Below are 230,686 nucleotides of genomic sequence, written 5' to 3' on the forward strand. Positions count from 1 at the left end.
GTTTGTACTTCGGGTTCTGCTTTGTTAAATTATTATCCGGCAATTGCTGAAGCGTTTTACAGTAACATTCCGTTGGTTGTAATTTCTGCAGACAGACCAAAACATTTAATAGATATTGGCGACGGACAAACCATTCGTCAAGAAAATGTTTTTGATAATCATATTTTGTTCGCTGCCAATTTAATTGAAAACGAGAAGTACAAAACACGTAATTCTCAATTAATAGGAGAAGCTTTGCAAGTAGCAGTTTCACAAAAAGGTCCTGTGCATATTAATGTTCCGTTTGATGAGCCTTTGTATGAAACGGTTGAAGAAATGCAAAGTTTTAATTTTCCACATATTTCTTTAAGTTCTTTAGATAATTCTCATATTGATTATGGTAATTTATCAAAAATATGGAATGCATCAGAAAAGAAAATGATTCTTGTTGGTGTTAATTATCCTGATGCAGATTTACATAAATTAATGGATTTGTATGCTGAGGATGAATCTGTGTTAATCTTAACAGAAACAACTTCTAATTTACATCAAGAAAAGTCTGTTAATTCTATAGATCAATTAATTTTTTCTTTGGATTATCATCAGTTTGAAGATTTAAAACCAGAAGTATTAATAACTTTTGGAGGGATGATTGTTTCTAAGAAAATTAAACAATTTTTAAGAAAATTTTCACCAAAACACCATTGGAATATTGATGAAAAGAAAGCAGTAAATACGTTTTTCTGTTTATCTGAATTTATACAAATAAAGCCAGTTGATTTCTTTTCGAAATTTAATAGAACAATAATAAAAAAAGAAAGTAAGTATCAACAAAAATGGTTGCAATTCCGTGATGAAAAACGCATAAAACACCAAGAATATTTATCAAAAGCAACACATTCAGATTTTAAAGTTTTTGAACAGGTTGTAGAGAGTATTCCTGCCAATAGTCAGTTGCAAATTAGCAACAGTTCTATAATTAGATACGCACAATTATTTTCTATAGATAATTCGAATACCGTTTTTTGTAATAGGGGAACAAGCGGAATTGACGGAAGTACTTCAACGGCAATTGGTGCTGCTTTTGCAAATGAAAATCAGACGGTTTTTATTACAGGAGATATTAGTTTTTTCTATGATAGTAATGCATTGTGGAATGCTAACATACCTAAAAACTTTAGAATTATTTTAATTAATAATTCTGGAGGTGGAATTTTTAAAATTATTCCAGGACCAGGAGCTACCAATGCTTCAAAATATTTTGAAACTCCGCATACGTTAACTGCAGCGCATTTATGTAAAATGTATCATTTCGATTATTTACAAGCAGATACTACAGAAAGAGTACAAGAACATTTACAAGGTTTTTATGAAACATCAGAAAAACCAAAAATATTAGAAATCTTTACGCCAAGTGAAGAAAATAATTTAATTTTAAAAGAATATTTTAAATACATACAATAATGAGTTTACAAGAAGATTTATACGACCAAGAAGAGAACTTACAAGATGACGAAAATAACTCGGAAGAGGTAGAGATGTACTTGAAAGAGGGAGAGAAAGTCAGCTTAGTAATTGAAACAGAAACAAATTTAGGATACACAGTTTTAATTAATGAAGAATTTGATGGTTTACTTTTTAGAAGTGAAGTTTTTCAGGAATTGGAAGAAAACATGGAGGTTGTTGGTTATGTGAAACAAATTCGTGAAGATGGAAAAATAGATGTTTCTTTGAGACCACAAGGTTTTAGAAATGTTATTGATTCTGATGTAGAAAAAGTATTGACAAAGCTAAAAGAAAGTAGAGAAGGTTTTTTATTGTTAACAGATAAAAGTTCTCCAGATTCTATCCGTTTTCATATGAAAATGAGTAAAAAAGCCTTTAAAAAAGCAGTAGGAAATTTATATAGACAAAAACTAATTCTTATCAAAGAAGATAGAATAGAGTTGTGTAACATGAGTATTCAGTCGTCAGTTAGCAGTAGGCAGTAAAAATGTTTTTAATTAATAGTATTTGTTATTTTTTAACGAATATAGATTTTTTTAATTTTGCATACTGCATACTGCATACTGCATACTGCATACTTTTTACCTCCCGCCTAATCTTAGAATATTTTCATAAAACCTATCCGCATTTGGGTCTGCAGGATCCATTTTTCCGTAACCAATCTTATACTGTACAATTGCTTTATTAATTTGTTTACTGCTTTCGTAAAATTTACCAATATAGTAATCACCTAGTGGAGATGAAGGGTATAGTTTTAAAATCATTTTACCAAAAGGAAGTAACTGATCTCCATTTTCCTTTTCCATAATTAATTTCTCGATAGCAAAAATATCACTTTCTCTTATTCCTAAATTACTTCCAAAAAGAAAATCAATTTCTAAGTATTTGTTTTCTAAATAAGCAATAGCATCTGATGGCGATAGATTTTTTATGTTTTTGTCAAATTCCTCTTTAGAAATGGCAGAGTACACTTGAAAAACTTGATTTAGTGCTCTAGGAATCGCTTCACCAATAGCAGATATGCTACTTGGAGTATTAATGGTGTCGTTTATAATGTTAAGGTTTTTTATCTCTAAAGATTTTAAGCCTCCTTGTAATTCTCCTATTTTAGTCTGTTTATCAACAGAAAACGATGTAGAATTGTTAATGTATAGGTAAAAAGTATTGTCTTCCTTTTCGTATCTCGGTAAATTATAACTTTGCAATTGCTGTCCTATAAAATCAGAAAAAAGAGGGTTTATACAGATGTAAGAATTGATAAGTGGAATTTTTTCTCCTAAAAAAAAGGATACTAAGTTTGCAGAAGTACCTTGACCAACAATAGAAATAAAAGGAGAAGTATTGTAATTGCTTTCTATTTCAAAAATAACTTCATCTTTTATAAATTGATAAAATTTCTTGTTATCTACAGTAAATTCGCCTGTAGTTACATTAAAATAGGTGTCTTTTTTTCTGGTTTTAGCCATTTCAATTCCTACCACAATTTGTTTTGGAGCTTTGTCTTTAGCTGCAAATAACACAGAATTCCCTACATACATATCAAACAAAAGCTCACTATCTAAAACAACTGCTAAAGGATAATTTTTGTCCTCTTCAGGATCATAACCTTCTGGTAAATATATTTTTATGTCCCTTTTATCATCTGCGTAATCAGAGATAATTGTTTTATTTATTATTTTTTGTGCATACCCGCTAAGGCAAATCAACATAAATATTAGGGTGAACGATTTCTTTATCATAAATTTGAATCTTTATTTTTGTAACCAATTTTTTTGTTCTTCTAAAAGAACGTCCAAAATACAAAATTATGATACAACCCGAGTGGAAAACTGTTAAAGAATACGAAGACATTACCTATAAAAAGTGTAATGGAGTTGCTAGAATTGCATTTAATAGACCTAATGTTAGAAATGCTTTTAGACCAAAAACAACTAAAGAACTATACGATGCTTTTTACGATGCAGGCGAAGATGTAAATATTGGCGTTGTGCTACTTTCTGCGGAAGGACCAAGTACCAAAGACGGTGTGTATTCTTTTTGTTCTGGAGGAGATCAAAAAGCACGAGGACACCAAGGTTATGTTGGTGACGATGGTTATCACAGATTAAATATATTAGAAGTACAGCGTTTAATCCGATTTATGCCAAAAGCAGTTATTGCTGTGGTACCAGGTTGGGCAGTTGGTGGCGGACACAGTTTACATGTAGTTTGCGATTTAACTTTAGCTTCTAAAGAAAACGCTATTTTTAAACAAACAGATGCAGATGTAACTTCTTTTGATGGTGGTTATGGTTCTGCATATTTGGCAAAAATGGTTGGGCAAAAAAGAGCTAGAGAAATCTTTTTCTTAGGAAGAAATTACTCTGCGCAAGAGGCTTATGAAATGGGGATGGTAAATGCCGTTATTCCTCATGACGAATTAGAAGACACCGCTTATGAGTGGGCACAAGAAATTTTAGAAAAAAGTCCGACTTCTATAAAAATGCTAAAGTTTGCTATGAACTTAACAGACGACGGAATGGTTGGTCAACAAGTTTTTGCAGGAGAAGCAACAAGACTTGCTTATATGACTGATGAAGCAAAAGAAGGAAGAGATGCTTTTCTTGAAAAGAGAAAACCAAACTTCCCTAAAAAATGGATACCATAGATGATTAGGTAATTTCAGTTTAAAGCCGTAGTATTTAGTTTAGTAATATGTTTGAGCTTGCTCTAAAAGAAATAAATAATTAAAACTCCAAATTACCCAGTTTGCAGTTCCTTCCTGTCGGGAAGGTTAGGATGGGCAGTTTTTTATGAAACCACAAGTAGTCTCTTTTTTAATAAAATGTCCAGATCAAAAAGGATTGGTAGCTAAAATTACCACTTTTTTTTATGAAAATGGATTCAATATTTTAAGTTCTCAACAGTATGTAAATTCTGTTGAGAATACATATTTTATGAGAGTTCGTTTAAATGCTGATGGAACAAATATTTCTAAAGAAGCATTAGAAAATAACTTTCAACAACTAGCAACACCTTTGCGTATAGATTGGTCTGTTAATTATGGCGATAAAAAACAAAATGTAGCCATTATGGTTTCGCATACTAGTCATAATTTATATGATTTGTTAGAACGCTCTAAAGAAGGACGTTTAGACTGTAATGTAAAAATGATTATCAGTAATCATAATAAATTAAGATATGTTGCAGATATGTTTAATATTCCTTTTTATCATTTGCCAGTTACAAAGGAGACCAAAAGAGATCAAGAAGATCAAGTTGTGCAATTGCTAGATGCTAATGAAGTAGATTTAGTTATTATGGCGAGGTATATGCAGATTTTATCTTCAGATTTTATCAAACATTATCCAGAGAAAATCATCAATATTCATCATTCTTTTTTACCAGCTTTTCAAGGAGCAAATCCGTATAAAAAAGCCTATGAAAGAGGGGTGAAGTTAATTGGAGCAACAGCACATTATGCAACGGTAGATTTAGATGAAGGCCCAATTATTGAGCAAGATGTAAAGCCGGTAACGCACGAAAGTACACCAACAACCTTAAAGAGGATTGGTGCAGATATAGAGAAATTGGTGTTGGCAAGAGCGGTTAAAAACCACTTGAATCATCAAATAATAGTTTCAGGAAATAGAGCTATTGTTTTTCCGGAAGCAGGAGAGTAAAAAAGTATGCAGTAATTCAGTTGCAGTTGGCAGTTTAGAGTTATAACATACTTTAATTATAATTTTAAACCATTTAATTTTCAATACATAAAAATGAAAATAATTTGTATTGGGCGCAATTACGCAAAACACATAGAAGAATTAGCAAATGAAAGACCAGAGAATCCTGTTGTTTTTCTAAAGCCAGATTCTGCTATTTTACCAAGAAAAAATCCATTTTTTATTCCGCCTTTTTCTGATGACGTTCATTATGAAGTAGAGGTGTTGGTAAAAATAAATAAAGTAGGTAAACATATTGATGCAAAATTTGCTCATAAATATTATGATGAAGTCGGATTAGGAATCGATTTTACCGCAAGAGATGTACAAGCAAAATGCAAGGAAAAAGGTTTGCCTTGGGAAAAAGCAAAAGCATTTGACGGAAGTGCCGTTATTGGTGAGTTTTATCCGAAAGAAGAATTTGATTTAGAGAACTTAAAATTTCAATTGTATAAAAATAATGAAATTGTTCAGGATGGTAACACCAATGCTATGTTGTGGAAAACCGATGAACTAATTGCTTATGTTTCTCAATATTTCACCTTAAAAAAAGGAGATATTATTTTTACAGGTACACCAGCAGGTGTTGGAAAAGTTGTAGAAAACGATAACTTAAAAGGTGTTATTGAAGGGAAAGAAGCTTTTAATATTAGAGTAAAGTAGGTTGATAAACTTTACGATACAAATAATAGCATCAATATTTGTTGGGATTTGTTTTATGTATTTGGCTAAAAGGTTTGAAAAAAATAATATCTTTTATTTTTGTATAGGTTTTTTTGTCTCTCTTGCAATCCGAATTATTTATTTACTTATTTATGGCTTTTTTACAGATTTTAAACTTCAGCAAGATTTTGAATCTAATAGAAATTTATCGGTCTTATTGAGTGTTATTCTTTCATATTTCCTTTTCGTTTTTTTACGAAAAAGATTAAAGAATAAAAATTTAGATTATCAAAATATAAATGAAATAGGCGCATAATGAATGCAGAAATTATTACAATAGGAGATGAAATCCTAATTGGTCAGATTGTTGATACCAATTCACAATTTATTGGTCAGGAATTAAATAAAATAGGAGTTTCAGTTTATCAAATTACTTCCATTCAAGATGATAGGCAACATATTCTTAACGCTTTAAAGGAAGCGCAAGAAAGAGTAGATATTGTTATTTTAACAGGTGGTTTAGGACCTACAAAAGATGATATCACTAAAAAAACAATTGCAGAATATTTTAATGATCATCAATTAATAGAATATCCAGAAGTAATTGAGCAAATAAAAGAGATGTTTATAAAAGTAAACCATCCTTTTAATGAAGTGCAAAGGTATCAGGCGCAATTGCCTTCAAAAGCAACCTTATTAAAGAATGTTTTTGGTACGGCACCCGGAATGTGGTTTTACGAAAACGAGACTGTCTTTGTGTCACTTCCAGGAGTTCCGTATGAAATGAAAGGTTTAATTACCAATGAGGTATTGCCTAAAATTCAACAGCAGTTTAAATTACCTTTCATTCTTCATAAGACAATTATGACCTATGGACAAGGTGAAAGCATGATTGCAGAAAGAATTGAAGATTTCGAAAACAATTTACCACCTTATATTAAGTTGGCCTATTTACCTTCATTTGGTAAAGTGAGGTTGCGTTTATCCGCCAAAGGCGCTCATAAAGAAATTTTAGAAAAAGAACTGAATGATAAAGTTGCAGAAATTTATCAATTAATACCTGAAATTATTACTGGTTTAGATGACGATAGTTCTTTAGAAAAAAGAGTAGGGGCATTATTAAAAAGAAATAATGAAACAATTTCTACAGCAGAAAGCTTAACTGGAGGTCAAATTGCAGCAAATTTAGTGTCTGTTGCAGGTTCATCGGACTATTATAAAGGTAGTTTAATAACGTATTCTGCAGAAACAAAAATTAATTTATTAGGTGTTTCCGCAGAAACGATTGATAAATATAGCGTTGTTAGTAAGGAGGTAGCTTTAGAAATGGCAAGAGGAGTGAAGGCTAAATTGCAGACAAATTATGCAATTGCAGTTACTGGTAATGCAGGACCAAGTACAGATAATACAGACAAAAGTGTAGGTATTGTGTATATTGCTTTTATATCGGATACTATAGAGTTGGTGCAAGAATTTGACTTTGGCCAGCCAAGAGAAAAAGTAATTAATAGAACGGTAAGTAAGGCTTTAGAAATAGCAAATAAAGAAATTCTTAAAAAATAATTAAAATTATTTTGTTCAGAATTAGATTTAAGTGTATATTTGCACCTCGTTTAGAGATAACACTATAAATACTGTCGAAAAGATGTCTAGAGTTTGTGAATTAACAGGTAAAAAAGCAATGGTTGGGAACAATGTATCTCATGCTTTAAATAGAACTAAGAGAAAGTTTGACGCTAATCTAATGACCAAGCGTTTTTATATCCCAGAAGAAGATAAATGGATAACATTAAAAGTTTCTGCTTCTGCATTAAAAAATATTAACAAGAAAGGAATTTCTTCAGTTATAAAAGACGCGAGAGCTAACGGATTTTTAACTAAATAAGCGCTCAAGCGATTTAAAATTTTATACAAATGGCAAAAAAAGGTAACAGAGTTCAGGTAATTTTAGAATGCACAGAGCATAAAGCTTCTGGTAAAGCAGGTACTTCTAGATACATTACAACAAAGAACAAAAAGAACACTCCTGATAGAATGGAAATTAAAAAATTCAATCCTATCTTAAAGAAAATGACTGTTCACAAAGAAATTAAATAATTAAACTGTCTAGAACTCAGAATAGAGCACATAGATTAAAAAACTTAGACAATGGCAAAGAAAACAGTAGCATCGTTACAAACATCTTCAAAAAGATTAAGTAAAGCTATCAAAATGGTAAAATCTCCTAAATCTGGAGCTTATACTTTCGTAGAAACTATTTTAGATCCTTCTAAAGTAGATGCTTTTTTAGCAAAAAAGTAGTAATTACTACATAAAAATATATAAAACTACTTTCTAATTTAGAAGGTAGTTTTTTTTGTGTCTTATAATTACGTATTTTTGGGCGTTTCCTAAAAAGGTCGCGCTTTACATTATATCTTTTCTTAGACTGTTATGGTTAAGAAAATTTTGTGGTTTTAATGAAAATCTTTAAATTTAAAATAAATAATTATATTTATAAGAAAAGGATGTCATTTCAATCGCTAACGCAAGCTTTTTTAGTGACAATTTGACCAAACCCAACAAGTGGCACGTTTTTTAACGTATTGCTATTATAGTATAAAAGATAAAAATGAGTTTTTTTAAAAAAATATTTTCAAAAGAAAAAAAAGAAACCTTAGACAAGGGATTAGAAAAGTCTAAGGAAAGTTTCTTTGGCAAACTAACCAAAGCTGTTGCAGGTAAATCTAAGGTAGATGATGCTGTTTTAGACAATCTAGAAGAAATATTAGTAGCTTCTGATGTTGGTGTAGGTACAACGCTTAAAGTTATTGAAAGAATAGAAGATAGAGTTGCCAAAGACAAATATGTTGGTACAGATGAATTAAATAGAATTCTACGTGAGGAAATTGCAGGCTTACTTTCTGAAACCAATATTGGTAACGAAACTGAATTTGTAATTCCGGAAATCCCTAAAGACAAGGACGGTAATAAAATGCCTTATGTTTTAATGGTAGTTGGTGTAAATGGAGTTGGTAAAACAACTACTATTGGTAAATTAGCCGCACAATTTAAAAAGCAAGGATTAAAAGTTGTTTTAGGTGCAGCAGATACTTTTAGGGCAGCAGCAATAGATCAATTACAAGTGTGGGCAGACAGAACAGGTGTACCAATTGTACGTCAAGAAATGGGATCTGATCCAGCTTCTGTAGCTTTTGATACTTTAAAATCTGCAGTAAATCAAGATGCAGATGTTGTTATTATAGATACCGCTGGTCGTTTACATAATAAGATAAACCTAATGAATGAGTTGACCAAGATAAAACGTGTTATGCAAAAAGTGGTAGCAGATTCTCCACATGATGTATTGTTAGTTTTAGATGGTTCTACTGGTCAGAATGCTTTTGAACAAGCAAAGCAATTTACTTTAGCAACAGAAGTTACTTCTTTAGCAGTTACTAAATTAGATGGTACGGCAAAAGGTGGAGTTGTTATTGGTATTTCAGATCAATTTAAAATTCCTGTAAAATATATTGGAGTAGGAGAAGGAATTGATGATTTACAAGTGTTTAATAAACATGAATTTGTAGATTCATTTTTTAAATAAACCAATCTTATTTTATAAATATCTGAAATAAATTCAGATAGACAAAAAAAGAAGCCTCACAAATTGTGAGGCTTTTTCTATGATTATACTTTTTGTAAATTATTATTCTGTTAAAAGACCTTCTACAGAAAGATAACGTTCTCCAGTATCATAATTCATGGTTAATATAACTTCTTCACCTTTTAAGGTTGCTAACTGTTTTCTAACAGCCGCTAAAGAGGCTCCTGTAGAAATACCTACTAAGATTCCTTCTGTTTTTGCAATGTTTTTAACTTCTGCAAATGCTTCTTCATTCGTTATTTTAACAGCACCATCAATTATGTCTTTATTGAATGTTTCAGGAAAGAAGCCTGGTCCAATTCCTTGTAATTTATGAGGTCCTGGTTCGCCTCCAGAAATAATAGAAGATCCTGTAGGTTCCACTGCCAATACTTTTATACTGGGATATTTTTCTTTTAAAACCTCTGCCATACCTGTAATATGTCCGCCAGTTCCAACACCAGTAATTAAATAATCTAAACCTTCAGGAAAGTCGTTTACTACTTCTTGAGCAGTAGTTTTATGATGGATTTCTGGGTTTGCAGGATTTGTAAATTGCGATGGCATCCACGCATTTTTATTTTCAGCGACCATTTTGTGCGCCTTTGCGATAGTACCTCCTAAACCAAGTTCTTTAGGGGTAAGTACTAAATTAGCTCCGTAAGCTTTCATTAAAGCACGTCTTTCTACGGACATAGATTCTGGCATCACTAAAGTAAGCTTCAAGTTTTTTACAGCAGCTACCATTGCTAAACCAACACCAGTATTACCAGAGGTTGGTTCTATAATTTCTGTATCTTTATTTATTAGGTTCTTGCTTTCAGCATCTTCAATCATTGCCAATGCAATTCTATCCTTAATACTTCCACCTGGGTTTGCTTTTTCTAGTTTCATCCAAACATTTGCATTTGGAAATAATTTTGCCAATCGTACAACCGGTGTGTTACCGATACCTTCTAATATATTATTGATTTTCATGAAAATTTTATATTTAGTTTGTATTGTTATTTCTTAGAGTACTAAGTTAGAAAATTCAGTTAAAATAGCCTTAGTATTAATCCTAATTTAATTCTAATTTAATCCTAAATTAGAAATAGGAGTTTTAACATTTCTTAAAAAGTATGGTGTTTTATAGAATTCCTTAAAAGGACTAAAGTAAGTTGCTTGTAAAGTTATATCATAAAAAAAAGCCCCACAAATGTGAGGCTTTTTATATGAGAATAAGTAATCAGTTACTTATTGATTTACTTTACTTTTAAATTTATCAAACTCATTAGATTCTTTTTTAGGCCAGCTATTGTTAGAAGTATCTACATCTGCTGTTTCAAAATCTGGATCTACAGTTATGCTTGTAATTTCTTTGGTAGAAGAAAAAACTCTTTTAGCACTAGTGTCATTTTTCATCCAAATCTGTGCAGGAAATGTTTGTTTATCAGTGGTACCATCTGCATAGGTTAATCCTACAATAATTGGCATTACTAAACCTCCTGGTTTTTCAAATTCTACTGCATATAAATAAGAAGGAACTTCTTTGCCATTTGTGTGAGCATCCATTGCTTTTGCATTGGCATCTTCTTTTTTATCTGTGATGTAAACTAATTCTCCTAAACCATCAAAATATTGCTTGTATTGTTCTTTTAACTTTGTAACTCTTTCATTAGGTTTGTCTGTTAAATATAAAGGTTTTACTTCTTTAATACCGATGTCTGTTACATCTGTAGTATAGAACCAACCTCTCCAAAACCAATCTAAATCCATCGCAGAAGCATCTTCCATTGTTCTAAAAAAATCAGAAGGTGTTGGGTGTTTAAACATCCATCTTTGCGAGTAGGTTCTAAATGCGTGGTCAAATAATTCTGGTCCCATAATAGTTGTACGCAAAATGTATAAAGCCGCTGCAGGTTTTGTGTATGCGTTTGGTCCAAATTGTTTTACGTAATCTCCTTGAGACATAATAGGGGAGATATTACTTTGGTCTCCGCCCATGTATCTTGTTATTTCTTTAGCTGGATTTTTTGAAAACAAATCATAATCATAAGAAAACTCTGCTAATATTTCTACAAAAGAGTTTAAACCTTCATCCATCCAAGTCCATTGTCTTTCATCAGAATTTACAATCATCGGGAAAAAGTTATGACCTACTTCGTGAACAATTACTCCAATCATTCCTTTTTTCGTTCTATCAGAATAGGTTCCATCAGGATTAGGACGACCAAAGTTGAAACAAATCATTGGGTATTCCATTCCTTGTCTTTCTGAGTGTACAGAAATTGCTTTAGAATATGGGTAGTCAAACGTTAATTTAGAATATTCTATTAAAGTGTGTGCAACTGCTCTTGTAGAGTGCTCTTCCCATAAAGGATTTCCTTCTTTAGGATATAAAGAAACCGCCATTACGGTTTTCCCATTTATGTTGGTAGCCATGGCATCCCAAATATATTTTCTAGAGGATGCGAAAGCGAAATCTCTAACTTTTTCAGCTTTAAATGTCCAAGTTTTTGTTTTGGTAGCACGCCCTTTTTCTGCTTCTTCAGCTTCGGCTTGTGTAACAATCATTACTGGGTTATCAAAAGTTTTTCTTGCTTTTTCCCAACGATTACGTTGTGTCTTCGTTAAGACATTTTTTTCGTTCTGTAAATCACCAGTTGCATCTACAATATGATCAGCAGGTACCGTTATGTTTACTTCATAGTCTCCAAACTCTAAAGCAAATTCACTACGACCCCAGAATTGCATATTTTGCCATCCTTCTACATTGTTATATACCGCTAATCTTGGAAAGAATTGTGCAATAGTATAGTTGTTGTTTCCGTCAGGGAAAGTTTCTAAACCAGAACGTCCACCATCTTTATTAATATCGTTGATTTTATAATTCCATTTAATTCTAAATTTAAAAGTATCTCCAGACGCTAATGGTTTAGGTAAATTAATACGCATCATGGTTCTGTTGATAAAGTGTGATAAAGGTTTACCATTACTTTCTACTTCTTCAATATTAAAACCAAAACCTTTCCCTTCATTCATAAAGTCTTTTTGGAAATTTTCAGGAGTTATAAAAGGAGTTGCTCCAGTAGATTGAGCTAAAGGTGTTTTAGAATCATCTGCTCTCATGTTTTGATCTAACTGTACCCATAAATACTCTAATTGATCCTTAGAGTTATTGTGATACGTAATTGTTTCATCTCCATAAATTTTATTAGTGCTTTCTTCTAAACGAATGTCCATTACATAATCAACTTTTTGTTGCGTGTATTGACTTCCTGGTGCACCAGAAGCAGCATGTTGATCATTAGGAGTTGCCAAAACATCTTTTAGTTGTCTAAACTTGTTTTGGTCTGTGTGCCCTTGTAGGGTTTTACTTTCTTCTTTTTTTTCTTGTGCAAAAGTACCTGCAGCAACAAAAAATAAAGAAAATACGAATAAAGTGAATTTTTTCATTTGAGTTATTTGAATTAAAAGTGAGCTAAACTATGAATATTGTTGGATATTTGTTAAAAAAAGTTAAAACTTTAACAAATTTTTATAAAAAAAAGCGATATGTTGTCATATCGCTTTTAATTATTTATCTTTTTGTTATCCTTTTATTTTACTTTTAAATTTATCAAACTTATTGTTTGTTTCTTTTGGCCAGCTATTGTTACTTGTATCTACATCGGCAGTTTCTAGCTCTGGGTCTATTACAATACTTTCTATTTGTTTCGATGAAGAAAAAACTTTTGTTATTTCAGCATCATCATATCTCCAAATTTGTGCAGGATATGTTTTCTTTTCTTTAGTACCATCTTTATAATTGAACTCTACTATAATTGGCATCACTAAACCACCAGGTTTATTATAGGTAATTTCATAATGATATTTACCATGTGTATTAGAAAAACCTAAACCTTCTGTAGTATCTTCGGTAAACTCTACACTATCATTATCTGTTTTTGTGTAAAATTTCTTCACACCTTTAATACCTATATCTGTTACATCAGTTGTATAAAACCAACCTCTCCAAAACCAATCTAAATCTACACCAGAAGCATCTTCCATTGTTCTAAAGAAATCAGCAGGAGTTGGGTGTTTAAACATCCATCTTTGAGAATACGTTCTAAATGCATGATCAAATAATTCATGTCCCATTATAGTTTCTCTTAAAATCCATAGCGCAGTTGCTGGTTTACCGTAGGCATTATTTCCAAATTCATAAACATTATCTCCTTTAGACATAATTGGAGAAATTTTAGATTGATCTCCGCTCATATAACGTACAATGTTTTTAGGCAAACCTCTACTTAGTGGATAATCTTCTTCATAAGCCATCATAGCTAACATTTGTACATAAGAGTTTAAACCTTCATCCATCCATGTCCATTGTCTTTCATCAGAATTTACAATCATCGGAAAGAAATTATGTCCAACTTCGTGAATTGTCACACCAATAGTTCTGTATTTTTGTCTATCAGAATAACCACCATCTGGTAAATCTGGTCTTCCAGGATTAAAACAAATTTGTGGATATTCCATACCCATTTGTCCGTCTACAGAAATTGCCTTGTGATATGGGTAATCAAAAGTATATTTAGAATATGTTTTTAAAGTTTGTACAACTGCTCTTGTAGAGTGATCTCCATATAAAGGATTTGCTTCTTTAGAGTATAAAGAATAAGCCATTACAGTTCTACCATTAATATCTACTGCCATTGCATCCCAAATAAATTTTCTAGAGGTTGCAAATGCATAATCTCTTACATTTTCAGCATAAAATTTCCAAGTTTTTGTTTTCTTAGATTTTGTTTTTTCAATTTTTGTAGCTTCTTTTTGAGTACGGATTATAATAGGGGCATCAAAAGAAGTTTTTGCTTTTTCTAATCTTTTTAATTCAGTCTTGGTTAAAACTTCACTTTCATTCTTTAAAACTCCAGTTGCACCTAACATGTGATCGTCTGGTGTAGTAATATTTACGGTGTAATCTCCAAACTCTAAGGCAAATTCAGATCTACCCCAAAATTGGTCATTTTGCCAACCTTCTACATTATCATAAACACATAATCTTGGAAAGAATTGAGCAATTACATAATTTTTGTTTTCGTTTTCTTCAAAATATTCATAACCAGATCTACCTCCTTGAGTTCTATGGTTATTAATGTTATACCACCATTCTATTTTAAACTTGTAAGTTTCTCCTGATGCTAATGGTTCAGCTAAATTAATACGCATCATTGTTTGATTGATCGTATAAGATAATTTTGCACCATCATTTGTTGTTACACTAGTAATTTTAAAACCACCATCAAAAGCTTCTTCAGGATAAGCTCTATCAAAACGAGCTTTGCTAAGTTTAGTAGGTACTTTACTAGATTGAATATCTGGAGTTTTAGAATCTGCAGCTCTCATATTTTGGTCTAATTGTACCCATAAATATGTTAATTCGTCTGCAGAGTTGTTGTGGTATGTAATGGTTTCTGCACCTGTAATTCTGCTTTTTTCATCATCTAAAACAATGTCCATTACGTAATCTACCTTCTGTTGTGTGTAGTTTTTACCTGGCGCTCCAGAAGCAGTTCTTTGCTCATTAGGGGTTGCTAACACATCTTTAAGCTGTCTAAACTTGTTTTGGTTTGTGTGACCTTGTTTTGTGGTTGTTTCTTGGCCAAAAACAGCTGATCCAACAAAAAATACACTTAATAGTAAGAATGTAATTTTTTTCATTTGTACTTGAATTGATTAGCGGTACAAATTAAGAATAAGTTAGAGAAAAAGTTAAAATGAGTTAAAATTTTAACAAACCTTTATCATTCTTTGCGGTTAATAGAATACTTTTGTGCTTTTTGCCAACTTTACTCTTTATTAAATTTTCTTGTTGTGGAAAGTGTTTGGTTAAGATTTTATTGGTAACTTCTATGTTGTTAAGCTCTTTAACGTCTTCAATTTCTAAATAAAAATAGACCAAATCTCCATCATATTCTTTACCGATATAGTTAAAATTTCTAGGAACATCATTTACCTTTAAATGGAGTTTACTGTTTAAGTATTTAATAAAATAAACGTCGTTATCTTTTAGTTCTTCTTTAGTGGTAAGTTGTAAATCAATATTGTAGTCTTTATTTAGGGCGAGTTCAATATCATCCATAAAAACATTGATTGTTATCTGAACAGCTTGCAATTCACTTCTATACTCAATTTGAGTGAGGCTCAAATAATACTTATGAGCGGAGAAGGATAGTAGGGGAATTATTAATAAAATTAAAATAGATTTTTTAGTATTCATGCTGGTTTTAAAATAATTATTCTGCCAATTTACTCTTTTTTTATGATTTTTAAATAAGGCATACTTTCTTTCTGAAAAATTTTGATGAGTTCTAAAATATTACCTTCTTTGTGAAGACGTTCTATATCTAAAGGATTACAATAGTCTAGAAAATGAAAGTAATTGTCTTTCGGGATTTTTAATTCTTCAAAGAAAAATGGTTCACCAAGTTCAGATAGTATTTTATATGGAACTTCTTTTTTACGTTTTAATTCTTTGTTTAATAAACTCTCTTTATCTTTAAAAGGTATTACTACTTTAGCTCCAACACCACCAAACATTTGTGTAGGATCTGTTTCAACTTTTTGTGGTCTTACTCTTTTGTCTATATAATCATCTTCTTCAGCTCGTTTTAAATTCACGTTAGAAAAACCCATAACCTTTCTTAATAAGGAATCTCTTTTATCTGTAGGTACTTCCTTTAAATCAATTCCTAATCGTCCTGTTAAATTGTGTTTTTTTAGTTCGAATTCATCTAAAACATAAGTACTGGGTTTTAGTTTTATAATGATGAATTTATTGTTGATATTTTGTTTCGTCACATAAAACTTTCTTGTAACGTACTGTATCGATGAAATACGTAATGAGTCTCCTTGCGAAACATATATTCTAAAAGTACCGTCATCCGAAGAAAAAGTACCTTGGTTTGTTTTTAGGTTGATAATATTTGCATTTTTAATGATACCTAAAGAATCTATTACTTTTCCATTAATCAGTACTTGTTGCGCTAAAGAATTAGAAGCTAAAATGAATACATAAAGTTGAAGTAGTTTTATAATCATAGAAAAATAATTTATTCTTTTTTTATGATTTGTAAATAAGGCACACTTTCTTTCTTAAAAATTTTGATGAGTTCTAAAATCTTACCTTCTTTATGAAGGCGTTCTATGCCTAAAGGATTACAGTATTCTAGAAAATGAAAGTAATTGTCTTTCGGGATTTTTAATTCTTCAAAGAAAAATGATTCACCCAGTTCTATTAGTATTTTATCTGGAACTGCTTTTTTACGATTCAACTCTTTACGTAATAGTAGGTCTTTAAATTTAAAAGGAATTGATGCGCTGCCGCCACCACCACCAAATGAATTTGCAACTGTGTTAACAATTGAAGGTTTCATTCTTATATTTGCATCAATTCTTGTGTCTACGAGTTTAAAATTAACTTTAGAAAAATCTAAGTTTTTTTGTAATAAAGAATCTTTTCTATCTGTTGGTACCTCTTTTATATCGACACCTAACCTTCCTATTAAATGATGCTTTTTTAATTCAAATTCATCTAAAACAAACGTATTTGTACCCAATCTAATGGTAATAAATTTATTGTTGATAATCTCTTTGCTTATTCTTAGTTTTCTGGTAATATGCTGCACAGACGAAACTTGTAAAGAATCTCCTTCTTTAGCATAGATTCTAAACACTCCATCATCCGAAGAAAAAGTCCCTTTATTAGTTTTTAGGTTGATGATGTTCACATTCTTGACAGTACCCAAAGAGTCTACAACTTTACCTGAAATTAAGGTTTGCCTTTCTTGGGATAAAGAGGTGCATGTTACAAAAAATAATAAAAATTGAAGTAGATTTTTTTCCATGCACAGCTGTTTTATTCTTCTTTTATGATTTCTAAATACGGAACACTTTCTTTCTGAAATATTTCTATAAGTTTTAAAACTTTATTTTCGTTATATATTTTATCGAGATCTAAATAATTACAATAATCTAAAAAATGATAATATTTTTCCTTAGGGATTTTTAATTTTTCAAAGAAAAAATCTTCACCAAGTTCTAGTAATATTTTATTTCCCAATGCTTTTTTACGATCTAACTTTGCGTCTAGTAATTGTGTTTTTTCGAATTTTTTAGAAGAAAAAAGACTTCCAATTAGTCCAGCAGCATTAAGTCCTGAGTAAGAATTAGCAACGGTATTTACCACTTTAGATTTTGCTCTATCATTAGCATCAATTCTATGATCTTTTAACGAGAAGTCTACATTAGAAAAATCCATATTACTTTTTAATAAAGCGTATTTTTCTTCAGTAGGTATGCTTTTAACATCTACCGCCAATCTACCAATTAAGTCATGTCTTTTTAATTCGAATGCATCCAAAACATAGGTATTGGGTTTTAGTATAATAATAAGCGCTTTATTTTCTATAATCTGCTGAGTAATCTTTATCTTTTGGGTGATGTGTTGTATGGATGAAATTCTTAAAGTATCTCCTTTTTTAGCATAGATTTGAAAACGCCCAGCATCCGAAGAAAATGTACCTTGATTGGTATTTAGGTTGATAATATTTGCATTTTTTACAATGCCAAGAGAATCTAAAATTCTACTAGAAATTAACGTCCCATTATTTTGGGACAAAGAGGGGAGTGTTATAACAAATAAGAAAATAGTAAGTAGTTTTTTTTCCATTCAATAGGGTTATTGGTTCGTTAAGTAGAGCTCTTCGTCAACTATTCGTTTAGGAAATAGTTTGCTTTCTCTCATTAATAACTTAAGCACATCTAATTTGTTTTCTCTCTTAAAAATTCGAATGATATTTTTATCTATACAATCATTTAAAAACTGATTGATATATATTTTTTCAATTTTTAAATCTGTGATAAAAAAGTCATCAGTAAAATAGTCTCTTACTTTTTTAAGTTCCGTATCTTCTAAAGCCATTTCCTTTAGTTGTTTTTCTCTTTTTGCATTTCCGTTTAATATATTTATTAAATTGTCTAAATTAACAGAAGCTCCAGATTGAAATTTTACGATAGATTTATCTTCCTTTGCTTTTACATTAGCATAGGGTAAATTTAAGGATTTTGCGTCTACGACGATACCATTATTTTGCAGTATTTCTGGATCTTGGTAAAAAATACTACGTTGTTTCTCTAATACCATTTCTTTTAAAACAACCGTTTCTTCTTCTAATGGAATGCTTATTCTTTTGGTTGAAAGCATTTTGTTTGTAATAATAATATGCTTGTCTATATATTTTAAATGAGAGTAATATAAAGTATCTCCTACTTTAACAGGTATTTCAAAAAAACCATTGGTATTGGTAATCGTACCAATACTTGTATTTTGGTTAATGACATGAACATCTGGAATAGCCAAACTATCTAAAACAGTTTTACCAGTTAGGTTAGTTCTTTTTTCTTGAGCTTCTAAGGATAGAAAACTTATAAAAAAGGCAAGAAAAGTAATCGCTTTTGACATTAATACAAAGTAAAGAAGTAGGTGTCTTAAAACTCTATTAAGAGAATTGTAAACTTGTGTTAAAATGAATAGTTAAATTCTTATTTTTGGACTATGAAAAAAATGATTATTGCAAGTACATCAACAGTACACGGAAGTAGCTATTTAGAATATTTATTACCCACTTTAAAAACACATTTTAAGGAAGTAAAACAATTACTATTTATTCCGTATGCAAGACCAAGCGGAATTAGTTATGACGAGTATACTACAATAGCAAAAAATGCTTTTTCAAATATTAATATTGATGTAAAAGGAATCCATGAATTTGACAATGCTAAAGAAGCAATTCAAAATTCTGAAGCTGTTTTTACTGGAGGAGGAAATACTTTTGAGTTGGTCAATCAATTGTACAAAAACGATGTATTATCAACTTTAAAGCAAGTGTTAGATAACGGTACGCCGTACTTAGGTACAAGTGCCGGTAGTAATATTTGTGGTATAAATATGAAGAATACCAATGATATGCCAATTGTGTATCCTCCTAGTTTTACAACTTTAGGATGTATTCCTTTTAATATAAATGCGCATTATTTAGATCCTATTGAAGGTTCTACTCACATGGGAGAAACAAGAGAAACACGTATCAAAGAGTTTCATGTTTTTAATGAAACTGCAGTTTTAGGTCTGCGAGAAGGAAGTTGGTTAGAAGTTATTAATGATGATATTTTTTTAAGAGGTAAATTGACTGCCCGTTTGTTTGAACAAAATAAGCAGCCAATAGAATTAAAAAGTGGGGGATTAATTAAATTTTAATTATTTTATACCATGGCTCCGTTTGCACCAATAACTTGACCAGAAACCCATTTAGAATCATCGCTTGCTAAAAATAATGCGACTCTAGCAATATCTATAGGTTTTGCTAATCTGTTAAAAGCGTTCATAGAACTTAATTGTTCTATAAATTCTGTTGATTTTCCTTTTAAAAATAATTCGGTTTCAGTTGGTCCAGGAGCTAATGCATTTACAGAAATTCCTCTACCGATTTCTTTAGAAAACACACGTGATATTTGTTCTACTGCTGCTTTTGTTGCAGAATAAATGGCGTATGTTGGTAACATTAATTTTACGGTACTAGAAGAGATGTTAATGATATTACCATTATCAGCAAGTTTACTTTCTGCTTCTTGTAAAGTATTATACAAGCCTTTTACATTTACGTTAAAATGAGTGTCGAAATCTTGTTCGGTAATGTCTTTTAATTTTTTAGATTTCATAACACCTGCATTGTTAACTAGAACATCTATTTTGCCATAAACCTCAATGGTTTTATCAAATAGATGTGTTACTTCTTTTCTGACACTAACATCTGCTTTTATAGCTATTGCTTCCCCGCCGTTGGCGATTATTGTTTTTACGGTCTCATTCGCTTCAGCTTCACTACTAGAGTAATTTACAATTACTTTAGCTTTATTTTCTGCGAATAATATTGCCATCTCTTTTCCGATTCCTTTAGAAGAACCTGTTATAATAACTACTTTATTTTTTAGTTTCATTTTTTTAATTTTTTTTTAATTATTATTAAAAGATACTATGTGGTATGTTTTTTATGAAAATAAATTAGACTTTAATTTGATTGATATAGGCAGATAAACCTAACGTGTATTGGTCAAGAATTTTATCATTGTCATATAGCTTTCGTATGCCTCTAATGCCTTCAAAAGCACTAATTAAATAAATAGCTGTAGCTTCACTGGAAATGGATTGCAAAATACTATTTTCATTTTTCCCTCTTTCAATTAAATGTATCAATGCAGATTTCCATTCTTCAATAATATTTTTTAAAGCAATTTGATAGATTTTTTCAGAGTCTCCAACTTCATTTATAAAGTTATTCATTGGGCAGCCAGATTGCTTTTCATCTAAAGGGAAAGATTTAATTCTCTCTAAAAAAGTCTGTTTTAAGAGATCAATGGCATTGCCAGAGTTGTAAAGTGGAGAGATCATTCCATCATAAACTCTTTTTTGAATTTTAAGCTTAATAACAGCAAGACCTAATTCTTTTTTGTTTTTGTAATGGTGATAGAAAGCACCTTTGGTAAGTTGAGTTTTTACCATTATTTTATCGACACTGGTTGTTTTAAAACCGTCTTTGTAAAATAATTTAAAGGATTCATCGAGAATTAATTGTTTGGTAAATTCCGACTTTTGTTTTTGTAACATAAATCAAAGTTAATAAAAAATACTAAGTAGTATGTTTTATTAACTTTAATTAACATTTGACTTATTTTAATGAAAATCAAATATCCTCTAGGTTGCGCCTAGAGGATATTTGATTTCAAAAAAAATATTTAAAAAATGTTGATTTTTAAATAGGGTAAAGGTATTAGTACCCTACATAATCTACAATCTCTAAACCATAACCAATCATACCAACACGTTTAGTTTGTTGTGTATTTGTAATTAATTTTAATTGACGAATGTTTAAATCATGTAAAATTTGAGCACCAATTCCGAAATCTTTGTTGTCCATTTTAATTTCTGGAGCTTTGATATTTCCGTTTTTTTGATTCTCTTTTAAAGTAGACAATCTACTCAATAAGTTTTGAGATTGATTTTGTTGGTTTACAAATATAATAGCCCCTTTTCCTTCATCATTAATCACCTGAAACATTTGGTCTAGTTTCTTATCCGCATTATTGGTTAAGGTTCCTAAAATATCATTATTTACTAAAGTAGAATTTACTCTAGTTAAAATAGCTTCGTCTTTAGACCAAGAACCTTTTGTTAAGGCAATATGAACTTGGTTATTGGTAGTTTGTTGATATGCTCTTAATCTAAAATCTCCAAATCTAGTTTGTAAATTAAAATCTTCTTTTATTTCAATTAAAGAATCATGCTCCATTCTATAAGCCACTAAATCTTCTATAGAAACAATTTTAATATCAAACTTTTTAGCAACTTCTAACAATTGAGGTAAACGAGCCATGGTACCATCCTCGTTCATGATTTCTACAATAACACCCGCTGGCTGTAAACCTGCTAAACGAGCAAAATCTATAGCAGCTTCTGTATGTCCTGTTCTTCTTAAAACACCACCTTCTTTAGCAATTAATGGAAAAATATGACCAGGTCTTGCTAAATCAAAAGATTTAGTATCTTTATCTACTAATGCTTTTATAGTTAAAGCTCTATCCCCAGCAGAAATACCAGTTGTAACTCCTTTACCACGTAAGTCTACAGAAACCGTAAAAGCCGTTTCCATTGGGTCTGTATTGTTATTCACCATAACGTGTAAGTCTAGTTCTTTACAACGTTTTTCTGTTAAAGGTGCACATATTAATCCTCTACCATGTGTTGCCATGAAATTAATCATTTCAGGCGTCACTTTTTCTGCTGCAGCTAAAAAATCTCCTTCATTTTCTCTGTTTTCATCATCTACAACAATAATAATTTTACCGTTTCTTATGTCTTCAATTGCTGCTGAAATTGAATTTAACTCTGTACTTTTTTTAGTGTTTTGAACAGTCATAATATCTTATGCTTCTTTTTTTGTAAATATTTTTTTAAAAAAATTGATAATCGGTTGCGTAATGGCATCCATATTAAAAATCCCTTTGTCTCGTGTAGCTCTTCGTGTTAAGATAATACCAATTGGAACCATAATAAAAGCAGATGACCAAGAACCTAAAAAGGAGGTGACCTTACTTTCTTCTGCTAAATTTTTACCAAAAGTATTACTAAAGAAATAGGTTACGTAAATAGCAATAGCTAATATCATAGGCAAACCAAAACCACCTTTTCTAATAATTGAACCTAAGGGTGCACCAATAAAAAAGAGAATTAAACAAGATAACGAAAATGAAATTCTATTATAATACTCCGTATCGAAAAAATTTAGATTTTTTCTTTTGTATTTAATGGAGGTTTGACCATTTTTAATAGAGCTTAAAGCGCGTTCTGTTTTTGTAGTGGCTGAGTTTAGAATATTAATTTTAGATTGTAAGTCAAAATTTTCTAAGACATCAATATCAATGTTCTCTGTTTTTAATGAATCTGGGTATTGGTATAAGTCTTTTGCAACTGTTGTTGCATATAAGTTCTTAGATTTTAGCAATAAAGCTTCATCATAACTTGCTTTTAAGTCGGGTATGGTGTCACTTAATTGATTTAAACTAAGCATCATAAAGTTTTTAGTGTGATCTGTTTTGCTTAAATCATCATCTCCAGTAACAGAAGACATATCAATGTTAAATTCGTATTCTTTAAAGGTAGCGTTTGATGCCGCCATTTTTTTTCTTTGTAAATTCGTTTTGGCCGTTTTTACGTGTTCTTGATAGTAATAACCATCATATAGAATAAAAGTCATATAACGACTTCCTTCTTCAGATATAATTTTACCTCTTTCTGCGGTAATTACCTTTTGGTTCCCTTTTCCTGCAGTTAAATCGTAGATTAATACTTTTTTTAATAAACTTACTTCTTTTCCGTTTTTACCTTCTTCATCAAATTTTTCATCAAATTTAATTTGAAAACCAGGTAAATCACTATTAAAACTTCCAGCGACTAATGCAAGTGCTGGTTGTTTCTTTTTAATATTTAAATATAAATTCTTCTGCTTTAATACGGCATAAGGATAAATATTGTTTAAAAATAAAAAGTTTATACCACTAAGAATTAGTGTTAAGTATACTAATGGTCTAACCAAACGTTGTAAGGAAATACCTGCAGATTTTGCTGCTGCAAATTCGTAGTTTTCACCTAAAGTACCCAATGCCATTATAGAAGATAAAAGGACTCCAATAGGCAATGCTTGTGGTGTGATAATTAAGGTAGAGTAGTATAAGAATTTTAATATAAAAGGCAAGCTAATTCCTTTACCAGCAATGTTTTCGAAGGTTTGCCATAAAACTTGCATCACCAAAACAAAAAGCACGATTAGAAACGTAGCTATAAAAGGAACTAAAAAGGTTTTTAAGATGTATCTATCTAAAATTTTCATCTAGGCAAAAGTAGTTTCTTATCTTCAAATAAGCTACTAAATTTCTGTTAATTGGAAAATAATTAATCTATTGAGAAGTTTAGCTTTTTGTATTTTGCTTCATCAAATGAAAAATGCGAACTAGGCAGGTTTTGGTTGCTTTTAAATTCATTAATTGTAAAGGTTGTTTTAGAACCGTTAGAACCTGTCTGAATCAATTTATAAATGTGCTTTGTTTTTGCATCAATTGCCAATTCTACTTTTACAATATCAGAAGCACTATCTATTGGGCTTAAGGTAACTAGTTGAATTTTTCTGCCGTTTAAGTTTTTTAAATTTCCCATTTCAAAATTATAACCTTCTTTGTAAAAAGTTAATAATTTAGAAGGGTAAATAAAACCATCATCACCACTCATATCACCATCTGTAACCGTAATTTCTTTTTCATCATTATTAATTACATACAGTTTTTTTCCGTCGAAAATAAATTGGTTTCCTAAGTAATTAAGGCTGTATTTTTCTCCGGATAGTGCAATTTTTCCTCTAATTGGTGGCTCATCGCCTTCCATGATACCTGCGTCTTCGTTGCTTAAGGTTTGACTAAAGCTAATAGACATGTTTTTATAAGCTCCCATTGTTGTAGAAACTTCATCTAAAAGAGATTTTGCTTTTTCTGCATTTTGAGAAAAAGTGATGGTTGTTAAAAATAAACTTAAAAATAATATGGTTACTTTTTTCATAATTATAATTCTTATCATCTCGATCGTAGTCGAGAGACTATTGGTTCTTTTCGTTTTCTAATAATTGCTCTAAGGCTATAAAATCTGGAACTAAGACTTGTCTTGCTTTACTTCCTTCAAAACCACCTACAATACCAGCAGCTTCTAACTGATCTATTAATCTACCAGCTCTATTATAGCCTAATTTTAATTTCCTTTGTAATAGAGAGGCAGATCCTTGTTGGGCCGTAACAATAATTTCTGCGGCATCTTTAAAGAGTTTGTCTCTATCGGAAATATCTATATCAAGACTCGTGCCACTTTCATCATCTACGTACTCTGGTAATTGATACGCTTCTGCGTAGGCTTTTTGAGAACCAATAAAATCTGTAATTTTTTCAACTTCTGGTGTGTCTACAAAGGCACATTGTATTCTACTAAGATTGTTTCCTGCTGTATATAGTAAATCTCCACGACCAATTAATTGATCTGCTCCACCAGCATCTAAAATTGTTCTAGAATCTATTTTAGAGGTTACTCTAAATGCAATTCTTGCAGGGAAATTGGCCTTAATAATACCTGTAATTACGTTTACAGAAGGTCTTTGTGTTGCAACAATTAAATGAATACCAATTGCTCTAGCAAGCTGTGCTAAACGTGCAATAGGAGTTTCTACTTCTTTACCAGCCGTCATAATTAAATCGGCAAACTCATCAATAACCAAAACAATGTATGGTAAAAATTGATGTCCGTCATTAGGGTTTAATTTACGTTGTTTAAATTTAGCATTGTATTCTTTAATATTACGAACCATTGCAGCTTTCAACAAATCGTAACGATTATCCATCTCTATACAAAGCGAATTTAAGGTATGTACCACTTTAGTCGTATCTGTAATAATAGCTTCTTCTACATCTGGTAATTTTGCTAAATAATGACGTTCTATTTTATTAAACAAAGTAAGTTCGACTTTCTTTGGATCTACTAAAATAAACTTTACTTCTGCAGGATGTTTTTTGTATAAAAGTGATGTTAAAACTGCATTTAATCCAACAGACTTTCCTTGACCCGTTGCACCTGCCATTAATAAGTGAGGCATTTTAGCTAAATCTACCACAAAAGTTTCATTAGAAATGGTTTTACCTAAAGCAATAGGTAATTCCATAGTAGATTCTTGAAATTTCTTTGATGAAATTACAGAATGCATAGAAACAATGGTCGATTTTTTATTAGGTACTTCTATACCAATGGTTCCTTTACCAGGGATAGGAGCAATAATTCTAATTCCTAAGGCAGATAAAGACAGTGCAATATCATCTTCTAAATTTTTAATTTTAGAAATTCTAATTCCTGCCTCAGGTACAATTTCATATAAGGTAATAGTTGGTCCTACAGTAGCTTTAATTTCTGCAATACCTATTTTGTAGTTTTTTAAAGTATCTACAATTCTATCTTTATTAGCCTCTAATTCTTCTGGATCTATAGAAATAGATTCATTGTATTGTTTTAACAGGTTGAAGGTTGGGAATTTGAAATTTCCTAATTCTAGGGTAGGGTCAAACTCACCAAAATCTTTTACCAATTGATTGGATAAATTTTCTGTAGAATGCTCTTCATCTCTTCCAATAGCAACATCAATCTCTACATCTATTTCTACCTCTTTTTCTTCTTCTTTCGCTATTTCAGTTTTTAATACAGGTCCTGTACTTTTTTCCGTGTTTAAAGAAATTTCTTCTTTTTTAGACGATACATCAGAATATTTAGAAATTGTTGGTTGTTTTTTTTCTAAAGATAATTCTACAACAGATTTTTCTTTCTGATCATTTTTTAAAGGTACCGTTTCTGTTTTTTCTACAGTTTTTACAGATGTAACGGTTTCTTGTGTTGTTTCATTAAAAACGGCTTCTTCTGCTTTTCTGGCTTCTCTTTCTTCTCGTTTTATTTTTAAGGTTTCTATGTATTTATCAAAAGTAACTTTATAACGTAAAACTAAATAAGCAATAAAAAAGAAGGTTAAAAGAATGACCAAACCAGTTTTACCTATAAATGCTTGTAAAAACTCATTAATTTCATAACCGATAACACCAGATAACAAAGCGTACTTGTCATATGCAAAACCTAACGTTATAGAAATCCATATCATCACCAAAAGAGACCAGTTCCAAGAAATTATTAATGAAGAGAATTTCTTTTTAAAAAGGATATACCAACCTGTTAAAAGTATCTGAAATGCGACTATAAAAGCTGCTATTCCAACCCCAGAATAGATGAAGAAGTTACTTAAATTAGCGCCAATTTTTCCAAGTAAATTTTTACTTCTAACTGTTTTATCTGCAAATTCTTTAAGTATGCTTTGATCTTCTTGCCAATTAAAGAAAAAAGAAATAAAAGCAATACAAAGAAAAATTGAAAATAAAATTAAGAAAGATCCTAAAATTGTCTTTGCTTGTCTTGTTTTAAAATATGCAAAAATACTCGGTTTTTGTTCCGAAGAATTTAAGGGTTTTTTTGAACTTGTTCTTCTCTTAGCCATTAATAATTTTTGGTCGTTTTTAGCAGTAAATAAAAAAAATCAACTAAAATAAGATCGTTATTTTAGGGATGTATATAAAACCTGCAATAATTAATGAAGTAAAAGCTGCAAAGCTTGGTGCGCCTGCAGCTATATCTTTAATAAAACCTATTTTCTCGTGATAATCTGGGTGTACAAAATCTGCCACTTTTTCTATAGCAGTGTTTAAAGCTTCTGCCACTAAAACGAGGCCGATAACGATAAACTGAAACATCCATTCTATATTAGAAATATTAAAATAAAAACCTAAAATAGTAGCAAGTACAGCAACAAAAAGTTGTGCTTTTATGCTGTCTTCTGTAGTCATTAAAAGCCACATACCTCTTAAGGCAAACTTAAAACTACGAAGTCTTCCTCTTATAAAGCTATCATTAGGATTCTTCATAAATTAAATTGCGTTTAAAGCAGCTGTATAATTAGGTTCGTCAACAATTTCAGAAACTTGCTCTGTATACGCAACGTCTCCTTTTTCATCGATAATAACAATAGATCTAGAGTGTAAATGTGCTAAAGGACCATCTGCAATTTCTAATTCGTAAGATTTTCCGAAGTTACCATCAGCAAAATCAGATAACATTACTACATTATCAATACCTTCTGCACCACAAAAACGAGCTTGAGCAAATGGTAAATCTTTAGAAACACATAAAACAACTGTATTTTCTAAATCTGCCGCTTTTTTATTAAATTCTCTAACAGAAGCAGCACAAGTACCTGTATCTACACTAGGGAAAATATTTAAAATTACCTTTTTACCAGCAAAATCTGATAAACTTTTTTGAGATAAATCTACTGCAGTTAGTTTAAAATCAGCTGCTTTAGTTCCTGTTTTAGGTAAGTTACCTATTGTGTTTATTGCATTTCCTTTTAATGTGATATTTGCCATTTCAGTATGTTTTTAGTATGTTTTTTAGAACTTCAAAAGTAATGATAATTAAATTATTTATGGAAATATTCTTGTGATTCATTTTATTTTTAAATTTATTTTAAAACCGTAACTAAAAAAATCTCGTAGATATGTTGAACACAAATTATTATTAATTTTAAATATCAAATTATGAAAACCTTAAATTTTTTTAAAGTAACAGTTTTAATGCTTAGTTTAGTAATTAGTCAAAATTTTAGTGCACAAGAAAAAACAAAAATGGTGGGTGGAGCAGAAATGTATCCTTCTAAAAATATTGTAGAAAATGCCGTAAATTCTAAAGACCATACTACATTAGTGGCAGCTGTAAAAGCAGCAGAGCTAGTAGATGTATTAACTAGTGAAGGACCTTTTACTGTTTTTGCACCTACAAATAAAGCGTTTGATATGTTGCCAGAAGGTACCGTAAGTACTTTGTTAAAGGCAGAAAATAAAGCGAAATTACAAACAATTTTAAAATACCATGTTGTTGCAGGTAATTGGAGTGCTAAAGAAATTGTAGCCTTAATTAAAAAAGGAAACGGTAAAGCTGCTATTAAAACAGTAAGTGGAGGAACCATTACTGCTTGGATGAAAGGAAAAAACGTTTATATTTCTGATGAAAACGGAGGGAAAGCTAAAGTTACTATTGCAGATGTAAACCAATCTAACGGAGTAATACATGTAATTGATGCTGTTTTATTGCCAAAACCAGCAATGTAAAAACGGTATTTATTAGTATTAAAAATCCGCTTTGAAAAAAGTGGATTTTTTGTGTTTTTATTTTACAGATAGCAACGATTTATTCTAATTACAAGTTGTATTTTTGCACTCCGTAAAAAGAACAATAAGCGTGAATATTTCTCAATATACATCAGAATTTAAATACAATTGGAAGCTTGCAGCACCAGTAATGTTAGGTATGCTTGGGCATACATTTGTAAGTTTTATAGATAATATAATGGTTGGTCAAATGGGAACTGCAGAATTAGCTGCGGTTTCTTTGGGGAATAGTTTTATGTTTATCGCCATGTCTATAGGTATTGGTTTTTCTACAGCTATTACACCTTTAATTGCAGAAGCAGATTCATCTGATAATCTTAAACAAGCAAAAGCTACGTATAAAAGTGGTTTGTTTTTATGTACCACCTTAGGTATAATCTTATTTGCTGGAGTCTATTTCTCTAAGCCTTTAATGTATTTAATGAAACAACCCAAAGAAGTGGTAGAGTTGGCAATTCCGTATTTAGATTTGGTTGCTTTTTCACTAATTCCTTTAGTTATCTTTCAGGCAATTAAACAGTTTAGTGACGGTCTTTCTATGACGAAATATCCAATGTATGCGGCATTAATAGCAAATGTTATAAACATTGTTTTAAACTATTTATTAATTTTTGGGAAATTTGGTTTTCCAGAAATGGGGATTATTGGTGCAGCGTATGGTACGTTAGTTTCTAGAGTTGTAATGGTGCTTTACTTATGGTTATTACTGCGTTATAAAGAAAGGTCTGCAGAAATAGTAAGAAATATAAAATTCTTTGTTTTAGATGTTTTAACGATAAAAAAAATTGTGAATATTGGTTCTTTAAGCGCTATGCAAATGCTTTTTGAAGTTGCTATTTTTACAGCAGCAGTTTGGTTAAGTGGTTTGTTAGGGAAAAACCCACAAGCAGCAAACCAAATAGCCTTAAACTTATCTTCTATGACATTTATGGTTGCAACGGGTTTAAGTGTTGCTGCTATGGTTAGAGTAGGAAACCAAAAGGGATTACGAGATTATAAAGAATTGCGTAGAATTGCTTTTTCTATCTTTTTATTAGGAGTATTGTTAGCGGTGTTTTTTGCATTACTTTTCTTTATTTTTCATAAAAGTTTACCTATGATTTATGTAGATTTAAGTGATACTACAAATTATATAGACAATATGGAAGTTGTTTCTATTGCTTCAAATTTATTAATAGCAGCAGCTTTTTTTCAAATATCAGACAGTATACAAGTTGTTTTTTTAGGAGCTTTGCGTGGTATGCAAGATGTTAAGGTACCTACAATTCTTACTTTTATTTCTTATTGGGTTATCGGTTTTCCGGTTTCTTATTATTTCGGAAGCGAAGAAATGTATGGTAGTTTTGGTATTTGGTTAGGTTTGCTTGCAGGTTTAACAACAGCTTCTATTTTACTATTTATAAGATTTAATTCATTAACTTTAAAGTTGATAAAAGAGAAAAAATAATAGTGTCCCCTCGAGCGCAGTCGAGAGGTTCTTAAAATAAATAAATTAGTTCTCGACTGCGCTCGAACAGACAGCATCTATAATCAATAAAATATTATGACTTTACCTAAATTTTTATTAGCAGATAACAGTAAATTTCCTGAAGATATTTTTGTGTTACACACAGAGTTTCCTCGTTTTTTAATCAACTTAAAAGATGATGAAGTAGAGTGGTTTGAAGATTTAACAGGAGAAAGTGAAGAAGATATTGCTACAGAGTTAGCAGATTTAATGGATAAAGCAGGTGCTTTTTATGATGATGAAATGAAGGAATTTGACTAAGACTCGCTAACTTGTTTTTAGGTTTTAACCCTGAATAACAGTAGCTGTTTTTATAAATAAAATAGGATTATTAAACGCTTAAAGAATAGAATCTATTTCTAATTTTTAAGCGTTTTTTTGTGTCTAAAAGTTTTTTCATTTAGTTCTCAATATTCGTTTAGAACTTTCCTTTTTTTTTAAAATCAGCAAGTATAACAGCCATAATTTGATTTGTTTTTTTCTAAGGAAGATCAAATAAAAGTTAAAGAGATAGAAGTGGTGAAAAAAGATGATTTTTAGACTATCAATAGAATGAAAAATAACATATTTTAACAACTTGTCTGCTCTAAAAAGAGCCTAAGTTTTAGTATTTTTATCCTATATTTAAAACAAGATAAAATGAAAAAAATACTGATTACATTTATTGTATTTATGGTCTCAATTCCTTCAGCATTGGCAGATGAGGGAATGTGGTTTTTAATGCATATTGAGCGATTAAATCATCGTGATATGCAAAAAATGGGATTACAATTAACAGCAGAAGAAATTTATAGTGTTAACAATCAAAGTTTAAAAGATGGTATCGTACAATTTAACGGAGGTTGTACAGCAAGTATTGTTTCAGAAAGCGGGTTGGTGTTAACAAATCACCATTGTGGTTACAATGCAATTGCAGAATTATCTACAGCAGAACAAAATCACTTAAAAAATGGTTTTTGGGCAGGTTCTAAAGAAGAAGAATTGAAACCAGAAAGCTTATATGTACGTTTTTTTGTAAGAATGGATGATGTTTCTAAACGTATTTTATCTCTTGTAAATGATAAAATGAGTGAAAAAGAACGTGAAGCAATCATTAATAGAGAAATTGCTAAAATTGAAAAAGAAAATAACGAAGGTGGAAAATATACCGTTTCAGTACGTTCTTTCTATGAAGGAAATGAGTTTTACTACTTTGTGTATGAAGATTATAATGATGTTCGTTTAGTAGGTACACCTCCAGAAAATGTTGGTAAATATGGTGGAGATACAGATAACTGGGAATGGCCAAGACATACGGGAGATTTTTCTTTATTTAGAGTCTATGCAGATGAAAACGGAGAACCAGCAGAATATTCTAAGGCAAATGTGCCTTTAAAAGCAAAATATCATTTACCTGTTAATATTGATGGTGTAAAAGAAAACGATTTTGCTATGATTTTAGGATATCCTGGTAGAACAAACCGTTGGATGCCTGCACAAGGAGTAGAGCAAAATGTAAAATTTGCATATCCTGCTTGGGTAGAAGGTTCTAAATTAAGTATGGATGTTATGAAAAAATACATGAATGCAGACGAGTCTGTAAATCTAATGTATGCATCTGCTTATGCTGGTATTGCCAACTATTGGAAAAACAGAGGTGGAATGATTACCGCTTTAACAGAACATAAAACGGTTGAAAAGAAGCGTAAAGTAGAAGCGAAGTTTGCAAGATGGGCAAAGAAAAAAGACAATAAAGAAGCCTACGGAAAAGTTGTTGAAAACATCAATAATTATTATAGCTTAACCAACGAAAAAGCAAAACAAACCAACTACTTATTAGGGATGTTGCGTTCTAGTAAATTTGCTATTTTACCATATAGAATTGGTGGTGCTTTAAAGCAATATACAGCTGCAAATGAAGCAGAGCGTGCAAATATGTTACCAAGATTACAAGCGCTTATAGAGAGTTCTTATAAAGATTTTTACTTGCCTTTAGAGGAAGAGGTTTTTGCAAAACAATTAGGTTTGTTAGCATCAAAATCTAATTACTCATTGCCAGAATTGGTAGCAGAAGTAGGTGGGAAAAACGACAATGATTTTTCTGCGTATATCAAAGCTATTTTTAAGTTGAGTATGTTTACTTCTAAAGAAGGAGTAGCGGCTTATTTACAATACCCAAATGAAGCGATCTTAAATAGTGATCCTTTATTGCAATTGTCTAATCAGTTATTAGATAAATATAGAGAGAATCCAGAAAACTTGGTACAAGCAGAAAATGATTTTAAAGCATCATTTAGATTGTTGGTAAGAGGATTGCGTGAATCTGGTTTGAGTGATATTAAATATCCTGATGCAAATTCTACATTAAGATTGTCTTACGGTAAAGTAAGAGCTTTGCCTGCGGATAAGAGAAACGATGCGAATGAGAATAATTATACTACTTTTCAGGGGATGATTAAAAAATACAAACCAAACGATCCTGAGTTTGATTTAGACCAAAGCATGTTAGATATTTATGAAAAGAAAGATTACGGACGTTACGCAAATGAGCGTGGTCAGTTACCTGTAAACTTTTTAACGGATAACGATATTACTGGTGGTAACTCAGGTTCTCCTGTTGTAAACGGAAAAGGTGAATTAATAGGTTTGGCTTTTGATGGAAACATTGAAGCAATGGCTGGTGATGTTATTTTCGACTCAAACTTACAAAGAACTATTAATGTTGATATTAGATATGTACTTTGGTTGATAGATAAATACTCGAATGCAAAACATATTGTAGATGAGTTGACTATTATTAGTAAAAAATAGTAAAGTCTATTTGTAGATTTTATCTATAAAAAAGCTCTCTGGTTTCAGAGAGCTTTTTTTGTTTTAAGGAATTAAAGATTATGAGTGAGGTTTGCTTACGTTGTTGTGTTATGGAAAGTTGCGTTTAAAGTGAATGGCTATTTTCCGCAGGAAAATAGGACTTTACAAAAATGCAAATAATTTTGGTTAAGCAATAATTTTGCAATTTTTTTTACACGGTGTTGGCATTTCGTTATTTTTATTCTTTCACAAATTTGTTTCCAAATTCACGAATTCGATAATTATAAATTCCTTTACTCAACTCAGAAATATCTAATTGAATATTTTCTCCATTTCCAATTATCTTTTTTTCAAGAACTTTTCTACCATTTATGTCGAAAACTTGAATTTTCTCATTTTCGTTATTTTTCAAAGGGTTTTTAACGTTTATTTTGTTCGATGAAGGGTTAGGAAAACTTATCATTTTTTGTTTTTTCAATAAATTTTGTTGATTTACTGATAAAGTTCCAGATAAACCATAAACACTAAACGTTATTGGGCTTTCACCTGAACCAGCTAAATCCTTATACATTATTAGTTTGTATTCATTTTGTGGAGTTTTAACAAGATTAAATGTGATAAAATTCTCAAAGTTAAAAATGTTATCTCCATCTTCGTTATAAACAGTAAGGTTTTCTTGATAAGGTGAATATCTTACAGAGGAAACAATAAACTCAATTTTTGAGTCCGAATTGAATAATTTATCAGAAGGTAAATATATTTCCCTCATTTCATAACCATTTTCAAGTGTAATATTTACGGTTTTTTCCAGAATGTGAGATGAATTAAATATTTTAATTTCATTATTAGACCAATTAGTAGTGTAATACTTTATTTCTCCATTACTATTAAAAGATGAAAATATTTCATCACTATCTGTATATCCACTCGTTGTATAAGTGTTTTCTAAGGTTTGGCTAAAACCGATTGAACTAATTGCAATAAATAAGTAAAGTAATTTCTTTTTCATAATTTTAATTTCTGTTAATAATACTAATTTTTAAATGTCTGAATTTTAGTTGGTTCATGTATTATACTGATATAGGTTGACCTTTTTTTAGGTTAATTTATACCGTTCAAAAGATTTTTTTAGCCGTTTAGAAGGCAAAAAATATTTTGAACTAGTTTTGTTTTCAAATTGTTAGTTCAGTCAAATTTACATTATTTCTTCGATATGATTTGTATTTGATGTTTGGATTTAAATGTACTTCAGCTGGTTTTCTTAATTCTAAGCTAAAATGGGTTCTTAAATTGTTGTAAATATATACTGCTTGTTTTGTTACTTCTTGAGCAATGGCAGTGTTTTTAATGCAATTTCTAAGTCCATATTCATATTTTAAAGTTCTATTAATTCGCTCTGCAATTGCGTTTTCATAAGGATCATATTGTTCTGTCATGCTCATCATTATGCCATTTTCTTCTGCAAATGCTGTGTATTTGGGGTTACAGTATTGAAAACCTCTGTCAGAATGATGTATTAATTTTTTATCAGGGTATTTTCTATTTTTAATAGCCATTTCTAGCGCTTCTGAACAAAGTGATGTCTTCATGTTGTTATCTAATTTATAGCCCATAATTTGCTTAGAATATGCATCTGTAACGATTGCTAGGTAATTGTGTCCATTGTCTGTTTTAATGTATGTTATATCGCTTACCCATAGTTGTTCTGGTCGAGTAGGAACTTGGTCTTTAATTAGGTTTTTATATTTTCTAAATTGATGATTAGAGTTTGTTGTTGTTACATAGTTTTTAAGCCTAGGAACAAGTAAATTGTGAAGCCTTAACACATCGTACAACTTGTCTCTACCTATTTTAATACCTTGTTTTATAAAGTCTTGTTTAAGTTCATCATATAACTTAATTCCGCCAGTTCTCATACCAACTAATTTTCGATATTCCTGTATCATTTCGATGACTTTTTCATCGTTTAGTCGTTTGTTTTCTTGGGTTTTGAGTCTTTTGTAGAAAGCTTGTTTACTAATCCCAAAACACTCATAGAACCATTTTCTTTTAAACGGTTTTTCTTTTTTAGTTCTATCTCTTTCGCTAATGTTTTGGGCAACGACTTTTTTGACAAATCGACTCCAGTAATGATTTCCATGTCAGCAATAATATCTTGTTGAAATTCCTTTACAAACTCCAATTCTTCAATACGTTCCTTTAGTTTTTTAATCTCATCTAATTTACTCATACCTGTATTTTGTTGGACTAAAGTACTATATTTTTTGATCCAATACCCAATTGTAGTTCTAGGAACATCATATTTTTTGGAAGCAAAGTTTGTGGAAATCTGTCCATTCTGAATTTGGTCAACGACGAATAATTTGAGTTCTAAAGTTGCTTTTTCGTACGTTTTTTTTCGCCAAGGTTGTTTTTGTGTTTTCATAAGTGACTATAATTAAGTGTTTAATTTTTAGTCAACCTATTTCAGGAAAGTACATCACTTTAATTAATGTCAACGTTGTTGTGTATTAAAAGTTGCGATTTTGTGAACGAGGAATTTCCAACGGAAATTCAGAAGTTTGCAAATAAGCAACAAGTTTTAGTTTAGCTAAAAATAGCAATTTTTTATACACGGTGTTGGGCTTAGTTTTTTATTTAATGATTAATTTATTCAAATTACTAGAATCTATTACAGTGCTAATTTCTTTCAAACCTGGCAAAGGAATGTTTATTGGTTCATTTTTCGTAGGTGAAATTAATATTCGATATTCATTTTGATATTCAAACTTTTCATCTTTGTGATGTAATGAGATTTCTCCGTTATGAATTTTAGGAGAATAATATGTTACTTTTTTCCTAGAAAAATTATAATTCATTTTTTCAATTTCTCTATCAAGAATTTCAAAGAATTTTTTCCAATCTAATATTAACAGAGCTTTGTTTCCCATTTCGAGTAGTTTTTTTTCAAAAAATCTACTTTTTTTACCAGTTTCAAGAACTAACCAATTAAGTGAACAACAATTAATTTCAGGGTTATCTAAGTTTTTCATTAATTGACCTTCAAAATTTTTGAAAACTTTATGTAATTCTATTTCCTTGTTATTTGTTGTTAGTGTTAAGTTATTTATTTGCGTATTACTTACATTTAATTCTTTCGGGTCTAATCTTCCTGTTTGGTCTTCTGAATTACTTCTAAATTCTTTTAAACTTTTAAAATATAAATATTCGTTCTCATACATATCGTTAATGTATTTTGATTCACCTATTTTTATTAAAATTAGATTTTTCATAAATTAAGCCCAACTTCTATATATGATAACTTTAATTACGTATATCCATTATTTAAAAAGGGATATACATAGTAATATATTTGATTTTTTCAGAAATTCTTTCATAGGAAATGGGAAGAATTTGGTAGTATAAATGTACAGTAAATAGCAAGTGTATGTTATTTAAATGTTTAAACAATTTTTTCAACTTATTAACAAAAGTTTATAGGGTATCAATTTATAAAAAATGAGTTTCAGAAAAACTTTAAAATTCATACGGTATTAGAGAAGCTTATTTTAGATTTAAAATTCTTTTTACATAGAGAAAGCTCTCTAAAATCAGAGAGCTTTTTGTAACGTGTTTGTATATGGTTTGTTGCGTGGTTTAAGCAACTAATTTAGTAAATAATTAACGACCAAGAAAGTCCGCGAGGACTTTCGTAAGTAGGCGAGAAGTTAGCAATAAATTATATAGAGTGTTGGCATAAGTTATTTATATTTTCCGATTTTGATAGTACCAGCAATATAGATTGTTGCAGATTGCCATTCTTGTTTTTCGTAAATTTTATTAATTCCAATTCCTAAAGTTGCAGGAATTTTATAATCTTTTTCCAAAGGATTTGTAAGGAAATTTAATAGCATTCCATATCCATATGTGGGAGAAGCATTATTTTGTGTAGACCAACTTAAATATGGAACTGGATTTATATATTTTACATAAAAAGGATAACTTACAGCTAATCTAAATTTATTTATATTATTATCTATTGTACCGTATTTTCCTTTAAATTCTTTAAGAGCGACTAATTCATCTGTTATTGTTGTTTCTCCAATATCTTGATAGTCTAGTAACTCTTTCTCATTCCAACCTCTTGATAAAGTAGCATTTAAAGAAATAATGCTTTTAGAATTTTTAAATAAATAGTTATAATTTAAATTCATACCGATTGTATTTGGATATCGATTTTCTTCAGTATTCAAATTTGTATCGTATAAATCAACATTATCTATTTTAAGAAATATGTTTCCTCCAAATGTATACGCTCCTCTAGGTGTTTTTTTTAAGTCCTTAAGGTCTTCCATTGTTTTCTGCCAACCTAGTTCTAGTCCTAGTCCAAGATTTAAATCATTTAACTTATTAATATTAAAGTTTTTTCCTGAGTTTAAAAGAGAAGCTTTAAACAGAAAGCCACTTAATTTTGAAATTGTTTTATCACCGCTTACATCTTCTACAAATTGATGTTTGTATCTGCGAAATGATTGAGAATAAGATAAAGGTTCTTTACTAGTAAATTCAAGTCTATTAGTTTTTAAATCATAAAATGTAAAGACAGGATCTCCATTACTATCTACTCCTATATTTTGACTAGAAACATAATTTATAGTTGATAAGGTGAAGATTATAAGTAATTTTTTTTTCATATCAGGTTAGTTTTAGTTGGTCTCAAGTTATAAACTTTGTTTTTATAAGTCAATACCTAATAGTAGGTATATTTATTGGTTGAGGTGTTTTCTTAAATAGTTGTCAATTTCTTTATATACTATTATTAATTACGCACCCCCAAATGCAAAAAGCTCCCTGAAATCAGAGAGCTTTTTGTAATTATATAACTTGTAAAGAATGTTATTCTTATTTTACAGCCATTAATTCTACATCAAAAATAAGTGTTGCATCTGGTGGAATAACTCCTCCTGCACCAGCAGAACCATATGCTAAATTAGAAGGAATTACAAAACGAGCTTTGTCTCCTACTTGTAATAATTGAATTCCTTCATCCCAACCAGAAATAACCTGACCTACACCAACATTAAAATCGATTGGTTCTTTTCTCTTGTAAGAAGAATCGAATACAGTACCATCTAATAATTGACCTTTGTAGTGTACAGATACTCCAGCTCCTTTAGTAGCTTTTTTTCCTGTTCCTTTTTGTAAAATCTGGTAACGTAAACCACTTGCAGTTTCATCATAACCAGCAGCAACCGTATCTAACAATGCTTTTTGTTTAGCTTTTTCTTCTGCTTCACGCTTTTCTCTAGATCCTTCAAAAGTTCTAAAAGCTTCTACCGCATTAAAAGCTTCTGCTTCTGCACCAACTTTAATAATTTCTACAGTTGTTATTTCATCTCCTTGAGCAATTGCATCAACAACATCTTGCCCTTCTATTACAGAACCAAAAACAGTATGCTTACCGTCTAACCATGGAGTAGGTACGTGGGTTATGTAAAACTGACTTCCGTTTGTTGCAGGACCAGAGTTAGCCATTGCTAATTTTCCTGGAGCATCATGTTTTAAATCTGGGTGAAATTCATCATCAAATTTATAACCTGGGTTACCAGTTCCTGTTCCTTGTGGACAACCACCTTGTACCATAAATTCTGGAATTACTCTGTGGAATTTTAATCCATCATAATAAGGAGTTCCTTGCTCTTTTACAGCATTTTCTAAATTTCCTTCTGTTAAAGCAACAAAATTACCAACAGTTCCAGGAGCTTTTTCGTGTTCTAATTGTACTAAAATCTCACCTTTTGGAGTGGTGAATTTTGCATAAATTCCGTTATTCATAATCTTTTAATTTACTTTTTTGTTTTCTCGAGCGCAGTCGAGATGTTTTATTCATTTAATAGTTCTCGACTGCGCTCGAACTGACATTACTAATAACCTTGAAATGCATCAAGATTTTATTGTTATTGATAAGATTCTGAAACAAGTTCAGGATACATTATTTTTTAGCATTTAAAATTGATAAACCATAGGTAAAACCAATATTTAAATTTGTTGAGTTTACGTTGCCATTAGGAGACCACATTTGTCCGCCCGAAGCTGTAAACGAAAAGTTATCGTTTAAATGATAATTAATACCTGCGGTTGGTCTTACTAAAACACCTTCGCCAGAATCTACACCACCGCCACCTGCAACACCTGCTGCAGCTTCTGCAAATAATGAAAAATTGTTATTTAAAAATTTATTTGATTTTATTCCTAATCCAAAAATTCCATGAGCATAACCACCTGCACCACCTAAATAAGCAAAAGAAGCTTCTCCGGCTATATAAAAACGATGGTTTAGATCGTAATTAACTTTTAGTGCTATTAACTCTAAATCATGTTCTTTGTAAGATCTATCAAGAATGGCAACATCAAAATAAGTTTGATTTTGCACACCAATTTGTATTCCTTGGGTTTTTATATATTTAATTTTTTCTGCTGTGTAAGGATCTTTTATTCCGCCACTTAAACCATAATATTTTAAACTAAAACCGGCTGTATATGCTTCAAAAGTACCACTAACAGATTTATGATAACCACCATGAAGACCTAAACCAAAATTTTTGGTAACTTTTACATCTGCACCAACACTTGGGTACATGGTTAAACCGCCTTCAGGAAAAATTCTACCTCCTGCAGCACCAATTCCTGCTTTGGCAAAAAAGTTTACATATTCTGTTTCTACAAAGTTTTTACCAATACCGAAAAAAACATCCATAAAACCAGCTCTTAAACCACCATACATGGCATCTACATGTGCGTAAACAAAGGTGTTTTTATTTAAATAACGTTGGTACTCAAAACCTAAAAGGCTTAATGTTTGGGTAATTGGAGTTGTATTATTAAAGTTTCCAAGACCATCGTTTCTTGAAGATCCTATTGGAAAAAGGTAATCAAAAGTAATTTGTTGTACACTTTTTACAGCAGGTTTAGTCCAAACTTTATCTTTAGTTTCATCGTTAACTGTAAAATGTTTTTGAGCATGTTTGTAAGATGTAGTTCTTAACGAGGTTGGTATTTCTACAAAAAAGGAAATATTATCTCCTTTTTGAATTCCGGTAAAAAAGTTTACATAACCATATTGCAAACCAAATGCATATCCGTTATTTTTATATTGTAAACCGATATTTGGGTAGATAATTCCACCGCCATCAACTAAGCTTCTAAAACCACCACCACCTCCTATATGTACGTTGGCATCGAAATATAAGTTTTTATAAAGTTGAGTGTTTACACCTAAATTTACTCCTAAAGTAAATAAACCACCTTGATCTCCATATACTGCTCCGTGAAAACCAGCACCTGTATATAACCAATCATTTAAAGGAAAATTATAATTTAATCCAAATAACCCCATTCTTGGTTGAAGTGTGTAGGTACTACCATCTCCATAATCGTATGTTTTATTTGGTTGGTCTATTAAAATATAATTTAAACGAATAGAATTGTGTAATTCTTTAGGTTTAAAATCTGATAAATTATAAGTCTGTGAAACTCCATTAAAACTGAGAGTTGCTAGCAGTAAAAAAAGAAATTTCTTCATCATAATTATTTTTTAAATTCACTTGTAAAATGCAACTTTACGGTTGGATATTTACTTTGTGTCATTTGTATGGTAAATTCAGAATCGGCTAAAAACACCAACTGACCTTGTTTGTCCTTTGCTAAATAACGTTGCTTAACACGTTTAAATTCTTTAAATTCATCGTTCTTTATATCTTCTGGTTCTACCCAACATGCTTTGTGAACACTTAAATTTTCGTAAGAACATTTTGCTCCATATTCGTGTTCTAGTCTGTATTGAATAACCTCGTATTGTAACGCACCAACAGTTCCAATTACTTTTCTACCATTCATGTCTAAAGTAAATAGCTGTGCTACACCTTCATCCATTAATTGATCTAAACCTTTATATAATTGTTTAGATTTCATTGGGTCTGCGTTATTTACGTAACGGAAATGTTCTGGAGAAAAACTAGGAATTCCTTTAAAATTCAACTCTTCTCCTTCAGTTAAGGTATCTCCAATCTTAAAGTTACCAGTGTCATGAATTCCTACAATATCTCCAGGAAAAGATTCTTCTACAATTTCTTTTTTCTCTGCAAAGAATGCATTCGGACTAGAAAATTTTACTTTTTTGCCATTTCTAACATGTAAATAAGGCGCATTTCTTTTAAAAGTTCCCGATACAATTTTAATAAAAGCAAGTCTATCTCTATGTTTTGGATCCATGTTTGCATGGATTTTAAACACAAAACCAGTCATTTTTTTCTCTTTAGAATCTACTAAACGCTCTTCAGCTTTTTTAGGCTGTGGAGCAGGAGCAATGTTAATAAATGCATCTAATAATTCTTTTACACCAAAATTATTTAAAGCAGAACCAAAAAATACAGGTTGTAAATTTCCTTCTAAATAATCATTTCGATTAAATTCTGGATACACTTCACTAATCAATTCTATTTCTTCACGTAAAGTATCGGCTGCTTTTTTACCAACGATAGTATCTAGTTCTGGGTTTGATAAATCATCAAACTCAACACCTTCAGAAATAGAAGTTTTATTATCACCAGAAAAAAGATTTAATTTCTTTTCCCAAATATTATAGATTCCTTTAAAATCATATCCCATTCCTATAGGAAAACTCATTGGGGTAACAGTTAAACCTAATTTTTGCTCAACTTCGTCTAATAAATCGAAGGCATCTTTTCCTTCTCTATCCAACTTGTTGATAAAAACCAACATCGGAATTTTTCTCATTCTACAAACTTCCACCAATTTCTCGGTTTGTGGTTCTACACCTTTTGCAACATCAATTACCACAATAACACTATCTACAGCAGTTAAAGTTCTAAAAGTATCCTCAGCAAAATCTTTGTGACCAGGAGTATCTAAAATGTTTATTTTTTTATCTTGATAAATGAAAGCTAAAACAGAAGTAGCAACAGAAATACCACGCTGACGTTCAATCTCCATAAAATCGGAAGTTGCTCCCTTTTTTATCTTATTATTTTTTACAGCACCTGCTTCTTGAATTGCACCACCAAATAGTAACAATTTTTCTGTTAAAGTTGTTTTACCAGCATCCGGATGCGATATAATACCAAAAGTTCTTCTACGAGCTATCTCTTCTAAAAATGTCATCTACAAAATTTGAGGTGCAAATATAGGGTTTATTCTATAATTTTTTTAGTGATTTTAATTGCAGATCGATAGCTAAGGATTCAACTCCCTTAGGTTTGTTTCTAAATGAAAAATATTTGTTTTAGAACCATGTCTAGTATCCTTGACAAAAGGCTGTTGATTGGTGATAAAAAGAAAAAAAAGATACTTGTTTTACAGTTTTTTTTTGCTTTTTCTTTTAACAGACAAAACACTCAAAAATAGTTATTTGAGTAAGTTTTGTTTCTTGTGTCTTTTAGTGTAGCGGTCTTATGTCTTTTTAATAGACATTAATAGTGTGATTTCTTAACAAATTTCTGTGAAATAACTCTTTATTCTATAATTTCGATGTGCATTTTTACATCATCAACAGGCCATTCATCTACGCCAACTTCAACTTTAGACATTTTTGTCATGGTATCAAAACCAGAAATAACTTCGCCAAAAACAGTATGTTCATTATCTAAATGATGAGCACCTCTCTTACTCTGAACGATATAAAACTCAAAAGGACTTGATAATTTATTAGGATTATTGTCCCATTGTCTGGCAGCAGCCAATGCACCATATTTATGTTTTCTGTTATTTCTAAATTCCGGTTCTAACAGATAGTTCCCGTATTTTCTTCGTTCTCTTTGGGTGTACATTTCATCAGAATTACCACCTTGTAACACAAAGTTTTTAGCAATTCTATAAAAAACAGTGGTGTTAAAATATTTTATTTTGGTTAAGAAGATAAAATTTGCTCTATGAATAGGCACATCCTCAAATAAACGCAATTTTATTTTGCCAAAATCGGTTGTAATTTCTACAATGGTTTCTGGGTTTTGTTTGCCGAATTCGGTTAAAAAAGCCTCTGTGTTTTCACTATTTAGACTATCCCAAGCTTTTACAACCTTCTCTTCTAGTTTATTTTTATTGGTTTGTTTTTCTACAGGTTTCTTTTCATCTTTACATTGATAAAATGCAATTATGGCAACTATAAAAAGGGCTTTTAGGAAAATTTTCATAAAACAAATTAGATGTTAAGAATTACAAATATATGTTATCAATATAAAAGAATAGAAAACTCTTATGGGTTTTGTAATTATTTTATGATTTAATACTCGTTGATTTTCTTATTTTTGCGAATATGGAAGAACAAGTAGTTTTAGTAGATGAAAAAGACAATCCGATTGGATTGATGGCAAAAATGGAAGCACATGAAAAAGCATTATTGCATAGAGCTTTCTCAGTTTTTGTTTTTAATGATAAAGGAGAGTTAATGCTGCAACAAAGAGCTGCACATAAATATCATTCGCCTTTATTATGGACAAATACCTGTTGTTCTCATCAAAGAGATGGAGAAACAAACTTAGCTGCAGGTAAAAGAAGATTAATGGAAGAAATGGGGTTTGTTACGGAAATAAAAGAAGTTTTTTCGTTTATGTACAAAGCACCTTTTGATAATGGTTTAACAGAGCATGAGTTTGATCATGTGATGGTTGGTTATTATAACGATGCTCCAAAAATAAATAAAGAAGAAGTAGAAGCTTATAAGTGGATGACTTTACTTGATGTTAAAAAAGACATGGAGAACAATCCAAATGAATATACAGAGTGGTTTAAAATTATTTTTGATAAATCTTTTGAAAAATTAAAAAATGCCTAAAGTAAAAGTTTATAGAAGAGCACATTTTAATGCGGCACACAGACTGTTTAATTCAGAGTGGTCGGATGAGAAAAATGCAGAAGTATTTGGTAAATGCAGCAACCCAAATTACCATGGTCATAATTATGAAATGATTGTGGCATTGTTTGGTGAAGTAGATCCTATTACTGGTTTTGTATATGATTTAGGGGTGCTAAGAGAATTGATTAAAGTAGAAATAGAAGAGCCTTTTGATCATAAAAATTTAAATATTGAAGTTCCAGAATTTAAAAACTTAAATCCAACGGCAGAAAACATCTCAATAATTATTTATAACAAATTAAGAGCTCACATACCAGCAAACTTAGAAATAGAAGTAACTTTATACGAAACACGAAGAAACTTTGTGCGTTATTCTGGAGAGTAATCACTTTACAAGTACCTTTTAAATATAATTTATGAAAATAATTGCCATGATTCCTGCACGATATAGTGCATCTCGTTTCCCAGGAAAGTTAATGAAAGATTTAGGAGGGAAACCTGTTATTTTAAGAACGTATGAAGCCGCATTGCATACCAATTTATTTGATGATGTTTTTATTGTAACAGATTCTGATATTATTTTTGAAACCATAGAAAAAGCAGGCGGAAAAGCAATTATGAGTACCAAAGAACACGAATGTGGTTCTGATAGAATTGCCGAAGCAGTAGAAAATATTGAAGCAGATATTGTAATTAATGTTCAGGGAGATGAACCTTTTATTGATGAGGTTTCATTATCTAAATTAATTGATGTCTTTAAAAAAGACGATAAAAAAGAGATAGATTTAGCTTCTTTAAAAGTACAAATTACCAATAAAGAAGATATAGAAAACCCTAATAATGTTAAGGTAATTACCGATGTAGATAATTTGGCAATTTATTTTTCTAGAAGTGTAATTCCGTTTCATAGAGATAAAGACATTGCTGTTAAGTATTATAAACATAAAGGCGTGTATGCTTTTAGAAAGCAAGCATTAATAGATTTTTACAATACGCCAATGACACCATTGGAAGCTGCAGAAAAAATAGAAGCCATTAGATACCAGGAAATTGGTAAAAAGATTAAAATGGTAGAAACGGATGTAGAAGCTGTAGGCATAGACACTCCGGAAGATTTAGAAAAAGCTATTCAATTTTTAAAATTATAAATCATGAAAATAAGTAACAACATAAAGGTAATTGCTTTTGATGCGGATGATACTTTGTGGGTAAACGAAACTTATTTTAGAGATGCAGAACATCAATTTGCAAAATTATTAGCAAAGTACGAGACCGAAAATAAAATAGACCAAGAGCTTTTTAAGAAAGAAATTAAAAACTTAGTATATTATGGTTATGGTGTAAAAGGTTTTATTTTATCGATGGTAGAATGTGCTTTAGAGCTTTCTAATTATAACGTGAATCAAAAAACAATAGCCGCAATTTTAGAAATCGGTAAAGAGATGTTAGATAAACCTATAGAGTTGCTAGATGGAGTAGAAGAGGTGTTGCAATCGCTTCAAGGAAAATATAAGTTAATTGTTGCTACCAAAGGAGATTTGTTAGATCAAGAAAGAAAGCTAGAGAAATCTAATTTGCTAAAATATTTTCATCACATAGAAGTGATGAGTGATAAGAAGGCGAAAGATTATAAGAAATTAATAAAGCACTTAGATATCAAGCCATCAGAATTTTTAATGATTGGCAATTCGTTAAAATCAGATGTTTTACCATTAGTTGCTTTAGGAGCATCTGCAATTCATGTTCCGTTTCATACCACTTGGGTTCATGAAGAAGTGAGTGATCAAGAAAAATCTGATTCAGAGTACAAAACAGTTACTAACATTAAAGATATCGTTCCCTTTTTATGAAGTATTTAAATATTGAAAACTGGAATAGGAAACAACATTACGAACATTTTAGAAATTTAGAAGATCCTTTTTTTGGAGTAACGGTTAATGTTGATGTTACTACGTTATACAAAAGGTCAAAATTGGAAAAAAAATCGTTCTTTGCCATGTATTTGCATGCTTGTTTGGTAGCGTTAAACAGCATAGAGAATTTTAAATACAGAATACAAGAAGATAAAGTTTTTATTTGCGATACGATTCATGCTTCGGCAACCATTGCAAGAGAAGACCATACTTTTGGGTTTTCTTTTATTCATTATGCAGAAGATTTAGAAATATTCAATAAGAACTTTTTAGAGGAGAAAGAACGAATTTTAAATTCTACAGATTTATTTCCTCCAATAGTATCAGATAGTTGTATTTATTGTTCGGCTTTGCCTTGGTTTACATTTACGAGTCAAAAAGAACCTGTTTCTGGAGTTAAAAATGAAAGTATACCAAAGTTATCTTTTGGTAAAACTTATCAAGAAAACGATAGAATAATGATGCCTGTAGCTATTGCTGCAAACCATGCATTAGTAGACGGATATCATATTGGTTTATTTTTTGAAGAATATCAGAAACAATTAGATAAAAACACCTAACTTTGCAAAATTAAATTTTAAAGAAGTTATGGCAAGTATAAAAAACTTAAAAAAAGATATCAATTACGTTTTAGGTGATGTTATCGAATATGCATTAGATGTTTCAATCTTAAAAAATGCACCAGAAAAGGGAGAAGCGATTATTGATGAAGCTATCGAAACTTTTGACACTTTAGTTGCTAAAGTTAACAACAGTAAGGTAGAAAACAAAAAAGCGCACTTTAAAGCAATCAACCTAGAATTAGAAGAAAAAGCGAAAGGATTAGTTGAAAAGATTAATACATTATAATCTTAACAATTTTTTAAGCATAATTTAAGACCATCATTTATAAAATGATGGTTTTTTTCGTTACTTTTGGTAAAGCTACTATAACGATTTAGTAGTTGTGTTTATTGTCTAATTTAATTAATAGAAATGGCTAGAGCAATGTTTGAGTACACTAAAACCGTACTAAAAAAGGTAAGTTTTAATTCAGATTTGTTTTGTAAAGAACTAGAAAAGGCCTTAAGTCGATTGTTACCTTATGAAGTAGATGAGCTAACGATTTGGTTAAGACAGTTTACTTCTAATAAACCAGAATTATATTCTTGCATGGCATTAATTAAGTAACAAAAAAAAAGGAAGCATTTAGCTTCCTTTTTTTTGTTTAATTTTTAGATTCTGATCTCCTATGTTTGTATTTACTCATTAGTTTTCTGCCAAACTCCATTTCTGCTAACTGTAGTTTAACAATCTTTTTATAAGAAATTACTTTTTTTACGTTATTTATAAAATCATTTTGAGATTCATAAATTTTTTGATCTGTGTCTAGTTTTAAAGCTATTAATTTTTCTGCCTCTTTTTCAGAAACCGAGTTAATATCTCCTTCTATCATAGCTCTTTTAATTTCTGACCTTAGTATGTTTCTTAAACTATACTGTTCTTTACTATAGGTGTTGTAAATAGGCCAAAACTTTTCAGCTTCGCTAGGAGATAAATTTAATTGTTCTGTTAAATAAGATATTTTTAGAGCTTTAATTTTCTCTTTACTTCCTTGCTTATCTTGAGCAGACAAGGTAAGAGTACAAAAAAGGGTAATGCAAATAAGGGTTATAATTTTTTTCATATTCTTAATTTTAGTTTATTTCATTTAAAAATGAAGTGTTGTCTATAGAATTTATATAATCTTCAATGTTTTCATCTTCTAAAGATGAAAAATAAAAGTCACTCTCTTCTAAAAGGTCATTTTCTAATACAATAGCAATGTCATTAGTATGTATAGTAGCAGAATTTAACCAAAACTCCATGTCATCATCAGATAATGAATCTATGGTTAGTTCTTCTGTCTTGTTAAACTCAAAAGAATTTAAACCGATAAATAAAATGATTGATGCTGCAGCAGCAATAGGAATTATTTTTAAAATTCTTTCTTTAAAAGAAATAACTTTAGCTTCTTTTTTCGGCTCTGAAACTTTAGATAGAATATTATCTTCTAAATCTTTAAAGTAGTTATCTGGTGTTGTAAAACCATTTTCTTTAGTCAGATTCTCTTCTGCTAATTTTGTATCAATAGCATCTTCAATTGTATCAAAATAGTTTTTAGGAAGCGAAAAACTATTTTTCTTTCCTAATATTGAGTTTAAATACTCTTCGCTATTTTTAATCTTGTTTTCCATGATACTCTTTAGACCTTTTATTTATAGAAAGGTTTAATTGGTTTCTTTTTTTATATAAAGTTCAATTTTCTTAACTGCGTGAAAATAAGAAGCTTTTAAAGCTCCAACAGAGGTTTCTAAAATTTCAGACATTTGATCATATTTTATTTCATCAAAATATTTCATGTTAAAAACAAGTTGTTGCTTTTGTGGTAATGTTGCAACTGCTTTTTGTAAAATAATTTGAATTTCATCACCTGTATAAAAATCATCACTCGCTAGAGTAGATGCTAATTCTTGTTGGTAATCAGTAATGTCTAAACTTCGTTTTTTAGCTCTTTTGTTTATAAAAGTGATAGATTCATTGGTTGCAATTCTGTACATCCAAGAAAATAACTTACTCTCTTGGTTAAACTTATCTATATTTTTAAAAACCTTAATAAACGTATTTTGTAAAACATCATCTGCATCATCATGAGAAATCACAATTTTACGGATATGCCAATACAAGCGTTCTTTATAGAGAGTTATAAGCTCTCTAAATGCTTTGTCTTTAGTCTGAACATTTTTTAATTGTTCTATTAAAATAGTTTCGTCTGTCAACTATAATAGTTTATAAAGTTTAGACTTAAATAGTAATAAAAGGTTTAATGCTTATTTTCTCACTCTTGTTCTAGAGTAACCAAAAAGTCTTTTTTGCTTTATAGTATCAGAAATTCCTTCAGGTAACATTTCTTCCCAACCTTTTTCTCCGTTTAAAATCATTTTTAAGATAGTACGAGAAAAAATATCTAAGATATCTTTGTCAAAATCATCAATATTAACCAGTTTTCCGTTGTTTTTAAAGAACTTGTATAGTTCTTTCATTCTTGGGTGAACCTTAAGTTTTTCTATTGTAATGTACTCGTCAGATTTCGTATCATGATAAGGATAGGTATATACTTTTAAGTCTCTGTAAAATAATTTACCAAAAGCTTCTAAGATTCCTCCACTTAAATTACGGTAATATTTCTCATCAAAAAGTTCTATAAGATTTTGACCTCCCATGGTTAAGCCCATTCTTTCTTTGGTAAATTCACTAAAATATTCTACCAATTTAAAGTACTGTTGAAAGCTTGTAATCATTACATTTTGTCCTAGAGAGCAAAGTAATTCTGCCCTGTCTAAGAAATCTCTTTCATTAATTTTACCTTCAGAAGTTAGGTTACTTAGGGTAATCTCGAAAATTACTTGAGTTTTACTTTCTTCTACTTTATTTTCTGATAAAAATATTTTTTTAGACTTTTCATACATGTCCATATTTACCTTAGTAACAGGTCTAAAACTTCCACGTAAAGCTAAAATGTTTTTCTTATATAAAACTTGTGCTGGTAATAAGTTATTTCCGTCGGGGCCGAACATAACGGCATTTGTCATACCATTTTTCAGCAATTGTAAACTCATTAAACGGTTGTCTACATACATAAAACGAGGTCCAGCAAAATTAATCATATCAATTTCTAACTGGTCATTGCTTAAGTTGTCGTAAAAAGATTTTACTAAATCTTTAGGATTATCATTCAGATAAAAAGCACCATAAATTAGATTTACACCTAAAATACCTAAGGTTTCTTGCTGTAAACGAGCATCCGTTTCTTTAAAACGTAAGTGTAAAACAATTTCATTGTAGCCCTCTAAAGGATCTAGTTGAAAACGAATTCCTACCCAACCGTGTCCTTTAAATTGTTTTGCAAAATCTATAGTAGTTACTGTGTTGGCGTAACTAAAGAATAATTTATCTGGATGTTTTTGTCTGCTTAATCGATCTTCCATTAAATCGATTTCGTGACCTAACATTTTTTTTAAACGCGGCTGTGTTACATAACGATTGTCTTCTTCCACGCCATAAATAGCATCAGAAAAATCTTTATCATAAGCACTCATTGCTTTTGCTATTGTTCCTGAAGCAGCTCCAGATCTAAAAAAGTTACGAGCAGTTTCTTGTCCTGCGCCAATCTCAGCAAAAGTTCCGTAAATATCTCTATTTAAATTAATTCTTAGCGCTTTGCTTTTAATTGTAGGAACACTACTAATCTCTTGATCTCCTTTTAAAGATATTGCCATATAATGCTATTTTTTAAGGTTGAAACAAATGTACTAAAATAGAAGGCTATCAGTCAATTTTTATGTTATTTTTGTTGGAATGAACTTTACTAAGAAACAACTGAATATTACTTTTTTAGGAACAGGTACTTCACAGGGAATTCCGATGATTGCTAGTAACGACCCTGTTTGTTTGTCTAAAAACTTAAAAGACAAGCGTTTGCGGTCTTCTGTTTTAATCTCTTGGGACCATGTTTCTTATACTATAGATTGCGGTTTAGACTTTAGACAGCAAATGTTAAGAGAGAATGTACAATCTTTAAATGGTGTCTTTTTTACGCATGAACATGCAGATCATATTGGTGGTTTAGATGATTTAAGAGCTTTTTGTTATCAAATCGGGGAAATGCCAATTTATTTATTGGAAAGAACCTTACTAAGTTTAGAAAAAAGATTTGATTATATTTTTAGTGTAGAAAACAGGTATCCTGGTGCGCCGAGTGTATTGCCAAAGTTGGTAGATAAAACAAGTTTTAATGTAGAAGGAGTAGAGGTAACGCCTATAGAAGTTTTGCATGGAAAATTACCTATTGTTGCATATAGGTTTGGAGATTTTGCCTATTTAACTGATGTGAAAACGATTTCTGATGAAGAGAAATTGAAATTGAAAGATTTAGATGTTTTGGTAATAAACGCATTAAGAATAGAAGAGCATCCTACTCACTTTAACTTACAAGAAGCCTTAGATTTTATTGCAGAAATAAAACCTAAAAAAGCCTACTTAACGCATATTAGTCATAAACTAGGTTTTCATGATGCGGTATCTGAAATGTTACCAAAAAACGTATTTTTAGCCTATGATGGTTTAAAAATAACAGTTTAAGATTATAAAGACTCTTTTTTGATGTATATTTGTTAGGAGTGCCTAATTTTTACCACTCATTAAGAACAATAACTATTACTTATAGTAACCAACTTTTAGTATAAATGGAAAAAAATTCAGAAAATAAACAACCTGTAGTTGAAAGTCATAAAATTGATGATAGAATTGCAGCGGTAAGAGACTTGATTTTTGGAGAAAACATGCAGCAATACAGTACCGAATTTGCTGATGTTTACGACCAGATAAAAACATTAAAGGATCAAACTAATAAAAACCTATCTGAGTCTGTTACAAACCTAGAAAATAAATTAGCGGATCTAGAAAGTTTAATGGAACACAAGTTTCAAGACTTGAATGATGATCTAGATAAAAGATTAGCTGATTTAGATGATGAAAAAGCAGACAGAAAAAAATTAGGTAAAGCTTTAGAGAAAATTGCATTGATGTTGCAAGAATAGATGAAAAAAATGCCTGCAGATAACAATAAAGACAATCGTTTTGAGTTGCTCAGAGACCTTTTATTAGCTGATGATAGAGAGAAATTTGATTCTCTTAGTGAAGAAATTATCCTTAGAGAAAAATTGTCTAAAAGAGTTGCTCCTCTTGTAGATGAAAAAATTACGGACTTACGTAATAATTTTTCAAGAGATTTTGGAGGCACCATTACAGAAACGATAAAAGTTCAAATAAGAGACTCTCAAGATGAAGTTGTAGAAGCCTTATACCCAATTATGGGTAAAATGGTTAAGAAATTTATTGTTGCAGAAATTACTAAATTATCAGACAGTATTAATGAAACTGTTAAAGAAAAATTCTCTATTCAACAAATTCTAAAAAGATTTTTTAAAGGAAAAAGAAATGATGCTGGTATTGTTTTAGAAGGGGTTTTTGAATTTGTTATAGAAGAAGTTTTTATCATAGAAAAAGAATCTGGTTTACTTTCTGGAAATTATTCTAGAGGAAATATTGCAGATAAAGATATGATTTCGGGCATGTTAACAGCTATTAAGTCTTTTGCTGAAGATGCCTTTTCTAAAGAAGGTCAGGATTTAGAAAATATAAAGTTTGAAACTTTTCAGCTTTCTATAAAAAACTTTAAAACTATTTATATTGCCATTGCAACTTCTGGTGTTATTACAGAAGAGCATGCAGAAGAATTGTCTGACAATATAAATAACTTATCAGAAATTATTTTAAGAGATCGTTCTTATTTATCGGATGAAGAGCGTTTGAATAATTTAATTTTAAACGAATTAATTAAAGAGTAAATAATTATTCAGAATTTATGATTGCAAAAAAAGTACTACTCGTTGGTAATTTTGGTGTTGGTAAAACATCATTAATTAGACGGTTTGTTTTAAATGAGTTTTCTGAAGATTACGTTAGTACAATTGGAGTTAGAGTGAGTAAAAAAATAGTGGAATATAAAAATGAAACTATTAAATTGATGATTTGGGATGTTGCAGGTACAAGTGGCAATGATAAAATACCCAAAGCTTATTTTTTAGGGTCTAATGCGGCAATGTTTGTGTTTGATGTAAGCAGAGAGGAAACCTATTTAACTATAGACGAGAATCTAAATATGGTTAAAGAATTATCTGGTTTGCAAAACATAACAGTGGTTGGTAACAAAAAAGATTTACTTTCTGCAGAAGAATTAGAAAATGTAGTACAGAAAGTTTCTGTACATATAGATTTAATTACCAGTGCCAAAGAAGATGAAAATGTTGAAGATGCTTTTATGAAATTAACTACATTAGCTTTAAAATAATACTATTGATACCTGCAAAAATAGATGATGTTTTTATACAATTAACTACCGATTTTTCGGGGGGTATTACAAACATTGATGCAGGGAGTTTTGCTAAAACTGCATTTACAATTCAAGATTCTATTTACGATTCTTGCCCTTTCTTAGAGGGAACTTTAGAAGCTTTACCGTTAAATAATCCCTTTTTATTAGAAGGAATGGTTATTGTATCTGAAGGTAGAGAATATAATATAGATTTAGAACTTTTTAAAGAGGATGCTCAAATCACTATTTTAATACATAATAGAAGCAATGTATATAAATATGTAAGTGAGTTAAATCAAAATAGAAATGATATTTTCTTTATCAAAAGGGAACTTGCAGAGAAAAATATCGAATTAGAAAAGCTACGAAAACTTGCAGATAAAGCGAACGAAGAGAAATCTCGTTTTTTAGCAATGATGAGTCATGAAATTAGGAATCCATTGAACTCAATTCTTGGATATTCTGAAATGATTTCATCAGAAAATTTGAATAAGAAAGTTACCGAGTACATTAAAAACTTATCATACTCAGGGAAAAACTTAAAGGTTATAGTAGATGATATTTTAGATTTATCACGTATAGAAGCTGGTAAATTAGTTTTGGTAAATGAAGAAATTTCTATTGTAGAAACTATTCAGAATTGCAAAAATGATTTTCAGCATATTCATACCAATAAAAATGTAGAATTAGTTTTTTTAGCATCAGAAAAACTGCCGGAAATTGTTTTAGGAGATGCTGTAAGAATTCAACAGATATTATCAAATTTAATTAGCAACGCTATTAAGTTTACCAATAAAGGGAAAGTTGTTATAAGTTTAAAAGTGTCTTTTGAAACAGAAAGTAAGGTTGCCATAATCTTTGAAGTTACAGATTCTGGTAGAGGGATGAGCGAGTCTCAACGTTTAAAAATATTTGAAGAATACCAACAAAACGAATTAAATGACCATAGAGTTTATGGTGGTGCTGGTTTAGGATTGGCTATTGTAAAACGTTTGGTAGAAGCTATGAATGGTAATATTTCTGTAAAAAGTGAATTAAATAAAGGAGCTTCCTTTTTTGTTGAAATTCCTTTTGAAAAAAAGTCAAAATTAAAGAAGCAGGTAATAATTCCAGAAAAGGGTAATAATAAAAATATCGATTTAGAAGGAAAAAATATTTTAGTGGCTGATGATGATCTTATGAATCAAACAATAGTTGCGCATATTTTGAAAAAGGAAAAAGTGAATGTAACCATTGTAAATGATGGCTTAGAGGCACTTTCTAAAATTGAAAATGAAGTTTTTGATGTTGTTTTATTAGATATCAACATGCCAAATATGACTGGTGAAGAATTGATGAAAAAGAAAGCGACTACTACAAACGTCAATTCTAGAACCCCTTTTTTAGCATTAACAGCCAATACTTCTACGGAGGATATTGAAAGGTATTCTATCTTAGGTTTTTCTGGAGTTATATCTAAACCTTATACTATTGTTGATTTTATAGCGAAAATTAGAAATGTTTTTATTCATCAATAATTGATGAAACAAAAGAAACTTTAGTGTAAGCTCTATTTAGTAACTTAATCACGCTCTAAAAAATCTTGAAAAGCTTCTTGAGAAATAGATTTTCCTAAAGAGTCTAATTTTGCAGCTTCCGTACCTTCTTCTAAAATTGCTTTCTTACTGACATGATCAAATAGATAAAGTCCATTTTTAGTAAGTGTGCCAAATCCTTTGTTAAAGATATAATGTGCGTATTGTTTATCGGAAGTATTAAAAATGTTTTTACTAAATTTAAAATCAGAATTATCACCATTTAGTAAGTCTAGAAGTGTGTAAGATAAATCTACCTGACTAGCAATATTGTCTATTTCAATTCCCTTTTTGTTTAGAGCACCACCTAACCACAACATAGGTATTTGAAATTTTATGGGCGCATTAAAGGTGCCTTTATGTTCCGGAGAACGGTGCCCATGATCTGCAATAATAACGATTAAGGTGTTTTTGTACCAAGGCTGTTGTTTTGCAAAATTAATAAATGTACCAATGGTTTTATCTGTATAGGCATGCGCGCTTCTAAACTTATTTTCTTCAGTATCTTTTCCGAATTTATAGGTGTCAGGGAATTCGTATGGCTCGTGGCTTGTAAGTGTTAACGCTATTTTAAAGAAAGGTTCGTTTTGTTTTTTAGACAAATCGTCTGCTAAACGTTTCATAAACACGTGATCGTGCGCTCCCCATTTAGAATTCCAATCTTTTACATCAAAATCATTACCATCTACAAAATCGGTAATTCCTGAATTTCTTAAATAGGTATTCATGTTACCAAAGTTTAAATCGCCACCATAATAAAACGAAGTATGATAGCCTAAATCGATCATTTTTTTAGGTAACATTGGTAGGTTTCTACTTTTATTTGGCATTTTCATAATGCTCTGCGATGGTTGGGGATAGTACCCACTTAAAATAGCAGGAATCCCTTTGTCTGTTCTATCTCCGTTCGCGTAGTAATTGGTGAATAAAATACCTTCTTTAGAGAGCTTGTTTAGATTTTCTGTTACATTTGGCTCACCTCCTAAAGACCCTACAACTTTTGCTGTTAAACTTTCCCAGATAATAAAGATTACGTTGGGTTTTGTGGTGTTTAAAATGCTATCAGTATCAGCTGTTAAAAGTTGAGATCTTCTTTTCTTGATGGTGTTTTTTGCTATTTCACTATCAAAAAATTTGTAAGGGTTTTTACCATCTGGTTTATGTGTAAGTGCGTTAAAAAAGTTCCAAGCATAATTTATGGATGCGTGGTTTGCAAACATATTACTAGAGAAATAAACATTACTTTGGTTAACAGGTATGGTTTGTAAACCGCCTCTTACTGGTATAATTAATGCCGCTGTTATTAAGAAAAATAGTACAGCTTGTAACCAAAAGCCTTCTTCTACCTTTGCTATTTTCTTTGAAATAATGTTGTTGAACCATTTTATAAAGATGAAAGAAGTTGCAATCCAAAATAGGGTTCCGGTTATCTTTTGAAAAGTAGAAACAGAAGCAATCATAATTTCTGGAGTATTTAAATACTTTAGTAAAGCAGTATCTAAGCGCGTTCCCCAAGATTGATATAAGCTGGCATCTATAATTAGTAATAAACTTAAAATAATAATCATAATACCCGAATACCATTTTATAATTGTTCCAATTATTTTTGAATTGATAAAAACAGAAAAAATGATGATTAAAAACGGAATAAAACATAAATATGCGGCAAAAGAACTGTCTAATCGTACACCGTAAAGAAATGTTTTTAGTGTCGTTAAAAAGTCTAACTCTTTTGTTTTATCAAGATAAAAAAGAAGGAAAAATAATCGTGCAAACGCAAAATATCCTATCCATAATAGAAAATAATAAATATTGAATAGAAATCTGTTTTTTAATGTTTTCAAGGAGTGGAAATTCAGTTTGTTAATTATGTTTATTTTATCTAAAAAGTTTCTAAGAATTCTCAGTAACTTTTAAACGCGCTTTTGCAGTTACAGAAACATCAGAATAATCGTTGTTTAAGTATTTTAAATAACCAGTAATAGCAATCATTGCAGCATTATCTGTTGTATATTCAAATTTAGGTACGTAGGTTGTCCATCCAAAATGTTTTTCTGCTAACTGTAAGCGATGTCTAATTTCTGAATTTGCAGAAACTCCGCCAGCAATAGCAATATGTTTAATGCCTGTTTGTTTTACCGCATTTTTTAATTTATCCATTAAAATCTCTACAATTGTATATTGTATAGAAGCACAAATGTCATCTAAATTTTCTTCAATAAAATTCGGATTTATTCTTACTTGTTTCTGAATAAAATATAAAATCCCCGTTTTTAATCCGCTAAAACTAAAATCTAAATCACCTACTTTAGGTTTTGTAAATGGAAAAGCTTTCGGATTTCCTAGTTTTGCATGCTTGTCTATTAAAGGACCACCAGGATAAGGAAGACCTAAAATTTTAGCAGATTTATCAAAAGCTTCACCAACAGCATCGTCAATGGTTTCGCCTAAAACTTCCATTTCAAAATGATTGGTAACTTTTACAATTTGTGTATGTCCGCCACTAATAGTTAAACATATAAAAGGAAAAGGAGGCATTTTACTATTCTCATCCTCAATAAAATGAGATAAAATATGAGCCTGCATATGGTTTACATCTATTAAAGGTATTTGTAAACCTAAGGCTAAAGATTTTGCAAAAGAAGTACCTACAAGTAAAGACCCCATTAAACCAGGACCCCTTGTAAATGCAATTGCAGATAAATTTTCTTTAGTTATATTTGCTTGCTCTATAGCTTGTTGCACTACTGGAACAATGTTTTGTTGATGCGCTCTAGACGCTAATTCTGGAACAACACCACCATATTTAGAATGTATTTCTTGGTTAGCAACAACATTACTCAGCACTTTTGCGTTACAAATTACTGAGGCACTTGTGTCATCACAAGAAGATTCTATCCCTAATATATAAACCTGTTTTTTCATTAAAAATGATAATTTAAAGCAAAATTAAGGATTATTTTATGTTGTCTTCCTTTTTTAAGAATAGAAATTTAATTCTTTGTTAAATTTGCACGTTCTTTGTAGTAATTGGCAACGTTTTTGATTACTATATATCATCTTTGTTACACTCATTTTAAATAGAAAAAATTATCAAAAAAGTTGGAAAAATAATACTGAAATGGCTTGGGTACTTTGTACTCTTTTTGCTGTTCATTTTTATTTTGATTTCTTTACCTGTTGTACAAACAAAGTTAGGTAGTTATGCCACCCAAAGACTTAATGAAGATTTTAATACGAATATCTCTATAGAAAAAATAGACTTATCCCTTTTAGGGAATATTCAATTAAAAGGAGTAGATATTAAAGACCATCATCAAGATACTTTAATCTATGTTAAAAAATTATCGAGTTCCATTCTAAATGCAAAGAATTTTTTAGATAATAAAGTGAATCTTGGTAGTATTTCTTTAGACGGTGCTTATGTTTATATGAAAACCTATAAAGGAGAGAAAGATGATTCTATGGCTGTTTTTATAGATAATTTTAATGATGGTACACCAAAAGATTCTCTCTCCAAGCCTTTTATTTTAAAGTCTGATAATGTTTATGTAAGCGATTTAAATTATAAATTGATTAACGAAAATAGTAACAATCCTATTTTGTTTTCCGCAAGTAATGGTGGTGGAAACTTACAAGACTTATTAGTTTATGGACCTGATTTTTCATCGAACATCAGAGGGCTTTTTTTTGTAGATAATAGAGGTTTAGAGGTTACAAGTTTAACAACCGATTTTTCGTATTCTAGAACGGAAATGCATTTTGTAAATACATCATTACAAACTAGAGAATCAAATATTAAAGGCACCATAGCTTTTAACTACAAAAGAGAAGATTTAATAGACTTTAATAATAAGGTAGATATTATAGCAGATTTTAATAAAAGCACCATTTCTATACCAGATTTAAAGAAATATTATAAAGAGTTGTATGGAAATGATATCGTCACTTTTACTGGAGACTTTAAAGGAAGGTTAAATAATTTCTCGTTAAATAATCTTAGATTAAGTTCTAATGGAGGGATTAAAGTAATTGGGGATTTAGGTTTTGTAAATGCGGTAGATTCTGAAAAAGGTTTTATTTTTAATGGTAATTTAAGAGATGTAGCAGCTACTTATTATGACTTAAAAAGTATTTTACCTAACGTTTTGGGAAAAACACTGCCATCGGAATTTGCTAAATTTGGAAGATTTACTTTAAAAGGGCAAGTACATGTTACTTCTAAAGAAATTAAAGCCAATTTAGATTTACAATCTGAAATAGGGAATGTTGTGTCCGACTTGCAAATTTCTAATATAGACGATATTGATTATGCCGCCTACAGCGGAAAAATAGCGTTAAATACGTTTGATATTGGTGAGTTATTTAATGATCCTTTATTTGGTAATGTTTCCCTAAAGGGAGATGTAAAAGGTAGTGGTTTTAAATTAGATAATATTAATACTTCTTTTATAGGTACTGTTGCAGCGCTCAATTTTAAAAAGTATACCTATAAAAATATTGAAGCAAATGGTCAGTATCAAAATAATAAATTTGATGGAGATTTAAAGATAGATGACGTTAACTTTAAAATGAAGTTTAACGGATTGGCAGATTTGTCTACAGACATCAATAAGTTCGATTTTAAATCGAATATAGAATACCTTAATTTAAAAGAAACAAACCTTTTTACAAGAGATAGTATTGCTGTTTTAAAGGGTGATATAGAATTAGATGTAGAAGGAAACACCTTTGATGATATTACTGGAAAAGCAACTTTTACGAATATTTTATACACAAACCAAAAAGAAGAATTTAATTTTAAAGAATTTAATGTATTATCTTCTTTAAAAGATAGTATTAAAACAATAGAAGTAGTTTCTAAAGATATTGCAGAAGGATATCTTACGGGTAAATTTTCTTTTTCTGAACTGTTACCCGTTGCACAAAATGCGTTGGGTAGTGTTTATACAAACTATACACCTTTTTCTGTAGCACCAAATCAGTTTCTAGATTTTAATTTCACGATCTATAATCAAATTGTTACGGTGTTTTTTCCTGAGATTTCTATTGATAATAATACAAAGATAAAAGGTAAAATTAAAGCAGATAAAAACCAATTAAGGTTAACGTTTTCTTCGCCCAAAATAGAAGCTTATGGCAATGAGCTAAAAGATATTTTGTTAAGAACAGATAATCAAAATCCTCTTTATAATTCCCATTTAACAGCATCCGAAGTAAATACAAAATATTATAATGTTTCTAAATTAAACTTATTAAGTTTAAATCAGAATGATACCTTGTACTTTAAATCAGAATTTAAAGGAGGTAATAAAAAGAACGAAAATTTTAATCTCGATTTTTTCTATACATTTAATCCGGAAGGGAAATCTGTTGTTGGTCTCGAAAAATCATCCTTAATATTTAAAGAAAATACATGGGAGATTAACCCAGACGTATTAAATAAAAATAAAGTTACTTTCAATATCAAAGAAAATGATTTTAACTTTAGTCAGTTTAAATTTACTTCTGGCGAGCAAAAAATAGAGTTTTCTGGTAGTGTAAAAGGAGATTCTGAGAAAGTACTTTTAGCAGATTTTACAAAAGTGAAATTAGAGAGTTTTTTACCTAAGATTGATAGCCTTGCGTTAAAGGGAGTTTTGTCTGGTCATGTAGACTTTGTTCAAAGTAAAGGTGTTTACAATCCGGAAGCATTGCTTTCTATTGCAGATTTTCAAGTCAATAATTTTAAGCAAGGAGATTTATCCTTAAATGTAAAAGGAAATAATTCTTATAAAAAGTATCAAGTAGATTTATCTATAAATAATGAAAAGGTAAAAAGTATTGCAGCAACTGGTTCTTTAGATTTTTCAGAAAAACGGCCTTTAATAGATCTTGATGTTTACTTAGAAGAGTTTGGTTTAGATGCTTTTAGTCCGCTTGGTCAAGACGTTTTATCCTCTATAAGAGGTACTGCAAATGGAGATTTTTCTTTAAGAGGTTTCTTAGGGAACCCCGAAATGGAAGGAACTTTAACGCTTAAAAATGCAGGTTTAAAGTTTCCGTATCTTAATGTAGATTATGATTTTGAAGGAGAATCTATAATCAGTTTACAAGAACAGTCGTTTATTTTTGAAGAAGTAAAATTGGTAGATACCAAGCATAAAAGCCGTGGGAGGCTTATTGGTGATATAACCCATTTGAATTTTAAAAAGTGGTTTTTAAATATAGAAATAGAAAGTAATAATTTATTAGTTTTAGATACTAAAAATACAGATGAATCACTTTATTACGGATCTGCTTTTATAGATGGTACAGCTAATATTACGGGGTTAACAGATCAATTAACAATAGATATTAACGCTAAAACCATGCCTGGTACTGCATTTGTTGTTCCTTTAAAAGATATAGAAACCGTAGATAGTTATAATTTAATCCATTTTAAAACTAAGGAAACTGGAATTCAAGAAAAACAAAAAGAGGTTGCCTTAGAAGCTATTAAAGGATTGTCTTTAAACATGGATTTAGATGTAACAAGAGACGCAACGGCTCAGGTAGTTATAGATGAGGTGAATGGGAGTCAGTTAACTGGTAGCGGTAAAGGAAATTTAAGGATAGAGATAAATACACGTGGTAAATTTAACATGTTTGGCGATTATATGATAGATAGTGGTGTTTACGATTTTAAATATGGAGGTATTGTAAGTAAACCATTCTTAATACAAAAAGGAGGTACCGTTTCTTGGAGCGGAAATCCGTATGAAGCCAATTTAGATGTAACAGCAATCTATAAAGCAAAAGCCAACCCAGGAGTTTTATTGCAAAATTTTAATTCTAATAGAAAGATAGAGGTAGATCTAGTAACCAAAATTACAGGAGGTTTATTTAGTTCTAAACAAGATTTAGACATTCAATTAACAAATGTAGACCCATCGATTGCGAGTGAGTTGGAGTTTATTTTAAATGATAATAATGTAAACGAAAAAACAACACAATTTATATCATTACTTGCTTTTGGTAGTTTTGCCAACCCAGATAGAGCAGATTTTAATGCAGGTGAAACTTTTTCTAATACAGCTTCTAGTGCAGTGTCTGCAGCTTTTTCTAGTTTATTAAATAACCCTGATGGTAAATTTCAATTAGGAGTAGATTATCAACAAGGAAATAGTGGTACAGATATAGGTAGTTTATATACAGATAATCAAGTTGATGTTTCTGTAAGTACACAGTTGGGTGATAAAGTTGTTATTAACGGAAAAGTGGGAGTACCTGTTGGTACACAAACGCAATCTAGTGTAGTTGGTGAAGTAAAAGTTGAAATACTATTAAATAAAGAAGGTAATTTTAGAGGTGTTATTTTTAATAGACAAAACGAAATACAATATTCTACAGAAGAAGAAGGCTATACGCAAGGTGTAGGACTTTCTTATCAGGTTAATTTTAATACACTTTCTGGCTTGTTAAGAAAAATTAAAGGAAAGAAAAGGGTTGTTAGAGAAAATGAAACTTTCATAAAAAGAGATTCTACTCTAAGATTAAAGGATAAGTTAATAAATTTTGAAGGAAACTAATAAACTTACTATTTATTAAAATAAAAGTGATTTTTATCATTTAATTTTTTCGAGTTCATGGTTATTTTTGCGTCTGAAAAAATAATAACAAAACATTAATGTACACCATTAAAATAATTAAAAAAAAATAGCTACTTTTCACTTATAATAACGAAAATTAGCCTAAAACGATTTCGTAATTTTATTATTTTAAATGGTTATAAAGCAGTAAATTTACATCAGGATATGAAGAAAATTAAAAAAATAGCAGTTATGACTTCTGGAGGAGATGCTCCAGGAATGAACGCCGCAATTAGAGCCGTAGTTAGGTCTTGTGCCTATTATAGTTTAGGTTGTGTAGGTATATATAGAGGATATGAAGGTTTAATTGAAGATGATCTTGTTGATTTAAATGCAAGGAGCGTTCATAATATTATTAACAAAGGAGGTACAATCTTAAAATCTGCTAGATCTAAAGGATTTAGAACCAAAGAAGGTAGACAGAAAGCTTACGAAAACTTAATTGAACGTGAGGTAGATGCACTAGTTGTAATTGGTGGAGATGGATCTTTTACAGGAGCAGTATTGTTTAACGAGGAATTTGGTTTCCCTGTAGTAGGTATTCCAGGTACTATTGATAATGATATTTTTGGAACTTCACATACGTTAGGGTATGACACAGCTTTAAATACCGCCGTAGAAGCAATAGATAAAATTAGAGATACAGCATCTTCACACAACAGACTTTTCTTTGTTGAGGTGATGGGGCGTGACGCAGGTTTTATCGCTTTAAATGCAGGAGTAGGAGCAGGAGCAGAAGAGATCTTAATTCCTGAAGAAGATTTAGGGTTAGATAGAATGCTAGAATCTTTAGAAAGAAGTAGAAGAGCAGGAAAATCATCTAGTATTGTAGTAGTTGCAGAAGGTGATAAATCTGGTAAAAATGTATACGAACTAGCTAGTTATGTAGAGCAAAACTTACCAGAATATGATGTTCGTGTTAGTATTCTTGGTCATATGCAAAGAGGAGGTTCTCCTTCTTGTTTCGATAGAGTTTTAGCAAGTAGACTAGGTGTAAAAGCGGTAGAGTTATTATTAGATGGTAAAACAAATCTAATGGTAGGTTTAAAAGATAATTTAGTAATTAGTACAGATATTAAAGTAGCAATTGCTGGTGGACATTCTATAAACCACGAGTTACTTAGAATTTCTGATATCATAACAACATAAAAATAATTAATTAAAAACTAGTAAAATGATTAAAATAGGAATTAACGGATTTGGTAGAATTGGAAGATTAGCATTCAGATCTACAGTAAATAGAAAAGACGTACAAGTAGTAGGAATTAATGATTTATTAGACGTAGATTATTTAGCTTACATGTTAAAATACGATTCAGTTCACGGAGCATTTGATGGAACTGTTGATGTAAAAGACGGTAAGTTAGTTGTAAACGGAAACGAAATTAGAATTACAGCAGAAAGAAACCCAGCAGATTTAAAATGGGATGAAATTGGAGCTGAATATGTAATCGAATCTACAGGATTTTTCTTAACAGAAGAAACTGCAGGGAAGCACTTAGAAGCAGGAGCTAAAAAAGTAGTATTATCTGCACCTTCTAAAGATGATACACCAATGTTTGTAATGGGTGTTAACAATACAGAATTAAAAGCAGATCAAAAGATTTTTTCTAATGCATCTTGTACTACAAACTGTTTGTCTCCTATTGCAAAAGTATTAAACGATAACTGGGGTATCTCAGAAGGTTTAATGACAACTGTACATGCTGCAACTGCAACTCAAAAAACTGTTGATGGTCCTTCTATGAAAGACTGGAGAGGTGGACGTTCTGCAATTGGTAACGTAATTCCTTCTTCAACTGGAGCTGCAAAAGCTGTTGGAAAAGTAATTCCTGCATTAAACGGAAAATTAACTGGTATGGCTTTTAGAGTTCCTACTATGGATGTTTCTGTTGTAGATTTAACTGTGAAGTTAGAGAAACCAGCAACCTATGCAGAAATTTGTGCTGCAATGAAAGCTGCTTCAGAAAGTGATGCAATGAAAGGTGTTTTAGGATACACAGAAGATATGGTAGTTTCTCAAGACTTTGTTGGAGATACTCGTACTTCTATCTTTGATGCTAAAGCTGGTATCGCATTAAACGATAACTTTGTAAAAGTTGTTTCTTGGTATGATAACGAAATGGGTTATTCAACTAAGATTGTTGATTTAATCGAATATGCTGCTTCTTTATAATATAAAGTAGCTTATACATAATAAAAAGCCTGATAGAATTAATTTTCTATCAGGCTTTTTTTTTATCTTTAGATTAAATAAATTTAATACTATTTTATGGAAATAGCAATTATTGCACATGATGGCAAAAAAGCAGAAATGGTTCAGTTTTTAAATGAACACAAAGAGGTTTTGCTTACAAAAAATATAAAGTTAGTTTCTACAGGAACTACAGGTTCTAAAGCAGAAAAAGCGGGTTTTGTAGTTACAAAATTCTTATCTGGTCCTATTGGAGGAGATGCGCAAATTGCAGCAAGAGTTGCAGAAGGCAAATGCAATATGGTCTTATTTTTTAGAGATCCTCATGCAAAACACCCTCACGAACCAGATATTATAATGCTGTTAAGAATTTGTGACGTACACAACGTTCCGTTAGCAACAAACCCTGCTTCTGCAGATTTGTTAATGAAGGCAATTGCTATTTAATAGCAATTGCACTTATTTCTACATTTACAAACTTCGGTAAGTTAGCTACTTCTACAGTTTCTCTTGCTGGAGCTGTTTCTTCGTTAAAATAGTTTCCGTAAATAGCATTTATTTCTCCGAAATTATTCATGTCAGAAATAAAAATAGAAGTTTTAATGACGTTTTCGAAAGTCATATCTGCGGCAGCTAATACTTCTTTTAGGTTTTCCATAACCTGAGTTGTTTCTTCTTTTATGGAAGATAAAACCAATTCTCCATTTTCTGGATTGATGGCAATTTGGCCAGAAGTATATAATGTATTTCCGCTTAATACAGCTTGATTATAAGGTCCTATTGGAGCTGGTGCTTTTGTAGTTGTTATTATTTTTTTCATTAGATTTTATGTTTCTAAATTAGAGAATTCTAAAGTAACAAAGTTAATAAGTTTTTACGATTGTTCGTACGAGGGAATCTAAGTATTTTAGTTTTGAATACTGAATACTGAATACTGAATACTGAATACTGAATACTGAATACTGAATACTGAATACTTTTTTTTAAAACAACGTTCTATCTGCAGGTTTGCTTTTATCCCATTTAAGATCTGATAAGACAGAAGATTTTACACCTATAAAAAAGGTGTAAGATGAATTTGTACCAAAAGGAACCCAATTGAAATTAAATTGCCAACTATCTAAGTCTCTCGTGAAATTAAATCTAGAAAACGTAAAAGCACCTCCTTTAACATCGTAACCAGAAGAATAACCCATTTTCCATTTTGGAGAGAGTTCTAAATTACCACTAAACATAATACTGTGCACACCAATGCTACCACCGTCTATACCATTATTTGTATAATTGGTAGAGTAGGCTAAATTGATAGACCAAGGGATGTCTGCTTTATACAGCTGGGTTTCTTTCTTTTTATCTGTTTCTTCTGTATTACTTGCGTTGTTTCTATTATCTCTACCGGTAGGATTAATATCTGCACCAATAACATCTACATTGTTGTCTCCTCCGTTAGCACTTTGTTTAGATTTGTCCTTTTTATCTTTACCAAAATCAGTGCTAGATATAGAGTAATTTGCGGTTAAATTAGCATTTGTTAGCCTTAAAATATTTGCATTAAACTCGTTAATTCTTACACCGTCGCTATTTACTTTATAAGGATCCATAGAACCACTTAAATTAACAGATAACTTATCTTTAAATAAACGTGTACCTGCAGAAAAACTAACCGGAGACCATCGCAAACTATCGGCAGCAATATTATAAGAACTACTAAAGTTTAAATTATTTAAAAGCGTTATTTTCTCATCTTCTTCATCACTATCTGGATCTTTGGGAGCCACTTTTGCTTCTAAAACGTTGTTTAAAGAAATACCGATTGAGTTACTTAATCCAGACGAAGGTGCTCCATATATACCTTGGTCATACACAGTGTAGTCTAATAAGTCGGTAGCATCTGCACTTTGTTGTACTTGTTTTATGTATTTATCTTTAAAATCTGGTCTGTAAGAATAGGAAACAGAAGGTCTAAAAGTATGACGAATGGTTTTTAATCTTCCTTTCTTAAAATTAAAAGTACCATAAATATTTGTAGATAAACTAACTCCTGCATTGTACTCTCTATAGCTTTTAAAACCTCTAAGAGTATCAGTTACCACAACATTATCGGTAACATCATAATCTTTTTGAATATAATCAAACTGCCAAGTTTCTTCATAATTAGCACTTGGGGACAATGTAAAGTATTTAAAGGCTTTTATGTTTGTGCTGGTTCCTGTTTTATGTTGCATTCCAGATCTTGCTGTTTCAAACATTTTAGGTGTAAAAAATTCATCATCTGTAGTGTTAATTAAATACTGACCTTGCATGGTGTAATTAAACCCCATTTTTTGAATAGGAGTTTTTTGGATACCATTTTTTCCTGCAAATGGGTATATTCTACTCATATTTACAGTCAATGACGGTAAAGTCATTGTAATAGCTTCAGTATTTGTGTTTTGTTGATGACTAGCGGTAAGGTTCATATTAAACGGCGTACCCACAAAAGTTTTACTATAATTTATAGAAGAGTTAAATGTATTAGTTAATGTCTCTGCTATATTATATTGATTTTGAGATTCTCTAAAAAATTTACTACTACCAAGGTTTACAGAAGCAGAAAACCTAGAGTTAGGACTCGCCTTAGCATCCTGACTATGAGACCACCTAATGTTAAAATTGTTAGATTTACTATAATCATCAAAACCTCTAATTCCGCTTATATTGTTTTCGAAGTTTAAACTAAAAGAACCATTAAAGCGATATCTTTGTCTATAGTTAGATGATATTCTAGCTCCCCAACTTCCGTTAGAGTATACATCACTTAAAACAGTTAAATCCATATAATCACTTATGGCAAAATAATAACCACCATTCTGAAAACCAATACCTCTATCACTACTACCAGTATCAAAAGAAGGAATTAAAAAACCAGATACACTTGTTTCAGTTATAGGAAAATAAGCAAAAGGTAAAAATATAGGTGTAGGTATGTCTGCTAAAACTAAATTACTAGTACCTACAATAATCTTTTTTCCAGGCACTAATTTTGCTTTGTCAGTTGCTATGTAATAATCCGGATTTTTCTTTTCTGAGGTTGTAAAACGAATGTTTCTTACATATATAGTAGAATCATTTATACGTTTGGTTTTTTCTCCATACGTAAACATTTCTCCTTGTTTTGTTTTTAATCCGTAGATTAAAGCTCTTTCAGTTTTAAAATTATAGATAATAGAATCTTGTTCAGATTCTTGACTTCCTTGTTTAAATATTGGACGTTGCACATAGCCTGTACTATCTATAATTCCTTTTGCAAAAAGGGTGTTTTTCTTATAATCAACAACAATTAAACCAGCTTTTAAATCGATGTCTGTATAGGTGATGTTTGCTTCGTTATAAAGAGTAACCGTTTGGTCTTTTGCGTTTTGTATGGTGTAGTCTGTAGCAACATGCACAATAATGTCTTCTATAGTCTCTTTAGGTTTTATCGAATCTAAAGAAATAGAATCTGTGTTTTTTAATGCCAAAGAATCTCTCTTACTTTTAAATAGAGAATCTTTCTCAACATTAGTAATTGCTGTTTTATCTTCAGATTTTAGTTCTTGTGAAAAGCCTATTTCTATAAAAAATATGCTGCAAAATAAAAGAATGTATGATAGGTTTGTTTGCAAGGCTTTAAATGCTATTTTTGTATAAAGGTTAAAAGTATGGCTCAATATTTGAAACACCAAATTTACGAAGCCAAAATTAGTTAAATTTTATTGATGCAAATTAAAGAAAATCACAAAATTAATATCAAAGTTAAAAATCTTTTATTTTTTCTCTTTGTGTTCTCATTTTTAATGAACTCATCATTAGTATTTGGGCAAAAAGAATATGTAGTTGTTATTGATGCAGGCCATGGTGGTAAAGACCCTGGTAACATGGGTAATGGTTATAAAGAAAAGAATATAGCGTTAAAAGTGGCGTTAATTGTCGGTAAAAAATTATCTAAAGCGAATGATATAAAAGTTGTTTATACTAGAGATGATGATGTTTTTATTGATTTATGGAAAAGAGGAGAAATTGCAAATCATGCAAAAGCAGACTTATTTCTGTCTATTCATTGCGACTCTCACACCTCTAATGCTTACGGAGCAGGTACTTTTGTTTTAGGGTTAAGAGGTAATAAAAAGAACCTAGAAATCGCCAAAAGAGAAAATGCTGCTATTTTTTATGAAGATAATTATGAAGAGAAGTATAAAGGTTTTGATTCTAACTCAGCAGAATCTGTAATCGGATTATCACTTTTACAGGAAGAAAACTTAGATAGAAGTTTAGCGATTGCTAGTTTAATTCAACATAGTTTTACATCTAAATTAAAAAGACACGATAGAAAGGTAAAGCAAGATAACTTTCAGGTTTTAAGAGAAACAATTATGCCAAGTGTTCTGGTAGAGTTAGGTTTTTTAACTAATAAAACAGAAGGGAGATACTTAAATTCTAAAAAAGGTCAAGAACAAATGGGAACTGCCATTACAGCGGCTGTTTTAAATTATATAGGTAATTTAAAACTAAATACTGTAAACAATAATATCTCAGAAAGCAAAGTAATAGGTAATATTGAATACAAAGTGCAAGTTGCCTCAGGAAAAAATAAAATAGAAACAAAAGCATATAATTTTAAGGGTTTAAGAGATATAGAAAGAGTTCCTGTGGGGAGCTTTTATAAATATTATTATGGAAATACTTCTAACTATAGTAGTGTAAAACAATCTTTAAGGGCAGCAAAATCTAAAGGATATACATCTGCTTTTATTGTCGCTTTTAAGAATGGGGAAAAGATCTCTGTACAAGAAGCGCTTAAAATACAATAGATTTGATGGTTTCAACCAAAAATTATTAGTAGTTTTGTTATTAAACTTTTATGGATGTCTAAAGAATTAAAAACAGGAATTGTAGCTATTGTTATTATATTCATATTTATATGGGGATATAATTTTTTAAAAGGTCAAAACTTGTTTGATGGAAGTACCCGTTATTTTAAAGTAGAATACACCAATATTGGTGGTTTAACGGAGTCTAGCTCAGTAACTATTAATGGGTTAAAAGTAGGTAAAGTTATAGATATTGCTTTTAATAAGTCAAATGATAAAAAAGGGCAATTAGTAGTTAATTTCGCTATTGAAAAAGATTTTGATTTCTCTAAAAAGAGTATTGTAAAAATATATTCTCCAAGCCCTTTAGGTGGTTCTAACTTAGCAATAATACCTAATTATGAAGGCGAAGTGGCTGTTTCTGGAGATTATCTTGAAGGAGAGATTGAATCTAGTTTATTTACTTCTATTGGTGAGCGTTTAGATCCAATACAAGCAAAGTTAGAGACAGTAATGGTAAGAGCAGATTCATTGTTTAAAAATGTAAACAATATTTTAGATACCAACACACAAAATAGTCTAAAAAATTCGGTTTCTAGCTTAGAGGCAACTTTAAATGAAGTAAATAAAATGATGTCATCTGTAAACGGGATGATAGATGCTACTTCTTCAGATTTAAAAGCAAGTGTAAAAAATACAAAAACAATTACAGAAAATTTTGCAAAAGTTTCAGATACGTTAGCAAATGCAGATATTGGTAGGATTGTAAAAAAAGCAGAACATACGCTTACTTCTGTTAATACAATATTAGAAGGTATCAACTCTGGTAAAGGTACTATAGGTAAATTAATTACTGATGAAGCGATGTACACAAATTTAGAAAACGCTTCTAAAGAACTAGAAGAGTTGCTTAGAGAAATGAAGTTGAACCCTAAGCGATTTGTACACTTTTCATTATTTGGTAAAAAAGCAAAGCCTTATACACCTAATGAAGACGACGAATTAGAAAAAGAAGAAAACAACTAATTTTACATAAACCCTTTACGAATATGCAATACTTACCAAACATAATCTTTGCTTTAGCATTAGCTTTAGGACTTAGTTTTTTTGTGATGAATATTCGCAAATTATTTAGAAACATAAAATTAGGGAAAGAGGTTAATCGTACGGATAAAAAACCTGAACGTTTAAAAAATATGTTGATGATTGCTCTTGGGCAATCTAAAATGGTAAAAAGACCTTTTTCAGGAGCTCTTCACATTATTGTGTATGTTGGTTTTATAATTATAAATATAGAAGTTTTAGAAATTATTATTGATGGGTTATTTGGAACTCACAGAGTTTTTCAAGGGCTTTTAGGCGATGGTATATACGGATTTTTAATTGGTGTTTTCGAAGTATTAGCAGTACTCGTTTTTGTTGCTGTTATTGTTTTTTGGTTGCGTAGAAATATATCTAATATTAAACGTTTCTTAAGTAAGGAAATGAAAGGTTGGCCTAAAAATGATGGAAATTATATCCTTTATTTTGAAATGGTGTTAATGACATTGTTTTTAGTAATGAACGCAACAGACGTTAGTTTTCAACAAGCAGGAATAGGGAATACAATCAGTCAATTTATTGCACCTTTATTTGATGGTTTTTCTCCAGAAGGTTTACATACAATAGAAAGAACTGCATGGTGGATTCATATTTTAGGTATTTTAGTTTTCTTAAACTACTTATACTACTCAAAGCATTTACACATCTTATTAGCGTTTCCAAATACCTATTTTGCAAATCTAAATCCAAAAGGGCAGTTTACCAATTTAGACTCTGTTACTACGGAAGTAAAATTAATGATGGATCCGGATGCAGATCCTTATGCAGCTCCAGCTGAAGGAGCGGAAGAAGCAATTCCAGAAAAATTTGGAGCCTCTGACGTTGCAGATTTGAATTGGGTGCAGTTATTAAATGCTTATACCTGTACAGAATGCGGTAGATGTACATCATCTTGTCCTGCAAATCTTACAGGGAAAGAATTGTCTCCAAGAAAAATCATGATGGATACTCGTGATCGTTTAGAAGAGGTTGGTAGAAATATTGATGTTAATAAAGGCGTTTTTGTTGATGATGGTAAGCAATTATTAAACGATTATATTTCTCCAGAAGAACTTTGGGCATGTACAAGCTGTAATGCTTGTGTAGAAGAATGTCCTGTAAATATAGACCCACTTTCTATTATTATGGATATGAGAAGATATTTAGTAATGGAAGAAAGTGCAGCACCACAAGAGTTAAATATGATGATGACAAACATCGAAAATAATGGAGCTCCATGGCAATACAATCAACAAGACAGATTAAACTGGGCTAACGAAGAGTAAAAAGTAGTTTACAGTTTACGGTTACAGCTAGTAGTAAAAAGCTGTAGTTTTCAAAATTAGTATTCAGTAAACAGTTACAGTTTTCAGTCAATGTCACTTCGAGTGAAATTATTTTTTAAAGAATTTTGTATCGAGAAGTTTTTAACAATTACACGAATAAACGTTTAAACAATTAAACAACAAGATATGAACGTACCAACAATGGCAGATATGATGGCTCAAGGTAAGCAACCAGAAGTGTTGTTTTGGGTTGGCGCAGCAGGAAGTTATGATGATAGAGCAAAAAAAATATCGAGAGCATTTGTAAAAATATTACATCAAGCTAAGGTAGATTTTGCTGTTTTAGGAACGGAAGAATCCTCTACTGGAGATGCCGCAAAAAGAGCAGGAAATGAGTTTTTGTTTCAAATGCAGGCAATGATGAATATTGCAGTGTTAAATGGTTACGAAGTAAAAAAGATTGTTACTTGCGATCCGCATTCGTTTAATACTTTAAAAAATGAATATCCTTCTTTAGGAGGGAAATATGAAGTTTTCCATCACACACAATTTATACAAGACTTAATTGCAGCAGGTCGTTTAAAAATCGATGATACTACTTTAAAAGGTAAAAGAGTAACGTTTCACGATCCTTGTTATTTAGGTAGAGCCAACGAAGTGTATGAGTCTCCTAGAGAATTAATAAAAAGATTAGGTGTTAATTTAACCGAAATGAAACGCAATAAATCTACCGCTTTATGTTGCGGAGCGGGAGGAGCGCAAATGTTTAAAGATGCAGAAAAAGGGGATAAAGAGATAAATGTTTTAAGAACAGAAGATGCTTTAGAAACCAAACCCAATATTATTGCTACGGGTTGCCCTTATTGTAATACCATGATGACAGACGGAATTAAATTTAAAGAAAAAGAAGCAGAGGTTGTTGTTAAAGATATTGCAGAGTTAATTGCAGAGGCTAATAATTTGTAGATAAAAACATTAAAATAATTTAAATGTTTGAAAACGAATTTGTTTCTAATTTACCAAATATTACTGAGATAGCTTTTAAACGGATTCATAAAAATTATTTAAAAGTCATTTTATTTAATGTATTATTGCTTTTTACAGCTGCCTTATTAGGGCTTTACTTTGCAAGTTATTATAATTTTCTTCAAGGAATTAGTCGTTATGTTTACCTTATTTATATCGCTTTTATAATCGTTTTTATTTTTACAGTACTTTTACTTTACTTCGGATTTAAAAAAAGAAAATATGCGGTTAGACAAAAAGATATTTCTTATAAAAGTGGCTTGTTTTTCAAAAAAATAACTACATTACCATTTTCTAGAGTTCAGCATATAGAAGTAGATGAAAGTCCTTTTTCTAGGTTTTTTAAATTGGCTTCCTTAAGTGTTTTTACGGCAGGGGATAGTAGTGATGATTTAGAAATAAAAGGTATTACCAGAAAAGAAGCTATACAAATAAAAGAATTTATCAGTCAAAAAATCAATGAATAATACGTTTGATTTTAGCCAATTTTCTAAACAGTCTAAAAAAGGAATTCTTGTAATTTATCTTAAGTTACTATATAAAGTCTTAAAAGCTTTTTGGGTTTTGCTATTCCTATTTATTCAGAAGTTCTCTGAATTTAATGAGAGTACATTTTTCTATATCAACTTAGGACTCGGGTTTTTGTTCCTATTTTTTCTGATTAGAGCTTTTTTGATTTATGAAAACTTTCAGTTTAAGGTTCAAAATAATCATTTTATCTTAAAACAAGGAATTTTAAAAAAGACAAATACTTCCATTTCTTTTGATCGAATTCAGAATATTAATTTTAAGCAAAATATTATTCAGCAACTTATTAATGTTCATGAAGTTAATATAGAAACTGCTGGGTCTAATAAAACAGAAATTTCTATAAAAGCATTGTCTTTTCAAAAAGCAAAAGCACTTAAAAGTCAACTTTCATCTTATAATTCTAATATACTTAAAGAGGAAAGTGTTGCTGAAAAACCTTTTTTAAAAATAAGTTTATTAGAATTGTTAAAGGTTAGTTTAACAGAAAATCACCTACAAAGTTTGCTTATTTTTCTGGCATTATTATTAGGTCTTTATCAGCAATTAGAGCAATTATTTAGCGGTATTGGAAAAGATTACTTGCTAAATGAATACATAGAAAAGAGTAGTAATTCGTTTCATCAAGGCGTATTTGTATTTATTGTGCTCTTTATTTTACTGGTTTTTATAGCCATTTTAAGTTCTTTTATGAGAGTGTTTTTATTTCATTTTAATTTAACTGTTTTTATAAAAGACCAGAATTTTGAAATTTATCAGGGATTGCTTACCAAGAAATCTATTATTTTAAAGAAGGATAAAATTCAAAGTATTACTATTTCTACAAATCCAATAAAAAAGATTCTAGGTATTTTCTTTATTACATTTAAACAAGCTGTTAGTGGCAAGGTAAGTGGAAAAAGAAAGGATAAGTTAATACGAATTGTTGGTTGTAAGAAAGCTCAGGTTAGTAAGATTAAAGAAATACTTTTTAGTTTTTCTGAAGTAGACGATTTAGAAAAAAAACAGGTGCATGTTTATTTAAAAAAGAGAATGTATTTTTTGTCTTTTATACTTTTGTTGATATTAAACGGAGTTTTTTATCTTATTTTTTTAGATGGATTGGTTTTCTTCGGGAATGTTTTATTGGTTCCTTTGTTTATCCTTTTTGTCCATCTAATATTCAATAAAAGATTTTATAAAATAAGCGATGATGTTTTACTAGTTGGTTCTGGAGTTTTTGACACTCATTTAACATATTTACCGTTTTTTAAGGTTCAAAATATTAAAATGATGCAAACTTTTTTTCAAGAAAGAAATAAGGTTGTAGATTTGGTTTTTCAAACCGCTTCTGGAGAAATTAAACTTCCTTGTATAGAAAAAAGCGAGGCGATAAAAATTTACAATTATACTTTATTTAAAGTGGAAAGTAGTACAGATTTATGGATGTAAAAAGTTACGTAAAAGCAGCACGATTAAGAACCTTACCTTTATCGGTTTCAGGGATTATTGTTGGAAGTTTTTTAGGGAGTGATCAGTTAAATAATCAGATTTCAATTTTAGAATCGCCTATTTTTTGGTTAGCAATTTTAACCACTATTGGTTTTCAAGTATTGTCTAATTTTGCAAACGATTATGGAGACGGAATTAAAGGCTCCGATAAAAATAGAACAGGAGAAGCACGTATGGTTTCATCAGGAGCAATTACTCCGAAACAAATGAAATCTGCCATGATAATTACAACAATTATTACGTTGATAATTGCGTTATTGCTAATTTATGTTTCTTTCGGAAAAGAAAATTTTGGGTATTCAATATTATTTTTAGGCTTAGGAATTGCTTCTATTGCAGCAGCTATAAAATATACAGTTGGTAATTCAGCCTATGGTTATAGTGGTTTTGGAGATATTTTTGTTTTTCTATTCTTTGGTTTGTTAAGTGTAGTAGGTAGTTATTTCTTGTACACAAAACAGGTGGATTATACTATTTTTCTACCCGCAATATCTGTTGGCTTGTTAAGTACAGCAGTTTTAAACCTTAATAATTTACGAGATAGGGAAGAGGATCAAAAAAATAATAAAAATACGCTAGTGGTAAAGTTAGGAATATTAAAGGCAAAAAAATACCATTATGCATTGATTTTTGGTGCTTTAATTACTGCTTGTATATATACTTTTTTAGATTTTAAATTTATTTATCAACTTATTTTCTTGATGGCTTTTGTGCCATTAATTAAAAACGTAAAAACTGTTGTAAACAACACGATACCTTCGGAATTAGATAGTGAATTAAAGAAAGTAGCATTGAGTACTTTTTTGTTTGCAATCCTTTTTGGAATTGGACAAATATTGTAAATTAGAATTCAATTATAATTGTAAGATATGAAGATTAAATATTTAGGGCATTCTTGTTTTTCTATAGAAATTAATAAAGTAACTATTTTAGTAGATCCGTTTATTTCGGGTAATGCATTGGCTTCTCATATAGATATTTCTACTCTTAAAGCAGATTTTATTTTATTAACCCACGCGCATCAAGACCATGTTTTAGATGTAGAAGTAATTGCAGAAAGAACAAAGGCAGTCATTGTTTCTAACTATGAAATAGCCATGTACTATGGTGCAAAAGATTTGGAAGTAACTGCATTAAATCATGGAGGAACTTTTAAAACGGAGCACTTTTCTGCCAAATATGTAAATGCAATTCATACTTCATCTTTTGCAGATGGCACGTATGGCGGTGAGCCAGGTGGTTTTGTTATTTCATCTAAAGATAAAAACTTATATGTTGCAGGAGATACTGCTGTTACCATGGATATGAAACTAATTCCTTTAACAACAAAACTTGATGCGGCTATTTTTCCTATTGGAGATACGTTTACAATGGGAGTTGAAGACGCAATTATTGCAAGTGATTTAGTGGAGTGTACTAAAATAATAGGCTGTCATTTTGATACTTTTCCTCCAATTGAAATAGATGTAAATGATGCCAAAATTAAATTCTCATCAAAAAATAAAGAATTAGTTATATTAGAAATAGGAGGAAATATAAAATTATAAAATGAAAACAATAAAAGTAATATTAATAATCATATCTACCTTTATAGTGATTTTTTTACTAACAGGTTTAATTGTAAAAGAAACAACGTATACGGCAGAAGTTTCTATAGATAAGTCTGTAGAGGAGGTTTTTACAGCTTTTAATAATTCGGAGGATGTAAATAACTGGATTCCAGAAGTACAGTCTTTTGAGGTTGTTAATGAAAATCCAGGAAAAATAGGAAGCATCTATAAAATAGTGGTTTTAAACCAAGGGCAAGAAATTACAATGACCGAAAAGGTGTTGGCGTATGTACCTAATGAAAAAGTAACCTTGTTTTTTAATGCACAGGGTATGCTTAAAAAAGACGATTATATTTTTACAGAAAAAGACGGAGTTACCACCGTTACTTTAAATGCAAGTTGCCAAAGTGACACCTTTCTAATGGCTTGTGTTTTTCCCTATTTTAAAGGAACATTCATGGAGCAAGATCAATCTTATTTAGATAATTTTAAAGCTTTTGTAGAAGATAAAACAGAAGATTAATTCTTCTTTTTTTGTTGAAAAGACCGTTAAAAATATTTTATTAGCTGTGGTAAAGCACTAAAAAGACGGTATTCATATAAATATTTTATAAAAAATAAATTCTTTTGATACACGCTACTCATAAAAAATATACCCTCAATTTTAAAAATCCAAGTGGAACTTCACGAGGAATTTTAAGAACCAAAGAAACGTGGTTTATTATTTTAGAGCAAAATGGTAAAACAGGTATTGGTGAAACTGGTTTGTTTAGAGGTTTAAGTATAGATGATGTTGTTAATTATGAAGAAAAACTAATTTGGGCTTGTACAAATATTAACAAAGGTTTGGTGTTTTTGCTTAAAGAGCTTTGTGAATTTCCATCCATACAATTTGGACTAGAGCAGGCTTTTTTATCGCTTAAAAGCGAAGATAAGTTTACATTGTTTCCATCAGAATTTACAAATGGAAATGAAGCTATTGCCATAAATGGACTTATCTGGATGGGAGAAAAAGCGTTTATGAAAAAGCAAATCAAAGAAAAATTAGAATCTGGTTTTTCTTGCATCAAAATGAAAATTGGTGCTATTGATTTTGAAGCAGAAATAGCATTGTTAAAATCCATCCGAAAAGAATTTTCATCTGAAGAAATAGAATTAAGGGTAGATGCAAATGGTGCTTTTAATCCTAAAAATGCGTTAGAAAAATTAAAGCGTTTATCAGAATTAGAAATTCATTCTATAGAACAACCCATCAAACAAGGGCAAGTTCAAGAAATGGCTGTTTTATGTGCCAAGACACCTTTGCCAATTGCATTGGATGAAGAGTTGATAGGTATATTTTCATCCGAAGACAAAAAACAAATGTTACAAACAATTCAACCTCAGTTTATCATTTTAAAACCGAGTTTAATTGGTGGTTTTTCGGGGAGTTTAGAATGGATTAAATGTGCAGAAGCAATAAATGCTGATTGGTGGATAACTTCTGCATTAGAAAGTAATATTGGCTTGAATGCTATTGCGCAATTTACACATACATTAAAAAATAATTTACCACAAGGCTTAGGAACAGGTGGTTTGTTTACAAATAATTTTACGAGTCCGTTAGAAGTTAAAAATGGAGCTTTGCATTATAATCAAACTCAAAATTGGGATTTTAATTTATAAATATGAATTTTATACAACAAGCATATAAAGGAAAAAATGAATGGTTTCATTGGGTATTAACCATCTTGGTGGTTTTTGTTGGTTGGCAAATTATAGGTGTATTGCCTTTAACAGTTTTAGCTTATATGCATTCTGCAGATATAGCAGAGTTTACTGCGGCAGCTCAAAATAATTTTATGACGTTAGAGATCGATAAAAATCTTTTCCTTTTTTTTATGATTCTAATGTTCTTTTTTGGCTTGGTCAGTCTTTTAATAGCAATTAAGTACATTCATAAAAGAACTTTAACATCTTTGGTTACCAGTAGAAAGTCGATAGATTGGAAACGTTTTTGGTTTGGCTTTATTACTTGGGGAATCGTTTCTGCCGTTGTAATTATGAGTGGTATTTTTCTATCTCCAGAAAGTTATGAGTGGAATTTTAAACCGATACCTTTCTTTACTTTAATAGCAGTTTCTTTTTTGTTTTTACCTTTTCAAACTAGTTTTGAAGAGTTATTGTTTAGAGGATACTTTATGCAAGGTTTGGGGATTTTAGCTAAAAATAGATGGGTGCCTTTATTTATCACTTCAGTTTGTTTTGGGTTATTACATGGCGCAAATCCAGAGGTAGAGAAACTAGGTTACATTTCTATGGTTTTTTATATTGGAACAGGATTCTTTTACGGAATTACCACCTTAATGGACGAAGGAACTGAATTGGCAATTGGCCTACATGCTATAAATAATATTGTCGCCGCATTTTTTGTAACTACAAATTGGACTGTTTTTCAAACGGATGCATTGTATGTAGATACCTCAGAACCTTCTGTAGGGTGGGAAATGTTTTTCCCTGTGTTGGTTTTATATCCAATTCTATTATTTATTTTTTCTAAAAAATATGGATGGAAAAATTGGAAAGAAAAACTAACAGGTAAGATTACTGAACCTGTTAATTTAAAAGAAAATTATAGAATTTTAGAAGATTGAAAATAGATAAGTTTCATAGCAACTTTCAATTAAATGAGGTTTCATTTGCTTCTGTAGATGAAATTCTATCGTATACATCTCGTTTTTCTGATGAAATATATCCATTTTTAGAAAGTTGGTTTTCAGCCGATGCTTTTATTACAGTGAAAACTTCTGGTTCTACAGGTGTTCCAAAAAACATAAAATTGCATAAAAAGCAGATGATCAATTCTGCTTTGGCTACTGGTAGTTTTTTTGATTTAAAAGAAAATACAACAGCATTGTTATGTATACCTACAGAATACATTGCGGGTAAAATGATGTTGATTCGTGCTTTAATCTTAGGCTGGCATTTAGATATGGTAGCACCATCTTCTTATCCACTACGTGGGATAAAAAAACAGTATGATTTTTCTGCAATGGTTCCGTTACAGTTGGAGAATTCTATCAAGTCTTTAAATTTAATTAAAAAATTAATTGTTGGTGGAGGCGTAGTTTCTAGTCAATTACAAGATAAAATTCAGGCTTCTAATTGTAGTGTTTTTGCAACTTACGGGATGACGGAAACCATTACTCATATTGCCGTTAAAAGGTTGAATAGTTTTTCATCATTACAAAACAATAATAGTAATGAATCTTTTCAAAAGGACTTTTATAAAACACTACCAAATGTAGAAATCTATAAAGATGTTAGAAACTGTCTGGTAATTAAAGCGCCAAAGGTTTCCAATGAAGTGATTTTTACAAATGATATCATTCATTTAGTTTCTGATGATCAATTTGAATGGTTAGGTCGTTTAGATAATGTAATAAACTCAGGAGGAGTAAAATTGCATCCAGAAAAAATAGAAGAAAAGTTATCGAAAATAATAAGCAAACGTTTTTTTGTTGCAGGTATATCAGATGATAAGCTAGGGCAGAAGCTTGTTTTAATGATAGAACAACCATTTGCATCATTAGATGAAGAAGTAGCCTTAAAATTAAAAATAAAGCAATTAAAAACACTTACTAAATTCGAGATTCCAAAAGAAATTTATTTTGTTGCTAGTTTTATAGATACCGAAACAAATAAAATTCAACGTACCAAGACCTTAGGTTTATTAAAATAAGAAGCTAGGTTTATACATTTATTTTTAATATTTCATTCTTTCTAATATTATATCCGAAAGAGAAACTTTCTCTCTGAAATAATAAAAGGATAATTCGATACATTTAAGATTCATATAATAGTGCTCAAAATTTCTTAGCTATTTAATAATATTATATTATTCTTATCATTATTTTGAATTTACCATAATTAATAACTAAATGTTACAGTTATCTTGAAAAATATTTATATTTTTTATATATTTGTATTTATTCTGACGATAATACATAATAATTAAATTGGGGGATTGAATTTATTATATTCTAAGAATAACCTAAGGTCGTAATTTTCTAATTACGGCTTTTTCTTTTTTTATTCCTAATGTTTTTACCGGATTTACTTTTTTAATTGAGAGATACTATCTTCTTTTAACGCCTAATTAAGGGGAATTTTCTATGGAGTTTTTTTTATGGTATTATTTTTGATATTTTTGATGAAATTACCATTCATGAAAAAAGTTATTTTAGGATTTACTATTTGTTTTTTTTCCATTACATATATTGTAGCACAAGAACACGCAACAGAAAAGCAAGAAGTTAATATAGAAGATTCAGTTTATATAAACTGGGAACCTTCTTTTAACGATGCTTTAAAGAAGTCTAAAAAAGAAAATAAACCAGTACTTATTTATTTTACAGGATCAGATTGGTGTGGTCCCTGTATTATTTTAGATAAGAAACTTTTTCATACAGAAAAATTTAAGGCTATAGCAGATAAAGATTTAGTATTGTATGAGGCAGATAGTCCTAGAAATGTAGATTTAATTTCTCCGGAGACTTTAGAAGTAAATAATGAATTAAAGAGAAAATTTAAAATAAGATCTTTTCCTACGTTAGTGTTTGTAAATCATAAAGGTAAAATGATTGGCTATAAAAAAGGATTAATTCTTACCGATTATTATTATCCTTTTATTCAATCTGTTATCGAAAATTATTAAAAAATATACTTATAACTTAACAACACTTTCCGTTATAGGTTCATTATATATAGTTTTATTACATAAAAAAACCGAAGCAATATGCTTCGGTTTTTGTTGTTCTAAATTATATTAGAAAAATAAAATTATTTTTCATTCACTACTCTAAATGTAGTTCTTCTATTAGCTCTGTGTTGCGCTTCTGTACAAGAAACACCATCAGCACATCTGTTAGTTAATTTAGCTTCACCGTAACCATTACCAGTTAATTTACTTGGGTTAATACCTTTAGAAATTAAATAGTTAGTTACTGCTTGAGCTCTTCTTTCAGACAAGTCTTGGTTAGATGATTTAGTACCTCTAGAGTCTGTATGAGATTCTAAAGCTACAGATACACCAGTTTTTAAAACAGGTAATAATCTTGTATCTATAATTCCTTTAGCTGTAGAAGTTAAAGTAGCGCTTCCTAAATTCCAGTTAATTGGTAAAATTGTATTGTTTACTAATTCACATTCTACCTCTTTCCAAGTTGTTAAGCCTCCTTTATTAACTAAAATTTCTTTAGTAACTGTTTTGTATTTAGCATCAACAGTAACTTCTTCTTGCCATGCATCTTTTACTAAAACTGTTTTATTGATGCTTCCGTATTCTGCAGGAATTTCAATAGATTTAGTAGTTGGTGGCGTTACCATTACTTTAGTAGTATATGTTTTATCATATCCAGGAACTTTGTTAGATACAGTAGTTGCGTCTTTATCTAATTTAGTTAAAGGTACTGTTACATACTGAGCAGCAACAGGTACAAAACACCAGTATCTACAGTCGTTAGGGTCGCTAGATTCACAATCAGGTGCTTTTTCACTCATTTCCCAATTAGCAGAAGCAGCTTTTGTTTCTATTGTTTGAGAATCTGAATTAAAAGTAGCATTAACTACACTTAACTTATTTGCATCTACTTTGGCAGTATAGCTAACTGTTTTGTTTTCCCATACAGCAGGTACAACAACTAAACGTTGTCCAGCTTCTTTAATTAGAACTCTTTCTGTTATTGTGTTGTATTCTGCAGGATGTGTAACAATTTTTTTGTAAGCCGGAGCTACTTCTATCGTTACATCTTCGTTTTTCCAAACTTCTGGAGTTTTACATCGAACATAACACTTTCCTGGTTCTGGATTCTGTGGTAAGTCTTGAGCAAACGCTGCTGCTCCAAACATTAATAATGTAGCACTTAGTAAAATTTTTTTCATAATAAACTTGTATTTTGTGTTAATAGTTCAATTTTATGACACAAACTTTTTTAGTAAGTCACATCACGTTACTCAAAAATACAAATTATGTTAAAGAAATCATAAAAAAATTACAACTTATTGTAAAATAAGCTTTTAATTATTCCGTCAGAAAGTCCAATTTTAGGAACATAAATTTTTCTAGCGCCACTCCATTTCATAGCAGACAAGTAAATTTTGGTTGCTGGTATAATAACATCTGCTCTATCTGGGTTTAAACTTAACTCAGAAATGCGTTCATCATAAGTCATTTGTTTTAAGAATTGATATTGAGCATTTAGATAAATATAAGAAATAGGTTTTCCTTCTGCTCGTCCAGACATTTTAAATAACTTATTAATGTTACCGCCAGAACCAATTAAAGATACTTTCTTTAAATCTTTAGTATTTTTCTTTATCCATTTTTCTACGTTGGCAAACATTTCTTTGTTCACAGCTTTTTTGTTACTTAACAAACGTACTGTTCCCATTTTAAAAGATTTTGAAGTAAGAATTTTACCTTCAGAAAATATGGTAAACTCTGTACTACCACCACCAACATCAACATAAAGGTAAGAATTATCACCTTGTATTAATTGATTTAGATCTGTAGATGAAATTATAGCGGCTTCTTCTTTACCACCAATAATATCAATTTTTACACCAGTTTCTTTAAAAATTTTTTCAACAACTTCCTTACCGTTTTCTGCTTCTCTCATTGCAGAGGTTGCACAAGCTTTATACCTTTCTACACCATTTACATCCATTAATAATTTAAATGCTTCCATAGCATTAATCATTCTGGTAATGTTTTTCTCGCAGATAATTCCGCCAACAAAAGCATCTGCTCCTAAACGAATAGGAACACGTACTAAAGAAGATTTTTTAAACTGAGGCTCTTTGTCGTCAGATACTATAACGTTGGATATTAGTAATCTAATTGCATTTGATCCAATGTCTATAGCTCCATATTTTTTAATTTCTAACAAACTATTTTATTTATGGTTCTTAGGGAATTCTATCATAAACGTTTTCCCTTTTTTTATGTTTTTCCAATGTTTATCTTCGAACTGAATACCTACAACTCCGCAAGTTGATACATGCGAAATAGGTTTGTTACCAAACTTATTTACAAAGGTATTGATACCGTGATCATGACTAAAAATGATGGCAGAATTAAAGCCGTCATCTAAAGCATTTACTGTTTTTACCAAATAACCATCACTAAAGCTATATAACTGTCTTTTTACTTGAAGGTTAGATAAAGGAAACTCGAAGTTTTCACAAAAAATAATTGATGTATGTAATGCTCTATTGGCACTACTTGATACAAAAACATCTGGTCTGTCTATTTCTGTTGATAAGAATTTAGACATTAAATGTGCGTCTTTTATGCCGCGTTTTTTTAGAGGTCTGTCAATATCTTCTATTCCTGAGTATTCCCAAGAAGATTTTGCATGTCTAACAATGTATAAAGTTTTCATTCAATTCTAATTGTTGAGTTGTAAATATAAAAATTTATGGTGCTAATCTTTCTTTTTTCCAAGAAAAATCTTCTTCTAAGGTATATCTTATTCTGTCATGCATTCTATTTGGTCTCCCTTGCCAAAATTCTATAGAAATTGGTTTTACCAAATACCCTCCCCAATGCTTAGGTCTTAGTATTTCTTTTCCTTCAAATTTGTTTTCAAAAGTTTTTAGGTTACCATCTAATTCTTCTCTAGAAGTAACTATATCACTTTGGTTAGATGCCCAAGCACCTAATTTGCTACCGTCTGGTCTAGATTCAAAATAACCGTCAGATAAGTTTTCGGCTAATATTTCTGCGTTTCCTTTTATAATAATTTGTTGTTCTAGGGCAGGCCAGAAGAAAGACAAACAGATATTGCTATTGGCTGCAATTGCTTTTCCTTTTTCTGAATTGTAATTGGTGTAAAAAATAAAACCTTCCCAAGTGAACTTTTTTAATAAAACAACTCTGCTTTTAGGAAAACCATCTAAACCAATGGAAGATACAGTCATGGCATTACTTTCATCTACCATGTTTGATGAATCGGCTTTTAGAAACCAAGTCTGGAAAAATTCCATGGGATTTTCTGGACAAGTACTTTCTAAAAGTTCTTGTTTTTCGTAGGATTTTCTGTAATTACTTAAATCTTTAGACATTATATATAAATTCTATAGAGTAAAAATACAGAATATTTTAAGAGTATTAACACTCTAAATCCCCCTTTTTAAAGATTTTTATTGATATGTTTTGCAAGATAAACTCCAGAACTTGCACAACCTTGAATTAAATATCCTCCTGTTGGAGCATCCCAATTTAACATTTCTCCAATACAAAATTGATTTGGAATTTTATGTAGCTGAAAATGAGTGTCTACTGCATTTAATTCAATTCCGCCAACCGTAGAGATGGCAGCATTTAACTTTCCTAAGCCTGTAATTTCTATAGGAAATTTTTTAATATATTTTGATAAAATTGTTGCATCTAGATATGCTTCTTTAGAAAGATGAATTTTAAGTAACTCTATTTGAGAAGTGCTTAATTTTAATCCTTTTTTTAAAATTTGTGTGGTGTTTTTAAAAGAGGGATTTATAATTTTATTGTTAACTTCTTCTAGTGAAAAAGTAGGTTTAAAATCGATGTAAACCATTGCTTTTTCTTCGGATTTTAGTTGTGTTCTAATCTGCGGACTCAATGCGTAAATAGCATTTCCTTCTATTCCAAATCTGGTAATTACAGCTTCTCCTTTTTGTGTTTTGTCAGCACAAGAAATAGCAATGTTTTTTAAAGGGTTTCCTTCGTTTTCTTTGATGAAATCTAGATTCCAATCAATTTTAAAAGCACAATTAGAAGCTTCAAACGGAGTCGTGTTTACACCTTTTTCTTGAAACGTTTCTAACCAACTTCCGTCAGAACCAGTAATTTTCCAACTTGCACCGCCTAAAGAAAAAATGGTATAATCAGAATGAATAATTGCATCATTAACTATTAAATTATTTTCTGCATCCCAACCAGAAAAAGTATGTTCGTATTTAAAAACAATTCCTTTTCCTATTAAATGATTTAAAATAGTATTTAAAACAGTAATTGGTTTTATACCTTCTTCTGGATAAATTCTTTTGCTACTACCAATATAAGTAGGAATTCCAATGGATTGTAACCAATTTCTAAAATCATCATTGGTGAAACTTAGTAAACCATTTTTTAAAACATCATTAGGAGTATAGCGTTCTATAAAACTAGCTATAGTCTCTGAATGAGTTAAATTAAAACCACCTTTTCCTGCAACCAAAAGTTTTCTACCCGCTGTTTTATTCTTTTCATAAATAGTAATATCAAATTTTTTGGTATCTAAAAAAGCGGCTAAAAGTAGGGCAGAAGGTCCGGAGCCAATAATTGAAATTGATTTTTTCATGATATTAATTTAAACAAACAGGAGTTATTGTTTTTTAAGATTTTTTACTTGTTTTAAGTACTAAAAGGCGAAAGTAAATCGGCAACTTACTACTTTATAAAATAGGTTAAAACCTGTAGTTAATTTTATAGGATATTACCAAGGTGTTTTAATTTTGTTTATCTCTACTGTTTGTTGTATTCCATCAGATTCTATAACAATTTTTAAAATGTCGTTGGTAATTAACTTTTTCCATTCTTTTTTCCACAAGTCACAGAATTTACCTGTTATTTTTAACTCAATTAAATCTATATTGTTGATTTTTAGCACTTTTGAATTCGGCTTTATTTTTCCAACCAGTTTGCTTTTATCATATATGTTAGCTACTGTAACTGTATTATTTTCATAATCTGTAAAAAAACCAACTTCGTAAATATTTGGCAGAATAGAATCTAATTTTTCTGTCTTATCTAAAATTAAATAATCATTTTTCCAGTCTATTGTAATGATGTAGTTTTCATAAAAGTCATTACCTAAAAGGGAAGAGTTTCCTGGTTTAATTAAGAGGTAAGAAGGTCGCTTAAATAGTTGTTCGTTTATTTGAAAACTATCTAGCTTTTTAAAGTGTGTCTCTCCTTGCTTTGCTCCTGTAAAATTAAAACCTTTTATTCCAACCTTTGTAATCGACGGATTGTTTTTTAATAAAGTTGTATCTCCTGTTTGAATAAAGCCATTAAACCCAGTGTCAAAAGTAAAATAATTTGATTTTTGACCTATTCTTAGGTTAAAATGAATATTACCAACCTCTTCAGAATTCATTTTTACTTTTTTAGAATTACTTGATATTTCAAATCTTTCACTGTTATCTGTAATTCTAATAGTTTGTTTTTGATAATCTATTTGCCAATTGGCTTTTCTCATCAAATTATTTCCAATGATACCGTCTATTTTTTTACATCTAATATATTTTCCAAATTTAGATACGTCCCAAATTAAACTAACAGTCTCCCTGAATTCAATACCTGCTATTTTTATTGAGTTTATTTGAACTCTCTCTACTTTTTTTACTGAATCACTACCATTTGAAACAGTTCCTTTTTTTAGCTGTTTTACATTTAATTCACTTGATATTGTTGGGGCAATTAGGTTTAATTCAGCTCCTGTATCAAGAAGGAAATTATACTCTTTTTCTTGAATTGTTACTGGTATAAATATAAATCCGTTTTCGTAGGTGAAAGGAATTTCTTTTAAGTATTCTTTCTTGGTTACAAACCCCTGTTTTTTATAATTGTATGTTACGCAACTACTTAATAAGATAATTATAAAAAAGGCTATTATTCTGTTGTTCATAAGGTTTGTTATTCTGGTGTTTTTAATAATTTATATACTTAAAGTAGTGTTGTTTTTGATAAATAATAGTAACATTAAACTTTCTAGCAGCTAAAAGTAACGTAAAAGGGTCGGTGTTAATAATGCAAACTAATTTTTTGATGATATAAGGAGGAATTTTCCAAGTGAGCTAAAACCGAAATAAAATTTACAAGGTGTTGCAATTGGTTATTATAGTTCTAGTAACGAATCACTCGATTTTATACTAACATTTGTTGTTTTAAGAATTTTTTTGATATCATTTTTTATCCAGTCTTGTGATTTTGGGTGAAATACTATCTCAAAATTATACTTTTCAAATTCATTAAGTATCAAATTATAACCAAATGGTTCATTTATTTGATGATATATCCTCGTTTTAATAATTATATCAGAAGTTAGCGAATTTATCTAAAAACAAAGTTAGAAACAAACTAAATTACTTCTTAGCTAAATACAGTCCAATAAAAGTTAAAAGGCCATTTAAAACCAACACAAAAAAGCCAAAGTCAAAACCTAATTTTTGTTTAGAATAATAACTAATTACATATGTAAGAATCGGAGCAATTATGCAAATGGCAGGTATTAATTTATCTTTTACCTTTATTTTGGTAAACATTCCAAAAGCATACAAACCTAATAAAGGTCCGTACGTATAGCCTGCAAATGTGAATATTTTGGCAATAACACTTGCATCTGCAATAAAATATTTAAAGATTAAAATGGTTGCAATCAAGACAAAAGAGAAAATAATATGAATCTTCTTTCTTATTTTTTCTTGTTCGTTTTTATCCTTCTTTTTATCAATTTCTAAAATATCAATACTAAAAGAAGTAGTTAAAGATGTTAGCGCAGAATCTGCACTAGAATAAGCTGCTGCAATTAAACCCAATAAAAAGAATAGAGCAGTAGCCAAACCTAAGTTTCCTTGTGTTGCAATAATAGGAAAAAGCTCGTCTTTGTGTGCTTCAATTCCTGCTTGTTGTGCGTAATCTGTTAATAAAACACCTAAAGCTAAAAAGAAAAAGTTGACAATTACCAACACAATGGTAAACCAAAACATATTTTTCTGAGCATCTTTTAAATTTCTACAGGTTAAGTTTTTTTGCATCATATCTTGGTCTAAACCGGTCATTACAACGGCAATAAATGCACCAGATAAAAATTGTTTCCAGAAATAATTTCCAGCCTTTATATCATCAAAAAAGAAGGTTTTAGACATTTTACTATCGGCAACATAGGTAAATAGATTGTCAATTTTCATTTCGTTTGAAATGGTGTAAATACATACGCCTACTGCAATTAGCATAAATAAGGTTTGTAAAGTGTCCGTCCAAACAATGGTTTTGATACCTCCTTTAAAAGTATATAACCAAATTAAGAGAATTGTGATAGAAACGGTTACCCAAAACGGAACTCCGTAAGCGTCAAATAAAATTGCTTGTAACACATTTGCTACTAAAAAGAGTCTGAATGCAGCGCCAACTACTCTAGAAAGTAAAAAGAAACTAGCACCAGTTTTGTAAGAATAATTACCAAAACGATCTTGTAAATAGGTGTAAATAGATGTTAAATTTAGTTTGTAATACAACGGAAGTAAAACCAAACCAATAATAGCATATCCAACAACATAACCCAAAACCATTTGAAAATAGCTCATAGAATCTGTTTCTACCCAACCAGGAACCGAAATAAAGGTAACTCCAGAAAGTGAAGCACCAATCATACCAAAGGCAACTAAATACCAAGGTGAAGAGTTGTCTGCTTTAAAAAAGGTTTTGTTGTCTGCAGATTTTCCGGTGAGGTAAGAAATACCGATTAATACGGTAAAATAAGCGACTATTAATAGTAGTATGTAAAGTGGTTGCATGTAGTAATTACGAATGTTGAATTATGATGCACAATATAGGATTTTTAGTGAATAGAGAATAGATATTAGGGGAAAGAAAATAGATAAGTATTTCAATTATAAAAGAATGTTTTTCTTGAATCTTTTCTTTTTATTGAGTTAAATTTGCAGTTATGGATTTTTCATCAAAACTTTTAGAAAACGCCGTAAATGAGGTGTCTCGTTTACCCGGAATTGGTAAGAGAACTGCATTGCGTTTGGTATTACATTTATTAAAACAACCTTCGGACAATACAAAGTTTCTATCGGAAGCTTTATTGCATTTAAGAAATGATGTAAAGAATTGTGAAAAGTGTCATAATATTTCTGATACAGCTTTGTGTGATATTTGCAATAATGTAAAAAGAAAGCCGGAGATTGTCTGTGTGGTAGAAGATATTAGAGATGTTATGGCGATAGAAAGTACGTCTCAATTTAATGGATTGTACCATGTTTTGGGAGGAAAGATTTCTCCGATTGAAGGAATTGGTCCTCAGAATTTAAAAATAGAAAGTTTAGTTAAGAAAGTAGAAAGCGGAGAAGTAAAAGAGTTAATTTTTGCTTTAAGTTCTACGATGGAAGGTGATACGACTAACTTTTATATTTTTAAACAAATAGAAAAATTTGAAATTACAACATCTACAATTGCGCGAGGAATTTCTGTGGGTGATGAATTAGAATATGCAGATGAAGTTACTCTAGGTAGGTCTATTGTAAATAGAATTCCGTTTGAACAAAGTATAAGAGGGTAATTTAATCGATTCTGTAAAAAAATATTTGGTTAGGATTTTCCGTGTTAGGATTTTCAAATTCAAAAATAATTTCGTGATGTTTTCCGTCAATAATTGGATTGAGACTAAAGTAGTTTTCAACATCAGAGTTGTCGTATTTAAAAGATCCCCAAATTTTATTATAACGGCTATGGGTTATTGTAAATTTACCGGTTAAGGTTTCTGAGTATACACAATTATTATTAGCATCTCTTTTGTATTTTCTATGAATAAAGCTGTCATCAGAATTAATGATTAAATCAATAGAGTCGTCAACAGAACTACCTGTACAATATGTTTGTATTGAAGGGGTAAATTGTCTAACTCTAAAATTACCGCTAAAATCTCCCAATCCATAAAATTCTGGTTGCTCATCATTAGAAGTGCAAGAAAATAAGATGATAAGGATAGAGAATGCTAAAATTTTATTTTTCATATTTTTTAATCTAAGAGATTAATTTATAAAATAGTTTATGTTGAAATGAGTTTTATTTACTTATTCTTTTTTATCATCACTTTCCAAAACCTCTCTCTCAGCTTTTTCCCAAGATCTTTTTTCTCTTATTTTTTTGTAGAGTCTAATCCCTAACATCAATATTACTCCAAAAAGGATAATACCTACAACGCCCCAAATCCAATTTATGGCAGATTTTAGTGTTACTAAAAAGACTACTGCAAATAAAATAATTGTTGGTGCTTCGTTTATAATTCTTAATTTGAATGCTGTGTATTTTATAACATCATTCTGTAGCTGTTTGTATATTTTATGACATAAGCCGTGATAAACATATAATGCTAAAACAAAAGTAAGTTTTATGTGCATCCAAGGCATTTCTAAATAAACAGGATTTTTATACAACATCCAGAAAGCAAAAAAACTTGCTAAAATAGCAGAAGGCCAGGTAATTATATACCACAATCTTTTGCTCATTAATTTGTATTGAGTTTGTAAAATTTCTTTAGCAGGTTCTGGTTTTTTTTCTGCTTCTACGTGATACATAAATAGACGAACAATGTAAAATAACCCTGCAAACCAAGTAACAACAAAAATAATGTGTAGTGCTTTTACGTATAGGAAATCCATAATCTTTTAATTTTTATTTATTCTTATCGATGTCATCTCGAAAGAAGTATTAAGAGGATCTAAAATTTATTTATCTTTAGATTTCTCAATCGATTAAGAAAGTTATTTTCGAAATGAAATATGAAAACTTAAATGTGCTTTATGTTTCACTATTTGTTTGCAAACAAGTTTAGCCCTGATTAACTCCACTTTAAAATTTTTATTGAGTCGTTGAATGCTTTGCATTTGAAATGGCATCCTTTTTTCTGTCAGTTTGAGTGAATTTGCTTTTTTGCAAATTTGTATCGAGAACAGAAGAAAAAAGATATAATGTAAAGCAGGAAATAGCTTCTTATAATTTTACTTGTTCTTCCAATCGTTAATCCATTTCACCATTACATCTACCCAATCGTCATTGTCATTCATACATGGTATGTGTTTGTAATCTGTACCACCAAACTTCATGAATTCGTCTTTACCTTCCATGGCAATTTCTTCTAAAGTTTCTAAACAATCTGCAACAAAAGCTGGTGTAACAACGGCTAATTTCTTTTTACCTTCGCCAGGAAATTTCTCAATTTCGAAATCGGTATAAGGTTTTAACCAAGGGTCTTTTAATAAGCGAGATTGAAAAGAATTGCTATATGTGCCTTCTTTTAAATTTAAGGTTTTCGCAATTTCTTTGGTTGTTTCAAAACATTGATGTCTGTAACATGTGTGGTGTGCAACAGAGTTACGCTCGCAACAAGAACCATCTATTTTACAGTGGTTTTTGGTAACGTCTGATTTCATGATATGACGCTCTGGAATTCCATGGTAAGAAAATAAAATATGATCGTAATCAAACCCTTCTAAATGATTGGCAATGTTATTACTCATTGCTTTTATATAATCAGGCTCGTTATAAAAGGCTGGTAAAACGTCTAATTTTACTTGTGGGTATTTCTCAGCTAAAATTTCTTCAGCTTTTACAACAACTGTCTCGTAGGAAGACATTGCGTAATGAGGATATAATGGCGCTAAAAAGATTTCTGTAACCCCTTTATCAACCAATTCTTTAATCCCTTTTTCCATGGTCATAGAACCATAACGCATTGCCAAGGCAACTGGTAGTTCTACTTTTTTAATCACTTTATCTGTAAATCTTTGAGATATTACCACTAACGGAGAACCTTCTTTCCACCAGATTTTCTTATAAGCGGCACCTGCTTTTTTGGGTCTTGTTTGTAGTATAATTCCGTTAATTAGTAACCAACGTTTCCAATACGGAATGTCAATTACGCGTTCATCCATTAAAAATTCTCCTAAATAATTTTTAACGTCTTGTGTTTCTGTAGAGTCTGGTGATCCTAAATTGTTAAGTAATATTCCCTTCATTTAAAAAAGTTTCAAAGTTTTAAAATTTCAAGTTTTTAGATTGAAAAAATAGACTTTTGTTATTTTATTTTTTATTCTGAACTTGTTTCAGAATTTTATTTTTGCTTACTGCTTATTGCCAACTGATTTGTAACTTCATACAATGTAATCGCTAAACTATGTATTACATTCATACTAGAGTTTCTACCGTACATTGGTATTGCAATTGTTTCGTCCAGTAAATTTATGTTTTCAATTCCATTTCTTTCGCTCCCCAAAAGTAATACGATTTTTTCATAATTTTTAAAATTAAAATCTTGAATATCGATACTTTTATCAGTAATTTCTATACCAATAATGGTGTTTCCTTCTTGCTTTAATTGCTGTATTAGCGCATCAAAATTGTTGTAAACGTCATGTTCAATTTGATTTACCGTATTTCTTGCCGTTTTTTTTACAATTCTATTTTCTGTAGAAGGTGAATTCTCGTGAAAATAAATTTTTTGCACTCCAAAACTTTCTGAAATTCTAAAACACATTCCTATGTTTTCAGGTGTTCTAATGGCATCGCAAACAATTGTTATCGGAAATTGTTTTTGATTGTTTTCTATATCGTAATGTGTTAATTGTTCCAAATTAATTTTGTTTCTAAGTTTTTTAAAAAGATGTACTTTTATTTTTGCTTACTCTTTTAAGCTCATTACATACTTCTTAGGTGTTGTGCCAAATTTCTTTTTAAAGGCTGCTATAAAATGGCTAGAGGTACTATAGCCAACTTTTACACCAACTTCATTTACATTAAATTGATTGCTCTCTAACAATTTCCTAGCGTATTCCATTTTATAATCAAACAGAAAACTATAAACAGTATCTCCGTAAATTTGTTTAAAACCTTCTTTTAATTTTTTTATGTTTAAACCAATTTCATTTGCTAGTTCTTGTAAACTTGGTGGTTCTGCCATTCTTGCAATAATAATTTCTTTGGCTTTTCTAATTTTTAAAACATTCTGTTCATCTACTAAAAACGGACAAAACTCGCCTTCTGGATTTTCTTCTTTCTGAAAATGGATGCTTAACAATTCGTATACTTTACCTCTAACATATAAATCTCTAATAGAGTTATTTGTTTTAGAATTGATAATTTGTTGTAAAATAATAGAAACAGTTGGTTTTATTTCTGTGTCATCGTAATATTTCTTGTTACTGTTTTCATTACTCAAAAAAGGAATGTAACCTGATTCTTTAGAAAATAAGGAGTGAAATTTTTCGATAGAAATTAACAATGAAACCAATGTTGTTTTTGGTTGAATCTCTAAATTGATGGGTAAAACTCCTTGCGGATTGTATAATAAAATTGCTCTATTGTCTAGAACATCAAAAGAGTAGGTGCCATTATTAAATAAAAATTTAGATTTCCCTCTTAAACAAAAGTGAATTTGTATAAAGGCATTATTTATTTTCCTTTCAAAGTTTTCTACTTCTTTACTTTCGTTCTGAAAATGAAGCACATAAAACCCTTTTTCTAAAGTAATTTCTTCAAATGTACTTTCTCCGACATTTTTGAACATATCTTATCTTTTTAGTTTCATTTTTTTTATTTAGAATCATTCTATATAAAAAGAAATAAAAACTCAATTACATAGCAAAAGTAATGCTTTTAGGGTGTTTTATGGATAAAAATTAATTAAAAAACATATAACGATATAAATAGTCCTTTAAGCGACATTTTTTTCTAATTGAAGTTTATACTTTTGTCCAACTTTTAGAATAATATGCAAGAGCACAGGCAAGAGCACTTTTATAATATTGGCGTTAGTTACAAAAAAGCGGATGCTAACACACGTGGAAAATTTTCTTTATCAAAAGAAAATCAAGTTTCGTTGTTAAAACTTTCAAAAGAGAGAGGGTATAAAGGGGTCTTTATTATCTCTACCTGCAACAGAACAGAAATAAGCGGTTTTGCAGAAAGACCATGTCAATTAATAGAATTGTTGTGTGAGTTTTCTGAAGGAACCATCCAGGAGTTCTCTAAAGTTTCTAATGTTTATAAAAACCAAGAAGCAATACATCAGTTATTTAGAATTGGTACCGGTTTAGAGAGTCAGATTTTAGGAGATTACGAAATTGTAGGACAATTAAGACAGTCTTATAAAGTAGCAAAATCTTTAAAAACGACCAATGCGTATTCAGAAAGGTTAATTAACTCTGTATTGCAAGCAAGCAAAAGAGTTAAAAATGAAACAAGGTTAAGCTCTGGAACAACATCTGTTTCTTATGCTGCTATTCAATATCTTATTAAACATTTACCAGATTATAATTCTAAAAATATTTTAGTTTTTGGTTTAGGTAAAATGGGGAAATACACTTGTAAAAACCTAGCAGAATACACGCAAAATAAATCTGTTTGTCTAATTAATAGAACGGAAGAGAAAACAACAGAATTTGTAAAAGAACATGCTACTATTAGAAAATCAGTAATAGAAAACTTATCTGATGAAATAGAAAAAGCAGATGTTTTAATTGTTTCTACAGGAGCAGATAAACCTACCATTACAAAAGAACTTATTGCTAAGAATAAAGATTTATTAATTTTAGATTTATCAATGCCAGAAAATGTGGCAAAAGATGTAACTGACTTTAATGGAGTTACTTTAGTAAATATAGATGAGCTTTCTAAAATTACTGATGAAACTCTAGCGGTTCGTCAACAAGAAGTACCGTATGCAGAAGCTATTATAGAGACTCACAAAGCAGAATTTAATGAATGGCTAAACCATAGAAGATTTACGCCTGCAATTGCAGCTTTAAAGAAATCATTAGAAAATATTACAAACGACGAAATTAATTTTCAGAAGAAAAAAATTGCTGGTTTTGATGAAAGTCAGGCAGAAATCTTAACTTCACGTTTTATACAGAAAATAACCACCCAATTTGTGAAACATTTAAAAGATGAAGAAACATCTGTTACACAAAGCCTACAAGTAATTAATAAGGTTTTTAAATCTTAACCACAATACCATGCAGAAAATAATAAAAATAGGAACTCGCGATAGCCAATTAGCGCTTTGGCAAGCTAATAAAGTGCGCAAAGAATTAAAGGAGTTGGGCTATGAGTCTGAGATAGTACCTATAAAATCTTTTGGCGATATTGTTTTAGATAAACCTTTATATGAATTAGGAATAACAGGTGTCTTTACTAAGAATTTAGATGTTGCTATGTTAAATGGCGATATTGATATTGCTGTACACTCTTTAAAAGATGTGCCTACTGTTTTACCTCAGGGTATTATACAAGCTGCTGTTTTAAAGCGTGCAGATTATATAGATGTATTGGTTTTAAAAGATAACGAAGAGTTTTTTGGACAACCAGATGGTGTTATTGCAACGGGTAGTATCCGTAGAAAAGCAATGTGGTTAGATCGTTACCCAACTCATAAAGTAGAAGGAATACGTGGTAATGTAAACACACGTTTAGAAAAATTAGAGAATAGTGAAACTTGGAACGGAGCAATATTTGCTGCTGCAGGTTTAGAAAGATTAGGCTTAAGAGATGCAGAAGCAATTCCGTTAACATGGATGGTTCCTGCACCAGCGCAAGGAGCAATTATGGTTGCTTGTTTAGAAAAAGATGATTTTGTAAGAGATGCTTGTGAGCAAATAAATCATTACGAAACAAAGGTTTGTGTTGGTATAGAAAGAGAATTTTTAAACCTTTTAGAAGGTGGTTGTACTGCACCAATTGGAGCTTTGGCTTATATTGATGCAAGAACCGAAGAAGTAGTTTTTAAAGGAGTTTTATTAAAAAAAGACGGTACTAAAAAAATTACAGTTACTAAAAATGCAAAAATGGGAAGCCATCGTTATTTGGCTAAAGATTGCGCAGATTATGTAATTAATAAAGGAGGAAAAGAGTTAATGGCAGAAGACGCAGAAGATGCTGTTGAAACATTACAAAATATATTTTCTACAAAGAAACTTTCTGAGCTTCAAAAAGAAATAGTATCTGAAACCATTGGCGTAAAAGATAGTGATTTTATTAAAATCCGTTTTAATCGAATTCCTGCTAAGGTGATGAAAAACGAAATAGAAAACGTTATTATCACAAGTCAGAATGGAGTAGAAGCACTTTTAAATTCTTTCACAAGAGAAGAAATGAATTTTAAGAATATTTACTGTGTAGGTAGAAGAACTAAAAAACTAATTGAAAACAGAATAGGTAAAGTTGCGCACGCTGCAAAAAATGCTAAGAAATTAGCGGAATATTTAGCAGAAGAATTAGACACTAAAAAAGTAACCTATTTTTGTAGTAATCTAAGGTTAGATGTTTTACCAGCTTCTTTAAAAGCTGAAGGAATACAAGTAACGGAAGTAGAGGCTTACAAAACGATGTTAAGTTCAGAAAAAATTGATGATGAAGTTTCTGGAGTTTTGTTTTACAGTCCATCAGGAATTGAAAGTTATTTAGAAGAAAACAACCCAGATAGAGTTGCTTTTTGTATTGGAGAAACTACAGCGGTAGAAGCAAGAAAATATTTTGAAAAAGTAGAAGTAGCAAACATGCCAAGTGTAGACAGCCTTTTAGAATTGGTGAACTTGTATTATTCAAGATAGAGACGTATTTCCTATAAAGGATCTAATTTTACAGGTATTAAAAATAATAAAGAATGTCTCCTCGAGCGCAGTCGAGAGGTTTTTATAAATTAGGTCTCGACTGCGCTCGACCTGACATAAGTAAAAGTTATGTTTAGAACTCGTAGATTAAGAAAAACAGAAGGAATTAGAAGATTAGTTAGAGAAACTAAAGTATCTGTAGACGATTTTATTTATCCACTTTTTATTGAAGAAGGAGAAAATATAGAAACTGAAATTGTTTCTATGCCAGGGATCAAACGTTTTTCTTTAGATAGAATTTCTAAAGAATTAGATGAGGTGGTCGAATTAAATATTCCTGCCGTTTTATTATTCGGAATTCCATCAACAAAAGATGATGAAGGAACAGAAACTTGGAATGATAACGGAATTATGCAACAAGCAATTCGTTTTATCAAGAAAAACTACCCAAGTTTATATGTAATTACAGACGTTTGTTTTTGTGAATATACTTCTCACGGTCATTGCGGAATTATACACGACAATGATGTAGATAATGATGCTACGTTAGTAAATATTGCAAAACAAGTTATTTCGCATGCAAAAGCAGGTGTAGATATGGTTGCGCCATCGGGAATGATGGACGGAACGATTGATATGATTCGTCAGTCTTTAGACAATACAGGTTTTGTAGATTTACCAATTATGGCGTATGCTGTAAAATATTCATCCGCTTTTTATGGTCCTTTTAGAGATGCTGCAGATTCTGCTCCTACTTTTGGAGACCGAAGAACCTATCAAATGGATCCTGCAAATAGAGATGAAGGAATGCGAGAAGCAACTTTTGATGATCAAGAAGGAGCTGATATTTTAATGGTAAAACCAGCATTGTCTTATTTAGATATCATAAGAGATTTAAAAAACAATTTCGACCGTCCGATTGCATGTTATAATGTAAGTGGAGAATATGCAATGGTAAAAGCTGCTGCAGAAAAAGGTTGGATTGATGGAGAAAAAGTAATGATGGAAAGCTTGTTGTCTATGAAGAGAGCAGGAGCAGATATTATTATTACGTATTTTGCAAAAGAAGCAGCTAAGGTATTGTTGAAGAAATAACGTCATTACGAGGAAGAATGACGAAGTAATCTCTTAAATTAATAAGTAGATTACTTCACTACGTTCGCAATGACAGAAAAACAAAAGAAATGAATTTCAAGAAATCAGAAAAATTATATAAAAAAGGATTAAAAAATCTAGTAGGAGCAGTAAACTCTCCTGTAAGAGCCTTTTCATCAGTTGGAGGGAATCCGTTGTTTATCAAAAAAGCAAAAGGGACTAAAATTACCGATGTAGATGGTAATAAATATATAGATTTAGTGCTTTCTTACGGACCAATGATTTTGGGTCATAGACATAAAAAAGTGCAAAAAGCTGTTGAAAAAGCATTACAAAAGGGATATTCTTTTGGTGCATCAACAGAAAATGAAATAAAATTAGCAAAAATTGTTTGCGACGCTTTCCCAGGAATGGACAAAGTTCGTTTTGTAAACTCTGGTACAGAAGCTGTTTTAAGCGGAATCCGTTTGGCAAGAGCATTTACCGGAAAAGATAAAATTATAAAATTTGCAGGTTGTTACCATGGGCATCAAGATGCATTATTAGTAGCGGCAGGTTCTGGTTTGGCAACATTAAGTTTACCCGGTTCTAAAGGTGTTCCTGAAGGAGCTGTAAAAAACACGTTAATTTCTAATTATAACGATTTAGATAGTGTAAAAAAACACTTTGAAAATGATGACAATATTGCAGGTGTAATTATAGAACCAATTGCTGGTAATATGGGGGTTGTAATTCCTGAAAATAATTTCTTAGTAGAATTAAAAGCGTATTTAGAAACAAAAGGAGCGTTATTAATTGTTGATGAAGTAATGACAGGTTTCCGTTCTAAATTTGGTGGAGCGCAAGAATTACTAGGTGTAGAAGCAGATATTACCTGTTTAGGTAAGGTTATTGGTGGAGGTTTCCCCGTTGGAGCTTACGGAGCAAGAGAAGAGATAATGCAAGAAGTTGCGCCTTTAGGCGGAATGTATCAAGCAGGAACGTTAAGTGGAAATCCAATTGCTATGGCAGGTGGAATTGCTACTTTAACGGAACTTAAAAAGCAAAATCCGTATAAAAAATTCGAGGAAACTGGTAGTATTTTAGAGGTGATTTTATTAGAAACTGCTAAGAAATACAATGTTGCTTTAACTGTAAATAGGTTTGGTTCTATGTTAAATCCTTTCTTTGTAAATAGTGAAGTTACTAATTTTGTAGAAGCACAGTTGTCAGATACTAAAAAGTTTGCAGTGTTTTTCTGGGAAATGATTAGAAACGGAGTTTTCTTACCTCCAAGTCAGTTTGAAGCATGGTTTTTATCATCAGCATTATCAGATAAGGATATAAAGAAAATAGCAGAAGCGATTGATAAGGGAATGTTAGCTGTTTCAAAAATGTAAATATATAAATCGTCATTACGAGGAAGAATGACGAAGTAATCTCCGTATGAATTAGTAGATTGCTTCACTACGTTCGCAATGACGTTCAATAATCATAAATAGCTAATAGCCAAAAGCTAATAGCCAAAAGCTAAAAAATGATAAAAAACGATTTATTTTTAAGAGCCTTAAAAGGAGAAACTGTAGACCGTCCACCTGTTTGGATGATGCGTCAGGCAGGAAGATATTTACCTGAATTTCAAGAAATCAAAAAGAAATATGATTTTTTTACACGTTGTCAAACTCCTGAGTTAGCATCAGAAATTACAGTGCAACCAATTCGTAGATACGGAATGGATGCTGCAATTCTATTTTCAGACATTTTGGTAATTCCACAAGCGATGAATATTCATGTGGAAATGAAACCAAACTTCGGACCTTATTTACCGAATCCAATTCGTACTCAAAAAGATTTAGATTCAGTAATTGTTCCAGATATTCAAGATACTCTAGGCTATGTAATGGAGGCTATTAAAGCAACCAAAGAAAAACTGAATGATGAAGTACCATTAATCGGTTTTGCAGGTTCACCATGGACGATTCTTTGCTATTGTGTACAAGGGCAAGGGTCTAAAAACTTTGATAAAGCAAAAGAATTATGCTTTACAAACCCTGTGGTAGCTCATTCTTTATTACAGAAAATTACAGATACAACCATTGCTTATTTAAAAGCAAAAGTAGCTGCAGGTGTAGATGCTGTTCAGGTTTTTGATTCTTGGGGAGGTATGTTATCTCCAGTAGATTATCAAGAATTTTCTTGGCAATATATGCAGCAAATTATCGATGCTTTAAAAGATGAAACACCTGTTATTGCTTTTGGTAAAGGATGTTGGTTTGCTTTAGACGAAATGTCTAAATCTGGCGCTTCGGCTTTAGGTGTAGATTGGACTTGTTCTCCCAGAAATGCACGTTATTTATCTGGCGGAAAAATTACGCTACAAGGTAATTTCGATCCAACAAGATTGTTTTCTCCACCGGCAGTGATCAAAAAAATGGTACATCAAATGATTAATGAATTTGGTAAAGACAGATTAGTTGTAAACCTTGGGCATGGTATTTTACCAAACATTCCGTTAGAAAACGCAAAAGCATTTATCGATGCTGTAAAAGAATATAAAGCAGACTAAAAAATGCCACATTTTATTTTAGATTGTTCAGAAAACATTTTAGAATTACGAGAACCAAGAAAAGTATTAGAAGCCGTTTTTGAAACGGCTTTTTCTACGGGGTTATTTGATAGAGATGATATTAAAGTACGTTTAAATCCTTATAAACACTCTTTAGTACAAAGTGAATCAGCAGATTTTATTCATGTTTTTGGTAATATAATGGAAGGAAGAACTAGTGATCAAAAATCAGATCTTTCTTACGCAATTGTAGCTACCTTAACTACATTGTTTCCTAAAGTACCCGTTATTTCTATGAATATAAGAGACTTTGAAGCTAATACTTACTGTAATAAATCTATGATTTAGATACATAATATGGGCGTTACTTTATGCTGAAAAAAATCAGCATAAAGTCGCGCTTTCCATTATATCTTTTTGCAGAAAAAGCAAAAAGGATGCCATTTCAATCGCTAACGCAAGCCAACGCTAATGATTAAAAATATATTTTCAGGCATAAGTGCCTACGCAGGTTCTTTTGGTTTAATATCTCAATTAAAACTATGGAAATATTTTATAATTCCAATAGTAATTAGTGTGGTAACGGCAACAATTATTGGTTTTACAGCGTACGGATTATCCGATAATATTGGTGCTTTTTTAGCTAAAATATGGGTTTGGGACTGGGGAAAAGAAACATTTACAACCATTACATCCGTAATTGGAGGTCTCTTTGTTTTGGTTATTGGGTTTTTATTGTACAAACATATTGTAATGGCTTTATCAGCACCATTTATGAGTCCTGTATCAGAAAAGATAGAAATTCATATCAATGGAAATTTAAAACACAACCACAGAAGAACAAGCTTTCAAGAACAATTAATTAGAGGAATTAGAATTAGTTTAAGAAACATAGGTAAAGAGTTATTATTAACGATTCCGTTGTTATTATTAAGTTTTATTCCCATAATAGGAATTTTTTTTACCGCTTTATTATTTTTATTACAAGCTTATTATGTCGGTTTCGGAAATATGGATTATACCTTAGAAAGACATTTTAACTATAAAGATAGCATTAACTTTGTTGGAAAAAAGAGAGGTTTTGCTATTGGTAATGGAATTGTTTTTATGATGTGCATGCTAATTCCTGTAATAGGAATCATTATCGTTTTACCACTTTCTGTAACAGCTGCATCTGTAAAAACGGTTGCCTTATTAAATACTGAAAATAATAAGTGAATTTTTTAAAAAAATACGATAAACCTTTTGAGTATGCAGGCATAATAATGAAACTTATTATTGCTTATCAATTTTCTGTTATTTGGTTCCAACCAGAAGCTTCTGATGTTTCTAAAATCTCTTCAATGGCTATTTTAATGGTTTTTGAGTTTATAATGGTACATTCAGGAGTATTTATGGCTGTTATGCCTAAAAGATTATCTTTGTTTCTGTTGGTGCCTTTTTATGGTTTATTTGCCTGGGGATTTTCGTCTGCAATGGAAGGCAATGATATATTAATTATATACTTATTAGTTGTATTAAATAGAATGCGCTTTGCCTTTTCAGAAGTCGATATTCAAATACGAAGTAGAGCGATACTGTTTTCTATCTCGGCAGCAATTTTATACTTAATACTTATCTTTATCACTCTTTTTTCAAATGGTGTTTTTGGAGAATTAGGACTAACACAAGAATTTTTAAATTCGTCGGGGTATTTTGAAACTTTAACAGCAAGTGGAGAGTTTATGGAGAGACCACATACGGCTATTAGTTTTGGTTTTTTTTATTATTGCTTTTTGGCTGTAGTAGAAACGCTATTGCTAACCACTAAAAAAATAAATATGACTAAAATTGCAATTAAATGAAAGATCAATTTTATAAATACATAGAAAACTTACAAGACACAATTACTTGTAAGCTAGAAGAGGTAGACGGTGGTGCTAAATTTCAAGAAGACCTTTGGGAAAGAGAAGAAGGTGGAGGTGGAAGAACTCGTGTGATTGAAAATGGAAAAGTTTTTGAAAAAGGTGGTGTAAACATTTCTGCTGTTCATGGTGAATTACCAGAAGCATTAAGAAAACAATTTAAAGTAAAAGAAGGTAACTTTTTTGCTTGTGGATTGAGTCTCGTTTTACATCCAATAAGTCCTTTTGTGCCAACAGTGCATGCAAATTGGCGCTATTTTGAAATGTATGACGAAGTAGGAAATATCGTTACTCAATGGTTTGGTGGAGGACAAGATTTAACGCCCTATTATTTATTTGATGAAGATGCTACTCATTTTCATACAGTATGTAAATCCGCTTGCGACCAACATGATCCAGCATTTTATCCGAAGTTTAAAAAAGTATGTGATGAGTATTTCTGGAATGCTCACAGAAAAGAAGCAAGAGGAATTGGAGGTTTATTTTTCGATTATCAAAAGGAAACAGAGCAGTTTTCTATAGAAGACAGATTCAATTTTGTTACGGAAGTAGGGGACAGTTTTTTAGAAAGTTATGTGCCAATTGTAGAAAGGCGAAAAGAAATAGCATTTACAAAAGAACATAAAGATTGGCAAGAAGTAAGACGAGGACGTTATGTAGAGTTCAATTTAGTGCATGATAGAGGTACTTTGTTCGGCTTAAAAACAAACGGTAGAATAGAAAGTATTCTAATGAGTTTACCGCCAATTGTACAATGGAAATACAACCATCAACCAGAAGAAAATTCTGAAGAAGAAAGGTTGATTAAGGTTTTAGAAAATCCTAAAGAATGGATTTCTTAAAAGATAAAAAAGGCAAAACGATTCGTTTTGCCTTTTTTTACATCGTTTTTTTTATTGATATTAATTTTAGTTGTATTTTGCTTAAACTTTTGTGATATCTACTATTTTGTAAAAGTAAAAATAGACTGACAAAAAAATGTACTTCAAAATAATACTCCCTTTTTTATTTCTTTTTATTTTAAAAACCAACTCTCAGAATTTAGATTCTATTTTTATTTCAAAAAAAGAAATTGTAAAATCTATAAAAACAGACGAAAAAAAAGCACTGTTTTTATATGAATGTGGTGAATATTTTTATTCTAAAAATAGTAATAAAGCGGAATATTTTTATCGAGAAGCTTTGGCTTTAAATAAGGATAAGAATAATTTGATGGAAGGTAGAGCTTTATTTAAATTAGGATTTGTAGAGAAAAATGAAGGAAATTTAAGTACAAGTCTCAGGTATTTTAATAAAGCAAAAGATATCTTTAAAGATAATAATGATTTAGAACGTTTAGCCTCTGTTTATTTTGATATTGGATATGTATATCGATATAAAAATCAAATGGATAAAGAATTTGAATTCTACCAAAAAGGATTGAAATTAAGTGAAGGAGGAAGTGAAACATTAATAGGAAAAGGTTATCTACATTTAGGGAATTACTACACTAGATTAAAAAAATTAGATTCCTCAATTTATTTTTATAATAAAGCACTATACCTTTTTAAAAAAATAAAGAAAGAAAATAGAGTTTATAATGTTTATAATAACATAGCGAATACGTATTATAAACAGGGAAGATATGCTGAAGTAATAAATATTAGAAGTTTAGTTTTAAAATATGCTAAAAAGGAAAATAAGAAACTACTTATAACTGTAAATTACCATAACATTGCTGCCGCATATAGTGAATTGAACGAATATGATAAAGCTGAAAAATATTTAGATTCTGCTATTGTGGTAGCCGAAGAAGAAAGTTTTAAACTACGGTTAGCAAAATCTTATAATTCAATTTCAAAGGTTAACTATTCATTGAAAAATTACAAATCTGCTTATCTATATCAACAGAAGTATAAAACTTATTCAGACTCTATTTTTAAATCTCAATTAACAAACACACTTGAAGAGACCGAGTTAGTAAATAAACATAAAGTGGAAACCAAAAATTTGCAAATATTAAATCAAGAAGAAGTTTTTGAGAAGAGGTTGTATTTAATTATAATTTTTGTTTTTTTATTATTGGGTATCCCTCTTGTTTTTTTATTTTATAGAAATTCAGTTAATAAAAATAAAATAATACAAGGAAATTTAGAAAAAGAAAAAATTAAAAAAGAGGTTTTACAGGAAAAGTTCAAAAGATCTGAATCAGATATAAGAAGTTTGGTTGCAGATAATTCTATGAGGTTAGAGTTTTTAAAACAACTTTTATTAAAACTTAAAAATCAAAGAGAATCGAGTGATTCAGTTGAAGTGAAAAATTATATTAAAGATTTATCTTTTAAAATTCAGCAACAAATTACAACAGATAGTAAATTAACTTTGGTTAAAAATAAGATTGATATTATTAATGATGGTTTTAATAATATGTTAGTTATCACTTATAAAGAGCTTACTAAAACAGAAAGAGAAGTATGTTCATTATTAAGGTTAAATTTATCGATTAAGGAAATAGCATCAATTAGAAATTCAAGTTCGGATGCAATAAAAGTTACACGCTACAGAATAAGAAAGAAAATGAATGTACCTAAAGGTGAAAAATTAGAGATGTTTATTCAAAAGTTAGAAGTGTAGTTTAATTCGTTGTATTTCAGTTATTTATGTCTTAAGTGGTGTGTTTTTGTTACTTTTTGTTACGCTTTAAAAATACTTTGTTACTTTTTGTTACCTGTTTTTTAGTGTAAAATTTAGACTTATTATTTATATTTGATTACATAATAAGTGATTCCCCAAAATATTTAATTTTCCCCCAAAATATTTTATCACCATTTTAAACTTTTAAAGCAACTTAGAAATAAGTTGCTTTTTTATTTACAAAGCTTTACAAAAATTTTTATCACACAATAAGTTTAAATCATAAGATAATTTCTATTACTTACAGTTTTTAATCTTCTTTGCTTTTTACTAATTATTATATTTTTATAAATGATAAAAATATAGATTATGCATCTCTTAAACGAAACGGACTCTTAGAGAATAAATCAACTCAATATCATTGTAAATAGCTTTTTTTTATATGGATACCATTGCCATGATTTCTATTTAATATTAAATAAGTTAATTAGTATGTTCTTTAGATTGTAACTCTGCATTAAATAATAAAACCATACAAAAGGATATTTCAGTTTATTAAATAACGTGAAGTACCCTTTTGATTTGGCTTATGAGAATCGTTGTATTAATTAGAAGAACCGATATTAATTTTTCTTTACAGTATCTTTCTTTTTATTTCCAAAAAGACCACCTAAAACATCTTTTACTTTATCGGTAACCTTATCTTTTGCCGTTTCTGTACTGGTAGAATCCTTTTTAGTGTCACCACCAATTAAATCTTTCAACTTATCTTTTCCTTGATTTATCAATTGATTTTTTTGTTTTTCAACTAAATCCTTTACCAAATTTGTTGTAGCGTCTTTAATATTAGAAGTAAATTTAGGGCTATTAAAACTACCCGTTAAGGTTCCGTTTACAGGAATACTTTTAATACTTGCAGCATCTTTAGCTGTTAGTTTAGCTATTATATTGGTTACATCTGTACCTAAATATTTTACAGGAACATCAAAAACTAAGTTATAATTCATAGATTGATCAAAACCATGTGTCCCTGAAATTATTAAGCCAATATCTTGATAGTTTAAAGGAATTGGTTTTACAGTAACTTTACCATCTTTAAAAGAAAATGCCCCAGTTGCTTCGTTTAAGTTTAGTTTATTTATGTCTAAAAAACTTACTTTTTCTGTTAGTGTGGTTAACATTTTAGAATTACTAGCTTTTAGTTTAGTGTCTAACAACTGTCCTAATAAATTTCCAGTAATGGTTTTTAGATTAGGTGTCATATCTTTATTTAAATCACCAGAGACAGTAATTGTAGAATTCATTTTTCCTTCTATGGCTTTTGCTATTGGAGCAATAGATTTTAACATTTCTAAAGCACCAAAAGATTCTCCAATATTTAATTTAGATAGGTTTAAATCCATTTTAAATTTAGGTGTAGTTCCTTGGGTAGAAACATTACCGTCAAAACCAATATTACCACCAAAAATATCAGATTTTAAATCTTTTAAATCTACTGTTTCATCATGAATTATCAATTGTCCTGAAACATTGGTTAAGTTTATATTGTCATACATTACTTTTTTAGCATTTGCAGTTAGAGTTACATCTAAAAAAGCAGGTATTTTTAAGGTTGAGTTTGCTGCTGTCTCTGTATTTGTTTTTTCTTCTGTTACAACAGGTGTATTTTCTGCAATAAAATCGCCAACTTTTAAATTGTTAGAATTTAAAACAAAGTTTCCTTTTAAAACTTCATCTTTAAAAATGAAACCATAAAAATTATCTAAATTTCCATTGATAGCTAAATCAGAACTACCTGTTTTAGCTTTAAATTCGTTTAATTTAATGGTATTTGTATTAAAAACGATAGATGTTTTATCAATATAAAAAGTATTAGCAACATCTTTACCATCATATTTAAAGTTGCTAAGTGTTAGGTTCCCAGAGTTTTTAATGTTCTGATAGGTTCCTTTTTCAACAGAGTTCATATCAAAATTAGTAGAAATATTTGCATTTAAAAGACCTTCTAACTCTTGCTCTATAGGGGCAGGATATACTTTACCAATATTAGCTAAATTAATAGTTCCTTTTGCTGTTAAATTAATATACGGATTGGTGGTAATGTTCTTGAAATTTCCGTTTGCAGCAAAAGTGTCATCATCAATTTTAAAGTTGAATTGATCAATATTTATATATGTGTCTTTAACAAAACCTGTTTTGTTTACAATTTTAGTATCTATGTTTATGTTGGTTACAGATTTTGGTAAATCGGCATACTTAAACAAAGCATTTTTTGAAATAATTTCGATATTAAATGTAGGTATTGTTTTTTCGGACAACGTTCCTTTTACCACACCATTTACTTCAAAATTACCTTCCGTTTTAATAGATTCTAAATTACCTGCATATTGTTTAGGTAATAAAGCCAATGCATTTTTAAATGATGAGGTAGGGGTTTTAAAATTAAGGTCATATAATTGGTTTTCATCAACTAATTGAACAAAACCATCAAACTCTAAAGGCAATTGATTTATATAGCCTGTATTTTCTTTAAAGGTGTATTTGCTGTTTTTTAAATCGATACCAAGTACGGCATCCAAAGAAATTTTTACGTTACTTAAATAGTTTGTTTTGTCTAGGTCTAAAGATAAATAACCTGTTGTTTGGGTATCTAAGTTAAAAACATCTTCAGCAAAATTTCCTTCACCAGAATGGTAAATACTATCTAAACTCATTTTGGTGTTGTTACCTCTGTCTATGTAATTAAAATTGATGTCTTCCAACTCATAGTCTTCGATGTTTAATGAAAAAGTACTTTCGCTACTTGTTGTTGGCGTTTCTTCGGGTGCATTTGCGATATCAAAATTTCCATTTCCTTCTTTATCAAATATAATATTGACATCTCCTTCTTTGGTAGCAATACTTTTTATAGAAAGCGTTTCTTTAGAGTTTTTAAAAAGCTCTGTTAGTTTTAAAGATAAGCTTAATTCTTTTGTATTGAATAAAGTATCACCAACAAACGGTGCTTTATTAGCTACAACCACATCGTTTACCGTTAAACTAATTAATGGAAAGTGTTTAAGTAAACTAAGGTCTGCTTCTTTAAAAGTTACCGTTGCGTTTATATTGTTGTTAATGGTATTGGTTACCATCACTACAATTTTATCTTTAAACAAAAAGGGAATTGAAATTACTGCTATTATCAATACAAGAGCAGTTATAGAACCCCATTTAAGAATTTTTGAGACTAAAGATTTTTTCTTCTTTTCGGTATTTGTCATTTTTTTAAGTTGATTAAATATCAACAGCAAAAATACAATTTAGACACTCTTTAATGTGTTTATATAACGTTAAATATAAATGAATTGAAAAAAAATACTGTAACTCTTGGTAAGAATTACAGTATTGGTAGTTTAGTATATATTGGTGTTATTGCCCAAATATTTCATTTATTCTTTGTTCTAATAAGGCTGGGTCTTCTAAAGTTGCTAGACCTATTTGGTAAAAGAACCATACAATTACCAATAAAAAAATTGCGTTTAAGAGTATACCAATAATTCCTGTTATTTTCCCTGCAGTTGCGTTACCAACGCTATTGTAGTTTTCTGGGTTTAAATTGTATTCTTTTATAGCTTTGTTACCTAAAACTAAAGCGATAATACCTAAAGGCAGCCCTATAATTCCATAACAAATACAAGTTACTAAAGATAAAATACCAAGTACTAAAGAAGTGGTTGCATTGGGTAAATTTTGTTTTTCCATTAATTTTTTTTAAAGTGTAAATAAAGGTTTCATTTTAATACAGTAACTAATTACGATAACTAGCACGTTTATCGTTGCAAATGATATAATTATTTTCTGCTTGTTCTTAAATCTAGATTTAAAGGTTATCAATATAAATAGACCAAATAATAGTAATGTGTAAATTGCAGGATACATTTTAAAAGCAGCTACAAAGTCTCCTTTTATAAGCAGCATAAATGCTCTTTGAATTCCGCAACCTGGACAATCTATCCCGAAAAGAGATTTATTTAAACAAGGCAGCAAATAATCATTTGTAATTAAAAACATATTTAATTATTTAAACATGTCCATTCCTGGTATGTTTGGCATTCCGCTTTTAGCGGCAACAGCCATTTCTGCATCATTAATTTTAGTTGCTTTTTCGATAGCTTTATTTAAAGAAAGAATTAAATAGTCTTCTAATTCTTCGGCATCTTCAAGCAAAGAATTATCTATAGAAATAGATTTAATTTCTCTGTTTGCTGTTAATGTTATTTTTAATTTACCATCTGCGGCTACTTCATCTACTAAAACAGTGTTTAATCTTGTTTTTGTTTCTTCTACTTTTTGCTGAGCTTCTTTAAGCTTATTCATCATTCCTGATAAGTCTCCTAACATATTTTTTTATTAAAATTTAAGTTTGTTACAAATTTAGTATTTTTATAAGAATTTAAATCAACCAAAAATGAGAAAAATAGTTATTCCTTTCGTTGTATTAAGTCTTACATTTGCAACCGCTTGTAAAAATGAGACCATGAAAAGTACAGATGCAAAAACTCCAGTAGCAGAAAAACAGCCTACAAAGTTAGAAAAACACGGAGATGTTAGAATAGATAATTATTTTTGGATGCGTTTGTCTGATGAGCAAAAAAATGCCATAGATAAAGACACTCAAACTGAAAAAGTAGTAAACTATTTAGAAGAGGAAAACACCTATTATAATGAGGTAACTGCATATACAAAACCGTTACAAGGAGAATTATTCGAAGAAATGAAAGGTAGAATAAAAGAAGACGATTCTTCTGTACCTTATAAAGACAACGGTTACTTTTATATTACGCGTTATGAAATAGGGAATCAATACCCAATATATAGCCGTAAAAAAGAAAATTTAGAGGCAGACGAAGAAGTTCTTTTTAATGTAAACGAAATGGCTAAAGATTTCGATTATTATCAATTAGGAGGTTTAAATATTTCTTCGGATAATAAATTAGCCGTTTTTGCAACAGATACTGTAAGTAGAAGACAGTATTTTTTAAGAATTAAAAACTTAGAAACGGGTGAAATTTATAAAGATATTATAGAAAACACAACAGGTGGATCTGTTTGGGCAAACGATAATAAAACTATTTTTTACACCAAAAAGAATCCAGAAACGTTAAGAAGTGAAAAGGTTTTTAGACATGTTTTAGGTACACCAACCTCTGAAGATGTAGAAGTTTTTCATGAAAACGACGATACATTTGGTACGTATGTAACCAAATCTAAATCTGATAAATACATTATTATTGGTTCTTACAATACAATCTCTACAGAAGCACAGTATTTAGATGCAGACAATCCAACAGGAGCATTTACAATGCTACAACCTAGAGAAAGAGATTTAGAATATAGTGTTGCGCATTTTGGAGATTATTTTTACTTGTTAACGAATAAAGATAATGCCATTAACTTTAAGTTGATGAAAACTCCAATTACAAATACTACAAAAGAGAATTGGGTAGACGTAATTCCGCATAGAGATGATACTTTATTAGAAGATTTTTCAATATTTAAAGACTATTTAGTTTTAGAAGAGCGTACTAATGGCTTAAATAAAATACGTATTAAGCGTTGGGATGAAACCAAGGATTACTACTTACCTTTTAATGAAGAAACCTATTCTGTGGGCGTGTATGCAAATCCAGATTTCGATACAGATGTTATTCGTTATTCATACAATTCTTTTACAACACCAAGTTCTGTGATTGATTTCAATATGAAGGATCAATCTAAAGAGGTTAAAAAGGAACAAGAAGTTTTAGGAGGTAAATTTAAGAAAGAAAATTACATAAGCAGACGTGTTTGGGTAAGTGCTAGAGATGGTAAAAAGGTAGCTATTTCTTTGGTTTATCATAAAGATACAGAGCTAAATAATAACACACCGGTATTGCAATATGCTTATGGTTCTTACGGATATACCATTCCAGATAGTTTTTCTACCACTCGTTTAAGTTTATTAGATAGAGGTTTTGTTTATGCGTTGGCACATATCCGAGGTAGCGAATATTTAGGAAGAGAATGGTATGAAGATGGTAAAATGTTGAATAAGAAAAATACCTTTAATGATTTTATCGATTGTTCTCAGTATTTAATTGATAACAACTACACATCACCAGAGCATTTATACGCTATGGGTGGTTCTGCAGGAGGTTTATTAATGGGAGCTATTGTAAATATGAATCCAGAACTGTATAACGGAATTATTGCTTCTGTACCTTTTGTAGATGTAATTTCTACGATGTTAGATGATAGTATTCCGCTTACAACGGGAGAATATGACGAATGGGGTAACCCAAATGACAAGGAGTATTACGATTATATAAAATCGTATTCACCTTATGACCAAGTAAAAGCAAAAGACTACCCGAATATTTTAGTTACTACAGGTTTTCATGATTCTCAAGTACAATATTGGGAGCCAGCAAAGTGGGTTGCAAAATTACGAGAGTTAAAAACAGACAACAATTTACTGTTATTAGAAACAAATATGGAAGCAGGACACGGAGGTGCTTCAGGGCGTTTTGATGCTTTAAAAGAAACTGCTAAAATGTATTCTTTCTTTTTAGCATTAGAGGGTAAATTAGATACCAAATAAATTAAGTATTAAAAACAGTTTCAGTATTTAAGGATTAACCGTACTTTTGCTGCAAGAATCAAAGATCAAATAAGTGTCATTGCGAGCGTAACGAAGCTATTTTTAGCAATAAAAGATAAATACGTAGCGCAAAATCGTAATGACATTTACTTTGAGAATAGTGAGAGAATGACGAGAAACAAAGGAATTACCAATTCAATATTAGATTTAGTAGGTGAAACCCCGCTAATTAAACTTCATAAGATTACAAAAAATCTACCTGGCGGCTATTACGCAAAGTTCGAAGCTTTTAATCCAGGTCATTCAGCAAAAGATAGAATTGCTTTACACATTGTACAAAACGCAGAGAAAAAAGGCATCCTTAAAAAGGGAGCTACCATTGTAGAAACTACTTCAGGTAATACTGGTTTTAGTTTGGCAATGATAAGTATTGTTAAAGGGTATAAATGTATATTAGCAGTAAGTGATAAATCTTCTAAAGATAAAATAGATTTACTAAAATCGATGGGAGCAGAGGTACATGTTTGTCCTGCAAATGTAGCACCAGAAGACCCAAGATCTTATTATGAAGTTGCCAAAGCAATACATAAACAAACAAAGAATTCAGTTTATATAAATCAGTACTTTAATGAGCTAAATACAGAGGCACATTATAGAACAACTGGACCAGAAATTTGGGAACAAACGGGAGGTAAGATCACACATTTAGTGGTTGCAAGTGGTACAGGAGGTACTATATCTGGTTCTGGTAAATATTTAAAAGAACAAAATCCGAATATTAAAGTACTAGGAGTAGATGCGATAGGTTCTGTATTAAAGAAATATCATGAAACTAGAGAGCTAGATTTAAATGAAGTAAGTCCGTATAAGATTGAAGGATTGGGTAAAAACTTAATTCCTACGGCTACCGATTTTGATGTGATAGATATCTATGAAAAAGTATCGGATAAAGAAGCTGCTTTAGAGGCTAGAAACATTGTTCGAAAAGAAGGTATTTTTCCAGGATATACAAGTGGAGCTGTTATGCAAGCTACCAAACAATATGCTGCAAAAGATATGTTTAATGAAGATAGTTTTGTAGTGTTAATTTTTGCAGATCATGGATCTCGTTATATGAATAAAATTTATAGCGATGATTGGATGAAAGAAAATAAATTTTTGTAAAAAGAATAGAAACAAACGCAATTTGATTAACTGCAAAAAAAGCAGTTTCTTTGCGTTTCGAATAACAATAATAAAATAGAGCACATGGCGAAAGATTTATTTGAAAGAATAGAAGCAGATAAAGGTCCCTTAGGTAAATGGGCAAAACAAGCAGAAGGCTATTATGTTTTTCCAAAGTTAGAAGGACCAATCTCTAACAGGATGTCTTTTAATGGTAAGAAAGTTGTTACTTGGAGTATCAACGATTATTTAGGTTTGGCTAATCATCCTGAAGTTTTAAAGGTAGATGGTGCTGCAGCTGCAGAACATGGTATGGCTTACCCAATGGGTGCTAGAATGATGTCTGGACATACAGAATTTCATGAACAATTAGAAAAAGAATGTGCAGAATTTGTTGAAAAAGATGCTGCATATTTGGTAAACTTTGGATACCAAGGTATGGTGTCTGCTATTGATGCTTTAGTAACTAAAAACGATATTATTGTATATGACATGGATACACATGCGTGTATTATAGATGGTGTTCGTTTGCATGCTGGTAAACGTTTTGTTTACAAGCACAACGACATGGAAAGTTTTGAGAAAAACATTAAGCGTGCTCAAAGAATGGCAGAGAAAACAGGCGGTGGAATCTTAGTGATTTCTGAAGGTGTTTTTGGAATGCGTGGAGAGCAAGGTCGTTTAAAAGAAATTGTTGCTTTTAAAAAAGAATATAATTTTAGACTTTTAGTAGATGATGCTCATGGTTTTGGTACCTTAGGTAAAGACGGTAAAGGAACAGGAGTAGAGCAAGGAGTACAAGATGAAATAGATGTATATTTTGCAACGTTTGCAAAGTCTATGGCAGGTATTGGAGCTTTCTTTGCAGGTAATAAAGAAGTAATACAGTATTTACAATACAATATGCGTTCTCAGATGTTTGCTAAATCATTGCCAATGGCAATGGTGAAAGGAGCATTAAAACGTTTAGATATGTTGCGTACAATGCCTGAGTTAAAAGAAACTTTGTGGAGAAACACAAATGCTTTACAATCTGGTTTGCGTGATGCTGGTTTCGATTTAGGAACTACACAAACATGTATTACACCAGTATTCTTAAAGGGAGATATACCAGAAGCAATGGCTATGGTAAATGATTTACGTGAAAACCACGGGATTTTCTGTTCTATTGTTGTATATCCTGTAATACCAAAAGGATTAATTATTTTAAGATTAATTCCAACTACAACACATACACAAGAAGATATAGACGAAACAATTACTGCATTTTCCGCAATTAGAGAATTGTTAGAAAACGGTACTTATAAAAAGATTGCAGCTTCTATGGTGTAATTTTTTATCTCTTTAGATATTATAAAAAACCGAGCTATATAGCTCGGTTTTTGTGTTTATAATTTTCACTTTTTAACTTCTATATTTCTTAAAGTTTAAATACACTTCAGAATTAAGGAATATGCCTTGTTGGTACATAAATAAAACGTTAAACTAATTAATTGAATTTAAGCGATCATTTAGAGAAGTATTTAGGAATGAAGAGATTTTTAAATTATGTTTAATTTATAGGCATAAAAAAACCTCATCATTTTAAAATGATGAGGTTTGTATATATAGTTTAGTGCTATTTAGCTTTCTCTACGTTTTCTTCCAAAACCGCCAGAAGACCTTCTCTCTCCAGAAGCACTACCTGAACTTCTGTTAGCTCTGTCTGGTCTATCAGAAGAACGTCTGTCGGATCTTCCTCTACTAGAAGAACCTTCAGAACCTCTACGTCTTCCAAAACCACCATCTTTTTTACCGAAAGGTTTTTTACCTCCTCTTCGTCCACCACCAGAACGTTCTTTCTTAGTAATCTCTATGTTTACAGAGCGTCCGTCAAAATCTGGTTGGTTGCTAGCAAAAGCTTCTAATGTTTGGTCTTCGAAATTTTTATCAAGTTCAAAGAAAGAGAAAGTATCTAAAATATCTATAGAACCAATTTCAATCTTATCTCCAATATTTTGGTCGTTAATTAAACCAATTAATTTACCTGGGTTTAAGTTGTCTTTTCTACCAATATTGATAAAGAAACGGGTCATGTTTTCATTCTCCATTCTAGCTCTAGAGTTGTCTCTAGAAGATAGATCGTTTAAATCTTTAGAGTTTTCATAATACTTTAACATGGTATTAAATTCTAAAGAAACAAATTTTTTGATTAACTCTTCTCTATCTAAAGATTCTAGTTTCTCATAAATATTTGGTAAAAACTCCTCCATTTCAGATTCGTTTACTTCCGTATTTTGAACCTTATCAATTAAATTCATTAATTGATTTTGAACAATTTCTTTTCCAGAAGGAACTTTACCTTCTAAGAATTTCTTCTTAATGATTCTTTCAATCTGGCGTAATTTCCCTTTTTCTTTACCGTTAACTAAAACAATAGAAATACCTTTGTTACCAGCTCTACCAGTTCTACCACTTCTGTGTGTGTAGTTTTCTATCTGGTCTGGTAATTTATGGTTTATTACGTGTGTTAATTCAGTAACATCCAATCCACGAGCAGCAACATCTGTAGCTACTAAAATCTGAATTGTTTTCTTACGGAATTTACCCATTACAGAATCTCTTTGTGCTTGAGATAAATCTCCGTGTAAAGCATCTGCACTATAACCGTCTTTTATTAAATTGTCTGCAACCTCTTGTGTTTCTCTACGAGTTCTACAAAAAATAATTGCATAAATATCAGGGTTTAAATCTGCTATTCTTTTTAATGCTGGGTAACGTGTTCTTTCTGTAACTCCATAAAACTCATGAGTTACATTATCTGAACCTGTATTTTTTTCACCAGAAGTAATTTCTACTGGTTTTGTCATATAGTTTTTTGCAATAGACTCTACCTCTCTAGGGAAAGTTGCAGAAAACAATAAGGTTTGTTTTGTTTCTGGAGTAGCTTCTAAGACTTTATCTAACTCGTCTTTAAAACCCATGTTTAACATTTCATCAGCTTCGTCTAAGACTAACCATTGAACGTTTCCTAATTTTAAAGCTCTTCTGTTAATTAAATCTACAGTTCTACCTGGAGTTCCAACTACTATTTGTGCACCTCTTTTTAAAGATCTAATTTGATCTTCCATACTAGAACCACCATATACGGTAGCTACTTTAACATCTGGTAAATACTTACAAAAGTCTTTAATATTATTACCAATCTGAACTGCAAGTTCTCTTGTTGGTGATAAAATAATTGCTTGTACGTTTTTACTACTTGTATCTAAAAGCTCTAATATTGGCAAACTAAAAGCAGCAGTTTTACCTGTACCTGTTTGTGCAAATGCTTTTAAATCGTCTGTAGATGAAATAATTTGTGGAATTGCTTTTTCCTGAATTACGGTAGGTTTTTCGTAACCTAAATCCGTCAATGCTCTGTTAATCGGTTCTTTTAAACCTAATTCTAAAAATGTTGACATTACTGTGTTTTTTTGGATTCACAGAACGCCCACCTGCAAACCCGATTATAAATTCGACCTGATTATTAATGAGTTAGACTCAGAATAAAAATCGTGCAAATGTACAACTAATTTTTAGATTATCGAAATAAATTACTAATCTCTTAGTTTTTTTAAATCAGAATATAATTTTTTAGAAGAAATAGAAGCAAAACCATTTGTAATAATTCCTTCTTTATTAATGATAATAGATCTTGTCATTTTACTGGTTAAGAACTTATTGGCTTCACTTTCTTCTGTAATAAAAAATTGATTCTTTATATCTAATTGCTCAATTCGATCTAGTGTACTTCCGTCAATTTTTATTTGAATAAATTGTATATCCGGAAATTGTTTGCTTAAATAATTAATTCTAGAAGAGATATACATTGGTGTTGTATTCTCTTGATTCCAGAATAATAGAAACGTATTTTTGTTTTTTGTAATGTCTTTTATAGAATAAATGCCGTTCGTTAAATCTGTAATGGTAAAATCTACCAATTCTTGTCCTTTACGTAATTCTTCACTGTCTAATAGCAATAGTTTTACATGTTCTTTGTCTTTAGTATTTGTACTTAGTTTAAAATAAGTTTCAAAAGCTTCTTTATTTACATTGCAACTAGATTTTTTATAAAAATGACTAATAACTGTTTGTTTTAGAAAAGCATTCTTAGAAGCATCAGATGTAATATTCTTGTCTATTGTTTTTAATAAATCTACTGTAAAGTCAGAAGAATACTCATTAGTCATTGGTTTATGGCCTAAAGAATAGGTGCTGTTATATAAAAAATTTCTAACGTATTTAGAGTAAGGTTGATAGTACATTAAAGAATCATTATTTACACCTGCAGATGCTCTATGCTTATAAAAAGACTTGTTCACTTTATGAAAGTCTTTTTTATGGTTATATCTTAGGTGAGCAATAGGATATCTTTCTATTCTAGAAAATATAGGGTAGGTAAGTGCCACATTTAAAACGCGTTTAAATCCTTTTGTTTCTCCTGGATGATTCTCGGCGTATTCTTTAAATGTTTTATCTTTTAACACGAGTAGAGAATCTGTCTTTTTAATAAAATTATCAGGCGTTAATTGATTTAATTTGTAAAACATTTTATTGTCTCTTTCTTCTTGTAAAAAGCAATCTATTAAAATATTATTTCTTTCTGCACCTTTACCAGCATAAACAATAGACTCATCAAAATCCCAGGTGTTTAAACGCAGCATTAAGCTATCTTGTTGTTCTAAGTAGATAAATTGGTTTTCATTACCATGTGCAAAATAGTACAAACCTTCATTGGCGTTTTCTAATTTCCCTAAAAACCTATTGTCTTTATTTAGGAACAAAGTATCGATTACTTTTTCCATAGAAAATAATACAACATATTTAGATTTTGGGTTTATAATCTTACCACCAAAATAAGTTGCTGTATTTTTAGAATTAGAAGTACAGCCTACAAAGGCGGTAATTGTAATTAATAAAATTATATGAAGTAGATTTTTAATCATTTACTCTAGGGATCTATTCTTTATAACAAAGTTAGGTATTCATCTAGGCTATTGTTGTTAATTCATTGTTAAAATAGTTCTTAAATTGGTCATAAAAACCAAATTATAATTTATTGAAAACCGTTTTAAATCAAGGGGTAAAAGATAAATCAAATTTGTACTTTTGCACAAAATTAAAAATAATAGAGTATGTTATCAGTTTCTAATTTATCTGTTCAATTCGGAAAACGAGTTTTGTTTGATGATGTTAATACTAAATTCCAAACAGGAAACTGTTATGGGATTATTGGTGCAAACGGAGCAGGAAAATCCACTTTCTTAAAAATTATTTCAGGTGTTCAAGAACCAACTTCTGGTCAAGTTCATTTAGAAAAAGGTAAAAGAATGTCTGTGCTAACGCAAGATCATTATGCCTTTGATGAATTCCCAGTTTTGGAGACAGTGGTAATGGGGAACAAAGAGCTGTTTAAAATTAAAAAGCAAATTGATGATTTGTATGCAGATTATACAGATGAAAATGCTGAGAAGATTGGTGAGCTTCAAATAATTTTTGAAGAGATGAATGGTTGGAATGCCGATTCTGATGCTGCAGCAATGTTATCTAACTTAGGTATTTCTGAAGATTTACATTATACATTAATGAAAGATTTAGATGGTAAGCAAAAGGTACGTGTATTAATTGCACAAGCACTTTTTGGGAATCCAGATGTTTTAATAATGGATGAGCCTACCAATGATTTAGATTTTGAAACCATTGCTTGGTTAGAAAACTTTATTGCAAATTTTGACAACTGTGTAATTGTGGTTTCGCATGATAGACACTTTTTAGATGCAGTTTGTACGCATATTTCTGATATCGATTATGGTAAAATAAATAACTATTCTGGGAATTATACGTTTTGGTATGAGTCTAGCCAGTTAGCTACAAGACAAAGAGCACAACAAAATAAAAAGGCAGAAGAAAAGAAAAAGGAATTGGAAGAGTTTATCCGTCGTTTTTCTGCAAACATGGCAAAATCTAAGCAAGCAACTTCTCGTAAAAAAATGATCGAGAAATTAAATGTAGATGAAATTAAGCCTTCAAGTAGACGTTACCCTGCCATTATTTTTGATAGAGATAGAGAAGCTGGAGATCAGATTTTAAATGTAGAGGGTTTATCTAAAAACTTTGAAGGAGATAAATTATTTGATGATGTACATATCAACTTGAATAAAGGTGATAAAATTGCGGTAATTTCAAGAAACTCTAGAGCAGTAACAGCTTTTTATCAAATTATTACTGACAATGAAAAGGCAGATGCTGGTAAATTCGATTGGGGAGTTACAACAACACAGTCTTACTTACCGTTAGATAATTCTTCTTTTTTCCAAGATGGAGAGTTAAATTTGGTAGATTGGTTAAGACAATATGCACAAACAGAAGAAGAACGTGAAGAAGTTTTTTTAAGAGGTTTCTTAGGGAAAATGATTTTTTCTGGAGAAGAAGCTTTAAAGAAAAGTAATGTGCTTTCTGGAGGAGAAAAAGTACGTTGTATGCTTTCTAGAATGATGATGAAGAGAGGAAATGTATTAGTTTTAGATGAGCCAACAAATCACTTAGATTTAGAATCGATACAAGCTTTAAATAATTCATTGATCAATTTTAAAGGAACGATCTTGTTTACAACCCATGATCATGAGTTTGCACAAACGGTTGCCAACAGGGTTATTGAGTTAACGCCAAAAGGTGCAATTGATAGATACTCTACTTTCGATGATTATTTATCAGATCCAAAAATTAAAGAATTAAGAGATAAAATGTATTCTTAATTTCTAAGAGACACGAGTTTTAGAAGTATTCAATACTTTAATAAAAAAAGACCTCACAAATTTTAAAAATTTGTGAGGTCTTTTTTTATTATTTAGATTAAATTTTTTAAGAATATTGAATGCTATAAAGGAGTGTCTTTGATAACATAAATATCTGCGAAATTCGTGTCTTTTTATTTCTTCTGTAACGGACTAATAATCTTGACATCAGAAAAAGAAATTGCTCCTCTAACAACACCATCTATTGTTTTCTTTAGAGCTTCAATTAATTGCATTTTCAATTGAGATTTATGATAAATTAAACTCACTTCTCTTGCTGGAGGAGGTGTTGTAAATTCTCTTAAATGACTTTTATCTTCATCATTTAAGTCTAAAGTGTGTAAATAAGGTAATAAGGTCATTCCTAATCCTTCTTTAGATAGTTTAATTAAAGTGTCAAAACTTCCGCTTTCTAATTGAAATCCTTTTTTATTATCTACTTTTCGAGTGCTACATAAATTAATGATGCTGTCTTTAAAACAATGTCCATCTTCTAAAAGTAAAATATCTTCCATTTCTAACTCTTCTGCTGTGATGGTTTTATTTTTAGATAATCTATGGTTTTGTGGTATCAACCCAACAAAAGGCTCGTAATATAAAGGTCTTTCTTTTATAGCTTCGTTTTCTAGCGGAGTCGCAGCAAGACCTGCATCGATGTGTCCATCAGTTAATTTTCTTATAATTTCTTCCGTAGTTAATTCTTCAATAATCAACTTTACTTTCGGGTATTTTTTAGTGAAGTTTTGTAAAAACATTGGCAATAGTGTAGGCATAATTGTAGGGATAATTCCCAGTTTAAATTCGCCTCCTATATATCCTTTTTGTTGATGAACAATATCTAAAATTCTATTGCTTTCATCTACAATTACTTTTGCCTGTTCTACGATTTTTTTACCAACTTCTGTTAGCTCAATTGGTTTCTTAGATCGATTAAATATTTTAACACCTAATTCGTCCTCCAATTTTTGAATTTGCATACTCAGCGTTGGTTGTGTTACAAAGCTGTGCTCTGCAGCAACCGTAAAATTTTGGTATTCTGCAACAGACAAAACATATTTTAATTGGGTAATAGTCATTATGTATAAAATTTTTTGATAAAGATATTAAAACTATCAATTATAATGATGCATTATCTGGTTAAATTTCTCATAAATTTGATGTATCAAAAAAAAACAATATCATGAACAAGTCAATATTAGGATTAGATAAAAAAGAAACTGCAAATTTAGTAGGAGAATTAAACGGTTTATTAGCAAATTTTCAAATTTATTATCAGAATTTAAGAGGATTGCACTGGAACATAAAAGGTAAAAACTTCTTTGAATTACATGTGAAGTTCGAAGAGTTTTATACAGATTCTCAAGTAAAAATAGATGAGATTGCAGAACGTATTTTAACATTACAAGGCAAGCCATTACATACTTTTACAGATTATATAAACTTGGCAACAGTTCCTGTTGGAAAAAATATTTCTAATGATGTGGAAGGAGTAGAGTTGGTTGTAAACTCACTTTCAGAATTATTAAAAAACGAAAGAACGATACTAGAATCTTCAGACGAGGCAAATGACGAAGGAACAAACTCTATGATGAGTGATTTTATTGCAGAGCAAGAAAAAACTATCTGGATGTTAAATTCTTGGTTAGGTAAATAATTAATAAAAGAAAGAAACTTGTTGTGTAGAACTTGTTTCAGACACTATTTAATTCCTATTAAAACTAATATAAATGTTAGTTCTAATAGGGGTTTTATTTATAGGATAGTTTTTATTTTAGGAAATAAGAAACACCAACTTCAAAGCCTAGAAAAGTATATCCATTATTTGGAGATTGAAAATCAAGGTTAGAAATGTGTCCTATATTACTTCCAATATATAAAGCTGTTTTTTTAGTAGTTTTATAAGAGAATCCTAGAGAAGCATTTTCTAAAAAAGTAAAACCTTTTGCCAAACGCTCTGTTCTGGTGTCTATAGTTGCAACTCCTAAACCTGCTGTAAACTGAAAATCTAAGTTTTTAAGAAACTCTCTCTTTACCACAAATCCCAATTCAAAAGCATATAAGTGTATTGTTTTAGGCGTTGTAAATTCTATTATTTTATCCTCAAAATTTTCTTCTGAAGGTAGTACAAAATAGGAGTTTAATAATTGATGTTTTATAACCTGTATTTGCGGTTGAACAATCAACTCAAAATCAAAAGACCTCCATTTTCCTAAGTTGTAAAAAGCTTGTAACTTTAAGGTGTTTGAGGTGTATTTGTAGTCTTCATCTTCAAATATAAAGTTTTTAGCATCTACATTGTTAAATAAGATTCCAACCTTTTTAAAGTTTAAGATTCCTTTTTTATTTACTTGTGCCTTTAAAGAATAAATAAGTATAAAAAATAAAAAAAATAGAACTTGTTTTTTGTGCATTTAATTAGAAATTATTGTTCTTATATATGGCGATTAAGAAAACATTTTAGCTACTTTCTCTGCCTTTCTGCTTTCTGAATAATCATAAAAACCTTCACCAGATTTCACACCTAATTTACCTGCCATTACCATGTTTTCTAATAGTGGGCAAGGAGCGTATTTGGGGTTTTTAAAACCATCGTATAAAACATTCATAATAGACAAACAAACATCTAAACCAATAAAATCTGCCAATTGCAAAGGTCCCATTGGATGTGCCATACCAAGTTTCATTACGGTATCTATTTCTTCTACGCCAGCAACATTATTGTACAAAGTTTCAATAGATTCATTTATCATTGGCATTAAAATTCTGTTAGCCACAAAACCAGGGTAATCATTTACTTCCACCGGAATTTTACCAATCTTTTTAGAAAGTGCTACTATGGTTTCCATAACGGAATTAGAAGTGTTATAGCCTCTAATAATTTCCACCAATTTCATAATTGGCACCGGATTCATAAAATGCATTCCAATAACCTTATCAGCTCTGTTAGTTGCTGCTGCAATTAGGGTTATAGAAATAGAAGAAGTATTGGTTGCTAAAATGGTGTTTTCACCACAAACTTCATCTAATTCTTTAAAAATCTTCCCTTTTAAAACCGCGTTTTCAGTAGCAGCTTCCACGACTAAGTCTGCATTTTTAACGCCGTCTTTAATAGAGGTAAAAGTGCTAATATTTTTTAATATCTGGGTTTTATCGTCTTCAGAAATTTTTTCTTTGGCCACCATTCTATCTAAATTTTTAGCAATGGTATTCATTCCTTTTTCTAAAGAAACTTCAGAAATGTCTATTAAACTTACTTTATAATTAAACTGTGCAAAGGTGTGAGCAATTCCATTTCCCATGGTTCCAGCTCCAATAATAGCTATGTTTTTCATGTATATTTTATTTTATTTGGGCGTTTTTACAGGCTTTCGCTACTCGCTTTTTTCGTACCTCAAAAGAACTCAAACAAACCGCTCAATCCCTAACGCAATTACTTATAAACTCCATTATTTAGTAAAAAAACTATTCGCTTTTTAAAAGTAAATATCGGTTCCTTGTTATTTTTAAATCAATAATCTAGCCCCAAAATGAAGAGGTATGCTTGTGTAGCAAATCTTTTCATTTCAAGCCATACTTAGATAGGATAAAATAATAGATTATCGCTCTGAAATTAAAAACAATCAATAATCATTTGTGCAACTTTTAATGCTTCTGTTCCTTGTCTTAGACTTACTACAGGAGATGTGTTGCTTTTAATTGAACCAGCAAATGACTCTAATTCATCTAAAATTGCATTGTTGTTTTCTACTTCAGGATTCTCGAAATAAATTTGCTTCTTAACGCCTTCAGCATTTTGTAAAATCATTGCAAATTCATCTGGGTTTGCAGGAACATCTTTCATTCTAACAACTTCAGATTCCTTGCTTAAAAAGTTAACAGAAATATAGGCATCCTTTTGAAAAAAGCGAGATTTACGCATGTTTTTCATAGAAATTCTACTTGCAGTTAAATTAGCGACACAACCGTTTTCGAATTCAATTCTTGCATTTGCAATATCTGGAGTTTCAGAAATAACAGCTACCCCACTTGCGTGCACACTTTTAACGTGAGATTTTACAACAGAAAGAATAATATCAATATCATGAATCATTAAATCTAGCACTACAGGCACATCTGTACCTCTTGGGTTAAATTCTGCCAAACGATGACATTCAATAAACATTGGATTTTCAATTTGGTCTTTTACGGCTGTAAAGGCTGGGTTAAAACGTTCTACATGTCCAACTTGTCCTAAAACATGAAATTGACTTGCCAAGGTTTTTAAAGCTTCCGCTTCTAAAACAGTTTTAGTAATAGGTTTTTCAATAAAAATATGACGTCCTTTTTCAATAGCAGATTTAGCGCAATCAAAATGAGATAAAGTAGGTGTTACAATATCTACAACTTCAACAGCATCTATTAAGGCTTCTACAGAATCAAAAGCGGTGTAGCCAAATTCTTCTGCAACACTTGCTGCGTTTTCCTTAGAAGGGTCGAAAAAACCGACTAAGTTGTATTTGTCTGATTGTTGTAATAATCGTAAATGAATTTTTCCTAAGTGCCCAGCACCTAATACTCCTACTTTAAGCATATATTATATTTTTAGTCTTTTAGAACAAAGTAAAACAACTCTTTTAATATCGTTGTTATTTTAGATTACTTGCTTTGTAGCAACGATGCTCATTATAAGGACGTTAGTTTAGTTTTACTGATTTAAAAATCAGCCAAAAACAAAGATACAATTTTATGCTTATGTATATGGATTAATTACTATTTTTAGACTCCAGAAATTTATAAAAATTGAAAGATACTTCTAAACACCAAGGCCTTAGAAACCAACTTGCTAAAGTACTAAACGCAAAAGGGATTATTGATAAAAATGTATTGAATGCAGTACGTAAAATTCCACGTCATCTATTTATTGATAGTAGTTTTGAGTCTCATGCCTATCAAGACAAAGCTTTTCCTATTGCAGCAGAGCAAACTATTTCTATGCCTTATACAGTGGCTTTTCAATCGCAAACATTGCAAGTAGAGCCTGGTGAAAAAGTGTTAGAAATTGGAACTGGTTCAGGGTATCAAACCGCTGTTTTATTAGAGTTAAAAGCAGAAGTGTATTCTATAGAAAGACAACGTGAGTTGTTTAAGAAAACGTCTCTGTTTTTACCGAAGTTAGGGTATAATCCAAAAAGATTTATTTTTGGAGATGGATATATTGGCTTAAAAGTAGAAGCACCATTCGATAAAATTATAGTGACTGCAGGTGCTCCTTTTGTGCCAAAGCCTTTATTGTCTCAATTAAAAGTAGGAGGTAGATTGTTAATTCCTGTTGGAGATCAAACACAAATAATGACTTTGTTTATTAGAAAATCTGCAACAGAATTCGAAAAACACGAATTAGGAGATTTTGCTTTTGTACCAATGTTAGAAGAGAAAAACTAACTATTTTCTTTTATTTTACCTGTGGATCCATTTTTACTAGGTGTTAACTCATAAATAAAATTAGGTTGTAGGTTTTCTACTTCTCTATGAGAAACAAAAAGTATGGTGGTGTCACTTTCTTTTACAATTTTATTAATCAAAGCAACCACAATAGCTGTTCCTTGATTATCAAGATTGATTAATGGTTCATCTAAAATTAATAATGGTGGATGTTTAATCATAGCTCTTGCTATTAAAACCAATCTTTGAGTTGTAGTAGTAAGATCCTGAAAAGAGGTGTTTCTTTTGCTTTTTAAATTTAATAGTTTAAGCCAATCATCAGCTATTTTAATTTGAAGTGTCGTAGGAGTTTGGTATAAGCCTACGCTGTCAAAAAAACCGGAAATCACCATTTGTGAAATGCTGATTCTTCTTTTGAATAATTCTAAAACTGCAGGACTAAAATAGCCTATTTTTTCTTTTATTTCCCAAACACTTTCACCAGATCCTTTTTTTTTGCCAAACAAATAGACTTCTTGTCTAAAAGCTTTTACATTATTTCCATAAATCATGGATAAAATGGTGGTTTTTCCAGAGCCATTAGGACCAATTAAATGCCAAAATTCATTTTTATTGATGGTCCAATTAATGTTTTTTAAAATAGATCTTTCATCATACTCTACATTTACATTTTGAAGCTTTATAAGCTCTTCTGGTATGTTTTTGTAGAACGTAATCGGTTTAGGAACTTCGCCCATAAACTCGAAGTCAATTTCTTTAAAAGTATATTTTTCTATAGGAATATTCTCAATAATCTCATCATTTTTAATTTCTAAGACGTGTGTTATTATTGGTAAAATTTCTTCTTTTCGATTAAAAACCTGAATTAAAATAATTTCTGAAGATAACGCAATAAGGTCTTCTTTTAAATTAGAAACAGAGGCAATATCTAAACTTTCAAAAGGGCTATCTAAAATTAGAAAGTCTGGTTTTTGTTGTAACAAATAGTTCAGTAAAGCCTTTTTTTGTTCACCACTAGACAAGGTTCTTATGCTTCTATTTTCTTTACTTGTTAAGGTTTGCTTGCTGTGTTTTGCTTCTTCGTCTATAAATTTATCTAAAATAGAATTTGAAAATAAAAGTCCTTTTTTGTTTTTTAAATTAGGGAAACTATGTATCCCTTTTAAAATGTTTTCTACTAAAGAACTTTTAGAAGAAAGACTTTTATTTTCAATTGTAAAATGGATGTTCTCCATGGTAATTTTATGAATTTTTGAAAAAAAAACTGAAATTATTAATTATATAGCTCTTTCCCAGTAAGTAGTTTTACCGAATAATGAAAGACCAATATATCCACGAACTTTCAATTTATTAGGTTTAACTAATTCAACATAACTTTTGTATACTTTACCGTTTCTTGGGTCTAAGATAGTACCTCCAGACCATTCGTTACCATCTTTTTCTAAACCAGATAAAATATTTAAGCCTAAAATAGGCTTGTCTTTATTTTCACCTTCACATAAACTACAAACAGCAGTCTTTCTGTCAGGGTTTTTTATATCTATTATTTTAGCGAAGGCTTTTCCGTTTTTTTCATAGATTTCTACAACAGAGTCAACTTTACCCGTTTCATCATTTTTAGAATTCCATTTTCCAAAAATGGTTTGTGAGCTCATAGAAAAAGAAATAATTAATAGTACGAATGTAAAAAGAGATTTTTTCATGTTTTTATTTTTTTTATAAAGACATCGATAAGCGAGGTCTAATTTATTTTAATGGTTTGTAAGTTATAGTTTTATATTAAACAAATATACATTTAGTCATATTTTGCACTAAAATTATTTTCCCATTTTCCTTGAACACGTAAAATCTGTTCAATAACGTCTCTTACACAGCCTTCTCCACCTTTTTTGTAAGAAATATATTTAGAAACTCCTTGTATTTCTGGAGCAGCATCATTTGGGCAACAAGGCATTCCTACCAATTTCATAACCGGGTAATCGGGAATGTCGTCTCCCATATACAATACATTTTCGGGTTTTAAATTGTATTTTTCTACCAATTCGTTGTATTGTTTAATTTTATCGTGAGCACCTAAATAAATGTCTTTGATTCCTAAATTCGCCAAACGAGTTCTAACTCCTTCGTTTTTTCCTCCAGAAATAATACAAACATTTAAGCCTTTATCTACTGCCGTTTTTAGAGCATAACCATCTTTAATATTCATGTGTCTTACTAATTCTCCATCAGGCATAATTGTAACCATACCGTTGGTAAGTACACCGTCTACATCAAAAATTAAAGTATTTATTTGTGGTAATAATTGTTTGTAACTAATTTCCATATTTATATTTTATAAAACTTCTATACGTTTTTAGAAGTGACATTGTTTGTTGAAAATAAATTTAATCAACCGAATTCTGAATTGACCTCGTTAAAAGTCGATAGATTTCTTGTTGCTTTAGATTCAACAAATCTAAATGATTTTTTATTGTTTTTTTATCTTTTCTAACTGCAGGTCCTGTTTGTGCTTTTTTTGGTGATAAAGATTCTATTTTAGAAGCAGTTTCCTTAATTAAAGGGAACAAAACCTCAAAAGGTACTTTATGCTCTGTGCAAATATCATTCCCAATTTTATAAAGGTGGTTGGTAAAGTTGTTTACAAAAACAGCGGCAACATGCAATGCTTTTCTTTGTTCAGAATCTACTTCATAAGTTTTTTCGCCTATAGATTTTGCAATTTTATCAAGTAATTGTTGGTCTTTTTTATTGGTGGCTTCTAAGCAAAAAGGAACGTTATTAAAATTGACTTCTTTTCCTTTAGAAAAAGTTTGTAGCATGTAAAAAACACCTTTGTTATTTTTATTTTTCAACTCGTCAATTGAGCATCCACCAGAGGTGTGTACTACAAGTTTGTTATTTATTTTTGATGAAACTTCTGCAATTGCATCGTCAGAAACGGCAATTATAGTAATATCTGCTTTCGGAATTTTTTCTAAATCTCTAGAGTTTATTTGTGTAACTGAAATAGTATCAGCTTTTAAAAAAGCATTATATAAATGTGTGGCAACATTTCCTTTTCCTACGAGTAATACAGATATCATAAAACGAAGATATTGTTTTTTTTAGAGGATTAAACAAGCAATTCTAAAATTAAATAGTAGTGTATTAATATTCGAATCTTTTTATTCTTAAAAGTAAATCTGTAGGGTTAAAAGGTTTTGTAAGAAAATCGTCTACTCCTAAAGAAAAAGCTTCTAAAACCACATCTTCTTGCCCAAGAGATGTTAGAATAATTATTTTTATTTGATCGCCATAGTTTTCTTTTATCCACTCTACCAATTCTAACCCAGTTATAAAAGGCATCATAAGATCTGTTATTATTAAATCTGGTGTTTCTAATTTAATTTTTTCTATTGCATCTCTTCCGTCAATAGCTACAGAAATTGTGTGATTACTGTCTTTTAAACTAAATTCTAATGATCTTCTTACAAAACCACTATCATCTGCTATTAATATTTTCATTAAGTGATGTTTTAAATTAAGGGTACTAAAGTATACAATTACTATTATTAAAATGATGAGATAACTTTAAAATAAGGCAAGTAAAAATAAGTAATATGTATTTAATAGTTATTAATCTACCTGCTTTGTTTGTAGAAAGGTAATAGAATTAGTCGTGTTCTTATTTATTGTTATATCTATAGTGATATTTTTAATGAGCTTATAAAAGTTTATTTATATAAATCCTTTTTTAAGGAACTACTTTTTTTACTAATTAGTATTAGTTAAAATAGTAGGCTTATTATTGGTGGTGTTTAACTTAGAGTATTTGTAGATACTAACTATTTTAGATTCCATTAAACTATATCAAAAAGTAATTCATCACAAACAAACGTCCATTCAACTAATCTTTGTTTTTTTTACACATTATCTTTGTTTTTTTTGTAAAAAAGCAATATTTATTAAGTAATTGTTATTTAATGTTGGTAAACGTAGTATTATTCGTATTGTTGTGCTATATTTATTGAATATTTAATTTTAATAAAAACAAGACTTATACCCTTAAAAAGTTTGGAAAAAGAGAAACTAAAAATAAAAGAATTACAAAAAGAACTATGGAAAATTGGTAATACAATATTTTGGAGTTTAAACGCTGTAATTTTATTAACAATTATTTTAGATGTCATTATTTTAAGTAAGAATTGGTTAGATTTTGTTCTGTTAAAATTATTTCTTCTTTTTTCTTTCTATTTTACGTACAATGTTTTTAAAAAAAAACATGCGACACCTAATATTTTAATTCATTTAGTATTATTCAGTTTTAATTTTTTATCATTAATTTCTATTTCTTATTCTGGTATAGGTAATAGAATTGTATATACTTCTTTACTTATCGTTTTATTTGTTGCTTTTAATACCATTGTTTTATGGTCTATTGTAAATAGTTTCATTCAGTATTTATTGGTTATAGTAACCTTTATAATATTGGTGTTAATGAATGTTATAACAGAACCTCTTCAAATATTAAGAGAAGGCGGGTATCTTTTTTTATCATTAGGTTTTATTAGTTTTTTCTTTCCAAAAATCAGAAAAAAAGCATTAATAGAAAGAATAGATATAGGAGTTAGAGCAGATGAAAGAATTAATTATTTAGGCGGAGAATTGTCTGAAGTTAATGCTAATTACGCATTATTACAAAAGAAGGTTTTAAAGAAAGAAAATGAATCTAAATTTCTTTTTCAGCAGATTAGTAGTGATTTAAACGACCTTAGTGAAACTTTAATAGGAGTTGAAGATAGTTGTTCTGAAAAAGAAAAGAAAGATTTAGATGCTTTAATACAGAATCTAAGAAATCAAAGTTCTATTTATTTTAAACCGATTAATATAAATACTGTAGATAAAAATTATGCAACAGATACAATAGATGTAAAACAAGTTTATATAGAGATTTTTAAATCATTTGAAAATAAAATTAAAGAAAAAAATATTACAGGTATAGATAACTATCCAGCAACTAATACATTAATTCTTGGTAATGAAAAAGTCTTTAAAACTATATTATATAATATTTTAAATTTTATGGTTACTTTTTCTAACGAGAATGATAAAATAGAAGTAACTATAGATAACAGAAAAGACGAGACCATATTTAGTGTGTCTAATAAAACTGCAGGAATAGATACAGCCGAAATAGAATCTTATTTTAGAGATTTAGAGTTTGTTAATTACGACTATAAGAAGCATAGCGATAGTTTAAAGATAGGGTTAAGAATTTCTAAACAATTAACAGAAAAAATGAAAGGGTATTTTAGTTACGTTTCTTCAGTAAAAATGGGGTTTGAACTTAAAGTGCAATTTAAAACATATAAACAAAAGTAAGTGATGATGAGAAAATATTATTTTATTGTATTGGCAATCTTGTTAGGTATACATACAAAAGGATTTAGTCAAATAATTGAGCACTTTAATGAGTATGATTATAATGATGAAATTACTATTAATGGAGCAAAAGGGATGCAAGATATTTATATACCTATTAATGAGGATATAGATAATTTAAACAGTTATGTAAACTTAGAATTTGCGAGCTCTAGTGTTATAGATTTTAACAATAGTCATATTTCGGTATTATTAGCAGATACTCCAATAGAAACACGTTTTCTTAAAAATCAGAATCAGTTAATTAGTTTTAAAATACCTGTCAAAAAAAAGTATATAGTTTCTGGTTTTATAAAACTTACTGTTAAAACCAATTTAAAAATAGGTGCAGAAACATGTGAAATATATTCTGAAGGTGGCTTTTGGGTTAAATTAACAGAAAACTCTTTTTTCTCTTATAAAATTCTACCAACAAAGAAAACACTTGTAGAAAAAACAATTAGTTATACTGTACCAGATATTAAGTATGTTGTTTTATCAGAAAAAAATAACATTGAAGATATAAAGTATGCAGCTTACATTAAGTTTTATTTAAAGAGAGTTTACGGTTTAGATATTAAAGTTAAAAATATTAAAGAGTTTGATAATAGCGTTATAAGTAATGCAATTATATTAATGCCTTTTGATCATTTAAGTGAAAAAATAACAAAAGAGTTACCAAACTTTAAAGACAAAGACGCAGGTTTAATTAGTGTATATAGAGATCAAAATAAAGACTCAATTAGTTTAGAAGTTAGTCAAGGACAAAATATTGTGGTTACCGGAAAAACAGCATTAGGTTTTGGTAAAGCTGCACACTATTTGCTGCAAAAGCATTTATTAAACTCTTCTTATGTAGATTATGTTTTTGTAAGAAAACAAGCAAAATTATTAGATATACCAAAAAGGAAAGATTATGAGCCTATCTATTTTAAAGAGTTAGGTGCACAAAACAATGTTTTAAAAGGAATTGGATATATACAATCTAATATTGCTGTGCCAAGGTCTTATTTTGGGTCTAATGTTAAAAAAATGGACGTAAAAATAAATGGAAAATACAGGCCTTTAGCAGATGGAGAGCAAGGATACTTTAACCTTTATTTTAACGATAACTTCTTAAGTTCTTATAAATTAAATGCATCTGGAGAGTTAGATATTCAATTTGATTTTGATGATGTTGTTATGCAACAAGAAAATAACTTTAAGTACGAGTTTTATTTTGTGCCAAAAGGAGGTTTATGTGGAGCAACTGAAGCTAAATTTTATGGGCAAATAGATATTGTAAACTCTTATTTTAAACCTATTGGTTACGAGACTTCTTCTTCATTATCATTTTTTAGATTTCCAGAAAACTTTCAATCTAAACCTTTAACCGTTTATACAGATTTAGAAGCAGATGATAAATTAATTGCTCCAATATCTGAGTTAATTGATATTATTAATCCAGGAGAAGCAGGTTTGTCTGGTTTTATTTATCCGGCAATTAAACATGCAAGTTTAAAAGAGATCGAAAAAGACTTAGCAACTTCTAAAATTATTATTAGTTCTAATAGGGATAAGTTTTCAGGCTTTTTTGGAGCATCTACATTTATAAAATTTAAAGATAATACAGTAGAATATAAATCAGAAGAAATCAATCCTTTCTTTAATGTAGAGTATGAAAAAAGTATGGGGTTCAATCAGCTTTTTTATCATAAAGAAATTCCAATAATGTTGGTTAATGTTCCTGAAGACTATAAAGAAAGTACGTTATTGTCATTAGTTTCTAATATTAGAGAACAAACGATCTCAAATACAGGAAATGTAATTGTTTCTGATAATGAAAATTCTTACTATTTTGATTTAAGATTGGTAAATGAGAATCATGATAAAAATTACATCAACTATTTGTTAGATGATTTCTGGGGAAAATATAGACTATTTATTGTTTCTGTATTGTTAATTTTAGGAATATTGGTCTTGGTGTTTATTTTTCAAAAATCTAAAGAGTCTAAAGCAAAAATTAAAAATGAAAATTAAGTTTCTTATTCTTTTTTTATTATTGAATACATGCATATGCTATTCTCAAAACCCATGGCTACAAGGTAAAGGAGACGTATTGTTGTCTCCTTCTGTAACTCATTATTATACAGATACCAATAGTGATAATAGTAGTAATAAGTCAGACTTTAGTAATAATGGTTTTTATGAAAACTATGTTTATAAACTATATTTTTCTACATCATTAATTAGTAATAAATTAAGTTTAATAGGAAACATACCATACATTAAAAGTACCTATGGAGATGATTCTACTTTAGATAACAATAACGAATTAGGTGATGTGGAATTAGGTGTAAAAATGCATTTAAAAAAGATTGGTGAATATCATTATTTAATGGGATCATTAACAACGATAATACCAATGTATAGTAACGATGTTGGACCATTTGTTGGTTTCGATAAATTTGGAACCGAATTAAAGGTTAATATTTCTGGAAACTCTAAATGGATGGGGATTAATGATAACTTTCATCAATTAGAATTTGGTATTAAAAAGTTTTTTGATGGAGGACCTTATCAATTTAAACTTTATGGATCACAAGCTTATAGACTTACAGATAAGTTTCTTGTAATGGGAGACGTAGAAGTACTACTTTCTAGAGGTGATGATTTTACAGTTTCTCAAGAAAATATTAGAATAACACCAGATTTTGATATCTTAAAAACAACCTTAAATTTTGGGTATGAATTTTCTCCTAATTTTGCTTTATATGCAGGTGGTTTTAGTGATTTATGGAATAGAAATATTTCTGTAGGTAAAGGTTGGCAAATATTTAGTGTCATAAAACTTTAAGCGTTATGAGAAGTTTTAATATAGACCTTCATAGAAAAGAGCTGTTTGTAGAGAGTGAATTGCTTTCTAATAAGCAAGTTTCTGAAATTGAAAGATTTAAAGTTAAATTAAATAAGTCATTTCTTAAAATAGCACTTAACCACGGGTTTATATCACGTTTTCATTATAATAAAGTAATCGTAGGCTTAGAGCTTCCTACTTATAATATAAACTGTGATGAAATAGAGGAATACAAATCTTTTTCTGATACTCACGAACGATTCAATTTATTTTTAAACACATTAATTTTTCCAATAGAGCACAATAATAAAGTTGCTTTTGTGGTGGCAGATCCATCAGATCTTAATAACATTAGATTAGTAGAAGAAGAGTTGCAAGTAGCTGTTTCAGAGGTTTTTGTAACCAATGAGTTAGATTTAAATAAAGCGTTACATTTAAAGTATGGAGGTGAAACTTTACATAAATCTGTGTTTAATTTATATGAAAAAGACCCTGATAGTTGTGCTATAGAAACCTTTACTTTAAAGCAAGTTATAGCATTAGGAGTGTTGTTTTTAATATTTTTAATTTTTTTATATTTTAACTTTGTAGATACATTAATTGGAGCAAATTTAGTATTAAATTTATTTTTGCTATTCTCTATTCTTTTTAAGTTTATGCTTACTATTCATGGCTCTAAAACAGAGCTAGAAAGCAAAGTAAGTAAAGAAGAAATAGAATTAATTACAGCTGAAGAGTTACCTATATATACAATTCATTTACCGGTGTTTAAAGAATCTGAAGTGATTCAGAAATTAGTGTGGAACTTAAATAACCTTGATTATCCGATAGAAAAATTAGATGCAAAATTGTTAATTGAGTCAGATGATGAGATGACATACAATGCAATTAGAGAGATGAAATTCCCTACTAATTTCGAACCTATTATAATTCCTTATGCACAACCTAAAACAAAACCAAAAGCATGTAACTATGGGCTGTATTTTTCTAAAGGAAAATATTTAACTATATACGATGCAGAGGATATACCAGATAGTGATCAATTAAAACAAACGTATAAATTATTTCAGAAACTACCAGAAGATTATATAGCCATACAATGTGCTTTAAACTATTTTAATAAGAGTGAAAACTTTTTAACGAAGATGTTTACGTTAGAGTACTCTTATTGGTTTGATTATATGCTTCCTGGGTTAGATAGTCTTAGAATTCCGATTCCGTTAGGCGGTACAAGTAATCATTTTAAGTTTGATAAATTAATGGAACTTGGTGGATGGGATGGTTTTAATGTAACAGAAGATGCCGATTTAGGGTTACGTTGTTATGCTAAAGATTATAAAATTACGGTGTTAGATTCTACTACTTATGAAGAAGCAAATAATGAGTTTTTTAATTGGATAAGACAACGCTCTAGATGGATTAAAGGATACATGCAAACCTATTTGGTTCACATGAGAAATCCTATAAAGTTATACAAATCTATTGGGACTAGAGGTTTTTTTGGATTTCAGTTTTTTATTGGAGGAACGGTATTTACTTTCTTAAGTTATCCTATTTTATTACTTTTTCTATTGATTTATATTTGTTTTAAAAGTAAGTGGATAGAGTTGTTGTTTCCAGATTGGTTAATTATTATTTCTTTAGTTAACTTTACTTTAGGGAACTTAATTATGATTTATACCAATATGATTGCTATTTTTAAAAGAAGATCATACTCATTAATAATATACGCTTTAGCAAACCCTGTTTATTGGTTAATGCATTCTATCTCTGCATACAAAGGGTTACATCAATTAATAACCAAACCTTTTTATTGGGAAAAAACCAATCATGGTTTAACTAAAAAGAAGAATTAAAAAAAAGGTATGGATAAAATTAAGACAAAGAGTTCAACGCTCTCTTTTTTTATAATATGGTTTGTTTACTTAGCTTTTTACAGTTTTGTAACAATGGTAATTCGTGAAGATGGATATTTAAATTTTGAACCTCTATTTATTACAAGCCATATAAATACATTGTTTGATAGTGGAGAGTTAGTTAAAAATTTCTTTTTATCTTATCCTTTGTTAACGAATGTGTTATCTTATCCTTTTTCTGTATTTAGCGCAGTAGATGCTCCTTTTTTTGCATCGATATTTTATACTTCATTGTTTACAACAATGGTAGTAACTATTGTAGGGAAAGAGAAAAATAAAGTAATTAAAGTACTTTTGTTTTTATATTTCTTATTTAGTCCAATAACATTTTATACAGCAACTTCTGGTACATCGTTGTATGCTTTTTACATCTTATATTTTTTAATTTTTTATTATCTATTTAATTACATTAAAAAATTTACAACGTATCACATAGCAATACTTAGTATTATTTTAAGTTTAGCAATATTTTTAGATTATAGAATTTTATGGATACTTCTTCTTCTAGTTTTTCATGTATTTGTTTTTAGTATATACGGAGTAAAAGGATTGTTATCTTCAAATGTTATTATTAAGTATATTAAAATTACACAACATAAATCATTAAGAAGAAAGTTTAGAGGGCGTTTAGGATCTATGGTGTTTATTATTGGTTTTTTTCCTATAACAAGTTTATTGTTGTATTTATTTATCAATTATTTAATGGGAGATGATTCTTTTTATTTTTATAATTCATTAGAAACTAGATGGAATGGTAATAGTTTTTTAAGCTTAATAGATTCAGATAGTATTACAAGTTTAAAGAATAAAGCAGTAAACGATTTTTCTTTTCTTTCTATAGTTGCTTTTATAGTACCTATTTATCTGTTTGAATTGATAAGTCATTACAAGAGAGGTCTAAAAGTCTTTATTTTATTATTAGTTCCGTTATTGTTATATGTTTTGGTAAGAGGTAGTCAAATTGACTATATGGGCTTATTTTATTATGTTATTATTATAGCAGCTGGTATTGCGTCTATAGCAACTACATCACTTAAAAATTTTAAGTTAAAAAGTATAACTTATTTTAGTTACGCATGCTTGTTTATAATTAGTATCTATGGTGAATATTTATATTTAGAAAAATCATCGTATACTTCAGAGCAAGTTTTCTTTAAAAGTGTAGTAGAAAAAAAACAAAATAATGTGTTACAAGATTATAAAAGCGGAGGTAGGTTTTTGGCACTTAACACACCTAAAAACTCTGTAGTTTTATGTGATAAATCTATTATGTATCCTATAGTAGCTTACAGCGAAAAAAATAACTATTTTATATCTAATGCATCAGTAGATTATGATAAAGCATTTTACAATCCAAAAAAATACTGTGATTACTTAATTATTTCAAATACCAAATCTCCTTTTTATTTTTTAGATAAGGTAGCATCAAATCTTAAGAGTATCGAAAAAAATGGGGCAAGTATTAGTAGTTACAGAAGTAAGGTAGTCTATTTTTGCAGTACTTTTAAAATTGTTAAGATTATAAAATAATTACATACAATCAAAAATTTCAGTAATATTATCAATACCAAAATTTCCGTTGTATTCCCATAAATAACTTTTTATGTTGTTTTCTTTAAAGATGCTGATAACATCTTTAAAGTATTGGCATCTATATGCTGGATCAATAGAATTAATAGCACCAAACTCTGTACACCATAATTCAACGTTATTTTGTTGCGCCCATTTTACAATTGTATTTATTTTATGACTTAAAGACGTCTTATTTGCCATGTCTTTATAATCTTTGTAATTAATTTCCCCAGGAGTTCCTAGTGTTTTTAAATTGATTTCAGGCATTTTAATAGAATCGTATGGATATGGAATAGCTACCGTTTTAGTTTGATTTCCACCCCAATCTGCTCCTTGATGCGTAAAAATAAAAGGTTCGTAAAAGTGAAAGACATAAACAAGGTTTTTATAAGGAAAAGGCTTTTTTCTAGCCAATTCATAAATGCTATTGTAATTGGTAGCGCCTATAAGTATCTTCGTTTTTTTGTCTTCTTCTCTTATTTCAGAAACAATTTCATGCACCATTTCATCCCATTGAGTAGGATATAAATTAGGCTCGTTTACAATTTCGTAATAAACGTTATTAGAATACTTTTTTAATTTATGGCTAATATATTTCCAGTTTTTTTTAATAGTTTTAATGTTCGTATAATTTGTTTCTCGATCTAAAGTATGATCAAAATAACAAACAATTAATGTCATTTCTTTTTTTCTGATGTACTTTACAATTTTAATTAAATCTCTTAAAAATCTACGTTTAGATTTTTTTTCGAATTGATATTCAAAAGAAACAGGTAATCTAATATCCTTAATACCTTGTTTGTGTAGTTTGTCAATATCAGCAATAATATCCTTATAATTTAGTTCTTTATCCTCCCAAAACCTCTCGTAACCTGTTAGATTTATTCCTGGTGCAAAATTATTTTGTTGAGATTGTAATTTATTATTAGTTAATAATAAAAGCATAATACAAAGGGCTTTTAAAAAATTCATAGGATGCACATTAATTTAGTAAAGATATTATGCTTTTATAGATCATTTTTAAAATCTAATTAATTTTATAAAATATTTATATACAAAATATTCTATTCTGTGAAGATATTTGTTTTTTTAGTGGATTGCACAAGGAATTACTAAATTAGCAATCATAAAATAATGATAGAAATGAAAGAATCTAAGAAACTAGGAATAAATACTACTTGTGTTCACGTTGGAGAAGTAAAAGACGAACAGTTTAAAGGAGCTGTTTCTCCTATTTACACATCTACTTCTTATGCTTTTGATGGTGTAGATGTTAAACGTTATCCGCGTTATTTTAACACGCCAAATCAAGAAATGTTGCACAAGAAAATTGCTGCCTTAGAAAAAACAGAGGATGCTTTAATTTTTGGTTCTGGAATGGCAGCTATTTCTGCAGCATTATTTGCTTTTTTACAAAAAGGAGATCATGTAGTTATACAGCAAGTAATTTATGGTGGAACTTATAATTTTATAGTTTCAGAATTTGATAAATTCGGAATAGAATATTCTTTTACAGAATCTGATAAAGTGGAAGATTTTAAGGCTTTAATTAAAGAAAACACAAAAGTCTTGTATATAGAAACGCCTTCTAATCCGTTATTAGGTATTACAGATATGAAAGCAATTGCTGCTTTGGCAAAAGAAAATGGTATACTAACAATGATAGATAATACGTTTGCATCACCTATAAATCAAAATCCTATAGATTTCGGAATTGATATTATGTTGCATTCTGCTACTAAGTATATGGGAGGTCATTCAGATATTTCTGCAGGAGCCATTGCCGCAACTACAGAGCATATTGAAAGAATATGGAAAACGGCCATCAATTTTGGTGGTAATTTAAGTGATCAAACCGTTTGGTTGTTAGAAAGAAGTTTAAAAACACTGAATTTACGTGTAAAAGAACAGACTAAAAACGCCCAAAAAATGGCTGAGTTCTTAGAAAATAACACTGACATTGATAGGGTTTATTATCCAGGATTAAAAAGTCATCCTCAGTACGAATTGGCAAAGAAGCAGATGAAAGGTTTTGGAGCAATGATGTCTTTTGAGTTATCTAAAGGAATTGATGCAATAAAATTTCAGAATCATTTACAATTGATAAAACCATCAATGAGTTTAGCAGGTTTAGAAAGTACCACAGTAAGTCCTGTACAAACAACACACGCTTTATTAAGTGTAGAAGAGCGTTTGGCAAGAGGAATTAAAGATGGTTTAATTCGTTTTTCTGTTGGTATAGAGGAATCAGAAGATTTAATTGAAGATATTTTACAAGCAATAAAAAAAGCAAAGAGTTAAACTCTTTGCTTTTAATGTAAAAAGGAATAATAAATTTTACATGTGATCTAATTGGTGGTGTTCGTCAATTAATGGTCCACCTTCAATAATGTGTTCTGATGCTTCATTTGCAAATTTCTCAAAGTTTAAGTGGAAGAAGTGTGCTAAGTGAATTGCTTTACTAATATATGCACTTTTGTTTATCCAAGTATTCATTGGGTTTAACATTTCTGTTGGTACATTAGGACAATATTTTGGCATAAATAATCCGAAAATTGGGTGTTGTTCAAACTCGATGTTATCTAAACTTCCGTTTAAAATTTCAGAAATCATTGCTCTTGTGTATTTTAATTTAATACGAGAACCAGTTCCGTAAGGACCTCCAGACCAACCTGTGTTAATTAACCAAACATTTACACCAGCTTCAGTCATTTTTTTACTTAGCATTTCTGCGTATTTTGTTGGGTGTAATGGCATAAAAGGCTCACCAAAACAAGCAGAGAAAGATGGTACAGGCTCTGTAATTCCTGCTTCTGTACCTGCAACTTTAGCAGTATATCCAGAGATAAAGTGGTATGCAGCTTGTCCAGGAGTTAATTTAGAAACTGGAGGCAATACACCAAAAGCATCTGCAGTTAAAAAGAAAATATTTTTAGGGTTACTTGCATAAGAAGGTTTTGCAATGTTATCTATGTGATAAATTGGGTAACTTACACGTGTGTTTTGTGTAATTGTACTATCCATATAATCTACATCTCCATCTTTATTGAATACTACGTTTTCTAATAAAGCGCCTGGTTTAATTGCTCTAAAGATATCTGGTTCTTTTTCTTCTGATAAATCAATTACTTTAGCATAACATCCACCTTCAAAGTTAAAGATATTGTTTTCTGCTGTCCATCCATGCTCATCATCACCAATTAATTTTCTTTTTGGATCTGCAGATAAAGTTGTTTTTCCTGTTCCAGATAATCCGAAGAAAATTGCTGTATCTCCATCTTCACCAACATTTGCAGAACAGTGCATTGGTAATACATCTCTTTCTACTGGTAATACTAAGTTTAATGCAGAGAAAATACCTTTTTTAATTTCTCCTGTATAAGCAGAACCTCCAATTAAAGCAATTTTATCTGTAAAGTTAATGATAGAGAAGTTTCCTTGACGAATTCCGTACGCTTTTGGGTCATCACAAACATAACCTGGTGCACATAAAACTAACCATTCTTCATCAAAATTAGCTAACTCTTCTTCAGAAGGTCTTAAGAACATGTTAAATACAAATGAACTAGACCAAGGATATTCTGTTACTGTTCTAATGTCTGTTTTGTAAGTTGGATCTGCACAAACATAACCATCTCTTACATATAATTCTCTGTTAGATAAGTAATCTACAACATTCGCTTTTAATTTATCGAAGTTTTCTTGAGAAACTGGTTTGTTGGTTTTTCCCCACCAAACTTTGTCTGCTGTATAGTCATCTTTTACAATAAATCTATCTTGAGGAGATCTACCAGTAAATTTACCTGTATTAATAGCTAAAGTTCCATTTTTGGTTTCTTTACCCATTCCTTTTTCAATAGTAATTTTTTGAAGTTCAGCAGGAGATAAGTTCCATTTTACAGTTACGTTTTTTAATCCGTAGGTTTCCATGTTTCTGTTGGTTTCCATAATTTTATATTTATTAATTAATGTGTATTACAATTGCCAATTTGTTGGCTTTTATATTATTGTTTTTCTATACTGTAAAATTACTCACATTATAGAGGTTGTTTTATGACATATATCATACTGGCGCCGAACAGCAAATTTTTATGATAATCCTAACAAAAAGATGCCCACTTTATATAAAATTAAATACGAAAACGTAATAGAAATAATTTCTTATTACGTTTCTTTAAAAAATGATTATTTTTGATGATTGAAATTATTGTTTTGTTGTAGATTAATTAATAAAACGATGAATTTGTTGTCTATTTTAAGACAACAGAATGTTTTTTATAGTAAAAACTGATAAAAAATTAATTTATATTAAATAAGTACATTATATATGAAATTAGATATTTTGGCTTTTGGAGCCCATCCAGATGATGTAGAATTGGGTTGTGGAGCTACTATTGCAAAAGAAATTTCTTTAGGAAAAAAAGTAGGAATTGTAGATCTTACAAGGGGTGAATTAGGTACTCGAGGTTCTGCAGATTTAAGAGATATTGAAGCCGCTAATTCAGCAAAGATTTTAGGGGTTTCTGTACGTGAAAATTTAAGGTTTTCTGATGGTTTTTTCACCAATGATAAAAAGCATCAATTAGCCATTATTAAAATGATACGAAAGTACCAACCAGAAATTGTTTTGTGTAATGCTGTTGATGATCGTCATATAGATCATCCAAAAGGAAGTAGTTTAGTTTCTGATGCATGCTTTTTAAGTGGTCTATTAAAAATTGAAACAGAAGTAGGAGGAGAGTTGCAAGAAAAATGGCGACCAAAATTAGTATATCATTATATACAATGGAAAAATATAACTCCAGACTTTGTAATTGATGTTACCGGGTTTATGGATATTAAGAAGAAATCTGTATTAGCCTACACTTCTCAGTTCTATGATCCAACAAGTAATGAGCCTGAAACACCTATTACAAGTAAGAATTTTACAGATAGTGTAGATTATAGAGCAAAAGATTTAGGAAGATTGATTGGAGTGGAATCTGCAGAAGGCTTTACTACAGAGCGTTATGTGGCTGTAGAAAATTTAAGTAAATTAATTTAATATTTTATTTTGTTGAATTAGAAAAAAGATATATATTTGCAGCCGCAATTATATGGTGGTTGTAGCTCAGTTGGTTAGAGTATCGGTTTGTGGTACCGAGTGTCGCGGGTTCGAGTCCCGTCTTCCACCCAGAAAAACAAAGCTTCTTAGAAATAAGAAGCTTTTTTTGTGCCCTTTTTTTTCTGATGATGTTTTTTATAATGATGAACTGTTGGTTCGAAAAAATTAAAAACCAATTTATAATACTTTTATCTATGCTTTTTATCAAGCTTGCTTGTAATATTTAGAAAAGTCTTTACCTATTATGTGTTTTCTCTTCTCTAAAGTAAAATAAAAGTTTATTTTTACGCAAATTTTACAACACAACAAATTTATAATGAAAAAATACACGTACACAGAAAAAAAAGACACTCGTTCAGGTTTTGGAGATGGTTTAACAGAATTAGGTAGAACAAACCCAAACGTAGTTGCCTTATGTGCAGATTTAATTGGTTCTTTAAAAATGGATCAATTTATTGAAGAAAACCCTGAGAGATTTTTCCAGATTGGTATTGCAGAAGCAAATATGATTAGTATTGCTGCAGGATTAACAATTGGAGGTAAAATTCCTTTTACAGGTACATTTGCTAACTTTTCTACAGGTAGAGTGTATGACCAAATTCGTCAATCTGTGGCGTATTCTGGTAAAAACGTAAAAATTTGTGCATCTCATGCAGGAGTTACTTTAGGAGAAGATGGCGCAACACACCAAATATTAGAAGATATTGGGTTGATGAAGATGTTACCAGGAATGACCGTAATTAATACGTGTGATTACAACCAAACAAAAGCAGCAACAATTGCAATTGCAGATTTTGATGGACCTGTATATTTACGTTTTGGTCGTCCGAAAGTACCAGTATTTATGCCAACAGATGAAAAATTTGAAATAGGTAAAGGAATACAATTAACAGAAGGAACAGATGTAACTATTGTTGCAACAGGACACTTAGTTTGGGAATCTTTACAAGCTGCCGAACAATTAGAAGCAGAAGGAATCTCTGTAGAGGTAATTAATATTCATACCATTAAACCTTTAGATGAAGATATTATCTTAAAGTCTGTCGCTAAAACTGGTTGTATTGTTACTGCAGAAGAGCATAATAAATTAGGTGGTTTAGGAGAAAGTGTTGCTAGAACTTTAGCTTTAAACACACCTACACCTCAAGAATTTGTTGCTACAGATGATACTTTTGGAGAATCTGGAACACCAGAACAATTAATGGCTAAATATGGTTTAGATGCTGCTGCAGTTGTAAAAGCTGTTAAAAAAGTAATTTCTAGAAAATAAAAGCGTTAGTATTTTAAAGATCTTTAATAGTAACTTAAAATAATAAATGATGAAGAAAGTAATTTTAATGTTTTGTTTGGCAGTTGGATTTACACAATTGTCAAATGCTCAGATAGATTTTGGTTTAAAAGCAGGTGTAAACTATAATAATGCGGGAGAAGACTCTTTTAAAGAATCCTCAGCAGATATTATAGATGGAGGAGCAGAAGCTAAGACTGGTTATCATGTAGGTTTGTGGTTTAGAGGAGATATTCCTGTTTTAGGTGGTTTATACTTAAGACCAGAAATTGTTTATACACAAGTTAAAACAGAATTTGAATTACTAAGTGATTCAGATGATTATTCATTTAAGAAATTAGATGTACCTGTTTTAGTAGGTAAAAAATTCTTAGGATTTGCAAATGTTTTTATTGGTCCTTCTTTTCAATACATTTTAGATGATGAAATTAGTTATAAAGAATTTACTTCTGATGAACTTGATAAATTCTCTGTAGGGCTTCAAATGGGAGTAGGAGTAGAATTTGGTAATATAGGTGTTGATGTACGTTGGGAAAGAGGTTTGACTAACAATGAGGCTAATTTTGTTACAGATAATTTTACCGTAGATAACAGAACGAATCAAATAATATTTGGACTTTCTTTAAAATTATAAGTACACAAATTATTTAATATTAAAAAAGCTCTTGAAATTTTCAAGAGCTTTTTTGTTTTCTGTTGTTTTCCAGTCTGAGTGTAATAGAACTGTAGAGGTTTATTTTTATTAGGTATTAGAAACCTCTTTCTATTATTTGTTCTACGATTCTATAAAGGGGATATTAGGTTACAAGTTGTGCATTTCTGTTTTATTGTGACTTTAGTAAAATCGGTTTGTGATGTTTTAAGCTAGATGTATCTAAAACTCCTTAAAATGGTTATGTTGATGAAAACTCTATTCATTTAAAAGCTGTAAATCTTTAGAGCTACTAAGGTCTTTAAGATACGCTGTAATCAATTGATAAGATTATATATGAAGAAGTATATCAACCTCTTTTAATGTGCTTATTTAAGTTTTTTTATCAACTCTATTTCTTAAAGTTTCTAATATCGTTGTTTTGGTGAAAAGTGAAAAATTAGGACAAAAAAAAACTCTTGAGAAATCAAGAGTTTTTACAATATTTAAAATCTTATTTATTTAAACGTTAGGGTTTAAATAATCTGGTGTTGTAGGGAAATCTGTATCACTAAAATCATTTGTTAAGTCTCCATCACCATTATTATCTTCTTCACTTGAAGGTGTACCATCATTATCATGATCAGTATCTTTTACAAAATCAAGTAATTCAATATAAAATAGTAAGTTTTGGTCCACTAAACTACTCGAATAATTATTTGTGAATAATGATGTATAAGCCAGTCCAGAAGGAATAAATAAAATTCCTTTTCCTCCTTCTAAATAAGTTATTGGTCCATTAAAAGTATCTCCATTATCCTCTTTTTTTAAATATCCTCCTTTAAAATTTTCAAAACCAAAAGACCAACCTCTAACAGCTAATCTATCGTAGCTAAACCAATCTCCTACACCCTGAGAATTACTGTCAAACGTTGCACTTAACTCTGTAGAAGACGTAATAACTTGGCCTGAATATCTAGCGAAAATTGAATCTGATACTGAAGGGTATCCTTTATCAACAGAAGGATTGTCAGTGTTTGGATCGATAGGGTTTCCTTCTTTTATTTTATATACGTAAAGCGTATAATCAATATCATTTCTTTTAACCTCCATTTTAATAATATTATCATATAGTGGTGTTTTTCCAGAAACTAATGTTTTAACAGAATCTAAAGAAGCATCATAATAATAGTTCTTTAAAAACTTCACTATAGAATCATTATCAGACAAAGCAAGTTCCTCATGATCTATATCTAAAAAAGGATTGTCAATTCCATTACTATCATCTCCACAAGAATATATTACGACACTTAAAACAATAAATGCAAAAATACTTTTAATTTTATTCATTTAATCTATAATTTTTGAGCGTGCAATTTACCAATTTTATACCTTTGTAAAAAGACAAACGTTATATTTTAACTATTTATATGAGAATTGATAAATATTTGTGGTGTATTAGAATTTTTAAAACAAGAAGTTTAGCATCTACAGCATGTAAGAAAGGGCAAGTTAAGATAGATAATAAAAGCTTAAAGCCTTCTAAAGAAGTGTTTGGAGATGAATTGATTTTAGTAAGAAAAAATCAAATAAACTATCAAATAAAAGTTTTAGATTTACCGGAAAGTAGAGTTGGGGCTAAAATAGTAGATCTTTATAGAAAAGATGTAACGCCTAAAGAGGAGTTTGAGAAAACAGACCTCTTAAAATACGCTAAAGACTATTACAGAAAAAAGGGTACAGGTAGGCCAACCAAAAAAGACAGGCGAGATATAGACGATTATCAAGAAGATACAACAGAAGAAATATGACAACATCAGGTAGCATTATATTAAATCAATTGCAAATTTCTCAAAAAATAAGAAGGATTGCTTATCAGATCTATGAAACAAATAGTTCGGAGAAAGAAGTTATTCTTGCTGGTATTGTAGGTAATGGCTTTATTTTTGCTGAAAAATTAATGGAAGTTTTACAAGAAATATCACCTTTAAAAGTAACTCTTTGTAAAGTTAATATTGATAAAAAAAATCCTTTAAAACCTATTACCACTTCTCTAAATATTGAAGATTATAAAAATAAATCTTTGGTTTTAGTTGATGATGTTTTAAGCTCTGGAACTACGCTAATTTACGGAATTAAGCATTTTTTAGACGTTCCTTTAAAGAGATTTAAAACAGCTGTATTGGTAAATAGAAATCACAAAAAATATCCTGTTAAGGCAGATTTTAAAGGAATTTCTCTGTCTACTTCTATAAAAGAACATATACAAGTAGAATTTTCGGCAAATGAAGCAATTGCTTATTTAGCTTAATAAGCTTTCCAATTCTTCCGCAACTTCTGCTTTAGTTTTATTGTCTATTTTTACAATAGCCTTTGCTTGTTCATAAAAAGGGCGTCTTTCAAAAAGGTGTTTTGCTACAAACTCTGGAATTTGATCATCTCCTAAAGAAGCTATTAATGGTCTTTTAGCTTTTTTTCTAATTAATCTCTCTATCATTGTAGCTGTGCTACCTTGTAAATAGATCGATTTTGCATCAGAATTATTAATTTCTTCCATATTATTTGCATAACAAGGCGTTCCGCCACCTAAAGCAAGGATGAAATCTTTGTCTTTTGCTAGAATTTCTTTTAAATATTTGTTTTCTATCAATCTAAAATAGACTTCTCCTTTGGTTTTAAATATTTCAGAAATAGACATTTTTTCTTTTTCAATAATGTAATCATCTAAGTCTAAAAAATTCATTGACAGCTTTTTAGAAAGTCGTTTGCCAATACTAGATTTTCCTGAAGCCATATAACCTAAAAGTACTATTTTCATCTATTTGTGTTTTTATGCAAATATCTATAAAAAAAAATCAATTTAATGCTTATTATTCCAATGTTTGATAGTATATTTGCAACCGGTTTACAAAAAAGACCTGGTAGCTCAGTTGGTAGAGCATCTCCCTTTTAAGGAGAGGGTCCTGGGTTCGAGCCCCAGCCCGGTCACAAAGAAAATGTTAAGCAATATGCTTAACATTTTTGGTTTATACAAATGCGCACGTGGCGAAATTGGTAGACGCGCAGCCTTGAGGGGGCTGTGTTCGCAAGAACGTGGAAGTTCGAATCTTCTCGTGCGCACTTAAGTACTTCCTCCGTATTAGTTGTTTAATTTCTTTTATTTATCTTAAAGTTAACAGCTTTAACTGAAATAGTAATAAACAATCCTTATTCTCTCTTTTAGAAAGAATTTAGCACTTCCAATACTTCAGTTCGTTTTCTTACTGAAACTGGAATATTAGATCCATCAGTAAGCATTAGATAACCACCATCAGATTTAATGAACTCTTTAATAAAGGTAGTATTTACTAAATGACTTTGGTGTACTCTTAAAAAACCGACTTCCTTTAACATATCTGCATAATATTTTAATGTTTTAGAAACGAGTATTTTTGAATTGTCTTTAAAATAAAAGGTAGTGTAATTGTTATCAGACTTACAACGGATTATATCTTCAATATTTACAACAATTATTTTTTCTGAAGTATGTAAAGATATTTTATTAGGCTTATTATTAGGGGCAGTTACCGCTTCTTGCAAAACATGTAGCTGTTCTTTATCTGGCTGAATTTGGCTTTGTGCTTTTTCTATTGAAACTGCCAAATCTTCATCGGAATAAGGTTTTAAAATATAATCGATTGCTGCAAACTTAAATGCTTTAATAGCAAAAGCATCACTTGCAGTAACAAAGATAATTTTCGATTTTAAATCAGGAAAAATTTCAAGAATATCAAAACCTGTTCCGTCTCCTAACATAATATCTAAAAACAAGATCTCTGGTTGTTGTTTGCGCAATAATTTTGCTGCTTCTACAACCGATTTTGCTTTTCCTATAATTTTAATCTCTGGATGATTGTTAGTAATATCAGTTGCTAACATTTCTAGTGCTACTGGCATATCATCTACTAAAATTGCAGTTAGTTCTTTCATGTTATACTTCTTTATCTAATTCAAAAATGGTTATTTCTGGTCTTACATTTAATCTTACTTGGTATAAATTACCTAGTGCTCTATTTATGTATAATGTTCTACCATCATACAAATCAAACTCGCCAGAAGAATACCTTTTGTTTTCTACAGGAAGAATAGGTGGGGGTAAAAATGGAGGTTTTACTTGTCCGCCATGTGTGTGTCCAGATAAAATCCACCCTTTGTAATTGTTCCAAATATTTAAATCACAAACATCTGGGTTGTGGCATAAAACAAGGTTTGCTTTTTCTGCATCATATTTGGTCATAATTTTTGTTGGGTTAAAATTAGAACCCCAATAATCATCAATACCTAATATATTTAAACCACTAAAACTTACTTGTTCATTTCTTAGAATTGTAATGTTTTTTTTATCTAAAATATTAGAAATCTTATTAGCAACATCTTGTTCTAACCAATCTATACCATAATCATGATTGCCTAAAACACCCGCAGTTCCTAATTTTCCGTTTACGGCATATTTAAACACTTCTTCTAATTGATCAAACTGTTCTGGTGTTTCATAAGAAACAAAATCTCCTGTATAAACAACAAAATCGGGGTTATAAAGGCGTGCTTTTTTAAACGAATCTATAATATAGTTGTAATCAAATTTATTACCAACATGAACATCACTAATTTGCATTAATGTTTTTCCTATTAAGTTTTTTGGTAAATTTTTAATGGGCATTTTTACGTGTACAAATTCCAACCAAAAAGGTTCTATTTGCCAAGAATAAAGTCCTCCTAAAATACTTGCTCCAACTCCTGTAAGTAAAGTGTTTTTTATAAATTTTCTTCTTTCCATTTTTTTAATAATCTGTTTTTAGTGGAATCTTAAACCCAACTTTGGTTCCTTTTACTTCTTTTTTGTCTTTTATTTCTTCAATAGAAAATGAGTTGTATTTCGATAAATGCTGAATTCGTTCTTTAGTAACTTCTAAAGCGACAGATTGATGATTCGATTTTACTTTTTCTTTTTTGGACTGATGAAAACCAATCCCGTTATCTTCTATGGTAAAATGTAAGAATCTATTTCTAATTTCAAAAAGAAGTTTAATTTTTGCATCGATTTTATTAGGCTGAAAAGCGTGTTTAATACAATTCTCTACAAAAGGTTGTAATAGCATTGGCGGAATTAAAATTTCTTCTGAATCGATGTTATTTAAAGAGGTTTCAATAACGTACTCAAAAGACATTGAATTCATTTTTTGCTCTAAATCTAAATAGTTTTTTAGGGTATTTATTTCTTCTTGTAAGCTAATTTCTTCTAATCTTGAGTTGTTTAAAACACTTCTTAAAAGTACAGAAAATTGTGAAATGGTCTTATTTAATTCTTTAGAGTTTCCAGAATTGCCAAGTGCTTTTATTCCGTTTAAAACATTAAAAATAAAATGCGGATTCATTTGCAACTGCAATGCTTTTTGTTCTAAAGTAAGTAAATGATTTTCTACTTTTAAAGTATCAATCTTTTGCTGATTTTTTTTATTCAACTTTCTTATATGCAGCTCAACAAAAAGCGCTAAAAGTAGACATAAAATTGCGCCACATAATATTATAAACCATGCTTTTTGATAAATTGGAGTGTCAATAAAAAATGAAAAAGATACTTTTTTACTAAGTAAACTACCTTTTTTAGACTGAACAGTAAATTGATAATTCCCTGACTTTAAATTAGCAAAATCAACCTTATTTTGAAGACTCCAAGGTGTAAAATCATCCTTTAATTGATAACGGTATTCGATATTTTTAGGATTCTTTAAATCGATTGTTTTAAAAGAAAAGGAAATATTGTTTTCATTTGGTTTTAAGGCAAGTTTGGTTGCGTTTAAGGAATCTATAAATTTATAATTAACTGCTATATTTTCAATGAACACTTTAGGTGTAACCGTTTCTGTAGCGGTATTATATCTATATAAACCTTTATTTAAGCTACCAATCCAAATTGAATTTTGCTTGTCTTTAAAAATAGTGTTTATTTGGCTAGAAATAAATGTATTGTATTTGTTTATTTTCCTTTTAAAAATATAGGTGTTGGCATCTAAAATATCTAACCCATTTTTTTTAGAAGCCACCCAAATTTCATCTTTTATTCTTTTTATGGAAGAAATGTCTTCTATTGTTAAGATATTTTTTAAAACAGTGTGATCATCAATAATTTTTAATCCCTTAGTATCTGTTACAGCAATTAATTGATTATTATTTATTAAAAAGGAAGTGGTATTCTCTTCTATAAGTTTATCCATTTTTAAAGGTTTGTATAGTTTATCTATACTCCATAAGCCTTTTGTAGAAGCTATGTAAATAATGTTTTTAAAAGAAATGATATCATGAATTATAGAAAAATCTATTTGGTTTTGTATTTCTATAGGCTGTATTGTGTCTTTTTTTAGTTCGCAAACACCTTGTACAGTGGCTAAAATAATTTTATTGTTAATAGATTTTATTTTTAGAATTTCTTTGCTTTCAAAAAAGGTAGATTTATGATGCTGTAATACGAGAAGTCCGTTTTTTAAACCGATATAAATTTTATTCTTTTCAATAAAAATACAATTTACATTTTCTTGTTTGTAGTTGGTGAAATTTACACCGTCAAATTTAGAGTAACCATTATCTGTTGCTAGCCATAAATAGCCTATTTCGTCTTGCTGAATATCATTTATAGTAGTAGATGGTAATCCATCAGAAATAGACAAATTTTTTAGCTGTAGGTTTTGTGAATGCGTTTGGTTTATCAGAATGAAAAAAAGTAAAAACAATAAATTCAGTCGGTTCTTAGGTATACCCTTTATAGAATGACTTAATGAATGTAAAATTTCAAAAAATATTATCATAATTACAAACTTACTAATTAAAACGCCATTACCTCATTTTTAGTTTTGTGTAATGGCGTCTAATCTACAATTTCTATTTCAATTTACTTTATAGCATACAAACGCTTGTTATTGGTGTCTGGCTCTATGTGTTTTAAATCTCCATACGGTTTAATTAAGGGTTTTAATACCACCAACCCCGTTGTTCTACCTCTAATAATTAAGGTGCTGTTTTTACTATTCCATGTCCATCTGTATTTATCTAACGGAATGTTATAGTTATTAATTTCTACCATTAATTCTTCGTTTTGCTCAATCCAATCGATCACCTCTTTTTCTGAAGTAAATATTGGCATTTCGTTGTCTGTATGGTGGTAACCAAATTCCCATTTAATTGGTATAGAGAACTGAGTGGTATACGCATCACCAACATATCTTTCTTCTTCATTATTTAAAGCATCATACCAGTTAATGTCTTTTTCTTCTGGATATTTATTCGCAATTTCTTTAGATAAATCTATTTTTCCAGGAGAATGAGCTGTAGGATAAAATACGTAATAAGGTTGTGCTAAATAATGATTAGAAAATTTACCACTAAAAATAGTGTAATAAGGAGATGCAATAACTTTTGGCAATGTTGGAGCCGATAAAGCGTCTTTTAGCGTTTTTAATAATGCTGTGTTTTCAACCAATCCAGAAGCATGAAAAACTATTTTTGTATCTTTATTAACTACATTTTTTAGCGTTGGTAAAGTACCTTGAGTTATCGTTTTTCTTAAAGTTTCTGCGGTAATTTTATCACCTTTAACAATAGTTTCTAAATTCATGCCTTTATACGGGTTGCTGTTATTTACAATATGAACATCTCCGTAAGGATTTTCGTTAGCATTTTTATTTAGCCAAACAATTATTTCTTCTAGAGAATATTGTCCGTCTATTATTTTGATGTTTTTCTCTTCAAAATAAGCTCTAGCGTTGGTGTAATAGGTTTCATTTCCGACGTCAAAACCTGTAATAAAAACAATGGGTTCTCTAGAAGTAATTTTTATAGTAGTTTCATTTTTAATAGTAGCAACATTTTCTGCAAGAACTATTGCTTTATTTTCTTTTATTATTTTCTTATTATCACAACTAATAAACGGGCTGCTTAATAAGATTATACCTGCTGCAAATACTGATTTTTTTAATATAGTTTTCATAATTTCTACGTTTTTAAGTGTTAATACACTGTAAAAGTAGAGGAGAAGTTGATGTTGATTTTACCGATTTTAGAATCCGTTGCTTATAGATTAGAATTCGTTAAAAAAACTTTAACTTTTTGATATTTTACTGTAGAAAAATTATTGATTACTTTTAAAAACTTAACCAAATTAATTAGTAATGAAGTTTTTTTTAAAAATTAGTATTTTTTTATTTTCGATTTCTCTCTTTTCTCAAAAAGAGAATGTTTATTTTACTTTAAAACCAACATTAACACCTAATGGAGATGTTGTTGTTTTTAGTTATCAAGATGATTTATGGAGAGTTAACTCTGATGGAGGAACTGCTTTTAGATTAACTGCAATGGATGGAACTGAGACAGATCCTTCTGTTTCTCCTGATGGAAATTGGTTGGCTTTTTCTAGTAATCAGTATGGTAATTATGATGTGTATTTAATGCCTTTAAACGGAGGTGAAATAAAACAACTTACTTTTCATGAAAGTGATGATAGAGTTGCTTCTTGGAATTGGGATAGTAAAACAATTAATTTTGCTTCTAATAGATATAATAGAACAACAAACTATACTATTTCCACTAAAGGAGAAACAGCAAAAAGAACCTTTGATCATTATTTTAATACCATTCATAATGTTGTTCAGCATCCTAAAACTAAAGACATTTACTTTAATGAATCTTGGGAAAGCTCAAGTTATGCAAATAGAAAAAGATATAAAGGAGACTATAACCCAGATATTAAATCGTACAACACAGCTACTAAAAAGTATACAAAACACACTTCTTATAAAGGAAAAGATTTTGGAGCAACTATAGATTCTAAAGGAAATATTTACTTTAAATCTGATGAATATAATGGAGAATATAATTTATATACTTTAAATAATGGTGTTAAAAAACAACTCACAGAGTTTGATACTTCTATTATGTGGCCAAAAGTTAGTGCTAATGGAGAAAAAATAGTTTTTAGAAAAGATTATCAGTTGTATGTATATGATGTAGCTTCAAAAAAATCGAATAAATTAAATATAAATATCAACAATAATATAACCGTTAATAAAAATCAATCATACAATATAAAAGGTAAAATTACTTATTTTGATGTTTCTCCTGATGGAAAAAAGATGGCATTTGTATCTAGAGGAAAATTATTTATTTCTGATATTGAAGGGAAGTTTGTTAAAGAAATACCTACAAGCAAAACAGAAGCAGTTGAAGAAGTAAAATGGTTAAAAAATAACACATCACTTTTATATTCTAGATCTTATAACGGTTATTATAATTGGTTTACGGTTGATGTTAATAATTTAACTGATACAAAACAAATTACAAAAAATAGTAAGAATAATAGGTTTATTACTTTTAATAAAGAAATGTCTAAAGGTGTTTATTTAAGAGGTAGAAACGAAATTTATACGATAGATTTAAAGAGTTTTAAAAGTAGTTTAGTTGTACAAGATGAACTTTGGGGATTCTATAACTCTAAACCATATTTTTCACCCGATGGTAAATACATCGTTTATAATGCTTACAAAGATTTTGAAGCAGAAATTTTAGTATATAATTTAGAAACTAAAAAGAAAATAAACCTAACCAATACAAAGGTTTCAGAATCTGGACCAGTTTGGTCTAATGATGGAAAATTTATTTATTTTTCATCAGAAAGAACAGCTCCTAACTTTCCTAGTGGAGGAAATGGTGAGTCTAAAATATACCAAATGGCTTTAGGTAAATATGAAAAACCTTTTAAAATGGAAAAGGCAAATGAATTATTTTCTAAAAAAGATACAGCAAATAAAAAAGAAAATAAAACAGCTGTTAATGTTCAAATAAACCAAAAAGGTTTAATGACAAGGCTTACTAGAATCAGTCCAAGATTTGGTAATCAAAAAAATATTACAATTATAAATGAAGGACAAAAGACGCATGTGTTATATGTATCTAATCATGATAAAGGTGAGAATAAGTTATGGAAAACAACATTAGAACCATTTGAAGCAAATAAAACCGTTAAAATTGATGATAAAAGAGTTTTTAATTATCAACAAATAACGATAAAAAAGAAACATTATATACTTGTAAACGGATCAATTCAAACTTTAAATTTAAGTTCTAATAAATTAAAAGCAATTTCGATTGATTTTAAATTTAATAAAACTTTATCTAATGAATTTGAACAAATGTATTTTGAAGCTTGGGCAGGAATGGAAGAGAATTTTTATGATGAAAATTTTCACGGACAAAACTGGCAAAAATTAAGAGATAGTTATAAAAAGTATTTACCTTTTATTACAAAAAGGTCAGACTTACGTTTAATTTTTAATGATATGTTAGGAGAATTAAATACATCACATTTTGGATTTAATTCTAAAGGTTCTGAAGAGAAAACATATTACGGTACCAAAACTTCATCTACAGGAATTATTTTTAATAATGAGAATCCCTATAAAGTAGAAAGCATTGTTTTAAATAGTCCAACAGATATTGAAAGTAAAGATATCAGAAAAAATGATGTTTTAATTTCTGTAAATAATGTAAAAATTGATAAGAATAAAAATAGAGAATCCTATTTTATAAATCCTGATTTTAAAGAAGAAATTAAACTGACTTTCTCTAGAGGAAAAAAAGTGTTTACCGTTTTTGTACATGCTACAACTTATGGGCAAATTAAAAATTTAATGTACGATGATTGGCAAAATGAAAATCAGAAATATGTAGATCAAAAATCTAATAATAATATTGCTTATGTACACATGAAAAATATGAGTGGTGGTGAGTTAACTAAGTTTTATGAAGATTTAATGAGTGATGAAGCTTATAAAAAAGGTTTAATTTTAGATTTAAGATTTAATACAGGAGGAAATGTACACGATGCTGTTCTTAACTTTTTACAACAAAAACAATATTTAAGTTGGAAATATAGAGAAGGAAAACTAGCAAGTCAATCTAACTTTAATTACGGCAATAAGCCAATTGTATTATTAATAAACGAGCAATCTCTTTCTGATGCAGAAATGACAGCAGCAGGTTTTAAAGAACTAGGTTTAGGTACAATTATAGGTACAGAAACTTATAGATGGATTATTTTTACAACTAGTAAATCTTTAGTAGATGGTTCTAGTTATAGATTACCATCTTGGGGATGTTATACTTTAGATGGTAAAGATTTAGAGCTAAATGGAGTTTCGCCAGATATTTATGTAGGTAAAAGTTTTACTGATAGATTAGAAAATAAAACACCACAATTAGATAGGGCTATTGATGTTATTTTAAAAGAAATTAAGTAGCTTTCTTTAGTTGTTAAATATTTAAAAAAAAATAATTTTTAATAAAAAACTCAAGATTGAATTCAATCTTGAGTTTTTTTTATTAATTTAAAATTAAAGAATAATCTATGTCTGCCGTAGATATCATTTTGTTTTTATTACCAGAGTAAATCCCTAATAGTATTTTAAGTTCTTCAATTTCATAAGTATCAAAAACCAACACTAAATTCTGATGAAAAGTAGGTACAGGTATTTTTCTTTTTTGTGTTGTGTTTGCGCTATAGTCTAACCAATAATTAACATCTATTTCTGCAACATATTCTCTAAACTTATTCAGTTGTTCTTTATCAAATTGAAAAAAGATATTATTAAAAATGAGGTTATAATTATTACAATCTTTACAAATTGATATTTCTCCGTTTTTAACGCTAGCTATTATTTTAGATTTTTGACACATTGTTTTAATTTTTAGTAACAGTCAGTTTTTATTTGATTGTTTTCTTTAAATTTATGTAATGAAGATTGTAAATGTTTTTTAGTTATTTCTTCTAATGCTTTTGTGACTCCTTTTTCCATGTATATAGACCCGCAAATCATAATTAAACCTCCATTATGTATGGTATTCGCAATTAGTGTTCCGTGATTTATTAATAAATCTTGAACATATATTTTCTCTTTTTCTTCTTGAGAATATGCAGCGTGGAACGAGTTGAGCGTATTATTTTCTAAGGCTGTCTGTATATTGTTTTTATAGATTTTAAAAGATTCTTTTGTTCTTCCTCCCCAAAATAAATGCGTTTTTATATTTGATTTTTTTCTATTAATCATTCCTAAAAAAGGTGCAATTCCAGTTCCGTTGGCAATTAAAATAACTTCTTTTGTTTTTTTTGGAAGATGAAATGCTGCATTTTTTTGAATATTTGCTACCATTTTATCGGCTTTACATAAACTATTAAAATAAGTTGAGCAAAGTCCGAATTCGTGTTTCTTAATACTTAACAGAATAGTATTATCTATTTTGGCAATAGAATACAAACGACTTCTTGTTTCATTTTTTGGAGTAATAGAAAGTAAATCTCCAGATTCGAAAGTTGTTTTTTTATTCGGCTTTAATTGAATTAAAAAAGTATCATCAGTATTAATAGGTGTTTTATTTATTACCGTAAATTCTTGTTCTTTTTTGTTTGTTGTTAAAAGACTTTCTGTGGTTACTATAAGTGTTGTTTTATAGAAAGCATTCCATTCTTGTAACCATTGGTTAAAATCAGAAAAAGATTGGTTATTGATCTTAAAAACAGGTAGAATAGGAGTGAATTTGTCTTGCATTTGTAAATGAGCATGTACCAAAATAGCAAACTTACAATACTGTGTATACTCTTTAGAACCAAAACCGACTACAGAGAAATTTAAGAGATTGTTTTGCGACGTGTTTTCAATTTTAGAAATAAATTTCTTCGCATTTATAGGGGCTTCTCCTTCACCATAAGTTGCTGTAAATATGATAATATTTGTTGCTTTTTTATAGCTTGTATATTGGTTTAATTCTGATAAAAACACCGTTTTTTCAGAAGCGATTAAGGCCTTGTAAAAAGCAGTAGCAAAATTAAAGGTGCTTCCGGTTTCAGAACCAACTAGAATTATATATTCGGCTTCATCTTTAGTAAAATTATTTTTAACCAAGCTAGTTTTCTTCCTTCTTTTTAAAGTCATGGCAAAGCCAGAAAAAATAAAGAATAAAATAGCAAAACAAGCTAATAATAAAACAATAGACCATAAGATAGAGCCTTTTCCGGTATGAAGTAATAAGCTATAATAAGAACCAAAAGTAACGAGTGGTTGTTTTTTTAGGCTAATAACTTGTCCCGTAATTTGATGTACAGCAACTTCTTTATCAGTAAGTTTTACATAGTAATAATCTTCTTCATCTGTAGAAAAAGGGAATTCTATACTTTTTACTTCATCTAATTTTGTAGACTCAAAAAAATCAATAATAGCATTGTTTTGTAGTGTCTTATTTTGTGCAATTTCTACATGTTTACTATTGTCTTTTGGCAATACAGAAAAACGGTCTAAAGAAAGATATACACCTGTTAATGTAATTATTATAATAGGTACTAGCGTATATCGACCAATAATAATATGGTAATATTGATTAAAATCTTCTTTAATTATTTTAGAGAAGAATTTAGAAATACCACCTTGTCTTTTTGTAATTAATACAATTCCGGTAACAGAAATTAACAACAGTAAAAAAGATACAAATCCAATAATAAACCTACCCGTAGATTTTAAAAATAACGAACGATGTAGGTTTGTTGCAAATTCATAAATTGGTTTTTTCTCTATGATATCTCCAATCTTTTCTCCTGTTTTTGGGTTGATGTAAAAAGTAGCGCTTTTACCATTTGTTAAAACAACATTTGCAGCTACAAAACCATTTTCATCAACTTCTATGGTGATTACTTCATCATATTTTTGATGTAATACAGCAATTGTTTCTTGAATAGAAACTGTATTAATATCTACAACATCATAAGGAGAAAGTTTATCAGAAATTGGTTCAAAAGCCAATATAATTCCGGTTACAGAAGCGATAATAATAAATAAAGCAGAAGATATAGCCAGGGTTAAGTGGCTATATCTCCAAATGGAAATCGTCATTATAAAATTTTTTATTGTGGCATGATTCTTATATAACGAATAAATCCTTTTCCTTCAACTTTAGATTTAACGTTTTCTGATGTTAATTCAAACTCTACATCATCTTTGTAATATGCTTGATTTTCCACAGAAGTTTCAAAACGGATTTTATACCCAGCATCAATTTTACTGTCATCAATTTTTAGAACACTAATAGCACGCTCTCCTCCGCTAATTGTTGCTCCTGTAATAGCATCAATATCGCTACGCTTTGTCCCTTGAAACTTCCACCATTCTTCTAGGTTAGAGTACCATTCATCATCGTCTCCCAAAACATTTAGGGTTTCTTCATATTCTCCATCAGAATTTATTAGAGAAATTACAATATAGGCTCCTTCTCCGGTGTAATTGGTTAACTGAATCATACATTTGTATGAACTTGTTTCGCTACTTTTAAAACTGAACAATGCAAATGCGATTGCAATTATAATAGGTGTTATTTTAAATATATTTTTAGTTTTCATTCTTAAGTTTTATTTTAAAAATTTAATATCAGTATTTTTTAATAACTCATTTTCCAAAGCTAAATCATAAGTAGATTCTTCAAATTCGTTTTTTATATTTTTATCTGCACCAATACTTAATAAATAATTGATAATTTTAGTGTCTTTAGATTTCATAGCTGCTAAGTGCAGTGCCGTATAACCTTCGTTATTTTTTGCGTTTACATCAATCCCATAAGAATTTACTTCTTTTAATAATTTGATATTTTTATTGTCTAAAGCAAAGTGAAATAATGTGTTGTTACCACCCTGAATTTGATTTAATTTTAATCCGTTTTTAACAAGTAGGTTCTTTTTTGTAGCAAAATTATCATTTCTTCTTTCGTTGTAACTATTAAGCAAATAGTACGCTAAAGTATTTCCGTCTTTGTCAGTTACATTTATGTTCGCTTTTTGGTTAATTAGATAAGCCACAACATCACTAGAGTTTCTTTCTACAGCTACTGAAAGAGCAGAGTTTCCTTGCTTGTTTGTGTGATTAATATCCTTTGTTTTTTCAGTTAAAAAAGTAACAATCTCCAAAGAATTTCTACCAGTTGCGTTTAATAAAGGTGTGTTTCCTTCTTTATCAGCATGATTGATATCAACATTTTTACTTAAAAAATAATTAAAAGTAGCAATGTCTTTATTACCAGAAGCTAAAAAATGAAATGCATTTCGTCCGTCTTTATTCGTAACATTTGCGTCAAGACCTAAGCTATTTAAGTATTTAAAAAATGCTAAAGAATTGTAACCGCCACGGCCACCTCTTGTTGCTAATAAAAGTGCATTTTCACCGTTTTTATTCAAGTTTTTGTATGGTAAACCTTTCTTTATTAATAAGTTTAGCATTTCTTTATTTCCTTTTTTAGCAGCATAATTAAATGCACCGTTTCCATCATTATCAGTGCTGTTTAAAGCCAATCCTTTTGATGTAAAATAGTCTAATAAATCTAAGTTATTTAATGACGGAAGTAATAAAAGTAAAGCGTTTGCACCGTGTCCGTTGGTGTCGGTTGCAATGTCTAATCCATTTTCAATAAATAAATCATAGATTTTAGTATTGGTATTTCCTGCATTTGCTGCAAACGTTAATGGAGAAGATTGATGAGAATCTTTTAGACTTAAATCCGCTCCGTTTTTAATTAAGTAAGCAGTAAGTTCTAAATTATCTGCATAGGCAGCCCAAAAAACATATGTTCGCTTATCGTGTGTAATTTTGTTAACATCATTACCTTCTTTAGAAAGTAAATATTTAATGGATGCATTTGGTGCTTTTTGTAAAATAGCATATACTACACCATCAAAACCACCTTTATTGGCTTCGCTTGGGTTGTTACCTTGTGCTATTTTTTGATCAATAATCTCGATGCTTGGGTTTGTATCCCAAAAATCTCTATCTAAAAATATATTTGATGATTGCTGTTGTTTTCTTTGTGCTACAACTACTGTGCTTATAAATAATATAGCAACAAGTGCTATTAGTTTAGTTCTTTTCATTTTTTTATTTTTTTACAAATGATTCTATTATGGTATTAATTTCTTTTTCTTTTGTTGTTTCATCAGAAAATAAATGTTTGTAAAGTTCTTTAAACTCAACTTTAGTTTCTAAAGATAAATTGGTGTTTCTACCATAAACTTCGTTCCATTTATTTCTAACTAACTGCCATTTGTTATTGTTTGCTTTCCACCAGTCAGAAGCCGCTTTACATTTGCTATCATCAACTTTTACGTACGTATTGTATCCTTTTTCTTTAGCTAAAACAACATCTTCTTTTCCCGCTTCACGGATAATTTTACTGTTATCTTGGTCATGAAGCCAACCGTAGCTTGTAATTTCATGTCTGTTTCCTCTTAAAGTGATGTTATAATCGCTTCTTTTGGTGTATTCTCTTCTTGGTAAAGGAGCGGTAGTTTCGTTTTCCCAATAGCTTTTTCCGTCTACATGAACCCAAGTTCCAGAACCTTCGTAACGCGGACTGTCATCTACTTGATATACTTTTTGCGTCCATTGTTTTTTTACGTCGCTTTTACTTTTTTGCTCAAAAGTCCAGTTATTATCACCATTATACATGTAGAAATCGTTGTTTTCATACAACCAATCTTGTCGCCAGTGTTTAATAATCATTGGGTCTTTTGGGTTACCAACTTGTAATAAATGTTGAATTGATATTTTGTTATTACTATCTTCTACCAAACCAGCCCATTCTAAACCTTTATCTACTTTAGTTTTAGAAGGTTTGTAAGTGGAGTCTTTACTATAATTAAAAGTTTCAGCAAAATTGAAGGTTACTTCAAAACAACCACACATTTCTTTTATCGCATTTTGATCTTTCTTTTTCTTGCTTTGTGCATTTACAGAAATGGAAAGGAAAAGTAGTAGTGTACTCAATAATAGTTTATTCATTTTTTAAATTTTTTGGTTATAAATATTTTTACAAAAATATACAATTTATTTAGACTGATTAAAAATAAGGTATATATTTGTCGAAAATTATTAAGAATGTTTCTAAATAAAGAAATTACAGTTGTATTACTAATGTTTTCTATTGCTACTTTTAGTCAAGAAGTAAAAAAGGATTCAACAGAAATAACTGTTTTAGATGAAGTTGTGGTTACTGGGCAGTACAATCCTCAATCTGTAAAAAAATCGGTACATAATGTTACTGTTATAAAAAGAGCACAAATAGAAAGTCAGGCAGCCAATAATTTAGCCGATTTATTAAACTTTAATTTAAACTTAACAATTGTACCTAGTTCTCAAACAGGTAAGTCTACGATTTCTTTCTTCGGATTAGATGCTCAATATTTTAATATTTTGGTTGATAATATTCCTTTAGTAAGTGATAATGGACTTGGAAACAATATCGATTTAACGCAAGTAAATTTAGATGATATAGAGCGAATAGAAATTGTAGAAGGTGCAATGGGCGTAGAGTATGGCGCAAATGCGGTATCTGGAGTGATCAATATTATTACTAAAAAATCGATAAAAGATAAGTGGAATATTAATGCTTCTTTACAAGAAGAAACGGTAAGTGATGAATATGCTTGGTTTGATGAAGGAAGGCATATACAAGCATTTAATATATCTAATAATATAGATAAGAATTGGTTTGCTAGGTTTGGTGTAAACCGCAATCAGTTTGCAGGCTTTTTTAATGATAGACAAGGAAAAAACTATTATCAAAATGATGGTTTAAGAGGATATGATTGGTTACCAAAAGAACAATTTAATTCAACTGCTTTTGTACAATATCAAAAAGAAAATTTTAAGCTGTTTTACAAATTTGAATACTTTAATGAGCTAATAAATTATTATGATGAAGCGGTTAGAGCAAATATAGATACACAGGCGCAAACGAGTAATCCGTCTGCAACGGATAGAGTTTTTAGAACGCATCGGTTTGTAAACAACTTAAATCTTGTAGGGAGTTTAAACACAGGCGCTAATTACAATGTTTCACTTTCTTACCAGCAACAAAAACGTTATTTAAACGAGTTTAACTACTACATTTTAAGTAGAGAAAAAAGTAATGAAACGGATGATGTATATCAATCTAGTAAAGTTTTCTTTTCTAAAGGAAGTATTAACAACCTTGTTAAGAGTGATTTATTTAATTTTCAATTAGGATACGAAACAAGGTTTATCAATGGTTTTGATACACAAGCTTCTGGCGATGTTACACAACAAGATAAGACGCAATCTCAACAAAATTATGCTTTTTATGGTTCTGCCGAATTTAATATTTCTGATGCACTTTTACTAAGACCCGGAATACGATATGAATATAATTCGTTATTCAAATCTAAAATATTAGCATCTATTAGCGCACGTTATTTAATGAATAATGGTTTTGAGTTACGTGGTAACATTGGTACATCTTACAGAACGCCAAATTTTGAAGAGTTGTACTATTACTTTGTAGATTCTAACCATGATGTGCGAGGAAATGAAAACCTAAATCCAGAAAATGGCTTTTCGGCGTTTATCAACCTAAAAAAACACAGTTACTTTAATGAGTTGTCTTTATTAAATACTTTAAAAGTTAGTTATTTAGATGTTGCCGATAAAATAGATTTGGCTATTGTAAATCCTACTCCTTTACAATATCAATACATTAATATTGATGCTTATAAATTATGGGGAATCTCTTCTGAAAATAGTATTAAAAAAGAAAATTGGACTTTTAATTTAGGAGCTACTTTACAAGGTATTTCTAGAATTGCGACCAATGAAATACATGCCGAAAACGACTTTTTATATTCTTTTCAATTAAATACAAGTGCCAATTATAACATCAAAAAATGGAAAACAGCACTTACTGTATTATTTAAACACAATGGTAATCAGCAAAATTATATTTCATCTGGTGTAGATGATAAAGGGAGTGCTGTATTTTCTAAATCTACCACAAGCGCTTATAATTGGGTAGATGCTTCTATCAAAAAATCATTCTTTAATGATAAAATTCAAGCCACTTTAGGCGGTAGAAACTTATTTGATGTTACTAATGTAAATGTTAGTAATGCAAGCACAGACGGAGTAGCACATGCTTCTAACAACAATTCTTTGTTATTGGGCTACGGACGTTCTTATTACTTAAAACTATTATATAACCTTAATTTTTAAACACTAATAAGCAAATATTAAAATCATGACAAACAAATTTTTAACTTTTATTTTATGTGCAGCTGTATTTTCTTTTACAAGTTGTGACTCTGAAGATGCACCAATAGCACCAATAGTTGTAGTTATAGACGGAGCAGCAGTTTCACCAGAAGTTGGTGGTCCAAATGAACCAAATCAAGTATATGTAGACTTAAGTACAAATACAACTACTGTTGTAAAAAGAGATTCTTGGGATTTAGGTTTCTATTCAGGATCAGAATTTAGAGTTAGCTTAAATGGATCAATTTCTATGGCAACCGCTGAACTATCTACAACAAATATTGATGCTGTTAAATCTTCCGATCAAGAAGTAATCGATTTACAACCATTGGTAAGAACAAATACGTATACAGATGAAAGTGTTCCTTTTGTTGATGCTCCAAATGGAGATATTCTTGAAACTGCGATTTCTGAAATTTCTGATACGGATTCTGAGAACAAAGTATATTTAGTAAATCTTGGGTATGAAGTAGATACAACTTCACCTGCAACAGGTAGCTATTCGGCAAATGGAGAAGCTAGAGGTTGGAAAAAAATTAGAATCTTGAAAGATGCTAACAATTATATCTTACAGTATGCTGATTTAGATGCTACTACACACAAAGAAATTACTATCTCTAAAAAAGAAGCATATCATTTTACTTTTTTTAGTTTTAATACTGAAAATGAAGTTAGTGTAGAACCTTTAAAAAACGAATGGGATTTAAATTTTACAATTTTCACAAACTTAATCCCTACTGCAGGACCTTATGTATATCCAGATTATGTAACAAATAATATAAAATCAGATGCCAAAGTTTATATGCTAGATACAGAAGAAGATGGGTTTACTTATGATGATTTTTCTATTACCGATGTAGACGCTACAAAATTTACTACAGACCAAAGAAGTATTGGTAGTAGTTGGAGAAATGGGGGAGGACCTAGTAGTTTACCTTCATTGAAAGAGAACGTCTTTTATGTAATAACTGATACTGATGGTAATTTATATAAATTAAAATTTTTAGCATTAACTAATGAAGCAGGAGAGCGTGGATATCCTGAATTTGTATATAGTTTATTACAATAAAATAGTCCCTCAGCAATCTTTAGATTGTTATTTTAGTTGGAAAGGCCGTTTAAACGAAAGTTTAAATGGCTTTTTTATTTCTTAATTACTTGGTTGTAATTTACCAATTCTGTTAAACCTTCTTTATCTGGTTCTTCGGCAAAAGAACGCAGATAAGTATCTAAATATTCGATGGCCCTATCTTCTGGATAAAACAAAACTTTGTTTTGGTCGGTAGACCATTCTATAACGTTTATATACGTTTTACCTTCAAAAGTTCTATAGAAACTTTGTGCATTTTCTGGCAGTTTTTCTTGCAATTCTTCATCTAGATAAATAATGTAATATTTTAAATCTGCTGTAAAAAAATGAAATGATAATAGATTGTCATAAAAACCAGTTAGGTTGTTTGCTAACGGCAGCATAATCGTAAAAACCAAAATGGCCAATTTTTGCGTATTGAAAAACTGTATAAAAAACTCAAAGGCGTTCGATGTTTTTAACGTCCAGAATAGAATTACCACACTTACCATGTTCTGAATATTCCAAGGCACTACATTGTAACCATATCCTAGATAAAAGAGTAAAACGGTAATTGTACCGTGCATTAAAAGAATAAACACGACTCCAAATTTTCTTGTTTTATTAAATAGCAATAAAACGCCCATTAAAGCCTCTAACCAAGGTACTGCGTAGGTAAAAGCTACTAAAAACCATTGTGGTAAAAAACTAAAATGTTTGTTGATAGCCCCCAACCACTGTATGTAAAAAGCTTCATTTAATTTCTGAATTCCACTCCAGAAATAGGTAGCAAAAAAGATCAAAATGATGGCATATAATATTTTTCTTGGATTTGCTTTTCTGTTGAAAATTTCAATCGCAAAAATGGTTAAAAAACTCTGATAAAAGTAGGGTTGTAGTCGGTTTTGATCTACGAGTGCTAAAAAGAGATATAAACCAAGAATAGTCCAACCTTGACATCTTTTATTCTGAAAAATGTAGACAATTTGTATCGCAAAAAAGAATCCGGCTAAAATATAATCGAATGGATAAGTAGGAATCGGTAACCAATCGAATAACGGGATTAAGGGGAAGTTTTTTGTGGTGACCCATAATTTTGGAGCGTACACCATCATTATTAAAACAGCAAGAATAGCAAGGATTCTTACCCAGTTTATTTTCTGTTTGTCTGTTAGATTTGTGATCATCTTAATTATTTATTGAACCAGACCTCTCAGGTTTTAAAAAACCTGTGAGGTCTTTATAATCTATTTATTTTATTTTTATAAAGCTTGTCATTTCTAAATAAGTTTTTCATCCTTTCGACTCCGCTCAAGATAAACTAATTAGAAATCTCATCATTATAACTCCATTTTTTTTAGATTAATCTTTATTTTCTACTCGGAATGATAAATAAACGCTCCTTTTCACCTTGTTTGCAAACAAGTATAGCCCTGATTGAAATGACATCCTTTTTATAGCCTTTATTAATAGGTGTCTTTGCGAGGAACGAAGCAATCTCTTCAATTAAGGGATTGCCACAGTTTACAAAAAAGTAAACTTCGCAATGACGGCTATAAAAAGATATAGTGTAAAGCAGGAAACAGCTTCTAATAAACCAGTTTCTCAGCCAAATATTTAGCTGTATAAGACTCCTTATTTTTAGCTAAATCTTCTGGAGTTCCTTCAAAAATAAGGTTTCCACCATTTTTACCTCCTTCTAAACCTAAATCAATTATGTAATCTGCACATTTAATCAATTCGATATTATGTTCTATGACGATTATGGAATGCCCTTTTTCGATTAAGGCATTAAACGACGCCAATAACTTTTTAATATCATGAAAATGTAAACCTGTTGTAGGTTCATCAAAAATGAATAATGCTTTGTCTTTGGTGTTTCCTTTAACCAAAAATGACGCTAATTTTATACGTTGCGCTTCTCCACCAGAAAGAGTAGAAGAAGACTGCCCTAATTGTACATAACCTAAACCTACATCTTGCAATGGTTTTAATTTACTCGCTATTTTAGGAACTAAATTTTCCGAGAAAAAAGCAACAGCATCATCTATGGTTAAGTTTAAAATATCGTCAATCGATTTTCCATCGAACTTTACTTCTAAAACTTCTTTTTTAAAGCGTTTTCCATTACAAACATCGCATTCTAAATGCACATCTGCCATAAATTGCATTTCGATAGTAACTTCTCCTTCACCTTTACAAACCTCGCAACGACCGCCTTCTACATTAAAAGAAAAGTGTTTTGGTTTGTAGTTTCTAATACCCGATAATTTCTGATTTGCAAATAGTGAACGAATGTCATCATAAGCCTTTATATACGTTACCGGATTAGAACGAGAAGAACGTCCAATAGGATTCTGATCGATAAATTCTACATGTTTTAGAGTGTCAAAGTCTCCTTTTACTTCTGTATGCTGACCGATTTTTTCTCCATGACCAATTAGTTTTTTTTGCATGGTTGGATACAAAATATTTTTAACCAACGTACTTTTTCCGGAACCAGAAACGCCTGTAATTACCGATAAACAGTTTAATGGAAATGTAACATCTACATTTTTTAAATTGTTTTCTCTAGCTCCAATAATTTGTATTTTATTTCTAGAGGTTCTACGTTTTGTAGGAACTTCAATTTTTAATTCTTCGTTTAGATATTTAGCGGTTAAAGATTCTGATTTTAAGATTTCGTCAAAATTTCCTTCGGCAACTACATGTCCGCCATAAGTACCTGCTTCCGGACCAATATCTATAATATAATCGGCTTCTCTCATAATATCTTCGTCGTGTTCTACGACCACAACGGTGTTTCCTAAATCTCGTAAATCTTTTAAAACACCAATTAATCTTTCGGTGTCTTTTGGATGCAAACCAATACTTGGTTCGTCTAAAATATACATAGAACCAACCAAAGAACTCCCTAATGAAGTAGCTAAATTGATACGCTGACTTTCACCTCCAGAAAGTGTATTAGAGGTTCTGTTAATGGTTAAATAAGACAAGCCCACATCGGTTAAAAATAACAAACGATTGTTAATTTCCATTAACAAACGTTTTCCTATTTTTTCTTCGTATTTGTCCAGTTTGATGTTCTTAAAAAAGACTGCCAATTCATCTAAAGGAAGTGTAACTAAATCTGAAATTGTTTTCTCATTTATTTTGACAAAATTAGTTTCATGTCTTAAACGTTTTCCATTACACGATGTACATTTTGTTTTTCCGCGGTAGCGAGAAAGCATGACTCTATTCTGAATTTTATAACTCTTTTCTTCTAAAACGGTAAAGAAATGATGAATTCCGTTGAATGATTTATTTCCGTTCCAAACCAATTCTTTTTGTTCTTCTGTAAGTTGAAACCAAGGTTTGTGAATAGGAATATCAAATTGATAGGCAACATCTATTAAATCTTCTTTATAATGTATATAAGAAGGTGTTTTAAATGGAAAAATACAATCTTCCATAATTGATAAACCAGTATTTGGGATGACCAAATCTTCATCAATACCAATTACATTTCCATAGCCCTCACAAGTTGGGCAAGCACCATAGGGATTGTTAAAACTAAATAAATGCGTGTTAGGTTCTAAGAAAGACATGCCGTCTAAATCGAACTTATTACTAAACTCAGCAACTTTATTGTCTGCTAAATTTTCTATAAAACAAATGCCTTTTCCTTCAAAAAAAGCAGTCTGAATAGCATCTGCTAATCGGTTGTAAAAATCTTCATCGTCTTTTGTTACAATTCTATCTACTACTAAATATAAAGGTTCATTTTTAAATTCCGCTTGCGGAAAATCTGATATTCTATATACTTTGTCGTTCCATTTTAAACGCGCATATCCTTGTTGTTCTAAAACTTGTAAAATCGTTTTTAAATCTCGGTTTTCATCAATTGTAATAGGTGCTAATAATAACAGTTTTGTTTTATCATCAAACTCTTTTACAAAATTAACAACATCAGAAACAGTGTCTTTTTTAACTTCTTTTCCTGAAATAGGAGAGAAGGTTCTACCAATTCTGGCATATAATAATTTTATATAATCGTAAATTTCTGTTGAGGTCCCCACAGTAGAACGCGGATTTGTAGAATTTACTTTTTGCTCAATAGCAATTGCAGGTGCAATACCTTTTATATAATCTACTTTTGGTTTGTGTAATTTTCCTAAAAACTGACGCGCATAAGAAGATAAACTCTCTACATAACGTCTTTGACCTTCTGCATATAGCGTATCAAAAGCTAAAGAAGATTTTCCAGAACCAGAAAGACCTGTAATTACCACCAATTTATTTCTTGGTATAACTACATCTATATTCTTTAGGTTGTGGAGTCTAGCTCCTTTAATAATAATATTTTCTTTCGGATTTACTTTAGAAATGTCAGTCTTCATTCATGAAAAATATAAGCTATAAAAATACCGTTTTTTTAAACCATTTTGAAAGAAATGTGAATGAATTTTGTTAAAATATTTGTCGATTTAAAAAATAATATTGATATTTGGCTTTCATAAGCACCACTAAATTAGACGCATATACATAAAAAACTACTTTTAAATTATTAATTTAATAATAAAAAAAGAAGAGCAACTTGTTCTTCAACAGTAGTTATGATGCAGAAAAACTCAAATACAGATAGTACTTTAGTAAGCGATTACATTAAAGGTAATGAAGCTGCTTTAGCAGTTTTAATAAAAAGACATCAGCAAAGATTGTTTAGCTTTATATATAGTAAAGTACACGATAGAGATATTACAGAAGACATTTTTCAAGACACGTTTATAAAAGTTATTAGAACTTTAAAAAAAGGAAACTATAACGAAGAGGGTAAGTTTTTACCTTGGGTTATGAGAATTGCTCATAATTTGGTGATAGATCATTTTAGAAAAACCAATAGAATGCCTTCCTTTAAGAATACAAACGAGTTTGATATCTTTTCTGTTTTAGGTGATGGAAACCTAAATGCTGAAAAACAAATTATAAAAGATCAGATTCATACGGATGTTAGAGAACTTATAAATGAATTGCCAGAAGAGCAAAAAGAGGTTTTGGTAATGCGTATGTATAAAGATATGAGTTTTAAAGAAATTAGCGAAAATACAGGTGTTAGTATCAATACTGCATTGGGTAGAATGCGTTATGCACTTATAAATATGCGTAAGTTAATAGAGAAACATAAAATTATTTTAGTAGATTAACAATAAATGAAAAAAGTTGTCGTTAGTAGTTTATAACCAATTTATTAAACAAACTATATGATGCAACTTTACTCAAAAAAGCCTTCTGATTTACAGATGCAACCTAAACAAGAAACAGTTCAATTTTTGATTAATTTTTCCAAATCGCTAACTTTTGTAAAAACGAAATCAAAAGACTTCATTGAATTGAATTTGAATTAAGAGAGGAAAAAGCTTCAACTAACGTTGGGGCTTTTTTTTGTATGCATCTTTTTTTATGTTATATGAGTTAATATAGTCTTTGACTTTTACGGAACTTGCAGTCATGGAAAATATATTAGTAGCAGGTGCCAATGGTACCACAGGAAAAAAAATAGTAAACTTATTACAAAAATCACAATATTTTAATCCAATTGCTATGGTTCGTAAAGAGAGTCAGAAAAAGCAATTTGAAGATGAAAATGTAACCACTGTTTTAGCAGATTTAGAAAAGGACGTTTCATTTACAACAGAAAATATTGATAAAATTATTTTCGCTGCCGGTTCTGGTGGCAAAAAAGTAGTAGCAGTAGATCAAGAAGGTGCTAAAAAATTAATAGACGCTGGTAAGCATACAAAAGTTAGAAAGTTTGTAATGTTAAGTTCTATGGGGGCAGATAATCCAGAAAGTTCAGACAAACTTAAAGATTATTTAAAGGCAAAACAAAATGCAGATGTTTATTTAAGAGAAAGTAAATTACCTTATTCTATTGTGAGACCTGGAGCATTAAATAATGAAAAAGGGAAAGGTAAAATAGAGTTGAGTAGTAAATTAAACAAACATGGAGAAATTAGTAGAGATGATGTTGCACAAACTTTAGTACATGCTTTATATGACACTGCAGCTCTTAATAATACTTTTGAAATAATAGCAGGAGAAACGTTAATAGGTGAAGCAATACCTAGTTCATAAAACTTCTTTTTAGTATAAATAATACACCTTGATTAAGGTGTATTATTTTTTTTATGATATTCGTCTAAAACAGATTTTCTACCAACTGTACTTGTAATAATATCTTTATCTAAATCCCAACCACGAGCAGGAGAATATTCTCTTCCGTACCAAATGATTTGTAAATGTAAATCGTTCCAAATTTCTTTTGGAAACAATCGTTTTGCATCCTTTTCTGTTTGTGCAACACTTTTACCGTTGCTTAAGTTCCAGCGATACATTAATCTTAAGATATGAGTATCAACCGGAAAAGCAGGTATACCAAAAGCTTGACTCAATACAACTCCAGCCGTTTTATGACCAACCGCAGGTAATTCTTCTAAACCTTCGAAAGTTTGCGGAACTTCTCCATCATATTTTTCAATTAAAATTTTAGACAATCCGTAAATTCCTTTGCTTTTCATTGGTGATAAACCACAAGGACGAATAATTTCCTTAATTTCTTCTACGGTCATTTTTACCATATCAAAAGGATTATCCGCTTTAGCGAACAATAAAGGTGTTATTTTATTTACTCTAACATCTGTGCATTGCGCAGACAATAAAACAGCAATTAATAACGTATAAGGATCTTTATGGTCTAAAGGAACTGGTATTTCAGGATATTTTTCTTGAAGTGTGTCAATTACAAATTGTACTTTTTCTTTTTTTGTCATTATTTGGAGTTACAAAATTTACAAGTCTGCAAGTTACAAAGTTCTAGTTGAAACCTTATTTGTTTTTATGAATTAACTTTTAGATTGAAAAAAATACACTTCGACAAGCTCAGTGTGATATGAGAAACTTTAATTGATTTATGGATGATTAAAATGGGACTTTAAAAACATATTCACTATTTATTAAGCTACCTACTTTAGACTTCAAGAATACTTTGTTACTTTGTATCTTTGTAATTAAAAATAAAAAAAATGACATCACTAAAAATAGGAGATAACGCTCCGCAGTTTGAAGCAAAAGACAACGCAGGAAATATCATTAAACTTTCTGACTATACAGGTAAAAAATTAGTTTTATTCTTTTACCCAAAAGCAAGCACTCCAGGTTGTACTAACGAAGCTTGTGATTTACGCGACAACTATCAATCTTTTTTAGCAAAAGGATATGATGTTTTAGGAGTAAGTGCTGATTCTGAAAAAAGACAACAAAATTTTATCAATAAAAATGAATTGCCTTTTCCGCTTTTAGCAGATGAAGACAAAGCTGTAATTGAAGCTTTTAATGTTTGGGGACCAAAGAAATTTATGGGGAAAGAATATGATGGAATTCACAGAACTACTTTTGTAATTGATGAAAAAGGAGTGATTGAAGATATTATCTTAAAAGTAAAAACAAAGGCACATGCTGCTCAGATTTTAGATTAAGCAATGATTAACGATTTCTGAATTCCGAATTTTATGAGTTCAGGAGTACTTTTTGTATTCGTAATTTCAAATAGCTCTCTTTTATGAGATTTTAAAGAACTTTCTGTAATATGTAATATTGCAGAAAGTTCTTTTTCATTTTTATCAGAATGCACAAATAATGCCTGTAATATTTCTAACTTTCGTTTTGTAAACGTGTAATTATCAATATTTATTTTTGAGGAGGTTTTACCTTTTTTTATAGATTGATGAACGAAACAATTTAGAATTACCTTTTTAAAATTTTGTAAGTCTTCATCTTTTCCTACAAAAACATCTACGCCTTTATTTATCGCTTTTTCTTTGATGAAATTATTATTCATGGTAGTTAATGCAATGATTTTAAAGTGATTATTTCCTTTTTTTATTTCATCAATAAAATCTAAAGAACATGTTCCATTAAAATTTACATCTAAGATTAAAACATCTAAGTTTTGATAATTTGTAAATGCAATTAGTTCTTTTAGTGTGATAAAAGTATTGGTCACATTTAATTCCGAATGAACATTTAAGCTGTCTTTTAAAGCATCACAAAAAAAACGATTATCGTCTGCAATAACTATTCTTATTGGGGTTTTAGTCATTTGTAATGGGGATATTGATTTCGAAATTAGAACCTTTTTTATTGGTGTTTATTTGTAAAGTTCCGTTAATTTGTTTTACTCTGTTTTTTACACTTTCTAAACCCAAACCTTTCTTGGTTATTATTTTTTCATCAAAACCAATTCCATTATCATTTACTTTTAGTGTAATTAGTTGGTTTTTATGTTGGTTTAGCGTTATTTTAATCTCTGAAGCTTTAGAGTATTTTATAGCATTTGTAGTAAGCTCAGATATTATTCGATATAAGTGTACACATTTATCTTGCGATAATTCGATGTTTTTAAGGTTGAAATTATAACTGATTTTGTGTTTTGTTAAATGGTCTATTTTAGTACAGAATTCTATTAAACTATCAATAAAATTATCTGCATTTACTTTTGGTGCGTATAAGCTGTTTAATAAATATCTATAATCTTTATAAAAAGCATCTAAAATTTCTTCTACTTTTTCTGGCGTTTTTTCATCTTTCTGTAATAAACGTAGTTTTAAAGCTTCTAAATACCCTCCAAAAGTATCATGAACATTATTTACTAAGTTGTTTCTTTCTGTGTGTTGAAAGGCTAATGTTTTATTTTGAAAATTATATTTTAATTCATTACTCACTTTTTTGAGTTTAAAATATTTAAATTGAGTTTCTATGACCGAACCAAAAATAAATCGAGTAAATAGTAATATTTCTATAACCAACGTGATATAATAAATTGTAGATCCGCTAAACTTTATATACAAACTATTGTGGACACTTGGGTTTATAATTTGACCACTTATTATTGCTAAAATTGGCAGTATAAAAGCGATAACTAAATAAATTGGTAGTTGTTTTGTAATGGTTAAATAGAGGTGATTTAGTACCCAAATAAAAGCAATTACTTTTAAGATTGTCCAAACATATAGGTATAAAACAATTAATCCGCCAAATAAAAATTTATAGATATAGAATAGTAAAAGTGTTAAGGCAATGTAGGCTCCTATCTTAAAAAGTAGTTTAGGAATTACTTGAGATTTATTTAATTTATAAAACTTCAGATAAAAAAAACCAATACAAGCTACTCCTATTGTTTGGCTAATACTTCTAATATTGTTGATAGTAAACTCACTTCCTGACCAGAAATATTGTACTCCAATTCCTTTACCTGCTAGAAATTCTATTAAAACAGTAAAAATATATAATGGATAAAATAAAACAGTGTACTCTTTTTTTAAAATGGCAAAAAAGACCAGTATAAATGCCATCGAAATTAGAAACGCGATAAACATTCCGAAATAAAAATATTCTGTTTCTACACGCTTTAAAAATTGATTTTCTGTTTCTAAAAAGAAAGACATTCTTGTTCTAGTATCCTTATTTTTAACCTCCAGAAAAACATCGGTTTTTATATTATTATCTACTGGTATTTTCCAAACAGGGTATCTATAAAAAATATTTTTATGCGGAAATTCTTTGTTATTAGAGACTTTGTAAAGTGTGTCGATTTGATTTCCCTTTTTTAAATAAATTTTTCCATAAGGCAAATATGGGTTTGCAATTGTAAAGTACTTGTATGCTTTTTTTGTTGAAGTTGCGGGTAATAATGAAAAGTGATTCCACAAAGTATTTCCTCCTAAATGTTTATAAATTTTAGGATGCTCTTCCTTTTCAAAATTACCTAATTCATAGTTTTTTATAATTTCTGTAATGGAAACAGCATCTTTAGAAGGTTGTTTAAAAAAGGATATTGAATGATATATTGAAGAAGATTCCTCTTGTGAAAAAGAATTTAAAGTGAGCAATAGTAGGAGGAAGATTAGTTTTATTTTCACAAATAGAATTTAAATACCCTACTAAAGTATGGTTTTTTTTTATGACTTCCTCTTAATTTTGTAGATGAAAAAGAAAAAAATATGGAAGTTAAAAAATTATATGATTATAATGAATTAAAAATTATTGGTAATAAATATCAAATTAAAGATAAAGAAATACCAATAAACCTTATAGAAGATTTTCTTAGTTTTTATAATTTAAATTTACACGATTTGTCTACGCTTAGTAAGTTTTCTGAAAATTTACAAGAAGAAAAGCGTTTTAAAAAATTGAATAAATCTAAATTTAATTCATTAACAAACAAAGAACTTCAAATTTTTAAATTGGTTGTTCAAGGAAATACAACAAATAAAATTGCAACACAGCTTTTTATAGAGCCTACTACAGTTAGTACGCATAGAAAAAGTATAAAACAAAAATTAGAGTTAGAGTCAATATTTGATTTGTATAAATACGCAAATGCATTTAATATTTTTTGATAAGATATAAAAAGGAGAAGTAAAATTGTTTGAATGAAAAAAGTGGGCAAATTAAAACGTGTTCACTTTTTATCTTAAAAAAGAGTGTAGTAATTATTAAATTTAAATAAAATGAAAAAAGTAACAATATTATTTATAGTTAGCTTAATGTTTATAACTCAAAACATCAATTCACAGGCAATTACAAACGTAAAAACCCTGTTAGAAGAAAATGAATATGGTAATGCTAGGTTAATAATAACTCCAAACACTTATGATATGGCAGCAAAAAAACCAACCAAAACCTCTGGAGTTTATGGGCTTTTAGTTTGTTATAGGTATAAAGGCGTTCAAAAAGCGTTGCATCAAGATTTAACTTACGATTTTGCTAAAAAAGGTAAAAAGGAGTTGTTTTTAGGTATGTCTGCAAAGAAATCTAACATTTCTATTGGTCAGGTTTTATTTTATAGAAGAGATTTAGTAAATCCTAACAATTTTCCTAAAAAGTCTGATTGTTTTAAATAGTAGTCTAAAACCAAAACTTCATTCCAACTTTTCTAATTGATGAAAAAGAGGTGATTGAAGATATTATTACTAAAGTAAAAATGAAAGCACATGCTACTTAGCTATTAGAATAAAATTATTAAAACAGCGTATAGAATTAAAAGAATTACTTTTTGTCAGCGCTTGTTTTTGTTAAAAATACTCATATATAGGTATTGTAGATTGTTTTCATTTTTATTTATTTTAAATACTAATTTAACTTATATAAAAAATGAAAACAAAAATACTTCTTTTCGCAACATTATTTTTTTTGAGTCTTAATTTATTTTCTCAAACAATTGCGATTCCAGATACAAACTTTGAACAAGCTTTAATCGATTTAGGTTTTGATTCGAATGGATTAAATGGAAATATTTTAATATCAGAAGCACAAGTTATAGATAGTTTAAATATTCAAGATCCGGAAAATAATACTTTGTTACCTAACGTTTCAGCTAAAATTAAAAGTTTACAAGGAATTGAAGCAATGGCTAATTTGGTTTCCTTGGAAGCAGGAATAAATGAATTAACTTCAATAGATTTAAGTCAAAACACAGCGTTAACCAATTTGTTTTTAAATGACAATCAATTAACAACTATTGATGTGTCTAACAACACAGTTTTAGAACGTTTTGGAATTATGAGAAATCAAATTACAACTATAGAGGTTTCTATGTTGGTGAATTTGGTAGATTTATTTGTGCATGAGAATCTAATAACAAATTTAGATGTTACAAATAATAAAGAATTAGAATGGTTATATACTAGTAATAATCAACTGTCAACAATTAATTTATCAAAAAATACAAAATTAAGAAGAATAGACATTTATGGTAATCTACTTACGTCTATAGATGTTTCTATGTTAGTAGATTTAGAAGATTTAAGAGTAGGTTATAATCAAATAACCTATTTAGATGTTTCTAAGAATAGTAAATTATTTGCTTTTAGTTCTAATGATAATAATTTAGAAGCATTGAATGTGAAAAATGGCAATAACTCTTATTTCACCTATTTTTCTGCAAATAATAATGCTAATTTAACTTGTATACAAGTAGATGACGTAAGTTTTTCTACTACAAATTGGGAGTTAATTGACACAGTAGCTAATTTTAATACAGATTGTAATATTCCTGCCCCTGTTAGTATACCAGATTATAATATGAAAACAGCTTTAGTGGCAGACAATACTATAAATAGTAATGGAGATACTGAGATTCAAGTTTCTGAAGCAGAAGCAGTAACAGGTACTATAACTTTAGAGGCTTTAGGTATAGATAATTTAACTGGTATAGCAGCATTTAAGAATATTACGGGTTTAAATGTTAGCGAAAACAACTTAACAACGGTAGATTTATCTAATAATACTAAGCTTTCTTATTTAAGTATTTATACCAATCAATTAACAGCTTTAGATATTACTTCTCTAACAAGTTTAGAATCTCTATATGCAGGTAGTAATCAGATAACAGAAATAGATGTAACAAATAATTTACTATTAAAAAAATTATGGTTAAACATAAATAACCTAAGTGCTTTAGATATTTCTAATAACACAGATTTAGAAGAATTAGAACTAGATTGGAATTATAATTTATCTGCTATAGATTTCTCAAATAATTTAAAATTATATAGAATTCATTTATGGAAAACGGCAATTTCTACCATTGATGTTACGCAGCTAGTAGATTTACAAAGATTGTATGTTTCTGAAACTAATTTAAAAACAATAGATATTTCTAATAACATAAAACTATATGATTTTAGATCTACAGATAATCCAGAAATACCTACTTATGATTTTTCTAATAATACAGCATTAAATAGAATAGATTTATCAAACTCAGATGTAAGCGATGTGGATGTTTCTAAGAATATAAATTTAACACAACTATTATTAGGACAAAACAATTTAAGAACTGTAGATATTTCTAAAAACACATTATTACAGGAAGTTTATTTAAATAATAATAAACTAGAAAATATTGATATTTCTAAAAATACAAGTGTCACAAAATTATTTTTAAACGACAACTTACTAGAAAGAGCTTATTTAAAAAACGGAAATAATACAGCAATTGTTGAGTTTGATATTACTAACAATGCTAATTTATCTTGTATTGCCGTTGATGATGTTACGTTTTCTGCAATTAATTGGACAAGTATAGACGAATCTGTAAACTTTAATACAAATTGTGGTGCAGAGTGGGAGGTATATACAGAAGATGAAAACCTTGAAACAGCTTTATTAACAGTAGTTGGTTTAGACGCTAATAGTGATGGAGTAATTACTTATGAAGAAGCTCAAGAATTTACAGGTGATTTAGATTTAAGTGGTCAAAATATAATTTCTGTAATAGGATTAGAGGCTTTTTCAAACGCAGCAAGTATTGATGTTTCAGAAAATAGTATTACAGATATTAGTAGTTTTTTAAATGGAGAATCTGTTATACTTTCATCAAAAAGTACTGCAGAAAAAAGAGTGGTTAATAGAACAGGTACCGGAATAAAAGTTTTAAATGTTGCTAATAATTTAATAGAAAAAGCAGATATTTCTAACATAACAAGTATTATAGATTTTGATATATCTAATAATAAATTAACGTATTTAAATTTAAATAACGAATCAAATAGTAGTTTAACAACCTTTAGTGCTATCGGTAATCCTAATTTAAGCTGTATTCAGGTTGATGATGTTGCTATTGCAACGGCTAATACAAACTGGCAGAAAGATACAACAGCAAATTACAGTACAGATTGTGCAGCAGCAGCTTTATCTACTGATAGTTTTTTGAAAGAAAATATTGCTATTTATCCTAATCCGATACTATCAAAGATTCAAATTTCATTATTAAATAGTATACAGTTACAAAGTGTAGAAATATATAATTTTATGGGAAAAAAAATGTTACTGAGTAAAAAAGAGTTGATAAATGTTGAAAAATTTTCAACAGGTGTTTATTTTTTGAAAATATCAACGGACAAAGGGGTATTAATTAAAAAAGTTATAAAAGATTAAAGTAAAGTAGTCTTTAAATAAAAAACGAGTTCAATTTAATTGAACTCGTTTTCTTTTATTTAAAATTTCATGCCAACTTTAAAGTTTAAAACTCTTCCTGTCATATAATTCGGAATCCCGAATTGTGTTTTAGAATATACATCCCTTACCCAAGTATTGGTAATTGAGTTTTGAATATCAAACATATTAAAAAGCTCTAAACCTGCTGATAATTCTTTAAATTTAGACATCCAACCTGTTGTGTATTGTTTATTTGCATCCACAAAAATATAAGAAACTCCTAAATCTGCACGTTTATAATCTCTTAAACGGCTCTGATAATCATACACATTTGCATAAGATGGAGAGCCACCAGGAACACCTGTGTTGTAGACCAAGTTTAAATAGGCTTTTAAGTTTGGTAAATTAGGAACATAATCTTGAAAAAGAATTCCGAATTTAATGCGTTGGTCAGAAGGTCTAGCAATATAACCTTGGTTGTCTATGTTTTCTTCTGTTTTTAAATACCCTAAACTTACCCAGCTTTCGCTACCTGGAACAAACTCGCCATTTAAACGAACATCCAAACCGGTTGCATACGCTTTTGTAACATTGTCTGCTCTATAACGAATTCTAACATTGTCTATAGAATAAGCGTTTACATCAGATAAGTCTTTGTAATACATTTCTGTAGTTAGTTTAAATGGTCTGTCCCACATATCAAAACTATAATCCATTCCTGTAACTAAGTGAATCGATTTTTGAGCTTTTACATCTACATTAATATCACCATTAAAATCTCTTAATTCTCTATATGAAGGGGGTTGAGAATACCATCCACCAGAAATTCGAAACAGCATATCTTTGTCCCAATTTGGTTTGATAGCAAATTGACCTCTAGGACTAATAATTGTCTGGTTTTTAGATTCGATATCGTTTCCTGTAACTGACCAACTTTGAGCTCTAAGTCCTAAATTATAAAAAACTTCATGTTCATTCCAAAATGAACGTTGATTAAATTGTACAAAGGCAGAAACTCTATTAATGGCAACGTTATTATCTTTTCTGATGTTTTGATAAGGAGTGATTTCACCTTCAAAAGCTTCATAAGGTTGATTGTTAGAGGTATGGTTTGGAGGTCTTATAGAAAAGCCTAAAGAATCGATCATTTCCCATTCTCTAATACGATCTCTAATGTCTTCTTTTTGATATTTTGCTCCAAAACTCCATTGTATATCATCTTTCTTGATAGTTCCTTTTATTTGAATATTGGTAATTACTGCATCTAAATCGTTACGAGCATGGTTTAACTGTGAGCCAATTCCTTGAGAGAAATCTACTTCTCCAAAATTTTCTGAACCAATATTAGCGTCAACTTCGCCTAAATTATAGGCTGCAGCAATATCAAAATGCTCTTCTTCTTGTGTGTTGTATCTAGACGCTGTAGTTGTTAATGTAAAGTTGTCATTCACTTTATAATCCGCAGAAAAAGCACCAAACATCGTTAAATATTTATCTTGCTCTTGTCCTGAGTAAAAAACGATTAATTCTAAAGGGGCTGCAACCGTACCAAAACGTGTTCTTCTAGAAATTGGTTGATAATTATAATCGTTCAAAGAAAAATTTCCTAGAAAATTTAATGTAAATTTTTCTGAAAACTCATAAGATAAATAGGTTTGTACGTCTGTAAATTGTGGTCTAAAATTAGTTTCAATTTGTTTACTATTTACAAATAAGCTATTGTCTCTATATCTAACACCTGTAATTGTACTTAGTTTTTTATTTAGAAAATTACCTTCAAAAGTAACGCTTGCACCTAGTAAACTTGCATTTATTGTCGTAGCCGTTTCTGTAGGTTTCTTGTAGGTAATATCTAAAACAGAAGATAATTTATCTCCATATTTTGCTTGAAATCCACCAGCAGAAAAATTAATATTCTGCACCATATTAGAGTTGATAAAACTTAAGCCTTCTTGCTGACCAGATCTAATTAAAAAAGGTCTGTAAATTTCAATTCCGTTTACATATACCAAGTTTTCATCAAAATTACCACCTCTTACATTGTATTGTGTGCTTAATTCGTTGTTATTGCTAACACCGGGTAAAGTCATTAATACGTTTTCTACACCCGCATTGGGTCCAATTACATTTTTAACAACAGCAACATCAATCTTCTTTATACCTTGGGCATTTCTTACATTGTCTTTAATTATAATTTCTTTTAATTCTTCTGTTTTTGAAGAAAGAACAACAGAGTAACGGACACCGTTTCTGCTGTTTCCAATATATTTTTTAGTAAAAGTTCTATAGGATAAATGGCTAAAAACTAAGGTAATTTCTTCTTTAAATGGAATTCGAATAGAGTAGTTTCCATTTTTATCTGTGGTAGTACCAACGTTGTTATACTTTATAGAAACTTGTTCAATAGGTTGTTTGTTTTTATCATTAACAGTTCCTTTAAGGATTGTTGTTTTTTGAGCAAAAGCAAAAACAGGGAGAAAGTATAAAAAGAGTAAGATTTTTTTCACGTAGGTTTTAGTTTACTTGTTTTTTAAAGAACGTTGTAGAAAGTGTATTCGTATTCCCAACATTGTCTGAGACTACAATTTTAAAGATATGTTTGCTACCAACCAATTTTTTATCACTAAAGTTATAGGTTAATATTCTTTTTTTATGATTGTATTCCATTAAAATCCATTCTCCATCTAAAGTAGCTCTATAGTTTTTAATTCCAGAACCAATATCAGAAATCTTTACTTTAATAGTTTCTCTTTTAGAAATCCAATCGTTATTTTTAAAATACAAGACGCTAGCTTTAGGCTTATGAGTATCTGAAACTAAAGCATATTTACCCAACGTTTTTGTAGTTGTATAAAACGTACTGTCCTTTTTTCGAGTGCTTAGGTAATATGGATATTTCGAGTTTTCTACATTCGCTATATAAAGTTGTTTTTTTTCGGCTTCAGAATATTTAGAAACATTAAAAGTTAATGTAAAACTTTTATCTAACGGAATATTAGGAGTATGAATTTTAGCAACGCCTTTATCAACCTTAAAATCTAAATATACATCTTCATAAAAAGTATTCTTAGGAAAAGCAACTGTAACATTTTCTTCTTTAAACTTTTGAAATTTTTTAGCAACTATTTTATAGGCAGTGGTGTCTTTTGGTTGTGTAAAAATGGTGTTGTTTTTTACTCCAGTAATGGGAATTTTTAAGGTACTTGTGTTTCCTTTATAGTCTTTTGCAATAATTTCTATATTGTAATTCAATCCATCTTCAATATTTAATATGCCATTATCTATTAATCCCTTATATGTAGATAGTTTATTGGCTTTTTCTTTATAGGTTTTCTGATATTTTTTCTTATATTTTTTATAGTGCGGATAATCTATATGTAAGTTGATGAATTTACTTTCTGCAAATGAAAATGTTTCTACATCATGATGATAAAAACGTTTTCCATTAACAAGCATTTCTAAACTAAATATTCCATTTTTATTGTATGCTTTGTCTAATTGGTCAAAAACATTTACACTAAAACCAATATGTCCAGAAGCAGCAATTTTACCCACTTTATATTTTCCTTTTTCTATACTCTTTAGAGATATAACCGTACTTCTATTTTTATTGTTAATTCTAGCATTCTGGTCTAATGGATACACTTTTAATGCTAAAAAAGTAGGTGGATTTGTATCAATAGGTTTCAACCCAAAAAACAAAGGATTAATAATGTGTTCTGTACTTGTATCTCTTATTTCGAAGTGTAAATGAGGTCCACCAGAACTACCAGTATCGCCAGAAAAAGCAATGATTTCTCCTTTTTTTATAGGAAATTGATCTGGTTTTAAAAATAAATTACCGGTTTCATAATTTTCCTTTTTGTATTGTATCGCTTTTACATACTCTTGTATTTTATCAGCATATTTACTGATGTGGGCATACACGGTTGTAAATCCGTTTGGATGCGTAATATAAATCGCTTTTCCAAAACCATATTGAGCAACTTTTATTCTAGAAATATAACCTTCTGCAGCTGCATATATTTTTAAGCCTTCTCTTCCTTGGGTTTTTATATCTACTCCAGAATGAAAGTGATTACTTCTTAATTCGCCAAAAGTACCTGATAAAATAGTAGGGATGCCTAAGGGGTTTCTAAAATAGTCTTTTGGGTATTTTTCTTGTGAAAAACTAAAAAAAGCAGATAAGAATGTGAATAACAATAGGGTTTGTCTCAAAATGAAAATGTTTTCTGCAAAAATAGGGAAAATCATTTTTTAGTTAAAGAGTTAATCTTTAGTTTTTTAATAAAATAAGCAACAAAATGTTGTAAAGTTTAAAACAGAATGTTAACTTTGTAGTTATAGTTTTATTCTTAAAATATAGATGGGTAATACAATTGAGGCAATTCATTTACTGGAAGATAAGTTAGAAAGCTTATTGTCAAATTATGAATTTTTGAAGAATGAAAATGAAATTCTGCTTCAGAATACAAGTAAATTACAACATCAATTAAAAGAAAGAGAGCAATTATTAGCAGCGCAGAAAAAAGAGTATGAATTGCTTAAGGTTGCCAAAACTATAGACGGCAGTGGTACAAATACAAGAGATACAAAACTCAAAATAAATACTTTAATTCGAGAAATCGACAAGTGTATCATACAGTTACACAAATAAAGTTCATTAAATTGTGGGAAAACTTAAAATTAATATTGTTATAGCAGGTAGAACTTACCCTTTAAGTGTGAACAACACTAAAGAGGAAGAAGGCATGAGAAAAGCCGCAACTGCTATTAATAAATTAATTTCTATGTATGAAGAAAATTACGCAGTAAGCGATAAACAAGATGTTTTAGCTATGTGTGCGTTACAGTTTGCATCAAAAGCAGAAATAACTTCATTAGAAAAGGATTCTACAGATAGAGAAGTAGTAGATAAAATAAAAGAGTTGACTAATTTGGTTGATTCTCATTTAAAATAAGTTCTTTAAAATATACATTAACAACACACTGCCTACGTTAGTACATTGTTTATTAAACTCAACACGATTCAATTATGAAGGATGAGTCTTAACTACTATAGCAAGCCATCTAGAATGGATCCTTGAACAGTTAGTTAGTCCTATAAGTAACCATATTTGGAGTTTAAAAAACCTCACTAATGTAGGCTTTTTTTTATATATTAAATTTAAATTATGGATGGAATGATACTTCCCATTATTGTGGGAGTTTTGATAGGAATTGCAGGTGGATTTTTGATCGCTAAAGCGATGGAAAAAGCAAAAGGAAAAAAAATACTTAGTGGCACTAGAAAAGAGGCCGCAACAATTTTAAAAGAAGCTAAGGTAGATGCCGATTCTGTAAAAAAAGAAAAGATATTACAGGCAAAGGAAAAATTTATTGAATTAAAGGCTGAGCATGAAAAAGTAATTCTTACTAGAGAGAAAAAGATTTCTGATGTAGAGAAACGTATTAGAGATAGAGAGTCTCAAGTTGCCTCTGAAGTAGATAAAAATAAAAGGTTAAATAAATCTTTAGAACACAAAGAAGGAGAGTTTAATAAAAAATTAGACTTTTTAGAAAATAAAGAATCAGAATTAGAAAAAATGCACAAGCGTCATGTAGACATGCTAGAGCAAATTTCTGGTTTATCGGCAGAAGAAGCCAAAAAAGAATTGATTACTTCTTTAAAAGACGAAGCAAAAACAGAGGCAATGGCTTTTGTACAAACTTCTATTGAAGAAGCGAAGTTAACAGCAGAACAAGAAGCTAGAAAAGTAGTTTTAGGAACCATACAAAGAGTAGGTGTAGAGCAAGCAGTAGAAAACTGTGTGTCTGTATTTAACTTAGAGTCAGACGATGTTAAAGGTAGAATTATTGGTAGAGAAGGACGTAACATTAGAGCTTTAGAGGCTGCAACTGGTGTAGAAATCATCGTAGATGATACTCCGGAAGCAATTATCCTTTCTTGTTTTGACCCTGTTCGTAGAGAGATTGCAAGATTGTCTATGCATAAGTTAGTAACCGATGGTAGAATTCACCCAGCAAGAATTGAAGAGGTTGTTAAAAAGACAGAGAATCAAATTACCCAAGAAATTATTGAAGTTGGTAAAAGAACTGTAATAGAGTTAGGTATCCATGGATTGCATCCAGAATTGATAAAAACGGTGGGTAGAATGAAATATCGTTCTTCTTATGGTCAGAATTTATTACAACACTCGCGTGAAGTAGCAAATCTTTGTGGTATTATGGCTTCGGAAATGGGCTTAAATGCAAAAGTAGCAAAACGTGCTGGTTTATTACACGATATTGGTAAAGTGCCAGATACAGAAAGCGAACTTCCACACGCATTGTTAGGTATGGAATGGGCTGAGAAATATGGTGAAAAACCGGATGTTTGTAATGCAATTGGAGCGCACCACGATGAAATTGAAATGAAAACTTTAATAGCACCAATTGTACAAGTTTGTGATGCTATTTCAGGAGCAAGACCAGGAGCAAGACGTCAGGTTTTAGATTCTTACATTCAACGTTTAAAAGATTTAGAAAATATTGCATTTGGTTTTCCAGGTGTTCAAAAAGCGTATGCTATTCAGGCAGGACGTGAATTACGTGTAATGGTAGAGAGTGGTAAGGTAAATGATACCAAAGCTGCTGAGTTATCTTTTAGTATTTCTCAGAAAATACAAAACGATATGACATATCCAGGTCAAGTAAAAGTAACTGTTATTAGAGAAACAAGAGCGGTTAATGTGGCGAAGTAGATAAAGCCCATTCTTATCCTTCCCAAAGAAGGTAGACTTTTGTATTATCAAAATATTTTTAAAAATCCCTACCATGTTTATGGTAGGGATTTTTGCTTATATACATTTCTTAATATTTGTGTTTCTAGTCCTTTACCTTCTTTGTTGTAGCATTAGCGAAAGCTTTTTTATAGAGTAAATATTTGTAGTATTTACTAAGATAAAAACCCAATAAAAATAAGTGAATATTTTCTTAAACTAGGGTTTTAAGTGCTTTATAACAAGGGGGGTGTAGGATCCGATAAATTAAAAATTAATTAGCCTTTAGTGTGTTTTTAAGGTTTTTTTATCTCCATGTTTCTTAAATTAATGTTAATATAAAATCAGAAAACCATCTCTAGTTAACAAAATGGTAAGCTAATTAGTAGTTTTACTTGCAGTATGCTAACGTTCATTTTAGGTTGATTTAACTTAATATTTTTTGCTTTGTAGTTCAATAACAAAACTAAACTAACTACAAAATGAAACACAAAATTTTAAGTAAATTTTTAATTTTAATGTCACTTTTTCTTGGGACTGCAGCTTTTTCTCAGCAAGTCTTAACAGGGAAAATAATAGATGAAACAGGCGCTTTGTTATCAGAAGCAAGTGTTCATATAGTTAAAGATAATAAATGGACTACATCTGATTTTGATGGAAATTTTAAAATAGAATTTACAGATCAAAACAGTATTTTAAGAGTAGAATTTCTTGGGTATCAAAGTCAAGATATTGTTATTGGAAATAGAAAAAATATTACCATTACAATGTTACCAGAGGTTAATGCTTTAAGTGAGGTAATTGTTACGGCTTTAGGTATTAAAAGAGAACAAAAGAAAGTTGGTTATGCTACTCAAAGAGTAGATGCTTCTATTATTAAAGAAGTTGTTGCGCCAAATGCTGCAGGTTTAATTACTGGTAAAGTTGCTGGTTTAACAGTTAGTAATCCAACAGGTTTATTTCAGGCACCTTCTTTTACATTAAGAGGGAAATCTCCATTAATTGTGGTGGATGGGATTCCTGTTAGCACAGATTTTTATGACATTTCTCCAGACGATATTGTAGATGTTACGGTTTTAAAAGGAACTTCTGCATCTGCTTTATACGGCTATAGAGGAGGAAATGGGGCGATACAAATTACAACATCTAAAGGTCAAAAATCTGACGGATTAGAAATAACAGTTTCTCATAATACCATGGTGAGTGCTGGTTTTACTGTGTTTCCAGAAACACAAACAGAATATGGAAATGGTTCTAACGGTCAATATGAGTTTTGGGACGGACAGGATGGTGGTATTTCTGATGGAGATATGATTTGGGGACCAAAATTTGAGCCTGGAGTAAAAATAGCACAATGGAATAGTCCTATTAAAGACAATATTTCTGGTGATGTTACTCCTTGGTGGGGAGATGTAAGTGGAACAAAATATGATGATAAATCTCGTTATTCTAGAGTGCCAATTGATTGGGAATATCATAATAATTTAAAAGACTTTTTAAGGACAGGAGTTATCAATACGACTTCTTTTTCTGTAGCAAATTCCTCTAAAAATGGGTCTTATAGATTATCTGGTAACTACAAATCGCATACCGGTAGAGTGCCAAATACCGATTTAAAAACAGGAGGATTAACTTTTAATTCAACAACAAAGTTATCAGATAAATTAACCTTAGATAGTAAGTTGGCGTATAACAAAGTTTTCTCTCCTAATTACCCAAGACATGGTTACGGACCAAAAAATCACATGTACACTATCTTAATTTGGATGGGAGATGATGTAAATGGTCAAGAATTAAATGAACACAGATACATTCCAGGTCAAGAAGGATATAGACAAGCAAACTTTAATTACGCTTGGTATAACAATGTGTATTTTGCTGCTAATGAATTAAATCAACGATACGACTCTAATGTTTTAAACGGACAATTAAAATTAAATTATCAAATTTCAGACGATTTTAGTATTCAGGCAATGGGTTCTGCAGTTATGAAAGACCGTTTTGAAAACAGAGAAAGTCCGAAATCTTATTTAAACTATGGTGACCCTAGAGATGGAGATTACAAAACTTGGAATACCAATTCTGTGGATGTAGATTATAATGTATTAGCTACCTATAATAAAGAAATTACAGATAAATTTTCTTTAAGTCTAAATGCAGGAGCTTCATCAGAATATCATAAATACCAACAAGAATACAATGCTACAGATGGAATTATTGTGCCAGAATTATATAGTTTAAATAATACAAAAGGAAACGTTATAGCAAGTACAGATTTTTCTGAAAGGTCTGTAAACAGTTTATACGGAATGTTAGAATTAGATTTTGATAACAAGTTATTTTTAACATTTACAGGTAGAACGGATAAGCACTCTACATTACCAACAGATAATAATTCTTTATTTTATCCTTCTGTTTCTTTAAGTACTATTGTTTCAGAATGGATTGAATTACCAGAATCTATCAACTATTTAAAAGCTTTTGGTTCTTGGGCGCAAGTAAAAAGATCTTTAAGTGCATATCAAATAAATTCTTATTATGACAACGCGGGTACTTTTGATGGGAGTCCAGAATTATCATATTCAGGGAGTTTAGTAAATCCTGATATAGAAGGATCTTTAACAACCAATGTAGAATTAGGTTTAAGTGCAGGTTTTTTAAATAATAGAATAGGGTTAGATTTTGCGTATTATAATGCTATTGATGAAAATTCAATTATTGATTTACCAATTTCTTTAGGATCTGGTTTTTCATCAAGAAAAGAAAATGCACACCAATTTACAACCAATGGTTTTGAAGTTTCTGTAAGAGCAACTCCAATTAAAAATACAGATTTTAGATGGGATGTTTTAGCAAACTGGTCTAAAAAGATACAGCGTTTAACAAGGTTAGATGAAGGAGCAGAACAATACAATAGCTTGCGTTTAAATGATAGAACTGATGCATATTATGCAATCGTTTGGGAAAAATCTGCAGAAGGAGAATTAATTTTAGATTCTAATACAGGGATGCCAACTAAAAATCCATATGAACAAAATATAGGAAATAAAAACCCTGACTTTAGATTTGGTTTAGAAAACACTTTTAAATACAAAGGCTTTTCATTAAAAGTTGGTGTTGATGGTGTTTGGGGAGGTTTAATGAGATCTTTAACTGTAGAAAAAATGTGGTGGGGTGGTAAACATCCAAACTCTACAGAATATAGAGATGCAGAATATGCAAACGGAATTGGAACAGTATATGTACCAAATGGTGTAAATGTAACTGGTGGTTCTGTGCAAAGAGATTTAAACGGAAATGTAACATCAGATACAAGAACGTATGCAACACATACTTCTCCAGTAAGCTGGCAATCTTGGTCTCAAAACTATCCTTATAGAGCGCAAGTTACAGAAGAAGAAAGCGAAACTTTTGCCAATGTATTCGACAGATCTTACCTTAAATTAAGAACCGTTGCTTTAAGTTACGATTTAATAAATGTGTTAAAAGTAAAAGGAATTAAACAAATTAATGCAAGTATAAACGGTTACAACTTATTCATCTTAAAAAAGGCAGATATCATTGATCCAGATTACGGAAATGATGATAATTTACAAGATCCTTCTACAAGATATTTAGGTTTAGGTTTAACTTTTAAATTTTAATAAAAATGAAAGATTTTAAGATAATATTATTTTTAATGATGACTGTTGTAGTCTCTTCTTGTGAAGATTTAGACATCAACGACAATCCAAATAAAGTAAGTGTAACACATCCAGATTTATTACTAACTAACATTGTAACATCTGCTTTTCAGGTAAAAGGAACAGGGGCAATGTATGCTTCAAGAATGATTGTACAGACAGACGGAGAAAGTACATCTCAGTTTTACAAATGGGATAGAGCTGGTTTTGATGCATACAATAGCTTAAGACAAGTAAGTAAAATGATGGAAGAAGCAGATAGAATTGATGATGATTCTTACAAAGGAATTGGATATTTTTTTAGAGCCTATTATTTTTATGATTTAGCCTTAACTTTTGGTGATGTTCCTTATGCAGACGCTTTAAAAGGAGAAACGGAAGATTTATATCAACCAAAATACAGTACACAAGAAGAGGTTTTTACAGGGGTTTTAGGTGAGTTAGATATGGCAAACACTTTGTTAGATGGAACAAGTATTATTACGAGAGATCCTATTTTTAATGGAGATGTTAGCAAATGGAAAAAGTTAGTAAACTCTTTTCGTTTAAAAGTTTTGTTGACACTTTCTAAAAAGGAAGGAAGTTCTTCTTTAAATATTAAAAATGAATTTGCTTCTATTTACAACTCAGAATCTATAATAGCAACTCCAGAAGAAAGTGCACGTTTAGAATTTGTAGATGTGGTAGATTCTAGATATACAGAATTCAATTCTAGTGGGTATGGTTCTGGTTTATACATGGCATCTACTTTTATAGATATGTTGGTAGAAAGAGATGATAAACGATTATTTGCTATTGCAGGTCAGACTAAAAATGCAAAAGAAGCGGGTTTGTCTATAGATGATTTTACTGCGTACGCAGGAGGAAATCCTATTGCGGCTTATAATGATGTGAATTTAGTGGCAGCAGCCGGAGATATATCTAAAGTAAATGATAGGTATACAGCAGACCCAACAACAGAGGCACATAATCTTTTAAGTTTTTCAGAGGTTCAATTTATTTTGGCAGAAGCAGCAGTAAAAGGATGGATTTCTTCAACAAGTGCTCAAATTTATTATGAAAACGGAATTAAAGCAAACTTCCAATTCTATAATACGTATGCAAAAGGTTATGAAGCGTATTATACGCAAGCTGAAGCTGTAAATTATATTGCAGGAACAAAAGTGAACTTTTTAAATGCAACTACAGACGAAGAAAAATTAGAATTAATTCTTACTCAAAAATATTTGACTTCTTTTTTACAAGGTGGATGGAACATGTATTTTGATCATTTAAGAACAGGTTATCCAGAATTTCCATATTTAGGTTCAGACACACCTCCAACAAGATGGATTTATCCTTTAGATGAATACAATAATAATGCTACCAATGTTACTGAAGCAATTGATAGACAATTTAGTGGTTCTAATGACGGAATTAGAGAATTGACTTGGTGGTTACAATAGAAAAATAAAAAGTAATTTATAAGGAGTTGTCTAAAAAGGAAGTTTTTTTGTCAATCTGAATTTATTTCAGATTCTTATGAACATCGAATTTCAGTGAGTTGAGATACTGAAACAAGTTCAGTATGACATGAATTAATCTTTTTTAGACAACCTCTTATTTTTAATTTAAATAAAAATGAAAAAAAAGATATTCATTACATTTTCTATACTATTTTGTGCTCCGTTTTTGTGGGCGCAAAAAATAGAGATAAAACCTTATTTACAAGATGCAGAACCTACTTCTATTAAAATTATGTGGCAAACTGATTTTGGAGAAGAATCTATTGTTTATTGGGGAACAAAAAAGAATAAGTTAAAAAATAAAGTTTCAGGAACTTCTTTTGATATTAATTTTACAGATAAAAGAGTGCACGAAGTTGCCATAACCGGCTTAACAAGGTTTACAACTTATTTTTACAAAGTACAAACCGGTAAAGCCGTTTCTGAAGTGTATCAATTTAAAACACCTCCTTTTGCAGGCGGTTCTAAAAAGATAAACTTAGTGGCTATGAGCGATATGCAAAATGATTGGCAGCATCCAACAAAATTTCAAGAAATTGTAGAAGAAGGAGTTTTACCTTATTTTAAAAAGAATTTTGAAGGCGATATTTCAGACAATCTTGCAATGGTGGTAATTCCAGGAGACTTGGTAGTTACTGGCAGTACTTTTAATCAATGGGAAGAACATTTTTTTAAACAATCAGAAAAATTATTTTCTCAAGTGCCTGTGTATCCAGTTCCTGGGAATCATGAACAGAATTCAGATTATTTCTTTAAGTATTTTAGCCTTCCTAAAAACGGAAGTCCAGAATATGCAGAACATTGGTGGTTTAAAGATTATGCTAATACCAGAATTATTGGTTTAGATTCTAACGATGGTTATCGAGATATAAAGCAACAATTAACTTGGTTAAAAGAACTTTTGGCTAAAACAGCCCAAAATGATTCGATAGATTTTGTTTTTGCACAATTACATCATCCACATAAATCTGAACTATGGATTCCTGGTGAAGAAGATTTCTCAGGAAAAGTGGTAGAATTATTAGAAAACTTTACAAAAGAATCCAACAAACCAAGTTTGCACTTTTTCGGACACACACATGGCTATTCTAGAGGACAATCTAAAGAACATAAACACTTATGGGTAAATGTTGCTTCCGCCGGAGGTGCAATTGATAATTGGGGTGAATTTGAAGGTAGAGATTACGACGAATTTACAGTAACACAAGACGAATATGGTTTTGTTTTAGTGACCATAGATCCAGATAAAGAGAACCCTTCTTTTACCTTAAAAAGAATAAGTAGAGGTAATAATATTGAATTTAGAAATAACGAATTAAGAGATAGTATTACGGTTTTTAAAAAAACGATTCAGCCAAAAACACCTGTTTTAGTTAGTTTTAGCAAAGAAGAGCAACCTATTTATAAAGTAGTTTTAAAAGCAAATTCTTTTACAAGTGATAAAAAAGATGCTTTTCATGCAGGAGCAAATTGGCAAGTATCTACCACAGAGGATTTTGCAAAACCAACTTATGATTCATGGAAACAACATGAAAATTGGTATTACAGAGAAAACCGACAAAAGAATGATGATTTAACGGATGAGGTTTTAGATAGAAAATTACAAAATGATACTACCTATTATGTCCGTGTACGTTACAGAGATCAATTTTTAAATTGGAGTAATTGGTCTGCGATAAAAACATTTAAAACAATTAAATAATGAAAATATTAAAATTATTAAGTGTCTTTTTTTTGTTGATGTTAGCCGCGTGTTCTTCAGAAAAAAAGAATGAAATAACCTTTGTAGAAGATGACTCTAATAAGGTTTTTGTAATTACTTTAGATGGTTTGCGTTGGCAAGAATTGTTTGCTGGTGCTGATTCTTTATTGGTAGGAAATAAAGAATATGTTGGGAATCCCGAAAGTTTGAAAAAAGAATTTTGGAGGGAATCTGCAACTAAAAGAAGAGAAGTGTTGCTTCCTTTTATTTGGAGTAAAGTTGCTAAAACAGGGCAAATTCACGGAAACCGTTGGGAAGGAAGTAAAATGAATTTAACCAATGGAATGCATTTTTCGTATCCGGGTTATAATGAGATTTTAACAGGAAAGGCAGATGATGTAAGAATTAATAGCAACAATAAAATTCCGAATCCGAATACTACGTTTTTAGAAATAGCAGAAAAATCGGAAGCCTATAAAGGTAAGGTTGTTGCTTTTGGAAGTTGGGATGTTTTTCCGTCTATCATCAATGAAGAAAGAAGCGGTTTATATGTAAATGCAGGTTTTAGAGAAGCAAAAGGTACTGATTTATCAGGTAAAGAAGTTTTCTTAAATGAATTACAAGCAGAAACTCCGAGTCCTTGGGGAGGTGTTCGTTTAGATGTTTTTACACATCATTATGCTTTAGAAACAATCAAGAAAAAACATCCGAAGTTGGTGTTTATTTCTTATGGAGAAACCGATGATTTTGCACATGACGGAGAATATGATGCGTATTTAAAATCGGCACAAAGAACAGATGCATTCCTTAAAAAACTTTGGGACTTTACAGAACAAGATCCTTTTTATAAAGGAAAAACGACTTTTATAATTACGACAGATCATGGTAGAGGTACAGAACCTTTAGAAACCTGGAAGCATCACGGAAACTCTATAAAAGATACAGACCAAGTTTGGGTAATTGCTTTTGGAAATAAAATTGAAGCAAAAGGAGAAAATGTATCGGAAGAACAATTGTATACAAATCAAGTAGCTGCTTCTGTAGGAAAGCTTTTAGATTTAGAAATAACAACAGATTCAATTGGGAAACCTTTTTCTTTTATAAAGTAAGAAGTTGTTTTTAACAAGTTAAAAAGGCTGTCTTTAAATTGTTTTTTTTTTGTCAACCTGAATTTATTTTAGGTTCTTAGAATTAGATGCTGAAACGAGTTCAGTATGACAAGATTTAAACTTTTTTAGACAGTCTTTTATTATTTTCTAGGATGATAGGTTTCTACCACTTCTTTTAAATAACTTTTATCTAAATGCACATAAACTTCGGTTGTGGTAATACTTTCATGACCTAACATTTGTTGAATAGCTCTTAAGTCTGCTCCGTTTTTTAACAAATGTGTAGCAAAAGAATGACGCAACGTATGCGGACTAATCTTCTTTTTTAAATCAATTTCTAGAGATAGATTTTTTAGAATGATAAAAATCATTTGTCTGGTTAATCCTCTGCCGCGTCTGTTTAAGAAAACCGTGTCTTCAAAACCTTTTTGCGGTGTGATATGAGTTCTAATGTCTTTTATATAACTAGAAATATATTTTTGAGCAGCATAATGAATCGGTACAAAACGCTGTTTATTTCCTTTACCGATCACTCTTACAAAACCTTCTTCAAAAAATAAATCAGAAATTTGTAGCGTAATAAGTTCACTCACACGCAAACCGCAACTGTACAAAGTTTCTAAAATAGTTCTGTTTCTTTCGCCTTGCGGATGACTTAAATCGATAGCAGAAATAAGTGCATTTATTTCATCTTCGGATAAGGTATCTGGTAATTTTCTTCCAATTTTTGGAGCTTCAATTAAATCTGTCGGATTAGTTTCTCTATAATCTTCAAAAATTAAATAATCGAAAAAACTACGCAAACCAGAAATAATACGTGCTTGACTTCTAGGATTTACTTTTTTAGCAACTTCATAAATAAATTGCTGAATGGACTCTTCATCAATAGTAGTAGGAGTGTGGTTGATTTCATTTTCTTCTAAAAACAACATCAGTTTTTCTAAATCTCTCGTGTAGCTATCAATTGTGTTTTTAGAAAGCCCTCTTTCTATTTTTAAAAAGAGTTGAAAATCTCTAATTGCGTTTTGCCATTTCATGGGATAAAGATATTAAAAGTTAACAGAAAAATTCTCTCAATTTCATTTGAGTCAACTTTTAAATCTTTTCCGTTCATGTAAAAAGTAGTACTGATTTACTTTTGTAGAGAACTTAAAAATTTAAAAATTATGAAGAAATTATTGATAGTTGCTTTTGTAACAATAATGGGTGTAGGTGCTGCAAATGCGCAAGAAGGTATTTTAAATGGAGGGCTAAATGTAGGAGTGCCTACAGGTGATGCCAATGATTTTTATGGTTTAACTTTAGGAGCAGAGTTAAATTATATGTATCCTGTTGCGGATGGTTTTACTTTAGGTCCATCTATACAATATTCTCACTTTTTTGGTAAAGATGTTGAGGTGTTAGGAGGGAGTTCTATTGAGGTTTCAGACGCTTCTTTTTTGCCAATATCTGGTGCTGCAAGATTTAATGTTTCAGAAAAATTTGTAGTTGGAGCAAACCTTGGTTATGCGATAGGTTTAAGTGAAGATTTAGATGGTGGTTTTTATTATAGACCTGTAGTTGGTTATAAAATTGATGATACAACACAATTGAATGTCTCTTATTCTGGAATTTCAAATGATGGTTTAGAAATGAATAATGTTAGTTTGGGCGTAATGTTCGGAATCTAAAATAGAAATATTGATTATATTTACAAACGGAAGCTGAAAAGCTTCCGTTTTTTTGTTGAAAAAATGTATTTTTGATTTATGAAGCTACTTATACTAAACGGACCTAATTTAAACTTATTAGGAAAAAGAGAACCAGAAATTTATGGTTCAGAAACTTTCGAAGATTACTTTAGAACACTTCAATTAAAGTTTAATGATGTAGAGTTGTCTTATTTTCAGTCGAATAGTGAAGGTGCTATCATCGATAAATTACACGAAGTTGGTTTTAGTTTTGATGGCATTGTTATGAATGCAGGTGCTTATACACATACTTCTATTGCTATTGCAGATGCTATTAGTGGTATTACAACTCCAGTTGTAGAAGTGCATATTTCTAATGTACACAATAGAGAAGCTTTTAGACATAAATCTTATTTATCTCCGGTTTGTAAAGGAGTTATTTTAGGTTTTGGTCTAAAGAGTTATGAGTTGGGAATTGATAGTTTTTTGTAGGTGGAAAAAGAAAAAGAAATATCGGTTGTAATTCCTTTATACAGATGTGCAAACACTATAGAAGAGCTATCTATAAGATTAATAAAAGTTTTTTCAAAATTAAATATTTCTTATGAAATTATTTTAATAAATGATGGAAGTCCAGAAAATGATTGGGAAGTAGCTTTAAAATTATCCGAAGGAAATAATAATATAAAATCTATCAATTTAAGTAGAAATTTTGGTCAACACCCAGCAATCTTTTGTGGATTGGAATTTTCAAGAGGAGAATGGGTTGTGGTTATGGATGGAGATTTACAAGATGTACCAGAGGAAATTGAAATATTATACAACAAAGCCTTAGAGGGATTTCCTATTGTTTTAGGAGCAAGAGAAGAAAGAAAAGATACGTTTACAAAGAAGTTAGGTTCGTTAATATTTTATAAAATTTTAAACTTTTTTACAGGATCTAATTTATCACATCAAGTAGGTAATTTTGGGGTGTATCATAAAGATGTTATTCTTTCTGTTTTATCATTAGGAGATGCTATAAAGTTTTTACCTACCATGATTAACTGGGTTGGGTATCAGAAAATAACTGTACCTGTAAAACATGCAAAAAGGCTAGCGGGTACATCTAGTTACAGTTTTGGTAAACTATTAAGTTTGGCGTTTGATAATATTGTATCATTTTCTAATAAACCTTTAAAGATTTTTGTGAAATTTGGTTTTTTACTAGTATTTATTTCTGTATTAATGATTGTCTACAACTTATATTTAAGTTTATCTAATCATATTGTTGTTAAAGGATATTCAACTATTATTATTTCAATATGGTTTTTATCGGGTTGTTTAATTTCTATTATGGGGGTTATCGGCGTGTATTTAGGTAAAGTATTTGACAAAGTAAAGGCAAGACCCTCTTATATTGTATATCAAAAAAAGAATATATGATAGCAGAATATTTAGAATGGGATTCGATTTTTTTTGGAGTTGATGTTTATAGAGGTAAATGCAAAAGTGCTGTAAAAGCTAACGAAATACAACTTAATAAAGGATTGACTTATTTATTTTGTAAAGAAGAGGTAAAGTTACAAGAGAAATCTTTATTCGATGTTAAGATCACATTTGCTAAAAGGCTGACAAAAAAAAGGCTAAAAATAGATTCTCAAATAATTTCTTATCCTTTAGATAACAAGGTATCTAAAGAATTACTCAATTTAACTTATCAAAGTGGACAGTATTCAAGATTTAAAATAGACCCTAAAATACCTAATGATAAATTTTTAGATTTTTATAAATTATGGATTTCAAACTCTGTAAATAGAAGTTTTAGTAATGAGGTATTTACCTATAAAATTGACGGAATTGATGTAGGTCTGATTACCTTAAAAAAGGATAAAGAAACCTGTAAAATTGGTTTGTTGTCTGTTGATGAAGTTCAGAGAGGTAAAAAAATAGGGAGTAAGTTAATGTTGGCAGCAGAAAAGTGGGCACTAGACAATGAATGTAAAGAAATATTGGTGGAAACTCAAGAACAAAATAAAATTGCTGTCGCATTTTATAAGAGAATGAAATATAATATTGTGCAAAAAGAATATATCTATCATTTATGGAGGTAAATACTGTAATTCCATTTAACAAGCCTTACCTAACAGGTAACGAAACAAAATATATAGAACAAGCGGTAGCTTCTGGTAAAATTTCTGGTAATGGAATTTTTACGCAAAAATGTCAACATTTTTTTGAAGAAAGATATGGAATAAAAAAAACACTGCTTACAACTTCTTGTACAGATGCACTAGAGATGTGTGCTATTTTATTAGGGATAAAAGAAGGTGATGAAGTTATTATGCCTTCTTATACGTTTGTGTCTACAGCGAATGCTTTTGTGTTAAGAGGCGCTAAAATTGTGTTTGCAGATTCTAGAGCAGATCAACCTAATATTGATGAAAATAAGCTAGAAGACTTAATTACATCAAAAACAAAAGCAATTGTTGTAGTACATTATGCAGGTGTAGCTTGCGAAATGGATACAGTTATGGCATTGGCTAAAAAATATGGAATTTATGTGGTTGAAGATGCCGCCCAAGCGATAGAATCTTTTTACAAAGGAAAAGCATTAGGAAGTATTGGTCATTTGTCGGCATTTTCTTTTCACGAAACAAAAAATGTAATTAGTGGAGAAGGTGGTTTGTTGGGTATTAATGATGAACAATTTATAGAAAGAGCAGAAATTATCTGGGAAAAAGGAACCAATCGTTCCGCTTTTTTTAGAGGAGAAATAGATAAATATGGTTGGGTAGATGTAGGGTCTTCTTTTTTACCTTCAGAAATTATTGCAGCATTCTTATGGGCTCAATTAGAAAATTTAGAAGATATTCAGCAAAGAAGAAAAGAAATTTGGAATACATATTATAAGTTTTTTAAAGAAGAGGAAAAGGTGTCATTACCAATGGTGCCCAATTATGCAACAAATAATGCACACATGTTTTATGTGCTTTTAGCATCTTTGAAAAAGAGAAATGAGTTTATTTCTGGGTATAAAGAAAGAGCAATAAATCCTGTTTTTCACTATGTAAGCTTGCACTCTAGTCCGTATTTTAAAGATAAGCATGATGGCAGAGAATTACCTAATTGCGATAGATATGCAGATACTTTGGTAAGAATGCCTTTGTTTTATGAGTTGGAACAATCTTGTGTTATTTATGAATAAGAAAAATATTTTAAATTTATTTGTAGGTTTTAGTATTCTAACCACTAGTGTTTATGCAGCTATAAGATTGTTGTCAATATTTATTCAGACAGGACTTATAAGAGATGAAGTTTTTTTTATTAAAGGATTTGATGTTTTTATAGATTCTGGGTTTTCAGAGGCAAATGTTTTAGGAAATTCAACTTTCTTTAATTGTATTTCCTTTTTATTTTATCAAGTAGGTGTAGAAAGGGTAATGGCAATGAGAATGACTAGCTTGTTTTTTGGTCTGGCTAGTATTTTATTACTTTGGTTGTTTGTTAAAAGAAATTATAGTTATTTACCCAAACTCTATAGAAGATCCATTATAATTACTTCTGTTAATGCCATGGTATTATTATCTTTTATATTTAAAGGCATTAACGATAGCGTATTAACTTTTTTTACGTTATTATTTTTTATAATTTTTTTCCACATAAAAAAAAATAGAGAAAGTAAAAGTCTTTATATTTATTTGGGGCTTATTCTCGCGTTAATGTTGTCAACAAGAATGATGAGTGTTTTAATCTTTCCAACATTTTTTCTTATTTTAGGTGTCTATTTTTATAAAGAAAAAATAAATTATAAACTCATTATTCATAAAAGCACATTCATAGTAGTTAGTTTTATAATTGGTTTATTGTTATTAAATTACCCCTCTATAAAAGAAAAAGGGAAACTTTCTTTTATGGAAAAAAAGATAGAATATAAAAATGTTTCTTGGCCTCAAGTACAATACTTAACAGCAATTTGGTTAGAGGAAGGTAAATTAAAATATGGTAAACATTGTAAACCAGAAGATGTTGTTGCTTATATTGATGAAAATGGGAGTAATTCATTACCTAATTCAGTTTTTGAAACAATAACATTTAATATTCCTAGAAGTATAAAAACATCAACTAGAGAAGCTGTTTATTTGATAAAACCTTATACAAGAATACTTGGACTCGTTTTTGTTTTTGGTTTATTTTTCTTTTTTAAAGGTGTTTTTAAAAAAGAGATTACTTTTAAAAAAATTATTAATAATGAAATAGCTGCTTTTTTTATAAATTACAACATAATTATTGTTTTAATTATTTGTTCTTATGTAGAACCTAGATGGTTTTTACCTGTAATTGTATTAATACCAATTTTGTTTTTTTCTTATTTTTATAAGTATGTAAAAAGTAAAAACAAAAATAAGCTTGAATTTTTATTTTTTGTAGCACATTTTTTGTTATTGGGATTGATGAATATGAAGTTTATAATTAATAATTATAAATATCTTATATAATTTATAATTAACCAAATATTTTTTTAAGACATCACTTAAGAGTTTAAAATTACTTTTACTCTTCTTGTGTTTTTAATAAGAATAATCGTTTATTGATTGTTTTATAGAGGTTTATGTTTAATGGTTTATATGCTATAAACAGTTTATAATGCATTTGTAGAGGTGTCAGTTTTACTAGTGTTATTTCTTATTAATATTTATAAAACTCTATAAGTTGTTTTTTTTATGGTTTGAAAAGGTTCTTTTTTTAAAGTATAAAAAGACAGAATTATAGTTGATATTAAATGTTAAAATCATAAATTAAATTATATTTGTTCATTAAATGAAATTTAATAAATGGAGAAAGAAAAGTGGCTTTTTGAAATAACGCCAAAAACAAGTCTTTTAGACTTAAACTTAAAAGAAGTTTGGCAATATAGAGATTTGTTAATGCTTTTTGTAAAACGAGATGTTGTTACATTATATAAGCAAACAATTTTAGGTCCTTTATGGTATTTAATACAACCTTTATTTACTTCTATTATATTTACATTAGTTTTTAATAATATAGCAGGAATTTCAACAGGTTCAGTTCCTCCTTTTTTATTCAATTTAGCTGGTATTACTATTTGGAACTATTTTAAAGAATGTTTAATAGCAACATCAGATACTTTTAAAAAGAATGAAGCTATTTTTGGAAAAGTGTATTTTCCAAGGGTTATAATGCCGATGTCTATAGTTGTTTCTAACTTATTGAAATTTGGGATTCAAATATTTATTTTTATATGTTTTTATATTTACTATTATTTTAATGGCTTTCAGGTTTTACCTAATGCATACATTTTATTTTTCCCTTTATTAATCATTGCAATGGGGATGATGGGCTTGGGATTAGGAATGATAATTAGTTCTATGGTTACCAAATATAGAGATTTAACTTTTTTAGTTTCTTTTGGTGTTCAACTATTGATGTATATATCTGCGGTAATGTATCCTTTAGATTTAATGAGAGAAAAATTAATTAATACTGAAGAAGGAACAGATTATTCTTGGATTGTAGATTTTAATCCGATTGCTCACTTAATAGAGTTTGGTCGATTTATACTTTTAAATGATGGTAATTACTCTACTTTCGGAATTATTTATACATCTATATTTACCATTATAGTTTTCTTTTTAGGATTATTAATTTTTAATAAAACTGAAAAAACGTTTATAGATACAATTTAGATATGGAAAAAGAAGTAATCTTAAAGGTAGAAAATTTATCTAAGCAATATCGTTTAGGAACAGTTGGTACAGGTACAATTAGTCATGATTTTAACCGGTTTTTAGCAAAAATAAGAGGTAAAGAAGACCCATATTTAAAAGTAGGAGAATCTAATAATAGGGCTACAAAAGGTGAATCTGAATATGTTTGGGCTTTAAAAGATATTAATTTTGAAGTTAAAAAAGGAGAAGTTCTAGGTATTATTGGTAAAAACGGTGCAGGGAAATCTACTCTTTTAAAGATTTTATCAAAAGTAACGGGCCCAACTACAGGTTCTATCAAATCTAAAGGAAGAATTGCTTCTTTATTAGAAGTTGGTACCGGTTTTCATCCAGAAATGACAGGGAGAGAAAATGTTTTTTTAAATGGTGCAATCTTAGGGATGACTAAAAAAGAAATCTCTGAAAAATTAGATGAAATTGTAGAGTTTTCTGGTTGTGAACGTTATATAGATACACCTGTAAAACGTTATTCTAGCGGAATGAAGGTTCGTTTGGCTTTTGCTGTAGCAGCTCATTTAGAACCAGATATTTTAATTGTAGATGAGGTTTTGGCTGTTGGAGATGCAGAGTTTCAAAAGAAAGCCATTGGTAAGATGCAAGATATTTCTAATAGTGATGGAAGAACAGTATTGTTTGTTAGTCATGATTTAGTTGCAATAAAAAGCCTTTGTTTTAGAGGTGTTTTATTAGAAGATGGTAAGGTTTCTTGTATAGGTGAAATAGAAGAAGTCCTCAACCAATATGAAAGTTTAAATTTGAAAAAAGTATTAAAAAATGATACCGCTTTTTTTGATTTTAAAAAACAATTTGGAATACAATCTATAAAAACCTTTAGCAATAATAAACAAACAAGAATTATAAAAGCTGGTTCTGAATTTAAAATAGAATTTACTTATAATGTAAAAGAAGATTATTTTGCTCCAGAATTAGGTATAGGAATTTGTAATAACAAGAGAGAGTCTATTATGAGGTTTAATAATCTACATGTAGGTTTTCCTCTTAAAATAACTAAAGGAACTAATATTGTAAATTTAATTATATCTAACTTTCCAATTTACAGAGAGGGGGAATATTACATAACAATTTACTTTGGAAGTTTATCTAATTTTGAAGCACTGGAAGATGCATTTTCTATAAAAGTTAAAGAAGATAATGTGTTTAATTCAAGTAGAATCTTGGAAAATAAACATAATTTAATTATCCATAAAGCAATAAGTTATTCACAACCTTAAAAAGTAAAACTCTAATTTAGTGCTATGTTTAATTATAGATTTAAATTTAATTAATGATTCCAAAAATAATACATTATTGTTGGTTTGGCGGAGCACCAAAACCAGATTTGGTAAAAGACTGTATTTCTTCTTGGAAAAAGTATTTACCAGATTACCAGTTTATGGAATGGAATGAAAAAAACACTAAATTTGAACATCGCTTTGTTAAAAGTGCTTATAAATTAAAAAAATGGGCATTTGTTTCTGATTATGTTAGGTTACAAAAAACATATGAATATGGAGGTATTTATTTAGATACAGATGTGTTGGTCGTAAAAAACTTTGATGAACTTTTAAAAAATAAAATGTTTGTTGGAATTGAAGATAAATTAACTATTAATGCAGCTATTTTTGGAGCAACTAAAAACCATCTATTTATTTCTAAAATTTTAGAAAAGTATAGTAATTTAAAAATTGGAGGATTTGTGAACTTATTTTCCATTGCCATTCCTAAAATAATCACTGAGACGTTTAAAAAAACATATAATTATAATGATCTTTTTTTATCTAAAATAGAAAAAGAAGATATTATCGTTTATCCTACCGATTATTTCTATCCATTACCGTCCAATAAGTCTTCAGAAAAAAATAATTATAAAAATTATTTAACGGCAAATAGTTATGCCGTGCATCTTTGGGATGCATCATGGGTAGATTTTAATGAGTTTGAATATATTAGGGCAAGAAAGTATAATAAAGGTTTTGTTGAGTTAGTGAAAAATGTAAATCACGAACAAAAAATAAATTATAAATATTTAAGAAAGATATTATCAGCTATAAAGGAATCCATTTTAAAACCTAAAAGCTTAAACTGTTAAATGATTTTAGGGATAATAATAAAGAGAGAATTGAGGAACATTCAGGAAAGAGTTTTAAAAAAAAACGCTCTAAATTTAAAATAAATAATTTATAAAATAAATATGAAGCTTGTAAATGTTGCTGGTGGTTTAGGTAATCAAATGTTTGATTATGCTCTTTGTCTGGCTTTTAGAAAACAAGGCAATAAAACTTTTGTATTTGTATCAGAGGATTATAATTCACATTCTTACGGTCATCAGGGATATGAATTGGAGAAGTTGTTTTCTATAAATAAATCTGAACATAAATCGTATGGGTATAAATGGTATATACAATTATTAATAAAAGTCTTAAAGAAATTTTCATCAAGACGTAGACTTAAAATATACAAAATACTTCAATTAGAGGTTATTACAGAACCTAAAAGTTTTTGTTTTTATAAAAAAGTATTTAATCAAAATAAATCATTAAATCAATTATATTTAGGTACATGGCAGAGTGAGAAATATTTCCTAAATGCAAAAAAAGAAGTTAGAGACTGCTTTAAGTTTAATAAAAACTTATTGTCTAAAGACACAAAATTACTTGCTATAGAAATGCAAGAGTGTAATAGTGTATTTGTCCATATTAGAAGAGGGGATTATCTAAGCGAAAAATACGTTACAGCGTTAGGTAATATTTGTAATTTGAGTTATTATGAGAAATCTATACAATATTTGTCGAAGAGTATTAACAATCCAAGGTTTTATTTTTTTTCAGATGATCAAGAATGGGTTAAAGAAAACTTAAATATTGAATCAGCTACTTACGTTCAGTTTAACTATGGAGATAATTCGTGGCAAGATATGTATTTAATGACTCAAGCTAAACACGGTATTATAGCTAATAGTACTTTTAGTTGGTGGGGAGCTTGGTTGATAGAAAATTCAAAAAAAATTATAATAGGACCAAAAAAATGGTGTAATGGTTCAGAGGATGATGATATAATTCCAAATGAATGGATTAAAATGTAATTTTTTTTGAACTAATAACTTTATTCAGCGTGCATATTTAAAAAATAATTATTTCTAAATTTTTAATAAACTTTACCAAGCTTAATTTATGCTTTTTAACTCCATCGAATTTTTAATCTTTTTGATTATTGTTTTTGTTTTGTATTGGTTTGTTTTTAAAAAAACGAAGCAACAAAATATCTTAATTTTATTAGCCAGTTATATTTTTTACGGTTGGTGGGATTGGCGATTTTTGTCCTTAATCTTTTTAAGTACTCTTGTCGATTTTTCGATAGGTAAATACTTAGAAATTACTGATGAAAAAAGAAAAAGAAAATGGGCATTAGGATTAAGTCTCTTTTTTAATTTAGGTATGTTAGGTTTCTTTAAATACTACAATTTTTTTATAGAAAACTTTGTTATTGGGTTTCAACAGTTAGGTATTCAAATGAATGTTTCTAGCTTACAGATTATTTTACCAGTTGGGATATCTTTTTATACATTTCAAACATTAAGTTATACGATAGATGTATATCAAAAAAAGTTAACGCCATCAAATAACTTTGTTTCTTTTGCTAGCTTTGTTTCTTTTTTTCCTCAATTAGTTGCAGGCCCAATTGAAAGAGCAACTAATTTACTACCTCAATTTCATAAAGAAAGAAAGTTTGATTATAATTATGCCGTTTCAGGTATGAAGTTAATTTTATGGGGGTTGGTTAAAAAAGTGGTTATTGCTGATAATTGTGCTGTTTATGTAAATCAGATTTTTGATAATTATCAAGAACAATCTGGACTAACATTAATTATTGGAGCAGTATTTTTTGCCTTTCAAATTTATGGGGATTTTAGTGGGTATTCAGATATAGCTATTGGTACAGCTAGATTATTTGGGTTCGATTTAATGCGGAATTTTAAATATCCATATTTTTCTAGAGATATTGCCGAGTTTTGGCGTAATTGGCATATTTCTTTAACCACTTGGTTTAGAGATTATGTGTATATTCCTTTAGGAGGTTCTAAAGGTTCTAAAACATTTCAGTTAAGAAACGTTTTTATAATCTTTTTGGTTAGTGGTTTTTGGCATGGTGCTAATTGGACATTTATTGCTTGGGGAATTATAAATGCGTTGTTATTTGTTCCTTTGTTATTAACTAATAGAAATAGAAAAAATATTGATGTCAATCATAAAAACACTTCCATAAAAGACATTTTAAGCATTATAGCAACCTTTTCAGTTACTTGTTTAGCATGGGTGTTTTTTAGAGCAGAAACAATAACAGAAGCGATACAGTATATTGGTAGCATATTTGATATTTCTAATTTTTTACCGTCAGTTATTCGTCAAAAAAGAATGTTTCCGGTATTGTTTATCTTTATTTTAATTGAATGGCTTTCTAGAAGAGATGAAATTGTAGTTGTTTTTAAAAACAAGTTTAGGTATGTGTTTTATATCTTGTTTATTTTTATGATTTTGTATTACTCATCAGATTCAAATAAAACTTCTTTTATTTATTTTCAATTTTAATATATGAGAAATTTTTTATTGAAATTAATAGCACTTTTATTGTTTTTAGGAATTATTTTTATAATTCTAGAATATCTTGTTTTTCAAAAAAATAGTAATCCATTTTCTTATAAATACAATTTATTTCAAGAAGAAAATGTTGAAGTTGTTGTTGCCGGAAATTCACATTTATTATTTGGTGTTAAAGCAGATAGTCTTTCTTTTAAGACCATCAATATAGCTAATAAAGGAAGGGAACTAGAAACTGATGTGGATATTTTGATGAAATATTTAGATCATATTGAATCATTAAAAGCTGTTATTATTCCGGTATCTTTTTATTCATTATTCACAGAGTTAAATAATTTCTCTAAGGATCATATTAAACAGAAAAGGTTGTATTACAGATTTTATAAATTAGAAAACTATAATCAAGGAATTTATAAAAATAGTTTATTGATAAACGAACCTTATAAAGAATTAATTGATAACAGTTTCTTAAACCCATTTACTAAAAAAAGCTACTTTTCTAAATTAGGTTGGAGAGCAAATAATGTGAGCTTTGAGGCTGACTCTCAGATAAAAAGCAAAATTAATAATTTAGAGCAATCAATTCATCATAAAAAAGTGATTTCTAAAAATATAAATCGTTTACAAGACTTAATTGATTTTTGTTCAGATAAAGAAATTCAATTATTTGTTGTATTACCTCCTTATTCCGAGTATTTTTACTCACTTACAAAAAGCAAGTATACAGGTATAATAAAAGGGATTTTAAAAGATAATTTTAAAGATTTAACTATTATAGAGTCAAATATGTTTATGCCAACAGACTTAGACTTTTATGAGAATTCAGATCATTTAAATGCTAAGGGAGCTACATTGTATACTAAGAAAATAGATAGTATTTTGAGAAAAAACATAAAATAAATTATTTTCAATGATAAAAGATTATGTAGTTTTAATGAGACCCAAGCATTGGATAAAAAATGTTTTGATATTTTTTCCAGCTTTTTTTTCAGGAAAAGTTCAAAGTTTAGAAAATATTTATATTTTAATATTTTTGTTTTTTTATTTTTCCTTAGCGGCAAGTGTTGTATATATCATTAATGATTTAAAAGATAAAGAAAGTGATCAATTACATCCAGAAAAAAAAGAAAGACCCTTGGCCAGTGGCGCTGTTTCTATAAAAGGCGCTTTTTTATTATTAGTTTTACTTTTAATGCTGTTAATTACGGGTTCTTTTTACTTAAAACCAATTACTGTTTTTGTTACCAGTTTATATTTAATTCTAAATTTGATGTATTCATTACATTTAAAAACAATTGCTGTTTTAGAATTATTTATTGTTGCTTTAGGGTTTGTAATACGTGTTATAGTAGGAGCAGAAGAAATAGATGTTATTCCTTCTAAGTGGATTGTGAGCCTCATTTTTTTCGGAGCACTATATATTATATTATCTAAACGAAGAGGTGAGATTTTAAATACTAAAGCTATAAAAACTAGAAAAGTTTTAAAGGAATATTCAGAAGAATATTTAACTTTTTCAATGGTTGTTATTTTGGCAGTCACCATTGTTTGTTATATGATGTATACCATCGATGTTTCGGTTGTTCAAAGGTTTTCTAATGAGCATCTATATATAACAACCATATTTGTAGCTTTAGGTATGTTAAGACATTTACAACAAACTTTAATTAAAAATAATACAGAATCACCTGTTAAATTCCTTTTTGAAGATAAATTTATTTTTATAATTATACTATGTTGGTTAACTACTTATTATTTTTTAATATATAAAATTTAATTTTAAAATGAAATCTAAATTTAAGACCTCATTATTAATAGAACGAAGTACAAGATTAAATTTTATTTTTATAAGTGGTGTTTTTACTATTTTAGGATTGTTTTTTATTTTTGGAGGGAAAGCTACAAATAATGTTTTTTATATTATTGGAATCTTTAGTTTAATAATTTCTAATTTTATTTTACAGATAAAAAAGGATTTTTTGATAATCAATGCAATAAATATAGTTTTTATATTATTTACAGTTTTTATTTCTTATCAATATATCGATCTTACTTTTGATGGACAAGCTTATCATCAAGAAATAATGATACAAATTTCTAATGGATGGAATCCAGTTTATGAATCGATTAAGATGTCAAACTCTCAGAGTTTATGGGTTAATCATTACCCTAGATCGTATGAGGTATTAGCTTCTTTTTTTTATAATATTACAAATTCTATTACTACAGCAAAATCAGTTAATATTCTTTTTTGTATACTTTCATTTTTTTATTCCTTTTTGTTTTTTAAAGAAAAATATAAAAAGAAAAAAGCTTTTATTATTGCTTTTATTATAGCTTGTAACCCAGTTGTATTAATTCAACTAACTACAAATTTAAATGATGGTTTTTTATATGCTACAACAATTATTTCTTTTTTTACTTACGTTTTAAGTAAAAAAAGAAAAACCTATTTAATAGATTTTTTATTAAGTTTAGTTTTATTAATAAATGTCAAATTTACAGGACTTATATTTGGAGTAGTACTTTGTTTATTGTTTTTATTACAGTTAATCTTTTTTGAAAAAGAAAATAAAATAATAATTTTAAAAAAGTTATTATTCTTAAGTTTATTAATAAGTCCTTTTTTGCTAACTCCTTATGGTAAGAACTTTATAGAAAAAGGACATTTTTTTTATCCTTTAATGGGAAAAGAAAAAGTAGATATAGCAACTTATTATATTCCAGATGTTTTAAAAGAAAAAAATAGATTTAACAAGTTAATTTATACAAATTTTGTTTCAATAGGAAATAGAAGTGATTCTCAACTAAAAATACCTTTTTCATTTACTTTTAATGAGTTACAAAAAATGAGAAATGGAGGGCCAAGACTTGGTAGTTTTGGTGTTTGGTGGGGAGGAATCTTAATTAGCTCTGTTTTGTATTATTTATTAGGAATTTTAAGAGTAAGAAAGCAATTTCAATTTTCTGAGTATGAATTTTTAATAGCTGTTATTTTTGGTTTAATGCTTCTAAATCAAGCGGGTTGGTGGCTTCGTTATACACCTTATTTTTGGCTAGTTCCATTGTTTTTATTTCTTTCTATCGATAGATATAAAAAGCAGACAAAAGGATTAGGTTTGTTATTTGTTTTGGTAGCAATTAATGCTTGTTTAACACTCGTAGTTTCTTTAGGCTTACGTTATAAAGATTCTATTACACTAAAGCATAAATTAATGGAATTATCTACATCAGGAAAAGAATATAAAGTTGATTTTGGGGCATACTTAGGCAATAAAGTTTTGTTTAATGAGTATAATATTATTTTTGAAGTAGTAGATGTTAAAACTCTAAAAAATCCAGAAAAATTTAATAATGAATTATGGATTGAAAAAAAATAAAATGAGAAGAACACTTTATCTATTCGATTTTGACGGCACAATAACGACTAAAGATTCTTTTGTTCATTTTGTGAAAAACAGTTTCTCTAATAAGGATATATTTTTGAAGTTATTTAGAAATTTTTTTAAAATATTTTTTTTGAGTTTAACTTGTAAAAAAAAATCTGAAGTGAAAGAGCTTTTGCTTTCAATTTTTTTAAAAAATAAAACTAAAGAAGAAATTGAGAAGATAGGAGTTGAATATTCAAGAAAAAATTTAGATAGTATAATTAGGCCGAAATTTTTAGAATTCTTAAGCGCTATTAATTCGGATAAAAGTGATGTTTTTATAGTATCGGCTTCACTAGATGTATGGTTGTCAGATTTTTCGAATCGTATGGGGGTTAATCTTTTGTGTACACAACTTGAGTATGAAAACAATGTGTTTACTGGTTTTTTTAAAGGGGAAAATTGTAAAGGTATTGAGAAGGTAAATCGTATAAGTAAAGTTGTTACTTTAACAAATTACGATGAAGTTTTTTCTTTTGGAGATAGTAAAGGAGATAAGGAAATGTTTGAATTATCTACTAAATACTATTACAAGCCTTTTAGAAAATAATTTTTATGAAAAAATTTATAATAAAAATGTCATCTTTAATAATAATATTATTATTAATATTTATTGTTTTTGAATATTTTATTTTTCCAATGAACAATAATCAGATGACAATAAAATATAAATTATTAAATAATATAGAAGATGTAGAAGTGATTATTTTAGGGAATTCACACACTTTTTTTGGAATTAACCCAGATGAATCTTCTTTTAAAATGATTAATATAGCAAATAAAGGAAGAAAGATAGAGACTGATTACTATCTTTTAAAAGAGAATTTAAGTAAGTTACAAAATGTTAAATACGTAATTATACCTATTTCTCATTACACATTGCTATCCGGAAGTCTGTCTTCTCAAGAAAAGAGATTATACTATAGATATTTTAATTTGAAAAAATATAATCAAAATTTTTATGATAATTTATTGTTATTAAATAATCCTTTTAAAGAATTGGTAGACAATTTGTTCTTAGGGTCTAAGAAAAATAATAATCTTTCTATTTCTAAAAAGGGGTGGAGGGCAAATAAAAATAGTTATAACAATAATCTAGTTGAGACTAAAGAGAGAATAAAAGCGATGGAAGGTAGATATTTAGATAGTGTTAATCATATTGATTTTAATTTATCATTTGTAAAAAAAATAGACGAATTAACTAAAGACCATAATTTTAAAGTGATTTTTGTAGTTCCTCCTTACCACCCAGATTATTATAAGTTTTCAAATACAAGTTACCATAAGTTTATTGAAAAAAAGGTTGATTCAATTATTAAATATAATAGCTATATTTTAAAGGCAAAAAAAATTAATATAAAACAAAATAAATATTTTGAAAATTCAGATCATTTAAACGTAAAAGGAGCAAAGTTATTTACCAAAAAATTAGATAGTATTTTAAAACTTAGTTTATGAAAATCCTTTTCGTTTGTCTTCAATATATCCATGCAGCTAGGTGGATCAATCAATTAAAAGATACAGAACATGAAATTTATGTTTTCGATTGCTTAGATAGACCTATTCATAAAGATTTATTGTGGACGAATAATATTACGGGTTGGAGTAAAAGAAAAGTACCTTATTTAAAAGGTGAATATTTTCTTGAAAAAAAAATGCCAAGTGTTTTTAATAAAATAGAACCGTATTTAAAAGTAACAGCTTCAGAAAAACTAGAGGCATTGATTAAAGAACTCAAACCAGATTTGGTACATTCTTTAGAGATGCAATCACAAACATATCCTTTGTTAAAAGTTAGAAAAAAAATCCATTTTAAATGGGCTTATTTTTCTTGGGGAAGTGACTTGTATTTATATCAAAATGAAAAAAAACATCAACAAAAGATAAAGCAAGTTCTTTTTAATTTGAATTATTTATTTGTTGATAATCATAGAGATATTGATATCGCTAAAAAGTTAGGGTTTATAAATGAAGTTGCAGGTGTTTTTCCTGGAGGAGGAGGTTATCAATTAGAAAAAATAAAAGAAAGTGTTACTCAAATAAAAAAAGAAAATTTAATCATAATTAAAGGATATCATCATTGGGCAGGTAGAGCTTTAGTGGTTTTAAAAGCATTAGATTTTATAAAGAAAGATTTAGTAAATTATAAGATTTTAGTATATTCTGCTCATGATAATGTTCTCGATAAGATTACAGAAATGAACAGTAACGGATGGAATATAGAATATATTAGTCGGAAAAAAGAAGTAAGTCAGACTGAATTATTAACGTTATTTGCAAAAGCTAAAATAGCAATTGGAAATAATATTTCAGACGGCATACCAAACACACTTTTAGAAGCTATTATTTTAGGTGCTTTTCCAATACAATCTAATCCTGGAGGTGTTTCTGAAGATTATATAAAAGATGGTGAAAATGGATTTTTAATTCAAAACCCAGAAGATGCTATTGAAATTTCTAAGTTAATATCTAAGGTATTAAATAATGAAGAATTATTAGATAGTGCATTTTTATTAAATCAAGAAATTGCTACTAAATTAGAGTATAATGTAATTAGAAAAAAGGTTTTAGATGCCTATTCTAAAATTGAGAATAAACTTTAACAGTATAACATGAGCTTAAAAACAGTTTTATTTGTTGTAAATAATAGTAAAATAGATTTAAACTCCAGTGGTGGAGCTTCTGTGTACTATAGTCATGTAGATTTACTACATGCTTTAGGTTATAGAATTATATTATTAGCGACACAATGGAATGATGTAAGTGTTTTTAATGATGAAGATTATAATGATGTTAGAGATAAAATAGATACAATTGTATCTTACTCTGTTGTAAAAAAGAAACCAAATAAAGGATTAAAACGATTAGGAGAAGCTGTTTTTAATCCTACAAAATTCGAATATTATTTTATCAATAATGAAAATAAATTTTTTTTTGAGGACATTATTTTAAAACATAAAATCGATTTTGTTTGGGCGGAATGGAGATGGAATGCAATTATGATTGCTGCTTTTAATTTAAAAACACCAAGTATTTATAGTCATCATGATTGGGAATATAAATTAGCAAAACTAAGAAGTCCTAATCAGAATTTAAAGAAACGTTTTCATACGTATCAAAAGAAACGAGTTGAAATCAACTTAATTAAAAGTGTATCTGGTGTAGTTTCTGGTTCTTATACAGAAACAAATGAAGTTTTAGAACATCAAAAAAATGCACTTTATTTACCAACAACTTATATAAATATAGAATCAGATATAAAACCAAGTAAATTTCCTAGAATAGTACATTTAGGAGGTATGGGAACAACAGCAAACAGAATCGGTTTAGAAAGGTTTATTACTGTTTGTTGGGATATTATAAAGGCAGAAATCCCTAATGTGGAATTGGTGGTTATTGGAAAATTAAAAGGAGCCTCTAAAAATCTATTGGACATTATTAATTCAGACAGTCAAATTGTTTCATTGGGTTTTGTTAAAGAATTAGATGCTGTTCTTTTGCCTGGAGATTTTCATATTATTCCTTGGGAATTTAATACAGGAACAAGAACAAGGGTTCCGGTAGTTTTTAACTACAAGCAAGTTTTAGTTTCAACAAAAGCAGCGGTAGAATGTTACCCAGAAGTTACAGTAGAAAATGCTGTTTTATGTGATGATTTATTAGATATGAGCACAAAGATTGTTGCCTTATATAAAAGTAGTGATAAGGGTAGTGAAATAGCTATTGAAGGTAAAAAGTTATTTAAAAATCACTTTACAGCACTATCACAAAAAGAAAATTTAAAAACGTTTTTAGACAAACTATAATGAAAGAGACATTTATAATTGCAGAAATTGCACAAGCACATGATGGAAGTTTAGGTTTAGCACATTCTTATATAGATGCTGTAGCTAAAACAGGTTGTAATGCTATAAAATTTCAGACCCATATTGCAGAAGCAGAAAGTAGTTTAGAAGAGCCTTTTCGTGTAAATTTTTCTTTTGAAGATAAAACGCGTTATGATTATTGGAAAAGAATGGAATTTACTTTAGAACAGTGGAAAGAAATAAAAGCCCATTGTGATAAAGTTAGTTTAGAATTTATCAGTTCTCCGTTTAGTAATACTGCGGTAGATTTGTTAGAAGAAGTGGGCGTAAAGCGTTATAAGATAGGTTCTGGAGAGGTTAATAACTTTGTTTTATTAGAGAAAATTATTCAGACAGGTAAGCCTATCATAATTTCTTCTGGAATGAGTTCTTTTGAAGAGTTAGACAAAACCGTTGCATTCTTAAAAAATAGAAATGCTAATTATTCTATTTTACAATGTACAACTGCTTACCCAACAAAACCATCGCAATTTGGTTTTAATGTACTTAAAGAATTAAAAGAAAGATACAATGTTGTTGTTGGTTTTTCTGATCATTCCTCTTCAATTGAAGCAAGTATTGCAGCGGTTGCTTTAGGTGCAGATATTTTAGAATTTCATGTTGTTTTTAATAATGAAATGTTTGGGCCAGATGCCAAAGCTTCTTTAAACTTTAAGGAAACTAAAAAGTTAGTAAAAGCAGTAAGAAATATCAAAAAGGCTTTAAATAATCCTATCGATAAAAACGATAATTCTAATTTTAAAGAATTAAAACAGATTTTCGAAAAATCTTTGGCAATTAATAAAGATTTAACTGAAGGACACGTTATAAAATTTTCAGATCTTGAAGCAAAAAAACCAAAGGGATTTGGTATTTTAGCCAGCGATTATCAACGTATAATTGGTAAAGAGTTAAACAAAGATCTAAATAAATGGGACTTTTTAACTTTTAACGATTTAAAAGAATAATATGTTAAAGAGAAAAATTTGTGTTGTTGTAACTGCAAGACCATCTTACAGTAGAATTAAAACAGCACTTACAGCTATAAAAAATCATCCTAAATTAGAATTACAATTAGTTATTGCAGGTTCTGCTTTGTTAGGTAGATATGGTAATGCCGTAGATTTTATTGAAAAAGATGGTTTTCATATTGATGAAAAAGTGTTTATGGTTTTAGAGGGAGAAAACCCTACGGCCATGGCTAAAACTACTGGTTTAGGTGTCATGGAATTGGCAACGGTTTTCTATAATTTAAAACCAGATGCTGTAATTACTATTGCAGATCGGTTTGAAACGATTGCAACTTCTATTGCGGCTGCTTATCAAAATATACCTTTAGTACACATACAAGGAGGAGAGGTAACAGGTAATATCGATGAAAAGGTGAGACATGCAAATACCAAGTTAGCAGATATTCATTTGGTAGCATCAGAAGATGCAAAAAAGCGTGTCATAAAGTTAGGCGAAAGTCCAGATTATGTAATAAATACCGGTTGTCCATCTATAGATTTAGCAAAAGAAATTAAAGAAAAACCTTTATTAGATTTTAATCCAATAGAGAAATACGGAGGAGTAGGTACTTCTTTAGAATGGAAAGAAAAAGGATATATTGTTGTAATGCAACATCCGGTTACAACGGAATATAAGGCAGCAAAATCTGATGTTTTAAAAACATTACATGCCGTTGCAGAATTAGATATTCCTACTTTTTGGTTTTGGCCAAATGTAGATGCTGGTTCAGACGGAACATCAAGCGGAATTAGACAATTTAGAGAAATAAATAAACCTCAAAACATTCATTTCTTTAAAAACATGGAACCTCATGATTTTTTAAGATTGTTAGTAAATTCTAAATGTTTAATAGGGAATTCTAGTGTTGGTATTAGAGAATGTTCTTATTTAGGAGTTCCTGTTGTTAACTTAGGAAGTCGTCAAAATAGAAGAGAAAGAGGAGATAATGTATTGGATGTTGCTTATGAAAAAGACACTATAAAAGACGCTATATTAGTCCAAATTAATAATAAAAATATTACTTCTTCGGCAATTTATGGCGATGGTAATTCAGGAGAAAAAATAGCAGACGTTTTAGCAGAGATCCCTTTATTATTTCATAAAACAATTACGTATTAATGAGAATTCTTGGTTTAATACCTGCAAGAGGCGGATCTAAAGGAGTTCCTGGTAAAAATATAAAATTACTAGGAAAAAAACCTTTACTGCAATATACATCAGAAATCGCTTTGGCTTCTAAATATTTATCTAAAGTAGTTTTAAGTTCTGATGATGATGCTATTATAGCTATTGCAAAAGAATTAGGTGTTGAAGTACCTTTTAAAAGACCCTCAAACTTAGCTGAAGATGCATCACCTACTTTACCAGTAATAAAGCATGCACTGCAGTTTTATAAAGATAAAGGAGAACATTTTGATGCTGTATGTTTATTACAAGTAACAAGCCCTTTTAGAACATTAGAGTTCTTAGATGAAGCGATTAACAAATTTGTAAAAAAAGGAACAGATTCATTAGTATCAGTGCAAGAAGTACCACATGAATACAACCCTCATTGGACATTTAAAATGAATGATGAAGGGAATTTAAAAATTACTACAGGAGAAAAAAACATTATTTCTAGAAGACAAGAATTACCAATAACATATCATAGAGATGGAAGTGTTTATTTAACAAAAACGAACGTTATTGAAGAGCATAATTCTTTATTCGGCGATAGTATGGCTTTTATGGTTACTCCTAAAGAAGATTATGTAAATATAGATACTTTAAAAGATTGGGAAAAAGCAGAAAGTATATTAAAAAATAAATAGTTAAAGTATGAATGTAGTCATAAAAAAAGCAATTAATACGCATGTAACTATTTCTAAAAATAAGTTTAAATACACCTTTTTTAAACCCAAAAAAGATTTAAAAGGGAGTAAGCATTTAAGTTGTAAAACAGGTGGTTTTGTTTTTTTATTAATTTCTTCGGATAATAAAAAAAAGCAATTTAAAAAGTTTATCTCAAATGTTATTTCTAGTAAAGGAAAAGTATTAAAATCGAATCTTTCAAATTTAGATGGAATTTTTCAGGTTTTTGTACATGACAAAAAAAACAAGAAGACTGAAGTGTTTTCTGATGCTTTAGGTATTGGTGCTTTTTACTATTTAAAAAAGGATGCTTCTTTTGTGTTTTTTGAAAATTACTATAAGATAGAAAAACTAGAACAAGAGTTAACGATAGCTCCTTTAGGTTTGTTTTCTCAACTTACTTTTGGCTATAGAGTAGACCCTTTTCCAGAATTATATAAAGAATTAAAAAAAGTAAAAGCAGCTATTAAATATACTATAAAAGGTAATGAAATAGTTGAGGATAAATTTACTTTTTTAGAAAGTAAACCTAACTTAAATAAAGCAATTAAAGCTTTTGCAAAAGAGTCTAATAAATTTAAAAACGTTACTGTTGGTATAACAGCAGGTAGAGATTGTTTAACAATTTTAAGTACTTTAAAAGATAAAAATAATATAGAGCTTTGTAATTTTGGAAGTGAAGATGCTGCAGATGTGAAGCAAGGAAAAATTATAAGTAAAAAACTAAATCTTCCATTTAAAAATTTTGATAATGTAAGTGAAGTTAATTTTTTAAATTTTGCGAATAGCATCTCAAATATTTCAGGAGGTTTATCTACTTTATCATATGTAGATATGGTTAGTTTTGCATCTAACATTCCAGATAACAGCAATTACCTTATGGGAGAAGCTGGTGCTTGTGTACGTCTTTTGTTAGATCATAACTTATCTAATAAAGAACAGTTTGATGAATATTTAACTCCAGATATTTTTGTAAACAAAGTTATAAATGATAAGCATAAAAAGTTGTTTTCTACACAAAGAAGCGAGCTTTTAGGTTTATTAGAAGATACGTATTGTAAGGATGAAAATAGTGCTATTTCTATTAACTTTTACAGGCAAGCAAGAATGCCTGGTAATTTTGGAAATAGACATAAAATACTTAATGTTTATGCAGATAAAACATCACCTTTTTTGGCTTATAACTTTATGAAACATAGTTATGGACTGGAGAAAAGTAATTTTATAGATGATAATTTACATCATCAAATAATTTTAAAGTCTAACAATTCCTTAGAAAAATATTTTAAATTTCCATTAGAAAAAACAGATACTACGGTACAAGATTGGAATCATAGGTTTACAACCTATATTGGTGCTATTTATATTAAAATCATTGAAGAAAACTTTGATGTTTTAAAAGAATTTTTAGACAAAGAAGCTACTATAGAATTGTGTAAAGAACAGATTAAAGACCCAGGAAGGGGAATTTATTTTTTACATAGATTAATCTCTCTATTATTATTTTTAAGCAATTTTAAAAATAAAGCGAGCAATGTCAATTAAAAAGAAAAAAGTAGTAATTGTTTTTGTAAATAAGTCTAATTATGAGAATTATGAAAACTCGGGTGTTTTAAAATCATTACATGACAAATACGATTTAAAGATTTGGTATGATGGAGAAACTCGTTTTCCTTCAATTCAATTACCTTCTTTAGATTTTAATGGTAAAATTGAATATTTAAAGTATTTAAAAGAAAAAGCGAGTTTAAAGTATTCCGATAAAACGAAGAAACAACGTACACATACTTATTATAGGCGATTTAAAAGAGTACAAGGTTTTAAAAATATATTAAAATTTAAAAGCATTCTTTTATTTTCTAATTTTTTTAAATCAGATAAAGGAATTTCATTTTTAGAAAATAAACTGAATAGTTATGTGGAAAAAACACGTTTTTTTAAAGAAGCTACTAAAATTTTAAAAGAAGAAAATCCAGATATTTTATTAATAACGCATCAATCTACGAGCATAACTTTAGGTATTTCATTAGCAGCAAACAAGATAGAATTACCGGTATTAAGTTCTATTCATTCTTGGGATAATATTGTTAAAGGTAACAAACTAGTAAATGCAGATTATTATGCAGTTTGGAGTGATTACATGAAAAATGAATTGTTAGATTATTATCCTAATGTAAAAGTAGATACTATTTTTACAACTGGTACACCTCAATTTCATGATTATAATTCTAATCAGAAGTTAATACACAAAGAAGATTTTTTCAATGAATTTAAAATTCCAAAAGCTAAATTTTATATTTGTTTTTCGGCAAACTTTAAAGCTATTGGGCAAGATGAACCTCAATATTTAGAAGATTTAATTGTAGAAGTAAAAAAATACAATTCTATAAATGAAGAGAATATTCATATAATATTTAGACCTCACCCAACTGAAGGTTCTAATCGATTTGATGCTTTATTAAAAGAAAAGCCTAAAGATGTTACTAGAGTGATACATCAAAAAGAGTCTAAATTTAATGCTTCTCAAGTTTTATTTTCTACATTATATTATACAGATGCTATGGTTAATGTTGGCTCTACCATGGGGTTAGATGCAACTTTATTAGGTAAACTTGCTTTTTATTTAGATTATACGGTTAAAAATAGTTCTCCTTTATTTTCTATTGATGAAATTTATAAATTGGTTCATTTTAAAAGTTTAAAAGAATATAATAACGCAATTTATCATCTTAAAAGTAAGAATGACTTTACGGAAATTTTTAAAAGAATATCCGCAGAAAATAAAACAGCAATCGTAAAACAACAAAAATGGGCAGAAACTATTGTGAAGCATCCAATAGAAGGTTTTGCTACTAATTATATGAATGTATTAAATGAAATAATTTAAAATATGCATATTGCTTTTATTACTCCAGAATACCCACACCCCAACTTTAAAGGAAGTATTGGCGGAATTGGGACGTTTACAAAAAACTTAGCAGATGAATTGGTTAAAAAAGGAGAAAGAGTCACCGTTTTTGTTCATAGCCAAAATAAAGCTGAGGTTTATAACGAAAATGGAATTGAAATTCATTTTGTTATTAAAAAAAGGGTAAAAGGAATTACTTGGTATACAAATAGAAGGGTTTTTAATAAGTATGTAAATAAAATTATTTTAAAAAATAAGATAGAGGTAATTGAAGCTCCCGAATGGACAGGTTTTACTGCGTTTATGAATTTTAAGTGCCCATTGCTAATACGTTTGCATGGATCTGATACTTATTTTTGTGATTTAGAAAATAGACCTGTTAAAAAGAAGAATAAGTTTTTTGAAAAAGCAGCACTTAATGGAGCTGATAGAATTATTGGGGTAAGCAGTTTTGTTGGTTTAAAAACAAAAGAATTGTTTGGTGTTAAGAAAGAAATAGATACAATTTACAATGCTATTTCTTCTTGTGGGTTTAATCCCAATCATCAACAGATAAAAGCAAGGTCACTCTTGTATTTTGGTACTCTTATTCGTAAAAAAGGAGTGTTGGAAATAGCCAAAATGTTTAATGAATTAGTAGCAGTAGATGAGGAGGTTACTCTTGTTTTGTTAGGGAAAGATAATAAAGATATATTTACAAGAGCCTCTACTTTAAGTATGATAGAAGATTTTCTTTCAGAAAAAGCAAAACAAAAAGTAAGCTATGTAGAAGCTGTTCCTTATAACCAAGTAATAAATTATATACAACAAGCAGAAGTGGTTTTGTTACCTAGTTTTGCAGAGGCTTTTCCTATGACTTGGTTAGAAGCCATGTCTATGGAAAAAAAGCTAATAACCTCTAATATAGGTTGGGCTAAAGAATTAATGATTGATGGAGTTACTGGTTTTATGATTGATCCTACAAATACAGAAGATTTTAAAAATAAGACTTTAACTTTACTAAATAATCCTGAAGAAGCGGATAAAATGGCTAGAAATGCGAGACAAAGAATTGTAGATGTATTTGATATGAATAAGATAATAATAGAGAATATTAAACTGTATAATCATATTAAACTTTAATAGATGAAATTTAGTTTAATTATTTGCACCTACATGCGTCCAGAAGCAATTATAAAGTTGCTAAAATCTGTAGAAAAACAAGAGTTGTATCCTAATGAGATTTTAATTATTGATGGTTCTACAGATGATAAAACAACCATTGTTTTAAAGGAAAATAAGTTTAAAAACCTTAACTATTTTAAAGTTGATGATGCAAATAGGGGATTAACAAAACAACGTAATTTTGGTATTGATAGAGTATCAGAAAATATAGAAGTTGTTTGTTTTTTAGATGATGATATTATTTTAGAAGAACCGTATTTTAAAAATTTAATGGATACATATAAAGTATATCCAGCAGCTGGTGGAGTTGGAGGTTATATTTTAAATGAAGTTAAATGGAGGGGTTTAAACAAAGGTGATAAGCCAAGTTTTAAAGAGTATGAAATTGATGGTTATGTTAGAAATTTAGGAAGTAGAAATGTTTTACGAAAACGATTAGGATTATTATCTGATAAAGCACCTTGTTTAATGCCAGAATTTTCAAACGGATTTTCTGTAGGAAGTTTACCTCCAAACAATAAAATCTATAATGCAGAATATTTTATGGGAGGCGTTTCTTCCTTTAAAAAGGAAGTGGTAGATACCATAAAATTCTCAGAATATTTTCAAGGCTATGGTTTGTATGAAGATTTAGAATATTGTTTAAGGGTTTCTAAAACCTATAATTTATATGTAAATACATCAGCTACTTTGCATCATTATCATGAAGACGGAGGAAGGCCCAATAAGTATTCTTACGGAAAAATGGTAATTAGAAATGGGTGGTATGTTTGGCGAACAAAATTTCCTAAGCCATCTTTAAAAGCAAGATTAAAATGGAATGCTACTGTATTGCTATTAATGACAATTCGTTTTTCTAATTGCTTAAAAGGAAATAAGAAAAAAGAAGCATTTACAGAAGCTTTGGGTAGAAAAATGGGGTGGATTAGTTTAATTTTTAACAAACCATTAAAAGTATGAAGTTTGCGATTATAACACATACTTTACATAAAAGGAAGAATGAAAAACTCTTTGCTTACGAACCTTATGTTCGTGAAATGAATCTTTGGCTAGAAAATGTTTCTGAAACTAGAATAGTAGCCCCTATATCCGAAGAAAAAATGAAAGCTATTGAAGTAGCTTATAAAGGAAGTAATATTCATTTAAAGGAAATTCCTAGTTTTAATGTATTGTCTTTAAAAACTAAATTAGTTTCTATATTTAAAATTCCGTTCATTTTAATTCAAATTATAAAGGCTTGTTTTTGGGCAGATCACATTCATTTACGTTGCCCTGGTAATGTAGGTTTATTAGGTTGTTTTGTGCAAATTTTATTCCCTTCTAAACCCAAAACGGTAAAATATGCAGGTAATTGGGATCCTAAAAGTAAACAACCAGTAAGTTATCGAATTCAAAAATGGATAATTTCAAATACTTTTTTAACTAAAAATTGTAAAGTTTTGGTGTATGGAGAATGGGAGAATCAATCAAAGAATATTGTTCCATTTTTTACAGCATCTTATGTGAATGATGAAATTATAGAAGTACCTAAAAAAGATTTTTCTTCTAAAATTAATTTTATCTTTGTTGGTGCTTTTACAGAGGGAAAACAACCGTTGTTAAGCGTTAAAGTTATAGAAAAACTTTTAGCAAATAATATAAAAGCACAGTTAAATATGTATGGTCATGGGGGAGAGTTTTTAAAAGTTCAAGAATATGTTGAACAAAATAATCTCGAAGACAATATTATTTTACATGGCAATCAATCTAAAGAAGTCGTTAAAAAAGGGTTTCAAAAAGCGCATTTTTTAATTTTCATTTCTAAATCTGAAGGTTGGCCAAAAGTAGTTGCAGAAGCCATGTTTTGGAGTTGCTTACCTATTTCATCTAAAGTTTCTTGTATTGATAGTATGTTAGGTTCTGGAACTAGAGGAACCATAGTAGAAAGTAATGTAAAAGAAAATGAAATTGTGACTGTTATTGAAAACTATATCAAAAACAAAGATGGCTATCAAAAACAAGTTTTAGAAGCTAAAAAATGGTCGCAACAATATACTTTAGAAAAATTTTCATCAGAAATAAAAAAAATACTTTTAAATGCATAAAATAGGAGTTATACAGCTTATAGATTCTTTAGATGCAGGTGGAGCAGAAGTGTTAGCTGTTAATATTGTAAACGCTCTTGGTGATGAAGGTATAAATTCACATTTATGTACAACAAGAAAAGAAGGAGTTTTAAAAAATAATTTCAAAGAAAATATAGGGTTTTTATTTTTAGAAAGAAAAAAAAGTATCGATTTTTCTGCAATTATTAGATTTAAGAAGTATTTAAAGAAAAATAATATTGGTATTATTCATGCTCATACTACATCTTATTTTTTTGCCTTTTGTGTAAAGATTATCTATCCTAAAGTAAAAATAATTTGGCATAACCACACCGGTAATTATGTGAATTTAAAAGGATTTAAATTTTTTATAATTAAGTTTATGAGTCTTTTTTTTGACGGAATTATTAGCGTTAATGAAGAACTTAATATTTGGGCAAAAAACGAACTAAAACATAAAAAATCAATAAAATTAGATAATTTTCCTCAATTTATAAATAAAAATAAAACAACACAGTTACTTGGGAAAGAAAATAAAAGAATTGTAATTTTGGCTTCTTTGAGAGAAGTTAAAGATCATCTAAACCTTTTAGAATCATTTAATAAAATACATAGTAAATACACCGACTGGACCATACATATTATAGGTAAGGATTTTAATGACAATTATTCAAAAAAAATAAAACAATTTATTTTAGAAAAAAGTTTAGAGAATTCTGTTTTTTTATATGGTTTGTGTTTAGATATAGAAAACATACTTAACCAAGCTACAATTGGGGCTTTGTCCTCTAAGTCAGAAGGTTTACCAGTTTCTTTATTAGAATATGGATTGGCGAAACTACCTGTAGTGGTAACTAATGTAGGCGAATGTAATAAGGTGATAGAAAACGGAAAATCTGGTATCGTTGTAGACAAAGAAAATAGTTTAGAATTGGCAGAAGCCTTAGAAGAATATATTCTTTCAGGAGATAAAAGAAATATTTATGGAGAATTACATCATAAAAATGTGCAAATAAAATACTCACAAAAACATTTTATTACACAATTAATAAAAATATACACTTTATAATTTGATTCAATATATATTAAATAATAAATTAAAACTTATAGCTATTCATATTCTTATAGGGTATTTAGGTACATTTCCTTTATTCCCGAAAATTTATGGATTGGTATGTCTTATTATTCCTTTAATAGTTATTTTTAGTTCGAATAATAGAAATGAAGAAGCTTTTTTATTTGCTTCTTATATGGCAGGAGGAGAAATCTTTTTAAGAATGATTAAAGGGCTTTTTCTTTATGAAACAGGTAAATACGGAGTAATGCTGTTTTTAGTATTGGGAATCTTTTTAGGACCTTTTAAACAAAGGTTTTCTGTCCATTATCTTTTTTATATTTTACTTTTATTATTGGGTATTGTTTTTACACAAGTACCAGAAGGAGAGTCTTTACGAACAAATATTGTGTTTAATTTAAGTGGTCCTATTGTTCTAGGAGTTTGTGCTTTATATTTTTATTATAGGCCTATAAGTAAACAACAATTAATGGATGGCTTGTTTTTTATGTTACTGCCCTTGTTTTCGATGATTACATATATGTATTTTAGAACTCCAGATTTAAAAGAAATTCTTTTTGGAGGGGCTGCGTTAGCTGAAACCTCAGGGGGATTTGGTCCTAATCAAGTGGCTACAGCTGTTGGACTTGGTATACTTATTATAGCTATTTTTTTACTATTGAAAGAGAAGCTAACAGGGTATATTTATTTAGATTCTTTTTTTTTAATTTACTTTATATACAGAGGTTTATTGACTTTTTCTAGAGGTGGACTTTTTACGGCAGCTATAGCTTTAATTTTGTTTGCGTTTTTTTTTATTTTATATAAAAAAATGAGTGTGCAGGTAGTGTTTAAATATGCGTTAATTCTTGGATTCTTTCTTGTCGCTATTTGGGTTTATACCTCTAATATAACTGGTGGAATGTTAGATAATAGATTTACAGGTAAAAATGCAGCTGGAATACAAAAAAAAGATATTACTACTGGTAGAATAGATATATTAGCTTATCAGTTTATAAATTTCTTTGAGAATCCTTTGGGTATTGGTGTAGGAAATGGTAAGTATGAAAGAATGAAATCTCATGAAAGACTTACGGCAGCCTCTCATAATGAGGTGGGGAGGTTAGTGGAAGAACATGGTCTAATTGGGTTTATTTTGTTACTATTATTATTAATTGTACCACTCATTAACTTTTTTAAAGCAAATAACTTTCAAAAAGCATTTATAATAGCATTTTATATAATGTGGTTTTTAACGATTAACCATTCGGCAATGAGAGTTGCTTTACCTGGTTTTATATATGCTTTAAGTTTGATAAGAATTACAGACATTGAAAATGATTTGATAGATGATAAATAAAAGAATTTTATATATAGGCAATAATCTTTCTAAGAAATCTAAATACAAAACTTCAATAGCGATACTTTCTGAGTTATTAGAAAAAGAACATTTTCAATTAACAGTAGTCTCTAATAAGACTAATAAATTAATTAGATTATTAGATATGATCTATAAGACTATACTGTTAAGAAATAAGGTGGATTTTGTTTTGATCGATACATTTAGTACGCTAAATTTTTATTATGCTTATATCATCTCATTAATATGTAAACTATTTTCTTTAAAATACATTCCTATTTTAAGAGGAGGAGATTTACCTAAAAGACTTATCAAAAATCCAGTATTATCAAAAACTATTTTTAAAAATGCTTATAAAAATGTAGCGCCTTCTAATTATTTAAAAGTTGCATTTAAAAAAGAGAACTTTAAAACAGAATTTATTCCTAATACAATTCCTTTAGAAGACTATAAATACTTAGAAAGAACAAACATTCAGCCTAAATTATTATGGGTAAGATCTTTTAAACATTTATACAACCCAACCTTAGCGATTAAAATACTTTTAGAATTAAAAAAGAAATACCCTGATGCAGTTCTGTGTATGGTTGGTCCATTTTTAGATGATTCATATCAAGAAACTGTAAACTTAGTTCAAAAATATAATTTAGAGGACTCTGTTGAGTTTACAGGCGTTTTAACAAAAGAAGATTGGCATAAAAAAGCTACAGAATATGATGTCTTTATAAATACTACTAATTTTGATAATACTCCGATAAGTGTGATTGAAGCAATGGCGTTAGGTTTAACTATTGTGAGTACCAATGTAGGAGGAATGCCGTATTTAATAGAAAATAAGGTAGATGGTTTACTGGTTGATAAAGAGAATGTTGATGCAATGACAAATGCTATTATTGATGTTATTGAAGGTAAATACCTAACATTATCCAAAAAGGCTAGAGAAAAAGCAGAAACATTCGATTGGGATATTATAAAGTATAAATGGTTTAAAATTTTAAAATGATTTATAATAAATTAATTGAAAATCTATTTTTACCTCTAGGAGATTTTATGAATAAATCTTCATATTTAAAGCAATTAAAATATTGGAGAAAGGTAGACGGTTTATCTGAAATTGAATTAGAAAATCTTCAAAAAAAGAATCTAAAAAATATTTTAGAACATACGGTAAATACAGTTTCTAAATACAATTCCATTCAATTAAAAGGGAAAGATCCTTATCGCTGGTTAGAAGGTTTTCCTATTTTGACAAAGGATGATATTAGAGGTAATTCAGATAGCTTACTTTCTAATAAAGTAAATAAAGCTAATTTAATATCTTACTCGAGTAGTGGTTCTTCAGGTATTCAAAGCACTGTTTTTATGGATAAAAAAGAGCAGTCAATTATTAGAGCTATTTTATCTCATTGGTGGGAGTGGAGTGGTTATAAAGTAGGAGATTCTATTGTACAAACGGGGATGTCTCCCAATAGAGGTTTTTTAAAATCTATAAAAGATAGTTTGTTTAAAACAAAGTATATAACCGCTTTTTCATTAACCGAAAAACAGTTAGAAACCCTTTTTAAAGAGTTGAATAATACTAATAATTATTACTTAGCAGGTTACGCATCTTCTTTGAATATTATTGCTGAATATGCTTTAGAACACAATTACAATATACATTTTAAGGCAGCCATTAGTTTTGGAGATAAAATGTTTAATCACTATAAAAAAAATGTAGAAAAAGCTTTTACAACTAAAGTTTATGATACTTATGGCTGTAATGAAGGCTTTTTAATTGCGAGTCAAAAAGATTTGGAATATAAGTATATTATGTCTCCACATGTATATTTAGAAATTTTAGATGATGATAATAATCCTTTACCAGATGGAGAGTTAGGACATGTAGTTGTTACAAGATTAGATGGTTTTTCGATGCCATTAATACGATATAAAATTGGAGATTTAGCGATTAAATTACCTAAAGAAAAATACCCGGAAAATCGAGATTTTAATTATCCTCTATTAGAAAAAATTATTGGTAGAGATACTGATATTGTACTTTTGTCTGAGAATAAAAAACTGACCGTACATTCCTTTACTGGTATTTTTGAGTATGTTCTTGAAATAAAACAATTTAAAGTAATTCAAGAACAACTAAGTGAAATAACTATTGAATATATTAAAGATAAGGGCTTTAATAAAGATGTTTTAGTACGTGTAACAAAGGAGTTGCAAAAGTATATTTTAGATGAAGAGTTTAAAATACGTTATAAAGAAGTAAGCTTTATAGCTGCTTCAAAATCTGGAAAACCACAAATAGTTGAATCAAAGCTTTTAAAAAAATAAAAATTCATTTACAAAACACCTATTTATAACTGTGAGTAAAAATATTGTCATTATTTCTAATTATTATCCTCCAGAAATGGGGGCAGCTGCCAATCGAATTAAAAATTTAGCAGAAGGCTTAAAAAGTAAAGGGAATAAGGTTACTGTTATGTGCCCATTACCTAATTATCCGAAAGGTAAAATTTTTGAAAAATATAGTGGAAAGTTTTTTGTAGAAGAACTAGTAGAAGAGATTATTGTAAAAAGATATTGGATATTTCCTTCTAAATCAAAAAAAGCAACTGTACGCTTATTTAGTATGTTATCATTTGCTTGGTCTTTTTGGTTTTCTATTTTTAGTTTAGTAAGAAAAAAACCAGATGTTTTTATTATTCAGTCTCCACCATTATTAGTTGCGCTATCTGGCTTACTTTTGAGTAAGGTTTTAGGATGTAAAAATATTTTAAATGTTTCTGATATTTGGCCTTTGTCGGCTTTAGAGTTAGAGGTGATTAAAAAAGGGAGCTTTTATAGCTTTTTAGAAAAAATAGAAAAAATAAATTATAAATTAGCTGATAAGATTATTGGACAATCCGAAGAAATATTAACGCATATAAAGGGAGTTGTTGATACAGATTTTTTAATTTATAGAAATGTACCTAATTACAGAAAGTATTCGGTTAAGGAAAAAAGCAAGGGCAATTTAAAAATTGTCTATGCAGGCTTATTAGGTTATGCACAAGGTATTTTAAATATTTGTAATGAAATAAATTTTAAAGAAATTGGTGTAGAATTACATATTTATGGTGCAGGAATGGAAGAAAATGAAATTAAGCAGTTTGCAGAAAAATCTGATAACAATATTTTTTTTCATGGAGTAAAATCGGCCAAAGAAATTAAAGATGAAATAAGAAAATTCGATATTGGTTTTGTTCCTTTAAAAAATAAAATTTATGGAGCTGTACCTTCCAAAATATTTGAATTAATGCAATTAGGTATTCCTATTTTATATGTAGGTTCTGGTGAAGCAGAAGAAATTATTGATGCTAAAAAATCTGGTTTATTTTCTGAGCCTAACGATCTTAAAAGCTTATGTAAAAACATTTCTATTTTTAAACAAATGGATAATAGTGATTACATTATGTGTTCTAAAAATAACATTAATGCTCACGTAAATGAATTTAACTTAGAGTTACAAATGGAGAAACTTCAACATTTTATAAACTTAAATTAAAAAATGCTTTTTAACTCTATAGATTTTGCTGTTTTTTTTCCAATAGTTTTTATTCTTTATTGGTTTGTTTTTTCAAAAACAAATACACGACAGAATTGGGTTGTTTTAATTGCTAGTTATGTCTTTTATGGTTTTTGGGATTGGCGTTTTCTTATTTTAATACTATTTAGTTCTATCATAGATTTTTTTATTGGAAAAAAACTAGGAAAAGTAGATGACTCGTCTAAACGAAAAATATTTTTAACAATAAGTATTGTTGTTAATTTAGGTTTACTTGGTTTTTTTTAATACTATAATTTCTTTTTAGAGAGTTTTACATCAGCATTTACCTTTTTTGGGAGTTCTATTTCAGCCGAAAGACTTACAATTATTTTACCTGTTGGTATCAGTTTTTATACATTTCAAACCTTAAGTTATTCAATAGACATTTATAGAAAGAAACTAGAACCAACCAATAATTTTTTAGCTTTTTTATCATTTGTAAGTTTTTTTCCGCAATTAGTTGCGGGCCCCATAGAAAGGGCATCAAATTTATTACCACAATTTTATAAGAAAAGAACATTTTCTTATGAAAAAGCAGTTTCTGGTGTACAACTAATTATTTGGGGATTTTTCAAGAAAATAGTAATTGCAGATAATGCATCCATTATTGTAAATGGTATTTTTAACAACTATGAAAATCAATCTTTTGAATCTCTTTTAATAGGAGCTTTTCTTTTTTCATTTCAAATTTATGGAGATTTTTCTGGTTATTCAGATATTGCAATTGGTACAGCTAGACTTTTTAATTTTGATTTAATGACCAATTTTAAGTTTCCTTATTTATCAAAAAATATTGGGGAATTCTGGAAACGTTGGCATATTTCTCTTTCTACTTGGTTTAGAGATTATTTATATATTCCACTAGGAGGAAGTAAAGGAACTTTACTTAAGTCTATAAGAAATGTTGGCATTGTATTTATAGTTAGTGGGTTTTGGCATGGTGCTAATTGGACCTTTATTTTCTGGGGATTTATACATGCAGTTTTGTATATTCCTCTTTTTATAGCATTAAAAAAGAAAAAAATAGACGTAAAGAAAACGAATATCAATTTAAATATTTTAAAAATTGCAGTTACTTTTATTTTGGTGATGTTTTCATGGATTGTATTTAGGTCTCTTTCTATTACTGATGCTTTTAATTATATTTCAAGAATTCTAAGTTTAACTAACGGAGGAAGTTTTTATGCTTCTACAAGTAAGTATTTAATTATTACAGGTATTACGTTTTGTAGCATTGTTTTTTTAATAGCAACAGAGCTTTATAACGATAAAAAAGGAAGAGTTGAAACGTATTTTAATTCTTATTTTTTAATTTTCTTATGTTTATTTACTGCTTTCTTGGGAGCGATAAAAAATCATGCAGATTTTATCTATTTTCAATTTTAAAAGATGAAAAAATTTATAAAAAAAATAATTTACTTTTCGGCTTTAACTTTAATTATAGGTAATATTATTGCTTTTGGTACTAATTATTTTTTAAGAAAATCTACTTTTTATAAAAGTTCTTTTTTAGTAAATGGATTTAATCCCGATAAAAAATTAGATTATTTTGTAGTAGGTTCAAGTAGAGGTTTAACGACTCTTAATAGCGGTTTAATTGATGAAAAATTAGGCGTAAAAGGTGTTAACTTATCTATGGATGATACCGATTTAAAGACTCAATTTTTAATGATTCAACATTTTTTTAGATCTAATTTTAAAGCAGATTATTTGGTTTTAGTTTTAGATGCCAATCATTTTACAAAAACGTCTTTAGAATTAGGTAATAATGACTATCGATTTGCACCGTTTGTAAATAGAGATTATGTGAGAAATCATTTTAAAAAATATGAAAACAGTGCTTTAAACATATTAACTAATTCTAATTTTAATCCTTTTTTTGCTTATTCATATTATAATTTAGAATTATTATTACCTGCAACGTTGAGTGCAATAAAACCTAAGTTTAGAAATAAATTTGATGAGTTTGGTAACTATTCATACCCATCTTCTAGTCATAAAGAGGTTAACCTTAATTCTGAAATTAAAGAAATAAATACAGAAATTACCAATCCAATAATTAAAGAGGTTCAAAATTATTTGATTGAAAATAATTGCGAATTAATAATTTATATCGCTCCTTATCAGCAAGAAAAGTTTACTTTTAATAATAAATTAGAATATACTATTATAAACCATTCATCAGTTTTAGAAGATAAAAATGAATTATTTTATGATGGAATACATGTAAATACTAAAGGAAGAAAACAGAGTACATTATTTTTTATAAATAATTTTAAAATGTTAATCAATTAATATTTTTTTATAAATTTACCAACTCCCAAAAAGTATTTTAGTAATCTTTTTTCAATCTCATTTATGTAATTGAATAAATTAAAACAGGTTAAAAAACAGCATCATTTGGCAACAAAAATATCCTACTTTAATGTATCCGAAAGAAAACTTTTTTTAAGAATAATAGATGTTATTATTCTTATTTCTAGTTTGTACCTAGCTTCATTATTTATCAATTTTACCTACATAAAATTTAATAGCAATGCCATTTTTAATTGGTTATTATTATTAATTTTTTATTTTTCAATTTTTGGTCAAATTTTTCAACTGTATGGTTTAAACGTCTCTAATAATAGGTATTTAACCGTTAGAGCGGCTGTTCTTACGGTTTTTGCAACTACCATTTTTTATATTTTTACTCCTTATTATTCGCCAGAATTACCTCCTAATAGATTACAAATAGGCTATTTCTTTTTGCTTTCTTTTATTCCTATTTTACTTTGGCGTTTTATATATATATCATTAATATTTTCTCCAAAATATTTTAAATCTATCATTTTCGTTGGTAATTCAGAAAGAATTAAAAAATTACTTACTCAAGTATATAATGATTCTTATCATGATGTTTCTGCTTATTTATCTGATCAAGAAATTAAAGGAATTAATGGTTTTATAGATATTTCTAAAACTACAATATCTTCAATTTTGGCAGACAATTCTATTACAGAAGTAGTTGTTTCTAAAAGAGACCTTTCTGAAGAAGTAGTGAATCGTCTAAACAAAGAGCTTATTTTGTTATTTGAGAAAGGCGTAAATATTGTGAGTTATGAAACTTTTTATGAAGATGTAAATGTTAGAATTCCTAGAGAATATTTAGACCATAATTTTTATAGGCACATCAATTTTAGTAAGAATAATTCTAATAATTTTTATCTTTTTGGTTTAAGAATTGTAGATATATTACTTTCATTAATTGGAGCTATAGTTTTTTTATGTGTTATTCCCTTAATTTTTGTTGGTAACATTATCGCAAACAGAGGTCCTTTGTTTTACACTCAATTAAGAGTTGGGAAGAATGGTAAACCTTTTAGAATTTTTAAGCTGAGGTCTATGGTTAGAGATGCTGAAAAAGGAGGAGCAGTTTGGGCTAAAAAAAATGATATTAGAATTACTGCTTTTGGAAAGTTTTTAAGGCGTACTAGACTAGATGAAATGCCTCAGTTTTTTAATATTATAAAAGGAGATATGAGTTTAATTGGTCCTAGACCAGAAAGACCAGAGTTTGTAAAAGATTTAGAAGATAAGATACCATTTTATGCAATTAGGCATGTTGTTAGACCTGGGCTAACGGGTTGGGCTCAAGTGAATTACCCGTATGCAAATACTATAGAAGAGCAAGAAACTAAATTACGTTACGACTTATATTATATTAAAGAGCGTAGTACTTTTTTAGATTTCAAAATTTTTATAAAGACATTTACTACGGTCTTATATTTTAAAGGTCAATAATTTTTTTTGATAAATAGTAATACCTTATTGCAAGGAACACCAATAAAGGGATTATAACTACAGGGAACACCTGAATTTCTACAATCCACAAAATAGGAATTATAACTAGAAATAATAGTAATAATTGCATGTATTTTTTCAACCATCTTGGTTGATGTGTTTTTAACAATAGAAAAGCAACCACTACATTAGGAGCAAATGCCCATAATAAGTTAAAGTTATTTGGTGCTGTGGAGTGTGTAGAG

The 230,686-nt window shown here is 29.5% G+C and carries 204 protein-coding genes, 3 tRNA genes, 1 other RNA gene and 1 pseudogene (2 of these 209 cut by a window edge); 126 read left to right on the plus strand and 83 right to left on the minus strand.

From position 1 onward, the window contains the following. Positions 1–1,443, plus strand: partial view of a 2-succinyl-5-enolpyruvyl-6-hydroxy-3-cyclohexene-1-carboxylic-acid synthase gene (menD, locus tag H0I29_RS12675; RefSeq protein ID WP_218752637.1) — the 3' portion only. 216 nt of this gene lie to the left of the window's left edge; 1,443 of the gene's 1,659 nt are visible here — the last part of the coding sequence; its start codon lies off the left edge, out of view; the stop codon is at positions 1,441–1,443. Continuing rightward, entirely contained in the window at positions 1,443–1,970 is a 528-nt protein-coding gene (locus tag H0I29_RS12680) for a DNA-binding protein (protein ID WP_254712624.1), read from the plus strand. The genes menD and H0I29_RS12680 overlap by 1 nt, the downstream gene beginning before the upstream one ends. Before the next feature lie 96 nt (positions 1,971–2,066). On the opposite strand, the gene H0I29_RS12685 is transcribed toward H0I29_RS12680, so the two are convergent. Next, a complete protein-coding gene (locus tag H0I29_RS12685; protein WP_254712625.1) occupies positions 2,067–3,194 on the minus strand; it encodes an alpha/beta hydrolase-fold protein in 1,128 nt (375 codons plus the stop codon). A gap of 98 nt (positions 3,195–3,292) precedes the next feature. Between H0I29_RS12685 and H0I29_RS12690 the strand changes: the two genes are divergently transcribed. From H0I29_RS12690 to ftsY, 8 genes are all read left to right on the plus strand, one after another. Beyond that, complete coding sequence (locus H0I29_RS12690) at positions 3,293–4,132, plus strand: 1,4-dihydroxy-2-naphthoyl-CoA synthase (protein WP_218733036.1); 840 nt, start codon at positions 3,293–3,295, stop codon at positions 4,130–4,132. A gap of 145 nt (positions 4,133–4,277) precedes the next feature. Next, positions 4,278–5,147, plus strand: a complete 870-nt coding sequence (gene purU, locus H0I29_RS12695) for a formyltetrahydrofolate deformylase (RefSeq protein ID WP_218733037.1) — start codon at positions 4,278–4,280, stop codon at positions 5,145–5,147. 93 nt (positions 5,148–5,240) lie between these two features. Continuing rightward, complete coding sequence (locus H0I29_RS12700) at positions 5,241–5,849, plus strand: fumarylacetoacetate hydrolase family protein (RefSeq protein ID WP_218752641.1); 609 nt, start codon at positions 5,241–5,243, stop codon at positions 5,847–5,849. Between the two features lie 315 nt (positions 5,850–6,164). Next, complete coding sequence (locus H0I29_RS12705) at positions 6,165–7,412, plus strand: competence/damage-inducible protein A (RefSeq protein ID WP_218752643.1); 1,248 nt, start codon at positions 6,165–6,167, stop codon at positions 7,410–7,412. Positions 7,413–7,494: 82 nt separating this feature from the next. After that, positions 7,495–7,734 carry a 50S ribosomal protein L28 gene (gene rpmB / locus H0I29_RS12710; protein ID WP_158838598.1) on the plus strand — a complete coding sequence of 80 codons (240 nt, stop codon included), beginning with the start codon at positions 7,495–7,497 and terminating at the stop codon, positions 7,732–7,734. A 29-nt stretch (positions 7,735–7,763) separates the two neighbouring features. Next, the gene (gene rpmG, locus H0I29_RS12715; RefSeq protein ID WP_068449915.1) at positions 7,764–7,946 is read left to right on the plus strand and encodes a 50S ribosomal protein L33; all 183 of its coding nucleotides are present in this window, start codon (positions 7,764–7,766) and stop codon (positions 7,944–7,946) included. Positions 7,947–7,997: 51 nt separating this feature from the next. Next, entirely contained in the window at positions 7,998–8,150 is a 153-nt protein-coding gene (locus tag H0I29_RS12720; protein ID WP_218733040.1) for a DUF4295 family protein, read from the plus strand. Positions 8,151–8,460: 310 nt separating this feature from the next. Beyond that, the gene (gene ftsY / locus H0I29_RS12725) at positions 8,461–9,435 is read left to right on the plus strand and encodes a signal recognition particle-docking protein FtsY (protein ID WP_218733041.1); all 975 of its coding nucleotides are present in this window, start codon (positions 8,461–8,463) and stop codon (positions 9,433–9,435) included. A 102-nt stretch (positions 9,436–9,537) separates the two neighbouring features. Here the strand turns inward: ftsY and cysK are convergent, their stop codons facing one another. The 8 genes from cysK to H0I29_RS12765 form a co-directional block, all read right to left on the minus strand. After that, complete coding sequence (cysK, locus tag H0I29_RS12730; protein WP_218752644.1) at positions 9,538–10,452, minus strand: cysteine synthase A; 915 nt, start codon at positions 10,450–10,452, stop codon at positions 9,538–9,540. Between the two features lie 258 nt (positions 10,453–10,710). Then, positions 10,711–12,912 carry a M1 family metallopeptidase gene (locus H0I29_RS12735; RefSeq protein ID WP_218752645.1) on the minus strand — a complete coding sequence of 734 codons (2,202 nt, stop codon included), beginning with the start codon at positions 12,910–12,912 and terminating at the stop codon, positions 10,711–10,713. A gap of 135 nt (positions 12,913–13,047) precedes the next feature. Next, positions 13,048–15,168, minus strand: a complete 2,121-nt coding sequence (locus H0I29_RS12740; RefSeq protein WP_218752646.1) for a M1 family metallopeptidase — start codon at positions 15,166–15,168, stop codon at positions 13,048–13,050. A 61-nt stretch (positions 15,169–15,229) separates the two neighbouring features. After that, entirely contained in the window at positions 15,230–15,655 is a 426-nt protein-coding gene (locus H0I29_RS12745; protein ID WP_218733045.1) for a DUF6702 family protein, read from the minus strand. A gap of 101 nt (positions 15,656–15,756) precedes the next feature. After that, entirely contained in the window at positions 15,757–16,548 is a 792-nt protein-coding gene (locus tag H0I29_RS12750) for a carboxypeptidase-like regulatory domain-containing protein (RefSeq protein WP_218752647.1), read from the minus strand. A gap of 11 nt (positions 16,549–16,559) precedes the next feature. Next, positions 16,560–17,354, minus strand: a complete 795-nt coding sequence (locus tag H0I29_RS12755) for a carboxypeptidase-like regulatory domain-containing protein (RefSeq protein ID WP_218752649.1) — start codon at positions 17,352–17,354, stop codon at positions 16,560–16,562. Positions 17,355–17,365: 11 nt separating this feature from the next. Next, positions 17,366–18,178 carry a carboxypeptidase-like regulatory domain-containing protein gene (locus H0I29_RS12760; RefSeq protein WP_218752651.1) on the minus strand — a complete coding sequence of 271 codons (813 nt, stop codon included), beginning with the start codon at positions 18,176–18,178 and terminating at the stop codon, positions 17,366–17,368. Between the two features lie 9 nt (positions 18,179–18,187). Continuing rightward, the gene (locus H0I29_RS12765) at positions 18,188–18,970 is read right to left on the minus strand and encodes a carboxypeptidase-like regulatory domain-containing protein (RefSeq protein WP_218752652.1); all 783 of its coding nucleotides are present in this window, start codon (positions 18,968–18,970) and stop codon (positions 18,188–18,190) included. A 93-nt stretch (positions 18,971–19,063) separates the two neighbouring features. Between H0I29_RS12765 and pepE the strand changes: the two genes are divergently transcribed. After that, entirely contained in the window at positions 19,064–19,765 is a 702-nt protein-coding gene (pepE, locus tag H0I29_RS12770) for a dipeptidase PepE (RefSeq protein ID WP_218733050.1), read from the plus strand. A gap of 5 nt (positions 19,766–19,770) precedes the next feature. Here the strand turns inward: pepE and H0I29_RS12775 are convergent, their stop codons facing one another. The 8 genes from H0I29_RS12775 to tpx form a co-directional block, all read right to left on the minus strand. Continuing rightward, positions 19,771–20,505: an SDR family oxidoreductase gene (locus tag H0I29_RS12775; RefSeq protein ID WP_218733051.1), complete on the minus strand. Its 735-nt coding sequence runs from the start codon at positions 20,503–20,505 to the stop codon at positions 19,771–19,773. A gap of 64 nt (positions 20,506–20,569) precedes the next feature. After that, positions 20,570–21,172 carry a TetR/AcrR family transcriptional regulator gene (locus tag H0I29_RS12780; RefSeq protein WP_218752653.1) on the minus strand — a complete coding sequence of 201 codons (603 nt, stop codon included), beginning with the start codon at positions 21,170–21,172 and terminating at the stop codon, positions 20,570–20,572. Between the two features lie 163 nt (positions 21,173–21,335). Next, on the minus strand, positions 21,336–22,481 hold the full coding sequence (gene ribB, locus H0I29_RS12785; protein ID WP_218733053.1) for a 3,4-dihydroxy-2-butanone-4-phosphate synthase: 1,146 nt from the start codon (positions 22,479–22,481) through the stop codon (positions 21,336–21,338). Between the two features lie 6 nt (positions 22,482–22,487). After that, positions 22,488–23,951, minus strand: a complete 1,464-nt coding sequence (locus H0I29_RS12790) for an LptF/LptG family permease (protein ID WP_218752654.1) — start codon at positions 23,949–23,951, stop codon at positions 22,488–22,490. A gap of 62 nt (positions 23,952–24,013) precedes the next feature. Next, positions 24,014–24,670, minus strand: coding sequence for an outer membrane lipoprotein carrier protein LolA (locus H0I29_RS12795; RefSeq protein ID WP_218733055.1), 657 nt, complete (start codon positions 24,668–24,670; stop codon positions 24,014–24,016). A 37-nt stretch (positions 24,671–24,707) separates the two neighbouring features. Beyond that, positions 24,708–27,182 (minus strand): DNA translocase FtsK, encoded by a 2,475-nt coding sequence (locus H0I29_RS12800; RefSeq protein WP_218752655.1) that lies wholly within the window; start codon positions 27,180–27,182, stop codon positions 24,708–24,710. Positions 27,183–27,225: 43 nt separating this feature from the next. Continuing rightward, complete coding sequence (locus tag H0I29_RS12805) at positions 27,226–27,606, minus strand: diacylglycerol kinase family protein (RefSeq protein ID WP_218733057.1); 381 nt, start codon at positions 27,604–27,606, stop codon at positions 27,226–27,228. A gap of 3 nt (positions 27,607–27,609) precedes the next feature. Continuing rightward, positions 27,610–28,107 (minus strand): thiol peroxidase, encoded by a 498-nt coding sequence (gene tpx / locus H0I29_RS12810; protein ID WP_218752657.1) that lies wholly within the window; start codon positions 28,105–28,107, stop codon positions 27,610–27,612. 171 nt (positions 28,108–28,278) lie between these two features. Here tpx and H0I29_RS12815 point away from each other — a divergent pair, with 171 nt between their 5' ends. The 4 genes from H0I29_RS12815 to H0I29_RS12830 all read left to right on the plus strand — a co-directional run bounded on the left by H0I29_RS12815 (position 28,279) and on the right by H0I29_RS12830 (position 33,205). After that, positions 28,279–28,848, plus strand: coding sequence for a fasciclin domain-containing protein (locus H0I29_RS12815; protein ID WP_218752658.1), 570 nt, complete (start codon positions 28,279–28,281; stop codon positions 28,846–28,848). Positions 28,849–28,978: 130 nt separating this feature from the next. Continuing rightward, a complete protein-coding gene (locus tag H0I29_RS12820) occupies positions 28,979–30,355 on the plus strand; it encodes an MATE family efflux transporter (protein WP_218752660.1) in 1,377 nt (458 codons plus the stop codon). A 96-nt stretch (positions 30,356–30,451) separates the two neighbouring features. After that, positions 30,452–30,676: a hypothetical protein gene (locus H0I29_RS12825; RefSeq protein WP_068449935.1), complete on the plus strand. Its 225-nt coding sequence runs from the start codon at positions 30,452–30,454 to the stop codon at positions 30,674–30,676. A gap of 378 nt (positions 30,677–31,054) precedes the next feature. Beyond that, the gene (locus H0I29_RS12830; RefSeq protein WP_218752662.1) at positions 31,055–33,205 is read left to right on the plus strand and encodes a S46 family peptidase; all 2,151 of its coding nucleotides are present in this window, start codon (positions 31,055–31,057) and stop codon (positions 33,203–33,205) included. Positions 33,206–33,443: 238 nt separating this feature from the next. Here the strand turns inward: H0I29_RS12830 and H0I29_RS12835 are convergent, their stop codons facing one another. The 9 genes from H0I29_RS12835 to H0I29_RS12875 all read right to left on the minus strand — a co-directional run bounded on the left by H0I29_RS12835 (position 33,444) and on the right by H0I29_RS12875 (position 43,392). Further along, positions 33,444–34,214 carry a T9SS type A sorting domain-containing protein gene (locus H0I29_RS12835; RefSeq protein ID WP_218733062.1) on the minus strand — a complete coding sequence of 257 codons (771 nt, stop codon included), beginning with the start codon at positions 34,212–34,214 and terminating at the stop codon, positions 33,444–33,446. A 163-nt stretch (positions 34,215–34,377) separates the two neighbouring features. Beyond that, on the minus strand, positions 34,378–35,226 hold the full coding sequence (locus H0I29_RS12840; protein WP_254712738.1) for an IS3 family transposase: 849 nt from the start codon (positions 35,224–35,226) through the stop codon (positions 34,378–34,380). After that, positions 35,172–35,630, minus strand: a complete 459-nt coding sequence (locus H0I29_RS12845) for a helix-turn-helix domain-containing protein (RefSeq protein WP_025566198.1) — start codon at positions 35,628–35,630, stop codon at positions 35,172–35,174. Before H0I29_RS12845 ends, H0I29_RS12840 begins: the two co-directional genes overlap by 55 nt. Positions 35,631–35,838: 208 nt before the next feature. Beyond that, entirely contained in the window at positions 35,839–36,477 is a 639-nt protein-coding gene (locus H0I29_RS12850; protein WP_218733063.1) for a hypothetical protein, read from the minus strand. 468 nt (positions 36,478–36,945) lie between these two features. Beyond that, the gene (locus H0I29_RS12855) at positions 36,946–37,878 is read right to left on the minus strand and encodes a hypothetical protein (RefSeq protein ID WP_218733064.1); all 933 of its coding nucleotides are present in this window, start codon (positions 37,876–37,878) and stop codon (positions 36,946–36,948) included. Between the two features lie 208 nt (positions 37,879–38,086). After that, complete coding sequence (locus H0I29_RS12860; RefSeq protein WP_218733065.1) at positions 38,087–39,019, minus strand: peptidylprolyl isomerase; 933 nt, start codon at positions 39,017–39,019, stop codon at positions 38,087–38,089. A gap of 157 nt (positions 39,020–39,176) precedes the next feature. Beyond that, complete coding sequence (locus tag H0I29_RS12865) at positions 39,177–40,769, minus strand: hypothetical protein (protein ID WP_254712626.1); 1,593 nt, start codon at positions 40,767–40,769, stop codon at positions 39,177–39,179. A gap of 2 nt (positions 40,770–40,771) precedes the next feature. Continuing rightward, positions 40,772–42,364 carry a peptide chain release factor 3 gene (locus H0I29_RS12870; RefSeq protein WP_218733067.1) on the minus strand — a complete coding sequence of 531 codons (1,593 nt, stop codon included), beginning with the start codon at positions 42,362–42,364 and terminating at the stop codon, positions 40,772–40,774. Positions 42,365–42,714: 350 nt separating this feature from the next. Beyond that, positions 42,715–43,392, minus strand: a complete 678-nt coding sequence (locus tag H0I29_RS12875; RefSeq protein ID WP_218752664.1) for a peptidylprolyl isomerase — start codon at positions 43,390–43,392, stop codon at positions 42,715–42,717. Positions 43,393–43,514: 122 nt separating this feature from the next. On the opposite strand from H0I29_RS12875, the gene idi reads away from it, so the two are divergent. From idi to H0I29_RS12910, 7 genes are all read left to right on the plus strand, one after another. Further along, entirely contained in the window at positions 43,515–44,033 is a 519-nt protein-coding gene (gene idi / locus H0I29_RS12880; protein WP_218752666.1) for an isopentenyl-diphosphate Delta-isomerase, read from the plus strand. Beyond that, entirely contained in the window at positions 44,026–44,439 is a 414-nt protein-coding gene (locus H0I29_RS12885; protein ID WP_218752668.1) for a 6-carboxytetrahydropterin synthase, read from the plus strand. Before idi ends, H0I29_RS12885 begins: the two co-directional genes overlap by 8 nt. Positions 44,440–44,470: 31 nt before the next feature. Further along, a complete protein-coding gene (gene kdsB, locus H0I29_RS12890) occupies positions 44,471–45,202 on the plus strand; it encodes a 3-deoxy-manno-octulosonate cytidylyltransferase (RefSeq protein WP_218752670.1) in 732 nt (243 codons plus the stop codon). A 3-nt stretch (positions 45,203–45,205) separates the two neighbouring features. After that, on the plus strand, positions 45,206–45,904 hold the full coding sequence (locus H0I29_RS12895) for an HAD family hydrolase (RefSeq protein ID WP_218752672.1): 699 nt from the start codon (positions 45,206–45,208) through the stop codon (positions 45,902–45,904). After that, the gene (locus H0I29_RS12900) at positions 45,901–46,527 is read left to right on the plus strand and encodes a chloramphenicol acetyltransferase (protein ID WP_218733072.1); all 627 of its coding nucleotides are present in this window, start codon (positions 45,901–45,903) and stop codon (positions 46,525–46,527) included. The genes H0I29_RS12895 and H0I29_RS12900 overlap by 4 nt, the downstream gene beginning before the upstream one ends. A 28-nt stretch (positions 46,528–46,555) precedes the next feature. Continuing rightward, positions 46,556–46,816 carry a hypothetical protein gene (locus H0I29_RS12905; RefSeq protein ID WP_165730272.1) on the plus strand — a complete coding sequence of 87 codons (261 nt, stop codon included), beginning with the start codon at positions 46,556–46,558 and terminating at the stop codon, positions 46,814–46,816. Between the two features lie 126 nt (positions 46,817–46,942). Beyond that, positions 46,943–47,137, plus strand: a complete 195-nt coding sequence (locus H0I29_RS12910; RefSeq protein ID WP_165730274.1) for a hypothetical protein — start codon at positions 46,943–46,945, stop codon at positions 47,135–47,137. A gap of 37 nt (positions 47,138–47,174) precedes the next feature. Here H0I29_RS12910 and H0I29_RS12915 read toward each other — a convergent pair whose 3' ends face one another. The 4 genes from H0I29_RS12915 to H0I29_RS12930 are packed head-to-tail and all read right to left on the minus strand — an operon-like array spanning position 47,175 to position 50,265. After that, positions 47,175–47,633 (minus strand): sensor of ECF-type sigma factor, encoded by a 459-nt coding sequence (locus tag H0I29_RS12915; RefSeq protein WP_218733073.1) that lies wholly within the window; start codon positions 47,631–47,633, stop codon positions 47,175–47,177. A 10-nt stretch (positions 47,634–47,643) separates the two neighbouring features. Then, positions 47,644–48,183 (minus strand): hypothetical protein, encoded by a 540-nt coding sequence (locus H0I29_RS12920; protein WP_218733074.1) that lies wholly within the window; start codon positions 48,181–48,183, stop codon positions 47,644–47,646. 33 nt (positions 48,184–48,216) lie between these two features. Beyond that, a complete protein-coding gene (locus H0I29_RS12925) occupies positions 48,217–48,765 on the minus strand; it encodes an RNA polymerase sigma factor (protein ID WP_218733075.1) in 549 nt (182 codons plus the stop codon). Positions 48,766–48,816: 51 nt separating this feature from the next. Next, a complete protein-coding gene (locus H0I29_RS12930; protein WP_218733076.1) occupies positions 48,817–50,265 on the minus strand; it encodes a TonB-dependent receptor in 1,449 nt (482 codons plus the stop codon). Between the two features lie 79 nt (positions 50,266–50,344). Here H0I29_RS12930 and H0I29_RS12935 point away from each other — a divergent pair, with 79 nt between their 5' ends. From H0I29_RS12935 to H0I29_RS12955, 5 genes are all read left to right on the plus strand, one after another. Further along, entirely contained in the window at positions 50,345–51,127 is a 783-nt protein-coding gene (locus tag H0I29_RS12935) for an MBL fold metallo-hydrolase (RefSeq protein ID WP_218752673.1), read from the plus strand. A 104-nt stretch (positions 51,128–51,231) separates the two neighbouring features. Beyond that, positions 51,232–51,585, plus strand: coding sequence for a hypothetical protein (locus H0I29_RS12940; RefSeq protein WP_218752674.1), 354 nt, complete (start codon positions 51,232–51,234; stop codon positions 51,583–51,585). Between the two features lie 9 nt (positions 51,586–51,594). Then, a complete protein-coding gene (locus H0I29_RS12945; RefSeq protein ID WP_218752675.1) occupies positions 51,595–52,395 on the plus strand; it encodes a cell envelope biogenesis protein OmpA in 801 nt (266 codons plus the stop codon). Positions 52,396–52,412: 17 nt separating this feature from the next. Further along, positions 52,413–52,898, plus strand: coding sequence for a Rab family GTPase (locus H0I29_RS12950; protein WP_218752676.1), 486 nt, complete (start codon positions 52,413–52,415; stop codon positions 52,896–52,898). A gap of 5 nt (positions 52,899–52,903) precedes the next feature. After that, positions 52,904–54,439: an ATP-binding protein gene (locus H0I29_RS12955; RefSeq protein ID WP_218752677.1), complete on the plus strand. Its 1,536-nt coding sequence runs from the start codon at positions 52,904–52,906 to the stop codon at positions 54,437–54,439. 44 nt (positions 54,440–54,483) lie between these two features. Here H0I29_RS12955 and H0I29_RS12960 read toward each other — a convergent pair whose 3' ends face one another. Both H0I29_RS12960 and tsaD read right to left on the minus strand, forming a co-directional pair. Then, on the minus strand, positions 54,484–56,340 hold the full coding sequence (locus tag H0I29_RS12960; RefSeq protein WP_254712627.1) for an LTA synthase family protein: 1,857 nt from the start codon (positions 56,338–56,340) through the stop codon (positions 54,484–54,486). Between the two features lie 49 nt (positions 56,341–56,389). Then, a complete protein-coding gene (gene tsaD / locus H0I29_RS12965) occupies positions 56,390–57,421 on the minus strand; it encodes a tRNA (adenosine(37)-N6)-threonylcarbamoyltransferase complex transferase subunit TsaD (RefSeq protein WP_218752678.1) in 1,032 nt (343 codons plus the stop codon). A 239-nt stretch (positions 57,422–57,660) separates the two neighbouring features. Here tsaD and H0I29_RS12970 point away from each other — a divergent pair, with 239 nt between their 5' ends. The 4 genes from H0I29_RS12970 (at position 57,661) to H0I29_RS12985 (ending at position 64,747) form a co-directional block, all read left to right on the plus strand. Further along, the gene (locus tag H0I29_RS12970) at positions 57,661–62,046 is read left to right on the plus strand and encodes a translocation/assembly module TamB domain-containing protein (RefSeq protein WP_254712628.1); all 4,386 of its coding nucleotides are present in this window, start codon (positions 57,661–57,663) and stop codon (positions 62,044–62,046) included. A gap of 225 nt (positions 62,047–62,271) precedes the next feature. After that, on the plus strand, positions 62,272–63,255 hold the full coding sequence (gene pfkA, locus H0I29_RS12975; protein WP_165730296.1) for a 6-phosphofructokinase: 984 nt from the start codon (positions 62,272–62,274) through the stop codon (positions 63,253–63,255). Between the two features lie 25 nt (positions 63,256–63,280). Continuing rightward, positions 63,281–64,282, plus strand: a complete 1,002-nt coding sequence (gene gap, locus H0I29_RS12980) for a type I glyceraldehyde-3-phosphate dehydrogenase (protein WP_218733083.1) — start codon at positions 63,281–63,283, stop codon at positions 64,280–64,282. A gap of 96 nt (positions 64,283–64,378) precedes the next feature. After that, a complete protein-coding gene (locus H0I29_RS12985) occupies positions 64,379–64,747 on the plus strand; it encodes a methylglyoxal synthase (protein WP_068449962.1) in 369 nt (122 codons plus the stop codon). Here the strand turns inward: H0I29_RS12985 and H0I29_RS12990 are convergent. Next, positions 64,740–65,120, minus strand: a complete 381-nt coding sequence (locus H0I29_RS12990; protein ID WP_218733084.1) for a RidA family protein — start codon at positions 65,118–65,120, stop codon at positions 64,740–64,742. The genes H0I29_RS12985 and H0I29_RS12990 overlap by 8 nt on opposite strands. Positions 65,121–65,283: 163 nt before the next feature. Then, a complete protein-coding gene (locus H0I29_RS12995) occupies positions 65,284–67,944 on the minus strand; it encodes a putative LPS assembly protein LptD (protein ID WP_218752680.1) in 2,661 nt (886 codons plus the stop codon). A gap of 93 nt (positions 67,945–68,037) precedes the next feature. Between H0I29_RS12995 and H0I29_RS13000 the strand changes: the two genes are divergently transcribed. The 13 genes from H0I29_RS13000 to H0I29_RS13060 all read left to right on the plus strand — a co-directional run bounded on the left by H0I29_RS13000 (position 68,038) and on the right by H0I29_RS13060 (position 80,786). Continuing rightward, positions 68,038–69,129: an N-acetylmuramoyl-L-alanine amidase gene (locus H0I29_RS13000; RefSeq protein ID WP_218733086.1), complete on the plus strand. Its 1,092-nt coding sequence runs from the start codon at positions 68,038–68,040 to the stop codon at positions 69,127–69,129. 54 nt (positions 69,130–69,183) lie between these two features. Further along, entirely contained in the window at positions 69,184–70,155 is a 972-nt protein-coding gene (locus H0I29_RS13005; protein ID WP_218752681.1) for an MlaD family protein, read from the plus strand. A gap of 23 nt (positions 70,156–70,178) precedes the next feature. Next, complete coding sequence (locus tag H0I29_RS13010; protein ID WP_218752683.1) at positions 70,179–71,495, plus strand: (Fe-S)-binding protein; 1,317 nt, start codon at positions 70,179–70,181, stop codon at positions 71,493–71,495. 186 nt (positions 71,496–71,681) lie between these two features. Continuing rightward, positions 71,682–72,461 (plus strand): (Fe-S)-binding protein, encoded by a 780-nt coding sequence (locus H0I29_RS13015; RefSeq protein WP_218752684.1) that lies wholly within the window; start codon positions 71,682–71,684, stop codon positions 72,459–72,461. 23 nt (positions 72,462–72,484) lie between these two features. Continuing rightward, positions 72,485–72,988, plus strand: a complete 504-nt coding sequence (locus H0I29_RS13020; protein WP_254712629.1) for a PH domain-containing protein — start codon at positions 72,485–72,487, stop codon at positions 72,986–72,988. Then, positions 72,981–74,480: a PH domain-containing protein gene (locus tag H0I29_RS13025; RefSeq protein ID WP_218752685.1), complete on the plus strand. Its 1,500-nt coding sequence runs from the start codon at positions 72,981–72,983 to the stop codon at positions 74,478–74,480. The genes H0I29_RS13020 and H0I29_RS13025 overlap by 8 nt, the downstream gene beginning before the upstream one ends. Continuing rightward, positions 74,471–75,382, plus strand: coding sequence for a 1,4-dihydroxy-2-naphthoate octaprenyltransferase (gene menA, locus H0I29_RS13030; RefSeq protein WP_218752686.1), 912 nt, complete (start codon positions 74,471–74,473; stop codon positions 75,380–75,382). The genes H0I29_RS13025 and menA overlap by 10 nt, the downstream gene beginning before the upstream one ends. 27 nt (positions 75,383–75,409) lie before the next feature. Next, positions 75,410–76,087, plus strand: coding sequence for a metal-dependent hydrolase (locus tag H0I29_RS13035; RefSeq protein WP_218752687.1), 678 nt, complete (start codon positions 75,410–75,412; stop codon positions 76,085–76,087). Position 76,088: 1 nt separating this feature from the next. Continuing rightward, a complete protein-coding gene (locus H0I29_RS13040; RefSeq protein ID WP_218752688.1) occupies positions 76,089–76,613 on the plus strand; it encodes an SRPBCC family protein in 525 nt (174 codons plus the stop codon). 104 nt (positions 76,614–76,717) lie between these two features. Continuing rightward, positions 76,718–77,755: an o-succinylbenzoate synthase gene (locus tag H0I29_RS13045; protein WP_218752689.1), complete on the plus strand. Its 1,038-nt coding sequence runs from the start codon at positions 76,718–76,720 to the stop codon at positions 77,753–77,755. Positions 77,756–77,757: 2 nt separating this feature from the next. Further along, positions 77,758–78,723: a CPBP family intramembrane glutamic endopeptidase gene (locus H0I29_RS13050; protein WP_218752690.1), complete on the plus strand. Its 966-nt coding sequence runs from the start codon at positions 77,758–77,760 to the stop codon at positions 78,721–78,723. Next, positions 78,720–79,811 (plus strand): AMP-binding protein, encoded by a 1,092-nt coding sequence (locus tag H0I29_RS13055; RefSeq protein ID WP_218752692.1) that lies wholly within the window; start codon positions 78,720–78,722, stop codon positions 79,809–79,811. Before H0I29_RS13050 ends, H0I29_RS13055 begins: the two co-directional genes overlap by 4 nt. A gap of 486 nt (positions 79,812–80,297) precedes the next feature. Next, complete coding sequence (locus H0I29_RS13060) at positions 80,298–80,786, plus strand: thioredoxin family protein (RefSeq protein ID WP_218752694.1); 489 nt, start codon at positions 80,298–80,300, stop codon at positions 80,784–80,786. A gap of 125 nt (positions 80,787–80,911) precedes the next feature. Here the strand turns inward: H0I29_RS13060 and H0I29_RS13065 are convergent, their stop codons facing one another. The 7 genes from H0I29_RS13065 to H0I29_RS13095 form a co-directional block, all read right to left on the minus strand. Further along, on the minus strand, positions 80,912–82,012 hold the full coding sequence (locus H0I29_RS13065) for an OmpA family protein (protein WP_218733098.1): 1,101 nt from the start codon (positions 82,010–82,012) through the stop codon (positions 80,912–80,914). 110 nt (positions 82,013–82,122) lie between these two features. Further along, positions 82,123–83,019, minus strand: coding sequence for a Ppx/GppA phosphatase family protein (locus H0I29_RS13070; protein ID WP_218733099.1), 897 nt, complete (start codon positions 83,017–83,019; stop codon positions 82,123–82,125). 6 nt (positions 83,020–83,025) lie between these two features. Next, positions 83,026–83,514 (minus strand): histidine phosphatase family protein, encoded by a 489-nt coding sequence (locus tag H0I29_RS13075; RefSeq protein WP_218733100.1) that lies wholly within the window; start codon positions 83,512–83,514, stop codon positions 83,026–83,028. Positions 83,515–83,548: 34 nt separating this feature from the next. Beyond that, positions 83,549–84,196 (minus strand): pyridoxamine 5'-phosphate oxidase, encoded by a 648-nt coding sequence (pdxH, locus tag H0I29_RS13080; RefSeq protein ID WP_218752695.1) that lies wholly within the window; start codon positions 84,194–84,196, stop codon positions 83,549–83,551. Between the two features lie 68 nt (positions 84,197–84,264). After that, complete coding sequence (locus H0I29_RS13085) at positions 84,265–85,452, minus strand: NAD(P)-dependent oxidoreductase (protein WP_218752696.1); 1,188 nt, start codon at positions 85,450–85,452, stop codon at positions 84,265–84,267. 135 nt (positions 85,453–85,587) lie between these two features. Next, on the minus strand, positions 85,588–86,781 hold the full coding sequence (locus H0I29_RS13090; RefSeq protein WP_218752697.1) for a retropepsin-like aspartic protease: 1,194 nt from the start codon (positions 86,779–86,781) through the stop codon (positions 85,588–85,590). Between the two features lie 457 nt (positions 86,782–87,238). After that, positions 87,239–88,669 carry a sodium:solute symporter gene (locus H0I29_RS13095; RefSeq protein ID WP_218752698.1) on the minus strand — a complete coding sequence of 477 codons (1,431 nt, stop codon included), beginning with the start codon at positions 88,667–88,669 and terminating at the stop codon, positions 87,239–87,241. Between the two features lie 152 nt (positions 88,670–88,821). Between H0I29_RS13095 and recR the strand changes: the two genes are divergently transcribed. Then, positions 88,822–89,439, plus strand: coding sequence for a recombination mediator RecR (gene recR, locus H0I29_RS13100; RefSeq protein WP_218733105.1), 618 nt, complete (start codon positions 88,822–88,824; stop codon positions 89,437–89,439). Position 89,440: 1 nt separating this feature from the next. Here recR and H0I29_RS13105 read toward each other — a convergent pair whose 3' ends face one another. The 5 genes from H0I29_RS13105 to H0I29_RS13125 all read right to left on the minus strand — a co-directional run bounded on the left by H0I29_RS13105 (position 89,441) and on the right by H0I29_RS13125 (position 93,444). Next, positions 89,441–89,893 carry a hypothetical protein gene (locus H0I29_RS13105; RefSeq protein ID WP_218752699.1) on the minus strand — a complete coding sequence of 151 codons (453 nt, stop codon included), beginning with the start codon at positions 89,891–89,893 and terminating at the stop codon, positions 89,441–89,443. A 60-nt stretch (positions 89,894–89,953) separates the two neighbouring features. Further along, the gene (locus H0I29_RS13110) at positions 89,954–90,541 is read right to left on the minus strand and encodes a CopD family protein (protein ID WP_218733107.1); all 588 of its coding nucleotides are present in this window, start codon (positions 90,539–90,541) and stop codon (positions 89,954–89,956) included. A 339-nt stretch (positions 90,542–90,880) separates the two neighbouring features. Next, positions 90,881–91,897: a ferrochelatase gene (hemH, locus tag H0I29_RS13115; RefSeq protein WP_218752700.1), complete on the minus strand. Its 1,017-nt coding sequence runs from the start codon at positions 91,895–91,897 to the stop codon at positions 90,881–90,883. A gap of 95 nt (positions 91,898–91,992) precedes the next feature. Further along, positions 91,993–92,511 carry a TrmH family RNA methyltransferase gene (locus H0I29_RS13120; protein WP_218752701.1) on the minus strand — a complete coding sequence of 173 codons (519 nt, stop codon included), beginning with the start codon at positions 92,509–92,511 and terminating at the stop codon, positions 91,993–91,995. Between the two features lie 48 nt (positions 92,512–92,559). Then, entirely contained in the window at positions 92,560–93,444 is an 885-nt protein-coding gene (locus tag H0I29_RS13125) for an AraC family transcriptional regulator (RefSeq protein ID WP_218733110.1), read from the minus strand. Between the two features lie 204 nt (positions 93,445–93,648). On the opposite strand from H0I29_RS13125, the gene hemA reads away from it, so the two are divergent. From hemA to H0I29_RS13175, 10 genes are all read left to right on the plus strand, one after another. After that, entirely contained in the window at positions 93,649–94,884 is a 1,236-nt protein-coding gene (hemA, locus tag H0I29_RS13130; RefSeq protein ID WP_218733111.1) for a glutamyl-tRNA reductase, read from the plus strand. Positions 94,885–94,894: 10 nt separating this feature from the next. Continuing rightward, positions 94,895–96,487, plus strand: coding sequence for a hydroxymethylbilane synthase (gene hemC, locus H0I29_RS13135; protein WP_218752702.1), 1,593 nt, complete (start codon positions 94,895–94,897; stop codon positions 96,485–96,487). A 129-nt stretch (positions 96,488–96,616) separates the two neighbouring features. Next, positions 96,617–97,582, plus strand: coding sequence for a porphobilinogen synthase (gene hemB, locus H0I29_RS13140; protein WP_218733113.1), 966 nt, complete (start codon positions 96,617–96,619; stop codon positions 97,580–97,582). Positions 97,583–97,671: 89 nt separating this feature from the next. Further along, positions 97,672–98,961, plus strand: coding sequence for a glutamate-1-semialdehyde 2,1-aminomutase (gene hemL / locus H0I29_RS13145; protein ID WP_218733114.1), 1,290 nt, complete (start codon positions 97,672–97,674; stop codon positions 98,959–98,961). Positions 98,962–99,098: 137 nt separating this feature from the next. Beyond that, positions 99,099–100,127 (plus strand): uroporphyrinogen decarboxylase, encoded by a 1,029-nt coding sequence (hemE, locus tag H0I29_RS13150; protein ID WP_218752704.1) that lies wholly within the window; start codon positions 99,099–99,101, stop codon positions 100,125–100,127. Between the two features lie 3 nt (positions 100,128–100,130). Continuing rightward, entirely contained in the window at positions 100,131–100,475 is a 345-nt protein-coding gene (locus H0I29_RS13155) for a 5-carboxymethyl-2-hydroxymuconate Delta-isomerase (protein ID WP_218733116.1), read from the plus strand. Positions 100,476–100,598: 123 nt separating this feature from the next. Beyond that, positions 100,599–101,345 carry an EI24 domain-containing protein gene (locus tag H0I29_RS13160; RefSeq protein ID WP_218733117.1) on the plus strand — a complete coding sequence of 249 codons (747 nt, stop codon included), beginning with the start codon at positions 100,599–100,601 and terminating at the stop codon, positions 101,343–101,345. Beyond that, positions 101,342–101,971: a hypothetical protein gene (locus H0I29_RS13165; protein WP_218752705.1), complete on the plus strand. Its 630-nt coding sequence runs from the start codon at positions 101,342–101,344 to the stop codon at positions 101,969–101,971. The genes H0I29_RS13160 and H0I29_RS13165 overlap by 4 nt, the downstream gene beginning before the upstream one ends. Further along, positions 101,968–102,873 (plus strand): oxygen-dependent coproporphyrinogen oxidase, encoded by a 906-nt coding sequence (gene hemF, locus H0I29_RS13170; protein WP_218752706.1) that lies wholly within the window; start codon positions 101,968–101,970, stop codon positions 102,871–102,873. The genes H0I29_RS13165 and hemF overlap by 4 nt, the downstream gene beginning before the upstream one ends. A 136-nt stretch (positions 102,874–103,009) precedes the next feature. Further along, complete coding sequence (locus tag H0I29_RS13175; RefSeq protein ID WP_218733120.1) at positions 103,010–104,644, plus strand: tetratricopeptide repeat protein; 1,635 nt, start codon at positions 103,010–103,012, stop codon at positions 104,642–104,644. Between the two features lie 623 nt (positions 104,645–105,267). Here H0I29_RS13175 and H0I29_RS13180 read toward each other — a convergent pair. The 4 genes from H0I29_RS13180 to H0I29_RS13195 all read right to left on the minus strand — a co-directional run bounded on the left by H0I29_RS13180 (position 105,268) and on the right by H0I29_RS13195 (position 109,024). Beyond that, entirely contained in the window at positions 105,268–107,904 is a 2,637-nt protein-coding gene (locus tag H0I29_RS13180) for an AsmA-like C-terminal region-containing protein (RefSeq protein WP_218752707.1), read from the minus strand. A 148-nt stretch (positions 107,905–108,052) separates the two neighbouring features. Next, positions 108,053–108,385, minus strand: a complete 333-nt coding sequence (locus H0I29_RS13185; RefSeq protein WP_218733122.1) for a CCC motif membrane protein — start codon at positions 108,383–108,385, stop codon at positions 108,053–108,055. Positions 108,386–108,394: 9 nt separating this feature from the next. After that, entirely contained in the window at positions 108,395–108,694 is a 300-nt protein-coding gene (locus H0I29_RS13190) for a DUF2752 domain-containing protein (RefSeq protein ID WP_218733123.1), read from the minus strand. Positions 108,695–108,700: 6 nt separating this feature from the next. Then, entirely contained in the window at positions 108,701–109,024 is a 324-nt protein-coding gene (locus tag H0I29_RS13195) for a YbaB/EbfC family nucleoid-associated protein (RefSeq protein WP_218752708.1), read from the minus strand. A 136-nt stretch (positions 109,025–109,160) separates the two neighbouring features. Between H0I29_RS13195 and H0I29_RS13200 the strand changes: the two genes are divergently transcribed. The 3 genes from H0I29_RS13200 to H0I29_RS13210 all read left to right on the plus strand — a co-directional run bounded on the left by H0I29_RS13200 (position 109,161) and on the right by H0I29_RS13210 (position 113,759). Then, complete coding sequence (locus tag H0I29_RS13200) at positions 109,161–111,263, plus strand: S9 family peptidase (RefSeq protein ID WP_254712753.1); 2,103 nt, start codon at positions 109,161–109,163, stop codon at positions 111,261–111,263. A 168-nt stretch (positions 111,264–111,431) separates the two neighbouring features. Next, entirely contained in the window at positions 111,432–112,427 is a 996-nt protein-coding gene (locus H0I29_RS13205; protein ID WP_218752710.1) for a PLP-dependent cysteine synthase family protein, read from the plus strand. Positions 112,428–112,511: 84 nt separating this feature from the next. Beyond that, a complete protein-coding gene (locus tag H0I29_RS13210) occupies positions 112,512–113,759 on the plus strand; it encodes an aminotransferase class I/II-fold pyridoxal phosphate-dependent enzyme (RefSeq protein ID WP_218733127.1) in 1,248 nt (415 codons plus the stop codon). 290 nt (positions 113,760–114,049) lie between these two features. On the opposite strand, the gene H0I29_RS13215 is transcribed toward H0I29_RS13210, so the two are convergent. Next, positions 114,050–115,870 (minus strand): DEAD/DEAH box helicase, encoded by a 1,821-nt coding sequence (locus tag H0I29_RS13215; protein WP_218752711.1) that lies wholly within the window; start codon positions 115,868–115,870, stop codon positions 114,050–114,052. 135 nt (positions 115,871–116,005) lie between these two features. Further along, on the minus strand, positions 116,006–117,394 hold the full coding sequence (locus H0I29_RS13220) for a hypothetical protein (RefSeq protein ID WP_218752712.1): 1,389 nt from the start codon (positions 117,392–117,394) through the stop codon (positions 116,006–116,008). Positions 117,395–117,583: 189 nt separating this feature from the next. Here H0I29_RS13220 and H0I29_RS13225 point away from each other — a divergent pair, with 189 nt between their 5' ends. After that, the gene (locus H0I29_RS13225; protein ID WP_218733130.1) at positions 117,584–119,203 is read left to right on the plus strand and encodes an ABC-F family ATP-binding cassette domain-containing protein; all 1,620 of its coding nucleotides are present in this window, start codon (positions 117,584–117,586) and stop codon (positions 119,201–119,203) included. Positions 119,204–119,376: 173 nt separating this feature from the next. Here the strand turns inward: H0I29_RS13225 and H0I29_RS13230 are convergent, their stop codons facing one another. Further along, positions 119,377–120,318, minus strand: a complete 942-nt coding sequence (locus H0I29_RS13230) for a hydrogen peroxide-inducible genes activator (RefSeq protein WP_208888933.1) — start codon at positions 120,316–120,318, stop codon at positions 119,377–119,379. Positions 120,319–120,422: 104 nt separating this feature from the next. Between H0I29_RS13230 and H0I29_RS13235 the strand changes: the two genes are divergently transcribed. Then, on the plus strand, positions 120,423–120,896 hold the full coding sequence (locus H0I29_RS13235; RefSeq protein WP_218752713.1) for a Dps family protein: 474 nt from the start codon (positions 120,423–120,425) through the stop codon (positions 120,894–120,896). A gap of 112 nt (positions 120,897–121,008) precedes the next feature. Here H0I29_RS13235 and H0I29_RS18380 read toward each other — a convergent pair whose 3' ends face one another. The 3 genes from H0I29_RS18380 to H0I29_RS13250 all read right to left on the minus strand — a co-directional run bounded on the left by H0I29_RS18380 (position 121,009) and on the right by H0I29_RS13250 (position 123,812). Next, positions 121,009–121,653, minus strand: a complete 645-nt coding sequence (locus H0I29_RS18380) for an acyloxyacyl hydrolase (protein ID WP_254712630.1) — start codon at positions 121,651–121,653, stop codon at positions 121,009–121,011. Between the two features lie 33 nt (positions 121,654–121,686). After that, the gene (locus tag H0I29_RS13245) at positions 121,687–122,574 is read right to left on the minus strand and encodes a 3-hydroxybutyryl-CoA dehydrogenase (RefSeq protein WP_218752714.1); all 888 of its coding nucleotides are present in this window, start codon (positions 122,572–122,574) and stop codon (positions 121,687–121,689) included. Positions 122,575–122,852: 278 nt separating this feature from the next. After that, positions 122,853–123,812, minus strand: a complete 960-nt coding sequence (locus H0I29_RS13250) for a Gfo/Idh/MocA family protein (protein ID WP_218733133.1) — start codon at positions 123,810–123,812, stop codon at positions 122,853–122,855. Between the two features lie 209 nt (positions 123,813–124,021). Between H0I29_RS13250 and H0I29_RS13255 the strand changes: the two genes are divergently transcribed. Continuing rightward, the gene (locus tag H0I29_RS13255; protein ID WP_165730401.1) at positions 124,022–124,663 is read left to right on the plus strand and encodes a protein-L-isoaspartate(D-aspartate) O-methyltransferase; all 642 of its coding nucleotides are present in this window, start codon (positions 124,022–124,024) and stop codon (positions 124,661–124,663) included. Here H0I29_RS13255 and H0I29_RS13260 read toward each other — a convergent pair. The 5 genes from H0I29_RS13260 to H0I29_RS13280 form a co-directional block, all read right to left on the minus strand. Next, positions 124,660–125,898, minus strand: a complete 1,239-nt coding sequence (locus H0I29_RS13260) for an ATP-binding cassette domain-containing protein (protein ID WP_218733134.1) — start codon at positions 125,896–125,898, stop codon at positions 124,660–124,662. The two genes, H0I29_RS13255 and H0I29_RS13260, sit on opposite strands and share 4 nt — an antisense overlap. Before the next feature lie 42 nt (positions 125,899–125,940). Next, a complete protein-coding gene (locus H0I29_RS13265) occupies positions 125,941–126,366 on the minus strand; it encodes a DUF2147 domain-containing protein (protein ID WP_218733135.1) in 426 nt (141 codons plus the stop codon). Positions 126,367–126,458: 92 nt separating this feature from the next. Further along, entirely contained in the window at positions 126,459–126,986 is a 528-nt protein-coding gene (locus H0I29_RS13270) for an HAD family hydrolase (protein ID WP_218733136.1), read from the minus strand. A gap of 61 nt (positions 126,987–127,047) precedes the next feature. Beyond that, positions 127,048–127,746, minus strand: coding sequence for a Rossmann-like and DUF2520 domain-containing protein (locus H0I29_RS13275; RefSeq protein WP_218752716.1), 699 nt, complete (start codon positions 127,744–127,746; stop codon positions 127,048–127,050). Positions 127,747–127,810: 64 nt separating this feature from the next. Continuing rightward, positions 127,811–128,167: a PleD family two-component system response regulator gene (locus tag H0I29_RS13280; RefSeq protein WP_218733138.1), complete on the minus strand. Its 357-nt coding sequence runs from the start codon at positions 128,165–128,167 to the stop codon at positions 127,811–127,813. Between the two features lie 549 nt (positions 128,168–128,716). Here H0I29_RS13280 and H0I29_RS13285 point away from each other — a divergent pair. From H0I29_RS13285 to H0I29_RS13305, 5 genes are read left to right on the plus strand one after another with little or no spacing between them, the layout of a single operon-like run. Further along, complete coding sequence (locus tag H0I29_RS13285) at positions 128,717–130,024, plus strand: HAMP domain-containing sensor histidine kinase (protein ID WP_218752717.1); 1,308 nt, start codon at positions 128,717–128,719, stop codon at positions 130,022–130,024. 3 nt (positions 130,025–130,027) lie between these two features. Continuing rightward, positions 130,028–132,082, plus strand: a complete 2,055-nt coding sequence (locus H0I29_RS13290) for a cellulose biosynthesis cyclic di-GMP-binding regulatory protein BcsB (RefSeq protein ID WP_218752718.1) — start codon at positions 130,028–130,030, stop codon at positions 132,080–132,082. Beyond that, entirely contained in the window at positions 132,072–132,899 is an 828-nt protein-coding gene (locus H0I29_RS13295) for a hypothetical protein (RefSeq protein WP_218733143.1), read from the plus strand. Before H0I29_RS13290 ends, H0I29_RS13295 begins: the two co-directional genes overlap by 11 nt. 5 nt (positions 132,900–132,904) lie before the next feature. Further along, positions 132,905–134,755, plus strand: a complete 1,851-nt coding sequence (locus tag H0I29_RS13300; RefSeq protein WP_218752719.1) for a glycosyltransferase family 2 protein — start codon at positions 132,905–132,907, stop codon at positions 134,753–134,755. 9 nt (positions 134,756–134,764) lie between these two features. After that, positions 134,765–136,345, plus strand: coding sequence for a hypothetical protein (locus tag H0I29_RS13305; RefSeq protein WP_218752720.1), 1,581 nt, complete (start codon positions 134,765–134,767; stop codon positions 136,343–136,345). Here H0I29_RS13305 and H0I29_RS13310 read toward each other — a convergent pair whose 3' ends face one another. Further along, entirely contained in the window at positions 136,346–137,359 is a 1,014-nt protein-coding gene (locus tag H0I29_RS13310; protein ID WP_218752721.1) for a glycoside hydrolase family 5 protein, read from the minus strand. A 171-nt stretch (positions 137,360–137,530) separates the two neighbouring features. Between H0I29_RS13310 and H0I29_RS13315 the strand changes: the two genes are divergently transcribed. Further along, entirely contained in the window at positions 137,531–138,688 is a 1,158-nt protein-coding gene (locus H0I29_RS13315; protein ID WP_218752722.1) for a PLP-dependent aspartate aminotransferase family protein, read from the plus strand. A 36-nt stretch (positions 138,689–138,724) separates the two neighbouring features. Here the strand turns inward: H0I29_RS13315 and pckA are convergent, their stop codons facing one another. Further along, positions 138,725–140,335: a phosphoenolpyruvate carboxykinase (ATP) gene (gene pckA / locus H0I29_RS13320; RefSeq protein WP_218733153.1), complete on the minus strand. Its 1,611-nt coding sequence runs from the start codon at positions 140,333–140,335 to the stop codon at positions 138,725–138,727. A 379-nt stretch (positions 140,336–140,714) separates the two neighbouring features. On the opposite strand from pckA, the gene bshB1 reads away from it, so the two are divergent. From bshB1 to H0I29_RS13340, 4 genes are all read left to right on the plus strand, one after another. Further along, positions 140,715–141,431, plus strand: a complete 717-nt coding sequence (gene bshB1 / locus H0I29_RS13325) for a bacillithiol biosynthesis deacetylase BshB1 (protein WP_218752723.1) — start codon at positions 140,715–140,717, stop codon at positions 141,429–141,431. 54 nt (positions 141,432–141,485) lie between these two features. Continuing rightward, a tRNA-His gene (locus tag H0I29_RS13330) sits at positions 141,486–141,561 on the plus strand. A gap of 246 nt (positions 141,562–141,807) precedes the next feature. Then, positions 141,808–142,761, plus strand: a complete 954-nt coding sequence (locus H0I29_RS13335; RefSeq protein WP_068451827.1) for a transketolase family protein — start codon at positions 141,808–141,810, stop codon at positions 142,759–142,761. 49 nt (positions 142,762–142,810) lie between these two features. Next, positions 142,811–143,413 (plus strand): porin family protein, encoded by a 603-nt coding sequence (locus H0I29_RS13340; protein WP_218752724.1) that lies wholly within the window; start codon positions 142,811–142,813, stop codon positions 143,411–143,413. Between the two features lie 519 nt (positions 143,414–143,932). Here the strand turns inward: H0I29_RS13340 and H0I29_RS13345 are convergent. After that, on the minus strand, positions 143,933–144,760 hold the full coding sequence (locus H0I29_RS13345) for a peptidylprolyl isomerase (RefSeq protein WP_218752726.1): 828 nt from the start codon (positions 144,758–144,760) through the stop codon (positions 143,933–143,935). Between the two features lie 80 nt (positions 144,761–144,840). Between H0I29_RS13345 and H0I29_RS13350 the strand changes: the two genes are divergently transcribed. Together H0I29_RS13350 and H0I29_RS13355 are read left to right on the plus strand one after the other, a co-directional pair. Next, entirely contained in the window at positions 144,841–145,221 is a 381-nt protein-coding gene (locus H0I29_RS13350; protein ID WP_218733161.1) for an RNA-binding S4 domain-containing protein, read from the plus strand. Next, positions 145,218–145,721: a phosphoribosyltransferase domain-containing protein gene (locus H0I29_RS13355; RefSeq protein ID WP_218733163.1), complete on the plus strand. Its 504-nt coding sequence runs from the start codon at positions 145,218–145,220 to the stop codon at positions 145,719–145,721. The genes H0I29_RS13350 and H0I29_RS13355 overlap by 4 nt, the downstream gene beginning before the upstream one ends. Here the strand turns inward: H0I29_RS13355 and H0I29_RS13360 are convergent. Then, complete coding sequence (locus H0I29_RS13360) at positions 145,713–146,228, minus strand: shikimate kinase (RefSeq protein ID WP_218752727.1); 516 nt, start codon at positions 146,226–146,228, stop codon at positions 145,713–145,715. The two genes, H0I29_RS13355 and H0I29_RS13360, sit on opposite strands and share 9 nt — an antisense overlap. A gap of 97 nt (positions 146,229–146,325) precedes the next feature. Between H0I29_RS13360 and H0I29_RS13365 the strand changes: the two genes are divergently transcribed. Together H0I29_RS13365 and H0I29_RS13370 are read left to right on the plus strand one after the other, a co-directional pair. After that, a tRNA-Lys gene (locus H0I29_RS13365) sits at positions 146,326–146,398 on the plus strand. A 48-nt stretch (positions 146,399–146,446) separates the two neighbouring features. Continuing rightward, positions 146,447–146,530 (plus strand) — tRNA-Leu (locus H0I29_RS13370). A gap of 99 nt (positions 146,531–146,629) precedes the next feature. Here H0I29_RS13370 and H0I29_RS13375 read toward each other — a convergent pair. The 4 genes from H0I29_RS13375 to H0I29_RS13390 form a co-directional block, all read right to left on the minus strand. Further along, a complete protein-coding gene (locus H0I29_RS13375; protein ID WP_218752728.1) occupies positions 146,630–147,379 on the minus strand; it encodes a LytTR family DNA-binding domain-containing protein in 750 nt (249 codons plus the stop codon). 1 nt (position 147,380) lies between these two features. Further along, the gene (locus H0I29_RS13380) at positions 147,381–148,226 is read right to left on the minus strand and encodes a metallophosphoesterase (protein WP_218752729.1); all 846 of its coding nucleotides are present in this window, start codon (positions 148,224–148,226) and stop codon (positions 147,381–147,383) included. A 4-nt stretch (positions 148,227–148,230) separates the two neighbouring features. Further along, positions 148,231–150,114: a histidine kinase gene (locus H0I29_RS13385; RefSeq protein ID WP_218752730.1), complete on the minus strand. Its 1,884-nt coding sequence runs from the start codon at positions 150,112–150,114 to the stop codon at positions 148,231–148,233. A 221-nt stretch (positions 150,115–150,335) separates the two neighbouring features. Then, the gene (locus tag H0I29_RS13390) at positions 150,336–151,430 is read right to left on the minus strand and encodes a hypothetical protein (protein ID WP_218752731.1); all 1,095 of its coding nucleotides are present in this window, start codon (positions 151,428–151,430) and stop codon (positions 150,336–150,338) included. 181 nt (positions 151,431–151,611) lie between these two features. Here H0I29_RS13390 and H0I29_RS13395 point away from each other — a divergent pair, with 181 nt between their 5' ends. Continuing rightward, entirely contained in the window at positions 151,612–154,734 is a 3,123-nt protein-coding gene (locus H0I29_RS13395) for a S41 family peptidase (RefSeq protein ID WP_218752732.1), read from the plus strand. A gap of 82 nt (positions 154,735–154,816) precedes the next feature. Here H0I29_RS13395 and H0I29_RS13400 read toward each other — a convergent pair whose 3' ends face one another. The 5 genes from H0I29_RS13400 to H0I29_RS13420 are packed head-to-tail and all read right to left on the minus strand — an operon-like array spanning position 154,817 to position 160,302. After that, on the minus strand, positions 154,817–155,170 hold the full coding sequence (locus tag H0I29_RS13400; RefSeq protein ID WP_254712631.1) for a DUF6686 family protein: 354 nt from the start codon (positions 155,168–155,170) through the stop codon (positions 154,817–154,819). Between the two features lie 11 nt (positions 155,171–155,181). Beyond that, positions 155,182–157,374 (minus strand): PepSY domain-containing protein, encoded by a 2,193-nt coding sequence (locus H0I29_RS13405; protein ID WP_218752733.1) that lies wholly within the window; start codon positions 157,372–157,374, stop codon positions 155,182–155,184. Positions 157,375–157,385: 11 nt separating this feature from the next. Continuing rightward, positions 157,386–157,877, minus strand: a complete 492-nt coding sequence (locus H0I29_RS13410; RefSeq protein ID WP_218752734.1) for a DUF2271 domain-containing protein — start codon at positions 157,875–157,877, stop codon at positions 157,386–157,388. Positions 157,878–157,886: 9 nt separating this feature from the next. Then, entirely contained in the window at positions 157,887–159,395 is a 1,509-nt protein-coding gene (locus H0I29_RS13415; RefSeq protein WP_218752736.1) for an ankyrin repeat domain-containing protein, read from the minus strand. Between the two features lie 4 nt (positions 159,396–159,399). Next, on the minus strand, positions 159,400–160,302 hold the full coding sequence (locus H0I29_RS13420; protein WP_218752738.1) for a DUF6607 family protein: 903 nt from the start codon (positions 160,300–160,302) through the stop codon (positions 159,400–159,402). A 96-nt stretch (positions 160,303–160,398) separates the two neighbouring features. On the opposite strand from H0I29_RS13420, the gene H0I29_RS13425 reads away from it, so the two are divergent. Further along, positions 160,399–162,528: a TonB-dependent siderophore receptor gene (locus H0I29_RS13425; protein WP_218752740.1), complete on the plus strand. Its 2,130-nt coding sequence runs from the start codon at positions 160,399–160,401 to the stop codon at positions 162,526–162,528. A gap of 25 nt (positions 162,529–162,553) precedes the next feature. Continuing rightward, positions 162,554–163,636, plus strand: coding sequence for an HmuY family protein (locus H0I29_RS13430; protein ID WP_218752742.1), 1,083 nt, complete (start codon positions 162,554–162,556; stop codon positions 163,634–163,636). Between the two features lie 74 nt (positions 163,637–163,710). Here H0I29_RS13430 and H0I29_RS13435 read toward each other — a convergent pair whose 3' ends face one another. Together H0I29_RS13435 and uvrA are read right to left on the minus strand one after the other, a co-directional pair. Beyond that, on the minus strand, positions 163,711–164,823 hold the full coding sequence (locus H0I29_RS13435; protein ID WP_218752744.1) for an HTTM domain-containing protein: 1,113 nt from the start codon (positions 164,821–164,823) through the stop codon (positions 163,711–163,713). 402 nt (positions 164,824–165,225) lie between these two features. Further along, on the minus strand, positions 165,226–168,018 hold the full coding sequence (gene uvrA, locus H0I29_RS13440; RefSeq protein WP_218752746.1) for an excinuclease ABC subunit UvrA: 2,793 nt from the start codon (positions 168,016–168,018) through the stop codon (positions 165,226–165,228). A 216-nt stretch (positions 168,019–168,234) separates the two neighbouring features. Here uvrA and H0I29_RS13445 point away from each other — a divergent pair, with 216 nt between their 5' ends. Both H0I29_RS13445 and H0I29_RS13450 read left to right on the plus strand, forming a co-directional pair. Next, a complete protein-coding gene (locus H0I29_RS13445) occupies positions 168,235–168,822 on the plus strand; it encodes an RNA polymerase sigma factor (protein ID WP_218752747.1) in 588 nt (195 codons plus the stop codon). A 304-nt stretch (positions 168,823–169,126) separates the two neighbouring features. Then, positions 169,127–169,753, plus strand: a complete 627-nt coding sequence (locus tag H0I29_RS13450) for an SDR family oxidoreductase (protein ID WP_218752749.1) — start codon at positions 169,127–169,129, stop codon at positions 169,751–169,753. Between the two features lie 32 nt (positions 169,754–169,785). On the opposite strand, the gene nth is transcribed toward H0I29_RS13450, so the two are convergent. Next, positions 169,786–170,448, minus strand: coding sequence for an endonuclease III (gene nth, locus H0I29_RS13455; protein ID WP_208888968.1), 663 nt, complete (start codon positions 170,446–170,448; stop codon positions 169,786–169,788). A 252-nt stretch (positions 170,449–170,700) separates the two neighbouring features. Between nth and bcp the strand changes: the two genes are divergently transcribed. Then, positions 170,701–171,153, plus strand: a complete 453-nt coding sequence (gene bcp / locus H0I29_RS13460; RefSeq protein ID WP_218733193.1) for a thioredoxin-dependent thiol peroxidase — start codon at positions 170,701–170,703, stop codon at positions 171,151–171,153. On the opposite strand, the gene H0I29_RS13465 is transcribed toward bcp, so the two are convergent. Both H0I29_RS13465 and H0I29_RS13470 read right to left on the minus strand, forming a co-directional pair. Next, on the minus strand, positions 171,150–171,776 hold the full coding sequence (locus tag H0I29_RS13465) for a response regulator transcription factor (protein WP_218752750.1): 627 nt from the start codon (positions 171,774–171,776) through the stop codon (positions 171,150–171,152). The genes bcp and H0I29_RS13465 overlap by 4 nt on opposite strands. Continuing rightward, positions 171,769–173,595 carry an ATP-binding protein gene (locus H0I29_RS13470; RefSeq protein ID WP_218752751.1) on the minus strand — a complete coding sequence of 609 codons (1,827 nt, stop codon included), beginning with the start codon at positions 173,593–173,595 and terminating at the stop codon, positions 171,769–171,771. Before H0I29_RS13470 ends, H0I29_RS13465 begins: the two co-directional genes overlap by 8 nt. Positions 173,596–173,676: 81 nt before the next feature. On the opposite strand from H0I29_RS13470, the gene H0I29_RS13475 reads away from it, so the two are divergent. The 3 genes from H0I29_RS13475 to H0I29_RS13485 all read left to right on the plus strand — a co-directional run bounded on the left by H0I29_RS13475 (position 173,677) and on the right by H0I29_RS13485 (position 177,616). Then, positions 173,677–174,075: a helix-turn-helix transcriptional regulator gene (locus tag H0I29_RS13475; RefSeq protein WP_218752752.1), complete on the plus strand. Its 399-nt coding sequence runs from the start codon at positions 173,677–173,679 to the stop codon at positions 174,073–174,075. Positions 174,076–174,186: 111 nt separating this feature from the next. Continuing rightward, on the plus strand, positions 174,187–174,579 hold the full coding sequence (locus H0I29_RS13480; RefSeq protein WP_218752753.1) for a hypothetical protein: 393 nt from the start codon (positions 174,187–174,189) through the stop codon (positions 174,577–174,579). A gap of 250 nt (positions 174,580–174,829) precedes the next feature. Continuing rightward, positions 174,830–177,616 (plus strand): T9SS type A sorting domain-containing protein, encoded by a 2,787-nt coding sequence (locus H0I29_RS13485; protein ID WP_218752754.1) that lies wholly within the window; start codon positions 174,830–174,832, stop codon positions 177,614–177,616. A 59-nt stretch (positions 177,617–177,675) separates the two neighbouring features. Here the strand turns inward: H0I29_RS13485 and H0I29_RS13490 are convergent, their stop codons facing one another. Both H0I29_RS13490 and H0I29_RS13495 read right to left on the minus strand, forming a co-directional pair. After that, on the minus strand, positions 177,676–180,123 hold the full coding sequence (locus H0I29_RS13490) for a TonB-dependent receptor (protein ID WP_218752755.1): 2,448 nt from the start codon (positions 180,121–180,123) through the stop codon (positions 177,676–177,678). A gap of 7 nt (positions 180,124–180,130) precedes the next feature. After that, positions 180,131–181,870 (minus strand): M23 family metallopeptidase, encoded by a 1,740-nt coding sequence (locus H0I29_RS13495; protein ID WP_218752756.1) that lies wholly within the window; start codon positions 181,868–181,870, stop codon positions 180,131–180,133. A 112-nt stretch (positions 181,871–181,982) separates the two neighbouring features. Between H0I29_RS13495 and H0I29_RS13500 the strand changes: the two genes are divergently transcribed. From H0I29_RS13500 to H0I29_RS13535, 8 genes are all read left to right on the plus strand, one after another. Further along, a complete protein-coding gene (locus H0I29_RS13500; RefSeq protein WP_208888974.1) occupies positions 181,983–182,273 on the plus strand; it encodes a hypothetical protein in 291 nt (96 codons plus the stop codon). 13 nt (positions 182,274–182,286) lie between these two features. Next, complete coding sequence (locus H0I29_RS13505; RefSeq protein WP_068448476.1) at positions 182,287–182,577, plus strand: cell division protein ZapA; 291 nt, start codon at positions 182,287–182,289, stop codon at positions 182,575–182,577. A gap of 56 nt (positions 182,578–182,633) precedes the next feature. Then, positions 182,634–182,742, plus strand: a non-coding RNA gene (gene ssrS, locus H0I29_RS13510) — 6S RNA. A gap of 48 nt (positions 182,743–182,790) precedes the next feature. Next, positions 182,791–184,359: a ribonuclease Y gene (gene rny / locus H0I29_RS13515; protein ID WP_218752758.1), complete on the plus strand. Its 1,569-nt coding sequence runs from the start codon at positions 182,791–182,793 to the stop codon at positions 184,357–184,359. Positions 184,360–184,859: 500 nt separating this feature from the next. After that, positions 184,860–188,021 (plus strand): SusC/RagA family TonB-linked outer membrane protein, encoded by a 3,162-nt coding sequence (locus H0I29_RS13520; protein ID WP_218752760.1) that lies wholly within the window; start codon positions 184,860–184,862, stop codon positions 188,019–188,021. Between the two features lie 5 nt (positions 188,022–188,026). Next, complete coding sequence (locus tag H0I29_RS13525; protein ID WP_218752762.1) at positions 188,027–189,505, plus strand: SusD/RagB family nutrient-binding outer membrane lipoprotein; 1,479 nt, start codon at positions 188,027–188,029, stop codon at positions 189,503–189,505. Between the two features lie 175 nt (positions 189,506–189,680). Further along, the gene (locus H0I29_RS13530; protein WP_218752763.1) at positions 189,681–191,267 is read left to right on the plus strand and encodes a metallophosphoesterase family protein; all 1,587 of its coding nucleotides are present in this window, start codon (positions 189,681–189,683) and stop codon (positions 191,265–191,267) included. Continuing rightward, positions 191,267–192,376 (plus strand): alkaline phosphatase family protein, encoded by a 1,110-nt coding sequence (locus H0I29_RS13535; protein WP_254712632.1) that lies wholly within the window; start codon positions 191,267–191,269, stop codon positions 192,374–192,376. Before H0I29_RS13530 ends, H0I29_RS13535 begins: the two co-directional genes overlap by 1 nt. 140 nt (positions 192,377–192,516) lie before the next feature. On the opposite strand, the gene xerD is transcribed toward H0I29_RS13535, so the two are convergent. Beyond that, positions 192,517–193,413, minus strand: a complete 897-nt coding sequence (gene xerD, locus H0I29_RS13540) for a site-specific tyrosine recombinase XerD (protein WP_218752764.1) — start codon at positions 193,411–193,413, stop codon at positions 192,517–192,519. Positions 193,414–193,542: 129 nt separating this feature from the next. On the opposite strand from xerD, the gene H0I29_RS13545 reads away from it, so the two are divergent. The 34 genes and pseudogenes from H0I29_RS13545 (at position 193,543) to H0I29_RS13710 (ending at position 230,441) form a co-directional block, all read left to right on the plus strand. Beyond that, positions 193,543–194,046: a transporter gene (locus tag H0I29_RS13545; RefSeq protein ID WP_218752765.1), complete on the plus strand. Its 504-nt coding sequence runs from the start codon at positions 193,543–193,545 to the stop codon at positions 194,044–194,046. Positions 194,047–194,124: 78 nt separating this feature from the next. Further along, positions 194,125–194,538 carry a type II 3-dehydroquinate dehydratase gene (aroQ, locus tag H0I29_RS13550; RefSeq protein WP_218752766.1) on the plus strand — a complete coding sequence of 138 codons (414 nt, stop codon included), beginning with the start codon at positions 194,125–194,127 and terminating at the stop codon, positions 194,536–194,538. Then, positions 194,539–195,471, plus strand: a complete 933-nt coding sequence (locus H0I29_RS13555) for a glycosyltransferase family 2 protein (protein ID WP_218752767.1) — start codon at positions 194,539–194,541, stop codon at positions 195,469–195,471. After that, a complete protein-coding gene (locus H0I29_RS13560; RefSeq protein WP_218752768.1) occupies positions 195,468–196,139 on the plus strand; it encodes an N-acetyltransferase in 672 nt (223 codons plus the stop codon). Before H0I29_RS13555 ends, H0I29_RS13560 begins: the two co-directional genes overlap by 4 nt. Next, positions 196,130–197,233 carry a dTDP-4-amino-4,6-dideoxygalactose transaminase gene (gene rffA, locus H0I29_RS13565; RefSeq protein ID WP_218752769.1) on the plus strand — a complete coding sequence of 368 codons (1,104 nt, stop codon included), beginning with the start codon at positions 196,130–196,132 and terminating at the stop codon, positions 197,231–197,233. The genes H0I29_RS13560 and rffA overlap by 10 nt, the downstream gene beginning before the upstream one ends. Beyond that, a complete protein-coding gene (locus H0I29_RS13570; RefSeq protein WP_218752770.1) occupies positions 197,226–198,524 on the plus strand; it encodes a hypothetical protein in 1,299 nt (432 codons plus the stop codon). Before rffA ends, H0I29_RS13570 begins: the two co-directional genes overlap by 8 nt. Before the next feature lie 336 nt (positions 198,525–198,860). Further along, positions 198,861–199,733, plus strand: a complete 873-nt coding sequence (locus H0I29_RS13575; RefSeq protein WP_218733229.1) for an ABC transporter permease — start codon at positions 198,861–198,863, stop codon at positions 199,731–199,733. 2 nt (positions 199,734–199,735) lie between these two features. Continuing rightward, on the plus strand, positions 199,736–201,007 hold the full coding sequence (locus tag H0I29_RS13580) for an ABC transporter ATP-binding protein (protein WP_218733231.1): 1,272 nt from the start codon (positions 199,736–199,738) through the stop codon (positions 201,005–201,007). A 53-nt stretch (positions 201,008–201,060) separates the two neighbouring features. Next, positions 201,061–201,864 carry a glycosyltransferase gene (locus H0I29_RS13585; RefSeq protein ID WP_218752771.1) on the plus strand — a complete coding sequence of 268 codons (804 nt, stop codon included), beginning with the start codon at positions 201,061–201,063 and terminating at the stop codon, positions 201,862–201,864. 102 nt (positions 201,865–201,966) lie between these two features. Further along, a complete protein-coding gene (locus H0I29_RS13590) occupies positions 201,967–202,857 on the plus strand; it encodes an alpha-1,2-fucosyltransferase (RefSeq protein ID WP_218752772.1) in 891 nt (296 codons plus the stop codon). 88 nt (positions 202,858–202,945) lie between these two features. Then, positions 202,946–204,361, plus strand: a complete 1,416-nt coding sequence (locus H0I29_RS13595; RefSeq protein ID WP_218752773.1) for an MBOAT family protein — start codon at positions 202,946–202,948, stop codon at positions 204,359–204,361. 3 nt (positions 204,362–204,364) lie between these two features. Beyond that, positions 204,365–205,270, plus strand: coding sequence for a hypothetical protein (locus H0I29_RS13600; protein WP_218752774.1), 906 nt, complete (start codon positions 204,365–204,367; stop codon positions 205,268–205,270). A 10-nt stretch (positions 205,271–205,280) separates the two neighbouring features. Further along, positions 205,281–206,147 (plus strand): UbiA prenyltransferase family protein, encoded by an 867-nt coding sequence (locus tag H0I29_RS13605; protein WP_218752775.1) that lies wholly within the window; start codon positions 205,281–205,283, stop codon positions 206,145–206,147. Between the two features lie 7 nt (positions 206,148–206,154). Beyond that, positions 206,155–207,750: a glycosyltransferase family 39 protein gene (locus H0I29_RS13610; RefSeq protein ID WP_218752776.1), complete on the plus strand. Its 1,596-nt coding sequence runs from the start codon at positions 206,155–206,157 to the stop codon at positions 207,748–207,750. Between the two features lies 1 nt (position 207,751). Further along, a complete protein-coding gene (locus tag H0I29_RS13615) occupies positions 207,752–208,348 on the plus strand; it encodes an HAD-IB family hydrolase (RefSeq protein ID WP_218752777.1) in 597 nt (198 codons plus the stop codon). 5 nt (positions 208,349–208,353) lie between these two features. After that, entirely contained in the window at positions 208,354–209,256 is a 903-nt protein-coding gene (locus H0I29_RS13620) for a hypothetical protein (RefSeq protein ID WP_218752778.1), read from the plus strand. After that, complete coding sequence (locus H0I29_RS13625) at positions 209,253–210,401, plus strand: glycosyltransferase (RefSeq protein ID WP_218752779.1); 1,149 nt, start codon at positions 209,253–209,255, stop codon at positions 210,399–210,401. Before H0I29_RS13620 ends, H0I29_RS13625 begins: the two co-directional genes overlap by 4 nt. 9 nt (positions 210,402–210,410) lie before the next feature. Beyond that, positions 210,411–211,604, plus strand: coding sequence for a glycosyltransferase (locus H0I29_RS13630; protein WP_218752780.1), 1,194 nt, complete (start codon positions 210,411–210,413; stop codon positions 211,602–211,604). Next, positions 211,604–212,611: an N-acetylneuraminate synthase family protein gene (locus H0I29_RS13635; protein ID WP_218752782.1), complete on the plus strand. Its 1,008-nt coding sequence runs from the start codon at positions 211,604–211,606 to the stop codon at positions 212,609–212,611. The genes H0I29_RS13630 and H0I29_RS13635 overlap by 1 nt, the downstream gene beginning before the upstream one ends. Position 212,612: 1 nt before the next feature. Beyond that, a complete protein-coding gene (gene neuC / locus H0I29_RS13640; protein WP_218752784.1) occupies positions 212,613–213,773 on the plus strand; it encodes a UDP-N-acetylglucosamine 2-epimerase in 1,161 nt (386 codons plus the stop codon). Next, a complete protein-coding gene (locus H0I29_RS13645; RefSeq protein ID WP_218752786.1) occupies positions 213,773–214,465 on the plus strand; it encodes an acylneuraminate cytidylyltransferase family protein in 693 nt (230 codons plus the stop codon). Before neuC ends, H0I29_RS13645 begins: the two co-directional genes overlap by 1 nt. Positions 214,466–214,472: 7 nt before the next feature. Continuing rightward, positions 214,473–216,050 (plus strand): hypothetical protein, encoded by a 1,578-nt coding sequence (locus H0I29_RS13650; protein WP_218752788.1) that lies wholly within the window; start codon positions 214,473–214,475, stop codon positions 216,048–216,050. After that, entirely contained in the window at positions 216,040–217,392 is a 1,353-nt protein-coding gene (locus H0I29_RS13655) for a glycosyltransferase (protein ID WP_218752790.1), read from the plus strand. Before H0I29_RS13650 ends, H0I29_RS13655 begins: the two co-directional genes overlap by 11 nt. Before the next feature lie 3 nt (positions 217,393–217,395). After that, positions 217,396–218,535: a glycosyltransferase family 4 protein gene (locus H0I29_RS13660; protein WP_218752792.1), complete on the plus strand. Its 1,140-nt coding sequence runs from the start codon at positions 217,396–217,398 to the stop codon at positions 218,533–218,535. A 3-nt stretch (positions 218,536–218,538) separates the two neighbouring features. Next, positions 218,539–219,537 (plus strand): glycosyltransferase family 2 protein, encoded by a 999-nt coding sequence (locus H0I29_RS13665; protein WP_218752793.1) that lies wholly within the window; start codon positions 218,539–218,541, stop codon positions 219,535–219,537. Further along, positions 219,534–220,661, plus strand: coding sequence for a glycosyltransferase (locus tag H0I29_RS13670; RefSeq protein ID WP_218752794.1), 1,128 nt, complete (start codon positions 219,534–219,536; stop codon positions 220,659–220,661). The genes H0I29_RS13665 and H0I29_RS13670 overlap by 4 nt, the downstream gene beginning before the upstream one ends. Next, the gene (locus H0I29_RS13675) at positions 220,654–221,730 is read left to right on the plus strand and encodes a glycosyltransferase (RefSeq protein WP_218752795.1); all 1,077 of its coding nucleotides are present in this window, start codon (positions 220,654–220,656) and stop codon (positions 221,728–221,730) included. The genes H0I29_RS13670 and H0I29_RS13675 overlap by 8 nt, the downstream gene beginning before the upstream one ends. 1 nt (position 221,731) lies before the next feature. Beyond that, a complete protein-coding gene (locus H0I29_RS13680; protein WP_218752796.1) occupies positions 221,732–223,075 on the plus strand; it encodes an O-antigen ligase family protein in 1,344 nt (447 codons plus the stop codon). Then, positions 223,065–224,078, plus strand: coding sequence for a glycosyltransferase family 4 protein (locus H0I29_RS13685; RefSeq protein ID WP_218752797.1), 1,014 nt, complete (start codon positions 223,065–223,067; stop codon positions 224,076–224,078). The genes H0I29_RS13680 and H0I29_RS13685 overlap by 11 nt, the downstream gene beginning before the upstream one ends. Then, the gene (locus tag H0I29_RS13690; RefSeq protein WP_218752798.1) at positions 224,075–225,403 is read left to right on the plus strand and encodes a hypothetical protein; all 1,329 of its coding nucleotides are present in this window, start codon (positions 224,075–224,077) and stop codon (positions 225,401–225,403) included. The genes H0I29_RS13685 and H0I29_RS13690 overlap by 4 nt, the downstream gene beginning before the upstream one ends. A 31-nt stretch (positions 225,404–225,434) precedes the next feature. Next, positions 225,435–226,616 (plus strand): glycosyltransferase family 4 protein, encoded by a 1,182-nt coding sequence (locus H0I29_RS13695; RefSeq protein ID WP_218752799.1) that lies wholly within the window; start codon positions 225,435–225,437, stop codon positions 226,614–226,616. A 3-nt stretch (positions 226,617–226,619) separates the two neighbouring features. Further along, positions 226,620–228,044: pseudogene (locus H0I29_RS13700) on the plus strand (MBOAT family protein). Positions 228,045–228,047: 3 nt separating this feature from the next. Beyond that, positions 228,048–228,953 carry an SGNH/GDSL hydrolase family protein gene (locus H0I29_RS13705; protein WP_218752800.1) on the plus strand — a complete coding sequence of 302 codons (906 nt, stop codon included), beginning with the start codon at positions 228,048–228,050 and terminating at the stop codon, positions 228,951–228,953. Positions 228,954–229,058: 105 nt separating this feature from the next. Beyond that, positions 229,059–230,441 (plus strand): exopolysaccharide biosynthesis polyprenyl glycosylphosphotransferase, encoded by a 1,383-nt coding sequence (locus H0I29_RS13710; RefSeq protein WP_218752801.1) that lies wholly within the window; start codon positions 229,059–229,061, stop codon positions 230,439–230,441. Here the strand turns inward: H0I29_RS13710 and H0I29_RS13715 are convergent. Next, positions 230,428–230,686 carry the end of a DUF4105 domain-containing protein gene (locus tag H0I29_RS13715; RefSeq protein ID WP_218752803.1) on the minus strand. The gene runs 917 nt beyond the window's last position, so only the last 259 of its 1,176 coding nucleotides appear in the window; the start codon falls outside the window, past its right edge; it ends in the stop codon at positions 230,428–230,430. The two genes, H0I29_RS13710 and H0I29_RS13715, sit on opposite strands and share 14 nt — an antisense overlap.

It is taken from the genome of Polaribacter sp. R2A056_3_33 (genome assembly GCF_019278485.1).
Taxonomy (GTDB): Bacteria; Bacteroidota; Bacteroidia; order Flavobacteriales; family Flavobacteriaceae; genus Polaribacter.

Coding starts and splice junctions, on each gene's coding strand:
- H0I29_RS12680 (WP_254712624.1), top strand. CDS start 1,443: ATGAGTTTACAAGAAGATTTATACGACCAAGAAGAGAACTTACAAGAT.
- H0I29_RS12685 (WP_254712625.1), bottom strand. CDS start 3,194: ATGTTGATTTGCCTTAGCGGGTATGCACAAAAAATAATAAATAAAACA.
- H0I29_RS12690 (WP_218733036.1), top strand. CDS start 3,293: ATGATACAACCCGAGTGGAAAACTGTTAAAGAATACGAAGACATTACC.
- purU (WP_218733037.1), top strand. CDS start 4,278: ATGAAACCACAAGTAGTCTCTTTTTTAATAAAATGTCCAGATCAAAAA.
- H0I29_RS12700 (WP_218752641.1), top strand. CDS start 5,241: ATGAAAATAATTTGTATTGGGCGCAATTACGCAAAACACATAGAAGAA.
- H0I29_RS12705 (WP_218752643.1), top strand. CDS start 6,165: ATGAATGCAGAAATTATTACAATAGGAGATGAAATCCTAATTGGTCAG.
- rpmB (WP_158838598.1), top strand. CDS start 7,495: ATGTCTAGAGTTTGTGAATTAACAGGTAAAAAAGCAATGGTTGGGAAC.
- rpmG (WP_068449915.1), top strand. CDS start 7,764: ATGGCAAAAAAAGGTAACAGAGTTCAGGTAATTTTAGAATGCACAGAG.
- H0I29_RS12720 (WP_218733040.1), top strand. CDS start 7,998: ATGGCAAAGAAAACAGTAGCATCGTTACAAACATCTTCAAAAAGATTA.
- ftsY (WP_218733041.1), top strand. CDS start 8,461: ATGAGTTTTTTTAAAAAAATATTTTCAAAAGAAAAAAAAGAAACCTTA.
- cysK (WP_218752644.1), bottom strand. CDS start 10,452: ATGAAAATCAATAATATATTAGAAGGTATCGGTAACACACCGGTTGTA.
- H0I29_RS12735 (WP_218752645.1), bottom strand. CDS start 12,912: ATGAAAAAATTCACTTTATTCGTATTTTCTTTATTTTTTGTTGCTGCA.
- H0I29_RS12740 (WP_218752646.1), bottom strand. CDS start 15,168: ATGAAAAAAATTACATTCTTACTATTAAGTGTATTTTTTGTTGGATCA.
- H0I29_RS12750 (WP_218752647.1), bottom strand. CDS start 16,548: ATGATTATAAAACTACTTCAACTTTATGTATTCATTTTAGCTTCTAAT.
- H0I29_RS12755 (WP_218752649.1), bottom strand. CDS start 17,354: ATGGAAAAAAATCTACTTCAATTTTTATTATTTTTTGTAACATGCACC.
- H0I29_RS12760 (WP_218752651.1), bottom strand. CDS start 18,178: ATGGAAAAAAAACTACTTACTATTTTCTTATTTGTTATAACACTCCCC.
- H0I29_RS12765 (WP_218752652.1), bottom strand. CDS start 18,970: ATGTCAAAAGCGATTACTTTTCTTGCCTTTTTTATAAGTTTTCTATCC.
- pepE (WP_218733050.1), top strand. CDS start 19,064: ATGAAAAAAATGATTATTGCAAGTACATCAACAGTACACGGAAGTAGC.
- H0I29_RS12775 (WP_218733051.1), bottom strand. CDS start 20,505: ATGAAACTAAAAAATAAAGTAGTTATTATAACAGGTTCTTCTAAAGGA.
- H0I29_RS12780 (WP_218752653.1), bottom strand. CDS start 21,172: ATGTTACAAAAACAAAAGTCGGAATTTACCAAACAATTAATTCTCGAT.
- ribB (WP_218733053.1), bottom strand. CDS start 22,481: ATGACTGTTCAAAACACTAAAAAAAGTACAGAGTTAAATTCAATTTCA.
- H0I29_RS12790 (WP_218752654.1), bottom strand. CDS start 23,951: ATGAAAATTTTAGATAGATACATCTTAAAAACCTTTTTAGTTCCTTTT.
- H0I29_RS12795 (WP_218733055.1), bottom strand. CDS start 24,670: ATGAAAAAAGTAACCATATTATTTTTAAGTTTATTTTTAACAACCATC.
- H0I29_RS12800 (WP_218752655.1), bottom strand. CDS start 27,182: ATGGCTAAGAGAAGAACAAGTTCAAAAAAACCCTTAAATTCTTCGGAA.
- H0I29_RS12805 (WP_218733057.1), bottom strand. CDS start 27,606: ATGAAGAATCCTAATGATAGCTTTATAAGAGGAAGACTTCGTAGTTTT.
- tpx (WP_218752657.1), bottom strand. CDS start 28,107: ATGGCAAATATCACATTAAAAGGAAATGCAATAAACACAATAGGTAAC.
- H0I29_RS12815 (WP_218752658.1), top strand. CDS start 28,279: ATGAAAACCTTAAATTTTTTTAAAGTAACAGTTTTAATGCTTAGTTTA.
- H0I29_RS12825 (WP_068449935.1), top strand. CDS start 30,452: ATGACTTTACCTAAATTTTTATTAGCAGATAACAGTAAATTTCCTGAA.
- H0I29_RS12830 (WP_218752662.1), top strand. CDS start 31,055: ATGAAAAAAATACTGATTACATTTATTGTATTTATGGTCTCAATTCCT.
- H0I29_RS12835 (WP_218733062.1), bottom strand. CDS start 34,214: ATGAAAAAGAAATTACTTTACTTATTTATTGCAATTAGTTCAATCGGT.
- H0I29_RS12845 (WP_025566198.1), bottom strand. CDS start 35,630: ATGAAAACACAAAAACAACCTTGGCGAAAAAAAACGTACGAAAAAGCA.
- H0I29_RS12850 (WP_218733063.1), bottom strand. CDS start 36,477: ATGAAAAATCTAATTTTAATAAAAATAGGTGAATCAAAATACATTAAC.
- H0I29_RS12855 (WP_218733064.1), bottom strand. CDS start 37,878: ATGAAAAAAAAATTACTTATAATCTTCACCTTATCAACTATAAATTAT.
- H0I29_RS12860 (WP_218733065.1), bottom strand. CDS start 39,019: ATGAATAACGGAATTTATGCAAAATTCACCACTCCAAAAGGTGAGATT.
- H0I29_RS12865 (WP_254712626.1), bottom strand. CDS start 40,769: ATGATGAAGAAATTTCTTTTTTTACTGCTAGCAACTCTCAGTTTTAAT.
- H0I29_RS12870 (WP_218733067.1), bottom strand. CDS start 42,364: ATGACATTTTTAGAAGAGATAGCTCGTAGAAGAACTTTTGGTATTATA.
- H0I29_RS12875 (WP_218752664.1), bottom strand. CDS start 43,392: ATGAAAATTTTCCTAAAAGCCCTTTTTATAGTTGCCATAATTGCATTT.
- idi (WP_218752666.1), top strand. CDS start 43,515: ATGGAAGAACAAGTAGTTTTAGTAGATGAAAAAGACAATCCGATTGGA.
- H0I29_RS12885 (WP_218752668.1), top strand. CDS start 44,026: ATGCCTAAAGTAAAAGTTTATAGAAGAGCACATTTTAATGCGGCACAC.
- kdsB (WP_218752670.1), top strand. CDS start 44,471: ATGAAAATAATTGCCATGATTCCTGCACGATATAGTGCATCTCGTTTC.
- H0I29_RS12895 (WP_218752672.1), top strand. CDS start 45,206: ATGAAAATAAGTAACAACATAAAGGTAATTGCTTTTGATGCGGATGAT.
- H0I29_RS12900 (WP_218733072.1), top strand. CDS start 45,901: ATGAAGTATTTAAATATTGAAAACTGGAATAGGAAACAACATTACGAA.
- H0I29_RS12905 (WP_165730272.1), top strand. CDS start 46,556: ATGGCAAGTATAAAAAACTTAAAAAAAGATATCAATTACGTTTTAGGT.
- H0I29_RS12910 (WP_165730274.1), top strand. CDS start 46,943: ATGGCTAGAGCAATGTTTGAGTACACTAAAACCGTACTAAAAAAGGTA.
- H0I29_RS12915 (WP_218733073.1), bottom strand. CDS start 47,633: ATGAAAAAAATTATAACCCTTATTTGCATTACCCTTTTTTGTACTCTT.
- H0I29_RS12920 (WP_218733074.1), bottom strand. CDS start 48,183: ATGGAAAACAAGATTAAAAATAGCGAAGAGTATTTAAACTCAATATTA.
- H0I29_RS12930 (WP_218733076.1), bottom strand. CDS start 50,265: ATGGCAATATCTTTAAAAGGAGATCAAGAGATTAGTAGTGTTCCTACA.
- H0I29_RS12935 (WP_218752673.1), top strand. CDS start 50,345: ATGAACTTTACTAAGAAACAACTGAATATTACTTTTTTAGGAACAGGT.
- H0I29_RS12940 (WP_218752674.1), top strand. CDS start 51,232: ATGGAAAAAAATTCAGAAAATAAACAACCTGTAGTTGAAAGTCATAAA.
- H0I29_RS12945 (WP_218752675.1), top strand. CDS start 51,595: ATGCCTGCAGATAACAATAAAGACAATCGTTTTGAGTTGCTCAGAGAC.
- H0I29_RS12950 (WP_218752676.1), top strand. CDS start 52,413: ATGATTGCAAAAAAAGTACTACTCGTTGGTAATTTTGGTGTTGGTAAA.
- tsaD (WP_218752678.1), bottom strand. CDS start 57,421: ATGAAAAAACAGGTTTATATATTAGGGATAGAATCTTCTTGTGATGAC.
- pfkA (WP_165730296.1), top strand. CDS start 62,272: ATGAAGAAAATTAAAAAAATAGCAGTTATGACTTCTGGAGGAGATGCT.
- gap (WP_218733083.1), top strand. CDS start 63,281: ATGATTAAAATAGGAATTAACGGATTTGGTAGAATTGGAAGATTAGCA.
- H0I29_RS12985 (WP_068449962.1), top strand. CDS start 64,379: ATGGAAATAGCAATTATTGCACATGATGGCAAAAAAGCAGAAATGGTT.
- H0I29_RS12990 (WP_218733084.1), bottom strand. CDS start 65,120: ATGAAAAAAATAATAACAACTACAAAAGCACCAGCTCCAATAGGACCT.
- H0I29_RS13000 (WP_218733086.1), top strand. CDS start 68,038: ATGCAAATTAAAGAAAATCACAAAATTAATATCAAAGTTAAAAATCTT.
- H0I29_RS13005 (WP_218752681.1), top strand. CDS start 69,184: ATGTCTAAAGAATTAAAAACAGGAATTGTAGCTATTGTTATTATATTC.
- H0I29_RS13010 (WP_218752683.1), top strand. CDS start 70,179: ATGCAATACTTACCAAACATAATCTTTGCTTTAGCATTAGCTTTAGGA.
- H0I29_RS13015 (WP_218752684.1), top strand. CDS start 71,682: ATGAACGTACCAACAATGGCAGATATGATGGCTCAAGGTAAGCAACCA.
- H0I29_RS13020 (WP_254712629.1), top strand. CDS start 72,485: ATGTTTGAAAACGAATTTGTTTCTAATTTACCAAATATTACTGAGATA.
- H0I29_RS13025 (WP_218752685.1), top strand. CDS start 72,981: ATGAATAATACGTTTGATTTTAGCCAATTTTCTAAACAGTCTAAAAAA.
- menA (WP_218752686.1), top strand. CDS start 74,471: ATGGATGTAAAAAGTTACGTAAAAGCAGCACGATTAAGAACCTTACCT.
- H0I29_RS13035 (WP_218752687.1), top strand. CDS start 75,410: ATGAAGATTAAATATTTAGGGCATTCTTGTTTTTCTATAGAAATTAAT.
- H0I29_RS13040 (WP_218752688.1), top strand. CDS start 76,089: ATGAAAACAATAAAAGTAATATTAATAATCATATCTACCTTTATAGTG.
- H0I29_RS13050 (WP_218752690.1), top strand. CDS start 77,758: ATGAATTTTATACAACAAGCATATAAAGGAAAAAATGAATGGTTTCAT.
- H0I29_RS13060 (WP_218752694.1), top strand. CDS start 80,298: ATGAAAAAAGTTATTTTAGGATTTACTATTTGTTTTTTTTCCATTACA.
- H0I29_RS13065 (WP_218733098.1), bottom strand. CDS start 82,012: ATGAAAAAAATTTTACTAAGTGCTACATTATTAATGTTTGGAGCAGCA.
- H0I29_RS13075 (WP_218733100.1), bottom strand. CDS start 83,514: ATGAAAACTTTATACATTGTTAGACATGCAAAATCTTCTTGGGAATAC.
- pdxH (WP_218752695.1), bottom strand. CDS start 84,196: ATGTCTAAAGATTTAAGTAATTACAGAAAATCCTACGAAAAACAAGAA.
- H0I29_RS13085 (WP_218752696.1), bottom strand. CDS start 85,452: ATGAAAAAATCAATTTCAATTATTGGCTCCGGACCTTCTGCCCTACTT.
- H0I29_RS13090 (WP_218752697.1), bottom strand. CDS start 86,781: ATGAACAACAGAATAATAGCCTTTTTTATAATTATCTTATTAAGTAGT.
- H0I29_RS13095 (WP_218752698.1), bottom strand. CDS start 88,669: ATGCAACCACTTTACATACTACTATTAATAGTCGCTTATTTTACCGTA.
- recR (WP_218733105.1), top strand. CDS start 88,822: ATGGATTTTTCATCAAAACTTTTAGAAAACGCCGTAAATGAGGTGTCT.
- H0I29_RS13105 (WP_218752699.1), bottom strand. CDS start 89,893: ATGAAAAATAAAATTTTAGCATTCTCTATCCTTATCATCTTATTTTCT.
- H0I29_RS13110 (WP_218733107.1), bottom strand. CDS start 90,541: ATGGATTTCCTATACGTAAAAGCACTACACATTATTTTTGTTGTTACT.
- hemH (WP_218752700.1), bottom strand. CDS start 91,897: ATGAAGGGAATATTACTTAACAATTTAGGATCACCAGACTCTACAGAA.
- H0I29_RS13125 (WP_218733110.1), bottom strand. CDS start 93,444: ATGTTCAAAAATGTCGGAGAAAGTACATTTGAAGAAATTACTTTAGAA.
- hemA (WP_218733111.1), top strand. CDS start 93,649: ATGCAAGAGCACAGGCAAGAGCACTTTTATAATATTGGCGTTAGTTAC.
- hemC (WP_218752702.1), top strand. CDS start 94,895: ATGCAGAAAATAATAAAAATAGGAACTCGCGATAGCCAATTAGCGCTT.
- hemB (WP_218733113.1), top strand. CDS start 96,617: ATGTTTAGAACTCGTAGATTAAGAAAAACAGAAGGAATTAGAAGATTA.
- hemL (WP_218733114.1), top strand. CDS start 97,672: ATGAATTTCAAGAAATCAGAAAAATTATATAAAAAAGGATTAAAAAAT.
- hemE (WP_218752704.1), top strand. CDS start 99,099: ATGATAAAAAACGATTTATTTTTAAGAGCCTTAAAAGGAGAAACTGTA.
- H0I29_RS13155 (WP_218733116.1), top strand. CDS start 100,131: ATGCCACATTTTATTTTAGATTGTTCAGAAAACATTTTAGAATTACGA.
- H0I29_RS13160 (WP_218733117.1), top strand. CDS start 100,599: ATGATTAAAAATATATTTTCAGGCATAAGTGCCTACGCAGGTTCTTTT.
- hemF (WP_218752706.1), top strand. CDS start 101,968: ATGAAAGATCAATTTTATAAATACATAGAAAACTTACAAGACACAATT.
- H0I29_RS13175 (WP_218733120.1), top strand. CDS start 103,010: ATGTACTTCAAAATAATACTCCCTTTTTTATTTCTTTTTATTTTAAAA.
- H0I29_RS13180 (WP_218752707.1), bottom strand. CDS start 107,904: ATGACAAATACCGAAAAGAAGAAAAAATCTTTAGTCTCAAAAATTCTT.
- H0I29_RS13185 (WP_218733122.1), bottom strand. CDS start 108,385: ATGGAAAAACAAAATTTACCCAATGCAACCACTTCTTTAGTACTTGGT.
- H0I29_RS13190 (WP_218733123.1), bottom strand. CDS start 108,694: ATGTTTTTAATTACAAATGATTATTTGCTGCCTTGTTTAAATAAATCT.
- H0I29_RS13195 (WP_218752708.1), bottom strand. CDS start 109,024: ATGTTAGGAGACTTATCAGGAATGATGAATAAGCTTAAAGAAGCTCAG.
- H0I29_RS13200 (WP_254712753.1), top strand. CDS start 109,161: ATGAAAAGTACAGATGCAAAAACTCCAGTAGCAGAAAAACAGCCTACA.
- H0I29_RS13205 (WP_218752710.1), top strand. CDS start 111,432: ATGACGAGAAACAAAGGAATTACCAATTCAATATTAGATTTAGTAGGT.
- H0I29_RS13210 (WP_218733127.1), top strand. CDS start 112,512: ATGGCGAAAGATTTATTTGAAAGAATAGAAGCAGATAAAGGTCCCTTA.
- H0I29_RS13215 (WP_218752711.1), bottom strand. CDS start 115,870: ATGTCAACATTTTTAGAATTAGGTTTAAAAGAACCGATTAACAGAGCA.
- H0I29_RS13220 (WP_218752712.1), bottom strand. CDS start 117,394: ATGATTAAAAATCTACTTCATATAATTTTATTAATTACAATTACCGCC.
- H0I29_RS13225 (WP_218733130.1), top strand. CDS start 117,584: ATGTTATCAGTTTCTAATTTATCTGTTCAATTCGGAAAACGAGTTTTG.
- H0I29_RS13230 (WP_208888933.1), bottom strand. CDS start 120,318: ATGACTATTACCCAATTAAAATATGTTTTGTCTGTTGCAGAATACCAA.
- H0I29_RS13235 (WP_218752713.1), top strand. CDS start 120,423: ATGAACAAGTCAATATTAGGATTAGATAAAAAAGAAACTGCAAATTTA.
- H0I29_RS18380 (WP_254712630.1), bottom strand. CDS start 121,653: ATGCACAAAAAACAAGTTCTATTTTTTTTATTTTTTATACTTATTTAT.
- H0I29_RS13245 (WP_218752714.1), bottom strand. CDS start 122,574: ATGAAAAACATAGCTATTATTGGAGCTGGAACCATGGGAAATGGAATT.
- H0I29_RS13250 (WP_218733133.1), bottom strand. CDS start 123,812: ATGCTTAAAGTAGGAGTATTAGGTGCTGGGCACTTAGGAAAAATTCAT.
- H0I29_RS13260 (WP_218733134.1), bottom strand. CDS start 125,898: ATGGAGAACATCCATTTTACAATTGAAAATAAAAGTCTTTCTTCTAAA.
- H0I29_RS13265 (WP_218733135.1), bottom strand. CDS start 126,366: ATGAAAAAATCTCTTTTTACATTCGTACTATTAATTATTTCTTTTTCT.
- H0I29_RS13270 (WP_218733136.1), bottom strand. CDS start 126,986: ATGGAAATTAGTTACAAACAATTATTACCACAAATAAATACTTTAATT.
- H0I29_RS13275 (WP_218752716.1), bottom strand. CDS start 127,746: ATGATATCTGTATTACTCGTAGGAAAAGGAAATGTTGCCACACATTTA.
- H0I29_RS13280 (WP_218733138.1), bottom strand. CDS start 128,167: ATGAAAATATTAATAGCAGATGATAGTGGTTTTGTAAGAAGATCATTA.
- H0I29_RS13290 (WP_218752718.1), top strand. CDS start 130,028: ATGATGAGAAAATATTATTTTATTGTATTGGCAATCTTGTTAGGTATA.
- H0I29_RS13295 (WP_218733143.1), top strand. CDS start 132,072: ATGAAAATTAAGTTTCTTATTCTTTTTTTATTATTGAATACATGCATA.
- H0I29_RS13300 (WP_218752719.1), top strand. CDS start 132,905: ATGAGAAGTTTTAATATAGACCTTCATAGAAAAGAGCTGTTTGTAGAG.
- H0I29_RS13305 (WP_218752720.1), top strand. CDS start 134,765: ATGGATAAAATTAAGACAAAGAGTTCAACGCTCTCTTTTTTTATAATA.
- H0I29_RS13310 (WP_218752721.1), bottom strand. CDS start 137,359: ATGAATTTTTTAAAAGCCCTTTGTATTATGCTTTTATTATTAACTAAT.
- H0I29_RS13315 (WP_218752722.1), top strand. CDS start 137,531: ATGAAAGAATCTAAGAAACTAGGAATAAATACTACTTGTGTTCACGTT.
- pckA (WP_218733153.1), bottom strand. CDS start 140,335: ATGGAAACCAACAGAAACATGGAAACCTACGGATTAAAAAACGTAACT.
- bshB1 (WP_218752723.1), top strand. CDS start 140,715: ATGAAATTAGATATTTTGGCTTTTGGAGCCCATCCAGATGATGTAGAA.
- H0I29_RS13335 (WP_068451827.1), top strand. CDS start 141,808: ATGAAAAAATACACGTACACAGAAAAAAAAGACACTCGTTCAGGTTTT.
- H0I29_RS13340 (WP_218752724.1), top strand. CDS start 142,811: ATGAAGAAAGTAATTTTAATGTTTTGTTTGGCAGTTGGATTTACACAA.
- H0I29_RS13345 (WP_218752726.1), bottom strand. CDS start 144,760: ATGAATAAAATTAAAAGTATTTTTGCATTTATTGTTTTAAGTGTCGTA.
- H0I29_RS13350 (WP_218733161.1), top strand. CDS start 144,841: ATGAGAATTGATAAATATTTGTGGTGTATTAGAATTTTTAAAACAAGA.
- H0I29_RS13355 (WP_218733163.1), top strand. CDS start 145,218: ATGACAACATCAGGTAGCATTATATTAAATCAATTGCAAATTTCTCAA.
- H0I29_RS13360 (WP_218752727.1), bottom strand. CDS start 146,228: ATGAAAATAGTACTTTTAGGTTATATGGCTTCAGGAAAATCTAGTATT.
- H0I29_RS13375 (WP_218752728.1), bottom strand. CDS start 147,379: ATGAAAGAACTAACTGCAATTTTAGTAGATGATATGCCAGTAGCACTA.
- H0I29_RS13380 (WP_218752729.1), bottom strand. CDS start 148,226: ATGGAAAGAAGAAAATTTATAAAAAACACTTTACTTACAGGAGTTGGA.
- H0I29_RS13390 (WP_218752731.1), bottom strand. CDS start 151,430: ATGAAAACTATATTAAAAAAATCAGTATTTGCAGCAGGTATAATCTTA.
- H0I29_RS13395 (WP_218752732.1), top strand. CDS start 151,612: ATGAAGTTTTTTTTAAAAATTAGTATTTTTTTATTTTCGATTTCTCTC.
- H0I29_RS13400 (WP_254712631.1), bottom strand. CDS start 155,170: ATGTGTCAAAAATCTAAAATAATAGCTAGCGTTAAAAACGGAGAAATA.
- H0I29_RS13405 (WP_218752733.1), bottom strand. CDS start 157,374: ATGACGATTTCCATTTGGAGATATAGCCACTTAACCCTGGCTATATCT.
- H0I29_RS13410 (WP_218752734.1), bottom strand. CDS start 157,877: ATGAAAACTAAAAATATATTTAAAATAACACCTATTATAATTGCAATC.
- H0I29_RS13415 (WP_218752736.1), bottom strand. CDS start 159,395: ATGAAAAGAACTAAACTAATAGCACTTGTTGCTATATTATTTATAAGC.
- H0I29_RS13420 (WP_218752738.1), bottom strand. CDS start 160,302: ATGAATAAACTATTATTGAGTACACTACTACTTTTCCTTTCCATTTCT.
- H0I29_RS13425 (WP_218752740.1), top strand. CDS start 160,399: ATGTTTCTAAATAAAGAAATTACAGTTGTATTACTAATGTTTTCTATT.
- H0I29_RS13430 (WP_218752742.1), top strand. CDS start 162,554: ATGACAAACAAATTTTTAACTTTTATTTTATGTGCAGCTGTATTTTCT.
- H0I29_RS13435 (WP_218752744.1), bottom strand. CDS start 164,823: ATGATCACAAATCTAACAGACAAACAGAAAATAAACTGGGTAAGAATC.
- uvrA (WP_218752746.1), bottom strand. CDS start 168,018: ATGAAGACTGACATTTCTAAAGTAAATCCGAAAGAAAATATTATTATT.
- H0I29_RS13445 (WP_218752747.1), top strand. CDS start 168,235: ATGATGCAGAAAAACTCAAATACAGATAGTACTTTAGTAAGCGATTAC.
- H0I29_RS13450 (WP_218752749.1), top strand. CDS start 169,127: ATGGAAAATATATTAGTAGCAGGTGCCAATGGTACCACAGGAAAAAAA.
- nth (WP_208888968.1), bottom strand. CDS start 170,448: ATGACAAAAAAAGAAAAAGTACAATTTGTAATTGACACACTTCAAGAA.
- bcp (WP_218733193.1), top strand. CDS start 170,701: ATGACATCACTAAAAATAGGAGATAACGCTCCGCAGTTTGAAGCAAAA.
- H0I29_RS13465 (WP_218752750.1), bottom strand. CDS start 171,776: ATGACTAAAACCCCAATAAGAATAGTTATTGCAGACGATAATCGTTTT.
- H0I29_RS13475 (WP_218752752.1), top strand. CDS start 173,677: ATGGAAGTTAAAAAATTATATGATTATAATGAATTAAAAATTATTGGT.
- H0I29_RS13480 (WP_218752753.1), top strand. CDS start 174,187: ATGAAAAAAGTAACAATATTATTTATAGTTAGCTTAATGTTTATAACT.
- H0I29_RS13485 (WP_218752754.1), top strand. CDS start 174,830: ATGAAAACAAAAATACTTCTTTTCGCAACATTATTTTTTTTGAGTCTT.
- H0I29_RS13495 (WP_218752756.1), bottom strand. CDS start 181,870: ATGATTTTCCCTATTTTTGCAGAAAACATTTTCATTTTGAGACAAACC.
- H0I29_RS13500 (WP_208888974.1), top strand. CDS start 181,983: ATGGGTAATACAATTGAGGCAATTCATTTACTGGAAGATAAGTTAGAA.
- rny (WP_218752758.1), top strand. CDS start 182,791: ATGGATGGAATGATACTTCCCATTATTGTGGGAGTTTTGATAGGAATT.
- H0I29_RS13520 (WP_218752760.1), top strand. CDS start 184,860: ATGAAACACAAAATTTTAAGTAAATTTTTAATTTTAATGTCACTTTTT.
- H0I29_RS13525 (WP_218752762.1), top strand. CDS start 188,027: ATGAAAGATTTTAAGATAATATTATTTTTAATGATGACTGTTGTAGTC.
- H0I29_RS13530 (WP_218752763.1), top strand. CDS start 189,681: ATGAAAAAAAAGATATTCATTACATTTTCTATACTATTTTGTGCTCCG.
- H0I29_RS13535 (WP_254712632.1), top strand. CDS start 191,267: ATGAAAATATTAAAATTATTAAGTGTCTTTTTTTTGTTGATGTTAGCC.
- xerD (WP_218752764.1), bottom strand. CDS start 193,413: ATGAAATGGCAAAACGCAATTAGAGATTTTCAACTCTTTTTAAAAATA.
- H0I29_RS13545 (WP_218752765.1), top strand. CDS start 193,543: ATGAAGAAATTATTGATAGTTGCTTTTGTAACAATAATGGGTGTAGGT.
- aroQ (WP_218752766.1), top strand. CDS start 194,125: ATGAAGCTACTTATACTAAACGGACCTAATTTAAACTTATTAGGAAAA.
- H0I29_RS13560 (WP_218752768.1), top strand. CDS start 195,468: ATGATAGCAGAATATTTAGAATGGGATTCGATTTTTTTTGGAGTTGAT.
- rffA (WP_218752769.1), top strand. CDS start 196,130: ATGGAGGTAAATACTGTAATTCCATTTAACAAGCCTTACCTAACAGGT.
- H0I29_RS13570 (WP_218752770.1), top strand. CDS start 197,226: ATGAATAAGAAAAATATTTTAAATTTATTTGTAGGTTTTAGTATTCTA.
- H0I29_RS13575 (WP_218733229.1), top strand. CDS start 198,861: ATGGAGAAAGAAAAGTGGCTTTTTGAAATAACGCCAAAAACAAGTCTT.
- H0I29_RS13580 (WP_218733231.1), top strand. CDS start 199,736: ATGGAAAAAGAAGTAATCTTAAAGGTAGAAAATTTATCTAAGCAATAT.
- H0I29_RS13585 (WP_218752771.1), top strand. CDS start 201,061: ATGATTCCAAAAATAATACATTATTGTTGGTTTGGCGGAGCACCAAAA.
- H0I29_RS13590 (WP_218752772.1), top strand. CDS start 201,967: ATGAAGCTTGTAAATGTTGCTGGTGGTTTAGGTAATCAAATGTTTGAT.
- H0I29_RS13595 (WP_218752773.1), top strand. CDS start 202,946: ATGCTTTTTAACTCCATCGAATTTTTAATCTTTTTGATTATTGTTTTT.
- H0I29_RS13600 (WP_218752774.1), top strand. CDS start 204,365: ATGAGAAATTTTTTATTGAAATTAATAGCACTTTTATTGTTTTTAGGA.
- H0I29_RS13605 (WP_218752775.1), top strand. CDS start 205,281: ATGATAAAAGATTATGTAGTTTTAATGAGACCCAAGCATTGGATAAAA.
- H0I29_RS13610 (WP_218752776.1), top strand. CDS start 206,155: ATGAAATCTAAATTTAAGACCTCATTATTAATAGAACGAAGTACAAGA.
- H0I29_RS13615 (WP_218752777.1), top strand. CDS start 207,752: ATGAGAAGAACACTTTATCTATTCGATTTTGACGGCACAATAACGACT.
- H0I29_RS13620 (WP_218752778.1), top strand. CDS start 208,354: ATGAAAAAATTTATAATAAAAATGTCATCTTTAATAATAATATTATTA.
- H0I29_RS13625 (WP_218752779.1), top strand. CDS start 209,253: ATGAAAATCCTTTTCGTTTGTCTTCAATATATCCATGCAGCTAGGTGG.
- H0I29_RS13630 (WP_218752780.1), top strand. CDS start 210,411: ATGAGCTTAAAAACAGTTTTATTTGTTGTAAATAATAGTAAAATAGAT.
- H0I29_RS13635 (WP_218752782.1), top strand. CDS start 211,604: ATGAAAGAGACATTTATAATTGCAGAAATTGCACAAGCACATGATGGA.
- neuC (WP_218752784.1), top strand. CDS start 212,613: ATGTTAAAGAGAAAAATTTGTGTTGTTGTAACTGCAAGACCATCTTAC.
- H0I29_RS13645 (WP_218752786.1), top strand. CDS start 213,773: ATGAGAATTCTTGGTTTAATACCTGCAAGAGGCGGATCTAAAGGAGTT.
- H0I29_RS13650 (WP_218752788.1), top strand. CDS start 214,473: ATGAATGTAGTCATAAAAAAAGCAATTAATACGCATGTAACTATTTCT.
- H0I29_RS13655 (WP_218752790.1), top strand. CDS start 216,040: ATGTCAATTAAAAAGAAAAAAGTAGTAATTGTTTTTGTAAATAAGTCT.
- H0I29_RS13660 (WP_218752792.1), top strand. CDS start 217,396: ATGCATATTGCTTTTATTACTCCAGAATACCCACACCCCAACTTTAAA.
- H0I29_RS13665 (WP_218752793.1), top strand. CDS start 218,539: ATGAAATTTAGTTTAATTATTTGCACCTACATGCGTCCAGAAGCAATT.
- H0I29_RS13670 (WP_218752794.1), top strand. CDS start 219,534: ATGAAGTTTGCGATTATAACACATACTTTACATAAAAGGAAGAATGAA.
- H0I29_RS13675 (WP_218752795.1), top strand. CDS start 220,654: ATGCATAAAATAGGAGTTATACAGCTTATAGATTCTTTAGATGCAGGT.
- H0I29_RS13685 (WP_218752797.1), top strand. CDS start 223,065: ATGATAAATAAAAGAATTTTATATATAGGCAATAATCTTTCTAAGAAA.
- H0I29_RS13690 (WP_218752798.1), top strand. CDS start 224,075: ATGATTTATAATAAATTAATTGAAAATCTATTTTTACCTCTAGGAGAT.
- H0I29_RS13705 (WP_218752800.1), top strand. CDS start 228,048: ATGAAAAAATTTATAAAAAAAATAATTTACTTTTCGGCTTTAACTTTA.